Annotated in this window: 165 protein-coding genes, 4 tRNA genes and 1 other RNA gene; 80 read left to right on the forward strand and 90 right to left on the reverse strand. The window is 40.2% G+C overall.

Annotated features, from left to right (window positions below; all coding sequences use genetic code 11):
• The first annotated feature begins 952 nt into the window (after positions 1–952).
• Together LC454_RS17315 and LC454_RS17320 are read left to right on the forward strand one after the other, a co-directional pair.
• Positions 953–2,359: a Gfo/Idh/MocA family protein gene (locus LC454_RS17315; protein WP_262903097.1), complete on the forward strand. Its 1,407-nt coding sequence runs from the start codon at positions 953–955 to the stop codon at positions 2,357–2,359.
• 169 nt (positions 2,360–2,528) lie between these two features.
• Positions 2,529–3,467: a formylglycine-generating enzyme family protein gene (locus LC454_RS17320; protein WP_223583730.1), complete on the forward strand. Its 939-nt coding sequence runs from the start codon at positions 2,529–2,531 to the stop codon at positions 3,465–3,467.
• A gap of 44 nt (positions 3,468–3,511) precedes the next feature.
• Here LC454_RS17320 and carB read toward each other — a convergent pair whose 3' ends face one another.
• A complete protein-coding gene (gene carB, locus LC454_RS17325) occupies positions 3,512–6,331 on the reverse strand; it encodes a carbamoyl-phosphate synthase large subunit (protein WP_223583731.1) in 2,820 nt (939 codons plus the stop codon).
• Positions 6,332–6,592: 261 nt separating this feature from the next.
• On the reverse strand, positions 6,593–8,851 hold the full coding sequence (locus tag LC454_RS17330; RefSeq protein WP_223583732.1) for a beta-N-acetylhexosaminidase: 2,259 nt from the start codon (positions 8,849–8,851) through the stop codon (positions 6,593–6,595).
• 150 nt (positions 8,852–9,001) lie between these two features.
• On the opposite strand from LC454_RS17330, the gene lipA reads away from it, so the two are divergent.
• Positions 9,002–9,883, forward strand: a complete 882-nt coding sequence (lipA, locus tag LC454_RS17335; protein WP_120261378.1) for a lipoyl synthase — start codon at positions 9,002–9,004, stop codon at positions 9,881–9,883.
• A gap of 187 nt (positions 9,884–10,070) precedes the next feature.
• Here the strand turns inward: lipA and LC454_RS17340 are convergent, their stop codons facing one another.
• The 8 genes from LC454_RS17340 to upp form a co-directional block, all read right to left on the reverse strand.
• Positions 10,071–12,668 carry a carboxypeptidase-like regulatory domain-containing protein gene (locus tag LC454_RS17340; protein ID WP_223583733.1) on the reverse strand — a complete coding sequence of 866 codons (2,598 nt, stop codon included), beginning with the start codon at positions 12,666–12,668 and terminating at the stop codon, positions 10,071–10,073.
• Positions 12,669–12,730: 62 nt separating this feature from the next.
• Positions 12,731–13,633: a GLPGLI family protein gene (locus LC454_RS17345; RefSeq protein ID WP_223583734.1), complete on the reverse strand. Its 903-nt coding sequence runs from the start codon at positions 13,631–13,633 to the stop codon at positions 12,731–12,733.
• Positions 13,634–13,759: 126 nt separating this feature from the next.
• Entirely contained in the window at positions 13,760–15,403 is a 1,644-nt protein-coding gene (locus LC454_RS17350; protein ID WP_223583735.1) for an amidohydrolase, read from the reverse strand.
• Between the two features lie 226 nt (positions 15,404–15,629).
• The gene (locus LC454_RS17355; protein ID WP_223583736.1) at positions 15,630–16,040 is read right to left on the reverse strand and encodes a BrxA/BrxB family bacilliredoxin; all 411 of its coding nucleotides are present in this window, start codon (positions 16,038–16,040) and stop codon (positions 15,630–15,632) included.
• A 144-nt stretch (positions 16,041–16,184) separates the two neighbouring features.
• Positions 16,185–16,718: an AAA family ATPase gene (locus tag LC454_RS17360; protein WP_223583737.1), complete on the reverse strand. Its 534-nt coding sequence runs from the start codon at positions 16,716–16,718 to the stop codon at positions 16,185–16,187.
• 23 nt (positions 16,719–16,741) lie between these two features.
• Entirely contained in the window at positions 16,742–17,344 is a 603-nt protein-coding gene (pnuC, locus tag LC454_RS17365) for a nicotinamide riboside transporter PnuC (RefSeq protein ID WP_223583738.1), read from the reverse strand.
• A 52-nt stretch (positions 17,345–17,396) separates the two neighbouring features.
• Positions 17,397–17,870, reverse strand: a complete 474-nt coding sequence (locus tag LC454_RS17370) for a ribonuclease H-like YkuK family protein (protein ID WP_046672303.1) — start codon at positions 17,868–17,870, stop codon at positions 17,397–17,399.
• 103 nt (positions 17,871–17,973) lie between these two features.
• Positions 17,974–18,621 carry a uracil phosphoribosyltransferase gene (upp, locus tag LC454_RS17375; protein ID WP_120261383.1) on the reverse strand — a complete coding sequence of 216 codons (648 nt, stop codon included), beginning with the start codon at positions 18,619–18,621 and terminating at the stop codon, positions 17,974–17,976.
• Positions 18,622–18,905: 284 nt separating this feature from the next.
• On the opposite strand from upp, the gene uvrB reads away from it, so the two are divergent.
• From uvrB to LC454_RS17395, 4 genes are all read left to right on the forward strand, one after another.
• Positions 18,906–20,939: an excinuclease ABC subunit UvrB gene (gene uvrB, locus LC454_RS17380; RefSeq protein WP_223583739.1), complete on the forward strand. Its 2,034-nt coding sequence runs from the start codon at positions 18,906–18,908 to the stop codon at positions 20,937–20,939.
• A gap of 422 nt (positions 20,940–21,361) precedes the next feature.
• Entirely contained in the window at positions 21,362–22,393 is a 1,032-nt protein-coding gene (gene proB, locus LC454_RS17385; RefSeq protein ID WP_223583740.1) for a glutamate 5-kinase, read from the forward strand.
• Positions 22,390–23,640: a glutamate-5-semialdehyde dehydrogenase gene (locus tag LC454_RS17390; protein WP_223583741.1), complete on the forward strand. Its 1,251-nt coding sequence runs from the start codon at positions 22,390–22,392 to the stop codon at positions 23,638–23,640. Before proB ends, LC454_RS17390 begins: the two co-directional genes overlap by 4 nt.
• A 12-nt stretch (positions 23,641–23,652) precedes the next feature.
• Entirely contained in the window at positions 23,653–24,057 is a 405-nt protein-coding gene (locus LC454_RS17395; RefSeq protein ID WP_223583742.1) for a hypothetical protein, read from the forward strand.
• Positions 24,058–24,120: 63 nt separating this feature from the next.
• Here LC454_RS17395 and LC454_RS17400 read toward each other — a convergent pair whose 3' ends face one another.
• Positions 24,121–25,257, reverse strand: a complete 1,137-nt coding sequence (locus LC454_RS17400; RefSeq protein ID WP_223583743.1) for an acyl-CoA dehydrogenase — start codon at positions 25,255–25,257, stop codon at positions 24,121–24,123.
• Between the two features lie 286 nt (positions 25,258–25,543).
• Between LC454_RS17400 and LC454_RS17405 the strand changes: the two genes are divergently transcribed.
• Positions 25,544–26,179 carry a peroxiredoxin gene (locus LC454_RS17405; RefSeq protein ID WP_077438013.1) on the forward strand — a complete coding sequence of 212 codons (636 nt, stop codon included), beginning with the start codon at positions 25,544–25,546 and terminating at the stop codon, positions 26,177–26,179.
• Between the two features lie 363 nt (positions 26,180–26,542).
• Here LC454_RS17405 and LC454_RS17410 read toward each other — a convergent pair whose 3' ends face one another.
• Positions 26,543–27,649, reverse strand: a complete 1,107-nt coding sequence (locus LC454_RS17410) for a serine protease (RefSeq protein WP_223583744.1) — start codon at positions 27,647–27,649, stop codon at positions 26,543–26,545.
• A 24-nt stretch (positions 27,650–27,673) separates the two neighbouring features.
• Positions 27,674–28,246 carry an RNA polymerase sigma factor gene (locus LC454_RS17415; RefSeq protein ID WP_120261390.1) on the reverse strand — a complete coding sequence of 191 codons (573 nt, stop codon included), beginning with the start codon at positions 28,244–28,246 and terminating at the stop codon, positions 27,674–27,676.
• A 292-nt stretch (positions 28,247–28,538) separates the two neighbouring features.
• Here LC454_RS17415 and LC454_RS17420 point away from each other — a divergent pair, with 292 nt between their 5' ends.
• The 3 genes from LC454_RS17420 (at position 28,539) to LC454_RS17430 (ending at position 34,462) form a co-directional block, all read left to right on the forward strand.
• A complete protein-coding gene (locus LC454_RS17420; RefSeq protein WP_223583745.1) occupies positions 28,539–32,585 on the forward strand; it encodes a glycoside hydrolase family 2 TIM barrel-domain containing protein in 4,047 nt (1,348 codons plus the stop codon).
• A 362-nt stretch (positions 32,586–32,947) separates the two neighbouring features.
• Entirely contained in the window at positions 32,948–34,189 is a 1,242-nt protein-coding gene (locus LC454_RS17425; protein WP_120261392.1) for an MFS transporter, read from the forward strand.
• A 48-nt stretch (positions 34,190–34,237) separates the two neighbouring features.
• The gene (locus LC454_RS17430) at positions 34,238–34,462 is read left to right on the forward strand and encodes a (4Fe-4S)-binding protein (protein WP_223583746.1); all 225 of its coding nucleotides are present in this window, start codon (positions 34,238–34,240) and stop codon (positions 34,460–34,462) included.
• Positions 34,463–34,521: 59 nt separating this feature from the next.
• On the opposite strand, the gene LC454_RS17435 is transcribed toward LC454_RS17430, so the two are convergent.
• From LC454_RS17435 to LC454_RS17475, 9 genes are all read right to left on the reverse strand, one after another.
• A tRNA-Asp gene (locus LC454_RS17435) sits at positions 34,522–34,598 on the reverse strand.
• Between the two features lie 27 nt (positions 34,599–34,625).
• A tRNA-Asp gene (locus LC454_RS17440) sits at positions 34,626–34,699 on the reverse strand.
• A 34-nt stretch (positions 34,700–34,733) separates the two neighbouring features.
• Positions 34,734–34,807 (reverse strand) — tRNA-Asp (locus LC454_RS17445).
• A 60-nt stretch (positions 34,808–34,867) separates the two neighbouring features.
• Positions 34,868–34,941: transfer RNA gene (locus LC454_RS17450), tRNA-Asp, on the reverse strand.
• Between the two features lie 73 nt (positions 34,942–35,014).
• Positions 35,015–36,088: a peptide chain release factor 1 gene (prfA, locus tag LC454_RS17455; RefSeq protein WP_223583747.1), complete on the reverse strand. Its 1,074-nt coding sequence runs from the start codon at positions 36,086–36,088 to the stop codon at positions 35,015–35,017.
• A 98-nt stretch (positions 36,089–36,186) separates the two neighbouring features.
• Positions 36,187–36,516 carry a DMT family transporter gene (locus LC454_RS17460; protein ID WP_223583748.1) on the reverse strand — a complete coding sequence of 110 codons (330 nt, stop codon included), beginning with the start codon at positions 36,514–36,516 and terminating at the stop codon, positions 36,187–36,189.
• Positions 36,517–36,591: 75 nt separating this feature from the next.
• Positions 36,592–37,173 carry a Crp/Fnr family transcriptional regulator gene (locus tag LC454_RS17465; RefSeq protein WP_223583749.1) on the reverse strand — a complete coding sequence of 194 codons (582 nt, stop codon included), beginning with the start codon at positions 37,171–37,173 and terminating at the stop codon, positions 36,592–36,594.
• Positions 37,155–37,910, reverse strand: a complete 756-nt coding sequence (locus LC454_RS17470) for a UDP-2,3-diacylglucosamine diphosphatase (RefSeq protein WP_223583750.1) — start codon at positions 37,908–37,910, stop codon at positions 37,155–37,157. The genes LC454_RS17465 and LC454_RS17470 overlap by 19 nt, the downstream gene beginning before the upstream one ends.
• 58 nt (positions 37,911–37,968) lie before the next feature.
• Entirely contained in the window at positions 37,969–40,137 is a 2,169-nt protein-coding gene (locus tag LC454_RS17475; RefSeq protein WP_223583751.1) for a M1 family aminopeptidase, read from the reverse strand.
• Between the two features lie 218 nt (positions 40,138–40,355).
• Here LC454_RS17475 and LC454_RS17480 point away from each other — a divergent pair, with 218 nt between their 5' ends.
• Positions 40,356–42,479: a prolyl oligopeptidase family serine peptidase gene (locus LC454_RS17480; RefSeq protein ID WP_223583752.1), complete on the forward strand. Its 2,124-nt coding sequence runs from the start codon at positions 40,356–40,358 to the stop codon at positions 42,477–42,479.
• Between the two features lie 114 nt (positions 42,480–42,593).
• Here the strand turns inward: LC454_RS17480 and LC454_RS17485 are convergent, their stop codons facing one another.
• From LC454_RS17485 to LC454_RS17575, 19 genes are all read right to left on the reverse strand, one after another.
• On the reverse strand, positions 42,594–43,832 hold the full coding sequence (locus tag LC454_RS17485; RefSeq protein WP_223583753.1) for a thioredoxin family protein: 1,239 nt from the start codon (positions 43,830–43,832) through the stop codon (positions 42,594–42,596).
• A 315-nt stretch (positions 43,833–44,147) separates the two neighbouring features.
• On the reverse strand, positions 44,148–45,386 hold the full coding sequence (locus tag LC454_RS17490) for a thioredoxin family protein (protein WP_223583754.1): 1,239 nt from the start codon (positions 45,384–45,386) through the stop codon (positions 44,148–44,150).
• Positions 45,387–45,499: 113 nt separating this feature from the next.
• Positions 45,500–46,687: an aminopeptidase C gene (locus LC454_RS17495; protein ID WP_223583755.1), complete on the reverse strand. Its 1,188-nt coding sequence runs from the start codon at positions 46,685–46,687 to the stop codon at positions 45,500–45,502.
• A 198-nt stretch (positions 46,688–46,885) separates the two neighbouring features.
• A complete protein-coding gene (locus tag LC454_RS17500; protein ID WP_223583756.1) occupies positions 46,886–47,938 on the reverse strand; it encodes a TerC/Alx family metal homeostasis membrane protein in 1,053 nt (350 codons plus the stop codon).
• A complete protein-coding gene (locus LC454_RS17505; protein WP_223583757.1) occupies positions 47,938–48,909 on the reverse strand; it encodes a polyprenyl synthetase family protein in 972 nt (323 codons plus the stop codon). Before LC454_RS17505 ends, LC454_RS17500 begins: the two co-directional genes overlap by 1 nt.
• A gap of 50 nt (positions 48,910–48,959) precedes the next feature.
• Positions 48,960–49,523, reverse strand: a complete 564-nt coding sequence (locus LC454_RS17510) for a DUF3109 family protein (RefSeq protein ID WP_223583758.1) — start codon at positions 49,521–49,523, stop codon at positions 48,960–48,962.
• Positions 49,524–49,528: 5 nt separating this feature from the next.
• Complete coding sequence (locus tag LC454_RS17515; RefSeq protein WP_223583759.1) at positions 49,529–50,314, reverse strand: DUF3108 domain-containing protein; 786 nt, start codon at positions 50,312–50,314, stop codon at positions 49,529–49,531.
• 36 nt (positions 50,315–50,350) lie between these two features.
• On the reverse strand, positions 50,351–50,863 hold the full coding sequence (locus LC454_RS17520; RefSeq protein ID WP_223583760.1) for a DUF2480 family protein: 513 nt from the start codon (positions 50,861–50,863) through the stop codon (positions 50,351–50,353).
• A gap of 64 nt (positions 50,864–50,927) precedes the next feature.
• Complete coding sequence (locus tag LC454_RS17525) at positions 50,928–53,033, reverse strand: SurA N-terminal domain-containing protein (RefSeq protein ID WP_223583761.1); 2,106 nt, start codon at positions 53,031–53,033, stop codon at positions 50,928–50,930.
• Between the two features lie 278 nt (positions 53,034–53,311).
• Positions 53,312–53,935 (reverse strand): LPS export ABC transporter periplasmic protein LptC, encoded by a 624-nt coding sequence (gene lptC / locus LC454_RS17530; RefSeq protein WP_223583762.1) that lies wholly within the window; start codon positions 53,933–53,935, stop codon positions 53,312–53,314.
• A gap of 4 nt (positions 53,936–53,939) precedes the next feature.
• On the reverse strand, positions 53,940–55,268 hold the full coding sequence (locus LC454_RS17535; protein WP_223583763.1) for a hypothetical protein: 1,329 nt from the start codon (positions 55,266–55,268) through the stop codon (positions 53,940–53,942).
• Positions 55,269–55,443: 175 nt separating this feature from the next.
• A complete protein-coding gene (locus LC454_RS17540) occupies positions 55,444–56,427 on the reverse strand; it encodes a DUF6427 family protein (protein ID WP_120261410.1) in 984 nt (327 codons plus the stop codon).
• Between the two features lie 20 nt (positions 56,428–56,447).
• Positions 56,448–56,657, reverse strand: coding sequence for a CcmD family protein (locus LC454_RS17545; protein ID WP_223583764.1), 210 nt, complete (start codon positions 56,655–56,657; stop codon positions 56,448–56,450).
• A 337-nt stretch (positions 56,658–56,994) separates the two neighbouring features.
• Entirely contained in the window at positions 56,995–57,657 is a 663-nt protein-coding gene (gene ccsA, locus LC454_RS17550; RefSeq protein ID WP_223583765.1) for a cytochrome c biogenesis protein, read from the reverse strand.
• Between the two features lie 36 nt (positions 57,658–57,693).
• Positions 57,694–58,353 (reverse strand): heme exporter protein CcmB, encoded by a 660-nt coding sequence (locus tag LC454_RS17555; protein ID WP_120261412.1) that lies wholly within the window; start codon positions 58,351–58,353, stop codon positions 57,694–57,696.
• Positions 58,354–58,430: 77 nt separating this feature from the next.
• Entirely contained in the window at positions 58,431–58,826 is a 396-nt protein-coding gene (locus LC454_RS17560; protein ID WP_120261413.1) for a hypothetical protein, read from the reverse strand.
• A gap of 103 nt (positions 58,827–58,929) precedes the next feature.
• Positions 58,930–60,765 (reverse strand): ABC transporter ATP-binding protein, encoded by a 1,836-nt coding sequence (locus tag LC454_RS17565; protein WP_223583766.1) that lies wholly within the window; start codon positions 60,763–60,765, stop codon positions 58,930–58,932.
• 173 nt (positions 60,766–60,938) lie between these two features.
• On the reverse strand, positions 60,939–61,490 hold the full coding sequence (locus LC454_RS17570) for a hypothetical protein (protein ID WP_223583767.1): 552 nt from the start codon (positions 61,488–61,490) through the stop codon (positions 60,939–60,941).
• A gap of 176 nt (positions 61,491–61,666) precedes the next feature.
• The gene (locus LC454_RS17575; protein ID WP_120261416.1) at positions 61,667–62,455 is read right to left on the reverse strand and encodes an S-adenosyl-l-methionine hydroxide adenosyltransferase family protein; all 789 of its coding nucleotides are present in this window, start codon (positions 62,453–62,455) and stop codon (positions 61,667–61,669) included.
• A 422-nt stretch (positions 62,456–62,877) separates the two neighbouring features.
• Between LC454_RS17575 and LC454_RS17580 the strand changes: the two genes are divergently transcribed.
• The 11 genes from LC454_RS17580 to LC454_RS17630 all read left to right on the forward strand — a co-directional run bounded on the left by LC454_RS17580 (position 62,878) and on the right by LC454_RS17630 (position 72,758).
• Entirely contained in the window at positions 62,878–63,843 is a 966-nt protein-coding gene (locus LC454_RS17580; protein WP_223583768.1) for a PhoH family protein, read from the forward strand.
• A 35-nt stretch (positions 63,844–63,878) separates the two neighbouring features.
• Positions 63,879–64,829 carry a phosphoribosylaminoimidazolesuccinocarboxamide synthase gene (locus tag LC454_RS17585; RefSeq protein ID WP_223583769.1) on the forward strand — a complete coding sequence of 317 codons (951 nt, stop codon included), beginning with the start codon at positions 63,879–63,881 and terminating at the stop codon, positions 64,827–64,829.
• Between the two features lie 33 nt (positions 64,830–64,862).
• Complete coding sequence (locus LC454_RS17590) at positions 64,863–65,243, forward strand: STAS domain-containing protein (RefSeq protein ID WP_223583770.1); 381 nt, start codon at positions 64,863–64,865, stop codon at positions 65,241–65,243.
• A gap of 1 nt (position 65,244) precedes the next feature.
• The gene (locus LC454_RS17595; RefSeq protein ID WP_223583771.1) at positions 65,245–66,156 is read left to right on the forward strand and encodes a ribonuclease Z; all 912 of its coding nucleotides are present in this window, start codon (positions 65,245–65,247) and stop codon (positions 66,154–66,156) included.
• 110 nt (positions 66,157–66,266) lie between these two features.
• Entirely contained in the window at positions 66,267–67,325 is a 1,059-nt protein-coding gene (gene hisC / locus LC454_RS17600; protein WP_223583772.1) for a histidinol-phosphate transaminase, read from the forward strand.
• Positions 67,326–67,329: 4 nt separating this feature from the next.
• Positions 67,330–68,469, forward strand: a complete 1,140-nt coding sequence (hisB, locus tag LC454_RS17605) for a bifunctional histidinol-phosphatase/imidazoleglycerol-phosphate dehydratase HisB (RefSeq protein ID WP_223583773.1) — start codon at positions 67,330–67,332, stop codon at positions 68,467–68,469.
• Between the two features lie 123 nt (positions 68,470–68,592).
• Entirely contained in the window at positions 68,593–69,192 is a 600-nt protein-coding gene (gene hisH, locus LC454_RS17610; protein ID WP_223583774.1) for an imidazole glycerol phosphate synthase subunit HisH, read from the forward strand.
• A gap of 12 nt (positions 69,193–69,204) precedes the next feature.
• The gene (locus LC454_RS17615) at positions 69,205–69,957 is read left to right on the forward strand and encodes a HisA/HisF-related TIM barrel protein (RefSeq protein WP_223583775.1); all 753 of its coding nucleotides are present in this window, start codon (positions 69,205–69,207) and stop codon (positions 69,955–69,957) included.
• 1 nt (position 69,958) lies between these two features.
• Positions 69,959–70,711 carry an imidazole glycerol phosphate synthase subunit HisF gene (gene hisF, locus LC454_RS17620; RefSeq protein ID WP_223583776.1) on the forward strand — a complete coding sequence of 251 codons (753 nt, stop codon included), beginning with the start codon at positions 69,959–69,961 and terminating at the stop codon, positions 70,709–70,711.
• 136 nt (positions 70,712–70,847) lie between these two features.
• On the forward strand, positions 70,848–71,432 hold the full coding sequence (gene hisIE, locus LC454_RS17625) for a bifunctional phosphoribosyl-AMP cyclohydrolase/phosphoribosyl-ATP diphosphatase HisIE (RefSeq protein ID WP_120261425.1): 585 nt from the start codon (positions 70,848–70,850) through the stop codon (positions 71,430–71,432).
• A 423-nt stretch (positions 71,433–71,855) separates the two neighbouring features.
• Positions 71,856–72,758: a WD40 repeat domain-containing protein gene (locus tag LC454_RS17630; RefSeq protein ID WP_223583777.1), complete on the forward strand. Its 903-nt coding sequence runs from the start codon at positions 71,856–71,858 to the stop codon at positions 72,756–72,758.
• 112 nt (positions 72,759–72,870) lie between these two features.
• Here the strand turns inward: LC454_RS17630 and LC454_RS17635 are convergent, their stop codons facing one another.
• The 5 genes from LC454_RS17635 to dacB all read right to left on the reverse strand — a co-directional run bounded on the left by LC454_RS17635 (position 72,871) and on the right by dacB (position 80,469).
• A complete protein-coding gene (locus LC454_RS17635; RefSeq protein ID WP_223583778.1) occupies positions 72,871–73,347 on the reverse strand; it encodes a GAF domain-containing protein in 477 nt (158 codons plus the stop codon).
• Between the two features lie 194 nt (positions 73,348–73,541).
• Entirely contained in the window at positions 73,542–75,398 is a 1,857-nt protein-coding gene (locus tag LC454_RS17640) for a beta-N-acetylhexosaminidase (RefSeq protein WP_223583779.1), read from the reverse strand.
• Positions 75,399–76,053: 655 nt separating this feature from the next.
• Entirely contained in the window at positions 76,054–76,635 is a 582-nt protein-coding gene (gene ruvA / locus LC454_RS17645) for a Holliday junction branch migration protein RuvA (RefSeq protein ID WP_223583780.1), read from the reverse strand.
• A 33-nt stretch (positions 76,636–76,668) separates the two neighbouring features.
• Complete coding sequence (locus LC454_RS17650; RefSeq protein ID WP_223583781.1) at positions 76,669–78,951, reverse strand: NADP-dependent malic enzyme; 2,283 nt, start codon at positions 78,949–78,951, stop codon at positions 76,669–76,671.
• Positions 78,952–79,044: 93 nt separating this feature from the next.
• Positions 79,045–80,469 carry a D-alanyl-D-alanine carboxypeptidase/D-alanyl-D-alanine-endopeptidase gene (dacB, locus tag LC454_RS17655; protein ID WP_223583782.1) on the reverse strand — a complete coding sequence of 475 codons (1,425 nt, stop codon included), beginning with the start codon at positions 80,467–80,469 and terminating at the stop codon, positions 79,045–79,047.
• A gap of 176 nt (positions 80,470–80,645) precedes the next feature.
• Between dacB and LC454_RS17660 the strand changes: the two genes are divergently transcribed.
• Positions 80,646–82,421 (forward strand): aminopeptidase P family protein, encoded by a 1,776-nt coding sequence (locus LC454_RS17660; RefSeq protein ID WP_223583783.1) that lies wholly within the window; start codon positions 80,646–80,648, stop codon positions 82,419–82,421.
• A 169-nt stretch (positions 82,422–82,590) separates the two neighbouring features.
• Here the strand turns inward: LC454_RS17660 and LC454_RS17665 are convergent, their stop codons facing one another.
• The 3 genes from LC454_RS17665 to LC454_RS17675 all read right to left on the reverse strand — a co-directional run bounded on the left by LC454_RS17665 (position 82,591) and on the right by LC454_RS17675 (position 87,029).
• Complete coding sequence (locus tag LC454_RS17665; protein ID WP_223583784.1) at positions 82,591–82,998, reverse strand: response regulator; 408 nt, start codon at positions 82,996–82,998, stop codon at positions 82,591–82,593.
• The gene (locus LC454_RS17670; RefSeq protein WP_223583785.1) at positions 82,998–84,872 is read right to left on the reverse strand and encodes a PAS domain-containing sensor histidine kinase; all 1,875 of its coding nucleotides are present in this window, start codon (positions 84,870–84,872) and stop codon (positions 82,998–83,000) included. Before LC454_RS17670 ends, LC454_RS17665 begins: the two co-directional genes overlap by 1 nt.
• A gap of 363 nt (positions 84,873–85,235) precedes the next feature.
• Positions 85,236–87,029 (reverse strand): alpha-L-fucosidase, encoded by a 1,794-nt coding sequence (locus tag LC454_RS17675; protein WP_223583786.1) that lies wholly within the window; start codon positions 87,027–87,029, stop codon positions 85,236–85,238.
• 226 nt (positions 87,030–87,255) lie between these two features.
• Here LC454_RS17675 and LC454_RS17680 point away from each other — a divergent pair, with 226 nt between their 5' ends.
• From LC454_RS17680 to LC454_RS17690, 3 genes are all read left to right on the forward strand, one after another.
• Positions 87,256–90,342, forward strand: a complete 3,087-nt coding sequence (locus tag LC454_RS17680) for a SusC/RagA family TonB-linked outer membrane protein (protein WP_223583787.1) — start codon at positions 87,256–87,258, stop codon at positions 90,340–90,342.
• Between the two features lie 98 nt (positions 90,343–90,440).
• Positions 90,441–91,994, forward strand: coding sequence for a RagB/SusD family nutrient uptake outer membrane protein (locus LC454_RS17685; protein ID WP_223583788.1), 1,554 nt, complete (start codon positions 90,441–90,443; stop codon positions 91,992–91,994).
• Positions 91,988–93,880 carry an alkaline phosphatase gene (locus LC454_RS17690; protein WP_223583789.1) on the forward strand — a complete coding sequence of 631 codons (1,893 nt, stop codon included), beginning with the start codon at positions 91,988–91,990 and terminating at the stop codon, positions 93,878–93,880. Before LC454_RS17685 ends, LC454_RS17690 begins: the two co-directional genes overlap by 7 nt.
• A gap of 104 nt (positions 93,881–93,984) precedes the next feature.
• Here LC454_RS17690 and LC454_RS17695 read toward each other — a convergent pair whose 3' ends face one another.
• Positions 93,985–95,448, reverse strand: a complete 1,464-nt coding sequence (locus LC454_RS17695; RefSeq protein ID WP_223583790.1) for a hypothetical protein — start codon at positions 95,446–95,448, stop codon at positions 93,985–93,987.
• A gap of 289 nt (positions 95,449–95,737) precedes the next feature.
• On the opposite strand from LC454_RS17695, the gene LC454_RS26665 reads away from it, so the two are divergent.
• Entirely contained in the window at positions 95,738–95,860 is a 123-nt protein-coding gene (locus LC454_RS26665) for a hypothetical protein (protein ID WP_410528663.1), read from the forward strand.
• Positions 95,861–95,897: 37 nt separating this feature from the next.
• Here LC454_RS26665 and LC454_RS17700 read toward each other — a convergent pair whose 3' ends face one another.
• Both LC454_RS17700 and LC454_RS17705 read right to left on the reverse strand, forming a co-directional pair.
• Positions 95,898–96,992, reverse strand: coding sequence for a DKNYY domain-containing protein (locus tag LC454_RS17700; protein WP_223583791.1), 1,095 nt, complete (start codon positions 96,990–96,992; stop codon positions 95,898–95,900).
• 38 nt (positions 96,993–97,030) lie between these two features.
• On the reverse strand, positions 97,031–98,104 hold the full coding sequence (locus LC454_RS17705) for a S41 family peptidase (protein WP_223583792.1): 1,074 nt from the start codon (positions 98,102–98,104) through the stop codon (positions 97,031–97,033).
• 820 nt (positions 98,105–98,924) lie between these two features.
• Between LC454_RS17705 and LC454_RS17710 the strand changes: the two genes are divergently transcribed.
• The 7 genes from LC454_RS17710 (at position 98,925) to LC454_RS17740 (ending at position 111,587) form a co-directional block, all read left to right on the forward strand.
• Positions 98,925–100,709, forward strand: coding sequence for a hypothetical protein (locus tag LC454_RS17710; RefSeq protein WP_223583793.1), 1,785 nt, complete (start codon positions 98,925–98,927; stop codon positions 100,707–100,709).
• Between the two features lie 78 nt (positions 100,710–100,787).
• A complete protein-coding gene (locus LC454_RS17715; RefSeq protein ID WP_223583794.1) occupies positions 100,788–104,207 on the forward strand; it encodes a DEAD/DEAH box helicase in 3,420 nt (1,139 codons plus the stop codon).
• A gap of 19 nt (positions 104,208–104,226) precedes the next feature.
• Positions 104,227–104,931 carry a hypothetical protein gene (locus LC454_RS17720; protein ID WP_223583795.1) on the forward strand — a complete coding sequence of 235 codons (705 nt, stop codon included), beginning with the start codon at positions 104,227–104,229 and terminating at the stop codon, positions 104,929–104,931.
• A gap of 35 nt (positions 104,932–104,966) precedes the next feature.
• Positions 104,967–105,284, forward strand: a complete 318-nt coding sequence (locus LC454_RS17725; protein WP_223583796.1) for a hypothetical protein — start codon at positions 104,967–104,969, stop codon at positions 105,282–105,284.
• Positions 105,285–105,422: 138 nt separating this feature from the next.
• Positions 105,423–108,674: a SusC/RagA family TonB-linked outer membrane protein gene (locus LC454_RS17730; RefSeq protein ID WP_223583797.1), complete on the forward strand. Its 3,252-nt coding sequence runs from the start codon at positions 105,423–105,425 to the stop codon at positions 108,672–108,674.
• Positions 108,675–108,810: 136 nt separating this feature from the next.
• Positions 108,811–110,331, forward strand: a complete 1,521-nt coding sequence (locus LC454_RS17735) for a RagB/SusD family nutrient uptake outer membrane protein (RefSeq protein ID WP_223583798.1) — start codon at positions 108,811–108,813, stop codon at positions 110,329–110,331.
• Between the two features lie 11 nt (positions 110,332–110,342).
• On the forward strand, positions 110,343–111,587 hold the full coding sequence (locus LC454_RS17740) for a YdcF family protein (RefSeq protein WP_223583799.1): 1,245 nt from the start codon (positions 110,343–110,345) through the stop codon (positions 111,585–111,587).
• 124 nt (positions 111,588–111,711) lie between these two features.
• On the opposite strand, the gene LC454_RS17745 is transcribed toward LC454_RS17740, so the two are convergent.
• Entirely contained in the window at positions 111,712–112,797 is a 1,086-nt protein-coding gene (locus LC454_RS17745; protein ID WP_223583800.1) for a Gfo/Idh/MocA family protein, read from the reverse strand.
• Positions 112,798–112,848: 51 nt separating this feature from the next.
• Complete coding sequence (locus tag LC454_RS17750) at positions 112,849–113,460, reverse strand: hypothetical protein (protein ID WP_223583801.1); 612 nt, start codon at positions 113,458–113,460, stop codon at positions 112,849–112,851.
• A gap of 123 nt (positions 113,461–113,583) precedes the next feature.
• On the opposite strand from LC454_RS17750, the gene LC454_RS17755 reads away from it, so the two are divergent.
• Together LC454_RS17755 and LC454_RS17760 are read left to right on the forward strand one after the other, a co-directional pair.
• Positions 113,584–114,993 carry a sulfatase-like hydrolase/transferase gene (locus LC454_RS17755; RefSeq protein ID WP_223583802.1) on the forward strand — a complete coding sequence of 470 codons (1,410 nt, stop codon included), beginning with the start codon at positions 113,584–113,586 and terminating at the stop codon, positions 114,991–114,993.
• Between the two features lie 22 nt (positions 114,994–115,015).
• Positions 115,016–117,115: a polysaccharide lyase 8 family protein gene (locus tag LC454_RS17760; RefSeq protein ID WP_223583803.1), complete on the forward strand. Its 2,100-nt coding sequence runs from the start codon at positions 115,016–115,018 to the stop codon at positions 117,113–117,115.
• Between the two features lie 152 nt (positions 117,116–117,267).
• Here the strand turns inward: LC454_RS17760 and LC454_RS17765 are convergent, their stop codons facing one another.
• The 5 genes from LC454_RS17765 to LC454_RS17785 form a co-directional block, all read right to left on the reverse strand.
• Positions 117,268–118,524 (reverse strand): glycoside hydrolase family 88 protein, encoded by a 1,257-nt coding sequence (locus tag LC454_RS17765; protein WP_223583804.1) that lies wholly within the window; start codon positions 118,522–118,524, stop codon positions 117,268–117,270.
• A gap of 113 nt (positions 118,525–118,637) precedes the next feature.
• On the reverse strand, positions 118,638–119,900 hold the full coding sequence (locus tag LC454_RS17770) for a DUF2264 domain-containing protein (RefSeq protein ID WP_223583805.1): 1,263 nt from the start codon (positions 119,898–119,900) through the stop codon (positions 118,638–118,640).
• Positions 119,897–121,819, reverse strand: a complete 1,923-nt coding sequence (locus tag LC454_RS17775; protein WP_223583806.1) for a heparinase II/III family protein — start codon at positions 121,817–121,819, stop codon at positions 119,897–119,899. The genes LC454_RS17770 and LC454_RS17775 overlap by 4 nt, the downstream gene beginning before the upstream one ends.
• Position 121,820: 1 nt before the next feature.
• The gene (locus LC454_RS17780; protein WP_223583807.1) at positions 121,821–123,524 is read right to left on the reverse strand and encodes a RagB/SusD family nutrient uptake outer membrane protein; all 1,704 of its coding nucleotides are present in this window, start codon (positions 123,522–123,524) and stop codon (positions 121,821–121,823) included.
• Between the two features lie 13 nt (positions 123,525–123,537).
• Complete coding sequence (locus tag LC454_RS17785; protein WP_223583808.1) at positions 123,538–126,738, reverse strand: SusC/RagA family TonB-linked outer membrane protein; 3,201 nt, start codon at positions 126,736–126,738, stop codon at positions 123,538–123,540.
• A 253-nt stretch (positions 126,739–126,991) separates the two neighbouring features.
• Between LC454_RS17785 and LC454_RS17790 the strand changes: the two genes are divergently transcribed.
• Positions 126,992–127,684 carry an outer membrane beta-barrel protein gene (locus LC454_RS17790; protein WP_223583809.1) on the forward strand — a complete coding sequence of 231 codons (693 nt, stop codon included), beginning with the start codon at positions 126,992–126,994 and terminating at the stop codon, positions 127,682–127,684.
• Between the two features lie 116 nt (positions 127,685–127,800).
• Here LC454_RS17790 and LC454_RS17795 read toward each other — a convergent pair whose 3' ends face one another.
• Positions 127,801–130,191, reverse strand: coding sequence for a TonB-dependent receptor (locus tag LC454_RS17795; protein ID WP_223583810.1), 2,391 nt, complete (start codon positions 130,189–130,191; stop codon positions 127,801–127,803).
• Positions 130,192–130,655: 464 nt separating this feature from the next.
• On the opposite strand from LC454_RS17795, the gene LC454_RS17800 reads away from it, so the two are divergent.
• The 7 genes from LC454_RS17800 to LC454_RS17830 all read left to right on the forward strand — a co-directional run bounded on the left by LC454_RS17800 (position 130,656) and on the right by LC454_RS17830 (position 142,557).
• On the forward strand, positions 130,656–131,276 hold the full coding sequence (locus LC454_RS17800; protein WP_223583811.1) for an RNA polymerase sigma factor: 621 nt from the start codon (positions 130,656–130,658) through the stop codon (positions 131,274–131,276).
• Positions 131,277–131,339: 63 nt separating this feature from the next.
• On the forward strand, positions 131,340–132,320 hold the full coding sequence (locus tag LC454_RS17805) for a FecR family protein (RefSeq protein WP_223583812.1): 981 nt from the start codon (positions 131,340–131,342) through the stop codon (positions 132,318–132,320).
• Between the two features lie 117 nt (positions 132,321–132,437).
• Positions 132,438–136,091: a SusC/RagA family TonB-linked outer membrane protein gene (locus tag LC454_RS17810; protein WP_223583813.1), complete on the forward strand. Its 3,654-nt coding sequence runs from the start codon at positions 132,438–132,440 to the stop codon at positions 136,089–136,091.
• Between the two features lie 14 nt (positions 136,092–136,105).
• A complete protein-coding gene (locus LC454_RS17815) occupies positions 136,106–137,758 on the forward strand; it encodes a SusD/RagB family nutrient-binding outer membrane lipoprotein (protein WP_223583814.1) in 1,653 nt (550 codons plus the stop codon).
• A gap of 30 nt (positions 137,759–137,788) precedes the next feature.
• Positions 137,789–138,982 (forward strand): purple acid phosphatase family protein, encoded by a 1,194-nt coding sequence (locus LC454_RS17820; protein ID WP_223583815.1) that lies wholly within the window; start codon positions 137,789–137,791, stop codon positions 138,980–138,982.
• Positions 138,983–139,028: 46 nt separating this feature from the next.
• Positions 139,029–139,877, forward strand: a complete 849-nt coding sequence (locus LC454_RS17825; protein ID WP_223583816.1) for a glycerophosphodiester phosphodiesterase family protein — start codon at positions 139,029–139,031, stop codon at positions 139,875–139,877.
• Between the two features lie 316 nt (positions 139,878–140,193).
• Positions 140,194–142,557 carry a glycoside hydrolase family 3 N-terminal domain-containing protein gene (locus LC454_RS17830; protein ID WP_223583817.1) on the forward strand — a complete coding sequence of 788 codons (2,364 nt, stop codon included), beginning with the start codon at positions 140,194–140,196 and terminating at the stop codon, positions 142,555–142,557.
• A gap of 50 nt (positions 142,558–142,607) precedes the next feature.
• Here LC454_RS17830 and LC454_RS17835 read toward each other — a convergent pair whose 3' ends face one another.
• The 11 genes from LC454_RS17835 to LC454_RS17885 all read right to left on the reverse strand — a co-directional run bounded on the left by LC454_RS17835 (position 142,608) and on the right by LC454_RS17885 (position 164,838).
• Positions 142,608–143,642 carry a sialidase family protein gene (locus tag LC454_RS17835; RefSeq protein WP_223583818.1) on the reverse strand — a complete coding sequence of 345 codons (1,035 nt, stop codon included), beginning with the start codon at positions 143,640–143,642 and terminating at the stop codon, positions 142,608–142,610.
• A 206-nt stretch (positions 143,643–143,848) separates the two neighbouring features.
• Entirely contained in the window at positions 143,849–145,285 is a 1,437-nt protein-coding gene (locus LC454_RS17840) for an alpha-L-fucosidase (protein WP_223583819.1), read from the reverse strand.
• A 73-nt stretch (positions 145,286–145,358) separates the two neighbouring features.
• Entirely contained in the window at positions 145,359–146,939 is a 1,581-nt protein-coding gene (locus LC454_RS17845; protein ID WP_223583820.1) for a SusD/RagB family nutrient-binding outer membrane lipoprotein, read from the reverse strand.
• A gap of 11 nt (positions 146,940–146,950) precedes the next feature.
• The gene (locus LC454_RS17850; protein WP_223583821.1) at positions 146,951–150,298 is read right to left on the reverse strand and encodes a SusC/RagA family TonB-linked outer membrane protein; all 3,348 of its coding nucleotides are present in this window, start codon (positions 150,296–150,298) and stop codon (positions 146,951–146,953) included.
• A 24-nt stretch (positions 150,299–150,322) separates the two neighbouring features.
• The gene (locus tag LC454_RS17855; RefSeq protein ID WP_223583822.1) at positions 150,323–151,486 is read right to left on the reverse strand and encodes an ROK family protein; all 1,164 of its coding nucleotides are present in this window, start codon (positions 151,484–151,486) and stop codon (positions 150,323–150,325) included.
• A 362-nt stretch (positions 151,487–151,848) separates the two neighbouring features.
• Entirely contained in the window at positions 151,849–153,747 is a 1,899-nt protein-coding gene (locus LC454_RS17860; RefSeq protein ID WP_223583823.1) for a SusD/RagB family nutrient-binding outer membrane lipoprotein, read from the reverse strand.
• A gap of 19 nt (positions 153,748–153,766) precedes the next feature.
• Entirely contained in the window at positions 153,767–156,862 is a 3,096-nt protein-coding gene (locus LC454_RS17865; RefSeq protein WP_223583824.1) for a SusC/RagA family TonB-linked outer membrane protein, read from the reverse strand.
• A gap of 24 nt (positions 156,863–156,886) precedes the next feature.
• A complete protein-coding gene (locus LC454_RS17870) occupies positions 156,887–158,053 on the reverse strand; it encodes an ROK family protein (protein ID WP_223583825.1) in 1,167 nt (388 codons plus the stop codon).
• A gap of 390 nt (positions 158,054–158,443) precedes the next feature.
• Positions 158,444–159,607 (reverse strand): ROK family transcriptional regulator, encoded by a 1,164-nt coding sequence (locus LC454_RS17875; RefSeq protein ID WP_223583826.1) that lies wholly within the window; start codon positions 159,605–159,607, stop codon positions 158,444–158,446.
• A 152-nt stretch (positions 159,608–159,759) separates the two neighbouring features.
• Complete coding sequence (locus tag LC454_RS17880; protein ID WP_223583827.1) at positions 159,760–161,514, reverse strand: SusD/RagB family nutrient-binding outer membrane lipoprotein; 1,755 nt, start codon at positions 161,512–161,514, stop codon at positions 159,760–159,762.
• Between the two features lie 18 nt (positions 161,515–161,532).
• Positions 161,533–164,838 (reverse strand): SusC/RagA family TonB-linked outer membrane protein, encoded by a 3,306-nt coding sequence (locus tag LC454_RS17885; protein ID WP_223583828.1) that lies wholly within the window; start codon positions 164,836–164,838, stop codon positions 161,533–161,535.
• A gap of 321 nt (positions 164,839–165,159) precedes the next feature.
• Here LC454_RS17885 and LC454_RS17890 point away from each other — a divergent pair, with 321 nt between their 5' ends.
• Together LC454_RS17890 and rpsO are read left to right on the forward strand one after the other, a co-directional pair.
• Positions 165,160–166,371, forward strand: a complete 1,212-nt coding sequence (locus LC454_RS17890) for an acyltransferase family protein (RefSeq protein WP_410528664.1) — start codon at positions 165,160–165,162, stop codon at positions 166,369–166,371.
• 102 nt (positions 166,372–166,473) lie between these two features.
• The gene (rpsO, locus tag LC454_RS17895) at positions 166,474–166,752 is read left to right on the forward strand and encodes a 30S ribosomal protein S15 (protein WP_120261475.1); all 279 of its coding nucleotides are present in this window, start codon (positions 166,474–166,476) and stop codon (positions 166,750–166,752) included.
• Between the two features lie 111 nt (positions 166,753–166,863).
• Here rpsO and LC454_RS17900 read toward each other — a convergent pair whose 3' ends face one another.
• A complete protein-coding gene (locus LC454_RS17900) occupies positions 166,864–167,523 on the reverse strand; it encodes a DUF6266 family protein (protein WP_223583830.1) in 660 nt (219 codons plus the stop codon).
• Between the two features lie 616 nt (positions 167,524–168,139).
• On the opposite strand from LC454_RS17900, the gene pnp reads away from it, so the two are divergent.
• Entirely contained in the window at positions 168,140–170,326 is a 2,187-nt protein-coding gene (gene pnp / locus LC454_RS17905; RefSeq protein ID WP_120261476.1) for a polyribonucleotide nucleotidyltransferase, read from the forward strand.
• A gap of 216 nt (positions 170,327–170,542) precedes the next feature.
• On the opposite strand, the gene LC454_RS17910 is transcribed toward pnp, so the two are convergent.
• Positions 170,543–170,869 (reverse strand): DUF493 domain-containing protein, encoded by a 327-nt coding sequence (locus LC454_RS17910; protein ID WP_223583831.1) that lies wholly within the window; start codon positions 170,867–170,869, stop codon positions 170,543–170,545.
• A 77-nt stretch (positions 170,870–170,946) separates the two neighbouring features.
• Positions 170,947–173,229, reverse strand: coding sequence for a GH92 family glycosyl hydrolase (locus tag LC454_RS17915; protein ID WP_223583832.1), 2,283 nt, complete (start codon positions 173,227–173,229; stop codon positions 170,947–170,949).
• Positions 173,230–173,372: 143 nt separating this feature from the next.
• Between LC454_RS17915 and LC454_RS17920 the strand changes: the two genes are divergently transcribed.
• Positions 173,373–174,383 carry a LacI family DNA-binding transcriptional regulator gene (locus LC454_RS17920; protein ID WP_223583833.1) on the forward strand — a complete coding sequence of 337 codons (1,011 nt, stop codon included), beginning with the start codon at positions 173,373–173,375 and terminating at the stop codon, positions 174,381–174,383.
• Here the strand turns inward: LC454_RS17920 and LC454_RS17925 are convergent.
• Positions 174,373–174,753, reverse strand: a complete 381-nt coding sequence (locus tag LC454_RS17925; RefSeq protein ID WP_223583834.1) for a methionine-R-sulfoxide reductase — start codon at positions 174,751–174,753, stop codon at positions 174,373–174,375. The two genes, LC454_RS17920 and LC454_RS17925, sit on opposite strands and share 11 nt — an antisense overlap.
• Positions 174,754–175,183: 430 nt before the next feature.
• On the opposite strand from LC454_RS17925, the gene LC454_RS17930 reads away from it, so the two are divergent.
• The 16 genes from LC454_RS17930 (at position 175,184) to LC454_RS18005 (ending at position 192,322) form a co-directional block, all read left to right on the forward strand.
• The gene (locus LC454_RS17930) at positions 175,184–176,446 is read left to right on the forward strand and encodes a cytochrome c3 family protein (RefSeq protein WP_223583835.1); all 1,263 of its coding nucleotides are present in this window, start codon (positions 175,184–175,186) and stop codon (positions 176,444–176,446) included.
• 37 nt (positions 176,447–176,483) lie between these two features.
• Entirely contained in the window at positions 176,484–179,498 is a 3,015-nt protein-coding gene (locus LC454_RS17935) for a TAT-variant-translocated molybdopterin oxidoreductase (protein WP_223583836.1), read from the forward strand.
• A gap of 29 nt (positions 179,499–179,527) precedes the next feature.
• Complete coding sequence (gene nrfD / locus LC454_RS17940; protein ID WP_077437920.1) at positions 179,528–181,012, forward strand: NrfD/PsrC family molybdoenzyme membrane anchor subunit; 1,485 nt, start codon at positions 179,528–179,530, stop codon at positions 181,010–181,012.
• Between the two features lie 6 nt (positions 181,013–181,018).
• A complete protein-coding gene (locus tag LC454_RS17945; RefSeq protein ID WP_223583837.1) occupies positions 181,019–181,555 on the forward strand; it encodes a DUF3341 domain-containing protein in 537 nt (178 codons plus the stop codon).
• The gene (locus LC454_RS17950; protein WP_404479136.1) at positions 181,539–182,177 is read left to right on the forward strand and encodes a c-type cytochrome; all 639 of its coding nucleotides are present in this window, start codon (positions 181,539–181,541) and stop codon (positions 182,175–182,177) included. Before LC454_RS17945 ends, LC454_RS17950 begins: the two co-directional genes overlap by 17 nt.
• A gap of 19 nt (positions 182,178–182,196) precedes the next feature.
• Positions 182,197–183,432: a quinol:cytochrome C oxidoreductase gene (locus LC454_RS17955; protein ID WP_223583838.1), complete on the forward strand. Its 1,236-nt coding sequence runs from the start codon at positions 182,197–182,199 to the stop codon at positions 183,430–183,432.
• Positions 183,433–183,475: 43 nt separating this feature from the next.
• Entirely contained in the window at positions 183,476–184,813 is a 1,338-nt protein-coding gene (locus LC454_RS17960) for a cytochrome c oxidase subunit II (protein ID WP_223583839.1), read from the forward strand.
• Between the two features lie 28 nt (positions 184,814–184,841).
• The gene (locus tag LC454_RS17965) at positions 184,842–186,713 is read left to right on the forward strand and encodes a cbb3-type cytochrome c oxidase subunit I (protein ID WP_223583840.1); all 1,872 of its coding nucleotides are present in this window, start codon (positions 184,842–184,844) and stop codon (positions 186,711–186,713) included.
• An 80-nt stretch (positions 186,714–186,793) separates the two neighbouring features.
• Positions 186,794–187,837 (forward strand): COX15/CtaA family protein, encoded by a 1,044-nt coding sequence (locus LC454_RS17970; RefSeq protein WP_223583841.1) that lies wholly within the window; start codon positions 186,794–186,796, stop codon positions 187,835–187,837.
• A 73-nt stretch (positions 187,838–187,910) separates the two neighbouring features.
• Positions 187,911–188,816 carry a heme o synthase gene (gene cyoE, locus LC454_RS17975; RefSeq protein ID WP_120261489.1) on the forward strand — a complete coding sequence of 302 codons (906 nt, stop codon included), beginning with the start codon at positions 187,911–187,913 and terminating at the stop codon, positions 188,814–188,816.
• A complete protein-coding gene (locus LC454_RS17980) occupies positions 188,816–189,397 on the forward strand; it encodes a heme-copper oxidase subunit III (protein ID WP_108635990.1) in 582 nt (193 codons plus the stop codon). The genes cyoE and LC454_RS17980 overlap by 1 nt, the downstream gene beginning before the upstream one ends.
• Before the next feature lie 9 nt (positions 189,398–189,406).
• Positions 189,407–190,141 (forward strand): cytochrome c oxidase subunit 3, encoded by a 735-nt coding sequence (locus tag LC454_RS17985; protein ID WP_120261491.1) that lies wholly within the window; start codon positions 189,407–189,409, stop codon positions 190,139–190,141.
• Positions 190,142–190,168: 27 nt separating this feature from the next.
• Positions 190,169–190,546 (forward strand): cytochrome C oxidase subunit IV family protein, encoded by a 378-nt coding sequence (locus LC454_RS17990; protein ID WP_120261492.1) that lies wholly within the window; start codon positions 190,169–190,171, stop codon positions 190,544–190,546.
• 12 nt (positions 190,547–190,558) lie between these two features.
• A complete protein-coding gene (locus LC454_RS17995; RefSeq protein ID WP_223583842.1) occupies positions 190,559–191,287 on the forward strand; it encodes an SCO family protein in 729 nt (242 codons plus the stop codon).
• Between the two features lie 8 nt (positions 191,288–191,295).
• Positions 191,296–191,841, forward strand: a complete 546-nt coding sequence (locus tag LC454_RS18000) for a DUF420 domain-containing protein (RefSeq protein WP_223583843.1) — start codon at positions 191,296–191,298, stop codon at positions 191,839–191,841.
• Positions 191,842–191,866: 25 nt separating this feature from the next.
• Positions 191,867–192,322, forward strand: a complete 456-nt coding sequence (locus tag LC454_RS18005; protein WP_223583844.1) for an ABC transporter ATPase — start codon at positions 191,867–191,869, stop codon at positions 192,320–192,322.
• Between the two features lie 166 nt (positions 192,323–192,488).
• On the opposite strand, the gene mtgA is transcribed toward LC454_RS18005, so the two are convergent.
• Complete coding sequence (mtgA, locus tag LC454_RS18010) at positions 192,489–193,253, reverse strand: monofunctional biosynthetic peptidoglycan transglycosylase (RefSeq protein WP_223583845.1); 765 nt, start codon at positions 193,251–193,253, stop codon at positions 192,489–192,491.
• Between the two features lie 136 nt (positions 193,254–193,389).
• On the opposite strand from mtgA, the gene mutS reads away from it, so the two are divergent.
• Positions 193,390–195,996 (forward strand): DNA mismatch repair protein MutS, encoded by a 2,607-nt coding sequence (mutS, locus tag LC454_RS18015; RefSeq protein ID WP_223583846.1) that lies wholly within the window; start codon positions 193,390–193,392, stop codon positions 195,994–195,996.
• Between the two features lie 213 nt (positions 195,997–196,209).
• On the opposite strand, the gene LC454_RS18020 is transcribed toward mutS, so the two are convergent.
• On the reverse strand, positions 196,210–197,367 hold the full coding sequence (locus tag LC454_RS18020) for a hypothetical protein (protein WP_223583847.1): 1,158 nt from the start codon (positions 197,365–197,367) through the stop codon (positions 196,210–196,212).
• Positions 197,368–197,462: 95 nt separating this feature from the next.
• On the opposite strand from LC454_RS18020, the gene LC454_RS18025 reads away from it, so the two are divergent.
• Both LC454_RS18025 and LC454_RS18030 read left to right on the forward strand, forming a co-directional pair.
• The gene (locus LC454_RS18025) at positions 197,463–198,170 is read left to right on the forward strand and encodes a tRNA1(Val) (adenine(37)-N6)-methyltransferase (protein ID WP_223583848.1); all 708 of its coding nucleotides are present in this window, start codon (positions 197,463–197,465) and stop codon (positions 198,168–198,170) included.
• Between the two features lie 3 nt (positions 198,171–198,173).
• Positions 198,174–198,668: a metallophosphoesterase family protein gene (locus LC454_RS18030; protein ID WP_223583849.1), complete on the forward strand. Its 495-nt coding sequence runs from the start codon at positions 198,174–198,176 to the stop codon at positions 198,666–198,668.
• A gap of 208 nt (positions 198,669–198,876) precedes the next feature.
• Here LC454_RS18030 and LC454_RS18035 read toward each other — a convergent pair whose 3' ends face one another.
• On the reverse strand, positions 198,877–199,212 hold the full coding sequence (locus LC454_RS18035; protein ID WP_077437903.1) for a MerR family transcriptional regulator: 336 nt from the start codon (positions 199,210–199,212) through the stop codon (positions 198,877–198,879).
• Positions 199,213–199,507: 295 nt separating this feature from the next.
• Between LC454_RS18035 and LC454_RS18040 the strand changes: the two genes are divergently transcribed.
• Entirely contained in the window at positions 199,508–199,843 is a 336-nt protein-coding gene (locus LC454_RS18040; RefSeq protein WP_223583850.1) for a hypothetical protein, read from the forward strand.
• A gap of 90 nt (positions 199,844–199,933) precedes the next feature.
• Here LC454_RS18040 and accD read toward each other — a convergent pair whose 3' ends face one another.
• The 5 genes from accD to dprA form a co-directional block, all read right to left on the reverse strand.
• Positions 199,934–200,776: an acetyl-CoA carboxylase, carboxyltransferase subunit beta gene (accD, locus tag LC454_RS18045; protein WP_120261504.1), complete on the reverse strand. Its 843-nt coding sequence runs from the start codon at positions 200,774–200,776 to the stop codon at positions 199,934–199,936.
• Positions 200,777–201,001: 225 nt separating this feature from the next.
• An RNA gene (gene ffs / locus LC454_RS18050) (signal recognition particle sRNA small type) lies at positions 201,002–201,099 on the reverse strand.
• 150 nt (positions 201,100–201,249) lie between these two features.
• Complete coding sequence (locus LC454_RS18055; protein ID WP_104384975.1) at positions 201,250–201,477, reverse strand: DUF6814 family protein; 228 nt, start codon at positions 201,475–201,477, stop codon at positions 201,250–201,252.
• Positions 201,470–202,972, reverse strand: coding sequence for an MFS transporter (locus LC454_RS18060; protein WP_223583851.1), 1,503 nt, complete (start codon positions 202,970–202,972; stop codon positions 201,470–201,472). The genes LC454_RS18055 and LC454_RS18060 overlap by 8 nt, the downstream gene beginning before the upstream one ends.
• 85 nt (positions 202,973–203,057) lie before the next feature.
• Complete coding sequence (gene dprA, locus LC454_RS18065; RefSeq protein WP_223583852.1) at positions 203,058–204,179, reverse strand: DNA-processing protein DprA; 1,122 nt, start codon at positions 204,177–204,179, stop codon at positions 203,058–203,060.
• Between the two features lie 379 nt (positions 204,180–204,558).
• Here dprA and LC454_RS18070 point away from each other — a divergent pair, with 379 nt between their 5' ends.
• Positions 204,559–204,792, forward strand: coding sequence for a hypothetical protein (locus tag LC454_RS18070; protein WP_223583853.1), 234 nt, complete (start codon positions 204,559–204,561; stop codon positions 204,790–204,792).
• 77 nt (positions 204,793–204,869) lie between these two features.
• Positions 204,870–205,460, forward strand: a complete 591-nt coding sequence (locus tag LC454_RS18075; protein ID WP_223583854.1) for a hypothetical protein — start codon at positions 204,870–204,872, stop codon at positions 205,458–205,460.
• Here LC454_RS18075 and rsmG read toward each other — a convergent pair whose 3' ends face one another.
• A complete protein-coding gene (gene rsmG / locus LC454_RS18080) occupies positions 205,461–206,096 on the reverse strand; it encodes a 16S rRNA (guanine(527)-N(7))-methyltransferase RsmG (protein ID WP_120261509.1) in 636 nt (211 codons plus the stop codon).
• Between the two features lie 22 nt (positions 206,097–206,118).
• Entirely contained in the window at positions 206,119–207,282 is a 1,164-nt protein-coding gene (locus tag LC454_RS18085; protein ID WP_223583855.1) for a glycosyltransferase, read from the reverse strand.
• A gap of 221 nt (positions 207,283–207,503) precedes the next feature.
• Between LC454_RS18085 and tgt the strand changes: the two genes are divergently transcribed.
• The 3 genes from tgt to LC454_RS18100 all read left to right on the forward strand — a co-directional run bounded on the left by tgt (position 207,504) and on the right by LC454_RS18100 (position 210,813).
• Entirely contained in the window at positions 207,504–208,634 is a 1,131-nt protein-coding gene (gene tgt, locus LC454_RS18090) for a tRNA guanosine(34) transglycosylase Tgt (protein WP_120261511.1), read from the forward strand.
• Positions 208,635–208,712: 78 nt separating this feature from the next.
• The gene (locus tag LC454_RS18095) at positions 208,713–209,792 is read left to right on the forward strand and encodes an LptF/LptG family permease (RefSeq protein WP_223583856.1); all 1,080 of its coding nucleotides are present in this window, start codon (positions 208,713–208,715) and stop codon (positions 209,790–209,792) included.
• 109 nt (positions 209,793–209,901) lie between these two features.
• Positions 209,902–210,813: a DMT family transporter gene (locus LC454_RS18100; protein ID WP_223583857.1), complete on the forward strand. Its 912-nt coding sequence runs from the start codon at positions 209,902–209,904 to the stop codon at positions 210,811–210,813.
• A gap of 136 nt (positions 210,814–210,949) precedes the next feature.
• On the opposite strand, the gene LC454_RS18105 is transcribed toward LC454_RS18100, so the two are convergent.
• A complete protein-coding gene (locus tag LC454_RS18105) occupies positions 210,950–213,997 on the reverse strand; it encodes a VIT domain-containing protein (protein WP_223583858.1) in 3,048 nt (1,015 codons plus the stop codon).
• Between the two features lie 387 nt (positions 213,998–214,384).
• Between LC454_RS18105 and LC454_RS18110 the strand changes: the two genes are divergently transcribed.
• The gene (locus LC454_RS18110) at positions 214,385–215,677 is read left to right on the forward strand and encodes an esterase-like activity of phytase family protein (protein WP_223583859.1); all 1,293 of its coding nucleotides are present in this window, start codon (positions 214,385–214,387) and stop codon (positions 215,675–215,677) included.
• A gap of 139 nt (positions 215,678–215,816) precedes the next feature.
• On the opposite strand, the gene LC454_RS18115 is transcribed toward LC454_RS18110, so the two are convergent.
• Both LC454_RS18115 and gltB read right to left on the reverse strand, forming a co-directional pair.
• Positions 215,817–217,277 (reverse strand): glutamate synthase subunit beta, encoded by a 1,461-nt coding sequence (locus LC454_RS18115; RefSeq protein ID WP_223583860.1) that lies wholly within the window; start codon positions 217,275–217,277, stop codon positions 215,817–215,819.
• Positions 217,278–217,294: 17 nt separating this feature from the next.
• Positions 217,295–221,809, reverse strand: a complete 4,515-nt coding sequence (gene gltB, locus LC454_RS18120) for a glutamate synthase large subunit (protein WP_223583861.1) — start codon at positions 221,807–221,809, stop codon at positions 217,295–217,297.
• A 306-nt stretch (positions 221,810–222,115) separates the two neighbouring features.
• On the opposite strand from gltB, the gene LC454_RS18125 reads away from it, so the two are divergent.
• From LC454_RS18125 to LC454_RS18135, 3 genes are all read left to right on the forward strand, one after another.
• Positions 222,116–223,213, forward strand: coding sequence for a mandelate racemase/muconate lactonizing enzyme family protein (locus LC454_RS18125; protein WP_223583862.1), 1,098 nt, complete (start codon positions 222,116–222,118; stop codon positions 223,211–223,213).
• Positions 223,214–223,471: 258 nt separating this feature from the next.
• The gene (locus LC454_RS18130) at positions 223,472–224,452 is read left to right on the forward strand and encodes a deoxyhypusine synthase family protein (RefSeq protein ID WP_120261519.1); all 981 of its coding nucleotides are present in this window, start codon (positions 223,472–223,474) and stop codon (positions 224,450–224,452) included.
• Between the two features lie 128 nt (positions 224,453–224,580).
• Entirely contained in the window at positions 224,581–225,216 is a 636-nt protein-coding gene (locus tag LC454_RS18135; RefSeq protein ID WP_223583863.1) for a hypothetical protein, read from the forward strand.
• A 77-nt stretch (positions 225,217–225,293) separates the two neighbouring features.
• Here LC454_RS18135 and LC454_RS18140 read toward each other — a convergent pair whose 3' ends face one another.
• Entirely contained in the window at positions 225,294–225,908 is a 615-nt protein-coding gene (locus LC454_RS18140) for a hypothetical protein (protein ID WP_223583864.1), read from the reverse strand.
• 163 nt (positions 225,909–226,071) lie between these two features.
• On the opposite strand from LC454_RS18140, the gene LC454_RS18145 reads away from it, so the two are divergent.
• Positions 226,072–226,647: a non-canonical purine NTP diphosphatase gene (locus LC454_RS18145; protein ID WP_223583865.1), complete on the forward strand. Its 576-nt coding sequence runs from the start codon at positions 226,072–226,074 to the stop codon at positions 226,645–226,647.
• Positions 226,648–226,747: 100 nt separating this feature from the next.
• Here the strand turns inward: LC454_RS18145 and LC454_RS18150 are convergent, their stop codons facing one another.
• Entirely contained in the window at positions 226,748–229,252 is a 2,505-nt protein-coding gene (locus LC454_RS18150) for an OstA-like protein (RefSeq protein ID WP_223583866.1), read from the reverse strand.
• 99 nt (positions 229,253–229,351) lie between these two features.
• On the opposite strand from LC454_RS18150, the gene tilS reads away from it, so the two are divergent.
• Positions 229,352–230,683, forward strand: a complete 1,332-nt coding sequence (tilS, locus tag LC454_RS18155) for a tRNA lysidine(34) synthetase TilS (protein WP_223583867.1) — start codon at positions 229,352–229,354, stop codon at positions 230,681–230,683.
• Positions 230,684–230,686: the final 3 nt, after the last annotated feature.

Consider the following 230,686-nt stretch of genomic DNA (forward strand, 5'->3'; position numbering starts at 1 on the left):
TCTTCCCATTCCGAACAGAGCAGTCAAGCCCGCCAGAGCCGATGGTATTGCCGTAACAGGTGGGAGAGTAGGTCGGTGCCTTTTTTTACACAGAAGCCCTTGCTGGAAACAGTCAAGGGCTTCTTGCGTTTACATACTTCCCAGAGAATAATGGCCTTGCGCATATAGCCCATGTTATTGCAGCTCTTGCCATAGTGATCTTAAACCAAATAGGCCTTTTATTATCTGATTCTTCCCTGCATAAGTGGTCCAGCAGATTATATAGTAAGCACAGTGACATCCTGCTGACGATAGAGCAGCTCCGAAAACCATTTATTTACATGTTGCACGAATGTTAAACACCCCTGCCTGCTGGCTAATTCGGATTCTACCACTGTGTTATTGCAACTGTTCACGTAATGATCTTTGCCGAATGAACCTGCTATATGATTCTTTCCTCAGTAGAAGTGGGGCTGCTGAATATTGGACCCTATCATAAACGGAGGTGGGCTTGATGATTGGATTGGGGAACCAAATTACTAGATGCTCAGATGTCCTGCAAGTGATTTCTAATCCGACTAGTGATAGCCCTAGAAAAAGAATACTTTACAACGGAGATCTCTAGTATAAAGGTATAATAAACTTATCATCTTGAGTATATGCTCTTTAAGTTTTTACTATAAAATTGAAATCGTGTATTTATCTACCAGCCACAGTTTTGTTGAAAAAATTATGATTATAATAAATTAAGCAATCGTTTGTGTAGATTAAACAAACGATTGCTTTAAAGTTTGATTTTTTATTTCGAGAAAAGTGTTATATTATTGTTATAGAGATTAAGTTCTTTAGTTAGAACCAAGTATAAATCCAAATCCAAATGGATTTTTCTTATTGACTGTTTAGTTTGTTTTAAAATAGGTGATTTTTTAGAGGGACCATTTTGGTCCCTTTAAATTTACATGAACTTTAAATTATGGATTCTAGAAGAGATTTTTTAAAAAAGGCCGGGATTTTATCATCATTGGCTGTTTCACTTCCTACTTTGGTTAATGCAAATGCGACTGCAGAAGCATTTAATATGTGTGGTTATGCCGCACCCAAAATTGATAGAGTGAGAGTTGCTGTAATCGGATTAGGGATGCGTGGTCCCGGTGCAGTCGAACGATTATCTTTTATCGAAGGTTGCGAAATCGTTGCGCTTTGTGATAAACACCTTGAGCGGGTAGATAAAGCGCAGAAAATTCTTACCTCAAAAGGTTTGAAAGCTGCAAAGTCTTATTCTGGAGAAAATGGCTGGAAGTCATTATTGAAGGAAGAAAAGTTGGATCTGGTCTATATTTGTACACCTTGGGACTACCACGCACTAATGAGTATCGCAGCTATGAAAGCGGGTAACCATGTGGCTTGTGAAGTACCAATCGCATTAACAATAAAAGATTGTTGGGAGGTGGTTAAAACATCTGAAGCAACAAAAAAACATTGTATGATGTTAGAGAATTGCTGCTATGATTTTTTCGAGATGTTGACATTGAACATGGCCCGCCAAGGTTTATTTGGTGAATTAATCCATGGTGAGGGTGCATATATTCACGATTTATTGGATTTGAATTTCTCAAAGAATGGTTATGATAATATGTGGCGCCTAAGGGAAAATATTAAATACAATGGTAATCTATATCCAACTCACGGACTTGGGCCTGTAGCACAGTGTTTAAATATAAATAGAGGAGACAAGATGGATCACCTTGTCGCGATGTCGTCTAATGATTTTATGATGGGTGAGAAGGCTAAGGAACTCGCGGGAAAAGATTCTTTCTTTCAGGAATTTGTTGGGAAGAAATACCGTGGCAATATGAATACGACACTAATTCGGACAGCGAAGGGTAAAACAATTATGCTACAACATGATGTGACTTCGCCTAGACCATATTCAAGACTACATACATTAAGCGGTACAAAAGGCTTCGCTCAAAAATACCCAACTGAGAATATTGCATTCGGTCACGAATTCATCAAGGAGGAAAAACTCAAAGAATTATATGAAAAATATACACCAGAATTAGTGAAATACATCGGTGATAAGGCCAAAGAAGTTGGCGGTCACGGAGGTATGGACTTTATGATGGACTGGCGTCTAATCGACTGTCTGCGTAACGGATTGCCATTGGATCAAGATGTTTATGATGCTGCTTCATGGAGTTGTATTGTACCATTAAGTTTTGAGTCCGTTGAAAAGAACTGTAAAACGGTAGCTGTACCAGATTTTACAAAAGGTGCATGGAAGAATAATAATCCTGTGGATATCACCTTAAATGGTGGAGGTAATACACCTATTCGCTCAAAAAATACGAAAAAAGAAAATGTACAATTGGATGTATAAATTGTGCATCTAAGTCAATAATTTGAAAGGGGAGCATTTTATTGTTCCCCTTTTATGTTTATCTTTAGGTATGTTAATCAATCTGACGCTAGTTACCTGTCTATCTATATTTTCCACAAATGATACCCTTTCATGCTGTGTCGGTGAAAATATACCTACCCGGGCCGGAATGATCAAATCTCAGTTAGCCAAACAAAGCAGTAATGCTACGGGAAAGATGGTTTTAATTGAAGGTGGTAAATTTCTGATGGGAAGTTCGAATTTCGAAGATAGTAAACCTGTACATACTGTAGAACTCCATTCATTTTATATGGATGAGCATGAAGTTACAAATGCACAATTTGCTCAATTTGTAAAAGAGACTGGATATGTGACCGTAGCTGAGCGAAAGCTTGACTCAAATGATTTTCCCGGTGTTGATCCGAATATGCTTGTCCCTGGTTCAGCTGTATTTTCAAAACCCAAAGAACACAACTCTTTAAATAATTATCTGATGTGGTGGGAATATATTCCTGGCGCAAATTGGCAACATCCTGAAGGTCCCAGTAGTTCGATAAAAGATAAAATGAATTATCCAGTTGTTCAGGTCGCCTATGAGGATGCTGCTGCTTATGCAAAGTGGGCTGGGAAACGATTGCCTACTGAAGCTGAATGGGAATACGCTGCCCGTGCCCGTAAAGATACCAATGATGATCTGTACTATTGGGGGAAAGAGTTGAAACCAAACGGAAAGTGGACGGCCAATATCTATCAGGGGAAATTCCCTGTTGAAGACTCAAAAGAGGATGGCTACGAAGGAGTCGCTCCCGTGAAATCTTTTCAGGCGAATCCTTTAGGACTCTACGATATGGAAGGGAATGTCTGGGAATGGTGTTCGGACTACTATAGACCAGACTATTATAAGAATAGCGTGGCGTCAAATCCCACAGGACCGGAGAACTCCTATGATCCGCAGGAACCTAATCTCGAAAAACGTGTCCAACGAGGAGGATCGTTTCTCTGTAATGATCAGTATTGTGAACGTTATAAAGCAGGAAGCAGGGGGAAAGGTGAGGTAAATAGCCCGACAAATAATGTCGGTTTCCGATGTGTAAAAGATATAAAATAGAAAAGGCTTGCAAATGCAAGCCTTTTCTATTTTATAGAGACACCTTATTGTGCATTCAAAAACATTGATTTTTGATTGTACAACTCTCTGAAATATGGGTCTTGAAGATCTTTGATAAAGCGGATTGCTTCACCAGTTGATTTCATTTCAGGGCCTAATTGTTTGTCTACCTCAGGGAATTTATTGAAGGAGAATACAGGCTCTTTAATCGCGTATCCCTTCAATTTACGTTCGATCGTAAAGTCACTCAATTTATTAACACCTAACATAACTTTTGTCGCGATGTTGATGTAAGGAACATCATAAGCTTTCGCGATGAAAGGAACTGTACGTGATGCACGTGGGTTAGCCTCGATGACATAAACATTTTCACCTTTGACAGCAAACTGAATGTTTAATAGACCACGTACATTTAGTGCTTTAGCTAACTTGATCGAGTATTCTTCCATTTTATCCTGAACTGCTTGTGATAAACCGAATGGAGGTAATACAGCCGAAGAATCTCCGGAGTGAATACCCGCTGGCTCGATGTGTTCCATCATACCGATGATATGTACATCTTCACCATCACAGATAGAATCTGATTCTGCTTCTTCAGCGCGATCCAAGAAATGATCGATCAGGATATGGTTTCCAGGAAGATTTTTCAATAAGTTGACAACTGCTTTTTCCAGGTCTTCGTCATTGATGACGATACTCATGCCTTGTCCACCCAATACGTAAGAAGGGCGAACTAAAACTGGATACCCAACTTCGTTAGCAACCTGTAATGCTTCTTCTGCCGAAGTAGCCACACCATATCTTGGATATGGAATATTTAATTCTTTCAAAAGATCAGAGAAACGGCCACGATCTTCTGCCAAGTCCATATTTTCGAAAGAGGTACCAATGATTTTTACACCAAGCTGCTCTAAGCGTTCAGCCATTTTAAGTGCTGTTTGTCCACCCAATTGAACGATTACACCCTCAGGTTTTTCTAATTCAATGATCTCGCGAACATGCTCCCAGAATACAGGCTCAAAATATAGCTTGTCAGCCATATTAAAGTCTGTCGATACTGTCTCAGGGTTACAGTTAACCATGATTGCTTCGTAACCACATTCTTTGGCTGCCAATAATCCATGTACACAGGAGTAATCGAACTCGATACCTTGTCCAATACGGTTAGGACCAGAACCTAATACAATGATTTTCTTTTTATCTGAAGAGATGGATTCATTTTCTTCTTCAAATGTTGAATAGTAATATGGAGTTTGTGCTGGGAATTCCGCGGCACAAGTATCAACCATTTTGTAAACTCGGTTTATGCCAAGTTCCTTACGACGATCATATACCTGATCTTCCGTTACATTACCTAGCAACCAAGCAATCTGTACATCTGAATAACCTTTTTGTTTTAAGGTCATGAAGAAATCGCGTGGGATATTATTCAGTTGGTAACGACGTAACTCTTGCTCAAGATGTACTAACTCCTGGATCTGTACCAAGAACCATTTGTCGATACGTGTTGCTTTACGAATTGATTCCAATGGAACACCTAATTCGAATGCATCTTTGATATGAAACAAACGGTCACCACTTGGATGTTCTAAGCTATCCATGATCTCGTCCAGATTTCTCCATTGACGACCATCGGCACCTAGGCCAGCGCGGCCAGTTTCAAGTGATTGACATGCTTTCTGTAAAGCTTCGATAAATGTACGGCCGATTGCCATAACTTCACCTACGGCTTTCATTTGAAGACCCAATTCTTTGTTTGCACCTTTGAACTTGTCAAAGTTGAAACGTGGGATCTTGACGATGACGTAATCTAATGTTGGTTCGAAATATGCTGAAGTAGTTTTAGTAATCTGATTTTGCAACTCATCCAAGTTGTATCCGATCGCCAATTTAGCTGCAATTTTTGCAATAGGGTAACCAGTTGCTTTTGATGCTAAAGCTGATGAACGAGATACACGTGGGTTGATCTCGATTGCAATGATTTCTTCATTTTCTGGATTTACCGAGAATTGAACGTTACATCCACCTGCAAATGTACCGATTGAGCGCATCATCAGGATAGCCTGATTACGCATATCTTGGTAACATTTGTCCGATAATGTCATACCTGGAGCTACTGTGATCGAGTCTCCAGTGTGGATACCCATTGGATCAAAGTTTTCAATTGTACAGATGATAATGACATTGTCGTTGGTATCGCGAAGCAATTCTAACTCGAATTCTTTCCAACCCAATACAGCTTGTTCGACTAAAACCTCGTGTGTTGGTGATGCGTGTAAACCTCTATTTAAGGCTGCATCAAAATCTTCTTTTCGGTGTACAAATCCACCTCCTGTACCTGCTAAGGTATAGGAAGGACGTATAACAAGAGGATAACCAATTTCTTGTGCAGCTTCTTTACCTTCCAGGAATGAGTTTGCGATCTTTGATGTTGCAACGCCTACACCAATATCAACCATTAATTGACGGAATTCTTCACGGTTTTCAGTTTTTTCAATGGCAGCAACATCAACACCGATAACTTTTACGTTGTATTTTTCCCAAAGACCTAGGTTGGAAGCTTCGATACATAAGTTCAAAGCTGTCTGACCACCCATGGTAGGAAGTACAGCGTCAATATTGTGTTTTTGCAATATTTCTTCAATACTTTCGCAAGTTAATGGAAGTAAGTAGACATTGTCTGCAACAACTTTGTCCGTCATGATTGTTGCAGGATTTGAGTTGATGATGGATACTTCAATACCTTCTTCTTTCAATGAAAGGGATGCTTGAGATCCAGAATAATCAAATTCACAAGCTTGACCGATAACGATGGGACCTGATCCGATGATTAAAACCGACTTAATGGAAGTGTTTCTTGGCATTATATCTAGTTCAAAAAATTAAATTTCCTATTGTAAATCTGAGCAAAGACAATCAAAAATAGCTCATGGGGAAGGGTCATTCCGACTGCTTTGTCGGAGTGCAAAGTTACATTTTAAATTTTGAAAATGAAGTATTTATTTTAATAATATTTCAAAATAAAATGACCTTTGTTGGAAAAGTAGTCTTGAAAGTAGCAATAATAGTTGGAAAACGTAAGGAGTGGGTTCTCCAACTATTATCGTAAATTGTCTATTATTCGGTTAATAAACAATAATTTCATCTGTAAATAAATATCCTTTTTTCGGATTGCTGGCTTTGATTTTTATGTAGCGGGCCTGTTGTGCTTTATCCAGTTTAAGTTCGAATCGTTTAAAGGTTAATTTGGATTCTTTATCGGATATATCATTTACAACTGTACCTACTTTTCTATAGCTACGTCCATTATCAGAAAGAAGGACTTCCATTTCACCAGGCATGTAAACCCCCGGACCTATCATTTGCATGAAATTCATGGCAACCTGATGAATTTCTTCTCTTCGCTCTAAATCGACTACCACATCAATCGGGCTTGTAAAACCCTGCCATTGACCATCGTGGTAAGATAGTCCGCCGGTTATTCCATTGGTTAAAGTCGAATCTTTTTGAGCGGGATATCCTGACCATTGCGTATTGTAAGTTACTTTTTTTCCAATGGCGCGATGAATATCAATATCAAATGATAATGTAGGGCCTATTTTGATGGAGTCCTGAAAATATGCAGCATTGATATGTCCTGTTGAACTAAGTTCAAATGGGCCAGTATATGGTGTAGACTGAATCGTAGGTTCACTCCCATCAATTGTATATCGGATCTGATCCGTGTTCAATTGCTCTGTAGTAAGTGTAATTTTGTTGTTATTTTTAATTGCATTATAAGACGCTGTATAAGCAACATTGAATGATGGACGATAATAGTTCAGATTTAGCTCCTGTAGCAATTTATAATGTGATTGTAATCTTCGTTGAAAGTCAGCCCAGCTTTTTGCATCTTTCGTTGTCCAATTGACTTCGGATAATGCTAATGCGCGCGGAAATACCATATATTCGACATGCTCAATAGTCGGCACATATTCTGTCCATATATTCGCCTGTGCACCGAGGATATGTTTCGCCTTATCACCCTGTATCGCAGCTGGAATTGGGTCGTAGGAATAGACTTTATCAAGTGTTAGATAGCCTCCAATAGCTTCGGGTTGTGTTCTTGGGTCTGTCTGGTAGGAATCGAAATAAAGATGTGAGCCCGGAGTCATAATGACATCGTGGCCAGCATTTGCAGCTTTTATTCCGCCCTCTTCTCCACGCCAACTCATGACTGTTGCTCCTTCGGTCAGTCCGCCTTGTAAGATTTCATCCCAGCCAATAAGCTTTCTACCCTTTGATTGCAGGTACAGATCCATTTGTTTGATGGCATAACTCTGTAATTCGTCAACTGACTTTAACCCTTCCTTCTGCATAAGAGCTTGATCTTTTGGACAGGTTTCCCAATGTTTCTTTTCCGCTTCATCACCGCCGATATGGATATATTGAGAAGGGAATATGGTGATTACTTCATCCAGCACATTTTTTAGAAACTCAAAAGTCTTTTCATTGCCAATGCAAAATTCTCCTTGGCTATAGGGTTTCCCTGAACAGGAAAGTTCGGGATACACGGCTAATACCTCTTCTGAGTGTCCGGGCATTTCTATTTCCGGGATGACATTGATGCCTTTTCGGGCAGCATAGTCGACCAGTTCGCGCGCTTCTTCCTGTGTATAAAAGCCACCACTGGCATTTGGATTTCCTTTTTCCACATATTGACGTCCATTGTTCCACCAATCTTTCCAATGGGCATGTGTACGCCAAGCTGCTTTTTGTGTTAATTCCGGATATTTTTTAATCTCCAGTCGCCATCCCGCTCCATCTGTCAAGTGCCAGTGAAAGTTATTGAACTTATAAATGGCCATGATGTCGATATATTTCTTTACGAAAGAAAGGGGCATAAAATGACGGGAAACGTCTAAATGCAATCCTCGGTATGAAAAACGAGGTTCATCAACGATAGTCGCAAATGCTATTTGGCTAGGATCAACTTGTAGATACCCTAATTGAACTAAAGTATAAATTCCATTAATGACCTGTGGCGTATCCCAGGCTTTAAGCAAGAGACCTTTCTCATCAATTTGAATCGAATAGGCATTTTTGCTGAGGTTGTCTGCATCAACAGCCTTTACAATACGAAAACCTTCTTTTGGTGTTTTTTTGTTTTTCTTTAGCACTTCAAGTGTTAAACTCTTGATCGCAGGATGCTCAGTAAGCAATTGCACCGCTGGTTGGAAATCATCAGAGACAATAACTGTGAGTTGTGTTGGGATGGTATATATTCCAGTTGCTACGTTCACCTTGGATGGCTTGGGAATAATGTCAAAATTAGTTTGGGCCTGCGCACTAAAAATGCAAGCTCCCCCAAGCAATAACAGGGATAAAGATTTGCTCAATCGCATAGTAAAGTATTTAGATCAATAGATAATCAACACAAATATCCTAATTTTTGTTTCATTATTCTATTATTGCCGTCATTCGATAAGTATTTATGATATAAAACCAACAAATTGCCCAATAGAAATTACATTTTTAATCCTTAACTTTGTTGTATGATTGAACTTCCAGTTATCCCGGCAACTCCTGCACAACGCAAGCCAGATTGGTTGCGTGTCAAATTGCCTGTTGGTAAAGAGTATAGACATGTCAGAAGTCTTGTAGATGAGCACAAATTACATACAATTTGTGAGAGTGGAAATTGCCCAAATATGGGTGAGTGTTGGGGGGCAGGAACAGCGACCTTCATGATATTAGGAAATATCTGTACACGTTCATGTTCGTTTTGCGCTGTAGCAACAGGTCGTCCTTTGCCAGTAGACTTGGATGAACCAAATAGGGTAGCCAATTCTGTGAAGTTGATGCAGGTGAAACACTGTGTTATTACTTCTGTAGACCGTGATGATCTAAAAGATGGCGGTTCTACAATTTGGGCGGAAACGATCAATGCAATCCGTAAAGAAAGTCCTGAAACAACTTTGGAAACACTATTGCCAGATTTTAAAGGTCAATGGGATAATTTGGATCGTGTCATTGCGGTTCGCCCAGAGGTCGTTTCACACAATTTGGAAACTGTGCGTCGTTTGACCAGAGAAGTACGTGTTCAGGCGAAATATGACCGTTCTTTGGAATGTTTGCGTCGGATTTCGGAAGCAGGTCTTCGTACGAAGTCGGGTATCATGTTGGGGCTTGGTGAAACGGAAGAAGATGTGATTGAAGCAATGCAGGACTTGTATAATGTTGGTGTTCATATTTTGACTCTTGGACAATACTTGCAGCCAACGAAAGCGCATCATCCCGTTATTGAATTTATTACACCAGCTCAATTTGAAAAATATAAAAAAATTGGTTTGGAAATGGGATTCAAATATGTTGAGTCCGGACCTTTGGTTCGTTCATCTTACCATGCTGAAAAGCATTTGTTCGATATGCAATAATAGCGCGCTAAATGATTAGACTTCTTGGGAAAACAAAAGTTGTTTCCATGTTAACATATTAAAAGGGCCGGGTGAATATTTCACCCGGCCCTTTTAATGGATCATCTTATCCTAGTTGAACTTTGCAAGTAACTGCCTTCGACTACAGGTTTCACTTAAAGGGCTAGTTTTCATGTAAATTTAAACCCTAAAGATTAAAAACAGCGCGTAGTAAAATTGTTCTTCCACGTAGTTCAAATTCATTTTGAGAGATCATATTGGCTGTTGTCATGTAGGTTCGATAATTTTTTATATTCGTTAAATTACTCATATCCAATTCAAAATCAGTTTTCCATTTGTTCAATCGATAACGCGCAAAAACATCTATAAAGGTGTAACTCGCATTATTCATATTCGTCTGGAAAGTGGAGAGGTTACGTATGTTTACGCGTATATAGCCGCTTTTAAAAGGGCTTATAGGGAAACCTAAGTTATGTATCATCATGGTTGTTTTATTCCGGATCAGATGGTCTTTCCCTTTTTGCTGGCTTCTATTCCAATTGAGTGTACCTGTATAAGATACATGATAGGATTTGAATATTTTTGCTTCTAAACTAGGTTGGAGGGTATAATTGATGCTTTTTATGGGGACAACGCTACTGTTTAGCAATTGATTGAATTGGGAATATGCAATACCGCCTTTTAACTTGAGTGTACTTGCTAATGGAAATATATATTTATCAAACCCAATTTGTGAGGACCAGTGTTCTTGCAGGTTGTCCATATTAACCAATATATTCTCTGTGATATCATCTTTTATAATTGAGGATAACATCGTGTTGGAGGAAAGCCTAGAATAGCTGATTCCTGCATTCGCAAATAATACTTTCAATGTACGCGCCAGATTGTAATTGAGATTAAAGGCATGTTTTTGAGATTCATTCAGCGCAGCATTGTTTTGGCTAAGCATCCTATAATTGCGCAGTACTGCTCCACGGAATACGTCTTCAATATTCCCGATGTCCTGGCTATATTGATAAGCAAATTGGAGATAATCTTCTTGGGAGGCTCGCCAGCGTGCTTTTAGGCCGGGGTTGATCAACCATGAATTTTTTGAAACGTCCATAGCCTGTGTATTATCTTCATATTGAGTGATCAAATAGGTGATCGGGATATCGAGGTGAGCCTCGAAGCGATCGTTTTTCCAGTCATACTGCGGTGTAATGAATACTTGAGATCTGCTCCAGTGTAGATCATTACTCGTATTCTGGCCCGGTCTTCTATCTATCTGCTCATTATCTTGCAGATATAACAATGAAGTAAAATGTTGGCGGTCGGTATTGAAACCGATCTGATAATGCTGCTTGATCTTACTTTTTTTGAAGTGGTAACCTGTCGAAACTTCAGTGAAAAATGAGGGAACCTCGATCTGCTGAATGGTACTTTTGTATGGAATGCTGTCATTTAATATTTCAGGAAAAACACCTGGATAAATCTGTAGAGATTGTGGTTTATTTCCATAGTTTAATGTCCAATTAACGGCTATAATATCGTTGTTTTTTAATTTCGGTATATAACTGAACTGATTGCTGATTCCCTTGATATGGTGTTTTTGAAATTGGTCAATTTTACTGGTCGAGTTTGTTAATAGGGCTTTTATATCTTTTTTTTCATATTCAAAGGAGAGTATTTCGCTGATGTATTTTTTTTCTGTATTCACGGATGCCGAGAGTCTTGCCGCACCTAGCCATTTCTCTGCTCTGATACCGTTTTGTTCTTCAAAGGATACATCACCCCCATCGAGTAAATATCGTGTACTAGCAGCGTTATTCTGCCTTTCTTTATCAAATAGTAACTGAATATTTGATTTCAATTGCCATTTGTTTTTGAAATTATATAGATTATTGGTGTTGAGGGAACCAGTATTGTTAAAGTAATAGTTGTTTTTTGGAATATTGGGAGCTCCAGTTGTACTTGTTGCAAGGAGATTGTTGATAGAGGAACCGCCAAATTTCGCGAGCAAAGATGATTGGCTATTGCCTATGATATCACCGGAAAGATCCCTGCCAATGTTATTTGCACTGAGTACATTCAGCATTTTAATTTTTTTGTTAAAAAGAATGGAGTTTAGCTCGGGGTCATAGTTGTTGGGAGTACCAGCAGCTATTTTAGCCTGTCCGGTTAATTTTAATTTAGCATCTTCTTTAATGACAAGGTTAATGGCTACATCGTCTGTAAATCTTTTGTTTTTAAGCACTTTGTAGTGTTCATGGTTATCGAGGACCTGAATGTCTTTGACCATTTTGTGCGGAATTGTTCGCGTGCCTATTCCGTAACGATCTTCTAGCAGATCATCGCCGTCAATGTAAAGTTTGGAAACCGTTTTGTCCTGATATTTTATTAAGCCGGATTCTGTTACCTCCATACCGGGTAGGCGTTTGATGACGTCTCCGATATTTCGATCCTCCTCCTTAGCAAAAGAACCTACATCATAAGAAATGGTGTCGTTGGAACGACTTACTTTGGGTTTACTCTTCACAACAACATCTTTTAATAGATTGGTTTTTGGGGTTAAGGTAATCTGGAGATCGGTCGCCTTTTTACCAATTTGCTGTTCGAATTTTTCGTAAGTGAGATGGTTGATCTGCAGGTAGATGGTAGTATATTCTTTAGAAAGTTGCATCATAAATTGTCCTTCCTTATCAGTCGTTTTAAAAGCGACGATTTTATTTTCAGACAGGATATTTACACTTGCGAAGGGTATGGGCTTCTGTGTATTTGCTTCTTGTACCTTCCCACTAATCATTTGTTGGGCAAAACAAATTTGCCCAAACCAAATGATTAAAAATAAACATATAGATACTTTCATTAAGGTATTAACTCAATCGGATTATTGGTGACTTTAGAAGGTTTATATAGTTCATCTTTCTGTATATTAAAACTTTTGATCCTAGACACATCCATGCCACCATCTCCAGTTTTCGCACCGGTGCTTGAACCGCTTCTAACAGTAATGGCATTGCCGGAACCTACACTGATACTTCGACTCTTTGCCGATTGAGCGTTCATATAGGCCTGTGGATTTGCTTTAAATGCAGCTTGGATTTTTTGAACTTCCTCCAGTGAGGTTGTAATCACGCCTTGTGGTAGAGCCACCTGTACTTTGCTGTCTTCCAGTTTATCAAATCCGGCATAGGCAAAAACGACCTCGTTTCTTGTATCCCTTGCATCCAAAATGAGTCCCGGTAGTCCATGAAGTTTCCAAGGACCATATGGAAATGGCAATTCCGTCGTAAACCAGACTTCATATGTGCGACCTTTGAAAGTTGTTTTTGCATTTTGACAACTGTATCCTCCGATCTCCTTATGATCACCTAATACTTCCCATTCCTGAGCTGGGTAAGTCTGAGGTATAGCAAACTTGTCCCCGGCAACGGATATCAATTCTGTCATTTTGTTGTTGTTGACATCTAGTAAATACGATGCCCCTAAAGCTGTCGTTCGTGTCTGGATAGTTATATTCCCATCAAAGGAGGGGGCATCCATCTGTTTTTTGACCTCATCCTGCATACGATCTGTGGAGTATGAGGTATAGAAACTGGCCTGCTGATTAAGATAGGTGACCGTTTCGTCGCGAATAAATTGATCACGTTGCGCAGTGTCATTAATGTGTTTGAATTCGTAATGTACTTTAGCTATTGCTGGCGAATTTTCTTGAGCAAATAGAATCTGTATTGTCACAGATAATAAGAGGGATAATGAATATTTCATAAAATTATGTTTATATCGTAAATATACGAAATATTCGTAATAATGAAAATTATTGTAACTTTTCACTACTATCCCGTGAATGGTGCTTTTCTGGAAGGATGAGACGGAGTTCTGTTAGGTGTGAAACTATTGTTGTTGTCTATTGAAAACAGTTTCTCCAGCAATCACTGTTCGTGTTGTTTTTACGTTCCGCAATTGTTCGTTTGGTATTTTGAGGATGTCTTGTTCGAGGACAACAAAATCGGCGTCTTTGCCGGCTTCTATGCTTCCCCGTTTTTTCTCCTGAAAGCAGGAGTATGCTGCCCAGATTGTCATTCCGCGCAATGCATCTTCCCTACTGATAGCGTCTTGCATTTGGAAGCCCTGATCTGGGGAACCTTTTTTATCAACACGAGCCACAGCTGCGTGAAAACCATACATCGGATTGAAATGTTCAACCGGGAAGTCACTCCCTAGGGCTAGTTTACCATATTCTTTCAAGAGATGCTTGTACGCATAGGCACCTTTCATTCGCTCTTCTCCCAGTCGGTCTTTGGCCCAGTACATGTCTGATGTAGCATGGGTTGGCTGCACAGAGGGCATAATCTGGAATTTTCGGAATTTATCGAAGTCGACTGGTGAGATAATCTGTGCGTGTTCAATACGCCATCTGCGATCTGTGCGTGGTTGTAGATATTTGCCATAGATGTCCAAAATAATTCTGTTGGCTGAATCACCGATCGCATGGGTGTTGGCCTGGAAAGTACTAGCTGCAATCGCTTTGATCATGTTTTCATATTCCTGTGGGCTGTGCAAAAGAAAGCCATGTGTAGGTGCATCATGATAATGAGCGAGGAGGCAGGCTCCCCTTGAGCCTAATGCGCCATCTGCAAGTAATTTGAATGATTTGATTTCTAAACGATCAGTTTCGTAAAATCCCTGTGCTATAAATGAGGCGATATTTTGCGGGTTGCCAAGGATCATTGCATAATCTCTAAATTTTAACGCGCCATCTTTATAGTATTTTTTTAATAGGCTGAGTCTTTCTTTTGATAAACCTGCATCCACAATAGAAGTAAGGCCCACAGAAAGCAATGAGTCCTGAGTTCGCTTTAACATTCTCAGGTACTCTTTTTCATTGGGTACCGGGATTGTTTTGTTGACCAGATCCATTGCATTGTCGATCAAAAGACCATTTGGTATAGTGTTGCTCCCACCGACAACGCCACCATGAATAATGGGAATGCTTGTCAATTTGGCCCATTCTAAGGCTTTGGAGTTTACTACAGCGGCGTGATAATCTACACGTATCAGGTATACTGGTATATCTGGGAAAGCTTTATCCAGTAGTTCTTTTGTAGGGAAGGACTTGTCTTTCCAGCGATTTTGGTCCCAGCCACCGCCAATGAGCCAGGTTTTCTTGGGATTTTTTTGCTGATAACTTTTAACCCGTTGAATCACCTCTTCGAAAGAATCCGCGCCATTGAGGTCGACCTGATCCATGAGTTCGGCTTCATCAAATAGATGAGCGTGCGCATCGTAGAATCCAGGATAGATCGCTTTTCCTTCAGCGTCTATTTTTTCTTTGGCTTTATACTTTCGTTGGATCTCGTCGTCTGAGCCTATTGCAATAAATTTACCGTCCTTAACCGCAAATGCCTGTGCTGTGCTAAAGGTGGAATCAACGGTATAAACATGAGCATTGTACACAATCAGGTCTACCCTTTCTTGCGGAGAACAAGCAAGGAAGATCATGGAAAAGAGGGAAAGAATAACTGGAAAGTTTCTCATATCCTAAAAATAAAAAAAAGTGTTTATAAAGCGAGGGCTATTTCTTTGAAATATGATTTGACTGAAAAATCGGGGGGCTTGGCTGAAATATCGTTTGGTATATTATGGACTTGGTAACAATGGAGGGGTTGTATAATGGAATAGACGGTTTCTATCTTTTTAATAACAAAAACGGCTATCCAAATAACTCAGATAGCCGTTTTAATTCAAAAATCAAAATATGTGATTAGCAGTACTCGTCAAACGCAGCGACTAAATTGTCAGCAATCATTTGTGCCGGGCGACCTTCAATCATATGTCTTTCAATCATGTGTACCAATTTACCGTCTTTGAACAACGCCATTGCTGGAGAAGATGGAGGGTAAGGCAACATGTAGTTACGTGCTGTGTTGACAGCATCAGCTTCCATACCTGCAAAAACAGTAACTAGTTTTGCAGGATGTTTTTCGTTTTTTACAGCCGCTTTTGCTGCAGGGCGTGCATTTGCTGCCGCACAACCACAAACGGAGTTAACAACTACAAAAACAGTTCCTTCTGAAGCGATTGCAGAATCAACTGCTTCTGGAGTTTTTAATTCTTCGAATCCCGCATCAACTAACTCTTGACGCATTGGAGCTACTAAATATTCTGGATACATTATTTCTTAAGTAAAAATGTTAATATTCTAATTTAATTTGGTACAGCGCGACTTTCTGTTTCGCATTCTACGATCTTTGCCAAATCGCTATACTTTACTTTTACAAATATAGATGTAAAAGGCTTTCTCGTCAAGGTGCTTGTCTCAAATCAATGTCAGAAAATCGTTAACAGCTGTTAAACCATTTACCAGTCGCTGCTGTCCCTCCCCTGAGATAATGCGATATTGACCACCGACGGCTTCTAACTCTGTTTTCCATATCTCCATAAAATGTTCTCGTTGCTCTGGAAAATCTCTTAATGGATCGTCTTGCCAAGGTAGATCTATATCCATCAGTAGGTATAGGTCATAGGGGTGTTGCTGAATCTTATCGGTAACCTCTTTGGGGGTATGATTGAATAGATGGTCAGACCAGATTTTCACGGTCATAAAAGTGGTGTCACAGATTAGGATGTTTTCCTTTGCTAATGGAAGGAGTGCTTCTTCCAAAGCAACTTGTCCATAAAACATATTGACCTCATCCTGCAACGTATATTTATTATTGAGACTCTGACAGTAATAGCGCGAATACTCCGGTACACAGACTGTTTGAAATTTTTCAGCGAGATACTGTGCCATGGTTGACTTTCCTGTAGACTCGGGGCCTACGACGGCAATTTTTATTAACTCTTTTCCCACATCTATCTTTTTGATAGGCAATATTACGCAAAATTTTTATAGGTTTTTTGCCAGTCACGGTAACCATTCCAGGCAATAATGGCGAATACGAGATACAGTACAGCTGTTAGCATAAGCTCTTTGTGTATATACAATGGGATATAGCAGATATCGACAAAAACCCAGAGAATCCAGTTCTGAAGTACTTTCCTCGTCATTAAAAACTGAGCGACAAAGCTAACTGAAGTACAGAATGCGTCAATATAAGGGACGTCGGAATTTGTTTTACTGTCCAAAAGGTAGCCTATTGCGGCTGTCAAAAAGATAATGACAAGTATGCTCAAGATGAGTTGATTTCTATTGGCCTTAACAATCGGTCTCTTTTTTTCTTCCTTTCGCTTATGCCAGTAATACCAGCCATATACGGCTGTGGACAAAAAATAAAATTGGAGTATGGTGTCACCATAAAGCCTTGCATCATAAAAAAGGATGGCATAGGAGACCACACTGATAATGCTAATTGGCCAGTTCCATATATTTTGTCTTGCGGCCAAATAAACACAAAGAAAGCCAGTTAGCGTACCTAACCATTCGAGCCAAGTAGTTTGGGCAAATTGACTGGCAATCTGCTGAAAAAAATCCTGCATCTGGTGTGTTAAAAATTACACCTTAAAGATACAAAGTCTGCCTTAGAATCAACTACTGCACCTGTTTATTGGCGCAATTGGTGCTCGCAAAAGACTCAGGTTTGGCCTTAAATACGAACCCCATACCCATAATATATCCCATGGCTTCTTTGAGGGCTACATTTGACTGAAAATTTGGATTGGTGTTGATGTCGGCGTGGACTTCTAGGTCTACTTTGTGTTTTTCGAGGAGGGGGCAGAGTTGATAGGCGATGTCGATGGATTTTTGGACTTCGAGTAGCATCCGTTCTTTAATACTCATTCGGTGATGCCTTTTGTCCCGTTGGATAAACATAAATCCACCTTTATGTTCCCTGAGAAAGACGATGACGGTGGCGAAGTCGATGATTCCTCTCTTTACTTGGGAATCGGTGCCGATATAAACCTTGAGCTTGTTCCCTAGGGCGTCTTCTCGTTTAATGACTTCCTCAACAGCATCGAAAATCGTAGAGCGAATGGATTCGCCATTGTATTTTTGCCATCTCATAGTGGTATAAATTAGATATATATAAATTAAACTTCATCATTGATATAAATTTACTGAATTTCAATGATCTAAGTGTTAATTTAATTTTAAATAATTCTCCACATTAATGAAGTTTTTCACCATAGGCCAGATCTCCTGCATCGCCCAGACCGGGAACAATATAGGCTTTTGTTGTCAATTCATGGTCGACATCACCCACCCAGATATGCGCAGTCGGAACGAAAGCCTTGACATGGTTTAATCCTTCTTCCGATGCAATTGCCGCAACAATATGCAGTTCTTTAATCTCATATTCGGCCAAAAGATCTTTACAACATAAGACAAGGCTCTTTCCAGTAGCCAGCATCGGATCGACGATGATAACTGTTCTATTATCTAAATTCGGTGTATTGACGTATTCTTTGTGAACTTCAAATTCGCCACTCTTTTTGGTGTGCCTATAAGCTGCGATAAAAGTATTGTCGGCTTGGTCAAAGATATTTAATAAACCTTGATGGAAGGGAAGTCCTGCCCTTAGAATAGTGGCTAATACCGGCTGTTCCATCAATAGCTGTGTCTTGGCAACGCCCAGGGGTGTTTCGACCTCCACGGGTTTAAAGGCCATGGTTTTGCTGATCTCATAAGCAAATACTTCTCCGAGTCGTTCCAGATTCCGACGGAAACGCATGCGATCCCGCTGAATAGTAACATCTCTCAATTCTGCAATAAAATGATTTGCAATGCTATTTTGGGTAGATAGAATAGTGACCATGACGTGCGTGCTAGTTCTGTTAAAGCTAAAGATAGTAAATAATCAACTGAAAGTAATAACATCTGCGGCATATTTATAGTTTGATATAAAATGGTAAAAAAATTAGTAAATTTGTGTGAAGACCATCTAAAATATGGCCCTAGACCACATGTTATAAAATCGTAACATTTATAGATTATCATTGTGTGCGTGTGACGGATTTTTCTAAGCTGAAATTTAGCGATGCTTGAGTGCTGATGCTTAGCGAAAGGTCGAAATAGTTTTCTTTAAGAAATAGGAATTGTATGAAATTTGAATTGACATCAGAGTATAGACCGACAGGTGATCAACCAGAGGCAATCAAAGAATTGGTAGCAGGTGTGGACCAAGGTGAACAATACCAGACACTCTTGGGGGTTACCGGATCCGGTAAAACATTTACTATAGCCAATGTAATTCAAGAAACACAGAAACCAACCCTGATATTAAGTCACAATAAAACATTGGCGGCTCAGCTATATGGTGAATTTAAACAGTTCTTTCCGAATAATTCGGTTAATTATTTTGTTTCTTACTATGATTATTATCAGCCGGAGGCATTTATTGCTTCCACGAATACTTACATTGAAAAAGACTTGGCGATCAATGAAGAAATAGAGAAGCTTCGATTGGCAACGACTTCATCATTGATGTCCGGACGACGGGACATTGTTGTGGTTTCTTCGGTGTCCTGTATTTATGGTATGGGAAATCCCGAAGATTTTTCACGTTCAATTTTTCGTTTTGGGGTTGGAATGACAATAACCCGGAATGCCTTTTTGCATAAACTGGTCGAAATCCTTTATTCTAGAACAACAACTGAATTTAAACGTGGTACTTTTCGTGTCAAGGGAGATACCGTAGATGTATACCCCGCTTACTTAGATTTTGCGATCCGTATCTCCTTTTTTGGTGACGAGATTGATGAATTGAGTGAGATCGATCCGGTATCTGGGAAGACCTTGAATAAAATGGAGGATTTAGCCCTTTTCCCAGCGAACCTTTTCGTTACTCCGAAGGAGAAATTTAAGGAATCTATCTGGGCCATTCAGGATGAATTGATGCAACGTAAAACACAGTTGGAGGAGGAAGGGCTTATGTTAGAAGCTAAACGGCTAGAAGAACGTGTGAATTACGATCTGGAAATGATGCGCGAACTTGGCTATTGTTCTGGAATAGAAAACTATTCTCGATTCTTTGATGGAAGACAGCCGGGGATGCGTCCTTTCTGTCTGCTGGATTATTTTCCGGAGGACTATCTGCTTGTTATTGATGAGAGCCATGTTACCTTGCCGCAGTTACGGGCCATGTATGGTGGTGACCGCTCACGTAAGGTCTCTTTGGTGGAACATGGTTTTCGATTACCTGCAGCCATGGACAACAGGCCGCTCAACTTTCCGGAGTTTGAATCGTTGACCAATCAGACGATTTATGTTTCGGCGACTCCCGGAGATTATGAATTGCAACAGACGGAAGGTGTCGTTGTTGAACAGGTCATCCGTCCGACAGGCTTATTGGATCCCATTATTGAGGTTCGTCCGGCTATAAATCAGGTGGATGATTTCTTGGAAGAGGTCGACAAAACGATCAAGGAAGGAGGCCGTATCTTGGCTACGACCCTGACCAAACGGATGGCTGAGGAGTTATCCAAATATATGACCAAGTTGAATCTTAAAGTGCGTTATATACACTCTGAAATTAAGACTTTGGAACGTGTAGAGATTTTACGGGGATTGCGCTTAGGCGAGTTTGATATTTTAGTTGGCGTGAATTTACTTCGGGAGGGATTGGATTTGCCCGAAGTTACACTGGTGGCTATTCTCGATGCCGATAAAGAGGGCTTTTTACGTTCGGAGCGCTCACTGATCCAAACGATCGGACGTGCTGCCCGGAATGATAAAGGACGGGTGATCATGTATGCGGATAAAATGACAGATAGTATGCGCGTAACGATAGAGGAGACCAATCGACGTAGGGAAAAGCAAATGAACTATAATATAGAACATGGTATTACACCACGAACGGTTGGAAAGACCAGGGAAGAAATTCTGGAGCAGACCTCTGTCGCCGATTTCTCAGGCGTTGAGCAAAAGTTTTATGTTGAGCCAGATCCTACGCAGGCTATCGCAGCGGATCCTGTCATGCAGTACCTCAGCGAAAAAGATCTGAAAAAAGCGATTGATGCTGTTCGCAAGAAAATGGATAAAGCTGCGAAGGAAATGGACTTCTTGGAAGCCGCCAAATACCGTGACGAAATGTTCTCTTTGGAAAAGCTCTACGATGAGCGTTTTTCATCGTAAATGAGATATACTTACTTTTTAATAAGGCAGTATTAAAAAGGTAAATTTTGTGATAAATGGGCAAGGTTCAGGTTCTTTATGGATTTGAACCTTGTTTTTTATCATTCACTGAGATTTAGATCAGCCCCTGATTTAAATTTTGATTTGAGATCTAATGCATTAGTTATGGTACAGGTCTATTTTCCTTTTATGTTGTGCGCACCCACTTATGATTTCTTACTGAGTATTCAATTCTCAGGAGGGGACTTTTACTTCTTTGGATAGCCTTTCCTTATGATCTATTTTTCGTGTGAAGGCGGCTTACCTGCTTAAAAATAGCTGGCATTTTATTGCGTAATATTGTTCAAATGTTAACATATTTTGCAAAAATCAAATTCTTCTCAGTAAATTAGAGCTTTAATCTAAACTAAAGCATACTTACAATGAAAAAGCCTATTCTCGTTGTCAAATTTGGATCGGCTTCTATTACCACGAAAGAGGGAGAAGTTGATGAACGTATTGTTTTGGAGGTTGCTCGGCAGATTGCTTCTTTGCAGAAGAAGTACAATATTGTCCTGGTATCTTCAGGTGCTGTTGCTGCCGGCAAGCGTTTTCTCCCCAGTTATACAGGTACATTGTCGGAACGAAAGGCGGCGGCCGCCATCGGAAATCCGATATTGATTAATACGTATTCCACCTACTTCAGGCCTTTTAAGATTTCGTTGGCGCAAAGCCTATGTGAAAGACATCATTTTTCCAATCGGGACCAGTTCCTCCAGTTAAAGAATACCTATGAGGAACTGTGGCGCAATAATGTTATCCCGATAGCAAACGAAAATGATGTGGTGAGCAATAAAGAGTTGAAGTTCTCGGATAACGATGAATTGGCCACGTTGATTGCTGTTGGATTTGGTGCTGAAAAATTACTGTTTAGTACTTCTGTTCCAGGCGTATTGGATGCAAATAATAAAATCATAGAAAAGATCGAAACCATTGACCGGGATGTTCTGGGATTGGCAAGGAAAGATAAATCTGCGGTAGGATTAGGAGGGATGACCTCAAAATTGAATTTTGCACGCCTAGCTAATCAGATGGGAATTGAAGTGGTTATTTTTAGCATGCAGACTGAAGATGCGATCACGAAAGCGATCAAACATGAGACAGGTACCTTGTGCTTGCCGGAGCGTAAAAAGATCTCCTCACGAAAAAAATGGTTGGCGAGTGGAAGCCTAATTAAGGGTGAACTGATGGTGGACCGAGGTGCTGAAGAGGCTTTGTTGAAACATAAAAGCTTACTCGCTGTTGGTGTAACGCGTATTGTTGAACATTTTGAGAAAGGAGAGGTGTTGAACATTGTGAACCTCGATGGTCTGACAGTGGCTGTGGCCCGGGCGAAAATGGATTCATCGTTGTTATCTCAGTCCAGTAAAAAGAATTTAGAAATTGCGCATGCAAATGATATCGTATTGTTATGAGTGAATCAATAATTGAACAATTGAAGGCGGCAGCTAAGGCGAAACAATTCTTGCAACAATTTGCTCCAGATGCTAAAAAGGTCACTTTGGAGGCTATCGCTGCGGCACTTGTTGAAGAAGAGGCCCTAATCCTGCATGCGAATAAAATTGACCTGGATCTTATGGATGATGGAGATCCAAAGAAAGACCGTCTTCTGCTGAATAGTGATCGCTTACAGGCACTATCAGCTAGCGTAAAACAGATTGCTGATCTAGCAGATCCGACCGATCAGCTGTTGCTCAAGAAAATTTTGCCCAATGGATTAGAAATAGAGAAAATAACTGTCCCGCTTGGTGTTGTTGGTGTGATCTATGAGTCCCGCCCGAATGTTACAATAGATGTAGCGGCGCTTTGTATCCAGTCAGGTAATGTTTGTTTGTTGAGAGGTGGTTCTGATGCGCAATATACAAACGAGGCCTTGCTGCACGTTATCCATCGTGTATTAGAAGCAAATGGTATTCCCACAGACATTGTGCAATTGCTGCCTGTAGCGCGTAAATATGTATCGGAATTGCTGGAAGCAACTAAATATGTCGATATTATTATTCCACGCGGTTCACAGTCCCTGATAGATTTTGTTCGGGCAAATGCGAAAGTCCCTGTTATAGAAACTGGTGCTGGTGTATGTCATACATATGTGGATAAAACTGCTGATCTCGGGATGGCCGCAAAAATTGTAGCCAATGCAAAGATCTCCAGACCATCGGTATGTAATTCTTTGGATACGGTTTTAGTGGATAAGGAAGTGGCACCGGAATTTTTGGCTAAACTAGCGCCTTACCTTGAAAATGCTTCGGTGGAAGTGTTTGCAGACCCCATTGCCTATGAATTATTGGCGCATCAAAAATTTTCAAATTTAGTGGCCGCCGAAGAAGCAGATTTTGGAAGAGAATTTCTAGATTTGAAGTGTTCGATAAAAACAGTCAATGGATTGGATGAAGCTTTGGAACATATCGAAAAATATTCATCAAAACATTCGGAGTGTATTGTGTCTTCACATGAATTGACTATCGAACGATTTTTGAATGCAGTGGACGCAGCAGCGGTATATGCGAATGCTTCAACTCGTTTTACGGATGGTGGTGAGTTTGGATTGGGAGCAGAAATAGGTATTTCAACACAAAAACTGCACGCACGTGGTCCTTTTGCATTAGAGAAGTTGGTAACAGAAAAATGGATTGTCCGTGGCAATGGACAGATTCGATAATAGATCGACAAAATGGGGATAAGTTTTAAAAAAGATTTAATGGTGCGCTGGGTGGAAGATATTGGAAAATTTCTTCGTATTTGGATTGACGGTTACGATGCTTTTGCGGAACCGAGTGATCCCACCGTATTTGACGATGCTTATCAGAAGTTTTTTGAAAAAGACCGTGGTTTTTATTTGGGTCTCTCCGAAGATGAACTTACAACCTATTCAAAAGAGGAACTTCAGGCACAGCAGTTACATCCACTGGCATTGACCTTACTATTTGATGGCTTGAATGCAAACGGTGAAGAACAGCAGAATTTATTGCGAAAAGCAAAACTCATCTTAAATTTGGCTATGGCTGAAACGGCGAGTTTCTCTTTTCAGGATTATCAATACCTGTCGATGATAGATGGTAAATTGAATAATCAATAAAAATCCTGTCCCTTTCTTTGAGAAGGGACAGGATTTTTATTTTAAGTTATACGATGAACATGCTTAACGTAAGATTTCCCGTGCAATAACCAGTCTTTGTATCTCAGAAGTACCCTCATAGATCTGTGTGATCTTGGCATCACGCATTAATCTTTCTACATGATATTCTTTCACATAACCATAACCGCCATGGACCTGAACAGCTTCGACAGTATGTTTCATGGCTACTTCAGAAGCGTGTAGCTTGGCCATCGCAGCTTCTTTTCCATAAGGTAGACCTTGATCTTTGGTCCATGCCGCTTTATAGGTCAACAACCTCGCCGTTTCGATATCTACTTCCATATCCGCTAGTTTAAATTGGATCGCCTGATGTTCTGAAATTGGTTTGCCAAATGTTTTACGTTCTTTGGAATAGGCAAGTGCAAGATTATATGCTCCGGCTGCAATACCCAACGCTTGTGCTGCGATACCTATACGTCCTCCATCGAGTGTTTTCATGGCAAATTTGAACCCAAAACCATCTTCACCGATACGATTTTCCTTGGGTACTTTGACATCCGAAAATAGCAACGAATGCGTATCTGAGCTTCGGATTCCCAATTTATTTTCTTTTGGTCCAATTGTGAACCCAGGTAATCCTTTTTCAACAATTAATACATTGATTCCTTTATGGCCTTTTTCTGGATGAGTCTGTGCAATGACGAGGTAAATATCAGCGTGACCACCATTGGTAATCCAGTTCTTCGTGCCGTTCAGTATATAGTGGTCACCTTTGTCTTCGGCTGTTGTATGTTGCGAGGAGGCGTCCGATCCAGCTTCAGGCTCAGAGAGTGCAAATGCGCCCAGTTTTTCGCCTTTGGCCAATGGAACAAGGTATTTTTGTTTTTGCTCTTCTGTTCCAAAAGCATTCAGTCCATAGAGTACCAAAGAATTGTGTGCGGAAACAATAACGGCTGCGGATGCGTCAATTTTGGCGATTTCCTCCAATACAAGTACATAGGCTAAGGTATCCATACCAGCACCACCATAGGCTTCAGGTGTCATGATACCCATAAATCCAAGGTCGGCCATCTGTCTGACAAAATCTGTCGGAAATTTGGCTTCTTCATCCCGTTGTATTACACCCGCTTTTAGTTCTTGGGCAAACTCCCGTGCTGCATCACGGATCATTTTATGTTCTTCGCTTAATTCAAAGTTCATGATATCTCAATTTTATGGTCTATAACTTATCATAACTGTAACTCTTTACTTAATCGTCGCGAAGCAAAAAATGTTTTAGCATCGCGGCATTGGCGCTAATTTCAGTCCTTTTTTGGGGAAAGAGCTAGCTTATAATCAAATATACAAAATATATATTATGCTTGCATAGTATTTAATTAGCGTTTTTTCATCTCAATTTAAAAAAGTAGGGAATTATTTGTTTGCTAAATTTAATCTACTATATTTGTAGAGTATGTGGTTTTGAACATATTTAAAAGATAAGATTATGAGTTTAAGATTAGGAGACGAAGCGCCAAATTTTAAAGCGCAAACGACTATTGGTGAAATCGATTTTCACGATTATATTAAAGATAGCTGGGTGGTGTTTTTTTCACATCCTTCTGATTATACCCCTGTATGTACAACTGAGTTGGGGCGTACAGCGAAATTGAAGTCTGAATTTGACAAAAGAGGCGTTAAAGCAATTGCGTTAAGTGTAGATAATGTAAACGATCATTTGAACTGGATCAAGGATATCAATGAAACGCAACAAACGGAAGTGAATTTTCCGGTTATTGCCGATGAAGATCGACACATTTCTGAGCTGTATGATATGATTCATCCGAATGCTTCTTTGACAGCTACTGTACGTTCGGTTTTCATTATTGGCCCCGATAAAAAAATAAAATTGACCTTGACGTACCCTGCATCTACTGGACGTAATTTTGATGAAATCTTACGGGTGATAGATTCATTACAGCTTACGGCAGATTATCAGGTGGCTACACCGGCGGATTGGAAGCATGGTGAAGACGTGATTGTCGTACCTGCTATTAAGACTGAAGATATTCCAGCAAAATTTCCAAAAGGATTTAAGGAAATCAAGCCTTATTTGAGAACAACCCCGCAACCTAATCTATAGGCAATTGGGTTAAATTTAGAGGTATACAAAACGTCAGATCCAAAAAGATCTGACGTTTTTCATTTCAGAGCCTATTCTAACACAGGGTAGCTAACCTTATTCGAACCTGTCAATCTACTGCAAGCATATTTTTCATGCGGGATACATACATTCCTTATGATCTGAAATTCTGATCGCTCATGTTCCAACATTAAAATTGCTTCATGAATAGCTGTTGAAACCGTACTGTTTATTTGGGTTTGTATCTGTGAACGACACAGCAGAAAGAATAGGCCGCATACTAAAAAGGGAAAGTGAGCAAGGGTCAAAAGAAAAGGCGATACTTATGTACCGCCTTTTTATAAGTATGATAAGATTACAGTCTTAATAGACCTTAACCATATAAATATAGTCTTGTAATTTTTTGATCTGTTCGGTTCTTGGTAGACCTGCCAATGCATTCTTCCTATTGATTTTTACGCCTGCGGTTAATGAGTCGCTAGGGATATCAGCAAGGGCATTCATGATTGACTTGGTTTTGATGGCAAAAGCAGCACCATCTATTCCTCTTTGTTTACCTGAAATAATACCGATCACATTTCCTTTACTATCTAGGACCGGACCACCACTGTTTCCTGGATTGACAGGAACAGATATTTGATAAGCAATGGTGTCACCCGCATAACCTGTTGAAGAGCTTAAGTATCCTTGTCCATATACTGCTTCATCACGAGGGAAACCGATTGTATAGATATCCTCACCTAAATCTGAAGTAGACGTTTTGAAGGTATAAGGTAAGCTTTTAGCCTTTTTGAAGTTTTTGTCGGCGATATATAAGATTGCCAAGTCTTTGCTGGCATCGGTGTGAACAACTTGTGCTTTGTAAGATTCACCTTTACCATTTTGCAGGTAAATGGAGTCCGCACCACTGATCACGTGATAGTTGGTTACGACATAACCATCTGTTGTCAACATAAAACCTGTTGCTCCAAATTGGCTTTCGCTACTTTTGACCGACTTTTTATCATTGATATCTTTGATCGCAGCGTTATGTGCATTGACGTTCTTTTTGACATTATTCATGTCACGACGTAATGCGCTGTAATCTGAAGAGGCTTTTTCCAAGTTGCTATAATAACCACTTAGCCATAAGGTGCCAAATACCGCAAATACTGCCACAACAGCAGCTACTAAAGAGCTTGCTTTGATCCGTTCCCAAAGAGAAATAACAGTAGACTGTTTCATCGGCACCACTTTCGTGGTTGTACCTTGGGATTTATGATATTCCTTGGCTGAGTTGGCCAATACATTTTTGAAATCAAGCCTCTGGCTAGTTTCCTTCATATTGGTAACAAAGTCGCGGTGTTGTTGTAATTGGGCAGCATACGAAGGGTTTTCAGCACAAAAAGATTCGAATGCCACTTTTTCCGCTGAAGGTAATTCCCCGCGGAGATATTGGTCAGCCAATTCGAAAAATTCTTTTTGATTCATTGTTCCCATGGTGTTACTCAAATTTTAATCTGTTGAAAAAAATATTTTTTTCAGCCGTTGAAGGCATTTATATTTTTGAGTCTTGGCATTATCTGTATTGGTATAACCAAATTTTTCACAGATGTCCTGCATCGAGTGGTTTAAGATATAGAAATCATGTAAGATCGTCTTACATGGTTCACCCATTTTCTCTAGCGCAAGTTCCATTTGATCGAACTTTTTTTCAAGTTCTTGGTGCTGTTGTAAATCTTCTTCCTCAAATAAGGAGTCTTCATAACCGCTAATGTCACTATTGCCAAAACCAGCACGATTGAGTTGCTTAAGCCAAAGCCTTCGACAAATCGAGTAAAGATATGTTTTGAGTTTGCTGCTGAGCTCAAAGTCACCTTTGGCAACTTTATCGTAGAGCACAATTACAGCCTCCTGAAAGATATCTTTTGCTTCATCCTCACTTCCATTGTTTTGCAGTATCATATGGCTTATGGATGGATAATATCGTTTATAGATACTATCTATCGCCAAGCTATTGCCTTCTTTGAGGCCTTCAATGATCTGCTCATCATTTTCTAGCAGGACTGATTTACTGAATTTACTCACCTATTAATACCTTAATGCCTAAATTGTAACCCTTTGAAAAATGAAAATCTTCAAAATATTTTCAAACGTAAACTTTTATTTGTTTAATGCGAAATCTACGCCCAAAAATACTGCTTATTCCCTGAAACCGAAAGCATTTGTTTTTGCTTCGATTTTCAGATGACCCTTGAATCATCCATTGTTTATTTATGTATCGAAAAAGTTTCGCAATCGAGTGCTTTAATAATCTGCTTGTTATTCCTCTAAAATGAAGTTACATTTGGTTTCCTGAACTAAAATGCTTAAATACATTATGTTAAGAAAATCAGTTATTTTTTCCACGCTACTGACCTCATTGCTGGCTCTTCATTCGACCTTGACAGTGGGACAGTCTTTTACACCACATATCGAAGGTTTCCAGTATGAAGATATCTTATCTCCAAAAGGTAATGAATGGGAATCACCACAGTTATTATCACTCAACAAAGAACTACCACATGCTTCGTTCTTTTCCTTTTCAAACGTAGAAAATGCGCGAAAAGTACTTCCGGAGCATAGTAACTTTTGGCGGTCACTTAATGGTTCCTGGAAGTTTCATTGGGTAAAGACGCCTGAAGAACGTCCAAAGGAATTTTACGATCCCAAATATGATGTAAATACTTGGGAATCCGTACCTGTTCCAATGAGTTGGAATATCTACGGTATTCAGAAGGATGGCAGCTTAAAATACGGTGTGCCGATCTACTCCAATCAACGTGTGATCTTTCAACACCAAGTGAAAGTCGATGATTGGCGTGGTGGCGTGATGCGCACACCGCCACAAGATTGGACCACTTATGTATACCGTAATGAAGTCGGTTCATACCGCCGTAATTTCACCGTTCCGAAAGACTGGGATGGGCGTGAGGTATTTCTCAATTTCGATGGAGTAGACTCATTTTTCTACCTCTGGGTGAATGGCAAGTATGTCGGGTTTTCAAAAAATTCAAGAAACCTTGCCTCATTTAATATCTCATCTTTCTTAAAAAAGGAGGGTGAGAACGTTTTGGCCGTGGAAGTTTATCGCAGCTCCGACGCTTCATTCCTGGAAGACCAGGATATGTTTCGACTACCGGGAATATTTCGCGATGTATCCCTGACTTCAACACCCAAAATCCAAGTCCGTGATCTGGCAGCAATTCCAACATTGGATGATCGCTATGAAAATGGTACGTTAAAAATTACGGGTACCGTCCGTAATTTGAGCGATAAGAAAGCCGACGGTTATAAGCTTGTCTATTCCTTATATAAAAATAAACTGTACAGCGATGAAAATACCTTGGTAGACCAGGCTGAAGCATCTGCTGTTGTTCCGCAATTAGATGCGAAGGCTTCGAACAGTATTGAAGCGACATTAGCGGTAAAAAATCCAGATAAATGGTCCGCTGAACTTCCTTATCGGTATACGTTGGTAGCCGAATTGAAGGACAAGAAAAATAAAACGATCGAGACTGTTTCAACCTATGTCGGATTTCGGAAGGTTGAAATTAAAGATACCAAGGCGTCTGATGACGAATTTGGCCTTGCTGGACGTTATTACTACATCAACGGCAAAACGGTTAAGCTGAAAGGTGTGAACCGCCATGAGACGAATCCTGAGCATGGAAAAGTCGTTACCCGGGAGCAGATGGAAGCTGAAGTGAAGTTGATGAAAAGCGCCAATATCAATCATGTGCGTAATTCACATTATCCAGAACCTGCATATTGGTATTACCTCTGTGACAAATATGGTATCTATCTTGAGGATGAGGCGAATATCGAAAGCCACCAATATTATTATGGAAAAGAGTCCCTTTCTCATGTCCCAGAATGGAAAAATGCGCATGTGGCACGTAATATCGAAATGGTGCATGCGACCATTAATCATCCTTCTATTGTGATTTGGTCGCTCGGAAATGAGGCTGGTCCTGGAGATAATTTTGTGGCCGCTTATGATGCGATCAAGAAAATCGATACCTCAAGACCTATCCAATACGAACGTAACAACACAATAGTGGATATGGGTTCAAATCAGTACCCATCTATTGACTGGGTCAGAGGAGCTGTCAAGGGAACTTACAAATTGAAGTACCCATTCCATATCTCCGAGTACTCGCACTCGATGGGAAATGCTGTCGGTAACCTGATCGATTACTGGGAAGCTATTGAGTCGACAAACTTTTTCATGGGTGGGGCAATATGGGATTGGATTGATCAATCCATGTATTACTATGATAAGAAAACCGGTGAACGTTTTTTTGCTTACGGTGGTGATTTTGGCGACAAACCTAACGATGGTACCTTCGTCAACAATGGATTGATCTTCGCTGATATGAAGCCCAAGCCACAATACTTTGAAGTTAAAAAGGTTTATCAAAATGTAGGGGTTAAAGCTATCGATATTCAACAAGGAAAAATTGAGCTGTTCAATAAAAACTATTTTAAAGATCTTAGTGATTATCAAGTCCAATGGTCACTGTTCAAAGATGGCGTAGCTATTGCAGGAAGCACTGGTACAATAGCTGCTGCTGATTTGCCTAAAGCTCGTCAGAAGAAACAAGTTGTCCTACCAATCGAATACGCTAAATTGGATGCCGGATCTGAATATTTTGTGAAAGTTCAATTTTTGCTCAATGAGGACAAGCCATGGGCAAATAAGGGCTTTGTTCAAATGGAGGAACAGCTGTTGGTTAAAGCCGCTGAAAACAAACCGTTAATTTCGTCTGTTGCCAATGGAAGAAATCCTGTGCTTTCCAAAGAAGGTGAGTTGCAGGTGGTAAAAGGGGATCAGTTTGTTGCAAAATTTGACAATAAGACTGGGGCAATCTATAGCTTAGTGTATGCTAACAAGCAAATTATACGGGATGGTGAAGGGCCTAAACTAGATGCTTTGCGTGCACCTGTCGATAATGATAACTGGGCTTATCAGCAATGGTTTGAAAAGGGCTTACATAATTTAAAGCACAAAGTATTGTCTTCAAACAGCTATACGAAGAAAGACGGTACAGTCGTTTTGGCATTTACAATTGAGTCGCAAGCTCCCTATGGTGCTTCTTTATTGGGTGGAACATCTGGGACGTATACACTCAAAGAGCATACAGATAAGCCATTTGGTAATGATGATTTCAAATTTACAAGCAATCAGATCTGGACAATATATAAGGATGGTTCGATTGAATTATCATCTAGTATCACTTCCAACAATGCAAGTGTTGTATTGGCTAGATTGGGGTACTCCTTGCAATTGCCAGGTGAGTTTGGTAACTACAGTTATTATGGACGTGGTCCGATCAATAACTATGCGGATCGTAAGACGGCACAATTTATTGAATTGCATAAAAGCACCGTAAAAGATCAATTCGTACCTTGGCCCAACCCGCAAAATATGAGTAACAATGAGGATGTGCGTTGGACATCTTTGACCAATAAGGATGGACAAGGAGCGATCTTCATTGCAAAGGAACATCTCGCTACGTCCGCATTGGAATATAGTGAACTAGAATTGACATTTGCACCGCACCCTTATCAATTACCAAAGAGCTCCGGTGTGCATTTGCATTTGGACGCTGCGGTCACAGGTCTCGGGGGTAATAGCTGCGGACAAGGGCCGCCATTGGAAAAAGACCGTGTGAAAGCGGTACCAACTTCAATCGGTTTTATTATCCGTCCGATCCAGCAAAATGATTACCTAGCCAAAGCTCATGTTGCTACAGCTGGAGATGCCCCTATTTCTTTCGCTAGAAGTTCAACAGGCGAGGTATCTGTTCTTTCGGGAAATAAAGCGGAGACTGTACTGTATACATTGAATAATGGAAAAGCAAACATCTATAAGAACTCTTTTGATCTGCGTCAGGGCGGAACAATAACAGCCTGGTATCAGGGAAATGAAAAACTAAAAGTAACACAACAATACAGTAAGATCGAAACAGTTCCGATGGAAGTGGTCTTTGCGTCCAGTCAGGAGACGGGTGAAAGTGATGCCAAGAACTTATTGGATGGAGATCCTACGTCGATCTGGCATACAATGTACTCAGTCACCGTAGCTCAATATCCGCATTGGGTTGATTTCGATGCGGCGAGTGTGAAGACTATCAAAGGTTTTACATTTTTGCCGAGGCCAGATGGTGCCAATGGCGATATCAAGGATTATAAGATTCAGGTAAGTAAAGATGGTAAAAACTGGGAAGATGTGATGTCGGGTACATTCGAGCGAAATAAAAAACTCAAAACCGTTCGTTTTGAGAAACCTGTCAAGGGACGTTATATTCGCTTTACCGCATTAAATTCACAACGTGGCGATGATTTCGCTTCAGGAGCAGAGTTTGCTGTTATCGCGGAATAAAGCATAAACTAGATGCGATTAAAGCCAGCACTTGGGAACAGGGGTGCTGGCTTTTTTGTTTTATATATCAGGTTTCAGTAAATGCTTCCGTTTCTACGGATTCAATACGTCTCAATAAATGAAAGGAACCTGTTCATTGCATGGTAATACTGACGGTTAAGTCTCTGGTATCAGGGAGCAGACAGAACACTATAGGGGTAGAAAATGTCGGTAGTAGCGTTGTTCACTCCTGTAGGTTCGTTAAAAAACTGGATCTAAAGGGGTTAAAAAGCCTGTTGAATAATTTTTATAAACTTATTGCTGAGAATGTTCCAGCGCTTGTGTATTTTTAACACAGTTTAAACCAAGATCATCATTATCATATGGAAATAGACCAACAGGCGAATGCCCCGTTTACGGCGTATCAAAAACTCGTGGTGTTTTTGCTGGCGATTACACAATTTACCGTCGTGCTCGATTTTATGGTGATGTCACCGATGGGCGATATCCTGATGAAGGCCATCGATCTAAAACCATCTCAATTTGGCATTGCAGTTTCAGCCTATGCTTTTAGTGCCGGCGCATCTGGACTATTGACTGCTGGTTTTGCCGATCGCTTTGACCGGAAGAAGCTCTTGCTGTTTTTTTATTCGGGTTTTATTGTCGGTACTTTTTTCTGTGGTTTCGCCAATGATTATTGGACCTTGGTTGCTGCCCGTATAGTGACGGGATTGTTTGGTGGTGTCATTGGGTCGATTTCCATGGCTATTATTACGGATATATTCACGCTTCAGCAAAGAGGGCGTGTCATGGGCTTTGTACAGATGGGCTTTGGTGCGAGCCAGGTGCTGGGGATCCCAATAGGTCTATATATAGCCAATAATTGGGGCTGGCATAGTGCTTTCTTATGGATCGCTGTCATGGCTTTGATCATTGTCATTATTATTGCAGTTAAACTGATTCCTATAACTGCGCATATCGGCCTGCAGAAGCATCAATCTGCACTTAAACACCTTTGGTCCACATTCTCGCAAAAGGAATACCGTATTGGTTTTCTCGCGACGGCGCTGCTCTCTATTGGTGGTTATATGATGATGCCTTTCGGAAGTGCCTTTGCCGTCAATAATTTACATGTTAGTCATGAGCAATTACCCCTATTATTTATGATATCCGGTGTTGCCTCACTGATTATTATGCCTATTGTTGGGAAATTGAGTGACCGCTATGATAAGTTTAAAATCTTTGCGCTAGCTTCGATATGGCTGATGGTGGTGGTCTTGATTTATACCAATCTGGGGGTTACACCATTTTATCTTGTTGTCATTTTGAATATCTTGATGATGGCCGGCATCTTGAGCCGCATGACTCCTTCTTCGGCTTTAATCAGTGCAGTTCCTGAGATGAAGGATAGGGGTGCATTTATGAGCATAAGTTCGTCCTTGCAACAGTTGGCTGGGGGAGTAGCTGCATCACTCGCTGGTGTGATCATTGTTCAACAGACAAAGGAAAGTCCATTGGAGCATTATCCAACCTTGGGTATTATTGTTGTTTTACTCTCCGTGCTGAGTATTTTTATGATCTATCGTGTCAGCAGGATGATAAAACGAAGACGTCCGATTTCCTAAAACAAAATCGTACTTATTGATATTAGTATTTCAGGAGAGATTTTTATTATGGAAGAAAAGATTGTTAGATATGATCATCCGAATGGGGAGATCACTGTACTTTGGATTCCGGAGCGATGTGAACATGCCGCCGTCTGTGTTAAAAGTTTGCCTCAGGTATATCACCCAAAAGATAGGCCTTGGATTACGGTTCAAAATGCCAACACAGCGGAACTGATTGATCAGATTAAGCGTTGTCCTTCTGGAGCGTTGCAGTACGAACTAAAAAAATAGACGAGGAAATTCGTGTAACAAAAAAAAGCATCATTTTATTCAAATGATGCTTTTTTTGTTGGCGGTCTGGACGGGACTCGAACCCGCGACCCCATGCGTGACAGGCATGTATTCTAACCAGCTGAACTACCAGACCAACAATGTGTGTTTTTTAAAATTTTAGCGGTCTGGACGGGACTCGAACCCGCGACCCCATGCGTGACAGGCATGTATTCTAACCAGCTGAACTACCAGACCTAAAATCTTAAAGATTGTTTTTAATAATTTTTAGCGGTCTGGACGGGACTCGAACCCGCGACCCCATGCGTGACAGGCATGTATTCTAACCAGCTGAACTACCAGACCTAAAAATCTTAAAAACTTATTCTGTTAAAGAACTGACCGAGATTACTCTCTTTTTTGAAGCGGTCTGGACGGGACTCGAACCCGCGACCCCATGCGTGACAGGCATGTATTCTAACCAGCTGAACTACCAGACCTCAACCCTTCTCCTCAGAAGGTGTGCAAATATAGCGTTTGTTTACGTATCTGCAAAGATTTTTTGAAAAAAAACTAGTCTACCTGACCGTCTTTCATCCTCTCCGCATTCTCCGCAAATTGCAATGCATCGATAATTCCTTGAATATCACCATCCATAATCGCCGGTAGGTTATACATCGTCATACCAATACGATGTTCAGTTACGCGACCTTGTGGGTAGTTATAAGTACGGATTTTTGCCGAACGGTCACCTGTAGAGACCAAAGTTTTTCTTTTTGCAGCAATATCACCATTCTTTTTGTTCAGTTCGAGCTCATAAAGTTTGTTACGAAGCATCTCCATCGCTAACTCACGGTTGGCCAATTGGGAACGTTCTACCTGACAAACGACAACAATACCTGTTGGTTTATGTGTCAATTGTACTTTTGTTTCTACTTTATTGACGTTCTGACCTCCGGCACCACCTGAACGGGATGTTTGTAATTCGATATCACCCGGATTGATCTCTACGTCGACATCCTCTGCTTCCGGCAATACAGCAACTGAGGCTGCTGATGTATGTACACGTCCTTGTGTTTCTGTATCAGGAACACGTTGCACACGGTGTACACCAGACTCATATTTCAATTGACCATAAGCATCTTCACCGATTACTTTAAGGATAACCTCTTTATAACCGCCTGAAGTTCCTTCGGTAACGTCCATCACCTCATTGCGCCAGCCTTTTGTTTCAAAATAACGCGTGTACATACGGTAAAGGTCACCGGCAAATAAAGCCGCCTCGTCACCACCCGTTCCACCACGGATCTCGATAATGGCATTTTTGGCATCCTCAGGATCTTTAGGGATGAGCATCAAACGGATTTCTTCTTCTTTTTCCTCTTTTTCAACCAATAAAATATCCAGCTCTTCTTTGGCCATCTCACGAAGTTCCTGATCCTTCTCGTTCATGATGATGTCCTTATTGGTATCAATATTACTGACCATATTTCTATAAATATGGTATTGATCCACGATTTTGCCCAAATCTTTGTACTCTTTATTCAATTTGGCAAAACGTTTCATATCTTGCATGGTGTCAGGGTTGCTTAATTCAGCTTCCACTTCTTCCCATCTTTCTTTGATCGCTTGTAATTTATCTAACATATATCAAAAATGCTTCTTCTAGGAATTTATGACCTAGATTACTATTGAGAGTACAAAAGTAAGGAAATTTTGTTGCTTTTGAACTACCTAGCCAGCTATTAATGAGAGGAAACTGCTTTTAGCCCAATGATAGAAGCAATCAGCGTGAAAATAAAGAATATGCGCCAGAAATCTGCGGGTTCTTTAAAGAAGATAATACCCATTAAAACCGTTCCGACTGCACCAATACCTGTCCACACAGCGTAGGCTGTTCCAAGGGGAAGTGTTTGTGTTGCTTTGATCAGTAAGCCCATACTTGCAAATAAGAAGACAACAAAGGCGCCATACCAAAGCCATTGTTCGCTGCCTTCTGCATCCTTGGCTTTTCCCAAACAGGTTGTAAAACCAATTTCACATATTCCTCCAAGAATTAAAAATACCCAGTTCATATATCTGTTTTTTTTTGTTTCAGGGACAAAGGTCTACGTTTTTCCGGAGAATAATTTTAACAAATGTTAAAAATTTTAAAGGATATTCGCACGAATACGGCTGAGGGTCACCTGGCTAACACCCAAGTATGAGGCGATGTAACCAAGCTTGATCCGTTGTATATATTGGGGATATTTTTCGAGCAACTCGGCATACCGTTCTTGGGCTGTATTAAAAAGCTTGGACATCGTACGCTGCTCCGCTTTGATAAATTCTAGCTCAGCCATTTTTCTTCCCCAATTGGCGATGGCAATGTCACTCTCATAGAGCGCAAATAATTGTTTTTGGTCAATTTGGTAGACAATACTGTCTTCCAGAAGATCAATGTTTTCGTATCCCGGTGTGTCATGTACATAACTATTCATCGAGATTAAGGTACCACCCGGAGATACAAAATCCAAGGTAATCTGTCTGTCTGCAGTTTCGTAATAGACCCGCGCTAACCCAGAGGCCAAAAAATAAATGTCCTTCTGGATTTTATCTTGCCTGATCAATATACTATTCCGTTTGCATACAAGCTTTTGACTGATCTGCGCAAGCCGATCAATGCTGTCGGGGTTTAGAAAATGGTAGCCCTGAAAGCAGTCTGCTAAAGAAATTACGATTTTTTCTCCCATTTTTCCAAACTTAAAGTTTCCCCATCCCATACCGCATAGGTATAATAATTGATCCATTCGCCCAAGTTGACAATACGGCTTTCTGGATTTAGTTTGACATCATAGGGTAGATGTCTGTGGCCAAATAGATAAAAATCGTGATGTTGCTTGCTTTCGAGTTCTTTCGCATAACCGATCAGCCATTCCTTGTCTTCGCCCAGGAATTTTTCATCTTCATTATTGGAGAGTCTGCTGTGTTTGGACCATCGGGTAGCGATTCCTATGCCCAGATTGGGGTGCAATCGTGCAAATAACCATTGGCAAAAACGGCTCCGAAATACTTTCTTCAGTAGTTTGTACTTATAATCACCGGAACCCAATCCATCCCCATGGTGGATATAAAAAAGTTTATTGTCTAGTACAAGTTCCAGTTCATTGTCAACGATCTGAACATTTAATTCCTTTTTGAGATAATCAAACATCCACATGTCGTGGTTGCCTTTAAATAACGTGATCGGGATACCGAGGTCGGCAATTTCCGCCAGTTTGCCTAAAAAGCGTATATAACCTTTGGGAACCACCGTTGCATATTCAAACCAAAAATCGAATATATCACCAACAAGATAGAGCTGTGCGGCATCGATCTTGATCGCGTCGAGCCACTGAATAATGGATCGCTCTCTTTCGCGCGAATGCTCCAACGGATAGGATCCTAGATGGAAGTCTGAGGCAAAATAGATTTTTTTTCTTGTTGACATGTGCCCAAATCTAAAGAAAATGGAAGCGAATACAAAATTCGCTTCCAGAATATCTTTTTTACAATTTGGACAAATCTGTTAGGAGGGTTTTCAAATATTCCGAAGCTTCGGGATCGATTTGCTTCAGAGTCTGTTGGAGCTGATCAGGATAGGCGTCTTTAATGGCCATGATTGAACTTACGATAACCATATAAGACTGATCCTTAACTCCGTTAAGTAGCAGGTTTTTATACTTTTTATCTTTGATCTGTCCCAGCTTTCGGATCGCTGAAGCACGTATTACGGAAGCGGATGATTTTTCTGCCAATGAAGCGATTATGTTTGCTGTCGATTTCCGGCTAGTTGGATCCGTTAGATCGAGTCCCTGAATGGCCGTCGCCACAAGGTCGGCATCCGGATCAGCCAATGCTGCTGTCAGTATCTCCCGTCCAGCTGTTGTTTTCGGGTTTTTAATGGCAAATAGCACAGCGGCGACACGGTTGGCGAATGAAGGGGCATGCTCATATTGATACCGATAATCGGCTTCGGTTTTGTCAATATGGATCTCACCGACAAGTGTTTTTTCGGGATCGATATCGATAAATTCAACCGTATTTTTTAGGGGAATAGTTAGCTGAGTATTCCGTTTGTTGAGCTGTACCGTTTTTCTCATTTTGCCTTCTTTGGTATAGATGTCAATGACAAGCGGTATTTGAAACGTTTGAACAGCGGAATCTTGCACCTGAGCGATGTTGAGGCTCAGTATATTGTTTTCATTTTTGGTTGTCACTTTGAGGATAGGATGTCCTCCTTTGTAATACCACTGGTTGAAATAAGGTGCCCAGTCTTTACCTGTCACTTCTTCCATCGTGAGGCGCAGCTGCTGCGGTTCCCCAGTTTTGAAAGAATTCTCGGTCAGGTATTTTTTGAGTGATTGATAAAAGGCAGCATCACCCATCTGTTCTTTTAAGGCGTATAAGATCAATGAGCCCTTGGCGTAGCTGATGTTATCAAACATATCTTCTTTGTCGTGGTAATAGTAACGCGCGAGCGCTGGACTATTGCCATTTTTGGTTGATTTGAGATAGGATTGTAGTTTTTCAAATCTTGATTTATCACCTTTTTCTTTGCCGCCATCATGCTCATGCCAGATGATTTCACCGAAGGTTGCGAAAGATTCGTTCATCGTTAAGTTAGACCAGGATTCGGCGGTAACCAGATCGCCGAACCATTGATGGAATAACTCATGGGCAATGGTACCCTCTTCATTTTCATCCAAAAGTTCCCTTTTGGTCTTTTGCACATGCTCACCATGTAAGGTCGCTGTGGTGTTTTCCATTGCGCCAGAAACATAATCGCGGCAGACGATTTGTGCATATTTGTTCCAAGGATAAGGGACTCCCAAGGTTTTGCCATAAAAATCCATCATGGCTGGAGTTTTACCAAAGATATCCTTCGCATAAGGGGCATACTTTGGCTCCAAGTAATAATCAACAGGAATATTATTGTACTTATCTTGATAGACCTTAAAGTCTCCAACGGCCATCATAAATAGATAGGGCGCATGGGGAAGATCCATTTTCCAGGTATCGGTACGTGTGCCATCATCATTCTTCTGCTGGTTGACCAGAGCTCCATTGGACAAACTGATATAATTATCCAGTACGGTCATTGAAATTTCGGCTGTCGTCTTTTGGTTGGGGCGGTCAATGGTTGGGAACCAGGCAGAGGAGGCTTCTGTTTCGCCCTGGGTCCAAATCTGTCGCGGTTTATTCGGAGTCTGTTCCTCGGGATTAATAAAATAGAGCCCTTTCGCATCATTGATTGCTGCACTCCCCTGTGCTTTTAGCAGATTGGGCTTGGCCGTATAATCCAGATAGATGGTATATTTCTCATTGGATAGGTAATTGCGATCCAATTTGATCAGAAGAGAATTATCGTCATAGGTGAATTTTAATGGGGCCAGTTGTTGCCCATTGACCAGTGCAATTTGTTTGATATCCATGCCTTTGGCATCCAGACGTAATGAATCTGTTGGGTAAAAATGTGGCTGTAGGGTGACCCATTCTTTACCGTTTAAATATTGGTTTTTATAATCAAAGCGGACATCGAGTTTGGTATGAACGAGGTTGTTGATCCGAGTGGGTGTGGAACGATATTGCTGATCTATCGGAAGTTGCTGCGCTTGACTCATACCGATAGCGGAAAGGGATATGGCCAAGTATAGGAAAGCGATTCTTTTGCGCATTGTTGAATTATTTAGAAGATTTAAATAAAGCTAAATAAATTTCGGCTGATGTAAAAATAACCATTTCGGAAAATCCATTGATATGATACTCGGTCCGTTCTTTCAGAAGAGTGAATTATTGTTTCCGAACTAGCGAGAATGACATTTACTTGAGATTAGCGCTATGAATTCTGAAATTATATTTGTTATTTTTGGATGAAACAAGTATAAAGTTTTTTATGATAAACAAAAAAATTGGCCTTATCCTAATGATGATAGGTATGGCAGGTACTGCAAGCACTGTTTGTGGACAGCAGTTGAAATATCCAACGACGAGCAAAGGCACTGTCGTAGACGAATTCTGGGGCGAGAAGGTATCCGATCCCTACCGTTGGTTGGAAGACGACCGTTCAGCAGAAACAAAAAGTTGGGTTCAAGCCGAAAATAAAGTCACTTTTGATTATCTAAATACCATTCCTTTCCGGACAAAACTGAAAGAACAATTAACGGAAATATGGAACTATGAAAAAATAGGAACACCTTTCAAAGAAGGAGCGTACACCTATTTCTTTAAAAACAACGGGCTTCAACAACATTCCGTACTTTACCGCAAACAAGGTGAGAATGGAGCAGAGGAGGTCTTCCTTGATCCAAATACTTTTTCGAAAGATGGGTCGACTTCGTTGGCCGACGTTTCTTTTTCAAAGGACGGAAGTTTAGTGGCTTATTCGATCTCTGAGGGCGGGTCGGACTGGAGAAAAGTAATCGTATTGAATGCCAAGGATAAAGCACCCGTAGGTGAGACCCTTGTTGATGTAAAATTCTCAGGTATCGCTTGGAAAGGTAATGATGGGTTTTATTATTCAAGCTATGATAAACCCAAAGGGTCTGAACTTTCAGAGAAAACAGATCAACATAAATTGTATTACCATAAACTTAAAACAGCACAATCTACGGACCTGCTGATTTTTGGCGGTTCAGCAACCCCGAGACGTTATGTGGGTGCTTCATTAACAGATGACCAGCGCTATCTGATTATCTCTGCGGCAAATACAACGACGGGAAATGAACTTTACTACCAGGATCTGAGCAAGCCGAATAGCAAGATCATCTGCCTACAGGATCATTTTGATGCAAATACGGGTGTTGTTGATAATATTGGAGATACCTTCTTATTGGAGACTAACTATAAAGCGGCCAACAATCGATTAGTTAAAGTAGATCTGAAAAATCCGGCCAAGGAAAACTGGAAGGATGTCATTCCTGAAACCGAAAATGTACTTTCGATCAGTACAGGCGGTGGCTACCTATTTGCAAATTATCTGAAAGATGCTGTTTCTGTTGTTATCCAATACGATTATACAGGTAAAAAAATCAGACAGATTGAATTACCTGGTGTAGGGACTGCCAGCGGTTTTTCGGGTAAGAAAAAGGAAAAGGAAATCTACTTTGGTTTCTCAAATTACATTACACCTTCATCAAGTTATAAATTTGATGTCAATTCAGGAAAATCGTCGCTTTATATCAAACCGAATGTCAAATTTGATAGCGACCAATATGAATCGAAGCAAGTGTTTTATACTTCGAAGGACGGAACAAAGGTGCCAATGATTATTACCTATAAAAAAGGCATCGTCTTGAATGGTAAAAATCCAACGATTGTATACGGTTATGGCGGGTTTAATATCAGCCTGACTCCGGCTTTCAGTACTTCCGTTGCAGTTTGGTTGGCAAATGGTGGTGTATATGCTGTTCCCAACTTACGTGGTGGCGGTGAATATGGTCAAAAATGGCATGATGGCGGCAGACAGTTTAACAAGCTGAATGTATTTAACGATTTTATCGCTGCGGCTCATTATTTACAGGAAAATGGTTATACTTCACCTGAATACACCGCATTGTCTGGAGGTTCGAATGGCGGTTTGCTTGTCGGAGCGACAATGACTATTGACCCTAAGGTAGCTAAGGTGGCTCTACCAGAGGTTGGCGTGTTGGATATGTTGCGTTACCATACTTTTACCGCTGGTGCCGGCTGGTCATACGACTACGGTACGGTCGCTGACAGCAAAGAGATGTTTGATTACCTGAAAGCTTATTCGCCTGTACATAATGTGAAAACTGGAGTTAGTTATCCAGCGACAATGGTATTGACCGGAGATCATGACGACCGTGTTGTTCCTGCGCACTCGTATAAGTTTGCGTCCGAATTGCAGGCTAAGCAGGCTGGTGATAACCCTGTATTGATTCGTATTGAAACCAAAGCTGGACATGGTGCTGGTCGATCTACAGAGGTGTTGATCAACAGTACAGTTGATAAATACGCTTTTGCGCTCTGGAATATGGGTATCAAAGCATTGAAATAAAGATATCGGATGAACCATCTATAGCCTGTTTTGGTTGTAGATGGTTCCTCCGAAGACAATAAAAAAGTCCAGAACGACGACATCGATCTGGACTTTTTTATTTCGGGATATTGTTTATTCCCAAGTTTTTTCGCCTTTTTTCATTTTTTGAAGCGTTGCTACATAATCCTCTTTTTTATCGTTTGCAGTCAAAAGTGAGATCGCTTTCTCTTGTGTTTTGATTGCTTGATCTTTGTCACCTAGACGATAAAGTAGGTTGGCGAAGGTATCGAGGTACATCGGTGTATCTTTTTCTTTCTCCAGTGATAATTTGCTCCATTCTGAAGCCGCTTTTAAACAAGCTGGATCATCACAGTTTTCAAAGATAGACCAAGCCATCTGGTTTAATTCCATTGCTGTGATCGTCGAACCGTATTTGGCAATATACTTATTAAAGCTGTCTCTCAATCCAAGATAGTTTTTGGTATAAGAGAAATAACGCGGTTGCATTTCCAAGCTCGCTTTTTCGGTATTGACTGTAGGGTATTTTTGAGCCAGTTCTTTTTCGATAGCAGCAAAATCCACGGCTTCTTTAGCCTGTATTTTGGTATTGACAGCTTCACCGACCAATAGTTTAGCTAGGAAATCATTTGCTTTAACCTTCTCACTGATGGCGTCAAACTTAGCTGGATTATCTTTTATCAAGTTAAATGCTTTCGAATCCTTAATGCTCGCCGAAGAAAGCAATAATTCCACATTTTCTTTTGTAAAGATCTGGTCTGTTGATAGCGAAGATAATACGATGCCCTCAGCTTTTGCCTGTGTTTCTTTATCATAAGCATCTTTTGCAGCCGCAGCCATAGCTTTTGCAATTGTTGTATTTTGTGGATCAGCATTGAATTTTGCTAATAGGGTTTCATATTGGGTATTCGGATCCAGCGCTTTTTGGGCCTTAGCAATAAAGCCATCCGCATCACCTCCGCCTACAATGCGGTGTACTAGATTACCTTTTGAATCAAAGATCAAGAAAGTAGGATAGGCTGCTACTTTATAATCTTTGGCAAAACGATCTGCTTCGGTGTACCAGGATTTTACCTCTTCATTGTCCTCTTTGGTCTTATCCATTTGGATTTTGGCATTGATAAATTTGGCATTGAAGAAATCACCTACCTTAGCCTGTGGGAAGATTGTACTTGTCATGTACTTGCAGGGGCCGCACCAAGTGGTGAAACAATCAACAAAAATAAACTTGTTTTCCTTGGTTGCCTTTTCTTTGATTTGATTCCAATTGAGACCATGCTCAAATTTTACACCCTCGCTTTGAGCGAATAGTAATGTTGGAACCAAGAATAGTATTAAAATTAATTTTCTCATAATTCGTTGATATTTAGCTGTTAATTTACAGAATAAAATCACTATCAAGAAAAATTTTATAAAAAAAATTAATCGGGGAGTTTACTATTTTGAAAAATTCAGTGGTGATCTCATTGAATTGAAGCTCGACCAACAAAATAATGGGCTTCACGGATTTTTCTAGCCCATCAGTTGACAATCCATAATATATGCTATAATGGTTCAGGTACTAGACTCCTGATGTTAGTGCTATAAAAAATTATGGAATCTAGTGGCTTAAATCTATTCCCACTCAAAACCCATCAGAAAAGAAATAGACCTCTTTCTCATCAATATTTAATTTTCCCAGGTTTGTATCCCTTTGGTCATTTTGTCCAATGTTTCCTGATAGATTGGTCGATCGTCGTCACTGGCCATCTCTATGGCTTTATTTTGCCACTTGATCGCCTTCTCTTTTTCACCTTTTTTATAAAGTAAGTTGGCGTATGTATCTAAGAATGCAGAGCTGGGATCTTCTATGATAGATTTTTTGCTCCAGCTGATCGCTGCGTCGATGCATTCGGGGTCACTGCTGTTATTAAAGATCGTCCAGGCAAAGGTGTTCAATTGATGCGCTGTGAAATCCTCTGATGATAGGTAATCATTTATGGTGTTTTTCATAGCCACGTAATTCTTGACCTGAAGATAGTAGTGTGCTTTGATCTTTTTAAACATCGGAACGAAATCTATATCCGGATATTTTGCTGACAGCTCACTCTGGTAACTATCCCAGTTGGGTTCATGCTTGGCATCTATTTTAATCAGGAAAAGCTCATTAACAACTACATTTGCGAGCGTACGATTTGCGATCCCCGGTGATTCTAGCAAAATATCTATTTTTTCTTTATTGTTGCGGATCAGATTAAAGGCTTTTGAATTTGTAAACTTGGCTGCCGCCAGAAGAATATGTACGTTTTCCTTTTTAAAAAGCTCATCGGTACCCAAAGAATTGGCCAAAGTATTTTCAGCTTTACGTGCGGTGCTTTCGTCATAAGCGATATTTGCTGCTTTTAACATCTGTTTGGCGGTATAGATGTCCTGAGGTCTTTTCTCAAATTTTTTTAACAGAGTATAATACTGTGTTTCGGGATATAGTCCGTCAGATACATGGCTGACAAATTCAGGGGCATCGTTTGCGCCAACAATCCGGTGTACAGCTTCTCCGTTTGGATTGAAAATCAAAAAAGTTGGAAAAGATTGGATATTGTACTCATTGGAAATAGCACGGGCATCAGCATACCACTTTTTAACGGCAGCATTGTCCGTTTCGGTGGAGTCCATTTGGACCCTGATACTAATGAAATTTTGATTAATGGGCTGACCAACCTGTTCCAAGGGGAACACCTCATTACTCATATACTGGCAGGGGCCACACCATGTCGCAAAAAGTTCAACGAAGATAAACTTGTTTTCTGCCTTCGCTCTTTCTTTGACCTGTTTCCAACTTAATCCTTCTACAAATTTCACCCCTTTGGTCTGGGAATGTGCTAAATTCCCAAATAAAATTGCAAGGCATAATGCGATTATACTTCTCATAACTCACTGAACAACTAGATTCATAATTATGTTTAAGTTATCAAATTAATCTGAAAACAAAAACACCTCTGAAATATTAATTTCAGAGGTGTTTTAAACGATGGATAAATCGCTTATTTGATATTTATCTTCGATTTTAAATCTTTTGTCAGACCATCTTTATGTAACAGCAAAGAAGTTGTTTTATAGCGTACAAATTCTTTGGATGCATACAAGTAACCTTTGTAGTCGTTGGATGTTCCCCAAGAGTTTTTAACAATATAATACTCTTTACCATTTTGATCTTTTACCAGACCGACGATGTGCATACCATGATCGTCTGTTGTTTGCCAATTGTCGAAAGCCTTTTGTCTCTCTTCAGGCGTGATCTTCATTTCTGGTTTAGGACCAACGAACATGCTCGATTTTTCTTGCTCGCTCATTTGTTCGAATGGTTTTTCTGGAACATAAGCAACACCGTTTTTCCAGGAGAATCCTTTTTCTGAAACGTCAGTTGCCCAAGCGACAGTATAACCTTTTTGCAGTGCATTGTCAATGATATCTGTTAAGTCATTCATCTGAACATTGTAAAAACGATCAAATGACCAGTTATCCGGGATTAACAGAACGAATTGGCTATAATAAGGGTGGTCAGTAACTGAAGCAATACCAACATAATCATCTGGATTAATGCCAATGACCTGATCAGCAAAGGTACGTGGTGTATAGGATTTGCCATTGTAATCAAATTTTTCAGGAACTTCACCTAGGTAAGAGTCCATTGCTGCTGTATAGGCTTTTTCCCAGTTTGGAGTTAAACCTTTACCTTTTACAATCGAGCCTAGCATTGCATCAAGCATTGATGTCATTTCACCAAAGTTGTTGAGTGTGGTACCATAGTGAAGGCCTGTATAAGCTGACTGTGGCATTGTGCCATATTTGCGGAATGAATTCAGGACATCGTGGAATTGACCGCCTTCACCCAAGGATAATCCACCGTGAAGACGTACATAGGTGCGTGCTTTATCTAAGTACGTATTACGTGCTGTATATATCTGAGAAATCTCAACAGGTTTTTTACCCATACGGATCATTTCGGATTCTAGAAAAGAGTTTCCTGAATAAGACCAACATGTACCCGAAGAACCTTGATTCTTGATCGAAGTATTACCTAAATTGATAACTTCTGTAAATGTAAATCCAGATTTGCTATTGTCATTTTGATTTGCTTTTAGGGCATTGATCAAATTGTCCTGTGCTTGTACTTGGAATGAAGCTGCAAAAAGAGAGGCAGCTAGTACAATCGATTTATTCCAATTCATTTGTTAGTATTTTGTTAATTTAAAGTGGTGCTAAATTAAATAAATAAAATTTAGTAAGGCAAATTCCTCTGTAAAATAATTGTTCTTAAAAATGGACTATAATTTAGGTCCTTTTGTCGCGGGACAGGAGAAGTACGAGCTAGGCTAAAATATTGAAAAGCAAAGGGTCGTAATTTTTACGACCCTTTGCTTTTATTTTTATTCGGCAATCTCTTTATGCTTTGGAAAGAGTAGCGAAGCGATGATACTTAAAGCGAGTATACTGATGATCACAATCAGAGAATGCGTCGTTGTAAAGCCAACTTCTGCCAGCCAGTGATGAAATAACATCTTCAGACCAATGAAGACCAATAGAAAAGCTAATCCGACTTTTAAATATTGGAACTTATGGATAATATTGACCAATAGGAAGAACATGGAACGTAATCCAAGAATTGCGAAAATATTAGAGAAGAATACCACATAAGGATCTTTGGTAACCGAGAAAATTGCGGGAATAGAATCCACTGCGAAAATTAGATCGGTAAATTCAATCACTAACAAAACCAAAAATAGGGGTGTCATGTATTTTACGCCATTCTCAATATGGAAAAAGTGACCGCCATCTAATTTTGGGGTTACCTTGAAATATTTAGACGCAAATTTCACAACAGGGTGGTTTTGAGGATCGACCTCCTCCTCCTGGTTCCGATTGATAAACATCTTGATACCTGTGAACACTAAGAAAGCACCAAAGACATATAGAATCCAGCCAAATTTAGCGATTAGGGTTGCGCCAAGGAATATAAATAGAAATCGCATAACGATAGCGCCCAGAATCCCCCAGACCAAAACTTTATGGTAGTATTTTTCGGGAATCCCAAATGATGTGAAGAGCAGTACCATAACGAAAATATTATCGACAGAGAGTGCGTACTCAACAACATATCCCGTTAAATATTCCAAGCCTAAGTTGTTATTATAGACGGCTAAACTTGCTGCAAGATCACCGGGAATAATCTTAATATCGTGGTGATGTTTTGTAATGACTTCCTGCAGATGGTTTAGATCATGAATATTATGCAATTCAAATCCATAATGACGTAGGAGCCAATAGAAGCCTAATGAGAATAATACCCATACAGCACTCATAATTGCGGCAGTCTTTAAGCTAACAGGTTTATCGCCCTTGGAAAATAGTCCAAGGTCAATTGCTAGCATCAGTGCAATGAAGATCAGGAAACCTCCAAAAAACATTAATTCGTGACTCATTATTTTTTTCTTTCTGTTGTATATGTTACCAATTGCAGTAATCCTTCTTTGTATTCGCTATCTGGAAAATCTTCCAGGATGCGAAATGCATCTTGTTGATATTCCAGCATTTTGTTTGTTGCATAGGCTAATCCACCGCTGTTGCGTACAAAATCGATAACTTCAGCAACCTTTTTGGGGTCTTCGTTATGATTTCGAACCAGATTGATGATTCGCCGCTTTTCGCTGGAGCTTGTCTGATTTAAGGCATGGATCAACGGCAATGTCATTTTCTTCTCTTTGATATCATTCCCCAGGGGTTTACCCACGTCATCCAGGCCAAAATCAAATAAGTCATCCTTTATCTGAAAAGCAATACCAATTTTCTCTCCAAATTGATGCAGTTTCTCTACCGTCTCTTGATCCGCATTGGATGACGCAGATCCACAGGCGCAGCAGGAAGCAATTAACGATGCTGTTTTCTTTCGGATGACCTCAAAGTATATGGATTCTTCAATATCCAGTTTACGCGCTTTTTCGATCTGGAGCAGTTCTCCTTCACTCATTTGGTCGACCGCTTCTGAAACAATTTTTAACAGATGGTAGTCCTGATGTTTGACAGAAAGCAGTAAACCCCTTGACAGTAAAAAATCACCAACCAGTACTGCAATCTTATTTTTCCAGAGCGCATTGATTGAAAAGAAGCCTCTACGTTCGTAAGAGTTATCCACGACATCATCGTGAACAAGCGAAGCCGTATGCAGTAATTCAACCAAAGCAGCACCGCGGTAGGTAGATTCGTTAATCCCATTGCAGATGCCCGCTGAAAAAAATACAAACATCGGTCGCATTTGCTTTCCTTTACGTTTGATCAGATATTGCGTGATACGATCCAACAAGGGAACGGAGCTTTTCATCGATGCTTTGAATTTCTTTTCAAAAGCTTCAAGTTCGTGGATAATAGGGCGTTGGATCTCTGTTAATTTTGACATGAATTGGAATGAAACACCAAAAAAGTTAAAGCTTAAAGATAGTAATTTTGTTACAACTCATCGACTGCTTGCTCAAGATTTTTGTACCATTCTTCTCCATAAGTACGGATCAGGGGATCCCTTAGAAATTTATACACAGGCACCTGTAGTTCTTTACCAAAACTACAAGCGTCTTTGCAGATATGCCAACGGTCGTAATGAAGGACATCAAATTCCGGATAATGTGTTGTACGGATAGGATAGAGGTGACAGGAAACAGGTTTCCGCCAGTGGATTTCACCCAGTTCATAAGCCTTTTCGATTGCACATTTGGTAATGCCGTTTTCCCAGGTCACATAGGCGCATTCCTTGTGCCCATCAACGCATGTTGTGGTTAAATCACCATCTACATCAACAACATATTTCCCTTGTTCTTCAATGGCCTCAATGCCCTTCTCCGTCATATAGGGCTTTACCTTGGGGTATATTTCCTCCAGAATTGCCTTTTCACTTTCTAACAAAGGTGCTCCCGAGTCTCCCTCGATACAGCATATTCCTTTACATTTTGATAGGTTGCACACAAAATCATTGTTAATCAGATCTTCATGTACCAACACATTTCCTACTTCAATCATTCTAATTATTTTGAGTAGCTTGCTTTTTGCCCCAATTTATATTTTAGTCCACTCGCTTCCAAAAGTTCTAAGGTAACAGAGCCAATTAAAATATCGACATTAGCCTTTACTGGAATCCGGTTACCATCATTGGTTACCCAGAGATAAAGCTTGCTATTTTTTTTAAAGATACGTCCCGGTTTAATTTCGGGACTGAATTTAAGGCATTCTAATGTGCCCAATTCTGTTTTTATTTTTTCGATTCCAATATACTGTATGCCCAAGGTGGCTATTTCATCATTCAGAAAATAAGTCAGTTTAAAGGATTCACCTGGCTTGACCGAAGTTAAGTCTAGATTGCGGGCGAAATAATAGGAAGATAACAAATCAAAGGTTTGATCCACCTTAGATGTAAATGTTCCTTTATTACCGACCACAGTATGTGTATCCTGATTGAAACGTACTTTGTCATTCCGTCTGTAGCCTCCCTCACGGATGTTTTCTGTATAATAATAAGGCAAAAATGTCTTGCTATTTATATAAGAGTTGTACTCGTTTCTTACGGTATAGATGGCAAAAGCTCCTGCTGTTTTACCGGCGGCATACAGATGAAAGGAGGGATTCCCAAATCCGTCTTTTGTATCGCCAACAGTCAACGTTCCCGTTGCAGCTGAAATAATTCCATAGCGGAGTTTATACTTTAACTTCTCTCCACCTTTAAATGCAGATTCCTTTAAATGGGGTAAATCTTGAGCGAAAACAGTACTTACAAAAACTGATAAGTAAAGGAGCAATGTCGATATAAGTTTCATGTACGTAAGTTTACGAAAATTGTTTGAAAAGAAATGTTATTTTCTTTTAAAAACTGGAACCGTTGAACAAGGTTCTCCGTACATAATACTTTTCGCTACTTTGCTGAGTTTCACCGTGAATTGGACAAATGTCGATTCAGGGATATATGTATCTCCACAGCCCTTAACAACTACCCTCTGATCTCGAAACTGTTCCATGTCAATTTGGTCAATAGCGGCTGCATACTGTATACGTAACAGCTCTTCTAAATCGCCAAAGACAACAGTCGACGCATATGGTTCTAACTTATTTGCCAGTAGCATATAAGCCCATGTTGGGACAATAGCATCTGCTGTACATGTGATTGCGATATGCTTATTGGTATATTGTGACCAATCGTGTGTTTTGATGAACTCGCGGAAATCTTTTTCCCTTAACATCAGACCATGGAACAAATTTTCCTTGATATCATATAGGACATTGTCGGTCTTCGGATGATAATCTGCCAGATCGACTGTCACTAATCCACTTTGTGCAACTTTATTGACAATATTTGTTTGAATTTCCATAACTATTCTATCAAAAAAAAGCCGGACGATAATTCGTCCGGCTACAAATTTACTTAAAAATATTCTAAAAGAATTTCACTCTATTGTCAATGATTTCAGCTTTGTCTTGTAATGCACGGAAAATAGATCCCCAAGCACGTTGCGCTTTAGCTGCAAGCATTTGTTTCTTTTGTCCGTTGATATCAGAGATCGCTGATGGATTTGTGAAACCATTTACCTGGACAACATATACACCTGTATTTCCTTCAATTGCTTTAGAAGGTTTGTTTGGTTGAAGTCCAAAGACTGTACCTACTACAGTGTTCTCTAAGGCTACACCAGGAATAACAGGATTGGCAAATACCACATTCTCCACGTGGATAGCAGATTTACCTACTTTTTGAGCTACTTGGTCAATTGAAGAAGCTCCAGCTAAAGCTTTGTCAAATTTTTCTTTTAAGACTTTAGCTTTAACCATGTTTTTAACTGCAGGCTCGATATCTTTTTTCACAGCGTCCAGAGAAAGTACCCCTTTCGGTTGCACATTCACCAAACTCGCAAGGATATAAGAAGTTTCAGTTTCAAATACCTTATCTGAGATGTCACCTTTTTTAGCTTCGAAAGCCCATTTTATTAAATCGCGTGGAGCTTCTGTACCATCAAGTACATTGTCCATTGCTGTCACACGTGACGCAGTTTTAGCTTCTAGACCAAGTTTTTTAGCCTCTTGTGCGAAGTTCTGAGCCGTTGCAGCAGATAAGAAAGCTGTGGCTTTACTATGTGCATTATTTAAAGTCTCTTTACCACTATTGATGACTTTATCGATGATAGCGACCTTAGCGTATTTTGCTGTACCGATTTGTTTCTCAATTTTGATGATATGAACACCAAACTGAGATTTTACAACTTTAATGTCTCCAGCTTTACCTTCAAATACTGCTTTTTCAAATTCAGGTACCATGCGGCCCCTTGTAAAAGTACCGAGTTCACCACCATTTGTTTTACTTCCCGGATCACTGCTGAACTGAATAGCCAAAGCTGCAAAGTTATCTCCTTTTTGGATCAATCCTTTGATTGAATCAGCTTTTGCCAATGCTTTGTCAACACCACCTTCAGCAGTAGCATCCAATAGGATATGCGAAGCCTTTACTGAATCTGGTCCTACGACAGTTGAAACCACTTTCGCAATTTCGTAAGCACCATTGCTTAGGAATGGACCTACTGTAGTACCTGCAGCTACATTGAAGACTACCGAATCCAAAGATGGACTCAATTGGCCTTTTTTCACATACGTGAAAGGATATTTGTTGTCCGAATTGATGGATGCAAATAAAGAATCATCTTTTGCAACAATAAGGTCTTGTTTTAACTTGTCAATAGCTTCTTTTACTGCCAATGAATCTTTTGCAAGAGGTTTTGCATCTACCGTAACGTATTGGATCGCGCGAGTTTCCTCTTGTGTTTTAAACATACTTTTATGCTCATTATAGTATTCTTGGAAATCAGCGTCAGTCACTTTAGCCTCAGCATCTTTTACAGAAGCGTAGTCTAAAAGAATGTATTTGAAGTTCGCTAATTTATTGCGTTCTTGGTATTCTTCGTTTGCTTCCAATGAAGTTACGTATACACTGTTCGAAAGCAATTCGCCATACTTGCTGCTTAGACGTTCATCTTTCACACCCTCAAGTAAAGCTTCCCACTGATCAGCCATGGCTTGGTTGCCAGCTGTGTTGATTTGGCTTATGAAAGTTGACAACTGACCACGGTTAAATTGTCCAGTCTGCGGATCAGTAAATGCCTGAACGATCTGAGCTGAAGGATTTGGCCCTTGTACTAGATCATTTAATTCCTTGCTACCCACTGTCAAACCGATTTTTTCAATCTCTTTTCTCAAGATTTCTCTGGATAAGAATTGATTCCAAACCTGTTGTACGGCGTATGTTCTCATTTGAGGAGTAACAGTGCCACCCATTTGTTGTTTGAACATTTCTTCTGCTTGTTCTACCTGTTGGTTGAACGCAGGATATTCAATTTCAGTTCCGTTGACTTCCCCTACACGATTTTGATGTCTAGCCCAAAAAGGAGCCCCTCCTCGAACGACATCGCCTAGTAAAAATGCTAAAATTGCGATAGCCATGGCTGCGGTCAAGATGACACCAGCTTTGTTACGCAAAAAGCCCATTAATCCCATAGTCTGCTTATTGTGTTTATATTGTGTAAATACTTGTATTTCGTTAATTTATGCATAGCATAGCAAAATGCGGTGCAAGATACAATTTTTATAAAAAAAAACGGAATATTTTCCTGAATGTAATAAAACAAATTTGAAAAGTATTTGTATTGTGCTATTTTTTATTAGAGGTGGTCTTGATCAAGTCAGGGTTATATTCAGTAAGCAATCTGTGACAGAGTTACTTGCATAATCTACCTGCAGGTATGTATGTTTAGGCTAGCAATAACACACACTCTCTATCTACCTATGGAAGGAAATAGACTATTATCCTTAATGATGACGACACCAGTTGCATTCTGTATATTGGCATGTTGCAGGTCCTTGTCTGAAGTGAATGACGATCCCTGTAGGTTTCCCCTTTGATCTTTAAAGAATGCCTGGACAGGAACATTGTTGTAGAAAGTTTTATTGGGATCCTTAGCTCCTTCATCATAAACGATTTCCTCCGTTTTCATTATAGATCCATCGGCCATGGTGACAACAACATTTTTGGTAAAGACTGTTATTTTCTCTTTTTCTTTCCTGATTGCATAATCAGAGGTGATGCGTTGGGTTTCCTTTAGTTTCTCATCATAGAAGATGATTTTTATGCTTTTTGGAAACTCATAGACTTCTGTGCTATCGTGTTTGATCCGCATTTCGGGTGCGGTAAGGTTAGCTTTAACCCGGGTTGAATCACTATAGATGACATCCACATGGCGTGATATATCTACAGCTTCTTCTTTTTTTAAGTTGGCGATCCGGTCAACTTCCTTTAGATCTGGTTCACAGGAAGTCAATAAGAGCGCCCCTAGCAAAAATTGAATTACCAGGGGCGTTATATTTTGTAATATGGATAGTGCAGATACTTTGCGTACCATTATCTTAGTCAAATTGATTTCTTCTAAACCAACGGTCATTTAGCGTAAAGCCAATATTGAAGTTGATATAACGTTCACGTAACAGGCCATTGGCTACTTTACCCATCTGGCCAAATTCTGCTGAGAAATTGATCTTGGAGAAAGCACCTGAATATTGCGTTCTGGCTAATGGTAAGCCCACACCCACCGTTACGGCCATATCGTTAATATCTTGACCGGCTAGGAAATATTGGGTTTTGTTGTATCTAAAACCAAGACGGTAATCTACATGGTTCAGATAGTTGAGCGAAGATCTATCAGGTGTCAACTGTCCACCAACTGATACACCATAATTTTTGCGCAACTCGCCTTCACCATTTCTGACCTGAAATCTTGACCAGTCTGCATATTTGAAATCTGCCCCAATCAACCATTTGCCGTTTCGTGCAAGGGTAACACCCACATTGTGTTTTAATGGAAGTGTCAAATGTCTGCTGGTGCGCTCAGACATATAAGTTGTATCTATTGGAATATTTTGATTGTCCGGATCTGATGATGGTTGAGTCCTTGTGTCGAATATCGTTGTTCGCTCTTTTATATCGTTGTTCAGCGATCCAGAATAACCAAAGGTCAAGGCATACTCTTTGCCTATAGGCTGTTCGTATTGTAAACCATAATCAAAGATAATACCTTGGATTTCACGTTTATTTTGACGTTGCGGATTCAAAGCTCCTGAGGATAAAGGAAATTCAACGCGGCTATAGTCATTTAATGTACCAAATAGGTATGACATATTCGCACCGATACTCAATCCTTTATAAACACGCACACCCCAACCTGCATAAGCTTTTGTGAGGCCACCTTCACCAGTAAAAACCTTGTTGAAGGTTTCCGAATTAATGCTTTCCTGAGAATTGGTACGATAGCCTACATCCGAAAACGGCAATAGGCCCAGACTGATACCACCAAACTTTTGCATCGGAAAAGTCATGGTAATATGGCTAAATGCAAAATCCGCAGTATTCGCAGATCTAGTTGTTGATTTTAGTTGCGTGTAGTTGCCATACAGCCCTGCGTCAAATACACTAAGCCGCGCAGCGGAGTAAGATGCCGGATTGCTCGGGTTGGTATTGTAATAGATGCCATCTAATGTACGGATAGCCGTACTGATACCACCCATAGCTCTATACTGAGGTAATAAATCTTCACGTATCTGACCTATCCCCAATTGAGAATAAGGTGAAGCGGATGTCGTTTTTTGGGCAAATGCGGTAGTAGAACTAGCTAAAATTCCACCTGCTAACAACAGTTGGAGTGATTTATTTCTTAGAGAGCTTATAAAGCGTTTCTGCATGGTCAATCTATAAAATTGAGAAACTAATGTTTATTTAGTTTTGTGAAATCTTTGAGTTTTTTGACTCGTGTAATTAAATGTTCTTTGCTTTTATTCGCATACAAAACTATTCAATTTTTGTGAGCTTGTTAAGCCGATTTTGTTAAAAAAGGTTAAACACTTGTTGTACAAATGTTTAGAAAAATTGAAAGTAGATTATGGTTAATGCGATGATCGCATACACGACCTCAAAAAACCATTTCTTTTTAGCGTAGGTGAAGTAATAGGCCATATAAATCGCAATCGGGGGAGCGCAAAGTAAAAAGTGAGCCTCAGTCAATTTCTTGTTCCAATAAAAGGAGGCTACAGCTAGGCATAACATGAAAAATAACAACTGAAAGGATTTTCGGATATGCACAATGCTCTTGAAAAAATTGTCTTTCAGGATCAGCAAGAAGAGGATCAATGTAAAGAGTACTGGGACCAGTACCAAATAATCAAATAATTGGATACGGATAGCCGTTGGGAACTTGTAGGTGAATGGCAACCATATGGTGTAAAACAATTCCATTTTTCCTACCCATAAATAGATTACGCCTAGTATAAAATAGATTGTCGCCAATCCCAATAGTGGTGTGATCCACTCACGCCAATTGAATGGCCTAAAAATAAGCAGGGCGATCCACAGCAGGAAGAACATGCTCAAAAAAGGAAAGTAGATAAGACTTCCTATGCCAACAATCATCCCCAGATCGAACATTTCTGCCTTTACGTCCGTCTGGCGATAGAGAGAAAGCAATTTGCTCAGCATCCAGATCGAAATAAAGTTACAGATTAGGGTGGGAGACAGAACCAGAAAGGGTAAAAATAGACTGGCCAGTGTCATATACATCAATGCGACCAAAAAACTAGGTTTTCCCAGTAGATTGAAATGGCTTGTGATCCGATTCAGTATCGTTGCCTGAAAAATGGTCAGGATCAGTGTGATAAAGACGTTAGTGGCCGGAGAGAGATTGATTAAATTGTTTTCTCCCAGTAGATTTCCAAGTGCAGGTTCAAAAATTACAGAATCAAGTTTATCCGGTACGTGTAAGAATATACCAAGGCATAACACAAACCCCACAAGGGATAAAAATAGGATATTTATTGGTGTGTAATTTCTGAACTGACTGATAATCATGATGTGCGATAAATATTTGACTATTTATTCTTTTTCTCCAACTTCGTTATACGACGGTCAAGCAAGAAAAGAAAGAAGGCTAAACCTAGAAAAATGACCAACATCACGAGAACAACCACATAGATTTTGCCCTCACTACGTAAACCCGTTGCCATATCAACGTCATCCTGCGCAAATGTGCTCAAAGTTGATAAGATTAATAATGCAGTTGACAATGTTATTTTTTTCATCCGTATAAATTTGTTTATTCATTATTCGATTTTCCGTTTAAGGCATTCATGCTGCCTTCGGCGGTTTCATCCTATTTATTTGTCTTTTAATGGCTGATTAGGGCCTGCGTAAATAAAATTTGCATTGTTTACCAATATTATCTACTCTTCGGTTTCATCAGACTTCTATTTTTTATCCATGTTGTTGCCGCATGAAATCCAGTATTAATTTATGCTGGATAACTTTTGGCGATTGCAAGTTTAATCCTTTTTTATTGAGCCTAAGCTCGTTGTTGACTGGGGATATATTCAAAGACATGAAAAATACCCTGTCTTTTATTCTTATTGATGATTACAACTAGCTTTCCTGTTCTTTTCTTTCCAATATACGTACTCTATAGCGGAGTGAACAGATCCAGAAAGCGATCATGGGCCATCCGATCATTGCGGCATAAAATGTTGGACGAAGCTCGTTGCTCATTTGTAGCTGGCCAAAAGTAGCATTACCACCACTTCCGGGGTGAAGAGAATCTGTCATCTTTGGTAAAATATAGAGCAGAACAATAATGATCGGAAATGCAAATATATTGTAGACAGCAGATATTTTCGCTCTTTTCTGCTCTTCTTCGAGCGCATTGCGGAGCACGAGGTAGGCCAGGTACATTAAAGTCGCTATTGCCGAACCATTTAATTTGGGGTCATTTGGCCAAGGCTCACCCCAGGTGATATTTGCCCACAACATTCCTGTTGCCAAACCAAAAAAACAAAAAGTAATACCCGTATTGACCGCTTCAATAGCCATTAGGTCATATTCTTGTTTTCCTGTATTGAGGTATTTGATGCTATAAATAACTGAAATCAGATACATCACGATCATCGCAGACCACATTGGGACGTGGAAATAGACGTTTCTGATACTTTCGTGAAGGATAAATAGGCGGGGAACAGGGCCTAGAAGACCATTGATAATGACTGCGCAGATAATCAGGACAGCTAATATTTTCCACCATTTTTTTCTCATGGTAAATTGAATTTAATGTGTTTTCAATTCTAAAATTTAATCTCGCCAAAGGTACGGAAATAACAATAAAGAAATAGTGATCGTGATTACATTAATTGCGAGTAATACAATTATTTCTTTTGTACTTGCTGCCCTTTCCAGGCCTTCTATGGCATTGCGGGAGAGCTTGATCAATACGATCAATAAGGGGATGATAGCCGGAAAACTCAAAATAGCCATGAGCGTACTGTTGTTTCCTGCTTTGGAACTTATGCCAGAAATCATGGTAAATACACTGGCAAAACTAATACTACCCAGAATGACTGAAATAAAATATAATGTAGGATCCCCAAGTGGATTTTTGAATATGATTGAATAGACGAAATAAGCGATGGTTGCCAAGATGGTCATCAATAACATATTGTAAATAACTTTGGCGAGAATAATTGCCCTTGGGTCAACTAATGAATAGTAATAGAGTTGTCGGTTGGGGTTTTCTTGAACAAAACTCTTGTTTATTGCATTGATTGAAGCGAATAACATGATAATCCAAAACAATGCATTCCAAACTGTAGTATCTACTGATTTGAATGCCTGATAACAAACAAATACAGTAGATACGACATATAGTAGGATTCCGTTGATGGCGTATTTTGATCGCCATTCCAGAATAATGTCTTTAAGAATCAAAGTTTTTACCTGTTGCAGTAAAGTCATATCCCGCAAAGATACAAATGTATTTTAACCACAGGAGGTGGTTAAACCATCAATTCTTAAAAAAATGTTTTTTTTACTTATGCATTAGAAATTTTTGATTTAGCAGCATCGGTTGTGTTGTCGATTTTACTAGCTAAATTCTGTGCGGCATTGTTTGCGTGGTCCAAAGCCTCTCTACCGGCTTCTTTTGCTTTGTTTTTCAATGCATCGGCATCATCTGAAGCTTTACTGAAAGCAGCTTGAGCTTTTGATTTTAAGTTGTCCAACTCGGCAGAAGCTCTATTTGCTAACTTTTGTGCTTTTCTAGCTTCTTTTTTCGAAAGATCCTTCAATGACTTAGTTAAGCTTTTGATGCCATCATTTGCACGATCTAATTGTTTTTTCCCGTCATCGGTTCCTAAAAGATACCATGCAGCAGCTCCCGCAGCCAATCCTACCAAAGCAAATGCCACTAATCCATTTTTATTTTTCATAATTCTTCTATTTTATTGTGTATTCAAATGATAATCAAGTATGATACCAAATGAACAATCTCTGGAACAATTTGTTTAAAAAGAATCAATAATTAACAAAATTTTACATATCTACCTTTTGCTGTTTGGATTGCAAGGTGTACAGGTGTCTATAGAGGCCGGTCTCTTTCTGTAGTAACTCGAAATGTGTTCCACTCTCCGAAACAATCCCGTTTTCGACCACGATGATTTTGTCTGCATCGACGATCGTAGAAAGCCGGTGGGCAATAATAACAGAGGTACGGCCACGCATTAATTCTTCTAGGGCATCTTGAACTTGTCGTTCAGATTCTGAATCTAAAGAGGATGTTGCTTCATCTAAAATCAAAATAGCGGGATCTTTGAGTAATGCACGGGCTATGGCGATGCGTTGACGTTGTCCGCCAGACAGCTTCACACCGCGTTCTCCGACGATGGTATCATAACCTTCAGGAAAACCTAATATAAATTGATGTGCATTGGCACGTTGGGCGGCCTCAGTTATTTCGGTTTCGGTGGCATCTAATTTACCATAAGCGATATTCTCGCGGATCGTTCCGCCAAATAGTAAAACGTCCTGTGGTACAATGGCAACCTGATTCCGTATATCGCAGAGGTCAAAGTCTGAGGCGGGCTTGCCATCATACAGTACCTCACCTTTATTGCTCGTATAAAATTGCAATATTAAAGATGCGATGGTTGATTTTCCGGTTCCACTAGGCCCTACTATGGCAATTTTATCGCCGGCATTGGCTGTAAAGTTAATGTCTTTTAGAATTTCAATATCTGGTCGGCTGGGGTAGGCAAATGCCACATGGTTAAAGCGGAGATCCCCACTCATCTTTTTACGGATATCTTTGCAGCTCGGTTCAACTTTGATATCTTCCTGCGGCTCATCAAGAATTTCCAGAATCCTTTCGCTGGCTCCTAGTGAGCGCTGTATGTTTGCGTATAATTCTGGGAAACTACCCATTGATCCGGCGACAAACATTGAATACAAGATATAAGTCGTTAGATCACCAACAGACATCTCATGGATGGAAACTAAAGCAGCACCGTACCAGATTACAGCTATAACAGCTCCGAAAATACAGAATATGATAAAGGAAGCAAAGGCACCCCGAAAGGTTGCTCCTTTTACGGCTAATTTGACAACAGAATCCATCTGATTACTGTAACGGTTGAATTCAAAGTATTCGTTCACAAAAGCTTTTACATTGCTAATGCCCAATAATGTTTCCTGAACAATACTATTTGATTCCGCCATCTTATCCTGAGCCTGTCTGGATAATTCGCGGATGAATTTTCCGAAGACAATGGCAGCAACTACAATAATAGGTAATATGCATAGGTTCATCAAAGCCAATTTGGGTGATACCCAGACAAGCAGAAATACACCAAAACAAAGGCTGATCAATTGCCTTAAAATTTCAGCCAATGTGGTCGTCAGGGTGTCTTGGATCTGGGATAGATCTGCAGACAATCTGCTGTTTAATTCCCCAACACGGCGGTTGGCGAAAAATTCAATTGGCAAGGAGATCAGTTTATGATAGGTGTCTTTACGTATTTTCGCCAAAGCACGTTCTGCGATCTCGACAAAAATACGGATACGAAAAAATGAAACAACCGAGGTGAACGATAGGATAACAAAAGCGATCCCGCCAATGTAATAAACTTCAGAAGTTAACCAGGTATAGGTTTGTTTGCCTTGAGCAGCATCAATCATGGCGCCCAATAATGCTGGAAAAGTCAGCATAGAAAGACTGGATAATGCCAGAAATAACATTCCGATTCCAAACTTGACCCGATAAGGCCTTAAATAGGTCATTATTTTCGAAGCCCGCAATAGGAGCTCCTTATTTAACTTTGGTTTTGGTAGATCTTCTTCTTGTTTATTACCACTATTGAAACCTCTTGCCATAATCCGCTACTTCAATGTTTTGTTGCGAGGACAAATGTAAAGAGATTAAAAATATTTTGCTATCATACTTTGGTCAATTTTTTAGCTTTTTACCTATTTTAATCAACTAAAGTTATATTTTGACCTGTTTTATTGGTGCATGTCACCGATTGATAGGGGTAGATCCAAAAGGACTAGTCTGAATTTTTGCCGCTGAGCGCCGATTTTTGTGTTTGGCTACGATATAATAAGACTGCTAGAACAATAATGACAAGCAAAGCGATGTAAAGCCATAAATTACCAGCCAGACCCTTTCCTTCGGTTTTGTCCAACTCGGTCCGGAGTCGCTCATTTTCGTTTTGAAGCTTATTGATCGTGCCCATATAAGCGGAGATCTGTTTGTCATATTCAGTCGCCATCTGTCGAAATTTGTCCTTTTCGAAATCTTTTATTTTTAACAGTTGCTGTGTCTCCAAAAAAATGTTGTTGTCCGTGATCACGACATCCTTCAGGATATCGATGCTTTTTTGCATATCACCTTTGGATTTGAATAGACCAAAAAGGCCTGTTTTCTGGGTTAGGCTGGTGTCATAGGCGCCAAACTTCTGTTGCCGCGCATCGAGTAGGCTGTTGACACGTTTACGTTGTACCTCAAAAGCGCTGGAATCTGCATTTTCTTGCGCATTTAAAAGCCCAAGACTAAACAATAGAAGAAAAGATAGTACTGTGTATTTTAAAGATTTCATACCTAAATTTGACCAATCAATCTGAAATTAACGTTGCTGAAATTGCCTCAATTTGTCAAACAGCAAAGCAGGACTGGCAACTCCGCTAAATCAAGTGGTAAACTGCCAAAGGCACGTTGCGCATTTTAGGGACAGATTGAAGTGAATAAACTATTTCTAGGAATGAATTTATGAAATTAATCTTTAAATTCGATACGAATGACGTTGGAATCGTCGTCGTGAAGCCCCAAGAGTTGGCTTGCATTGCCTTTGTTGATGGCAATTTCTAAGTAATTACTGATACCAAAAAGACACAATTTTTCACCCTCACCGACTTCATTATAATGCCAGGAAAGATTGGTGATTGTCTCGTTGCGTTTGAAATACAAGATAAAATTCCGTCCCTTTTGAACTTTATTGAATAGGTCTTTGGAAATATTAGTAATGGCATTACCAAAGGCGTCAACGTAAATGACATTGCCACGGATCATGTCTTTGTCAAAGATCGGTTGTAAAGTGACTTTTTCGATCAGTTGATGCATGGGTGTACCAACATCTTTCAGTTTGCCACCTTTTGCAATATGGCAGGCCGATTTTGAAAGAATATCAGCAAGGGGGAAATGGAGGTATCTCAGGTCCTGCATCAAATTGAGTTCGTACAATTCCTGCGGTTCATTTCCATTCAACAGTAAGCTGAAAATGCCATTGTCTGCACCAACAAAATAATGATCCCTGTATTTCATGCCGATGTATTTAGATTCTTCATGAAAGAGGGTGTTGATGCCGATGATATGTACGGTTCCTTTTGGGAAATAATGATACGCATTGCCCAGTACAAAAGCTGCACGTGGAATATTGAATGCTGGGATCTCGTGGGTGATATCGACAATATTAACATCAGACAACTGCGTTAAAAGGCTCCCTTTTAGCGCAGCTTGATAAAAATCTTTATGTCCTAGATCTGTCGTTAACGTAATTACTGCCATTATAATCTAAAGTAGACCGAATTGCTGTCAAATTCCCTTTTTGAATGAATAGAAATAGATCTCCTGTCGTTTGCATATTCTGTTCCTGAAAATCTATTCAAATAGAGGACAAAATTACTATTTATCAGCTGATTTGTAAAGCTAATTGAAGAACTTATTTTGAATATATCTTTTTCCGGTTGATATACACAAACATAGCTTCTATTTCTACTGTAAAGAATTGATTTGCGTACCTTGAAGATCCACTTTTAAAAGCGAAACTTATGTATGAAACGCAAAAAAAATAATTTGGTTTTCTTTTTGCAAAAATCTCCGCTGGATGGCCTATTTTCTCATTAGAATACGTTAATTTTGAATGGTATTACGTACAGGAGCTATTGCGTAATGGCTACAATCTAATTATTTCTAAAATAGGATAAAATTTGAACGAATTACTAATTGCATTAGATGGTCTGAATTTACCCATATTATGGGGAGCAGACAATGAGCACTTTGATTATTTGAAGAAACAATTCCCAAAATTGCGGATTGTAGCTCGTGGAAGTGAAATGAAAGTGCTGGGAGATGCGAAGGAATTGGAACTATTTGAGCAATCGTTTAAGGAAGTTATGGCTCATCTAGAGAAATTCAACAACATTACCTTGTTGGATTTTGAAAATCTCCTAGGGGCGAGTGCAGGCTCAGCCGCGCAGCAAGAAAAGGAGATTGCGGCCAAGAATGCGGCATTTGGTTCTGAACCCATTGTTTATGGACCTAATGGTGTGATTGTTCGGGCCCGGACGCCTAACCAAAGACGGATGGTTGATAGTATTTCAAAAAATGACATCTTATTTGCCATTGGCCCAGCGGGAACAGGAAAAACCTATACGGCTGTTGCATTAGCGGTCAGAGCACTTCGCAATAAGGAAATCAAACGGATCATCTTGACTAGGCCGGCTGTAGAAGCTGGAGAAAACTTAGGTTTTCTACCCGGGGACCTGAAAGAAAAGGTCGATCCTTATTTGAGGCCACTTTATGATGCGCTTGACGATATGATTCCCGCAGAAAAACTAAAAGGATATTTAGAAAACCGTACCATCGAGGTTGCACCATTGGCATTTATGCGAGGGCGTACCCTTGATAACTGTTTTGTTATTTTGGATGAAGCCCAAAATGCAACGGATATGCAGTTGAAGATGTTTTTGACTCGTATGGGACCTACCGCAAAATTTATTGTTACAGGTGATATGACGCAGGTCGATCTCCCCAAAAAGAATCAATCCGGACTTTCGACATCGATCCGTTTGCTGGAAAATATTGAAGGTATCGATATTATTCACCTGAGTGGCGGCGATGTGGTTCGTCATAAATTGGTGCGACGTATTTTGGAAGCATACGGCGATATTTAATCAATAACTACTGACATAAGAATTTTACTTTGAACATGAACGCTATAAAAGAAACAAATTTCAATTTCGAAAACCAGACAGCTTTTTACAGAGGAAAGGTACGTGATGTATATACGATTGCTGATACTTACTTGGCGATGGTAGCTTCTGACCGTATTTCGGCATTTGATGTGGTACTTCCTCGCCCTATCCCTTACAAAGGGCAGGTGTTAAATCAGATTGCAGCTAAATTTTTGAAAGCGACAGCTGATATTATCCCCAATTGGGTTGTATCTGTACCAGATCCTAGTGTGACGATTGGTCAAATGTGTGAGCCGTTTAAAGTAGAAATGGTAATCCGTGGCTATTTATCTGGGCATGCTTGGCGCGAATATGCCGCTGGTAAACGTGAAGTCTGTGGCGAATCTCTTCCCGAGGGACTAAAAGAGAATGATAAATTGCCAGAGCCAATTATTACCCCGACGACTAAAGCAGCTGTAGGCCACGATGAGGACATTTCTCGAGTAGATATTTTGAAAAAAGGTATTGTAAGTGAAGAGGATTATGTGCAATTGGAGAAATATACCAAAGCATTGTTTCAACGCGGAACTGAAATTGCAGCACAAAGAGGATTGATCTTAGTGGATACCAAATATGAATTTGGTAAAAAAGATGGCAAAATCGTTTTGATTGATGAGATCCATACACCGGATTCTTCCCGTTATTTCTATGCAGATGGATATCAGGAACGTCAGGAAAATGGTGAGGCACAAAAGCAATTGTCAAAAGAGTTTGTCCGGAAGTGGTTGATCGATAATGGTTTTCAAGGTAAGGATGGGCAAGTGGTTCCGGAGATGACGGATGATATTATTGCTTCAATTTCCGAACGCTATATTGAGCTATACGAACATATTGTTGGAGAAAAATTTGTCTATCCTGATCAGGAAAATGTACTTGAACGTGTGGAAAGAAATGTGGCAAAAGCCTTAAAAGAGCTAAATTATTAGTACATTGTATCCTCAAACTAATGAAATAGACTTATGAAGTACACTATTGATAAACACGATCGTTATATTGTCATAGAACCTCATGTCGAAGTGATAGATGCCGATAATGCAGCTAAACTGAAGGGGGAGTTTTTGTTGCGCAATACCATTGGTCAACGAAATATTGTTTTGGATATGATTCATGTCCAAAGGACGGATGAAGTAGGTATTCGTTTAGGGATACTGGCACATCGTTTATGTCAATCTGTTGGCGGCGTATTTATTTTAGTCAATCTTTGTCCTAAATTAATGGATATGGTTCGTGTATCGCACCTGGATAAATCGATAAAGATTGCTCCATCACTAAAGGTTGCTGAAGATTTAATCTTTGCACACGAATTGGAATCTGAATATCGGGGGACAATTGAGGATTAATATGAAGTTTGAAGTTCTGATATTAGGAAATAGTTCCGCGACACCGATGTTTGATCGTCATCCGACTAGCCAAGTGTTGAACTTTAATGAACAATTGTTTTTGATCGACTGTGGTGAGGGTACGCAGATGCAACTCAGCCGGTATGGAATTAAAAGCAATCGCTTAGGGCATATTTTTATTAGCCATTTACATGGAGATCACTACTTAGGTTTGGTCGGGCTGCTCTCTTCGATGCACCTTGTCGGACGCAAAAGTGATCTTCATCTATATGGTCCTGCTGCCTTAAAAGAGATTTTGGATATACAATTTCTACATTCTGAGACAGTCTTACGTTATAATCTTATTTTTCATCCGATTTCACCCGACGAGCCCGGTGTTATTTTTGAAAATCGAACGATGAAAATAAGTACATTCCCTTTAACACATCGTATTGCCTGTACCGGTTTTCGCTTCGATGAAGGACGACGAGCCCGCACCTTACTCGGTGATGTGGTTCAGGCGCTCAATATTCCCACAGTCTATTATCCTGCTATAAAGAAAGGGATGGATTACGTGGATGAAAATGGGAATGTTTATCCAGCAGACCAATTGAGCTTACCCGCGCCTAAATCCAGAAGTTACGTATATTGTTCGGACACGGTACGTACTGTTGACTATCTGCCCTATGTTCAGCATGCTGATCTTATGTATCATGAATCTACGTTCCTGCATGATATGGTAGACAGGGCTAAGGAGACTTTCCATACAACAGCTTTGGAGGCTGGGGAGATCGCGAAAGAAACCCATGCAAAAAAATTATTGCTGGGACATTACTCAGCCCGATATCGGGATTTGAACCCTTTATTGGAAGAGGCACGAACGGCATTCCCAAATACCGAGCTTTCTATCGAAGGAAAATGGTTTTTAGTTTAGTTTTTTGTGCGTCTTATACCACATTTCTACGATCAAATGCTTTTTAAATTGCTTATTATATTGCTTTTGATAAACAATTTATCTAAGTTTACGGCTCTAATTTTTTTATAATGGATAATCCATTCAACTTAAACAACCTATTACGGGAAAATATCAAGAAGCTCGTACCTTATTCGTCCGCCAGAGATGAATTTAAAGGGGAGGCATCCATATTGATTGATGCCAATGAAAATCCTTTTGGATCCCCACTAAACCATGATTACAACCGATACCCAGACCCTCTCCAACATCAAGTCAAAGCAAAACTTTCAAGCATAAAAGGTGTACCCGCGGAAAATATCTTTTTGGGTAATGGAAGCGATGAGGCTATTGATATTTTATATCGTGCATTTTGTACACCCGGTGTGGACAATGTAATTTTAGTCCCACCTACCTATGGTATGTATGAGGTGTCTGCGAATATCAATGATGTCGCCTTCAAGAAAGTAAACCTAACAGAAGACTATCAATTGGATTTGGACGGTATCGCTAATGCGATAGATGCACATACCAAGCTGATTTTTATCTGTTCACCGAATAATCCAACGGGAAACTCTATCCGTCGTCAGGATATAGAAACGGTATTGAATAATTTTCAGGGACTTGTTGTTGTCGATGAAGCTTATATCAATTTTTCCGCCGTGAAGTCATTTACACAGGAACTGGCCGAATATCCAAACTTGGTGGTATTGCAGACTTTATCTAAAGCATGGGGACTTGCGGCGCTGCGGTTGGGTATGGCATTTGCAAGCAAAGAAATTATAGCAGTTTACAATAAAATTAAACCACCTTATAACATTAATCAAGCAACACAAGATATCGTGTTGGAGGCCTTGAATAATGTGGATCAAGTCAATGACTGGATCAAAGAGACTGTTTCGGAACGTGAGAAACTGGTACGCGAACTCCTTGAATTGGACTATGTACAGTATATTACTCCTTCTGACGCCAATTTTATCTTGGTCAAGATGGAACAGCCGAGAGAAATCTACGATTATCTAGTTCAATATGGGATCATTGTCAGGGATCGATCTAAAGTTGAGCTTTGCGAAGGCTGCTTGCGGATCACAGTCGGGACACCTGCAGAGAACCGAACTTTATTAGAAAAACTTAATCAAATCAATAAATAATACTATGCCAGATAACTTAAAACGTGTACTGTTTATAGACCGTGACGGAACATTAATTTTGGAACCAGAAGATGAGCAAATTGATTCTTTTGCAAAATTAAAATTCTTCCCGGGTGCTTTACAGTACCTGCCACGTATCGCGAAGGAACTGGATTTTGAATTGATCTTGGTTTCCAACCAAGATGGTCTAGGGACATCTTCCCATCCGGAAGAAAACTTCTGGCCTGTCCATCATTTTGTGGTTGATACGTTTGCAGCAGAGGGTGTAGTATTTGCCAAAGAACATATTGACAAGACTTTTCCACACGAAAATGCAGATACGCGTAAACCCGGTATTGGCATGCTCGGTGAATATTTTGATGCTTCAAAATATGATTTAAGTCAGTCATTTGTTATTGGTGATCGCGTAAATGATGTTAAGCTTGCTCAAAATCTTGGTGCAAAGGCTATCTGGTTGCGTGCGAATGATCAATTGGGTGCATTGGAGAATGTGGACATTGACCCTACAGTCGTAGCTTTAGAAACAATGGACTGGAAAACAGTTTATGAATTTCTGAAATTGGGAACACGTACTGCCGAACATCATCGTAAGACGAATGAAACCGATATTTTTATTCAATTGAACTTGGATGGCTCTGGTAAATCGGAAATCGAAACAGGATTGCCCTTCTTTGACCATATGTTGGATCAGATAGCCCGACATGGTGCATTGGACTTAACGGTCAAAGCTAAAGGCGATCTTCATATCGATGAGCATCATACCATCGAAGATACAGGAATTGCTTTGGGTGAGGTGTTTTTGAAGGTATTGGGAGACAAGCGTGGTATTGAACGCTACTCTTACACCTTACCAATGGATGATTGCCTGGCACAGGTTGCACTGGATTTTGGTGGACGCAATTGGATTGTATGGGATGCTGAATTTAAACGTGAGAAAATAGGTGACATGCCGACGGAGATGTTCTTCCATTTCTTTAAATCATTCTCTGACGCCTCCAAATCAAATTTAAATATCAAAGCTGAGGGGGATAACGAGCACCACAAGATCGAAGCAATTTTTAAGGCTTTTGCTAAATCTATTAAGAAAGCAGTACGACGGGATGCGGATCATATGCAGCTGCCAAGTACAAAAGGTGTTTTGTAGTTTTGTTTAATTAATAAAGAGAATCCATGGGATAAATGAGTAAAGATTAACGATGACCGAATGATGCGTAAGCTTGTGTGGCCAAAGTCTCAATACTCAAATCTCAATACTCAAATCTCAAAAATGATAGGAATTATTAACTATGGCGCTGGGAATATCTTTTCCCTGACTGCTGCACTAGATCGGGTAGGGTTGACCTATGGTATGATCAATACTGCGGAGGAGATCGATCTTTACGATCGTATTATTATTCCGGGAGTAGGACATGCGGGAGCAGCCATGAATAAATTGCGTGAGTCGGGATTAGTACCCTATATTAAAGAATTGCGTAAACCTGTTTTGGGTATCTGTGTTGGTATGCAGCTTTTGACTGAATATTCAGAAGAAGGTGATGCCGGGATGTTGGAGCTATTCCCGTTGAAAACGTTACATTTTGACGCCGGAGTAGCGGGCAAAGTGCCTCATATGGGCTGGAATAGCGTTTCGGTACAAGCAAATAATCCTTTATTTGCGAATATTGAAGATCAGACTTATTTTTATTTTGTGCATTCGTATTATATTGAATATGATACGGCGTTTACAGCCGCAAAATGCGACTATGGATTGCCATTTTCGGCAGCCATTTCCAGAGATAATTTCTTTGGTGTACAATTTCACCCGGAGAAGTCGGGGAAAGCAGGTGAGCAGTTGCTGCTCAATTTTTCAACTATTCAAATAGACTAAAAATATTCGATTATGTATATCATTCCAGCAATAGACGTTTTGGACAAAAAAGTTGTCCGTTTAAGAGAGGGTAACTACAACGACGTTACGACTTATGATATTAGTTTGGAAGCGCAGATAGAAAACTATCGTGCGAATGGTACTGAATTGGTTCATATCATAGACCTTAATGGCGCCAAAGGTGATTTTAGTAACCAAGCATATTTGTTCGATATTATTCAGAAGACAGATATGAAAATCCAATATGGTGGTGGGGTAAGGAGCATTGAAAAAGTAAAGGAATTGGTAGATGCCGGTGTGTACCGTGTTATTGTGGGTACCCAAGCAATTACGAATCCTTCTTTTTTGGAGGAACTAGCGACTTTAAATGAGGGGAAAGTGAAATATGCTGATCATATTGTGATTGCAATTGACGTATTGGATGAAGTGATCAAATACTCAGGCTGGTTAGAGAGTTCGCCGATTAAATTGATTGAGTATATTGATAAATGCTTGGTTTTGGGTTTCTTTAGGTTTCTATGTACCGACATTAGCAAAGATGGTAAATTGGGCGGTGCAGGTGTAGAATTGTACCAAAAACTGTTGAGCCACTCACCAATCATTAAACTGATTGCTTCTGGGGGTATTAGCTCGATGGATGATATTCAAAAACTTCAGGAACTGGGAGGAGTAGAATCAGTGGTTGTAGGAAAAGCAATCTATGAGAATAGAATCTCCATCGATGAAGTCAAAGATTGGAACCTTAAATCATTAATCAGATTTTAACATGCTGGCAAAACGGATAATTCCTTGCTTGGATGTTAAAGATGGACGTACAGTAAAAGGAGTCAATTTTGTAGACTTGCGCGACGCCGGTGATCCTGTTGAATTAGCCTACGAATACTCCCAACAAGGAGCGGATGAGCTTGTTTTTTTAGATATCGCGGCTACACATGAAGGGCGCAAGACGACAATAGATCTTGTCAAAGCAGTAGCTCGTCAGGTGAATATTCCTTTTACGATCGGTGGTGGTATCAATGAAATCAAAGATGCCGATATCCTGTTAAATGCTGGGGCAGATAAGATATCCATCAACTCTGCGGCTGTGCGCAACCCTGAACTGATCAATCAAATGGCTGCAGCTTTTGGAGCCCAGTTTGTTGTGGTTGCAGTAGATACAAGGTCAATCGAAGGGCAAGATTTTGTTCACCTGAGTGGTGGACGTATCAAGACGGAGATCAATACCTTGGATTGGATACTGGAAGCGCAGGAGCGTGGTGCTGGGGAAATTCTCCTGACATCAATGGATCACGATGGTACGAAGAATGGGTTTGATAACAGCTTCTTAAAAGCTGTAAACGATCGTATTCATATACCTTTAATTGCATCTGGTGGAGCAGGAAACCAACAACATTTTGTCGATGTCTTCCAACAGGCCAATGTGGATGCTGCCTTAGCGGCTTCCGTATTCCACTATGGGGAAATATTGATTCCAGATCTTAAACAGACCTTACGTCAGAATGGTATAGTTGTAAGATAGTTTTGGATCAAACAATAAAGAGTAAGGGGCAGGGAATAAAGAGTGAGGATAAAGGAGTAAGGATAATATGAAGTAAGCTGATGGCTTGCAAGAGTAAAATCTAATTACTAAATACTAAATACTAGATACTAATACAATGTTAGATTTCGCAAAAAGTGACGGACTTGTTCCAGTGATCGTACAGGATGCCCAAACACTAGAGGTGTTGATGCTGGGCTATATGAACGAAGAGGCTTGGCAAAAGACACAGACGGAAAAGCGCGTGACTTTTTTCTCTCGTAGCAAAAATCGTCTCTGGACCAAAGGAGAGGAGAGTGGTAACTTTTTAAATGTAAAGAGTATTCATATAGACTGCGATAAAGATACTGTATTGATCAAGGCGGATCCTATGGGACCTACTTGTCATACAGGAAGTCGGAGTTGTTTCAATACTGAATTCAATCAAAATTTCATATTGGAGCTGGAACGTATTGTAAATCATCGTTACGAAAACCCTTCCGACGAATCCTATGTCAATCGCCTGCGCTCCAGAGGAATTAATAAAATCGCCCAAAAAGTCGGTGAAGAAGCGGTAGAAACCGTGATCGCGGCATTAACGGAAACCGAGACTGACTTTATCAATGAGACTTCCGATTTATTGTTCCATTTGATCGTATTGTTGCGTGAAAAGGGCTTTTCGTTGGAAACAATTGCTAAAAATCTTGAAAGCAGACACCAATAGCGCTGTTTTTCAAAGAAAGTTTCTGCTATTGATCCCAAATATGCTTGGATAAATTAGATTGGATCTAGGGATGGAGACAAGGCTTTAACCTAATATGACAAAATAGTCTTGGAAGTGCAGTATATTTGTGAATATACTGCACTTCTTTTTTCTGAAGGTGTCTGTTTTTTATTGATTCTTATATTTCTACTAAGCATCAATGACTTCGTTATGGGTTTGTTGGCCAGAAGGAACTTTCTGGTTGTTTTCATAGCTGTTGGTGCTTGTGTGAAAACATAAAGGTTTTATTGTTTTCTGCGCTTTTATTGTAAGTCAGTGAAATGAAGCAAAGAACAGTTTAATGATAAGTGGACGGTAAATTAGAAAAAGATTGATCAAGAATAGCCTCTCCGAATGTCATCTGGAGAGCTTGAAGATATAACTATGGATATTAAATTAAGAGCGACATTACCCGGACATCAAAATCCTATTTTTTGCGTAGAAAAAGGATATGATCCGAATACATTCTTTACAGGTGGTAATGACAAGGGGGTGGTTGAATGGGATATCGAAAAAAATAGCTTTAAACGTATCCTCTGTGCTGTGACCTCCTCTGTATATGCTTTAAAACTGATCCCTGGAACAGCGATCTTAGCGATTGCACTACGTGAGGGAAAATTATTTTTTGTAGATGTGCAAGAACAAAAACTTGTTGCAAGTTTACAATTGGGCAAAAAAGCCATCTTTGCTCTTGCGTTTGTCAAACAAAAAAATGAGCTTCTGGCTGTAGGGGAGGAAGGACGACTCTATGTGATCGACCTCGCAACATATAAAGGTATTTATGAACTACAGCTATCCCAAACGACAGTTCGGACTATTGCTGTTGATGAAGACTCAAACAGAATTGCATTGGGCGATAAAGATGGTTGGGTATATTTGTTGGATAGCGAAGACTTTCATGTCATTGAGCGTATGCAGCTCCATAGCATGCCCACAACTTCGTTAGCTTTTCTTCAAAATAGACTATTAAGCGGTGGACGTGATGCACAGCTCATTATTTCCGAAGTCAGTCAGTTGAGTAATAACTTTTCATTTGTCCCACACTTGTTTACTGTATATGGAATCTATCCACATCCAGTTGAACCTTTTTTTGCCACAGTAAGCCGGGATAAGTCAGTGAAGTTTTGGTCTAACGCGGATTTTGCTTTGTTGAAGAACATGAGTCGTGACAAAATGCAAGATGGCCATCATCTATCTGTCAATGCAGGTGTCTGGTCTGACGATGGTCAGTATTTCTTTAGCGTTAGTGATGATAAATTAGTCAAGATATGGGAATTTCAACAGTAAGATCTTCGAAGAGTAATCTGCTGAAGCTCCCATAGAAGAAGAGGGTTTAGGGGCCAACAAGCACTAATTAGTTTGTATGGACGATAGACATATTTCTATTGATAGCTAGACACTAATTGTCCAATAACTGTAAGATCTGCGTCAGGTATTTTTCGTCAATTTCATCAAAGCTGTCCAGTTCACTGCTGTCCACATCGAGAACACCTATAATTTCCCCCTGACTATATACAGGCAGTACAATTTCAGAGCGTGAAAGAGAGCTACAGGCAATATGTCCAGGAAACAGCTCCACGTCGGGTACGATCAGTGTTTTCTCCTGTGCCCAGGCTCCACCGCATACACCACGCCCTTTTTTTATACGCGTACAGGCGACAGGACCTTGGAAGGGACCAAGCACAAGCTCTTCAGCATTGTCTACAAGATAAAAACCCACCCAAAAGAAATTAAACTGCTCCTTTAACGCTGCCGCGATATTGGCAAGATTTGCAACCTGATTATTTTCTCCCTGTAACAATCCACCTATCTGCGGAAGTAAATTCTGATATTGTTCCTCTTTGCTACCCTTAGCAATTAGTAGATCCTCAGCCATAAAAATTCTTTTCTAAATTTTTGTAGAAATACACACTTTCAATAAAAACTTCACGCTTTCACAAGGACCAACAGCAAAGAAAATCGACTGAAGGTTATTTCTGGCCCCCGAAAGAACAGGCGGTTCAGAAAAAAAGCGCTAATACCTGCTCAAAGTTAACAGAATATTAGCGCTTTCGCATGGGGTATATTATTTTATTTCTTTGTATTGATAATGTTTACCCGGATGTAATTGCTTCTTTTTCCAGAAGGGGTAATAACGACCGCTTTGAATACACGTTCTTTACTATTTGGAACAGTCACTTTAACCGGACCTGTATACGCTAGATCTAATTCCGAAGGATCGTAGTTATCTAGGGTATAATAGATTTTGGCACCTTCCACAGATGGTTTCAAACCACCGATGGTATATTCTGAAGCGTATACCGTTGTATCGGAGATACCATAAGCCTCAGGTACGCGGTAGAATGTATTTGTCTGATCGAGTTTTGCCAGTTGACGTGCCGCACGTTGCTCGGAGAAATTCTTCCAATTTTTCTTTTCCGGCTGCGTCCAGGCAATTTCAGCTAGCGCCAATACCCGCGGTAATACTGTAAACTCGACTTTATTGGAAGAACCGATATATTCTGTCCAGATATTTGCTTGAACACCCAAGACATGTTTCTTGTTATTTTCAGAGATTTTGCTCGGCATAGGATCAGAGGAATATACCTTAGCCAATGTCGAAAGACCTCCAATGCTCAAGGGCTCTCTATTTTGATCAGCTCCTTGTTTGTGATCAAAGTAAAGACCATAGCTATTTGCCGTGATGATGACGTCGTGGCCTTGGTTTGCAGCATCGATAGCTCCTTGGTCACCTCTCCAGCTCATAACAGTCGCATTTGGTGCTAAACCGCCCTCTAAGATCTCATCCCAACCAATGATACGTTTACCTTTGCTATTAATGTATTTTTCCATACGTTGAATAAAATAGCTCTGTAATTCATGCTCATCTTTGAGATTGTTATCCTTGATTCTTTTTTGACAATGCGGACATGTCTTCCATCTTGTTTTAGGACATTCATCACCACCAATATGAATATATTCGCTAGGGAACAATGGAATTACTTCGTCGATGACATCTTGCAATAGCTTAAATGTTTCTTCTTTTCCGGCACAGAATACATCATCAAATACTCCCCAGGTCTGTGCAGCAGTATATGGCCCTGGTTTATCACCACAACCGAGCTCTGGGTAAGCTGAAAGAGCTGCCAAAGCATGACCCGGCATCTCAATCTCAGGGATGACTGTAACATACTTAGATTTGGCGTAAGCCACGACTTCTTTGATCTGGTCCTGGGTGTAGAAACCGCCATAAGGCGTGTTATCATAGTCACCATCGGTTTTATAGTTACCTAAAAGCGTTTGATTGCGATAGCCACCGATCTGTGTTAGCTTAGGGTGTGATTTAATTTCAATACGCCATCCTTGATCATCCGTCAGGTGCCAGTGAAAAGTATTCAATTTGTAAGAAGCCAGAATGTCAATGTACTTCTTAACAAATTCAACAGGAAAAAAGTGACGGGAAACATCTAAATGCAGTCCACGGTAAGCAAAACGAGGCTCATCCTGAATTGATGCCTGTGGAATTTCGATATCTGCTTTTTTATCGACAGGTAGTAACTGGATCAGCGATTGCATGCCATAAAACAGACCTGATGCTTTTCCACTGACCGTAATTTGATCCGAGGCGATGTTAAGTTCGTATGCTTCCGTATTTGCGGATCTTGCATTTTTGGACGAAAAATAGATGCTATTCTTAGCCGGCGACTTAACTAAAGATAGATTGAGCTTGTAGTTACTTTTTAGAAAATCCTGGAATAAAGTGGCAACTTTTTTATCCTCATCGCTGTCAAATGCAATTTTAGTGTTTGCGTTGACTTTAAATGACCCATTTTTGATCTGAACATGTTGCGGTAGAGGCACAATGTTCAACGTGATGTCTTTCTTTTCTTGCGCAAATACTGCTGCTCCTAAACTTAAAGCGAGCGCAAGTGAAAATAGTTTTTTCATGTGTGAGATTATAACTGAAATACGAAGTGCTAAAAATAAGGTAATAAATACGTTTTAGCAACGCCGGATTGTAACAAATAGGCTGTAGCAACGCGGAGGAAGGTTCTTGTGTGTTTTTGTAACTGGCTGATTATGTGTTTGTTTTTGTTAGAGCAAACGTTTGTGTTATTTCTTGAAGATGTACTGTAATTATTAAACTCATAACCGTACTTGTAATCCGATAATCTTTATTTCAATTGCTATCATCTCACGGTTCTACATAGATATAAGCAGATCATTTACTTGTAAGGACAAATAAGCTCATGTCAAGAAGAGGAAAAGTTTGATTCTTCTTCATATTTTGGGTGCTTTTAACACTGATCTTAGAAGGTAATAAAACGGACTTCATAGGGAGTTTATCCGAATGAAGTCCGGATAAACACGAATGAAGTCCCTATTAGTTTACTTTCAGTTCGTAAATTGTCACCTAAATGGCGATGGTCTAAAGACAGCATCAAATGCGGGATTCGAAGCGAAACTGTCACTGAGAAAACAAAAAAAGAAACCCGAAAGTTCCTTTTATAGTATGAGCTATATATTTTGTTCTGTGTGTGTCTAGCGATGAATCAGATCAACAGAGTGTTCGTCAGAGGATCGCTAAACATGATATCCCATTTTATAGCCTCTTTAGTGCTAATTTGATCATATCCTCCACAGAAAGGTTGCTTTCTGTTTTTAAAATGGTGTTCAATACCTTTTCAGCTGCCACTTTGTTGAAACCTAGCATAACCAGTGCAGACAAAGCTTCGTCTGGTATGGATTGCGATTGAATTGTTGTCGAGAGCGTTTCCACGCCTTGTTTTTTCAATTTATCCTGAAGTTCTAGGATCAGACGCTGTGCTGTTTTAGGGCCGATTCCTTTAATTTTCTGGATTAAAGCAACCTGACCATTGACAATGGCAGACTGTATTTCATCAGGCGTGTTGGAAGAGAGTATCATCCGACCCGTATTGGGACCGATGCCTGAAACCGAAATCAGATTCTCGAACAGCTTCTTTTCGCCTTCCGTGGCAAAGCCATAAAGTGTATGGGAATCCTCCCTGACTTGCAGCGAAATAAATAATTTGCAGTTTTCCTGATCCTTGATTTGGGAAAAGGTATAAAGAGAGATGTGAACATAGTAGCCAATCCCACTCACGTCGATAATAACATGAGTGGGGGCTTTATATGCTAATTTTCCATTAAAATATTCGTACATAGTAATACGAATATAGGAAGATTTTAAGCGATTCTATAAATTTTTAAGATGAGCTTGAACATCAACTACGGCAATAGTCACCATGTTGACGATTTCACGTACAGAGCTATCCAATTGTAGTACATGGATCGGTTTGTTCATACCCAAAAGAATTGGCCCTACAGCTTCCGCTTCACCGACTTCTTGTAATAGTTTATAGGCGATATTACCTGATTCCAGGTTAGGGAAAACAAGCGTATTTGCCGATTGTCCATTTAAACAACTGAATGGGAAATTGTCAGTCAACATATCGCTATTTAAGGCGAAGTTAGCTTGTAGATCACCATCAGCAATGATGTCAGGATGTTGGTCGTGAATAATCTGCGCTGCTGCTCTTACTTTGGTCGGTGTTTTTCCTTCACTGGAGCCAAAATTAGAGTAAGACAATAATGCAATGCGCGGTTGGATATTCATGCGTTTAACAGCTTTGTCCAAAAGCAATGTGATATCAGCCAGCTCTTGTGCAGTAGGATCTTCATTCACGGTCGTATCGCCCATGAAAATAGGTCCTTTTTTGGTTAACATCATATACATACCTGCTACACGGCTGCCCGGCTTAGCGCCGATAACGTGCAATGCTGGACGAATGGTATTTGCATAATTTTTGGTCATACCAGAAATCAATGTATCTGCTTCGCCAAACTCAACCAAAGAAGCACCGAAATAGTTGCGGTCAAACATAAGCTTGCGCGCGTCGTAACGAGAGATCCCTCTACGTTGTCTTTTGTTATAAAGGTGCTCGATGAATTTTTTTGAACGCTCTGTTTCTCCATCAACCTCAGCAACTGGATCAATAATTTCTACGCCATCTAATTCAAAAGCATATTCTTGGATCAGACGTTGGATTTTCTCTTTTTTACCTAAAAGAATTGGAAGTGCAATACCTTCTTCTTTTACGATTTGAGCGGCACGTAATGTTTTGTAATTATCTGCTTCAGCAAAGACAACACGTTTAGGATCTCTTTTAGCTGCCATCGTTAAGTTGCGCATGATCGCATCATCTTTACCCAGACGTTTACGTAATGCATCGCGGTATTTATCCCAATCGTCGATTGCTGTTTTCGCTACACCAGATTCGATCGCTGCTTTTGCTACAGCCATAGAAACCTCTGTGATCAAACGTGGATCGGTAGGTTTAGGAATGATATATTCTTCAGAGAATTTTAAGTTGTTGGTATTGTAAGCTTGATTGACTTCTTCCGGAACTGGTTGTTTCGCTAGATCAGCAATCGCACGTACTGCCGCAATTTTCATCTCCTCATTAATTGCTGTTGCGCGTACATCCAAAGCGCCACGGAAAATGTAAGGGAAACCCAATACGTTGTTTACCTGATTTGGATAATCCGAACGGCCAGTACCCATGATAATATCACTACGGGTAGCCATCGCTAAATCGTAAGCAATCTCCGGATTTGGATTGGCCATTGCCAAAACAATTGGATTAGGAGCCATTGATAACAACATATCTGCTGACATGACATCCGCAGCTGATAACCCGATAAATACATCCGAGTCTTTTACAGCATCTGCTAGGGTATGGATATCGCGATCAGTAGCGTATTGTGCTTTCATGCTATCCAGATTTTCTCTATCTGTACGGATGACACCTTTACTGTCTAGCATTACAATGTTTTCTTTGCTTGCGCCTACAGAAATATACATTGCTGTACAGGACATCGCAGCAGCACCAGCACCATTAACGACGATTTTTACTTTGGAGATATCTTTTCCGATAATTTCACAGGCATTGATCAAGGCTGCACCTGAAATGATCGCTGTACCGTGTTGATCATCGTGCATAACGGGAATCGTCATTTCCTCTTTCAGGCGACGCTCAATTTCAAAACATTCAGGAGCTTTGATATCTTCCAGGTTGATACCTCCGAAAGTTGGCTCCAATGCTTTTACAATTTTAACGAACTCGTCAACATTTTTGGTGTCCACTTCAATGTCAAATACATCGATGTCAGCAAAAATTTTGAACAATAAACCTTTTCCTTCCATAACAGGTTTACCTGCTTGAGCACCGATATCACCTAGGCCCAATACAGCTGTACCGTTACTGATAACAGCAACAAGGTTCCCTTTTGCGGTATATTTATAAGCATCTTCTTTATTCTCGGCAATAGCCAAACATGGCTCCGCTACGCCAGGAGAATATGCTAATGATAAGTCTCTTTGCGAATTTGTTGGTTTTGTCGGAACAACAGCTATTTTTCCAGGTCTACCCATTGAGTGGTAATTTAACGCTGCCTGTTTACGATTAGTGTTACTCATTACGATTTTATTAATTTAAGGCTACAAATCTATCATTCTTTTTGATATTTGGAAATATTTGCCAATATCTTATTATAAATAGACAATAATATGTTATTTTAAAATGTCCAGCAATTTAAACATTTGCTTGCGCATATTGGACCCTGATCCCGAATAATTATTGACCAATAGCGTATAGGTAAATGATTGTCCATTTTTATTGGTGTGAACACCGGTATACCCCAGTACGCCACCGATTGTTCCGCTTTTCATCTTCATGTCGTTATAGGTCGGCAGACTTGCGTAGAATACAGGATACCAATTTTGCTTTTGTGCATATTGCATGATTTTGTTCATGGCGAGTGTGGTGACCCTATTTTGCGGCGAAAGCCCCGAACCATCCATACTATTGAGTTCACTTGGCTTGATTCCTAATTTGGCGTTCCAATACTTCTGTATGTAATTGGCCCCATCATCCGTTCCTGTTTTTCCTGCAGTGGTATAGGCGATCGCTTTTAATAGGGCTTCCCCATAGAGGTTGATGCTTTTTTGGTTAAACCAATAGACAATTTTATCCATGGTAGGGGACAGGTGCACATCCAGGGTTTGCTTTTGGGATACGTCTATTGAATCCATCTTCGCCCCTGTTGCGGGTGGTTGGATTGCAAGGATGCCCTGTTTGTTGAGACCTTCATTCAGCTGAAAAGCCAGATCATATGCAGGGTCGGGGGAAGCGAGCTCGATGGTTTTCTTCAAATCCTGACCATAAGTACCGCGGACAAATATCTTGGTAGAATAAGGCGCTGCATAGGCATAGACATTGTCCCCGCTGCCTGCTCTGCCTGTTGTGGTTTCGTTGATAATCTGCAGATAGGGAGCTTGGACCGTGTAATTGACGATTTCAGCTTTTGCACCAACTTTGGCTGCTGGACTAAAATCAATCCCAAAAGCATTTTCATGCCAGTTGAGTGATGAAATGCCGGCACCGTAATAATTCCCCATATCTGTCCAGATCCATCCCCCGGGGAGTTGATTGCCATTATAGAGGCGGTCATCGGCAATAACTGCTCCATTGATACTTCGTATCCCAGCGTTTTGAATAGCTGCGATCCATTTGTTCAACACGATAGCTGCTTTAGTTTCCGGGTAGCGGTCGCTGCCCAAGGTAGGGTCTCCAGTCCCCGTTACAATGATGTTACCATTCAGGACGCCGGTTTCATCTATGGTACCAGTATAGTATAAGGTTGTTTTAAATTGATAATTCTTGCCCAGAAAATCCAATGCTGTAGCCGCAGTAATCACTTTCATGGTGGAAGCTGTAGCTAGCCCGATATTTTCATTGGCAGCATAGATAGTCTGTCCTGTCTTTCCGTCAAATACCGTTAAAGAACTGATACCATTTTTTACGTTTTCCTGATTTTGAAACTGATTGAATGCGTCTTGGATTTTGGCTCGGATATCCTGTGCAAATAAAGAACTTGTCATGCCGGTAAGTGCATAGGTCGATAGTGCAATGGAATATAATGCAAATTTTTTCATTAACATGTAATTTCGTCGGACCTTATGTTGTCCGGTTATTTGATATTCTATATTTGGTGCGATGTGCGTATAACTTTAATGCATGCACGTACACTTTGATTCGTTTGTTTTATTTGGCTTAAAGTTAGGCATTCGACCCTAAAAAATCCTAACTTGCATAAAATTGTATAGACGACATGAAGCATATCGAAAAATTAGCTGCTATTCGTGAGGCTATGAAGATTCAAGGAATCGATGGATATATTATCCCATCATCAGATCCTCATATCAGTGAATATTTACCAGAACGTTACAAATGTATTGCTTGGGCATCAGGGTTTACAGGATCTGCAGGTACTTTGGCAATCACACAAGATTTTGCAGGTCTTTGGACAGATTCCCGTTATTTTGTCCAGGCAGTGGAGCAATTGGAAGGAACCGGTTTTGAATTGGTTAAACTGAAAGTCCAGGCAGCGGCAGAGTATGCGGATTGGTTAGGAGAGAAATTGAATGCAGGAGCGAAAGTTGCTTTTGATGGAAATCTGGCGTCACTTTTGGTGGCTCAATCTGTCAAAGGCGTGTTGGAGCCCTTGGATATTCAGGTGGATGGCCATGTTGATTTACTAGCTGATTTATGGGCAGGTAGACCAGAATTGCCAAAAGCACAGGCCTACTTGTTGCCTGAAAGTACAACAGGACAATCTACTGTGGCGAAGATTGATGCTGTACGGGCTGAAATGAAGAAAAATCGGGCCGATGCACATTTAATATCTTCGTTGGATGATCTTGCTTGGCTACTTAATATCCGTGGGCAGGATGTACCTTGCAACCCAGTCGTTTTGGGATTCGTATTGATCACAACTGATACTGCAACACTCTACATTGAACCATCAAAGTTGAACGCTGAAACCGTTGCTGAATTAGCAAGTTATGGCGTTGAAATCGCTGCATACGACAATATCTATGAGACGATCGAGGCATTGCAGGCAAAGGCTATCTTAATTGATCCAAAACGCACCTGCTTTGCGATGTTTGATAGCGTTCCTGAAAACGTTAAAATAGTCGAAAAAATAAACCCTTCTACGACTTTAAAAGCAATTAAGAATAAAGTAGAAGTTGAAAATAACAGACATACTTTTGTAAAAGACGGTGTTGCGCTTACCAAGTTTTTTAAATGGTTGGAGGAAAACGTTACCAGCGAAGAGCTATCTGAACTTTCCATTGCAGATAAATTACGTGGATTTCGTGAGAGCCAAGAGGGATTTGTTGATGTTTCTTTCACGACAATTGCAGGCTACCTGGACCATGGTGCATTACCACATTATTCAGCAAATGAAAAATCCAATTATACATTACGTCCAAAGGGCTTATTGTTAGTGGACTCTGGTGGTCAATACAAAACAGGAACAACAGATATTACCCGCGTTGTTTCTCTCGGTGGACTTACCCAGGAGGAAAAAGAAGATTATACCTTGGTGCTGAAAGGCACAATAGAGGGGTCGCAGGCAATTTTTCCTGTAGGCACCCGTGGGTATCAAATCGATGCTATTACCCGCCGCCCGCTGTGGGAGACTTTGCGCAATTATGGTCATGGCACAGGTCATGGCGTTGGATTTTTCTTAAATGTACATGAAGGACCGCAGACATTTAATGCTGCGGCGATAGATGTTGCTGTTGAACCCGGTATGATTACCTCCATTGAACCTGGTCTATATCGTGTTGGTAAGCATGGTATTCGTATCGAGAATTTGGTGTTGACTCGTAAAGCGGGTTCGTCGGAATTCGGTGATTTCTTAGATTTTGAGACATTGACAATATGTTATATTGCGACAGACTTGATTGAGAAATCCCTGTTGGAAAAAAGACATCTTGCATGGTTGAATAATTATAATCAATGGGTATTTGATCAGTTATCAACGCATCTTTCAAGTGAAGAAAAGAATTGGCTTGCCGAAAAATGTAAGGCGATCTAATAATGTAAATAAAAATAGGAACCTGCAAGATACAGGTTCCTATTTTTTGATTTAACTAAGATGAGTTACTTATATTAACGGTTTGATAGCATATTCGGGCAAGTCAATAACATTCTGTTTTAAACGTATGGAGGCAACCAATGCTTCTTCTATTGAGCATGAAGATCTTTTAATAGCTCTGTCTCAAAATTTCATATAACAACTCCTTACCAAAAGGCTTCAATATAAAATCACTTATAAAAGGATAGTTTTCCAGTTGTTCCTGATCACTTTTACTCGTAGAAGAGCTGATAATAAAAATCTTGGTTTGATTAATGAAATCGCTTTTATCTTCTAAAACGTCCATTAGTTCCCACCCCGTCATAAAAGGCATATTGATATCAACAAATAATAGGGGTTGTCCTAAAGATGCACTGATATCATGTGTGCCTAAAAAATCCAATGCATCCAATGCATTCTTAAAAGGGTGAAATTCAATAGGGTAGTCCGAAAATCCCTGGAGCATATAGCCGAAAATAGTGCGTAATATCGCATTGTCGTCTATGAGGATGATTTTTCTTTTATTTTCCTGATTCATTACGTTCTTTCTAAAAATTTGACTGAAAAGACACTGCCTTCGTTCGGTTCACTTTGTACATCTATTTTACCCCCCAGTGACTCCACCTGATAGCGTGTGAGAAATAATCCGATACCCTTACTCTCAAATCCACGATGGAAAACTTTCTTAAACATGAAAAGCTGGGATTTGTATTTTGGTAGATTGATGCCCAGTCCATTGTCCTTTACAGTTAGTAATGTGCCATCTTCCACCATGGAAGTACTGATTTCAATATGTGGTGCTTTGTCAGGGGCTGTAAACCGGAGGGAATTGCTAATGAGATTGCTCAGAATGCTTTCCAGATAGATTTTGGGGTAGTGAATATGTTTTACATTGAATTCTACTGAAATCGTTGCATTCTTCAATTGTATTTCTTCAATATACTGTTGTTTTACTTTCAGATATACATCGTTGAAATTGCAATTTTCGAATACAAGCGATTTATTTGAACGCAATTCAAGGATCTCGCCCAAGTCGTGTAAGGTCTCGGTAAGTTGTTCACTACTAATTTTTAAAAGATCTAAAAAATCAGCCTTTACCTTTTCATCTTTCGAAATTTTGAGTTCATCGATGAGCATTGGCATATTGCTCAAGGGCCCCTTTAGGTTATGTGCCAGGATATTGGCAAACTCCTCCAGTTGCCTGACTTTGGTCTCAAGATCAATTTTAACCAAATCAGATTCTATTTTCTGTCGCTTTAATATCTCGATATTTTTCTTCGATTCGGAAATATCCTGGACCTGAACAATCAGAAACAATGGCATATTGGCGTTATCAAAAACTGCAGCAATGGTGACTGAGCACCATACAAAATGCCCTAGTTTATGTCGAAAACGTTTTTGTACGGTAAAGCTATCAATTTCACCCTGAATAAGCTTTTTACGAAGCTCAATATCGCGTTCGATGTCATCTGGGTGTGTTTTTTGGGTGAATTTCATTTTCGACATTTCTTCCTGGGTATAACCCACGATTTTTGTCAATGTATTGTTCGACTCAATACAAGAGCCGTCGAGGTTTGTCAATGCCATACCCAAACCCGAGAAATGGAATGCCTGATTGAATTTATGCTCGTTAAATCTTATTTTTTCTGTTGATTCTACCTGTTTAGTTATATCTGAAATGACCAATGCGACCCGGTTTTGTGTTCGGTGAATAGGCTTTATCTGTAAACTATACCACCTGTCTTTATGCTGTTCGGAAGGAGACTGAAACTCCATTTTAAACTCACGATCAAGCTTTAATGAGTTTTGGATCAGTTGAATTGTTGGTACGGCTAAGTCTGCCGGGAAAAGTTCGATCAGACTTTTATTCAGAAATTCCTCTGGCGGATAGAATAGCAGATTCGGATCGTTTGTCCAATAGTTTTTAAATACCCCCATATCGGAGACTTCAAAAACAAGATCATTGAGCGAGGCAACCAGTAATTGAAGCTGATGTTGTTTATCTTTTAATGCCTGATTCTGATTGACAAGCTTGGAGACATCGATGAAAGATAGCAGCAGGCGGCTCTTATTTTCTTCGGTGAATGGAGTAATATGAAATACAAACCACCTAAAAGAGTCTTCTATTGCGATTCCCAGGATTGTTTCCTGATGGACTTGATTGTTGTTAAGAGCGATTTGGAAGGGGGAGCTTTCTGCGCTGAGAGCGGATGCGTCCTCGGATGAATAGAATGTGATTAATTCATGTAGCTTTTTGCCCTTGGATTCATTATCGTCTAAGGCTAAAAGTTCACATGCGCGTGAGTTAAGATGTAAAATGGTTCCATCTTCCGAAGTTGTAATCAATCCTTCTAACCCCGAACGTTGCGTTTGAGCGGAAGGTGTAGATAAAGAGTTCCGTTGCAGATGCATTATCCGACAATGTTTAGGATTAATTTACTCATTTATACGATATGAGACTAGTCTGGTCTCGATTTACAAAATTGGTAACTTTTAACACAAAATAATAAAAAAATATTAAAATAGGTAATATTTATATAACGAGTTGCTAGGTAGGTTATTATGTGTAACAGGGAAAAGAATAAAAGGTTTTGGAGGGTTTTAGATAAGTCCTTTGTACGATTAATCAAATCAAAAATGATTTGAAAATATTGATTTAAATTGTTGAGGGAGGTTTTTTTGAAAAGAATATGAAACAGTTTTCAATTATTAAAGAGGACTTATGAAGACAAAGCATCATAAGTCCTTTTTTAGATAGTTATTGTTCTAGACAGCTCAATTTTTTGTTTTTTCCAGCCATAACCAATTAAACCAGAGAGGAAGCTGTTGTTGACTTTTGTACGTTAGAATATATTTTCCCGGTTTATCAAATTTTAATGCTCCGACAGGTTTTTCTACAAATTCTTCGGTGTAGTTGTTTTCATTTGGTTCGACAACCATTTTGTTAGTCGGTTCAAAACTTCCGGTCAGTTGTTGGCTAGTGACACTAATTTCGAAGAGAATATTTTCTTTATTGGGATTGTGAGCAGAGAAATCTATCGCATATGTTCCTGCCTCTGTAACCGTTACTTCCCAGTCGATCTTCGTATTTCCTGTGAGGACAGCATGGGTCGGATTTTTGCCATTATAACGTACGATTTTCAGGTCATTGTTGAGGCTATTGGTTGATTTTAGGGAAAAACCACCAAAAGTGGATTCAGGGACGGTATTTTTGTCCAATTCCAGGAGACCATCGAAGGTCAATTTTACTTCCGAAACATAATGATCCGGTTGATCCACAGGTAGGTTAATATGGATTGAGCTTAGTTTCTGCTCATAGTTCAGGGGAATCAAACTGGTACCTTTCATCATTGCTATATTGGACGGTTTGGATTTGGTACCTGTAATACGAAGTTTGTGATCCAAAGGCCAGTTAAATACATGCGCATAGACAACTGTTTTATTTTGTTCGGTTTTTGTAGTCAAGTAACCCCAGTCAAAATGGTTGTTTTTTAAAGAAAGGCCAGTGGCACCATAGATGCTTTTGCCATAAGTATTTAACCAGGAGCCTACATCATGTAAGCGGCTTACACTTTCGTAGGGAACGGTTCCATCGGCCCTAGGACCAATATTTAGGGTGAATCCGCCATTGAGACTTACATTTGAAATCAATGATTGGAAGATCTGGCTTGTTGATTTCCACTCGTTTTCCTGACCGTTATATCCCCAAGAGTGGGCAATGGTACCCGGTGTCTCCCAAGGGTGGGCAATATAGTTGCTGCCAAATTGATTGTCACCAAGGGTTTCGAAATCTACATTTTCGGCATCTGTAGGAAGGCCTAGACGTGAATTGATCAGACAGTTCGGTTGCAGCTCGCGGATTAATTTTACGACCTGAAGTAACTGTTCTTTTTTGATGATAGATTTTTGATAAGGGATCCACATATCGAACCATATCAGCGAAATATCGCCGTAGTTACTCATAAGTTCACGAAGCTGTGGTATTACCTTCTCTTGCCAATACTGATTGTATTGGGCATCGGTTACGTGTCCGGACAATTCTTGCTGATGATTCCAGCCATAAGGATGTTCCCAATCGATCCAGTGTGAGTAATAGAAACCGAGTTTCATGCCATGTTTTTTACAGGCAGCTGCGATTTCTTTTATCACATCGCGGTTTGAGCTACTGAGTTTAGGCAAACTATAGGTTCCGACTTTGGTATCCCATAGTGCCACACCATCATGATGTTTGGTCGTGATGATCATATATTTCATTCCGGCCTCCTTTGCGAGGAGTACCCATTGTTCTGGATCTATCTTGTTCCAGTCAAAGCGTTTGGCCAAGCTGCCATATTCTTCTTTCGATACACGGTTGCGGTAGCGTAACCATTCCGCGTAATTATTCATATACCTTAGAGGTTCACCTTTCCACATACCTTCAGCAGCGCTATATAAGCCCCAGTGGATAAACATGCCAAAACGGGCATCTTTAAACCAATCAGCCTTTCCATTGTCCTGAGCAAAAAGTCGTATGGAAGCGCTGATCAGTAACAAACATAAGATCGCGGTTCTTTTGAGTTGTGGTATCATAAAGGTTGTTGTTGTTTGGATTACAAGATAAGTAAAAAAAAACACTTGCTAAATCGAATTTTTATTATGTACATACATTTGCAGACATAAAAAAAATTTATATTTTTATGAAAACCAAAAAAAATATACCGATTAAATAAACTGAAGACGGGTTCACATTTTGTTAACACGATATTAAAATTGTGATAACCCGTAATTTCTACTTTCGCCACACATTATCAATCATATGAATAAATTTCTAATTCTACCACTCGCGCTTGGGATTGTCTATCAGGGACAAGCATCCCCCGCAAAAAAGCCTTTTTCTTCCATCATCGGAAGCAGCGTCTTTCAAGACCAAATTAAAGGAACAGTTGTCGCGAATAATGGCGTGCCTGTTGCAGGAGTAACAGTTAAAAACGTTCAATCAGGAAAAACAACAGTAACTGATGCGAGAGGGCAATTTCAATTGTCCGCCAAGCAAGGCGAAACCTTTCGCTTTAGTTTTGTAGGGTACAAGTCATTGGATCAACAGGTGACAGGTAATAGCCTGTCAGTTACCTTGGCCGAAGATTCCAGTCAATTGGAGGAGGTAGTGGTGGTTGGCTATGGTACGCAACGGAAGAGCACGGTCTCTGGTGCTGTTGCTACAACAGATTTGAAAGGAACAAACAGCCGTTCAATGGCAGGAATAGGAGAAGTGCTTCAAGGGAAGACGCCCGGTGTTACGGTAACTGCCGAGGGTGGTGATCCCACGTCTAAACCGAGTATCAATATCCGTGGTATGGGGGGGATCAATGGTGAGCAGCCATTATACGTTGTCGATGGTGTACTCCAGGCAAGGGCTCCGGAGCTCAATCCGAATGATATTCAAGATATTAGTGTGCTGAAAGATGCCGCAGCCGCAGTCTATGGTGCGCGTGCTTCGGGTGGTGTTATCTTGATCACAACAAAAGGTGGCAAGAGTGGTGATTTGAAAATTGATTTTGAAGCGAAATATGGTGTACAAAAAGCGCACAACTTGATCAAAGCGCTGAATGCAGCAGATCGTGCCATGATCTCCAATCAGGCGGCAGATAATGCCGGCGTGGCACGTGACCCGGCTTTTGATGCAAGTAAATATCCGGATGGACAGATCACCCGTACCGATTGGATAGACGAAATTTTCCGAACGGCGCGCGTACAGGATTATAATCTATCAGCAAGTGCAGGTAATGAGAAGTCTTCTTTCTACACCGGCTTCAACTACCGAAATGCCGAAGGTATATTGATCAATACGTATTCTAAACGATACAATTTCCGTGTAAATTCACAGACACAGGTGACCCCTTGGTTGAAATTGGGTGAAAATATTTCCTACTCCTTTACCAATGGGCAGGGGGCCAATACAAGTTCCGGCTATACGGGGGCTGTATTATCCGCCATTCACTACCCAAGAAATGTATCTGTATATGATGCCGCAGGTAAGTTTTCAGGACTACCGTCGGACCATGGTCCGGGTACCTATGGTGATGTCATCAATCCGGTCGCTTATCTAAGCCGGTTGGATGTTAACAATCCCGTACATAACTTATTGATCAATCCCTATATTGAGCTTAAATTGCTTCCGGGCTTGAAATTTAAATCAAATTTTGCTTATACAAAGCAATTCACCGATTTTAAGGAGTTTACGGCACGTATTCCGGAAATTGGAAAACCCAATATGTCCAATTCCCTCGCCGTTAATACCAATCGTCTGACAGATATCTTGGCTGAGCAGACATTGACCTACGAAAAGAATTTTGGTCTGCACCGTTTCGACGCCCTAGCAGGATATATGTATCAAAAAACTACAAATAGCTATCATAATGTTATCGGCGAGAACTTTGATGACGAGGCTAAAAACTACCGTTACTTGGTCAATGCTGGACGCATTCAGCCAGTCGTTGATGGGAAGCTTGAGCAGGCATTGATATCGTACCTTTTGCGTGCAAACTACAACTACGACAACCGTTATATGTTGACCTTGATCGGTCGTCGGGATGGTACCTCATTAGTGGCAAAAGACAATCGTTTCCAGAACTATGGTTCTGTATCCGGGGCCTGGGCAATCCATCGTGAGGCATTTCTTTCGGATTCCGAAGTAATCAATACGTTGAAATTAAGAGGAAGTTATGGCATTTTAGGTAATTTAGGAACGTTGAGTTCTACGGCTGTAAGTCCATTATTACAGCGTGTGGACAATTGGGTTGGTAAAACACCAGCGTTGTTGCCTGGATACATTGAAAGAATCATGGGCAATCCTATATTGACTTGGGCGCAATCGAACCAGACAAATATTGGATTAGATATTGGTGTATTAAATAACCGTTTGACCCTGAATGCGGATTATTTCGTTAAGCGGACAGATCGGATGTTGATGGATATCGCACTAGCCGGGACAACTGGTTTACAGACCAAAACTGTCAATGGTGGACGCGTTACGGACAAAGGAATTGAACTTGCTGTGACCTATAGCAGCAAATCAGACGCAGCGTTCCAATATGATTTAAGCGCTTCAGTCAATAAGATCTCCAATAATGTAGACTATTTAATTGACGAATTTCCAAAAATAACCTCGCAGGTTGACTATCGTGGTATCCTGAAACCTTTATTGACCGAACCGGGGCAGCCACTGTATTCGTACTATGGCTTGGAAACTGCGGGTCTATTTAGGTCTAATCAGGAGGCCGAGCAGTATAAAGGCAGTACTGGAACCAAAATACAACCTAACGCCCAAGCTGGGGATATGAAATTTGTGGATCAAAATGGAGATGGCGTAATTGATGATAAAGACCGTGTATTCTTGGGAAGTGCTTACCCGAATTTTAACTATGGATTGACGTTTAATGGTAGCTATAAGAATTTTGATGTCAATATCTTTTTCCAGGGGGTGCAAGGGAATAAATTGTTCAATACCTTGAAATATACAGGTTTAAATGCAGCATCAGGACAACCTTACAATATGTTTGAAGAAATTAAGAATGCATATTCAGAGAGCAATCCAAACTCCAATATACCGCGTGTATCGGTGAAAGATCCGAATGGTAACTTCTCCAATGTATCGGATTTTTATGTGGAAAATGGATCGTATCTCCGTTTAAAGAATTTTGCGGTGGGGTATACGCTACCACAAGAACTAACACAAAGATATAAAGTGCAGAAATTACGGTTCTTTGCTTCAGCAACCAATCTGTTTACCGTGACGAAATATACGGGAATGGATCCTGAGGTCGGGATGAACGATTATGGTGTGGATGCGGGTCGTTATCCGCAGTCGCGTACATTTATGTTAGGAGCAGCTGTCACTTTTTAATCTCAAATTTGGATAAAATAAAGGATGATATAGCTTTTCAAATCGGGAAACTGAATGATTAAACCTGATTGTCCTGTGAATATTTAAAAAATACTCCAATGAAAAAAATAACTCGAAATATATGTTTTGCCCTGCTTTTAGGAAGCATGGGAATGTCTTTTCAATCTTGTACCAACAAATTGGATATCCTGCCGGAGGGAGCTCCGTCAAAGGCAAGTTTTTGGAAAACGAAAGAAGATGCGATAAAAGGGGCTAATGGGCTTTATTACCTCTATGATGAGGAGGATTTCTATGGCCGTGGATTTGCCTGGTTTTTGAATGCCAGCGACGATATGGTCACCGGAAGAAACAATGCACAGGCAGAGAATATCCGTACGTTTAACAGCAATTACATCGGCGGCGGCTACACGGAATCACAATGGCAAATGCGCTATGCCATTATCAAACAGGCCAATGATATCTTGCGCTATGTCCCTTCGATCTCCATGGATGAGGCGTTAAAGAAACGTATTCTAGGTGAAGCCAATTTTAATGCAGGCTACATGTACTTTCAGTTAGCTGCTAACTATGCAGATGAACGCGCCGGAGTACCTATTGTTACTGTTGAAAATATGGACAACGAAAAGGCCACACCTAGAGCGGCCAATATCGAAGAAAATTATCGTCATATAGAAAAGCTGCTGAAAGAGGCTGCTGATCAACTGCCTTTTTTCAATGAACTGGGGGAAGCGGATTATGGCCGTGCGCATAAGGTAGCGGCATGGGCGGTGCTTTCCAAAATGTACCTGTATAAAAAAGATTACAAAAATGCCATTCTCTATGCAGATATGATTATCAACCAGGGTAAACGTGGGCTTGAACCTACTTTTACAGATGTCTTCAAAGCGGCAAATAACTGGGGGCCTGAATATATCTGGTCTGTCACAAGTACAGCTGCAGGTACGGATGGCTGGGGATCGATTTTACCGGGTGTTATGCTTACCAATGGTGCCTGGGGGTTATACAATGGTTGGGGATATTATATGCCAACGAAAGAGTTGTATGATTCGTATGAAACAGGCGATGCACGTAGGGAGGCGACAATCTTGAAGCCAGGGGATAAGTTTACGTTCTTCGGTAGCGAGCGGATATTTACTCCGGCAAGTTCCGCGACTTGTGACATGCAGTTCAACAAGTATATGGAACCTTTCTCGCATGTAAATCCAGTCGGTAAACATGTGAGTCCAAATGGAAATCACATGGCCACGGATCTGAATGTGCCTTTGATCCGTTTTGCCGAAATATTACTGATTAAAGCCGAAGCTTCAATTATGCTCAATGGTAGCGGAGCTGGAGATAAAGAATTGAATATGATCCGTAAACGTGCCAACCTGATTGAAAAGACGGGGATGACTTTGGCTGATCTGAAACGCGAACGCCGTAATGAGTTGGCAGGTGAGTTTGCAGACCGTCACCGGGATTTGGTGCGCTGGGGTGATGCACAGGATACCTATGCTAAGCCGCTTCATACCTATGCGATGAAGAATGGTTCAGGCATGCCTGTTGAGTTTGCGGGCCGTAAATTTGATCCGAAAATTCACCATGTGTGGGCTGTACCGCGTAGAGAAGTGGATAATAGTGCAGGTTTGATTAAACAAAATCAAGGATGGTAAAAGTTCCAAAAGTCTTCCAAACTAAATTGGGGGGATTATTGATAATCGCTGGCTTGTGTGGAGGACCTTTAGGGTCTTCCGCACAAACACTCAATGAAAAATTTGAGCAGCTGATGTTCAACCGTGAAAAAGGACAGGCGGGGGCGATCCACTATGTTGGGCATAGTCATAACGATTACTGGCAGAGCCAACCTTTCTACACGGCCTATTACGCGGGAATGCAATCCATTGAAGCAGATGTTTTCCTGCGCAATGGTAAACTTATGGTTGCGCATGATGCAAAGGAAATCAAAACGGAGAATACGCTCAAGGCGCTTTATCTGGATCCTGTGGCTGCACTATATCGCAGAAATGACGGAACAGCATTTGCTGACAAAGCAAAAAAAATGCAGTTGCTGATTGATATCAAGGAAAACTATAAACAGGTATTGCCTATTCTTGTCAAGGCGCTTGAACAATATGGCGATCTATTCAATCCGCTTAAAAATGCCAATGCCATTAAAGTAATCGTAACAGGTGGGAGACCTAAACCAGATGGATTTAAGGATTATCCCAAATGGTTGTTTTTTGACGGGGAAGTCAATTGGAGCTATGATGCAGCGAGCCTAGCGCAGACTGGATTGATCAGTGCTGATCTAAAGGATTATACGGATTGGAACGGTAAGGGATTACCCGAAAATATTCCGGCCATCAAAAAGGCGGTCGCCAAAGCTGATTCACTGGGACTTCGTTTTCGTTTTTATGGAACACACGACAGTCCCAATGCCTGGCAGCAGCTGATTAATCTCGGCGTGTATTGGATCAATACCGATCATCCCAAGACCTTAGAATTATTTCTTGATCAGCGTGAACGGTCATCTTTCCAGTCGGCAAAACCACAGGCGATCTATACACCGAGTTTTCAATATGACGGTCAGGACCGTAAGGTGAAGCGGATTCTGCTTTTGATTGGAGACGGTATGGGGATGGTCGCTGTAAAAGCGGCGACACTGGCCAATGGTGGCGCGCTCAATATGACACAGATCAAAACAGTAGGACTTTCACAGACCGAGGCATTGAATTCGGACAATACCGACTCCGCTGCTGGGGGTTCTGCAATCGCTGTAGGGCAGAAAGTAAATAACCGCGCAATTGCTGTCGATGTAAACGGTAAACCATTGCCCAGCGTAGCTGCGGTGCTGGCCGATCAGGGATGGAAAACAGGAGTGATCAGCATCGGTGATGTTACTGACGCCACTCCCGCAGTATTCTATGCTCATCAGCAGGAACGGAATGAGAGTGAATCCATTCTAAGACAGTTTCAACATTCCACAATGGATTTTATTCTGGGCGGAAAACCTGGGTGGTTGCAGAAGAAAAGTGACTGGGAAGGATATACTGGTGTTTCGATTGTAAAAGATCAGATCAATCAATCCGGTGGTAAGCAGATTGTGTTCCTGTCGGACGAACTTCTCAAGCCTGTGAAAGATGGTCGATCAACGATTTTAAAACAGTCTATGCTGGATGGCATAAAGTTTCTGTCCCGCGATGATAAACCATTCTTTCTGATGGCAGAGTCTGCGCAGATTGACTATGCCGGTCATGCGAATGACCTCAAATATTCGGTCATGGAAACATTGGATTTTGACAAAACGATCGAAGAAGCCCTAAAGTTGGCCGATCAAGATCCAGAGATGCTGGTTGTTGTAACTGCAGATCATGAAACTGGCGGACTTACATTGCTCGATTCTGACCGTAAATCAGGACGTGTAATGGTTAATTTTAGCAGCAACGATCATACGAATGCTTTCGTTCCCGTATTTGCTTATGGAGCCCGCTCGTTTTTATTCCGGGGGGTATACGATAATACGGCTATTTTCCATAAGCTTCTGGAAGCTGCGAAGTAAAAATTTTAATTTCCTTTACACTTTTCGCCCCGTTTGTTTATCAAATCACAACGGGGCTTTTTTATCCCTTAAGTAAGAGCCCGCTTCTGTTTCTCCACCTGACATTACTCCTTATACTCTTTTCCGGTGTAGATGTCTATGTAATAGTAATTATCTTTATTTTCCGTGCCTTTTATCCGTACCAGACCACTTGGGTTTATTGTGTCATAACTTTTGGTCCCGACCTGCTGTTTCGTTATATTATTGTACAAGGTAAAAGGGCCATCTTTTTGTATCTGTAAGGAAAAGATCTGTTGTTTGCCATCCAAGATATCAATATGCTGAAAATTTGGCGGTAGATCCCATATTTTGGTCTCGGCATTCCAGAGGCCCATGGTTGGATCCTGCTCTCCTTTTTTGACGTTGATGAGGTACAATGCTTCGGTTTGATGGACGTATTTTATTTTTCCCGTTTTCCAATCGTTTTTAAGCGTATTCTTTGTAAACAACATATGCTTATCAGGCCAGACCAGATAACCTACCTGGTCCAAAATAAAGAAATCCTTGACGTTGATTTTATCCAATAAATTGCCATCCTTGTCAAGATACAACCAGTCATAAGCCCAGACCTCATGGTCATAATTAAATCTCCCCAAAATAAAGTAAGGTGAATTGTTGACAGAATACACGAGAGAAACTTCTTTCAGAAAATCCAACTGTGCTACAGTAGCCTGTTTGATCTGTTTTGGCAAAGCTTTCTCATATTGCGGGAAAACATAGATGGCGCCTGTGCTGTTGTCTTTTAATAATTTGGGCACTGTTGGTTTGTAGCGATCCTGATTGATGGAATCCAGCTGTAAGGGCTGGCCGTTCCAGAGCAAGTCTATTTTATCCACACCGACCAGATTGGAAAAAATAGGCCGCTTATGTTGAATATCGTAGATCTCAAAACGATTTTCAGCAGGAGGAATATATCGGCCATTTTCCAAAATCATATCAATTTTTGTACTAAGCTTTTTTAGATGCTGGTTTTTTAGTTCATAAAGATTCCCATTTAGGACGAAATGTTTATCATCTAGATCGTATGCCGCCGAACTGTATTCGTTTTCGTCATAGGGAACATCTTTGTCCAACAGGACCTGGTCGGTTTCAAGCACACGGATTTCTACCTTAACATAGGACGCTGTTTTTTTTACTCCACCACCCATAATATTCCAGTCCCAGTTCCAGAAGGGCAGTTTTTTCTCATGCTCCCGACGTTTCATAAGCAGCGTCACTTGGCCTAGTGGTTGTAACCCAAGGTCAGTATCAGAATAATTTTCGATAAAATCTCCCGTTGAATTAATTAAAGCATGCTGGTTCTTCTCGTTTGAGACGATAGCGTAACCAGTGTGGGTAAAAGGTTCGGCTCCATAGAATTTTTGTGTCAGTTGCTTCCGGAGCGAACTGTCCACATAGACGAATTGTTTGTCCTGGGTCTGCATAGGAATCCAATGGATAGATTTCAAGGATGGATTTATGCTGGACTCTTGTGCACAGGCTGTCATACAAAGAATGGTTATTAAACCTACTAATATTGATTTGATCATCTTTTTTCTTCTTAATTGAATGCGTTCGCTGTTAAAAGAGCAACGAAAAGTTTCCTATACGCTCATTATGCCAATGCGACGCCTTATGATAGGATTCATGCAAAATGTCGTGATCCTGAGGCTAAAGTAGGCGAAAACAGCCTTTGGAAAAATAGCCGAATTCAGTGATTATAAAGCGACTTGATTGGTTGCCGGACAGCCAGATTAAGCCCGTTTGTTCCTTCATTATTTTTTCGATGATCCGATTAGAGTTTAGAGGCGGCTCAAATGCATGACCGCAAAAAAGTATATGTCCATTGCGAAGACCTCAAAAGCTACTGCAACAAGGGACCTGCAATACCTACAAGAGCAAGGTATATTTGAACAAATTGGGCTTGGAAGATCCGTACGTTATGAACTTGTACTTAGTTAAACGACCGATTTTGAAATAATAGATTCAAGCGATATCATTATTTCTTCTCTACGGGAATAAGTTCTGCACCTCCTTCTTTGGGTTGGTACCAGTACTTGTTGCCCAGATCATCTTCAAAATCGTGGTTTACTTTTGCTTTATCTACACTTCTGAAGCTTTTGACATCGGGGCCTTCAAAGATTTTATTGCCGACGAAAATATGTCTGGCATCTTTGGCGACAGCGCGTCTAAGGACTTCAAAAGTTTTTGTGTCGGCCTCCGCAAATAACTGTTGGTTATAATAGATATGATTCTTGTCACCGGACCAAAAAGAGTTTCCACCAATGCCTTCCAATATTTTAAAACTGGCGGCATCGACATCCATGAATTCAAATTTCTTTCCTTCAATGAGAACCAGTTGATCGATAATTACCGTTTTTCTATCAAGTAATTTGATGTTATTGGTAGAAGGTAAATCCGTTTCGAGCACACCGATACCCTGATAGGGCTGGTAATAAAGTAATTTTTTTCCATCCAAAATGATGTATTCGTCGTTGAGCACATCAATCTTATCCGTTGTGTAATTGAGCGGATTGATACTTTTCTGCGTTACCAGATAGAGCCCATTTTTGTCTTTTACAAAATTTTCATTTAAAATTTTAAATGAAGCATAGTCAACAGCTAATGGTTGGGCATTGTAGAAGTAATGTGATTTATCTTTCGATAGGGATGCGATCGTATCATACAAGGTAATATACGTTTCGGGATCAGCATCCGTAATGGCAATGAGTTGTTGCTCGCTGCATTTTCGTGTAGTTGAAGTCGTCGAACCATCGAAAACGAATACATGAGACTGATCGACGGGAATATTTCCCTTCAATCGAAAAGTTTTTGGATCTACAAATTGCTGTGGACAACCCATAACATAGATATTGTCTTTATCACGTGCATAGACACCTTTGATAACAGAAAAACTATTTACATCTGCCTCCGTCTTTCTTGAGCCACGTTCAAAACCATTGCCTCCGGGGATAAAATAGATCGCTCCACTTTTTTTATAGTAGTCTTCAGACAAAGGGCTGACCTGCTCCTTGCAGGAGAACAGCAAGCCGATGCATGTACCGATAATTCCCATTTTAAAAATATGTTTCATGCTTTCATTTCTATGATTTGCACCCTGATGAAGTTTTGCTATTCCTGAATATAATGAACAGCATAGTCTATCCAGTCGGGGATGGACTCATCCAAATAGATGTCGGGCTGTACGCCAATATTGTCGATAGGATATTGTGGTAAGCGAGCTGATCTGTATGTTGGCAACAGCAGTTGATAATTATCACAGCCAAATTTAAATTCCCGTATCGATCCATAATCCAGTGCACCCATACTGGGCGTGCCCAAGATCTTTACTTTTTTGCTTTGACGACAGCTGAATAAGAAATTTTCACCTGAACTGGCCACATTTCTGTTAGCTAGAATAATAACTTGGGTCGGGCTTTTCTTATGGAGTGCGATCGTATCGATAAGTACTTTTTTATCACCATAGAGCACAAATTTTCCGATATTATCTTTGTATTCTTTTAGATCATCCTCTATCTTTTTCGCTTCTGAAATAGAGTCCGTCCCCGGTTTCATATTTTTAAGGGCATAGTCCCGTAGGCCGTTAACCAGGGTATGGGTGGCAAAAAATTCAACACTCATAATCCGTATTGGATTGGTCAGGACATAAGGTAAAATGGGTTGGTATACATCATCCGTTCCTCCGCCGTTATTCCTGATGTCGATAATCAAGCCCTTGCTATTTTCAATCTGTTCCTTATGTTTGACTATTAAATCCTTTACTGGAGCGATATTTTCATAGGCAAAACTGCCAATCTTAATATAGAAAACCTCGGGATTAATTGCCTTGGCCATCACTTCTTCTTCAGGTTCAGCCGTACTCTCCGTAGTTTTGGAGACTTTCTTTCGTTCTGTAGTCAATGATCTTAAAACAATGTGCTCATCCTGAAAAAAGTCGAGATACTCCTGCAAAAGAGCTACGCATGCTTCATTTTTTGCGTTGAGACTTTTTTTATTCAAAATACTCTTTTTGGCTTGGTATAAATCGTTGTGCTGTTTTACCTTTTCCGGAAAGCCCGGATATTCTGTTTCGATTTTACTGATTAATTGTTTGAGTGCCTGTGAACAATTGCAATTGGTCTGACCGTATATCGGATAGATCAGAAATGAAATACAAAAGAATAAAAGTATTTTTTTTAAAGTCATTTGTCGGTTTATTAAACTTTAGTACTTCTTAATAATAGTAATATTTTACTGTATTTTAAAAATACAACACATCGGCCATGTAAGCGATAGAAGTTTACGATTCGCTTAGCGTTATTTATAATTCGTTTACATCCAATTGTGGGGCGGGAAGGACTGATCCTATTTATCAGATTTGTTCTGCGCAATTTGGACTTAAATTTAGTAATAATTTAGGAAATAGCTGCCTGCCCAAGGGAAGGAATATGGGAGCTCTTAAGGTCGGATTAGGCACCCTTACAGTATTGTTTAAGTATTGATAAAGTATAAATTAAGTATTGCTATAGTATTTGTACAAGATAGATTTTGGATAGCTAGCCAGTGTTATTTCGGTGCTGTAGTTGGCCTACTAGTCTACTATGATTACCTGTAATAAAGGATGGTTATCTTTTTGTATAACTGAAAGACTATTATTCTTAACAATATTTGTTTTTTATATTATTAATTATTACGTTTGTATATATAAACTATATTATTGTATCGTAATGGTGTTTTTGTGTAAATAACACAAATGCCTTACCTGTATCTTAGTCGGCAAGCAGGTAAGTATTTTTCGCAGTCAAGCTGAAACTTCGATACAATTGTTTCCATTGCCGACCTTTTCTAAATAAACCAAGGTGCAAACGTGTATGCATGCTGCCTGTTGATTTTATCCTTAGTCATCTTGGTATTCTTTCTATGTTTTTTACAAAATAACTGTTTATTATTTGCAATAATAGTCTTTAACTGTTTGTTGTACTGAAGACTATTTATTACGGATTTTATAACCATTAAATCATTTATTATGGAAATTAATAGTCAGTTGATTATTGATCGATTATCCCAGCGGATAGATCTCGATCGTGTTTATCTCGTTAAATATCAATTTTTAAATCAGGAACACCATCACCTGCTTTTAGCGCTTAAGCCAGTAAGTGGACTGTCCGTAAAGGTACTGAAGCCTATTGTGGAGTTATGCTTGATGGATCAGGGGAATATTTCCTATGAGATCATTCTGATTGGGGATTTGAAGAATAAGATAAAGATCGGTAGTATATATTATACCTACGCTGCGTTGCCTAAGCATATCCTTTTTCTTGCGGATGGCAAAAATAGTAAGCTGCAGGGACATAAAGAACAGCGTGTTGCACTGGAACTCACCGATGAATATCACAAGAAAATAATGCAATTATCAGCCGACTTCCTAAAGGGCGCAGAAGCTTTTGCTAAGGCAGGAAACTACCTTAAGGCGGTATTTATGTTGCATCAGGGGCTGGAAAATTACTTACGGTTGTTGCAGGTTATGGTAGAAGGGAAAGTGAATAATGTACACAGGCTAAATAATAGAATTAGAAATCTGAGCGAGCATTTCGCTACACTAAATGCGCATATTATAGGCGAAGATGAGCCGACAAAAGAGCGTTTTAAGTTGTTGGATGGGGCCTTTGATGCGGTAAAGCAAAATAAGGATCTGGAAATTTCGGCTTTTGATGCCTCCAACCTATATGACCATAGTAAACTAATGTTGGATGCGATCGAACAATTATTTCACTATTTTATGGAGTCCCTTCGGTCCGAATATGAGCAGATCACAGCCGCGCAGATCAATATTCCGCAATCAGCGAAAGAACCAACGGTTACCACCGTTACCAAGGCTCCAGAAATAAAGAAAAAGGCGGAAACTCCTCCCGTTGGCCAGAAAGCTGTAACGACAGATCAGATGGCCGTTTCAAGTGCCCCTATTTTCCAATCTTTCCCTTGGCCAGAGCGGTATCAGTCCGATATACAACAACTGCTTAATAAGATCTATCGGGAAAATCAGCCTGAGCAGATTATGTTGCTCAACTATTATGTGAGCAATGCCAATGGAAACGGATTGTTCGACTATCCGCCAAAAGATATTGGTAGCGCAACACTCTATTTGGTTGTCATTAAAAAACGGATTGGATCAACTCATTTTCGTAAAGTTTCTTTTGGTCGGGTTACAGCAGTCATTTCATTTTTAAACAGCAATTTTATTGAAACAAAATTGAACAAGGGGAGTCGCTTCTCGAATACCATCTGGAATGACTCCATCGTCCTCTTCCGTGATCCAAATTATAAACCTTGCTACTTTGTCAGGCCGATAGGTTGGTCTGATACCTTATTGAAAGCTTCAAATTGTTGTGAACGTAATTCAAAACTTATTCAGGATCTGGTACAACTTTTTATTGATGAACGTATTTCGAGCAGGTTATTGGCTGTCTCATTGCTTAACCAACTGCTGTCGATTGGGCTGTATAGCTATCTCTATTTGCGCATCGGTCATGCTCCAAACAATGCCAATTTGGAAGAGCTGATCGATTGGACTTGTATCTGCGACAGTCGGTTGAAAGAATTCTTTGTGCCTAAAAATAATATTGATGGCGTACTAAATGCCGAATTAATTCGGCAGACGAAATCAAGGATCTACGAGCTACCTCCAGAACTGGCCCAATTGGACATGAGTATTTTTAGTGCGAAAGCAAGTGATATCGGCAATATTTTCCTGGATCTCTGTCAGCAGAGTCTGGAATATATGGAAGCGAAATCGGGGATTAAAATAAATTGAAGCTTGCTATGAAATACTAGGTTTTCACTTAAGCATGGTAGACTTAAAAAATTAGACCATTACAAATAAACTAAACCAATGAAAAATGAAATAGATGTAACGATACCATGGCAAAGCAAGCAAGAAAAATCCTTGTCGATCGTTTATCTCAAAAGATTTTTTAACGAAGAATCTGCAAGACTAACTTGGGATTTTAAAATTATTCTAGAAGAGAGCGTTTTTAATAATACGTATGTGTTCGAGAGTTTGTGTAAGGGAAATATTCGTGTCCTGATCACGTTGACTGCGGATCATTTGAAAGCAAATTGTTCATGTGGGCGAATGAATACGACATTATGTGAACATGTTTATGGTTTATTGCGTGAAAAGTTAAGTGGGAATAAACATTATTTTTTTCATTTATACGATCCAAAATGGTTTTTAGCACATCCTGACCAACGCGAACTATTTGGTTTATCTCTTAAAGATGAACATAAGAGAATAACAAAAATTGAAATCAACGCAACAGCAGATTGTGGGAGTATCTATGGTTTTCATAATCCATCAGAATTATGCCATGTAGCTAGCAATAAAGTTTATGCAATTGAACCTTCAATATCTAAGTCAGAGTGCAAATTTATCGTTGCAATTCCGATAAATAATACGATTGATCAATTACCTTTTTTACTCCCTTTTTTGAGTGTAGAAAAGAAAAAAAATGTTTTTAAAGAAAGCTATTTGTTAAAAGATGACATGCCATATCCTGAATATCTTACCAGCCATGAGATGATGCTTGATGCAGTAGCAAAAAAAATGATGCAGCTAGGGGCCTCTGCATTTAACGTTAGCGGACCAAATGAACTTTCAGTCGTTGAACGGAATGAGCGGGATTATCGAATAATGGATTTATGGAGAGATCTCATTTCAAATCAATTGTCTCAAGATGAAGTGATCTTTTTTTATTCCCATACGAATAATTTCGGTCTAAGACACTACCAATTCCGATATAGCTCTGCTTCCAATCAATCACATAAATTGAAAATTGCTAATGGCGACTTTAAGCTTAAGATTCAAGTGATAGAGAATCAAAAAGGTTTATTGATGAAGGTGCTGGGCTATTATAAAGGTAATTTGGTAAAGAAAATTAAGTTTTTGAGTAATGTGCATAGTTTCTTTGTCGAATTAAGTTCCAAGAATGTGCTTTTTATTGACGATATACACGTCGGAAAACTTCTAAATCAATTCAGGCATTCTGCATTCAAAATTTTTGTTTTGCGACAGGATATCGCTAAATTTTATGAAGAAATATTGCACCCAATAGCTCAGTACTTCCCGATAGAATACAAAAATGAGGCACCTCAAGATCTTACAACCACTGAGGAGAAAATTGAAAAAATAAAAATATTAGAGGTGTCGCTTCAGGATGATGCGTTGCTATTAAAAGCATCCATAGATTTTGGGACAGTTACGCTGCCCATTGTTGAGATGCCTAGTACAACTGTTTTAACCTATGTTGATAATGAAATTCAGGTTCAAGAGCGAGACATTGACGATGAGCTGGCTTTTAGCAATTTTGTTAAAAATCAACATGAATCTTTTGAAGAGCAGGCTTCCCCTCATACTTGGGAACTGCGAACATCTCTAATTGCTCGAACAAATTGGATAAAAAATCTGCGCAAAGTATGTCAAGATCATCAGATAAGGCTTAAACTTACTGGGCTTGTTAAAGGATCTAGTTATTATCCTTTCTCTTTAAAATGGGAAGTAGTGGAACTGAAGTCTCAATCGAATTTGTTATTTATCAATATAAAATTTAAGCTGGGTAAACTAATATTGGAACCTAGTCTATTCGAAAATTATCTATTTGAAAAGAAAAATTGGTTCAAGATCGACACGGAGGATTATCTCTATATAAGCGATTCTTTGAAATCACTTTTTTTGCCTCTATTCGGTCAGGCACGCATAGAAGATCCTTATATCATTTTAACCTCAGCACAATTGATTTCTTTTCAAACGCAATTAGAAAAGATAGATCCTAAGATTATTAATGATAGCACAAGAGAAAGAAGGGATAAATTAGCCAATATGACAGAGATACCTTTATTGGATGTTCCGAGTACTGTCAAAGCAACGCTGCGCCCCTATCAATTGGTTGGTTTTAGTTGGATGGGATTCTTACAAGAATTTCAATGGGGTGGCATTCTGGCGGATGATATGGGACTTGGGAAAACATTGCAGGTAATTACTTTATTGGAGTATTATTACCAAAATAATCCTGATGCAGCCCCTTCTCTTATTATTGTTCCTAATTCATTGTTATTCAATTGGCAAAATGAAGTTGAAAAATTTGTTCCGGGACGAAATTGCAATGTGTATTATGGCACTAAAAGAAAGGGGCAAGAAACTTTCGCGGAAGCATCATTTGTGCTTACAACCTATGGGACAGCTATGGCGGACCTTTTCTTTCTTCAATCTCAATCATTCAGTTATATGATTTTGGATGAGTCTCAGATGATAAAGAATAGGAATTCTAAACGATTCGAAAGCTTGTTTTCAATTATGGCATCGTTTCGAATAGCAATGACCGGTACTCCAATTGAAAATGGGATTCAAGATATTTATGCACAAATGACCATGGTAAATCCAGGTTTTTTTGGGAATTACAGAAACTTTAATAAAATGTTTAAATCTCTGGGAGATGTCGAGGAAACCGATATGCCATTAATGAATTTGCAAAAGATGATTGCTCCATTTATTTTGAGAAGGACCAAAAAGCAGGTCGCATTAGAGTTGCCGGATAAAACGGAGACTATCCTGTATTTGGATATGCAGGATGAACAACGAAAGCTCTATGATAACTATCGTAGGAAATATCGACTGGAAATTGAAGAAAATTTAAATGCTGAAGATTCTTCAAAATCCAAATTTTTAGCAATAGAGGCATTACAGAAGCTGCGACAGCTGTGTAATTCGCCTATATTGATGAAAGATGGCGGTTCTTCCAATGAATCTGTCAAATTAGATTTTATTGATGAAATTATGGAAGAAGTAGCTCCAAATCATAAGATTCTTCTCTTTTCATCGTACACCTCAATGCTTAAACTTGTAGCCCAACAGATCGAAAAGCACAGTATAGCATATACCTATCTTGATGGCAAGATGAATCAGAAGCAACGGCAATTAGCAGTTGAAACATTTCAAAATGACGATACATGTCGTGTTTTTCTGATCAGCTTAAAGGCCGGAGGAACTGGCTTGAATCTGACAGCCGCGGATTATGTGTATATTTTAGACCCTTGGTGGAACCCTGCGGCTGAAGCCCAGGCGATTGACCGTTGCTATCGCATTGGACAAGATAAACATGTTATGGCCTATAAGATTGTTTGCCGAGACTCTGTCGAAGAGCGAATCCTAGAACTTCAGGCCAGTAAAAAAAGAATGGCTGAGGGTATAATCTTGGACGAAGCCAATCTGATGAAATCCATTAGTAAAGATGAATTACTTAAATTATTCGAGTAACCAACTATAAACTTAACTTATGAATACCGAATCTACAAAAAAAACTTCCTACGCTGGAATGATGTATTCACATGATTTCCGACTTTGGTATACCTATCTCAAGCGACGGATAAAAAAAGAGTGGCGCCCCGAAGAGCTTTCGTTCTTACTGGGCAAGCCCGATCATGCCTATCTCGATTTTGAGCGGATGTTTCAAGTCGAAAAGTTTTTAACGCAGGAATCTATTTTATTGGATCGGATATATGCAAGTTCGTGGATCGAAGCAATGGAATTCCATCGCGAAAAAGATGAGGTTCCTGAGGAGCGTCTGGTACGTTTTAAAATCGAAGAGGATGAGGTGAAATGGATTTACTCCATTGAAGTACCCTGGACCTTTTTAACCGAGAAAAAGAAACATGCTGCTCCCAAATTAAAGTTTGAGGAATGGAAAGCCGAGAAAGATCTGCAACTCGAATCGGATGCCATGCTCCATGTTCGACAAAAACTGGACGTATTATTGGACAGTAATTACTTTGAACATGGTGCTACAGCACTGCAAATGTTTCGTAAGGTCGAACATACCGGTCTTGTTCATTTACAGATTTTTCCCCGTCACCTTAAAAATGTCTTGTATGGCCTTATCCAACAAAACAAACTCGTTGTCAGAAATATAGAAAATAGCTTTTCTTTTTTCTTAACGGATTTTCAGCAAGCTAATCGGAAACAACATTTATTGAGTACTTGACGTTGAGTAAAAAAACAATCATTATATTTATTTCAATGAATACAATGATATCAAAAAATAAGACAGCAATTGTACCAGTCATTTTCAAAGGATTGGCTGGTACAATTTTTATTTTTGCTGTTTTGACGGCCATTTCTTATCAAAATGATCTACCCGTGGATGGCAAATTGGTGATTGGATTTCCCTGGGAGTTCTATTCCGAAGGCACGGGCTATAATCTTGAACGTGATGAATACGCCAGTTTCGAAAATTTTGAACCACTTAAACTGATCGGCAATATCCTTGTCGCACTAGCTATATACCTTGTTTTACACCTGTCTCTTCGCCCTCTTTTTGGAAAAAATAAGCGCTAATTTCTGTCGTTATTGTTAGCCTTTTGTTAAGACTATTTTATATGCTAACGCGGTTTAGTTAAAAACTATTAACCTTTTATTGATACTACCTTCATATTGCATTTGTAACCTTGTACCCATAAATCAAATGCACTACTTATGAAAATTAAAGCCAACAATGTCTTTTGGTTGTTATGTGCCATTGCAGCGAGCTCAACGGCTGTTCAAGCTAAACCTCTATCGCTAACCAAACCGCATTTCTTACAGGTACAGCATCCCCTTAGCGGCCGTGTGGTTGATGCGCAGGGCAATGCAGTTTCAGGAGCAACAATTCAAAATTTAAAAAGTAAAAAGTCCGTTCAATCCGATGAAAAAGGAAATTTCCATATCGATGCGGAGGTCGGTGATAGACTCAATATCTCCTATGTTGGATTTAACAATCTTGTCCAGCCTATAGCGCAATCCAATGGACAGATCTTTGTTTTACAGCCCAATGAAAATACGCTTGAAGAAGTGACGGTTTCCATCGGCTATCAGAAAATACGGAAGTCCGATGTTACCGGTGCGATCGCCAGTGTAAAAGCCGAAGAACTAAATCTCAGTGCGCCAAAACTATCTCAGGCTTTAGTTGGTAAAGTAGCAGGTGTGCAGGTGATGCAAACAAGCGGGGCTCCGTACGATGGGACCAAAATGCGTGTCCGCGGTATGGGATCGATCAACGCAGGTTCGGATCCCTTGTACGTAATTGATGGTTACCCATCTGGAAACAATTTAAATATCAATCCCAATGATATAGAATCTTTCGATGTTTTAAAGGACGCTGCTTCTGCTGCGATCTATGGATCCCGTGGTGCTGGCGGGGTCGTATTGATTACAACCAAACGTGGCAAGGAAGGTAAAAGTAATGTGGATTATGAAGTATTGGGAGGCTTTGGTCAGCTTTCCAAGAAAATAGACGTCTTAAATTCAGAACAGTTTATTGATCTCCTGATTGATGGCCGTAATAATTCCTATAAAGACCTTCTAGCCACGAAAGGGATCGCTTGGAGTGATAGTAGGCGCTTTGATGATAATAAAACGCGTATCGCCAATGTCGGAAATGCAGGCTCGGTGAGTATTCCTGAAGACTATTATGATTTTGCCTCCGGTACCGCAAAAAAAGCGAAATATGATACGGATTGGCAGGATGCTTTATACCGTAATGCACCTTTCCAACGTCATAATCTCTCTACCTATGGCGGTAACGAAAAAAATCGCTACTTCCTGAGTGGCTCGTATCAGAATCAGCAAGGGATCATGCTTGGGACGGATCAAAAAGTCTTTAATTTCCGCGCCAATATTGATAGCAAAGTAAGCAAAAGATTGACCGTTGGCGCAAATGTTTCCTTTACATATAATGACAACAACGAGGTGACGACAGGGCGTTACGACAGAAGCCCGTCAATGGCCGCATTAATTTATTTGCCGACCCTCCCTGTTTATAACGAAGATGGAACCTATGCCAAATACCTGATGGCTGATCTGTCGGCAAATAACTTTGGTATCCAGAATCCAGAAAACCCACTGGCCTATGTTACTGAGATTAAAAACAACCGCCGTGGAAAGAGGGGGATATATAATGTCTTTGCTGATTTTTCCATTATTGATGGCCTAAATCTTAAAGTAAACGGTGGATTGTCTACTTATGACGAGAAGTATGATTATTTCCGTCCGACAAGTATATCCGATGGAAATAACAAACCGTTTTCACCACAGGCAATTTCTGCAGCCTACGCAGATGCCAAGACAAAAAATGAACTGGATAAATTGCTAGAAACAACATTAAACTATAACAAGACTTTCGGTGAGAAACATCAGGTATCTGCATTATTGGGTTATTCGGCTCAACGAACGGATTACGATTATCAAGGTGTGCGGGCCAACGGCTTTAATAACAATGCGATTGGCGAAATTACCGATAAGGGAGCCGATCCTTCTAATTTCCAATTGTTAAAAGACGATACTTTCAAACGTACGACAACGCTTCAGTCTTATTTTAGCCGCGTAAACTACAGTTTTGATTCGAAATATTTCCTTTCGGCATCCATTCGTACAGATGGTTCCTCACGCTTCGGGCCAAATAACAAATGGGGAACTTTCCCATCGGTTTCAGCTGGATGGACGGTCTCCAAAGAGGAGTTTTATACAGATTGGTTAGGACAACAATCGACAGTCAAACTAAGAGCGAGCTGGGGACGTAGTGGAAATAATAATATTGGTGACTATCGCGCGATTTCCATTATCAACTCGCCAGCGGGAGTTATTCTTGGCGATAAAGTGGAAACTTCCTATACCGCAGGTGATCTACTCGATCCAAAATTGAGCTGGGAAACAACTTCACAATACAACGCCGGTCTGGATCTGGGTTTGTTGAGAGGCCGACTCAACATTATGACCAACTTCTACCTAAGCCGTTCCTTTAATTTATTATTCAACCAGCCACTCTCCGCTGTATCTGGATCAACAACGATCTTGACCAATCTGCCAAATTCGAAGGTTCAGAATAAAGGTTTTGATGTACAGATTGATGCAACACTGATTCGAAAAAATGAATTTGAATTGGGATTCAGCGGAAACATTAATGTTAACAGAAATAAGGTGCTTGATCTAGGAGGTGCTTCTACCATCCTGACGAATGGCGCTGAACGCTCTTACTTAACGCATATCACACAAGAAGGAAGTCCAATTGGTATGTTCTATGGTTTTAAAGTTCTCGGTGTTGCAACAGCGGAAAACTATAAAACTGTCGCACCTTCAGCGGCTTCAACAACTCCGCTACAACCCGGAGACCTTTATTTTGAAGATGTAGATGGCAATGGTGTAGTCAATGATGCCGATAAACGGGTGATCGGCAATCCGCATCCGAATTTTACCTATGGCTTTGCCGTCAACGCACGCTATAAGGCATTCGATCTACGCGCATCATTTAATGGCTCCCAAGGGAATAAAGTGCTGGATGGCTATGATTATTACCTCTACAATATGGAAGGCTCCGGCAATCAATATGCGGATGTTGCACAACGCTATCGTTCGGCTCAAAATCCAGGAAATGGAAAAGTGTACCGTGCATCGCGTGGCGGTACGCAAAGTAACAGTACGCGTCTTTCCGATTTTTATCTGCAGGACGGTTCATTCTTGCGTATGACAAATATTGCTCTGGGGTACAATCTTCCCAAAAGCCTTGCAGAAAAATTAACACTTTCTGGGGTAAGGGTCTATGCTACAGTGGACAATCCATTTACGATTTCTAAATACAAAGGCTACAATCCGGAACCGGATTATAATCAACGCGGCAACCTGACACCAGGTGTGGATTATGGGCTTTATCCATTGGTGAGATCGTATAACCTTGGTGTGAAAGTAACGTTCTAATGGTTTGACCGAGGAGCTATTGTGCATACAGGCATATTAGGGAAAAAACCCTATCAGTAGCTTCGTCTTTATAAATAATAGCCTTGCAAACCTCGCTTTGAAACGAGGTAGGCAGGAAAAAATAAAAAATAACAGGATGAAAAAAAGATATATATTACCCTTTGTTTTGTTGGCATTGTCTTCATGTACCAAAGACTTTTTAAATCAGAAAAATCCCAATGCCGTCACGATCGATGATTATTTCAAATCAGAAAACGATGTGCTCTTGGCTGTCAACGGGCTCTATCAGTCCCTTCGTACGGGAAGTACACTCGGTGAATCGAGCACTTTATACAATGAAGAACGTTCGGACAACTCAGGACGTAATGATAACCAATCCAATGCCGGGGAACCATTCCAGTTCAATGACTTCTCGTTGCTGCCGAGTAATACTTATCTCAAGACACATTGGTCTGCCATGTATGCTGCCATCAGCCGTTGTAATGTGGTTCTTTCACATGTCGATAATGTGACCTTTACAAGTGAAGAATTAAAAGGCCGTTATATTGCGGAAGCGAAATTCGTTCGTGCATTACTATATTTCCATATGGTACGCAAATTTGGAGATATTCCATTGTCTACGGTACAGGTTACAAGTAAAGAGCAAGCAAATGAATTGGCTTTTCGGCAAAAAGAGTCGGTTGTGTATGAACAGATCATTAAGGATTTGACGGAGGCATTGTCCAGCAATCTTCCCAATACACAGAAAGATTACGTCATTGGTAGAGCGTCTAAATCGGCCATTAATGCGATTTTGGGGCAAGTATACTTAACGTTGGGTGCAACGCAGACGTCGGGGAGTGCAGAAAATTTTGCGAAGGCAGAACAGTACCTCAATGCGGCTTACCAAATGCGAACTTTTGGCAAGCTAAACGAAATTCCCTATGCGGATGTTTTCGATGTGACCAAGAAAAATAGCTGTAAAGAACTCGTTTTTCAGATTCAGTACAAACAGGGAGACCAAAACTATAGCTCGAGTATCGCCCGTAATTACCAGGCGCGAGGAGAAACTATCAACTCACGTTACAATTCGACAGGTGCTGGTGAAGTGGCAAAACTAGATTTGATTAAAGATTACGAGCAAGACGATATCCGAAAAGGTTTCTCCGTAAAATTTGCCACCAATACGCAAGTCAACGATTGGTTTGTAACCAAATTTAGGGATAATAGTGACGCTGCGGGTACCAATGGTTGGGGCGGAAATGACTGGATCTTGATCCGCTATGCTGATGTGATGCTATTGTTGGCCGAAACAAAATATCATCTGGGTAAAGAAGCTGAGGCCATTGCGCTATTGGATCAGGTGCGTGAACGTGCAGGCTTGCCTTCTTATGCAGCCTCAATGTTAAACAATGACTATCGTACAAAATACCCAACATTAAAGTTAGCGATCTTGCACGAACGTCGTGTGGAACTGGCTTTCGAAAATCAACGTTGGTTTGACTTAATCCGGAACTATAATCCACAGGAATTGGTGACGTACTTTAAAACTAAAAACCAGGCGGATTATGGGAATGCTAAAATCTCCAATATAACTACAAAGGATAGGTACTATCCAATTCCTTTTGATGAATATAAATTGGATCCACAGCGTATGTATCAAAATCCTGGCTATTAATAGAATCGGATATGAGCGGTATCATTAAAAAGATCATTTTGTTGACTTTGGGAATATGCGTAATGCACATTTCCAAAGGCCAGCCCCAACCCAATCCTGCCGGTCCGCAGGATTGGGTAATCCGCAAGAATTATTATGCGACTTATCTGTTGCTAAAGGATCCTGCCTTAACACAGCAGCTTTGTGCATCCCAAGCCGTTTCAACATTGTTGAAACAGCGGTTTGACCGGTTCAAGGGTAGTGATCATTGCGCGGATCTCGGCTGTTTTCTGGAAGCTTTTAAATGGAAAGATTCTGAGATCGAACTCATGGCTGAACAAATTTCAAGTCAGATCAAGAGCAACAGGAAATTGGCAGAACTGGTTGAATCAACGTTGATGCCATCAAAGACTTATGGTATACCAAGGGATGAGACTGCAAAAGTGTATCTTAAGAAAGCGCTGTTACAGGACTTTGGCGCCATGAACTATGTTGTTGATGTCTATGGTGGCGGCAAGAGGCCCAACTATCCCAAGATTGATTCAATTTCTTTTGATGTGAATCGTAAGGCTTATTTTCAGCTTTTAGATGATGTACGTCAGGATGTGCTAAAAGATATTCCGACTGGGAAGGAGGCGCTTTTTATGACAATGATGACAGCGGTAAGGCTGCTTGAGATCAATGAGCGTTGGGACGCTGCACAATTGGAGCCACTGATAGCACTGGAAAATAAAAAGGCGTTTGAACAAGTGAAAAAAACAAATTTTTCAGCCTACCCTTACAGCCTGTTGTTGACCCTGGGGGCGGGCCCTGAAATCTATGGACAACCGATCAGTCCCGGCGGTATGTTGCGAGCACGCATGGCTGCCCGTAGTTATTTTGAAAAATTAGCCCCTTTTATTGTACTTTCCGGTGGAAAGGTACACCCTTATAAAACGGCGTATATTGAGGCAATCGAGATGAAAAAGTACTTGATCAATGTCATGGGAGTCCCTGAGCAGGCGATCTTGATCGATCCGCATGCCCGCCATACAACAACAAATCTGCGCAATACTGCCCGTATACTATTGAACTATGGATTTCCTAAAGATAAATTTGCCATTGTCAACAGCAGCAAGGCACATATCGATGCGGTAGAAAAAATGGCCGACCGTTGTATTCGCGAACTGGGTTATGTACCCTATAGCCTTGGAAAACGAATTTCGGATGTTATCATCGAATTTCAGGCGAAAGATGAAGCATTCACAATTGATCCGGATGAGCCGCTGGATCCCTAACGGTTCGCCTCAGAATTCAGATTGAACAAGACGAAACAAATCCGACATGTTCTTGTCAACAATGTTGGTAAATATAGAAAAAGGTATGTGGATTATTTATCTATATACCTTTTTCTATTAAAGATCAATTTAATGTTACCGTCTTTCCTTCTTTTGCGGAACGCTTGGCTGCCTCCAAAATCTCAACGACAGTCACATTGTTGCTAATGGAGCCTAGATCATTCTCAATCAGCTGATTTCCGCTTAAAACATGCGTTAAATATTGGATGTGATTTTCAAAATAAGGCTGATCTGTTGGAATAACTGTTGGCTTATCGTTATGCTGGACGTATTTTAACAATGTTTTATCGTTTTGTGCATAGAGTTGAGCCTTCGTTCCAAATACCTGTAGGTCTTTCACACTGTAAGGCCAAGCCCAAGATGCCTGGATAATACCTGTGCTACCATCGCGGTAATTTAAGATAATCGTCGCGTCATCCTCTACCTTTGGATAGGTTTCTGGCTTCAGTCGATGTGTAATTGCGCTGACAGAAATAGGCCGTTCACCGTTCTTGATCCAGGTCATGAGATTGGCCCCATAACATCCGAAATCCATTAATGCACCACCGCCATTTTTCTGTGGATCTGTTAGCCAATCGAGAAAATAGCTGCTGCAGCCGATCTCTTTGGGCCCTTCATGCCCATCCTTTACAATCATCCGTGTCACACGACCTACGGCATTTTGATCAATCAATTGCTTGAGCTGTTGGTTGCTCTTATACCAGGTCGTTTCATAGTTGACAAAAAAAGCCGTTTTGTTTTCCTTGGACAACGCTGCAATGCGTTTGGCATCAGCCAATGTGGTTGCCATCGGTTTCTCTACCATGACAGGTATTTTGAGCGGTAGACAGATTTCCGCTACATTGATATGCTCATTGGTGGGGTTGTAAGCCAGAACCACATCGGGTTTTACTCTTTTCAATAACGAAGGGAGATCTGGGTAAAAAGCGGATTTCGGAAGGTTGTATTGTGTCTGAATCCTGTCCGCGAGGATATTATTGGCCTCTGCTATCCCAATGATCTCAACCTTCTTCTCTTTGTATAAATTCAATAGGAGGTATACATGGTCGTGATTGAGTCCCGCAACAGCGACTTTAAGTGGACTATCCGCATAAGCAATATGCTGAAATAGCATCGTCAATAAAAAAAATATCTTTACTGTATGTTTCATGGTATTCTGTTTAGGTTCAATAAAGATACCATTTTGAATTCTTTAAATCCTTTAGTAGATCCAGTCAATCTTTGGATGCGATTGTATTATTTCCGCTACGATATCGAAATAAGTCTGTCCTTTTCCAGCCTGTAAATCGGCTAGCTTTTGTTGGAAATAGGCATGATTGAATGGTGAATTGGCGGCAAGTTTTTCCTGATAGTAGGCGAGGGTGGTTGTTACTCCTAGTGCCGCTCTACTATGGGCGATGTCTTTCCAGATGATCGTCTGTTTTTTTGCATCCTGTACTTTTCCAAAGCCACCATAAAGTAGATCATCAAAACCATCCAGACTCCCAATTTGCCAACTCTCATCAGCCATATAGACTCGATTGATTTCAGCATAAAAGCTCGGGATATCCGCAATATGTGTGCCTTCAATAACAACAAAGCCAAGATCAGGGTGAAGGGACAGGAGGATTTTGAACTCCTCCCAGAGTTCTGCTAATGCTCTGGGGGACGTCGTCTTTGACCATTTTTCTGCAAAGCTAAAAAGGTCGGGTCGAACAGTATTTTGCCCACTTTGGAGGAGCCTCATCAGGGGTTCATCTAATGCCTTATCATGATCATTCCTGACCAAAATTTTAGCAATAGCTGCTAGTTGATTTCTCTCGTTTATTTCCATCTGCTTCGGATTGGATTGTACCATCTAAAGGACTAAAAAAAATTGACTTAACGAAATCGTTTTCGGTTTTTTTACAAAAAACCCAATACATTTAGGTTTACATTTAGGGATAAATCTAATGCGATGATCTACCGGATAACGTTCTATCGTATACTTACATTGCTAAGTGTACTTTCTCTAGTTGAAATTTCTGTTTTTGCACAGCAGCGGCCCAATGTCATTGTGATTTTGAGCGACGATGGCGGTTATGATGATTTTGGTTGCTACGGTGGTAAAGAGGTGCATACACCGTATATCGACGAACTGGCGAAACAGGGTATTCGTTTTCAGTGTGCTTATGCATCTGCATCGGTTTGTGCACCCTCACGTGCCGGTCTGCTGACGGGGCGGTACCAACAACGCTTTGGCTTCGAACACAATATTTCCAAACGGCCAACCAATGGAACGGCACTGGAAGATATTGGGATGGATACCTCGGTGGCAACGATAGCTGATTTTATGAAATACAATGGGTATAAAACTGTAGGTATCGGCAAGTGGCATCAGGGGGACGGTTCCCAATTTCATCCGCTCAAGCGTGGCTTTGATCATTTCTTTGGTTTTATCGGCGGTGATCGCTCTTATTTTCCGATCCCCGGAAAGGTAAAACTAACACAAATGTTGGTCGATGATGGACGCATTTTTCCCGAAGATTCTATTCGCTATCTGACAGAGACATTGACCGATAAGGCAATCTCCTATGTTCATCGTTATCGCCAACAGCCTTTTTTTATGTATCTGGCTTTTAATGCTATACATACTCCTGTGGAGGCTCCGCTGACGCAGAACAGTAAATATAGTGATGTTGCAGATCCTTTGCGCCGCGCTTATTTGGCAATGCTGGAGAATATGGATAGCAATATTGGCCGTTTGATAGAACAATTGAAAAGCGATGGACTTTATGAAAATACGCTGATTATCTTTATGAATGACAATGGTGCGGCCACAAATAATGGTGCCGATAATGGCCAGCTGCGCGGTTTAAAGGGGTCGAAATGGGAAGGCGGAATACGGGTACCAATGATTATGCAATGGCCAGCAAAGCTCCCGAAAGGAAAAGTAGTCAATGCCCTGGTATCGGGTATGGATATCTTACCAACAAGTATGGATGCCATACAGGGGAAAAACATCCCCGGACAAGCGATCGATGGGCTAAGCCTGTTGTCTTCGTATAAGGCGGTAAAGAATGGGCATGAATATTTATTTTGGCGACGGGGAGTCGCTAAGGCGGTCCGTCACGCCGAATGGAAGCTGATTGTTGTCAAGGATGATCCGATATTGTTATTTAATTTAAAAAACGATCTGAAAGAACAACATAATCTTGCCGAAAAATATCCCGATAACGTGAAGGAAATGTTGGGTAAATTGGCTGAGTGGGAAAAAAAGATGGCTGCTCCCAAATGGTTGAGTGGAGTCTTGGATAATGATCAGAACCAAATAATGAAACATCGAATGGATGTCATTGGAAGGGCAGCAGAAAAGAAATACCCTTAATCGGATTATAATTGGAAAACGAATGAAAGCTATACTTATATTTTTATTATCATTTGGACTGGTCATGACAAGGGCACAGGACAAGCATACATTTGATCGCATCAAAAAACATGTGTACGAGGACGAATTGCGAAGTTCGGCCGCGCACGGTGATAAAACTACAATTTGGAGTAATCAGCTGACTGAAGCTGGTACTTGGTCTGATATAGATTACACGAGTAAATCAATTTCACTCTGGCCTCCAGGGGAACACTTAGATCGCTTGAAAGCTTTGATCGTAGCTTATGTGTCGCCCAAGAGTAAATTTTATCAGCAAAAGTCGCTTTATGACAAGATTATACGGGCAGCACAGTACTGGGCAAATAACCAATTTGAATCAACGAATTGGTGGCACAATGAAATCGCTTCTCCCAAAGCAATAGGTGTCTGTCTGATCCTGATGAAATTTGGTCAGGAGAAAATCCCGACTGCAGTGGAAACAGCACTGGTCAAGCTGATGGAAAGAGGGGACCCCTATAAGAAAACAGGTGCGAACAAAAGTGATATTGCCATGCATTATTTCTATCGTGCACTGATCTTGGAAGATACCGGTCTACTGGCTGCCGCTATGGAACAACTGCTTTTTCCTATCCAGTTGGTGGATGGCAAAGAGGGTTTGCAATATGATTTCTCTTACTTACAGCATGGGCCACAATTGTATATTGCGGGCTATGGCGAAGAGTTCTTAAAGGGAATTTCTAAGGTAATGGCTTATGTCCGCGAGACGCCTTATGCGGTTAATAAAGAGAAATTGGATCTCTTTGAAAAATTTCTTTTGGAAACCTATCTGCCGATCATACGTTCACGTTATATTGATTTTAATGTGCATGGACGTGGGATATCACGACCAGATATATTGCGCAAGGATCAAGAAGTCGCCATACTGCAGCAGATGCAGTTGATCGATCCAGCTAAAAATGAGATCTGGAAGAAAGGATTGGCAAAATTAGATAGTATACAGGCTTTTAATGCAGAAGATCAATCCCTGCATCGACATTATTGGAAAGGAGACTATACAACACACCTCAGAAAACAATTTCATTTTAACCTGCGTCTGGCAAGCAAGCGAACCAACAAATCGGAATCAGGAAACGGTGAAAATATGCTTGGTAAAAATATGACAGATGGTGTAACCAATATTCAGGTATTTGGTCCGGAATACTATAATATCATGCCGGTATGGGAGTGGGACAAAATTCCGGGGACAACTACCCGAGATTATCAGGGTGATCAGGAACTCAAAGAACAGTGGGGTGTACTGGCTGCCAACAGTTTCTCTGGTGGGGTCAGCAATGGTACAATCGGCGCATCGGCCATGTCTGTTCAATACGATGGCCTGGCTGCACAAAAAGCATGGTTCTTTTTTGATAAGGAGATTGTTTGCCTGGGTAGTGGAATTAGCAGTAGTGCTACTGAACCGGTCGTAACAACATTGAATCAGACTTGGTTGAATGGCCCTGTCGTATGGAATGGAAAAGAGAAGATTTCAACCGATTCACTGATTCGAAATGTCAAACAAGGTGAATATGTGATGCACAATCAGGTCAGCTATTATTTTCCGGAAGCCATGAAAGTTGCTCTGACGACAAAAGAACAATCGGGCTCTTGGTACCGCATCAATCGTTCCCGATCAAAAGATGCTGTCCATGGTAAGGTATTTAAGTTATGGGTAGAGCACGCAGCGAAACCTGTAAATGGAAGTTATGCGTATATCGTGGTACCCGGTGTGGATCAGATCGATAAGCGGGCTATGCAGCAGCTAAAAATATGGCACAATACGCCTGCTGTTCAAGCCGTAGAACATCAGGGGCTGGCCACTATTCAGGCAGTGTTTCATCAGTCAGGCACCTATCAAATTGGAGCTTGGTCTATTCAGGTGGACAAGCCGGTCATTCTGCAGATCACAAAGGAAAATAGAGCCTTCAAATTGGATGTGGCAGATCCACTGCAACAGGAAAAAACCGTACGTATTCATCTCATCAATAAACGTGCAAAAGTAAATCAAACTGTTGAGATGAGGCTTCCGAAAGCTGAGTACGCGGGTAGTACTGTATCAGAAACAATCCCGACCGATAATAAATAAGGTCTTAATCTTTTCGTAATTGCTGTGAATATTAAAAAGTAAGGTCCAGGATCTGTAAAGAAACTGGACCTTCTTCATTCGTTCGGCTGAGGTTTCTAAAGATTAGTTGGCGTTGTTTGCCAAAATTCAGCTTTTTATACAGCCTGTTTTTATTATTTTTTGAGTTGTTCCAAGCGTGTTAAACCTTCGAGATAATAATAATCTGCATAGGTCAAAGGGACATCAATTTCAGAGTGATGCGGCAGACTGCCGACACTATGTTTGAGCAAGAAACCACCGTTGCTCGCGTATTTGGCAAAATAACCTGCTCCTGAAAGTGTCTGTAGACTTTCCTTGGCAAAAGCTAAATAGGACTTACTTTCTGCTCCTGAAGTTAAGGTCGATAGTTCAACGAGTGCCGAAGCGACAATAGCTGCTGCGGAGGCATCACGAGGGACGTAATTAAGCTTTAACGTTGAAAAATCAGCGTCTGATTTATATCCCTGTTGTCCAGCATTGAAATCCCAGTAAGGGATTTTATCTTTTGGAAGATTTTTGTGGGTCATGTAAAATTTAGCTGCTGCCTGTGCTGTTTTGAGAAACTCTGGTTTTTTTGTCTCCCGATACATCATGGTAAATCCGTAGATAGCCCAAGCCTGTCCACGTGCCCAGGTTGAATTATCGGCATAGCCCTGATTTGTCTGTTGATGGATTGCTTTACCGCTGGCATCATAGTCTACAACATGGTAGGTGCTATAGTCTGTGCGGAAATGGTTTTTCATGGTTTGCGTTGCATGACTGATAGCGACATCCTTATATTTAGGATCACCTGTCAGATCGGAAACGTAACACAGCATTTCAAGGTTCATCATATTGTCAATGATGACAGGGTATTTCCAAAGTGTTTTGCCATCCCATGACTTTTTCTCATTCCATGACTTGATGACACCAACCTGTGGGTTAAAGCGCTTTAATGCGGTATTGGCCGAATGGACAAGGATAGCTTTATAATCGGCAATTTTTTTCTGATCCTTGAGGTATTTTATTGCTGTGCCATAGGAACAATACATGACAAAACCAATATCGTGATGTTGATCCAGGTCCTTCGCTTTTTCGAGCGCTTCGGTCCATTTTATAGCTTCTTTCTCCGTTTCTTTATTGTGTGTGTGATTGTAGATATACCATAGTGAGCCAGGGAAAAAACCTCCTGTCCAATCCCATTCGTCGGTTCCTCGCAATTGTCCGGAAGGAGTCAATGTACGTGGGAACTTATGGTCTTTGTCAGCTTCCTTGGCCAGAAATTGATATTGTTTCTCCGCAGCGTTGAAACTAGCGTCGATAAAGTTTGGCTTTTGGTCGATAAAACTGAGCGCAAAAAGCCCTGAAGCGATAAGAAGGATTGTTTTTAAACTGGTTTTTCTTTTTTTCATCTGCATTAATTATTTGTTCATCAATTATTTTATGATTAGGGTATTCATGAGCTCTCTTCGTTCAGTTTACTCGGTTTATGCTACCTTCGATAGTTTCCTAACAGCGTATATTCCTAGTAAGTTACATAATAATCTTTTGGAAAGGGTAAACCTGCAAAAGCTTTTTGTGAGCTCCATTGTGCGGCAGCGTCAGACCAAAAAGCATGCGTTGGTGGAAGCCCTAAGGGTAGAAATGAGAGGGAAGCAGTATAGAGGGAACCCGAGTTGGTATAACTGTCTGCTATATTTCCCTGATCGGCATTGAGAAATCCTAAGGCCATCCAGCCATCCTCATGAAAAATGCGATCAGCATAGATGTGCTTGAGAACTGCTGTCAATGCTGCGCGCACCTGTCCATTGGAGAGGTCTGTGGGGAGCTTTCCATCAAGTGCTACCGCAGCGAGCGGTTGGAAGGCCGCATTTCTATATGTTGCACTCCGCCCAACAACAGGGTAGGTGCCTTCGGGTGAAATCATGCGCTCCAGATGATGTGCATAGCGTTTCATACGTTTGTAAGCGCGGTCATACATGGGTTGGTACTTCGCATCAGCGCTAAGATTGTTTTTTAAAGTCTCCACTTGCATGCAATGAATGACATAACCATTGTAATGATCAAAGCTAAATCGCGCACCGTCACTATACCATCCGTCACCGACATACCATTCCTGATCAAATTTGTTTACCGCATAGTCTATCTTCTCACGAGCACAGTCTTCACCGATACTGTAGAGAAAAGTTTCGGTCATTGCGGCAAACAATAGCCAGTTGCTTTCGTTGGGTTTGATCCAGCGTAAGTGTTTGAGTTCGGTAATAACCTGTTGCTTTGTTACTTGTGGCAACGGATCCCATAATGCTTTTGGGGCACGCATAAATGCCTGCGCTAAATGTGCTGCATCAACCAGAGGCTGCTTGGACTTGCTACGCCAAGAGAAATAATCTGCCGAAGCTGGATTTACACCATGTTGTATGCCCAGCAAGGCTTGTTGTTTAAATTTAGTACGTAACTTCCCTTCTGCGGTTTTATCGTCTGGTAGGTTCAACCATGGAGCCATACCGGCCAATAATCGACCAAAGGCTTCCAGATAACCCACACTGGGATCTATATAGTCATAAGTTTCACTTTTAACAATTGGCATCTCTGCGCGAAAACGCTCTTTGCTGATACGATCGAGAATAGGGCTGGCCATTTTTGTTAAAATAGATACCCAATATGCACGGTCGTCAGTAGAAGGTTCTGCAGCTGAACCAATGGGGTGACTACGCCCGAACAGGGGGCTGTTCATTAGCGCTCCTGCGGTAGTTAATGTTACGGCTTGAATCCAATTTCTTCTTTTCATTTGGCTTTTTTAATGATAAAATTATATTTTCCTGTCGATTTGATGCTTTTTGCCTTAAGGTTGATGCGGTAAAGCCGCTCGCCCCATACTTGGCTCAGACGAGGGTCATCCTGTGGGATGACTTCATAGGAAGCAACGAACTGTGCTGGATTAAAATGCAATGCGGCCAGACCATCACCCATGGCGATCACTCCCTTGTTAATCTGAGGTTCTTTTGAAACTAAAAAATGCACAATATTGGGCTGGGTCGGATTTTTGATCTTAAACTCGTCCGCTATGGTCAGACCATCAGCGCCAAGGCGGTAACTTCTATTCCAATGTTCAATATTGGCTGTTTTTGGATAGGCATTCCCGATATCGAGCTGGAATTGATTCTGTTCAGGTAGGAACACCACATTTTCGGCTTTGTATTCTTTGCCAAAAGCCTGATCATTACCATTGATCTGCGGCAGGTTGTGGTAGGCACCCTGCATGGTCCAGATACTATAGCGGTCGTCGCTAAATGTTTTCTTCGTGTAGGTTCCGACACCGGCATCAATAAAGAGAGGCTGCTGATCCTGGTATAAAATAAAACTACCGACATCGTTATGGTTGTGGCTTTCATTATTAAAACCACCTTTGGCGGCGAAGAAAAAACCTTCCTTTTTCAGATAGAGAAACTGCGTCTCCGGATACCACTTAAATGCATTTTGTGGAAGTGCTGCCTGTATGTGCTGAAGCTGCGGAAAACAGCGTAGATCCTCAAATGCACGGAAGATATCCCGTGAGGGTCTAAAGTCCGCACCTTTACCTCCAAGATCTGTCATGTATCGTGCAAATTGCATCATTTCGGTACTGTGTACATCTTGCCCATAACGATAGATGAGTAGTGGATCTCCACCACCTTTGGCTGAGGCATCGGCAAAATTGACCACCCATCTGTCACCACCAATATACGATTGTGCAATGTATTCACCCATATCACGGATAAGAGGTTTGTCGAAGATACTGACCTTGTTTTGTGTTGCCATGGAAAGTATCTTGAGGTAATCGTACAATTTACCGGCGGCGTGCCCCCAATAGGATGGACCTTCCTCACAGGCACCATCTTTTTTGATATAATCGATAAAGCGATCAACCGAAGTCATTGTTTTATAGATGCCAGTCAGTTGAACATCCGGATTGTCTTCTATCAGCAGCAGGCAGGTGAGCACATTAAAATTACACCAGGGATTCCAGTTGTTGACCAATTGGTTTCCTTTGAGTTCAAAGCCCTGCCACCACATGTCATTGCGATCTAGATAGGGCTGTATAATGCGTTGCTGGATGTGCTGTTTTAAGCGTAGACTAATTTCCGGATTGATGGAATTGAAGGTGTCCCGAAAGAAATAATGTATCCACGAAAGTAAGGATCCGACATCGCCAGCCATGAGGTCAATGACATGTGTCCGTTCTTGTGGTAGGGATCTTTTGCTGGATTGGAAAGCTGGTAGGTGGGCCGATAATGACCAGGTAGACATCTCGGTCATGTGCCAGGTACCGTTTAAAATCTGATCGATATAACGTCCTTTCCCCTCTGCTAACTCAGCTAATAGCAGGTTTGTGAGCGCGGTACAGTTTTCGTTCATCGGCTTTTCCATCATGCCGCGATTGCCTGAGCGTTCATATTCTAGATAATCTGTCGCCTTGACCACTTGCCATTGATAGTCGAGTGCTTTGTCGCCTTTCGCAATAACCTGCTCCCGGAAAGGTGCTATCAACTGATCCCATGCCTTACGATCGGAATAACTTGGATAGGGAATCCAGGACTTGTCCCGGCTCAGGTTGATCTTGAGATCTTCCTGTTTAAAAGTACCTGTGAGTAGCTTTAATTCTTTTCCCAGTAGTCCCTGAAAAGAGAGACTACTGAGAAAGAAGAATAGGATTAGATATATTCTCATTTTACCAATCTTGATTTTGTGGCAGAAGTGCCGCGTTCATCTCTATTTCTTGTCCCGGTACCGGCCAAAGCTTATGTCGGGGTTGATATCCTCTGGTAACAAGATTATCGCCTGTAACACCTTTTTCAATAACACCCTTCGACACATCTTCCAATAGATTCCAACGTTTGAGATCAAAATAGCGCCATCCCTCGCCTGCTAATTCTACTGCGCGTTCGTGTTGGATGCGTTTACTCATTTCCGCTTTACTGTTAACGACCAGGAATGAACTGCCGCTATTTAGGGCAGGCATTTTCGAACGTATACGTACCTTATTCAGTTCCGTGATCGCCTTATCCAGCTGATTGGTTTCATTATAGGCTTCGGAAAGCATAAGAAGCACATCTGCCAAGCGAAGGATCGGGAAGTTAATCGGTGTATGAGCACGATCGGTAATCGCTCCTTTGAGATTGCCTTCGGGTACAAATTTGCGCCATAGGTAGGTATACCAGCCCCGATTATTACGGATCTGCCCGAAATTTTCATTTACCCCCGTTGCAAGAATAAATTGCATGTCACGTTCTTTGTTGGCGTTCCAGCCCAAATAGTGTGAATAAGGGACAATAAGCGTCTGATTCATTCGTGGATCCCGGTTGGCATAGATCTGACGTAGCTTGACTGTATCAGGTACCTTCGTCAGTACACCACCGGATTGTGTGGATTCCATCGCTTGCTTTTTAACAGCATTGTCTGTATTATAATTTGGGAAATGGTCATTCCAGTTGAAAGGACTTCCGTCTCGGTTTTCATAACGGTCTGCAAGCCGTGTACTTGGCATACAGTTGTTCCAGTCACTGCCAAAAGTTGATCTTGTCCCCATATAGAAGGCCATAGGCATCCCATAAGGAAATCCTGTTCCGCCCATGTTCTGTATAGCAAAGATCATTTCAGGAGCCTGATCCCCTTCCATGGTAAACAACGCCGCATAATTAGCACTGAGGTTATAACCGTAGTTGTTGGTTTTGTTATAGACAATTTCTTCAAAATCCCGGATTGCCAAAGTCCAATCTTTATTATACAAGGCTACTTTTCCTCTCAAAGCATAGGCCGCACCCTTTGTGATTCGGCCATAGTGTTTTGCATCATACGTTACAGGTAATTTATCGACAGCGTAGTTGAGGTCCGCAAGGATGAATTTCTTGACGTCTTCAACGGAAGAACGGCTATTTTTGAGTGAACTAAAATCTCTGTTTAGATCAACTGTTTCGTCATATATTGGCAAAGCTCCATAAAGGTTTGTCAATTGAAAATACATCAGCGCGCGGAGAAATTTTGCTTCGGCAATAAAACCCTCCTGTTTGGCTTTATCTATGGTCATCGGCTGAATATTGGCGATGGCATGGTTACAGCGTTGGATCAGGTCATATCCCGCCTGCCACCTATCCACAATTACGGATGAGCGGTCTGTAAATGTACCGCTGATGACCTCGCCTAGGCCCGGAGGATCGTAGCCTAGCCCAATATCACTGAGCCCATCATAAGAAAATTGTAAACCGAAGGTCGCTTCCTTCTTTAGATCATTATAACAACCTAATATGCCAGCGAGCGCCTGGTCTTCATTTTGCCAGAATGTATCGGCACTAACCTGACTGTAAGGTGTTGTATCGAGCTTATAACAAGATGATAATGCAATGCATCCAGCTATGAGTAGTGAAATCTTTTTCATGATATTTGACAACTTAAAATGTTAAACTAAGACCGAAGACAGCCTGTTTCATTGTTGGATAATTGGTGCCACTCACCTCAGGGTCGAATCCTTTGTAACTAGTAATCGTCCAGAAATTTTCCAACGATCCAAAAACACGTAGATTCTGAACCTGGATCCGTTTGGTAATCTCATTCGGAATGGTGTAGCCGAGCTGGATATTTTTTACACGGATAAAAGCTTTGTTCTGTAACCAGAAGTCACTATTTCTGGTGTTTCTTGTATCTGTATATGGCAAGAGTCGTGGATATTTGGCATCGGTAGCCCCATCTTTCCATCTGCCATCTGCGATTTCCTGGTTGATCTGATAGCCCCAACGTACAGTTGGTGTGTAGTAATTATCTATCCAAATAGCCTTATTGCCTGCATTCCCTTGCAGGAAAACCGAAAAGTCAAAACCTTTATAATCAAATCCCATATTAAAGCCATAAGTGATCCTTGGCGCAGTACCATGTCCGACAGGTACCCGATCATTGTCGTTAATGATGCCATCGCCATTGGCGTCTTTATATAGTAAATCCCCTTTTTTTGGTGTCCCATAGGAGGCAAATGGGTTTACTTTTTGGTTTGTATTTGGATCAGTAGGAGCATTGTCGATCATTTGTTGTACGAGTTGCATGTCTGCATCTGTCTGCAAGATGCGATCGGTCAACAAAATATACTGCGTGTTGATGGCATAGCCCTCTTGTAAAAGATTTGCTCCTGAAATAGATTTGTCGTTGCCTTTAAATTTGACCACTTTATTGTCAATGAAGGTGAAGTTACCACCGATATTGAATTTAAAATCATCCCCAATTTTGTCGCGGTAGTTGAGGTTAAGCTCGATCCCATTATTGCGGACTTTTGCTGCGTTGGTACGTGGTATGCTTGCATTTCCGACAACTAAAGGTGCAGGAAGGTCGATCAGGATATTGTCTGTTACTTTATTGAAAACATCAATTGAACCGTTCAATTTATAATTGAAAAGGTCAAAATCCAGACCCGCATTTAGAATATAGGTATTTTCCCAGGTCAATAAGGGGTTGCTCAAGACAGTCTGGGCAAACCCGACATAAAGCTGATTGTTCAGGATGTAATTGGCCGGATTGTATAGTGTCTGATATTCGTAGTTGTTAATATTAGCGTCTCTACGGAACGATGCGTCTGAAGTACCATTGTTGCCCAATACACCATATGAGGCACGGAATTTAAGACTTGGCATCCATTTGACATCGTAGAAATCTTCGGAAGATATTTTCCAGCCGAACGATGCCGAAGGGAAGGTACCCCATCTGCTTTTTCCGGTCATAAAGCGCGATGAACCGTCGGTACGAAGATTGGCTTCCAATAGGTATTTATCATCCCAGGAGAGGTTGAGTCTTCCAAAGAAGGAGCGCATGGCCCAATCCGTGATGTTGCCGGAAGCCGAAGCATCCATTGTCGCCGCGTTTAACACCGTAAGTGAAGGATCGACGAGATCCAGTTTGGATGCCGCAAACCAACCATCTTTAAAATATTCCTGGCTGGCACCCACCATCACTTCATAATTTAATTTATCAAATAGCTTATTCTTGTATTTGGCAACTCCGTCCATATAATAACGATACGATTTAACAGACTCGTTGGTAACAGAGGAACGCCCAGTGCCAGCGGTGGCGACTGTATTAGTCAAGAAATCCCAACGATCGTTGAACACAGGTTGCGAATAGATAAAATCGTCATCATAGGTATAGGTGTACGATCCTTCGATAGAAAGGCCTTCAATAGGTTTTAACTTTCCATAAAATCGGGATACAAAACGATTCTTATTAATATTACCCTTTTGAGCATACAAGCGGTGAAGCACATTGTTGGATTGTGGGTTCTCTTCCGGATTGCTGGGCGAACCAAATCGGCCATCTGGAGCTCTTAGTACCATACCTGGTGTACTCGCTCCCGCAAAGGTGAATACATCATCAATGATATTGGTGCCGATATCGGTCTTTGAGACGACACCATTGATATTAGCTCCAAGTGTAAGCCAGGGTTTTACATCGGCTTCGAGGTTGATACGACCCGTATGACGTTTGTAGGTAGCTTGTTCAATAACACCGGGATTGTTTAATAGGCCATAGGAACCGAAAAATTTAATTTTTTCACTTCCACCTGTAAAGGACAGATTGTGGTTTTGGCTGATCTTATTTTGAAATAGTTCAGACACCCAGTCTGAATTGGGATATTTCAACGGATCTTGCCCTGAATTTTGTCGCCAAAGATCTATTTTTTCCTGTGAAAATGTAGGTTTTGCATTTGGATCGCCATTTTTGTAGCCTTCATTAATCAGCTCCATATAATTGGCGTAGTTGGAAACCATTTGGATGGTATTGGATGGTTTCTGGCTAGAGAAATAATTATTATAGGTAACCTTAAACTGTTCGGTCTTTCCCTTTTTAGTCGTGATAAGGATAACACCATTGGCTGCGCGTGAACCATAGATGGAAGCTGAAGCTGCGTCTTTCAATACCGACATACTTTCGACGTCCTGTGGATTGATTAGGTTCATATCACCGATAACACCGTCGATCACAACAAGTGGATTCGAATTGTTTAATGTTCCCTGACCACGTACCCGAAGAGTACCACCATCGCTACCCGGTCTACCAGAACCTTGATTGACATATAGCCCCGGTGCCTGACCTGCTAAACCCGCAGATAGGGAGGTAACGGGTCTGCTTTCCAGGACTTCCGACATTTGAACGGAGGATACCGAACCTGTCACATTCTCTTTTTTCTGCGTACCGAAACCAACCACGACAACCTCCTCAAGCCCTTTGGATTCTTTATCCAGGGTGATTGTTAAAGGTGAACCGGCATGGGCAACAGTTTCGATGGTTTTGTAACCGATACTTCTTACCACCAAGGTGACATCTTTCTGTTGGCTATTGAATTCAAATAAACCGGTTGCATTAGTCGATGTGGCTTGATTGGTCCCTTTGATTTGGATCGTCACGTTTGCTATGGCCTTACCTTCACTATCTACGACTTTACCTTGGAAACGCTGTTGTATGGCTAGCGAAAGCTTGCTATGTGTAACTTTAGGGGGCAATGGGGCGGCATGGGAAGTTGCCATATTGGATACGACCAACAGGCAGGATAATGGGATTGCCGCGTGCACCCAGCGATTTTTCGCAACGGATGCGTTTTGGATCTTGATCATAGGCTTTGTTAGATTTAATTGGATGAAAAAATGAATTTTCTGTACTGTGAATTTACAGCATTCAGTATGAACGATTTTGACATTTCGTCGCAATCGTTTTCGTAAAGAAATCAGTATGCTTTTAGCTGAATTTATGTTGAAAATAAGCTAGATAGGTAGTGAAATTGGATTTATTCCGTAAATTGATGGTCAATGGTAGCGATTTACATTTGTTTATCGTTAACAATGAAAATTATATAAACCTATTTTCTTTATGATGACTATCAAGAAACTGTCGTTATTGTTATGTTTGTCGATCGGGGGCTGTCTCGTACATGCACAAACAAAATGGAATGTGAAAGCAGGCCTGAACTTCTCAAATATTGATGCCAAAAATAAGGATGGTAATAAGGCAAATACGGAATCCGTCGGAGGTCTGTATTTGGGATTTGGTCCGACGATAAGAATGAGCGAGCGTTTCGCTATTGAGCCTGCGGTAGTATTCGCTAAACGGGGCTTTGAACGAAAAGAAGGTAAAATCGTAGGCTGGGGTGAGAATTTTAAGGCGAATACTTCCTATCTCGAACTACCCATAGATGTTGTTGTTAATTCACCAATCGGTAACGATCAACTGCAATTTGGACTTGGGCCTTATATAGGCTATGGATTAGGGGGGAAATGGAAAACTTCAGAAGCAGTCTATATTGGAGATATTGAAATTGGTAACAAAGGAGATATTAAATTTCAAAATGATGCGAGCATAGCTGATTATGGAGATTATATTCTTGGAAAATCGTTTGATTACGGTGTTCGGGCCAAGTTAAACTATCTATTCAGGGGACATTATCTTGTTGGCGTGGAGTTTCAAAAAGGGATTGCTAACCTGGAATCAAAATGGGCAGATTATAAACCTGGGGGATCGCTAAGAAATCGTTCATTTGGAATTTCTTTGGGTTACAAGTTTTAGAAACTACTTTTTTAATATAGCTATAAGCCTGTATTTGAAAAGATTGATTCCTGAAATCATTTTAGGAATCAATCTTTTTATGTCGTAGGTCTATTCGAGTCTATTATATGTAGTGTTTAGAATTCGATCCTATAGTTAATAGTCGGGATGATACCAGTCCATTTTTGCGGTTCGATGATACGTTTGCTGAAATTGTAATGCATCCCGACAGTATTCTCTCTATTAAGGATGTTTTGAATATCCAGAATAAGGAGATGACTCACCTTTTTACGGTTGATCCGGTAGCTTGATGAAAAATCAAGTCGAATATAAGGATCGGCAGTTAAGGTATTAATTCGGCTTTGATCGATAATTTCCTCATCTAAACGCAAGGATTCATCTTCCAATACCGGAGAGTATTTTCTGCCGCCAGCATAGATCAGTTTGGCATTCATACCAAATAAGTTATTTTTATTCTTTCCTACTGTCCATTCTTTTCCCAATAATAGATTGCCGACATAGCGTGTATTGAATGTCGTATTGTATTCTTTGCCATTGAGTGCTTTGAATTTGGAATCAAATACCGAAGTGGTGGCCATAAAATAATAACCTTTGCTGAGTGATTTTTCAACCGTTAGCTCAATGCCATAATTTCTACCTGTACCTTTATTGACCAGTTGACGATAGGTTGATGTACCAATTGCCGAAATATCTGACACATTCAGCAGGGAGAAATTCATTGCTGGATCTGAAGAAACCGGGACATTATATAAATGTTGATAATAGACTTCGGTCTTAACCCGGAGTGTACGACTTAGATTCTTTTCATATCCAATGACAGCTTGAGCAGATTTGGTAGGAGATAGCGCGGTATTATCTGTTGTATTTTGTCCGGTTCCGCTCTTGGCAAAATAATAGCTGAGGGGTTCTAAACGATTGTAAAGTCCGGTACCAAAGGATACCGTCTGGTCTGGAGCGACCTTCCAGTTTAAACCCAGTCTGGGTTCAGCAGTCCAGCTCTTACTTAAGGTAAAGTAGTTGGCATGTACACCCGTGTTTAACGTCAAACGGTCGGATAGCTCTGTTTTGAGTTGTGCAAAGGCGTCATAGGTACTGGTACTTCCGTTTTCATTGATCCGTTCTTTTAACGCGGCAAGTTCGGTATCGTAGGTTAAGGCATAGAGGTCATAGCGAAGCAGGCTGGCATTGATACCTGCGCGGATTGTGTTTTTACTGTTCGCTCTATAGTTAAGGCTACCGGCATAGCGGATTGCGGTATTTGTAAATTTATCTTTGTGATATAGGCTAGCTATATAATCCTGTGTCAGGGTATCTGTTTTATTGGAATTACGGCTGATTGATGCCGAGATAATATTGGTGAAATACAGCCTATCGTTGGCGATATATTGATGTTTTAGTCCGGCACTTCCGGCGTTAAATCTCAGGTTCATGTCCTGTGCATCTGTGCGTTCCTCCCATTCCTGAAAATTACGTTTGGCAGTTTCTTTGACTGTTCCCAGACCGCCGATCCCAAACAACGAAAATGTTCCGGCCTTCTTGGTTGGAAATACAAAATTAAAGGAGAGATCCTGATATTTTGGGATACCGGTATCCGAGACTTTTACACCTACTTTTTCCAATAGACTCAATGAGGAGTACCGGTAGCTGATTAAATACGATGCATCGCTTCCTTTTTTGAAGGGACCTTCTAAAGTTGCACCTACTCCCAATACGCCGACATTGAATGTGTATTCGCGTTTATCGGTATTTCCCCTTCTAAATCTAAGGTCAAACACCCCCGATATCGCATTGTTGTATTCCGCGGCCAGTCCTCCTGTATAGAAATCAGATTTCCCCAAAACCATCGTATTGAGCATACTGATCCCTCCACCAGCGGCACCCTCGGCTCCAAAATGGTTGGGATTTACAATTTCGATCCCTTCCAATCGCCATTGTAAGCTCTTTGGGGAATTTCCGCGCACAATTATCTCATTGTCATCACCACCAGCAACGACTCCGGGAAAACTCTGTGCCATTCTCGCTGGGTCAAAGAAAGCGCCGGCATACCGATTGGTCTCCTCAGGTGAAAACGAGCGACCACTGGTCATCGCCATTTGATTTAAAGGTTGTTTTCCCGTATTGGCGTAAACGACAGCTTCGTTTAGTGTGTTTGCCTGCGGCTCCATTTCAACATTAAGTATATTCTCACGTCCAGAGGTAATAAGCAATTCTGATAATTCTTCCTGTCTGTAGCCAGCCATACGCACCCGCAGAACTTGACGACCTACAGGAACTTGTAGGAGTCTAAATATACCTTGCTGATCTGTACTCACAGATTTTGTATTGCCATTGGAGGACAGTACAATAGTGGCGCCAACAATTGGAAGTCTTGTATTTTTGTCCAGGACAGTACCTTTGACAGTCTCGGTCACGACCCGTCGGTTTGTCTTCGTCGAATCTTGTGCCTGGGCAAGTGATTGCGTGGCCTGGGTCGCCAGTGCAATTATTAAGATTGATGTTAGTTTCATATTGATTAAGCTTTATCTCTATGACAGCTAACTTTCACTTTACCCTTATCGATCAATATAAATTTTTTAAAACTAGTTTTTTTTCTCCTCAAAAATTTCAAATGGCTGGAATGTTATTAACAAAAATGATTCTTATATTCAGTTAATTAACATTGTTATTAACATTTTTAATCTGTTTTCGATAGGATGATTTTTTGGAAAAAGACGGGTGTTAATTGGTTATTTCTTATCGGTAAATCTCAGTCAGTTATGCTTCGCATATTGTTTAGGTTTTCAACAGGATATATGCTAAGACTAAGCTAATTAACACGGTTATTAACAATAAGAAAGAGCTTTTATGCAAGAAGCTTATCGGATGTTTCCCTAGGCATAATGAATTTTGTCTCATCCGAATGGGAAGATTGGGTTTAAAATCTTCTGGAAAAATTAACATTCCCGTAATCTTGTACCACTATCTTTGTAAAGTGAAAACTACCAAAGCCAATGTAGATAACCACTATTTATCACGTTTTAAATCGGGTGATCCAAAAGCTTTTACCTTTTTTTTTGATTTGTATTGGGAGGAGTTGTATACAACAGTCTTTCGCCATCTTAGGGATGAAGCCTCCGCAAAGGATCTGGTGCAAGAAGTTTTTATACACATCTGGGAAAAACGCCATCTCATTAACACCGAATATAGCTCCTTAAAATCCTATCTCTATACTTCTGTTAAAAACAAATTACTCAATTATTACGCTGCTGAGCGGGTTCGTAAACAGGTGTTTGACCGAGCTGCCGAACGAATGGAGCTATTTACCAATTTAGATGATCACAATCTGGCAAAGTACAAGGCGTTGGAGGTCATTGTGGAAGATTCTATTGGACGATTGCCCAAGCTGATGCGATCGGTTTATTTGATGCGCTATGAAAACTATTCGATAACGCAAATCGCCAAAGAGTTAAACCTCGCCGAACAGACCGTCAAAAATTATTTGTCGGATGCAAGAAGAATCCTGCGTCAGGAATTGACACAACGATTTGCTGATCGTGATTCTATTTTTTTACTCTTCGCCAGCAGTTATCTGCTTCATTATTATTTAATATAAAAAACATATTAAATTAAAGTACTTCGAGGGTATTCACCTGTATTAGAATAAAAAATAATAACAGTGAATATCGAGAACTTTAAACGTACAATACAAGATTACCTGCAGGGAAAATTGACCGAAAGGGAAAGTGAACAGGTGGATCGTTGGTATCAGTCTATTACAGAAGAAGATATCAATCCATTTCATGATGCTGCCCATTGTCATGCGGTAAAGGACGAACTGTTTAAACGGCTTGTACCAACAGTACAGGCTGAAAGAAAAAGCGCAGTTCGGATCCAGCGGTTTCGCTGGTTGTCTGCCGCTGCGGCAATTCTATTACTCGGTATCTCATCTCTTTTATTTTTGCAGAATCATCAATCAGCTCTTCCTTCTAGGAAAATACTAGCTGAAATGCAGCTTACGCAAACAGTGACGAAAGCTGGTGAATTGCGGGAGATTTTTCTTCCTGACGGAACTTCCGTTTTTCTCAATGGAAATACACAGATTCGTTATGATAAGATAAATTATGGGAAAAGTAGAGCCATTTTTTTAGATCGGGGCGAAGCTTTTTTCAAGGTCAAACGTGATACCCTGCATCCATTTACGATAGCATCAGGAGCTGTCTCAGTCACTGTATTGGGGACATCCTTCAATGTCAATCGTTCGCAGGCTTCCGGAAAGGTTACAGTTGAAGTTAAAACCGGAAGCGTAAAGGTGTCGGCGAAAAAAAATGGACAACAACATACCCTGACCCGGGGTAAAGCCGCATGCTATAGTCTGGCAAAAAAGCAATTTGAAATTTTTGATCAGAATCCAAATACCGTAAACCTATGGACACAAGGTGGCATGCTATTGAGCAATGTGGGATTCAACGCGCTTAAAGAAATTATCTACAACCGTTATGGTGTTGTATTGATTGCAGACAACCTTGATACGGATAAATTCAACTACTCCCTGATGATTCCTCAGGTTGAGTCATTGGATCAGGTTTTGAGTATGATCTGCACCATTCATCAAATCAAATTTAGGAGGGAAAAAAATGAAATAATCTTACACAAATAAGCTGCATAGCAGAAAACGACGGAAAATCTATGAAAAGAAAAGTGCTCATCTGGCAAACCGCTAAATCGACCAGTGAGCACCTTAATAAGTCATGTTAAAAAACATTCATACAAATATATGTATAAAATAATAAAGCTCACCAGCCTGGCAGCAAAGCTCGCGCTCTGTTCGGTGCTTTCTATTTCAGGAACAAATAGTAGTGCCAGGTCAATGGATAGCGTACATCTGATACCTAGCGATCTGATCAATATTCATCTCCGTAATGGTAATGCGGCTGAGGCTGTGCTCCAGCTGTCACAGGAAACAGGCCAAGCAATTGGCTATGATCGCAATATTCTCCAGCTGGAGCGTATAGCAATAACTGAAAAGGTATTCCGCAATGTGCGTCTCGATGTGGTATTGAACTATATTTTGAAAGGTACCGACATCCAATCAAGGAAAGTCTCGGGTGGGATTGTCCTTGTTCGAAATGCGAGCAAACAAACCACTTATCCACTGAAGTTGCAGATTTTAGATGAGGACAACAAACCTGTAGCTGGTGCGTCGGTGCATGTGCTCCAGGCGGAACAGAGGAGCTTGTCTGATGCAAAAGGGGAGGTAACCATCAAGTTGCCCGCAGGTGAATATCATGTGGTGATAACACATGTTGGTTATCAGAAAAAGGAGCTCCATCACGTAAAACTTGATGATAATAATACTGCTGTACGTCAAGTGGTTTTAAAAGGAAATGAAAATGCGCTTGACGAAGTCGTGGTGACGGCACTCGGGATCAAACGTCAGGATCGTTCCCTGGGTTATGCCGTCGGAAAGATTAAAGGCGAGGATCTCAACCGTGTCAACAATGATAATTTTTTAGTTGGAATGGCTGGGAAAGTTCCCGGAGTCTCAATCAGTTCGACCGGGCCAACAGGCTCGACAGTCAATATGGTGATTCGAGGAGCTTCTTCATTGAGTACAGACAATCAGCCTCTTTTTGTCGTCGATGGGGTGCCCTTGATGAATAGTCTGAATAATATCGGTCAAATCGGGGATGACAATAAAGTCGATTATGGTAATGCAATTGCCAATATCAATCCCGAAGATATCGAGAATATCTCGATCTTAAAGGGGCCTAGTGCGGCAGCTCTTTATGGTTCCAGAGCGGGGAATGGTGTTGTATTGATTACCACTAAGACTGGGAAGAATGCTGAAAAAATGACCATTGCTGTCAATAGCAATACGGTATTTGATATTCCCTATAAGTTTATCGACTTGCATAACAAGTTTGCTAGCGGTACAATGCCCTGGAGACCCGGTGACCAGCCAGGAGATTTGATCATCGAGGAGGAGTCAAGTGTGATGCTCGGCCCCGCGTTAGACAAAGGATACAAAGCTGTTCAATGGAATAGCCCGCTTGATGAGCAGGGTAAACCGATCCCAACGGAATTGAAATCGTATCCGGACAATATTAAGAATTTCGTACAAACGGGCATCACAAGCTCCAATGGTATTTCCCTGAGTAATCGCAGTGAACGATTGGATTATCGTTTTTCGTATTCTAATATGGCAAATAAAGGGATTATTCCCAATTCAGACCTTTTTCGAAATACGTTAAATATCAATTCAACAATGCGACTTCGAAATAGTCTGACTTTAGGTCTTTCACTGGATGCCAGCCGAAATAATTCAAATAACAGGCCCGCTGGAAATCGGGGGACAAATCCTATTCAGGCGGCCTATGAAGTTGCTCCACATATTAATATTCTGGATCTAAAAGATTATTGGCTGACCGGACAGGAACAGATACAACAGCGTTCCCAATCCATAGGCAACCATAATAACCCATATTTTTTGGCCTATGGCGTCAATAATGCCTTCACACGGGACCGTGTGTTTGGAAATCTACGACTGGATTGGAAGATTAAAAAAGACTGGACTGCAATGCTGCGGTATGCCACAGATGTTTACTGGGAAAATAGGGAAACAAAAATACCATATAGTTACACCAATGAACCCCGAGGTGCCTATGGTATCATGAATCTGATGAATATGGAACAGAATATTGATTTTCTAACCACTTATACACAGAAAATGGGAGATTTCAATGCAACTGGTTCATTGGGTGGAAATCTACGCTACAATCGCGGTAAGTCGGTGCAAAACATATCAAAAAATGGTGCGGGTCTAATTACACCGGGCTTATATACTTTGGCAAACATCAGTCCACTGAATCTGGACTTCTATAGTTCAATCTCGGAAAGAGCAATAAACAGTGTGTATGGATTGGTGAATCTCAGTTACAAAGATATGGTTTATCTGGATCTGACAGGGCGTAACGACTGGTCTAGTACGCTTCCGGTAGACAACCGATCCTATTTTTATCCTTCGGCATCGTTAAGTATATTGGCCAATCAGGTAGTGAAGCTACCTAAAGCTATCAATTTAATGAAGCTTAGGGGCGGGGTCGCGCGTGTCGGAAATGATACCTATCCTTATAACTTATCCAATGTGTTGAGTAATCCGGGTAGCTGGGGTGATGTACTACGTTTGACGCGCTCAGGAGCACTCTTAATTCCTAATCTGAAACCGGAGATTGCAACATCTTATGAGTTGGGGATGGATCTCGGCTTGTGGAACAATCGGTTAAAATTTGAAGGGACTTACTACAAGCTGGAGAATAAAAACCAGATTATCTCTACGACGCTCCCGAGTTCAAGTGGTTTCAATTCAAAGAATATTAATGCTGGATTATTGAGTAGCAGGGGTATCGAGCTGGCCCTCTCAGGACGGCCTATCGCCAAAGAAAATTGGTCCTGGGATCTCGGGCTCAACTGGCATCGCAACCGTACACGTATCGATGAACTATCGGAAGGTGTGGAATTTTATACCTTCTGGACCGACGGTAGAGGGGGAGCACGTACCTATGTGGGGGAAGAAATAGGCGATTTATACGATTCGAAGCTGGTCACTGTCGAAGATCAGTCGTCACCTTATTACGGATTTCCAATCCTAAACAAAAATGGTTCCTGGCAAGCCGTCCGGATCAATAATAGCCGCAATAAGATCGGAAACTTTAATCCGGATTTTACTATGGGGCTGCAGTCCAGCCTAAGGTATAAAAAGTGGACAATGAATATTGCAGCGGATATGCGTTTTGGTGGAAAATTCATGTCGCAAACTTATCGGTATTTTGAATCTAACCTGACCACACAGCGTTTTCTTGATCAGTTGATCAACCCTAAGGGGATGACGGGCGAAACGCTTCGAAATTACCTGATAGACAATAATCTGGTGCGAGTGGAAGGGAACCGCTATCCGATTGTTGGTGGGCCAGGCGAAGAGTATGGTGGTTACCCCGTGAATGTGGGGGGTGTCATCGGAAATTTTGGTGTGTTTAACCCTGGGGTTATTGCCCAATACGATGATAAGGGGAATATCACAGGGTATACTGAAAATCTAGGTGCTGAGGGGACCAAGTATATTGCTTACTCAGATAACTATCCCTGGGACTTTATGAATGCCGCAACATTCGATGCTTCATTTATCAAACTTCGCGAACTTTCTTTTAGCTATGATCTGTCGGGAAAATGGTTGAAGAGGCTCGGCATAGCGAATGGAAGCCTGGGGATCTATACACGTAATCTGATCTTATGGACCAAAGCAAAAGTAGGAATAGATCCCGAAATGGCCTTCCAACCCGAAACAGGCATCGGATTTAAACAGGGGATTGAGCGTTATAACGTGACGCCTTGGTCAATGCCGATAGGATTTAAAGTAAATGTGACATTTTAACACCGCTAATAACGATGAAAAATAAGTTGAAGACATTAACAACAATGATCATTGCCTTCGGGATGGTTTTGAATATTTCTGCTTGTAAAGACTTGACAGAACTCAATATCAATCCGAACGGGGTGAGTGAAGAGGATGCAAATCCCAATCTGCTATTGCCAACGATATTGACGGGAGCAGCAAAAAGATACAATGAATTAAGTTTCTCCGATCTAGGTGGAGTAATTCAACATACGCAGTTTGACGCTTGGTTCAACTCGCACAACGACTATGAATGGACGGGTGGCATCTTGAGCTGGGACAGTTACTATGGCTTTCTTCGGGACAACGAATTGATGCGTAAACGAGCGGAGAAATTGGGGCTGGATTTTCATCAGGGTGTTGCCCTGGTGATGCGCGCCTATCTGTTTGGATTGATCAGCGATTTGTGGGGCGACGCACCTTATACGGATGCCTTGAAAGCAGAACTTGGAGACACAAAATATAATTTTCCAAAATACGATAGCCAGGAGGTGATCTACAAAGGTATTATCGAGGAACTAAAACAGGCCAATGAATTGCTGTCGCGGCCGGATGCATCCTATGAAGTATTGGCGGGTGCTGACGTGTATTTTGGTGGCAAGGCCTCAAAATGGCGCCGTTTTGCCAATTCCTTGGCGTTGAGGTATTACATGCGTATTTCAGAAAAGGCGAGTGCTTTTGCCAAGCAGGGGGTTGAAAACATGGTGGCCAACCCTGACAAGTTTCCGCTGATCAGCAATTCGGCAGACGAGGTTCTGATGGATTTTGCCGGTAATAATGCTGCTGACTCTTGGCCATCAAATACGGTATATGATGCCAGTGGAAGTAATTTCAGAAGAATGAAAATGTGTGCGACATTTGTGGATCGACTTCAGGAATTAGGTGACCCACGGCTGGTCGTGTGGGCAAAAAAGGTGGAGATACCAATCGAAGTGAGCAGCACAGTACCCGCTGGTACGGATAAAATTGTTAACGGCGTTCGTATCGTGTCACCCGATGTGGTCAAGGGAATACCGATTGATACAGATAGGGATTATGTAGGATTACCGCCAAGTGGGTCTAAAAATCCTTCCGCTTATAATTTGAATCCAACACCGGGACAGACTTCAATCAATCCCCATGTTTCCTATCTCAACGATATTTATCGCTCAGCCAAAGGACCTTTGCTCAAAGCAAGGTTGTTGACATCGGCTGAAGTGGAGTTTATCTTGGCTGAAGCGGCCTGGAAGGGCTGGGCTGTGCCGGAGACTGCGCGTGCATATTATGAACGTGGTATTCAGGCCTCGCTGACAAGTTGGGGAAAAGCAGCAAATTACGCAGATTATATTCGCCAAAAGGGGGTGACTTTTGAAAATACACAAGTACAGATTATTGAGCAAAAATGGATTGCTAGCTGGTCCACTGCTGCACAGGCCTGGTTTGATTATCGGAGAACAGGTTACCCAAAATTGAAAGCTGGCCCAGCGGCGATCCGAGCGCAGCTTCCGGTACGTGTACCCTACATGCAGACAGAAATGAGTGTGAATCAAAAGAATGCCGAAGAAGCGTTAAGACGTATTGAGAAAACAGCGTATTCGCAGGCCGATAATGAAAATAGTGCCTGGTCCAAACCTTGGTTATTGCAAGGAACGGCCAAACCTTGGTAAAAATTACACGATATATAGATTAAAATAGCAATGAAAATAAAACCTCTTTTATTAGCAATAGCGTTATGTTGTTTCATGGCGCAGGGTCGGGCACAGTCCGGTGTGACAGATAAACAGCCGGATCGGATTATGTTGACTTGGTCGGACGATCCGAGCAGCACACAGTCGGTCTCCTGGCGGGCAGCGGGTAGTAACGATAAAATAATAGGACAGATTGCCGAAGAGCAAAGCAATCCCGATTTTGAAACAAAAGCGCAGACAGTTGAAGGTACTCGTTTGTATTTGGAAAGGGGAACACAGCAGGATACTTACAACCAGGTTAGCTTTCGGAATTTGAAACCCGGAACAACCTACACCTATCGTGTCGGTGATGGTCTACATTGGAGTGCCTGGAATCAATTTAAAACGGCGGGACAATCAGGTGATTTTTCTTTTATCTATCTGGGGGATGCTCAGAATGATTTGCGTTCGCGCTGGTCACGGACGATTCGTCGTGCTTTTCAGCAGGAATCAAACGCACGTTTTATTGTTCATGCCGGAGATCTGATCAATCGCTCCAATACGGACGAAGAATGGGCCGAATGGTATGAAGGGACAGGGTTTATTCATCAAATGATACCAGCCATCCCTACTCCCGGAAATCATGAATACCGACGGGATTCGACAGGTCTTCTGGTTTTGGATCCACATTGGAAAGTACAGTTTAACCTGCCAAAAAATGGACCTGAGGGATTACAGGACGCGGTTTACTATTTGGACTATCAGGATCTGCGGATTGTTTCATTGAATTCCCAGTTAATTATGCTGGATTCGGTAGCGGCTTCTACTCAAGAGAAATGGCTGGAGAGCGTACTGGCTTCTTCCACGAAAAAATGGAATATTGTTGTAATGCATCATCCGGTATATTCTACAGCTAAAAGCCGTGACAATACCATTTTAAGAGAACGGTTTAAACCGATTTTGGAGAAATATGGTGTTGATTTGGTTTTGCAGGGCCATGATCATACCTATGCCCGAGGTAGTCTTGGCCGAAAACGACCTGTATACCTGTTGTCGGTAGCCGGACCAAAGATGTACGAATCTGATTCTGAACGATGGATGGATGTCGCAACAGCACAAACACAACTCTATCAAGTGATAAAATTCAGGGCAAACAAACTCTATTTTGCAAGTTATAAGCTCAATGGACAATTGTTTGATTCGTTTGAACTGTCAAAAAAATAATTTCACCTTATAGCTGAATAAATGATTAAAAAAATATCTGTATACCATGAAAAAGATGCTATTTTCTACTTTCTTGTTGAGTATAATCATAAGTTCTACGACAAGTTTATATGCTCAACCGGTCGATTTATTAAAAAGACTGGAACAAAAAAGTCTGCATATTGTGGCCCATCGGGGTGCACATCTTGCGTATCCTGAAAATTCTATCGCCGCTATTGAAGAGGCGATTCGTTTGGGCGCTTCCGTTGTGGAATTGGATGTGCGCGCTACAAAAGATGGTGTACTTGTGCTGATGCATGACAAGACCGTCAATCGTACCACGAGTGGGGAAGGAGAGGTTGGTAAACATACCTACGCTGAAATTCAGAAAATGCATTTACGTGGTGCCACGGACGGTGAAATGTCCAACTTGTTTATTCCAACATTGCAGGAGGCGCTACGTATCTGTAAAGGAAAAATTATTGTTGACCTGGATTTTAAGGAGGAACGGAGGGAATTTGTAGCGAAAACCTACGATCTTATTGCGCAGGAGGGGATGGAAGATCAGGTGTTATTTTTTCTTTACGATTATAAAGAAATGCCGGGTATCTATAAACGCAATCCGAAAATTACGATTTTCCCAAGGGCACGAAGCATGAAAGATCTGACCGCGATTCTAAAAATGAAAATGACGTCAATCGTTCATCTTGATGAGTCATTTACGGATACCAAAAAGCTTAATACAATGCGGCAGCAAGGTATTTATTTTTGGATGAATAGTCTTGGTGAATATGACGATGAAGCAAGACAGGAGGGAAAAGATATTTATCGGTCTTTTTTGGAAAAATATCCTTTTGTACGGCTGATTCAGACAGATTATCCCAATCTATGGGAAGAAGTACTTAAAGGATTTTAATATGTTTTTATTAAGTAGTATATTTCCTATAACATTCACTAGAAAGACGGCTTGCCGTCTTTCTTACTTTTTTATCAATACATTTGATATTTATTGCTAATTTTCAGCATCTCAGATCACATTCTTTCGATCAGCTAGGTAAGCGAGATATGTTCGTTGCTAAGTTGATTATCGAAAGTACTAAAGGAAAAAATATTAACTTGTTTATTTCTGCTAAATCGTTAATTTAGTATTTTGAAACCGGTTGCATAAATCGTGTGAAGTTTAAATTTAGGTTCCATAAAGGAATAGAAAATAGGAAAATAATAATCTACTTATGAAACTCCAAATACTACTTTTGACAGCGATGTCAACATTGCTTTATCCACAGCTCCAGGCGCAACAATTGCCTTATAAGGATAGCCGTCTCACTACCGAACAACGTGTCAATGATCTTTTGGGGCGAATGACTGTAGAGGAGAAGGTGGGGCAGCTGAGTAAATTGCTTGGGTGGGAAATGTATGAGAAGAAGGGAAAGCATGTAGGGGTGAGCGACAAATTAAAGAAAGCGGTCAAAGAGCAACATATCGGGTTGTTGTGGGCTACACTGCGTGCCGATCCTTGGACGCAAAAAACACTCCTGAATGGCCTTAATCCGATTGAGGCTGCACGAGCGACCAACGCCATTCAACGGTATATGCTGGATAGTACCCGTTTGGGAATCCCATTGCTGCTGTCGGAGGAGGCTCCACATGGACATATGGCTATTGGTGCTACAGTATTTCCGACAGCAATAGGACAGGCGAGTACCTGGAATCCAAATCTGATTCAACGCATGGCATCAACGATAGCGCTGGAGACCTATGCTGTAGGGGGAAAAAATGGCTATGGGCCAGTCCTGGATCTTGCGCGCGACCCGCGCTGGTCGCGGACAGAAGAAACTTATGGTGAGGATCCTTATTTAACCGGCAAGATGGGGATTGCGATGATCCGTGGTTTTCAAGGTGAGAAACTTGGACAACTGGATAAAATTATTGGTACATTAAAACACTTTGTCGCTTATGCTGCACCGGATGGTGGACACAATGGTGAATCGGTATCATTTGGTGAACGGAGTCTAAGACACTATTTTTTACCACCTTTCGAAAAGGCCGTTAAATCTGGCGCAGGCTCGGTCATGACAGCTTATAATAGTATTGATGGAATTCCATGCTCCGCAAATCCTTGGTTGTTAAAGGATGTTCTTCGTAAAGATTGGGGCTTTAAAGGATTTGTAGTATCCGATTTATTGAGTATCTCCGGCCTTAATGGGGGGCATGCGACAGCTTCTACAGCGGAGGAAGCTGCTTCACAAAGTATACATGCGGGATTGGATGTTGACCTGAGCGGATCGGGATATGGTCCTAATCTTTTGAAAGCTGTGCAACAAGGTCTAGTAGAGCCTGCTGTATTGGATACGGCGGTAGCCCGTGTATTACGGATGAAGTTTGACCTTGGTCTATTTGACCGTCCCTATGTAGACGAGAAGCAGGTGATCCAGAAAGTTGCCACAGCGCAGAATAAATCTGTTGCGCGACAGGTTGGCCGGGAATCCATCATCTTGCTGAAAAACGAACAAAATATCTTACCATTAAGCAAATCGTTGAAACGCATTGCGGTCATCGGACCGAATGCCGACAATGCTTACAATCAACTGGGTGACTATACTGCTCCACAGGCTGATGGTAAGATACAGACTGTATTGACAGGTATTCGCGCGACAGTAGGTAAAGGTACGCAAGTTGATTATGTAAAAGGTTGCGCGATACGTGACACGACGAATTCTGATATTGCGGCTGCGGTGGCAGCAGCACAGCAAGCCGATGCTGTGGTTTTGATTCTCGGCGGTTCCAGTGCACGGGATTTCAAAACTTCCTACCAGGCAACGGGAGCGGCAAATGTAGATCCCAATACGGTTAGTGATATGGAAAGTGGTGAAGGGTTTGACCGCGTTTCGTTGGATATGATGGGCGATCAATTAAAACTGATGAAAGCGGTCCAGGCAACAGGCAAGCCTGTGGTGCTGGTGACCATTATGGGAAGACCGCTTAATCTAAATTGGGCGGCGGAGCATATTCCCGCAATTGTGAATGCCTGGTATCCCGGACAGGAGGGAGGATTAGCCATTGCTGATGTCTTGTTTGGTGATTATAATCCAGCAGGCCGGTTACCGATTTCTGTACCACGATCTGTGGGTCAGCTTCCGGTACATTATAATCATACGAAACCTAAACATCATGATTATGTGGAGATGTCCGCCAAACCTTTGTATGCTTTTGGCTATGGGTTAAGTTACAGTAAGTTTGAATACAGTAACCTACAGGTAGTACTGACCGAAGGCGCAGCTGATTTTATCTGTACAGTGTCCTTTGATGTCGAAAATAGGGGTAGTGTGGCTGGTGATGAGGTAGCACAATTATATGTTGTCGATGAAGTCAGTTCGGTAGTAACACCCATTATACAGTTAAAACAATTTGAACGCAAGGCTATTGCAGCAGGAACGAAAGAGCGGTACACTTTCCAGCTGAGCAAAGAAGACCTCAAACTGTGGAATGCAACTAATGCCTGGAAAACAGAAAAAGGAAAATTCAAATTGCTGGTTGGCGCATCATCCGATGATATTCGATTGAAAGGGGAGATGGAGCTAAAAAAGGATTATTAAAACAGCTTACCAAATAAACACAGGGATCTATTTTCAATAGATCCCTGTGTTTATTTGAGGACAATGTGTTTGATACTCTTTCTATTCCAGGTATAGGTGATATGTATCAGACCACTTTTATCCTGTATAATGGTCGGATAAGAATATTCATCTCCTTTGACCCCATCTTCCAAAGTTAGTGTATCATGCCAGTGAAGACCATCATGGGACGTTGCGACATGTAGTTTTGTTCGTCCTTCCCACCATTCATTTCCAGCGATTGCTGGATTGTATACGATCATAAATAATCCATTTTTCAATCGAATGGCATCGGTTGCCGAATTCGGATTGAGCAGGTTGGTGGCTTTCCATGGTCCCCAGCTGTTGCCTTGGTCGGAAGAAAAAGCACTCATTACCTTATTTTCTTTACTGCGACAAAGTACTTGAATCCGTCCATTTGAATGTTGGACAATACTTGGTTGAATTACTTGGATGCTAGTGTCGGGCCGTATTTTACTGATAGACCAGGTTTTACCATGATCGCGACTGAGCTCGACATGTGCTTTCCAGATTTCGTCTTTTGATTCGGTGCTGGAAGGAGATAGTATGTCACCATTAGACAATGTCAATGGTTTGTTTTTGATTGGTCCCAATATGCCCTCAGGTAATTGTTGAGCTGTGGACCAATTATGACCTTTATCAAGTGAGTATTTGACATAGCCCTTCCATTCGCGTGGATTGGGACCAATTTTATAGAACAAATATAGGCTGTCGTTCGTTAGGTGTTGATAAAGCACAGGGTTCCAGGTTGGATAGCGTTTACCTTCGAGGATTCCATCTGCGATTTGAACTGGTGATTGCCACCGCCCGTTGGCGTAAATGGAGCTCCATATCACGACATCGGGATTGGATTCATGTGTGCCGCCAAACCAGCATGCCAGGAGGCTGTCTTTGCCGATGGATTGTATGGTTGAGGCATGGCATTGTTTGAAATTGACCTGTCCCTCTTGGAAGATCTGTTGGGAGGAGATTATCTGCGGCTTGTAGCTTTTACAAGAGTAAAATGTTAGGAGTGATAATGCTAAATATAAGGTTATTTGTTTCATTCTGTTAGTATGTACTGACAAGTTCACAAGTGCTGTCTTTTTATAGCTAGTGTTTTTAGTTATTCGGGTATTAATTGAGAACGGAAATCGGGACGATTTATATTTGCTGGTTTTCAGTAGTCGATGAAAATCCTCGAAAATACCTGAAGTCGATCATCGTTATCGGATAATAAAAAAGCAGCTGATGTAATTCAGCTGCTTTTTTATTACTTGCTTTGCAATTGAATCGCGGTAGCATAATTGAATCTGGTGCCCGGACTTCTCAGGGTGATCTGGTTGTCACGTTGCGACCAATCCAAGCGACCTTTATGTCCTAAGATTGTGACTTTTTTCACTTTAAAATTGTCAGGCACCTGAAAAACATATTCATTCGGCTGTTGATAAGTGTCCCCTTGTGAAAGGTGGAATACATTGACGATCTTGCTGTCCTTACTTCTGGTGTAATAATAGTCACCTTGATGGTAAGGGGCAACGGTACGTGTTGCATATACTGCGCTTTGATTCATTTTCATCCAAGCAGATAATTCGTTTAGACGATCATATGCTGCTTGGTCATAGTCACCTTTGGGGCCTGGGGCGATGTTAAGTAAATAGTTACCACCACGGGAAATAATCTTGACAAGCGTTTCGACGATTTTCTTTGTTGGTTTGTAATTGTCATTTGGAACATAGCTAAAGGAGTCTCCCATAGTGATGCAGCTTTCCCAAGGGATGTCCAACGGATGCTCAGGGATAGCCTGTTCGGGTGTCACATAATTTTCCCAGTTTCCGGGAACAGTACGGTCTACGACAATAAGGCCTGGTTGATTTTTTCGGGCCATACCACCGATGCGGTCCATATCAATATTTTGATCCACTTTGATTGTCTGTTGCCAGTCTACTGACTTGTCTACAGTTTCTAAGGGACGTACTTGTCCACCGTCCAGCCATAGAATATCCACCTTTCCATACTCCGATGTTAGTTCATCGATCTGGTTGTAGGTGAAATCTTTAAATTTCTGCCAACGTTCAGGATATTTTTTCGGGTCATAATTTACATTTCTGTCCTTAGGTGGGAAATAGGGCCACCAATAGTATTCGGAGTGCCAGTCCGGTTTGGAGAAGTAAGCTCCGATTTTGAACCCGTCGTTGCGAAATGTATTGAAGATCTCTTTGGTCACATTTGCCTTTGGATTGGAGGAGAAAGGTGTTTTGGTAGAAGTAATCTTATAATCTGATTCTTTGGTGTCGAACATCGCAAAACCATCGTGGTGCTTGGTTGTAAAGACCACATATTTCATTCCGGCTGCTTTGGCTGCATCAGCCCATTTTTGAGGATTGAAATCTGTCGGGTTGAATGTTGTCTGCAGATTTTCGTAATTCTTGAGGTATTCAAAATAGGTTTTACCATGCTCTGGTTTGCGTTGTGTCCAGCCCTCATCTTCGGGACAGATACTCCAGCTTTCAACAATTCCCCATTGACTGTAGGTTCCCCAGTGCATGAAAAGACCGAATTTCATGTCCTGCCATTGTTCGAGGTTTTCGATCACTAAAGGATCTGTAGGTTTTTGGTAGCCGCCCGATACATTGTGTGCTTGCCCAAAGGCAAATGTAGAGGTTGTTGCCAGTAGTGCGGTTGATATAATAGTTGTCAGTTTTTGCATGTATAAATATAATGAAAATGAACATAAGAAAGCCACCCGAGAGTGGCTTTCTATTTGGTAGATGTAGTGTCGATTAATTGACGTCCCAGAAAATTTTGGTGTCCGGTGTGTCTTTACTTTTTACTTCATCGTAATTTTTTGTGTTGTAAGTAGCCTCTGTTTGAGGTAGCGTTAATCTGACAGGGACAGTTTTTTGTCTATCAGAAGAAAATGTTGGGATAGTAAATTTGGGGTAATCTAAACGTCGTTGTTCTGACCAGTTTTCCACAGCCTGGAACAAGTTGAAATGTAACCATTTTTGTGTGGCGATCAATTGCATTTTATTACTCGCATTATCCCAGTTGACAGCTGTTACAAAATCATTAATCTGAGTCGTTGTAGGGACAGTAGCTTTAGCAATAGTAGCATCATCACTTTTCTGACTAATCTTCGTATAGAGGTCTACCGATTCTTTCAATGCTATTTCAAATACAGATTTCGCTTTTGTATTATTGTTGTGTTTATTATAGTATTCAGCTAATAAGAAGTTTACTTCAGAGGCGGTTACCAATAGACCGGGAAGAAATTTGTTTCGCGAAATCGTGTTACGATGTAAGAAGCTTAACGTTGTTCCCCTGACCAAAATGTTTTGGTCAGCTGATGACGCGCTCTGATCGAGACCAATATAAGCTTTATTTGCAGTTGAACCAGTTTCAAATAACAACTGGCGACGGGGGTCGTTGATTTTATTCATTTCATCAATCATATATTTACTGGCTATGTTTGAATACCAACCATCTGTTTCAAAAGCACCTTTGACGTCTTCGGATTTAATATCTGAGCTTATATTAAAAATATCAATTTGGGCGTTTTCACTATTTGTTAAAATAAGAGGATAGTTCGTTGGATCTTCTACAATCTGAGCAAGTTCCGTGGCCGCTCTCGCAGAAAATTGAGAAGTTCCAGAAACGCGGGTTAACATTCTTAAACGAAGTGAATTACAATATTTTGTCCATAAAGTGATATCACCATTGTTAACTAAATCCTGTGTTTTGAAGGTGGCGGCAAAAGTTTGTGGAACGGTAGTAGACTTTAGTTCAGTACTAATTGCTTTTAAATCATCTAACATGGTGGTATAAATATCCTCTGCTTTGTCATACTTTGGATAAGATATTGTATAATCCCCCCCGTTTCCCATTAATTTACCCGCTTCTGTCCAAGGAATATCGCCTACTAAGTCTACCATTTGTTGCGTTTGGTCATAAAACAAAACTTTCGCGGCCAAGGCCATTGCCCTTTTCTGAATTTTATCCTCAGCGCTTAGTGCGTCATACAAACGAACAAATTCCTTGTATTGTGCTAGACCAGCATAATATTTGTTCCATCTTTCTTCTACGGCGGCAGAGCCAGGGATTAATTGATTGGCCTGATTTACAGATCCAAGATTTTGGATGTATAGATTGATTGTTGGGCGTAATGTGATGAAATAATTGCCATAGGTTGGTATGATTAATGCTCGAAAGTCATAAATCATACCAGTAAATTGCTTTTCTGGCGTTGATTCTGACACTTTACCTGGGTTTTTATAAAAATCACCAAAAGAATCTTTTTTACAAGATGTTATCGTCGATATGGAAGCTGCAAGAAGCCCCAAAATAAAAATTTGTTTTTTCATTTTCGTAAAATTTAGAAGCTAGCACGTAGCATTAAACCATAGGTTCTTGTAGCGGGTGATGTCCCTGCATTTGAAACATTATTAATCCAGTTAGAACCACCTGTCATTTGTTCTGGATCTATATCTTTAATTGACCTGTATACAAAGAATAAGTTGCGACCAAATGCGGATATTTGTAAATTCTTAGCCTTTAATTTAGCGGCGACTGAAGCAGGTAAACGATAGCCCAGTGATATTTCACGCATTTTTATATAATTATTTTTTTGTACATAGAGCTCATATCTTGATTGGGAATATTGTGGCCCGCCCCAATTATACGTGCTGTTATAATAGGTAGCCTGCGAAATAATGTTTGTATTATTTGTTCCATCTGACAGCTTGCCATCCATAAGCATACCATCGTGATAGACTGTTTCCCCATTTGGACCAGTATTGCCATTTGTGGCAATTCCAATTGTGTTACCGCTGGCATCTTTAGTTTGATAATAGCTCAATCCTCCATGGGCTGCATCCATATTATTTAAACTTTCCTCTGTTAACCCTCTACTCGTCATCCAATTTATACCGGTAGGCATAACACTTCCTCCGAGTCTAAAATCCATTAAAATATCTAAGTTGAAGTTTTTATAATTGAAGTTGTTGATAAAACCTCCGACTGCTTTTGGCATTGCATTTCCAGCTTTTATCCACCGATTTCCATCTATCTCATACAAGCCATTTGCGGATACAACCTTATTTCCATTGTCGTCTAATTTAATAGGTCTTACCATGATGTCACCCATGGGCTGACCTACATTAGCGACTAATTGTGCTGCGTTTCCATCATAATCTCTTAACAATAAGGTGCCGGTATTACCTGGTAATTCCTTGACCATATTTTTATTCATTGAAAAGTTCAATGTTGTAGACCATCTGAAATTTTCTTTTTGAATTGGTGTACCGTTAATTGCGAATTCCCATCCCGTATTGCGTAAAGTACCTACGTTTGCTAGGATTGAATTTGATCCAGAGCTGATTGGCAAAGTATAGTTTAAGATCTGATCTTTAATCAATCCATTGTAATAAGTGATATCTAGTCCCAATCGCCCGTTTAACATTTTAGTTTCCAACCCAAATTCAATCTCGTTTTTAGTCTCTGGTTTGATAGTTTCATTGCCAAATTCAGTGGTAGGCACTGTTGTATATATAACAGAAGCACCGCCATTAGTTTGCGTTCCTAAAGTTTTTTGTGTATAAGCCAGCGCACTTTTATAGATGTCCGGATAATTGCCAACAATACCCCATGAACCTCGTAATTTGGCATAATTAAAAAATTCTGGTAAATGGAAAGCATCGGACAGAATCAAACTTGAATTTACTGATGGATAATAAAGCACATTGTTGTCTGGGCGCATGGTCGAAATTCGTTCGCGACGTAATGTCCCTTCTACATTCCAGAATTCTTTCAAATTGAAATTTAAGGTTCCAAAGAGAGCGTCTCTTAACATACGGTTTCTATAATTATATCTGTCGCTTCTCGTAGCCTGATTTAATGTTGCATTTACGTCAAACCAATTTCTTACAGTTAATCCACCATCAGTTTGGTTTTGTACATATACATCCTCTGATCGTGTTGCTGTATAGCCTCCAACAACTCCGATTTTAATATCTTTATTTAATTGTTTATTATAAGTAGCCAATAAATCGGTATAATAGATATTTGCATTTTGGTTTCCTAAAGAGAAAAATCCTGAATTTCCGAACAAAAGAGGTTTTTCGTTGGGTTGTTTATCTTCTGTTTTTAAGGCTGTAACGTCTGCGGAAACGCGTGCACGTAACGACAGATCATTTGTTACACTCCATGTCGCAGTATATGAGCCGATTAAACGGTTTGAGTATTCGTCATATTGTTTCGCCTTAGAGTTCCAAGCATACTCTAAAACATCTGCTCGGTAACCATTGTATCGTATATTCTCTCCTGGAGTTAGGCTTTGGGCATCTGGCGCATCAATTACATATTTATAACCTAAACTCGTTTGATATTTGTCATAGTACCAATCGGGATTATCAAATGTAGAAATCATACCTCCAAAGTTGTTAATCAAACGATCCGTTAAAAATGGTCTGTTATGGGTACGTTGATTGACAAAGTTGACAACAACATCATTCTTGAAATTTTTCCAAAGTGTAAAGCTTGCATTCAGATTTGCGATATTTTTCTTGTTATAAGATTCTAATGCTGTCATCTGATTATCTTGCCGGGTAAGCGAGAAACGAATGTTGGAATTTTCTGTCGTATTACCCAGTGCTAAGTTGAAAATGCTGTTATTTGGATTGTTGAAAAATTTGTTGTAGGCATTTTGCGCGGAGTAAGGACGAACTTTTCCGTCCCAAGAAATAATATCCTTTCCATCAAATAAAGGCCCGAAATTCACACTAGTATTCATGACACCCCTATTGACGCCATTTATAGCTTGAGTATTTTCATAATATTGGAACATATCATCTGACTGTTTATCATTTTGATATGCCTTAGAGTATCCAGGTCCCCTGACGTCTTGAAATCTTGGTAAATAAGCAATTTGATCATGTGTGTAGGTAGCATTAAAATCGAGTGTAAATCCTTTTCCTGCTTTTCCAGATTTTGTAGTTACCAAAACTACACCATTCATTGCTTCCGATCCATATAGTGCTGCAGCGGAAGCACCTTTTAGAATACTGATATTTTCGATGTCTTCAGGATTGAGATCTTCCAGTCCATTACCCCGGGCACGTTGATCTCCCCAGTAATCCGAGTTGTTGAAAGAAGTTTGTCTCATTGGTACCCCGTCAATGATGACTAAAGGTTGGGAATTTCCAGTAATCGAATTCGTTCCACGAATATTAATGTTGATACCTGATGTGGCGCCACCGGGAGCTGCTGAGATACGTACACCTGGTGCCTTACCATATAATGCTCCAGCGAAATTGGGAGATCCTGTTTTAGTTAGTTCCTTGGAGTCAACTGTGCTCATAGCATATCCAAGTTCTTTTGGTGCCCGTTTGATCCCCATCGCGGTGACGACTACTTCCTCTAAGTTGGAAGCATCTTCCGATAGTTTAATATTGATTGTTTTGGTTGCTCCAACAACAATCTCCTGAGATTTGTATCCCACGATGGATACGCGTAATGTTTCGCCTTGTGCGGCTTGAATTGTAAATGATCCATTAGCCCCTGTTTGCGTACCTCTAGTTGTTCCCTTTACAGAAACAGTAGCACCAGAGATAGGTCCATTAGCATCTGAAACTATTCCAGAAATGCTTTGCTGCGCGTAGAGTGATGTCGCACTAAAAAGTGTACATAACGCCAACCCTGCAGTTTTTTTGTAAAATAGACTCATGTTTTAGGTGTTTGTTTAAAAACGTTAGTTAATTATGTTCGTAATGTATTTTTCTACTACTAAGGCTGCTGTGCCCATTTGCTGTGCTCTCTTGTGTAATGTAGAGATGCCAAGTGTCGTCTTTTTTGAAATCTTGGGAATACTATACTCGTTGATCGCAACCTGGATATGAGGAGCTAGAATATGCCCGATTTCTGCTCCTCTACCGCTGATGATAATTTTGTTTGGATTGAGAATGTGTATTAACGTTGAAATTCCTTTGCCAAGCATGTAACCAATTTTCCCAATATTATTAATTGCTACTTGGTCACCGATTTGAACAGCTTCAATTAATGCCTCAATTTTATTGACATGTTCATTGACCAGTTTTTCATAAATAGAATATTCACCATTTTTAATATCTCTTTCGATATTTCGAATTGCGGCACTAATGGATGCTTCGACCTCCAAACAGCCTCTTTTTCCACATGAGCATAATGTCAGTGTTTCAGAAAGTGGAATATGGCTAAATTCTCCAGCATAGCCTGATGTACCCTTAAATATGTCATCGTTGATTAAAATCCCTAAGCCTACTCCCCAATTTAGATTGATCACTAAAGAATGGGAGGAATCCCGGGCTTCTCCAAATTTTTTCTCTGCCCATGCAACACAACGCGAGTCATTGTCAATGATCGTGGGAATATGAAATTCTTTTTCTATCCACTCTCGGATATTATGTAAACAAGAATCTTCATTGTAGGATTCATTGAGCCCTGTTTCAGTATTTACAAAGCCGGGCATGCTGATTCCGATACCGATAACCTGATTTAGATCTATATTGCCGGTGCTAATGAAATTGTTTATGGCTTCTATTATTGCGTCTGTGGCATTTCTGTCTCCAAGGTCAATCGGAATATTGTTTTTTGAAGAAATTATTTCGGCTTTCAGGTTTGTTAAAGATATGGAAGTGTAAAATTGATCGATGGTAATGCTGATGATGCTGTGCGTTAAATCTTCATTAAGCATATATTGTATGGCTTTTCTTCCTCCAGTGGACGCAGCATAACCTTTCTCTACGATGACATTTTTAGTCATGAGATCATTAATCTGTTTGGTGACAGATGGAATACTTCGGGACAATGAATTTGCAATATCTGCAATCGGTTGCATTGGGTTGTAATACAACACTCTTAAAATCTCGATGATCATAATCTAGTTCTTGTATTCGTAGTATTGTTTTGGTTCTCTTAAGTTTAATTATGATTAACATTCCTTTGGAAGTCAATCTGGTTTTCATAGTATTTGCCTCAGGTCAAATATATTTGCTTCTGTACGCTTTATATGTTAAAGATATATACTCTTTGTGTTAAGTTCAAAATTCTTTTTAAATTTTTTAAAAAGAATTTTGAACTTAACGGTTTTAATGAGTGAAAATGGTATTCTTCGTTATTTTGATAGGTATATAGATGGTTGTGATTGTAACAAAGCGTCTACGAAAAGGGTTCCGAAACTGCGAAATGAAAAAAGCCGGCTATAAGCCGGCTTAATTATAAAGTTATGGTGTGAAAAACTTATTTCTGTTTTGCCCACCAAAGTGGTGTCAACACTTTATCGGCGCCACCCAATAGCGATACCGCGTTTTGGTATTCAGCAGGATCAGTATCCCTAAATGAAGATGGGAATGCTAATCGTTGCGGAAAGAATTTGATATTGCTTGTCATAAAGTTTGCTGATGTTAGATCAGGTAAGTTCGGTAAAGCATTTTCAATCGCAGGATTTTCGTAGAAAGGTAAGCCCAGTCTTCTTTGATCATTCCAGGACTCTAATGGTAACCAAGGTAAATTGGCAATGAATTTTTGAGTAATAATCTTCGTCAATAAGTCATTGCGTACTGTACCATTTTTGTAAAGTGAATTGACAGGATATTTAATGCTTACTGTACCAGCAGCATTGGTATAGCCATCAATATAATCCATGGTATGTGCATCACCCGGTTCCGTAATATGAGTGAAACTAACTGATGTGCCCACTCTGTTATAATCCGTAGAGCTTAGGTATTCCGAAGCAAACTGACCTACGCCCCAGTAATCGAAATTGGCTCTGACACCACTCTCATAGGCTGCCTGCGCGGATGTCCCTGTGATCCATCCTTTTAGAGATGCTTCAGCTAAAAGGAAATAGGTCTCCCAGTTGGCAAAGAAGATGCGGCTATTTGCGCTTCTTCTGAACTGAACCGCGATTGCTGGAACTTTACCAACTAATGTGCTTCTTAAGCGGTTGTTTGTTCCCTTTGCTGCCCAGTCACCTAATGAAAATGCATTCCAGGTGTATTTTGTATTTACCGCAATTTTGGCATTACCATTCACTAAGGTATCTACCGTTTTTTTAGAGTCATCTCCATTATCAAAGAAATTTTGATTGTTAAAATCTCCAGGAATAAAGAATGCTTTTAACGCACGCGGATCTATTTTATTTGGAAGACCATCCAGCCAGTAACCAGCAGAAGGATCATTAGTCATGCTGGTGAAATGGTTACTGTAACGCTTACCAATGTAGTTCTCGGCTTTGATTGAAGATTTCAAATCTTGAGCAACTTGCTTTTCTGTTTGAATACCACCTAATCCAAGATATAAATTATTTAATGTCGCTGAAAGAGCCTGGTAGTTCCAGCTGCGGCTCATAACGCCAGTCAATGGATCCCAACCGTCTTTCTCGGCAACAGTGAAATTGTCCGCTGTATTGCTGATGTACTTATTGGTAGCGACAGCGGCTTCAAATTCTGATTTTGCTTTGTTTGCATCGATCTCAGATAGGCGCATCGCTAAACGCATCCGCATTGAATTGGCATATTTGATCCACTTCTCATCGTTAAACCCATAGGCACGGTCAAATTTCACGACATCATCAGGAACCTTAATATCAGGTTTTATTTTGGATGTCGCATCTTTAAGCTCCTCGAAAAGATAGTAGTAAACATCTTTCACCGAACTGTATTTAGGATTGACTCCTTCTGCAAATGCAATAGGGGTAGGACCAAAATTATCCGTTACCTCACTGATCAGGTATGCTCTCCAGATACGGGAAATCTGTAATAAATTATTGGTATAATCTTTTGCGGATCCAGCGTTGATTTCATTGGTAGCAACTTCAATTCCTTTGGTTGCATTTTTGATCCATTCAGCTGAATATCTATAATATTCTTTAGACCAATCATCATTTACTGTTCCAGTAGCTAAACCGTTGGTCATATGCTGTCTTCCGGTAGTCTTCCAGTCGAGGACAAAGATGCGTTCAGCGATATTTGGATCTTGTTGCGCGCCCGTAAGTGAATTGTTAAAAAAGAATTCTATTTTGACCTGATCGTCATTGGCCTTATAAGGGTTGACGTTCATCTCTTCAAATTTAGAGCATGAGCTGATTACTCCTCCCAGAAGTACTGCAAAACCTATTTTTGATATGATATTTTTCATGATTTATCGTTTTTATTGATTAGAAGCCTAAAGTCACATTAAGGAAGAAAGATCTGGATGTTGGCGTAGAGAAGTTCTCAAAGCCTGTCGCATTTGAGTTGATTGCGAATACAGATTCTGGATCTACACCATTTGCATAACTTTTGATCATCCAAAGATTATTTCCTGTCAAGCTAACTTTAGCGCGTTGTACAATGCTGTTGCCCAGTATGCTTTTTGGGAAATTATAGCTTAATGTCACATTTCTCAAACGGATATTGGTTGCGTCATACACATTTTGTTCTGTAATACCATAGTTTCCTGAAGTGGAAGTCACTTGCGTCCAATATAATTGTTGCGTGGTTTGAATTGTATTTTTTGTGTAAGAGCCATTAGATGCGATCACACCATCTACGACAAACGGATTACGCTCGCCATTTGGAGCTGTGGCTTCAGCATTACCATTTGCCTGTAGATTTAGATTTGTTCCGGAGAAGAATTCACCGCCAAATCTTCCATCTACCTGGAAGCTTAATCCAAAGTTTTTGTAAGCAAAATTATTGTTCCAGCCTACCAATGCTTTAGGGGCTTGGTTTCCGAGTTTATGCAATCCGCTTGCAGCCTGTGGCAATCCACTGCCATTTAAGATCAATTGACCATTAAATTCACTATTCGGATCTTCAACTCTTAGAAATTTAGTACCATAAATATCACCATATAATCCACCTTCAAGTGCACGGATAGAAACGTTGTCATAAGATCCTAATGGATACATGTCTACACCGTCAGCAAGGCTGATGATCTTATTTCTGTTTCTTGAAAAGTTCAGGCTTGAATTCCATGTTAACTGATCTTTATTGGTTAATATCCTTCCGTCCAATACAATTTCAAAACCTGAGTTCTGAATATTTCCAGCATTGATTTTTTCGTATTCATAACCACTATAAGGGTTCATCGGAAGATCTATCAGCTGGTTGGTTGCATTGGTTTTATACCAGGCAAAATCCAATCCTAATCTGCTGTTGAATAATCGGGTGTCGAAACCAAATTCGATGGTTTTGATGAGCTCGCTCAGGATGCTAGGGCTATATTTGGTATTCCCCATACCAGCGGTTGTATTACCATTTGGATCTTTTCCAATGTTGTAAACATTATACAATTGGAAAGATGGAAGATCGTTACCAACCTCAGCATAAGATCCTCTCAACTTCGCAAAAGATAACCAGCTCGGTAATGAACCCCCAGTTTTGTTAATCATATCCGAAATTACCCATGATCCACTTACGGAAGGATAGAAGAAAGATCTGTTATCCAATCCTAACGCTGATGACCAGTCATTTCTTCCAGTCACATTAAAGAATAGGTAGTTGTCGTAATTGATTTCCGCAGTAGCGTATAGTGAGTTGATCTGCTTTTGCAATAAACTCTGTTCGATTGTAGGAAAAGATTTACTGTTGTTGATGTAGAATAGATTGGGTACTTGAAGTTCTCCTGTACTTGCATCTATCCCAGTAGATCTCGTTTTCATAATTTGTCCAAATACGGAAGCAGACCCACCCCATTTTCCAATCAAGTTATCTTTACGTGCATTTAATGCAACAGTGAAGTTGTTTTCAAAGAAGGTGTTTTTACCAACTCCATAACTACCACCTGTAATCAATGGGCTACCGCCGTAAGTTTTGTTTTCATAATTGGTTGTATACTGATCACGTCCAAATCTTGCTTCCGCATCCAACCAATCATTGAATTTGTACTTGATGTTTCCATTCATGATAAAACGGTCACGAATGTCATTATTCAAACGGTATTTTTCCAACCAGTACGGGTTCATTGTTTTATTCTCACTTGTTCCATACCAAGCCATATCTCCCACTGCATTCAATGGGTTTTTAAAATCCAGAATATTCATGGAGCGAGGCATGGTAAACAAAGTGCTATAAACGTTTGAATTGTTTTGGCCCGAAATAGGTCTATTTTTGGCATTCATATTCATGTACTGCACTTTGACATCAGTGGTCCAGCGTTTGTCAGGGCCAAATGATGAGGTAACTTTCGTCATCAAATTGATTCTCTCTAATGAAGAACCCGGGATCTTACTTTGATCATTTAGATAGGTTGCAGAAGAATAGATGTTGGTTTCGCCCAGCTGTTGTTGAAAAGCAAGATTTTGTGTGTGATTAACACCTGTGTTAAAGTATGCACCAATATTGTCATATACTTTAGTTGCTTTATCGCCCCAGCTTGTCGTGCTTATTGGATTGTAAACACCATCTTTTCCTTGACCATAGCTGTTTTGAAGCTTTGGTGTCATGAATATAGTTTCAAGACCAATGGTGGAAGAATATGTGATGCCAGCACCTTTTTGCGCTTTACCTGATTTGGTTGTGATGACGATGGCACCATTACCAGCTCTTGATCCATATAGCGCTGATGCTGCACCGCCTTTAAGAACTGACATACTTTCGATATCGTCGGGGTTGATATCGCCCAATCCGCCACCCATATCGGTCGCTGGATTCCACATGTCATTGTTTTTATCACCATTTCCTTTCATACCGCCAAGGAAATTATTCATCGGCACACCGTCAACAATGATTAATGGTTGATTATCTCCTGTAAGTGAGTTGTTACCACGAAGCGTGATCTTAGTCGAAGATGCTGGACCTGCAGAACCTTTGATCACCTGAAGTCCGGAAACTTTACCAACTAAAGCATTCGCAACGTTGGTTTCTTTGGCATCTGTAAGTTGTTCGGATTTAACCTCTTGAAAAGAATAGCCCAATGTTTTCTTTTCTCTTTTTATACCCATTGCCGTCACAACGACTTCTCCTAATGTCGAAGCATCTGCGGTCAATGTAACATTAATCGTTTTAGTCGATCCAACAACGATTTCCTGAGTTTTGTACCCGACGATTGATAGACGGATTGTTTCTCCTGGAGCGGCATCAATATTAAATGATCCGCTGGCGTTTGTTTGTGTTGCCTTTGTAGTTCCTTTGACAGCTACAGTAACCCCTGAAACAGGTCCCTTGTCATCGGATACTTTACCGGTAATAGTTTGTTGTGCATAGAGGGCGGAAGCACTAAATATAGTGCATAATGCTAGGCCCGTTGCTTTTTTGTAAAATAGACTCATTTTTTAGGTAATTAAGTAAAGAGTTTAATTCGTTAAAATGCGATTGATATAATGTTCGACAACTAATGCAGCTGTCCCTTTTTGTTGTGCAGTTTTGTGTAGCCCCGAAATTTCTATTTCAGTCATTTTCGCTATTCTCGGGATACTAAATTCATTGATAGCATTCTGGATTTGCGGACCTAATATATGTCCGATCTCCGCTCCGCGGCCACTGATAATAACTTTATTCGGATTGAGGATATGAAGTAGGGTAGAGATGCCTTTTCCGATCATATAACCGATCTTTCCGATATTGTAAATAACCAATTGATCGCCTATTTTTGCAGCCTCAATAAGGGCGTTATTTTTGTTGCTCATGGTTTTGATGAGCGTACTGTAGATGGAGTATTCTCCTTGTTGGATGGCTATCTCCGTTTGCTCTATGGCAGATTTTAAAGATGCCTCTACTTCGAGGCAGCCCCTTTTTCCACAAGAACATAGGCTGTTGGTGTTCGAAAGCGGGATATGACTAAACTCACCAGCGAAACCCGTAGCACCAGTGAAAATTTCACCATTAATGATAATACCTAAACCTACTCCCCAATTCAGATTAATAACTAAGGTGTGTGTACTGTCGACCCCACCACCAAATTCCTTTTCGGCCCAAGCGACGCAACGAGAATCATTGTCGATTATTGTAGGTATATCTAGCTTGCTTTCAATACTATTCTTAAGATGATGAAGTGGATTATGATCGGCAAAGGAATCATTGACGCCAAGATGAGCGTTGACAAAACCTGGCATGCTGATTCCTATCCCAATAATTTTGTTGTTCTTTAATTTGTGATGCTTAATAAATTTCTTGATGTACTCCAGAATGTCATCTCCTGCGGATTCGTCCCCTAGATCGAGTCTGATATCCGATGTTTCAGCTAAGATTTCTTGTTTCAGATTGCTCAGATTAATGGATGTATAGAACTGATCTACGGATACACTAATAATGAAGTGATCTACGTCATCATTTAACGCATATAATGCAGCTCTCCTGCCTCCAGTCGAAACAGCCAAACCTTTGTCCACAATAATATGTTGCGCTAATAGCTCATTAACTGCTTTTGTAACAATAGGTGTGCTCTTTGACAGACTTTTAGAAAGTCCAGCAATAGACAGCTCCTTTAGATAGTAAAGATATACAAGGATTTTCTCCTTCAATTCCATTATATTATGTGGGGATGCGTTAGTGTTTTCCCATTTAGTGAGCGCTAAAGATATGTTATATTTGTGTTAAGTAGAAATAACTTTTTATCTTTTTTTAAAAAGTAGTCTTTTTGATTTGTTAAATTTTATTTTGTTTGTGTGGATGAAAAAAAAAACGCTCTCAAAATAGGAGCGTTTTATAGGAATCTCTGTATGGATCCATTATATTGTTGGTCCGTACTTTCTTTTTGTCGATTATCTGTTTTTATATCTTCTACATGTCCTTAGACATTTTTTTTCAGACCATGTTAGTTTAGAACACCACGGTATAGGAAGAGTTGCAGCTAAATTAGTATTAAGACTGAAAATCAAGATTAGAGTATATAAAATAGCAGCTTTACATGGCTAATGGATAATATTATCGATCAGATGTTCGGCTACTAAGGCCGCTGTGCCCATTTGCTGTGCGTCTTTGTGAAGTTCAGAAATTTCTATTTTTGTCATTTTTGCAATTTTAGGAATGCTGAACTCATTGATCGCTACCTGGATCTGTGGGGCTATAATATCACCCACTTCCGCTCCACGGCCACTAATAATTATTTTGTTCGGATTGAGGATATGCAGCAAGGTTGAAATACCTTTTCCGAGCATGTAGCCAATTTTTCCGAGATTATTAATTGCGATTTGATCGCCCAACTTTGCAGCCTCAATTAATGTATCAGCTTTATTGGAATTTATTTTAGCAAAAGTTGAGTAAATAGAATATTCACCATTTTGGATATCTGATTCGGTATTTTGTATGGCAGCATTTAAGGATGCTTCGACTTCAAGACAGCCTCTCTTGCCACATGAGCATAGGGTGTTTTTATCGGACAATGGGATATGACTAAACTCCCCGGCAAATCCTGTTGCACCTTTAAAGATCTCTCCGTTTATGATAATTCCAAGACCAACCCCCCAATTTAAGTTAATCACCAATGTATGTGCAATGTCAACCCCATGACCAAATTCTTTTTCTGCCCAGGCAACACATCGTGAATCATTGTCAATGACCGTGGCTACCTGCAACTTGTCTTCAATTTGCTTATATAGATGGTGAAGCGAGGAGTTTTGGGGATAGGAATCGTTTATTTTCTCTTCCGGATTGACAAATCCGGGCATACTGATTCCCACTCCAATGATATTTTTTTTGTCGATCCGGCTTTCATGAAGAATAGTTTCCAAGGAATGGAGAATCCGTTCTCCGGCATCCTGCTCTTTTAGGTTGATCGCGACATCCTTCTGCTGTGCAACGATAGTGTGTGCTAAATTGGAAATCGTAAAGGAACTGTAATATTGATCTATCGCTATACTGATAATAAAATAAGGCAGGTTATTGTTGAGCCCATATTGGGACGCACGTCGACCACCTGTTGATTCCCCCAGACCATTATCAAGGATAAGTTCTTGTTTCACAAGTTCATTAATCGTCTTTGTGACTATAGGTGTACTTTTTGAAAGAGATTTAGAAAGATCCGCAATGGATTGTGTCTTATTATAATATAATAATCGTAAAATGTCCGCTTTCATCGTTTAATTGACCTAATATAGGAAATGGTTATAATTGTTAGATAAAGATAAGTATTTTAGATAAGCTTTAAGAACTTTTTAAATACTTTTAAAAAGTGGAAAGCCTAGACTTGACTCTAGGCTTTCAGTGCTGGTAAATATGGAGCTATGCGTTATTCGAAATTGGAATCGCTCCAATAAGGATTTACATTTCTTAGATTTTGAGGTACCCAAAAGATCGATGTTGTAAAATTATCATCTGATTTCACTTTTGCATAGTTGTCTGGGTTGTTTTGTTGTTCTGCTGTAGGGTATCTTAATCTCTCAGGGAACGGTTTCATTACTTTTCCATTAAAAGTCATTGGTTCCAGTTTTGGATGTCTTGTTCTTCTGACTTCTGTCCATAATTCGTATGGGCACATGATGTTTAAATGGATATATTTTTGTTGCATAATAATTTCCAGTTTATCATCGGCATTGGTTTTAGCATTATATTTAGCTGCGATGAAGTCAGAATATTTTGTGACATCACTCGCGGCTGGTTTGGCTGGGTGTAATATCAGTTGACTTTTTTGGAAGTCACTTTCATCACTTCTATTATACCAAAAATTAGTAGAGTTAGAAATTGCATTTTTGATATGTGCATCAGCTGTACGACCGGTATTTCCTAAGTTTTTTAAAGTAATTTCGGCCAAGATCAAGTCTACTTCTGCTTGTGACATCATATAGACTGGGAACTTCTTGTTCATGGTAATGTTGGCAAAATTATAAAGAGATTTTGAATTTTGTTTGAAATGATCACTTATATTCCCATTGGGCCCACCTGTGTAATATTTCTCTCCGCCATCATAAATTGGTTTTTGGGCATCTGCATTCATACTGACTCCACGATAGTCTCCGATGGATTCGGCAAAATTACTATGCTTAGTTGGAAATGCAATTACAGGTAGTCTAGGGTCATCTACACCTTTTTCATACGCAGAAGTGCCATAGTTCATCCTTTTTATTATAATATTAGGGATGAATGTGCCTGCCCAACCTTCAAATAATCCTCTAACCCATTCTCCACCGTTTCTTGGATCTAGGTCATAAGGCATTTGCCAAACCATATCTGTTGTAGGTAGATTGTTCTTTGCCAACGTTTCATTAATGTGCGTCTTCGCCGTATTTTCGTCTACTCCGGATATCCTTAATGCATATTTTAGGCGCAAAGCATTGATGTACTGAAGCCATTTATTGATGTCGCCTCGAAATGCAATATCTTGATTTTTAAATGTTGAAATAGCAGCAGGGCTCATTTTGTCGTATGCAGCAGGAAGTTCATCTGAGATCTTTTTTAAATCTCCCAATACACTTAGATAGATTTCTTTTGGATCATCATATTTTGGAAAAAATAAACGATCCTTGCCGCGAAAGGCTTCCGAATAGGGGATGGAGTTATAAAAATCTACAGTGAGTAGAGCTGCATAATCTTTAACAACCGTCACTAAATGATAGTATATGATATTATCGTCAAGCTCCTGCCCGGATACATTAGCTAGGTTGTCTTTGATCACAGCCCAAGCATTCGCGCGTTCATAAAACGCCTTCATTCTGTTCTGCCATAATTGGTTTTCACTTCCGAACCCGTTAACACCTGATAAGTCATCATAAAGACTAAACCAAGCATAGCGATCCGTTATATAGCGTTGTGAGACTTGTGTATAGCCCGCGACACCCATGGCGCCTGTTCCTGCTATATCCCACCACCATTCGCCGTAGTCTTGAACATAAAATTTCCATTGGTACAGTGTAGAAGTAAATAATCCGCTAAAAAGATTTCCTGTTTTGTCATATATTTCAGGATTGGTAAATTCCTTATCTAATGTCTTTTTACATCCTGTAAATAGGATAAAAACCGATGCTATTACTATTGATATTTTTTTCATGATTGAATGTCTAATTGGTTAAAAACTAACGTTAACACCGAAAGTGAATGTTCTGACGGATGGATAAAACGAATTTTCAATGTAGGATTGTGCACCAAGAGCGGCTTCAGCATCAATATTTGGTATACTTTTGTAAAGATATCCAAGGTTTCTAGCAGCAGCCGTCAAGGTCAACTTTTGGAGTTTTAAATTATTAGCCCATTGCTGCGGAATGGTATATGAAACCGAGATCTCTCGAAATTTGATATAGTCGTTTTTGAACAAACGATCTGGCGGCCAAGATGTGCCCAAGTCATTAATATAAGTTCCATAATAGGTTGGCGCGCTTACAATTTGGTTGTTTTTGACGTATGCCCCATTTGATTCCATTACCCCGTCCAAAATTATACCATCGTGATAAATTATCCCATCTTTGGAATCCGATGGAGCAGCTGCATTATGTTGCGTTTGGATAAATTTGTTGTTTTTATCGATGTAATAAGCAACACCTCCATTTTCTTCGTCACGCCCTGGTAAGCTTTGCTTGATCACCCCTGTACCCATTAAATAGTTATTGGTATAAGAAAAGACAGATCCGCCGAATTTGTAATCCAATCCGAGGTGGAAATTGAACCCTTTGAAGAAGAAATCATTCATAAAACCGCCGAAAATATCAGGATTGACATTTTTTCCAATGTAGGAGACATCGTCAGATAATTGATATAATCCATTTGGGCCAATAATCTTGTTTCCGCTTTCATCTCTTTTATAGTCATAGGCTTTAATTTCGCCAATTCTTTTTCCTTCTTCAGCAAATACTTGGAAGCCACTATTTCCAGTGATGTATTTTTGAGTGATTCCTGGGTATAATGCGATGACTTTTGAAAATTGATTAGCAGCGGTAAATGTTAGATCCCATCTAAATTTTTCGTTCGCAATTGGTGCCGCCTTGATGAATATCTCGTGTCCCCAATTCCTTAAATTTCCGGTATTAATTTTGGCAGAGGAATAGCCTGTTGAGGAAGATAAGGGCTGAGAAATAATCTGATCGTAGGTATTGTTGTTATAAAACGAATAATCAATTTCTAATCTACTGTTTTGGAACCACCTTGTATTAAATCCGATCTCTATTTCTCTTTTTCTAAACGGTTTTATCATTTCTAGGAAGAGACTGGATGGAGGAGTGACAGTAACTGGGCCATAAGAGTATGGTAACTGTCCTACACTAAAAATGTTATTTGCAAAATATCGATCTCCGGTAGCGGTCGAGGGACCTCCACCGACATTTGCCCAGGCTACGCGAAGTTTACCATACTGTAGCTTGGGTATTTTAAAGTCGTTTGAAAAGTTCCATGTATAGGAAAGTCCAGGATAAAAATAGGAGTTATTAGGTGATTGTAAGGTAGAATTCCAGTCGTTTCGGGCTTGCAATTCCAGATAGTGACTTTCTTTATAAGATATTGTAGCCGATCCAAGCATGCTATATAAAACATCAGACCCTCTTCCATTTCCCATAACCTGACCTCGAGCTCCTGCGGTAGGCCAATTTGCAATATTGGCATTGTTTAATGAATACCAGTCTGGATACAATAAGCCCATATTCCCTGTAGAAGTAAACATATTGTTGTCGGTAATCTTTTGATATGCACCACCTATAAATCCAAAAACGTTCCAATCTTTGTTGAAACTATTTTCGTATTTCATGAGTCCTTGATAGTTTTGTACGGTTGTATTGCGTTTGGTCCATTTATATCCGCCTCCAATTCTATCTGGAACCATTCTGGTTATTTTATTTTCAGTAACAACATCTGTATTGGTGTAATCAATAGACGCTTGTCCAATAAATGAAACATGTGGACTAAATTGTAATGTCGTTTTGATTGAGCTGACTAAGTGGAATTTGGTGTCTTTATCTAGATTATCATTCTGTTCCCAAAGGATATTAGAGGTGGCATTAGGCCAAAAGCCCGGTGAACCGCCTGCTAAACCATAGGGTTCAAGATCTTTTCTGTATCCTTGTGCGTCATGATAAAATCCTTTAATCCAATTGTAATCATAGTCGCGATTTAAGCCTGTAGCCACCCATTGTTGAATATTGGGCCTTCTATTTTTTGTGTTGACGCTATACAAATTGTTCACAAATTCGAAACTGGCAAATTTCGATGGCATAAAATTTCCATTGAAACTAAATGTATTTTGCTTTTGTTTAAACCCAGGTAATATATCGTTGTAGGTATTGGTGGTATAGGACGCACGAGCGCTACCAATCTCGCCTCCCCCTGAAACGGCTATATTAGTCCTGTTATTAACTCCTGTTTTAAAAAAATTAATAAAGTTGTCCGGATAGGCATGATACGTACTCATGGTGCTATCATAAAGCATAATGTCTGAGTTGTCAAATTTAGGCCCGAAACTAAATCTACTCAGTGGTAACTTTCTAATTTTTTTACCATTAATATCTGCATACTGGATGTCATTGGTAGATGCTCCAGATCCATAGTCATTTTGGAAGTCAATATAAGTAAATGGTTTGTCAATACTTATCTGCTGGTTCACTTGAATTCCTAGCCCACGTGTTTTCCGTCCACTTTTTGTTGTTACTAAAACAACACCATTTAAAGCTTGGCTACCATAAAGCACGGTGGCTTTCGCCCCTTTTAGAATCTCGATTGACTCAATATCTTCAGAATTTAAGTCATTTATTCCCGATCCCATATCAAAAGAATTCAAAGGATCATATCCCCTTGATTCCATTGAAGTACTTTCGTCATAAAGCGGTACACCGTCTACAACAAATAGTGGCCGTGTATTAGTTCCAGATTCCAATCCTGCGGCTCCGCGAATACGAATATTGACGCCACCTGTTGGACCACCTGAACCTATATTGATGCCCACACCTGCGGCTTTTCCGTACATTGCTAGAAAAGGGTTCTGGGTTGCCCCTGCTTTTAGCAAGTCGTCAGAGGTAACGGTTGCTGTTGCATAACCTAACGATTTTTTATCTCTTTTGATGCCTAAAGCTGTTACAACAACTTCATCTAATGAAGATTCGTCACTTTCCAATAAGATTTTAATTGCGCTCGCCGAACCGACAACGATTTCCTGAGGTTTGTAACCAATCATAGAAATTCGGATCGTTTGTCCTTTTTCAGCGTTGATTTTAAATGATCCGTGCTCATTGGTAAGTGTTTTGGCAATTGAGCCTTTAACGGCTACAGTAGCACCAGGAAGGGGGCCTGTTTTGTCTGACACATTGCCAGAAACCGTTTGTTGCGCATAAAGTGCTGTTGCGCTAAACAGTGTGCATAGGGCTAAGCCTGCACTTTTTTTGTAAAAGACACTCATTTTCTACTATTTAAGGTTAATTAAATTGTTTAGTACTATGTCAATCCTTGGGATCAGCTATAGTTTTTGGTTAAATGTTAATCCAGGTACTCTAGTTAATAATCCGTATGATCTGGCTTATTGTTCCAGATCGTTATGTTTAAAAAACAAAATATGGTTAGTATAAATTTTGTTACATAAAATTAGGTATTTATTATTAAGTTCCAAATACTTTTTAAAAAAAAATAAAAAGAACTCCTGTTTGTGCCATTATTATTTTTTTTTATGCATAAATATGAATTGGGTAATACCTATATTTACTAGCTAATCACTTAATTTATGATGAAACAACGTTATTATTCCTTGGATGTGTTTCGTGGGGCTACTGTGGCACTGATGATTATGGTAAACAATCCTGGGACATGGGCGCACATGTTTGCACCGCTTAAACATGCAGCCTGGCATGGATGCTCCCCAACAGACCTCGTTTTTCCGTTTTTTCTATTCGCTGTAGGGAATGCGATGTCCTTTGTGATTCCCCGCTTGCAAGAAGCAGGTCCGGCAGTTTTCTGGAAGAAAGTGCTTAAACGTACGGTCTTAATTTTTGCAATTGGTCTTTTTATTAACTGGTGGCCTTTTATTAAATGGGAGGGAGCGGAACTGGTTTTTAAACAATGGGTAGATCCCAATGATCCAAGTCGAGGTATTCGTATCCTTGGGGTATTGCAACGTATCGCCATTGCTTATTGTTTTGCATCTATATTAGCTTATTATTTTAAAGAAAAGGCAATTATCTGGATTTCTGCAGGTATACTATTGCTGTACTGGGCTGTTTGTGCATTAGCAGGGGGTGCTGATCCATATAGCTTAGAAGGATGGTTTGGGACAAAGTACGATATCGCTATTTTAGGGGTGCCGCATATTTATAAAGGTGAAGGTGTGCCATTCGATCCAGAGGGCTTGATGAGTACTTTGCCGGCAGTAGTTCAGGTTGTGTTTGGCTATCTGGTAGGGGTGTTTATTAAAAAACAAGGGCAGGTGGACTGGCTCTGGTCTAAGGTGCCTGCTTCAAATGAACCACATTTTAAATTGTTGTCGGGGATGTTTGTGACTGGTTTTATCCTTGTTGTTTTAGCATGGATCTGGGCACTCGGTTTTCCGATCAATAAAAAAATCTGGACAAGTTCTTATGTGCTCTATACGACAGGACTTGCTACAATGACCATTGGCGGTATGATCTGGTTTATAGAGGTACAAGGTGTCAAAAATAAATTGACCCAATTTTTTGATGTGTTTGGCAAAAACCCTTTATTTATATTTGTACTGAGCGGAATTTTACCTCGTTTTCTGGGGCTATTCCGCATCCCGGATGGACTAGCTGAAGATGGGACTCAAAAATATATTGACGCTTTTGGCTGGTTTTATAAATATGTCTGTGCCCAAGTTCCCGGAATCCCGGAAGTCGGTTCTTTTGTCTATTCACTGTGTTTTTTAACGCTAATGTGGGTAATCTGCTACTGGCTGGATAAGAAAAAGATATATGTAAAAGTATAGTGAGAGCGAAGAGGTTAGGATGGTGTATTTGCTGATCCAAAAAAAAATACTACCTTTGCACGCAATTAATAAATTTTTTAACGCTTTAATATTATTCAAGAAATGTATTTAAGTAAAGAGTACAAAGCTGGAATCTTCGCAGAATTTGCTGGATCAGCTACTAACACTGGATCTACAGAAGGTCAAGTTGCTTTATTCACTAAGAGAATTGCTCACTTAACAGAGCATTTGAAAAAGAACAGAAAAGATTTCGGTACACAACGTGCCCTACAAATGTTGGTAGGTAAACGTCGTTCATTATTGGCTTATCTTTACAAAACTGATATTAACCGTTACCGTGCGATCATCAAAGGTCTAGGTCTACGTGATATCATCAAATAAGCTTTTGTACAAAGGTTTTTAGGAAAGCCATCCAAATTTTGGATGGCTTTTTTTATAAAATATCTCGTTTTAGGTATTATACCTATATAATTGTGTCATTAATAACTATCGTCACACGTCTATCTTGCCCAAGTGCAGACTGTCTGTATTACCTCCACCATAGCTCTCTACAAAAAATATATACACTTCATAAGTCGCTTCCTTTGTATGTTCTGGAATATTAATATCCTGTTTGCCAGATATTAAGCTGTTTTTCGATTCGTTCGTCAAAAGTGCATATTCAACTCCATTATCCGCTGCGCTATATAGGACTAGGAAGGAATCGTAAGACCTTGTGTCAAACTTCTTCTCCAGATAGGCATCATATTCCCAAGTAACCTGAAGCACTCCGTTTTCTTGATCGAAATCCATCGTGTAAGAAGTGATGGGGTTGGGGCTTCCTTTGGCAACCATAAATTTCTTCCAGTCAACTACAAAACCGTCTCCTTCCTGCATAAGTGCTTCGTTCAGATTATAAGACATCGCACCATCATATGCCCGCTTTGGATAACTGTACGCCTTATAGCCTATCTTGATGATCGGATTTAACATACTAATATGCGACCTCACAATTTTGAAGCGTGTTCTACTGAGCAGCTGTTCAGTAGTGGGCTCCCGTTTTTTAACGCGTGGGAGAGAGCGTACATAATTTCCTGTTTTCGTCAACACAAACACAACAGAACCTGCTTTCCCAGAAACAGTTCCATTAACGCCATTTTTGATAATTGCCATAACTAACTGATTAGAAAATAGATAATCAAGATAAACATTAAAACCGAAACATCCTAATACCAAATTATACCTAATAACAATTTTTAATCAATTTTTAGACAGTAATCAGTCATTCGTTATTCAGTCTATACTGAGTCATCACTGAGCAAGCACTGAACAAACACTGAAGAAGTAGCGTTAAAAGATAAAATTTGATCCCTATTTGATCATAATGTGCTGTCCTTAAAAATTAAAGGAGGAAAAAAGGAAAGGAGTGTGATTGTGTAACAAAAATGCCCAAATTTAAAATCACAATTTCTGGCTTGATAAGTTAGATCTAAATATATTAAAAGTACCCAATGTCCGATTTTTTCTGGATGGGCCGTTGTTTTTCGGAAAATGTTCCAAAAGGTACAACCTAAAAAAGCACCTTCGGGTGCTTTTTTAGAAGCAGATTTCCAAAGAATGACATCGGATGCTTCAGCTCCCTGTGGGCTGAGTATTGGCTTTGCATATTTAGCCTGCTGTTAATTGCATTAATCTTAATATTTTAATTTACCTTTGTGCTGAAATCTAACGTATTTAAAATATCGGCACGCTGCCAACAAGATGAAAAGCGTGTCAAAAACAAGATTAAATGAATTACAACGAAATTAAAACAACCATCGATATGGGTAATGGCACCCAAATCGAATTGTCTACAGGGAAATTAGCGAAACAAGCTGATGGTGCTGTAGTACTAAAACAAGGTGATACAATGTTGCTTGCAACTGTCGTTTCTGCCAAAGAAGCTAAATCTGGAGTTGATTTTTTACCACTTTCAGTAGATTATCAAGAGAAATATGCGGCTACTGGTCGTATCCCAGGTGGTTTCTTACGCCGTGAGGCTAGATTATCAGACTATGAGGTATTGATTTCTCGTTTGGTAGATCGCGCATTACGTCCATTATTCCCTGAAAACTATCACGCAGATACACAAGTTGCCATCAGCTTAATCTCTGCTGATAAAGATATTATGCCTGACGCTTTAGCAGGTTTGGCAGCATCTGCTGCAATTGCAGTTTCTGATATTCCTTTCAACGGTCCTATCTCAGAAGTTCGTGTAGCGAAAATTGACGGTCAATTAGTCATCAATCCAAAATTATCTGAACTTGAAAATGCAACTTTAGAATTTATCGTTGCTGGTTCTGCTCAGGATATCGGTATGGTGGAAGGTGAAGCGAAAGAAATTTCAGAAGCTGAAATGGTTGAAGCTATTGCTTTTGCTCACGAGGCTATCAAAAAGCAAGTTGCTGCACAGGTAGAATTGGCTAATTTGGTCGGTAAAACTGTGAAACGTGCGTATAATCACGAGCCTGAAAACCTTGAATTGAGAGATTCTATTTTTGCTGCTACTTATGATAAAGTATACGCAATTGCAAAATCAGCTTCTGCAAAACATGACCGTTCTGAAAACTTTGCAAAAATTGCTGAGGAATACAGAGCAACAATGCCTGAAGAATTAGACGATGATACTGCATTCTTATTCAAAAAATATTTCCACGATGTTCAGTATGATGCTGTCCGTAATCTAGTTTTGGATGAAGGCATGCGTTTAGATGGTCGTAACGTACGTACGGTACGTCCAATCTGGTCTGAAGTGGATTACTTACCAGCAGCACACGGTTCTGCCGTATTCACACGTGGTGAAACACAATCATTGACTTCGGTTACTTTAGGTGCTAAAGACGATGAGCAAATGATTGATGGTGCTTTTATCAACGGTTATAACAAATTTATCCTTCACTACAACTTCCCTGCGTTTTCTACGGGTGAAGTAAGACCGAACAGAGGTCCTGGCCGTCGTGAAGTTGGTCATGGTAACTTGGCAATGCGTTCATTGAAACAAGTATTACCTGCAGATAACGAAAACCCATATACAATCCGTGTGGTTTCTGATATTTTGGAATCCAATGGTTCGTCTTCCATGGCGACAGTATGTGCCGGTACATTGGCTCTTTTGGATGCTGGTGTGAAGTTGAAAGCTCCTGTATCTGGTATTGCAATGGGATTGATCTCTGATGAGAAAACTGGTAAATATGCAATTTTATCGGATATCTTAGGAGATGAAGATCACTTAGGTGATATGGACTTTAAGGTAACTGGTACTGAAAAAGGTATTGTTGCTTGTCAGATGGACTTAAAAATCAATGGTTTGAAATGGGAAGTGTTGACACAGGCTTTGGATCAAGCGAAAGAAGCTCGTTTACACATCTTAGGTGAAATGAAGAAAACCATTTCTGCTCCACGTGAAGACTACAAACCACATGCACCTCGTATCGTACAATTGTTGATCGATAAAGAATTTATCGGTGCTGTGATCGGTCCAGGTGGTAAGATCATTCAGGAAATGCAACGTGAGACTGGTGCAACAATCTCTATCGAAGAGGTTGATAACAAAGGTGTCGTTCAGGTATTTGCGGACAATAAAGCTGCAATTGATGATGCAGTAGGTCGTATCAAAGCGATTGCTTCTAAACCTGAGATCGGTGAAACTTACGAAGGTAAAGTAAAATCAATTATGCCATTTGGTGCATTCGTAGAGATTATGCCAGGTAAAGATGGTTTATTACACATCTCTGAAATTGACTGGAAACGTCTTGAAACAATGGATGGAATCTTCAAAGAAGGTGATAAAGTAACGGTTAAATTATTGGATATCGACAAGCAAGGTAAAATGAAACTTTCACGTAAAGCTTTATTGCCTCGTCCTCCAAGAGAAGATAAGCCAAAACAAGATAACCCGAATGGCGAAGCTCCAGTAGCTGGTGCCGGTCAGGAATAAACTTGGTCTTGAACTCATATAGAAAAGCCCGCTAATAGCGGGCTTTTTTGTGGACTTTATTTGATTAAACTTTCGGCTACGCGCTATCGTATGATCCGAAAGAAATGTTTGACCTGATAGGGCAGGAAAATTGATTGTTCGAGTGGCCTTGGTCAAGCAGGAACTTCTTGAACCATAAACAAAAGAGGCTGTCATTTCGACAGCCTCTTTTAGTTTTTATAACATAATAACACCTTTTATCTTGGCAACTTCTTTGTAGAAGTAAATGACCTGATCTGCATCTTTTACATTCAGGTTGACCGTGATCGAGGTATATTTTCCTGTTTTGGAATCCTTGAAGTCAAATCGTGCATCAGTATCATCAAATACTTGTTGGATCTGGTTGAAATGATCCTGATCCTTTGGTAAGATGAACTTATAGGTATAGTCTTTTGGAAAGGTCTCCAAATCTTCTAATCTTTCTTTAAAGCTTTCATAGAAGTCTTTTGGATTCTCGCCACCATCAGGGATGTCTTGTATATTGATGTTTTTGTAATCTGCCATTTTTTGTTCTCCTTAAATTTATATAATAAGGTATTAACAAATATTAATCCATGAATGTTTTGCTGACAATTTTTCAGTTAATTATTGTCAACGCTTGTAGGTCTGTCTGCTTTATTTTTTCCGAAGTTTTTATTTGGCGTAGCGCTCATCTCAATTTCCATCTGACCACCCTGTAGCAATTGTGCATGTGTGATGAAAGTCTTGGTGTAAGGTTTTCCGTCCAATTTGATCGATTTGATGTATTGGTTTGCTTTACCTTGGTTTTTAACCGTGATCGCTAAAGTTTTTCCATTTGGCAAATTGATGTTGGCATGTTCCATCATCGGCGAACCAAATACATACACACCGCTCATGGCATTCAATGGATAGAATCCCATCGCTGAGAATACATACCATGCACTCATCTGACCGACGTCATCGTTACCACAAAGTCCTGCTGGTGTATTTGTATAGAAATCGGTCATCGCCTTACGCGCTAATGCTGCACCTTTCCATGGCTGTCCTGCATAGGCGTATAAGTATGGGATATGGTGGTTAGGCTCATTGCCTTGTGCATATTGGCCGATTAGGCCTGAGATATCCGGAGAAGCTTCTCCTCCTAGATCCGAAGACATGGTTGTGAAGTAATCCAGTTTCTTTAAAAATTGCTGTTCGCCGCCAAAAAGATTGATCAAACCTGTCACATCTTGTGGTACCAACCAAGTATATTGCCATGCATTCCCTTCACAGTAATCATTTTCACGGTGTTTGGCCATTAATGGATCAAAAGGTCTGCGGAAGTCTCCATTAGCTTTTCTGCCGACAAAGTGACCTACTTCTTTATCAAAATATTGCTCATATAATTTATAGCGTTTTTTGAAATAAGCAGCATCTTCTGTCTTTCCTAATTTTTCTGCAATTTTATAAGCGCCAAAGTCGGCGATAGCATATTCCAGTGCCCAGGCAACGGATTCATTCGGCATACTGTCAATAGGAATATAAGTCAGGTCGCGCGCAAATTTCAACCCATGGTCATTGCCCATAGCGGTTGTTTTGACAGCCTCCCATACTAAAGGATAATCCTTCTCGTCGATGATTCCTTTTAAGAAGGCATCTGCGATGACCGGAATGGCAGGCAAACCAACCATGGTGTTGGTTTCGTTACCCTGCAGATGCCACATCGGTAATTTCCCTTGTTGTTGATAGATGGCAAGCATCGTTTTGATAAAATCCTGATTGATTTTACGGTCCTCAAGGATAGTCATCAACGGATGAAGTCCACGATAGGTATCCCATAGGGAGAATACGGTATGATTTACAAAATCTTGCTTTGCGTAAACCTGCTTATCCGTACCCAAATAATCACCGTTTGCATCGTTGAAAATTGTAGGGGCGAAGTAGGTGTGGTATAAAGCAGTATAGAAGATTGTTTTTGTATCCTTATCTGCTTCAAACTGGATTTTGTTCAAAGTTTTATTCCAACGTTGATCGGCTTCTTGTTTTACTTTCTCAAAATTCCAGCCCGGAATCTCCACATTGATATTATTTAAAGCATTGGTGGAGCTGACCGGCGAAATTCCGACTTTCAGTTCAATGTTCTTGTTTTTAGCCGCATCGAAGAAAAGCGCTGCTTTGATGGCTTGTCCTTTGAAGGTGGTCTGACCGAATTTTTCGTCTTTGCCATCAAAGAATCTAACCTTTTGGATAGGCTGTGAAGTTTTTATGGCAAAGTATAGTTTTTGGTCACTGGCCCAACCTGTGGAAAAACGATAACCAACGAATGTAGAATCATTGATCTGTTTGATATAGGTATCGGTTGGTTTGTCCCAATTGATGTGATAACCCAGGTCAACCAAGATATGGGCATTGTCTGTTTTTTCATATCGGTATTGGTGGTAACCAACTCTTTCCGTTGCTGTGAGATTGGCCTGAACCTTGTAATCATCCAGATAGGCGCTGTAGAAGCCTGGTTTAGCGACTTCATTTTCTTTTTTGAATGACGAGCCATAGCCTGTATTCATTTTGTTGAATTCTGCAGGTGTCAATTGTAGCTTGCCATTCGCAGGAACGATCATAAGATCATTGAGGTCTCCAATGCCTGTTCCGCTCAGGTGGGTGTGGGTAAAACCCAATATTTCTTGGCTTTTGTAATTGTAGCCGCTGCACCAATCCCAGCCGTTGAATTTGTCCCAGATCTGTGGGATCTGCGTTGGCCCAAGTTGTACTGCACCTAAAGGTACATTGGCTCCGACAAACACGTGTCCGTGATCTGCTGATCCAATAAATGGATTGACATATTGTGTTAAATTTTGCTGAGCTTGAACGCAAAATGGTAAAATTAGCGTGCCCAACACTGTTGTGATGAGTTTATTTCCTGTCATAGGTTTTGTGTTCGGGTATTTGAAACTGCTTAAAATTAGTAAATAAAACCTTTTAGCGCAATTTTATTATTATTTTAGTAAATTGTCGTTAAATTTTTTACTTTAGTAATCTTCGAAATAAAAACTTAACAAACCTACTCTACATGAAGAAACGTATTCTGATCAGTGATATCGCAAAGGCGTTGGGAATATCTGTAACTACAGTATCCTTTATTTTGAATGACAAGGCAAAAGAGAAGCGTATCAGCGAGGCGTTGACCAAGCGCGTATTGGATTATGTCAAGAAAGTAGGTTATAAGCCAAATGAATTGGCGAAAAGTTTGCGTACCGGAAAAACCAAGATTTTGGGTTTGATTATCGAAGACATCTCGAATCCATTTTTTGGCAATATCGCGCGTCTGATCGAAAGTAAAGTCTACGAGCAGGGATATCGCATTATTTACTGTAGTACCAACAATGATGTCGAGAAGGCGAAGGAACTGATCCAAATGTTTTACGATCGTCAGGTTGACGGTTTTATCATTACGCCTTCAGATGGTTTGGAGGATACTGTCAAGCAGTTGCAGCAAAGTAATATTCCTGTTGTACTTTTCGACCGTTACTTTCCGGGCTTGGAGACAGACTATGTCGGAGCGGACAATTTTCAGGGCGCTTTCGATGCGACCAGCCATTTATGCCAACAGGCGTATAAGCGTATCGGCTTTGTGTCTTTATACTCGGATCAGACCCAGATGAAGGAGCGTTCGGAAGGATATCTGAAAGCAATGGATAATAATAAGCAACAAAGTTTTATTCAGAAGGTGCAGATGGATGCATCGGATGACGAAGCAATGGAGTCACTAAAAGATTTTATTTGTGAAAATCGTTTGGATGCTGTTTTATTTTCAACCAATTATCTGGCGATTTCTGGATTAAAAGCTTCGAAGAAATATAATTTTGTCATGCCGGCAATGATTGCCTTCGATGATCATACTGTATTTAAATTACTGGAGCCGTCTATCACTGTAGTTTCGCAGCCGATCAAGGAAATCGCAGAAAATCTGATCAATATACTTTTGCTCCGTCTGCAGGGCAAAATAAAAGCAACACGTAAGATGGTGTTGCCTTGTGAATTGAAAATTCGCGAGTCGACGAAAGCAAAAGTTACTTTGTAGTATCCGCTACGAATTTCATTGAAATAGAATTGACGCAATGGCGCGTGTTTTTTGCCGTGAAACCTTCGCCAAGAAAAACATGCCCCAAATGCGCACCACATTTAGTACACAGGATTTCTGTACGGCGTCCATCTGCATCCGTGATCCGCGTGATTGCTTCAGGGATCTCATCATCAAAGCTCGGCCAGCCACAACCAGATTCAAATTTTGATTCCGAACGGTAGAGTGGACTATCGCAACGTCGACAAATGTAAGTTCCTTTCACTTTGTTGTCCAAAAGTGCACCCGTAAAAGGACGCTCCGTCCCTTTATGCACAATCACATATTCCTCTTCTTTGCTTAACGGGTTGTGTTTTTTATTCGTTTCCATTTTTTTTAGTCTGTTTAATGTTCTGCTGACCCTGACAGGAATAGCCAATTAGGAACAAGCAGATACAGTAGCTATATAATAGCGTTTTCATACTTATAAAGTTACGGAATTAATATGGGAAAAAGTTTTTTTAGCCCGGAATGATCTTGATATTCAGGTATTTTAAATTGTCATAGTAATGTCTTATATTTGATAGGCGTACTGTGATGAAAAGTTAGGACAATTGATGTACTTCGTTCGAATAATAGGGATTTAATGTGGTTTAAACGCAATTGTTTAGAATGATTATAAATTGATATTAAAGGTCACAAAATTGTCAGCGATTTGTTAATAAATCATACTTTTGTGGCATTGTTAGGGGGGTAGTGGCTCCTTTAACCATGGGAGTTAATTTTTTACATTCACAAATAAATAGTATAAAGTGCTAAATATGAGAACTATCTCATCCGTTTTGGGAAGCCTTGCGAGGGTGGTGTCAACGAGTTTGATGCTATTATTTGCCGTTACGACGTTGCATGCGCAAGATGTCAAGGAAGGTGAAAAAATCTTCAAATCTAAGTGTACATCCTGTCACGCCATTGACAGAAAAGTAGTTGGTCCTGCTTTGAAAGGAGTTCCAGATACTAAATCTGAAGAATGGTTGATTAAATGGATTCGTAACTCTCAAGCTTTAATTGCTACAGGTGATGCTGAAGCGGTTAAAATCTTCGAAGAGTACAACAAGTCTGTGATGACCTCTTTTACGGATCTATCTGATGATCAGATTAAATCTGTAATTGCGTTTATCAAAGATGCCTCAGTAGAGAAACCGAAAGATGCTGCTACTGCTGGCGCTGCTGCAAAAGATGATAATGCATCAATGTTCATGATCTTGGGCTTGATCGCTGTTGTTGTTTTGGCGGTTGTTGTGATCGTGGTGTTGAACCGTGTAATCCGTACCTTAGAAAATGTAATTGCTAAGAATCAGGAAGCTATTGCAGCGCAACAGGAACCTGAAGACAATCAACGTTTTGTGAAGTTTGCGAAAGCATTCGTTAAAAACAAAAAATTGGTTGGATTTACCGTGTTGATGCTTGTTGCTTTATTGGCAGTAGGTGGTTGGAAGACGATGTGGAACGTAGGTGTTCACGAAGGTTACAAACCTGTTCAACCAATCAAGTTCTCACACCAAATCCACGCTGGTGTAAATAAAATTGAGTGTCAATACTGTCACGGTGGTGCATTTAAATCTAAAAATGCTTCTATTCCATCGGCTAACGTATGTATGAACTGCCACAATACAGTCACTGCGTCAGAGCACTATGATGGTGAGATCTCTCCGGAAATTGCTAAAATCTATCGTGCATTGGATTGGAATCCTGAGACGCGTACTTACGGTAACAATCCTAAGCCAATTCAATGGGTTCGTATCCACAACTTGCCTGATTTCGCTTACTTCAATCACTCACAACACGTTGTGGTAGCAGGAGTAGAGTGTCAGACTTGTCACGGTCCGATCCAAAACATGGAAGAAGTATATCAATACTCTCCATTGACGATGAAATGGTGTGTTGATTGTCACAAAAAGACAGATATCAAATCTGATAATAAATATTATGAAGATTTGATCAAGGCACACGAAAGAATTAAGAAAGGTGAGAAAATGACTGCAGCCATGATCGGTGGTCTTGAGTGTGGTAAATGTCACTATTAATAATTATTTGAAATACGCAATCTTATATACAGCTTAAATGGATAGCAATAAAAAATATTGGAAAGGTTTGGAAGAGTTAAATCAAACTCCTGCTTTCGTTGAGGGAAGCAAGGGTGAGTTTGCCGAATCTATTCCTGTAGAAGATGTATTAAACGAAGCTGGCTTGAGTACTAAAACTCCTCGCCGTGACTTCTTGAAAGCATTAGGTTTTGGTTTGGGTGCTGTTTCTTTAGCGGCTTGTAACCGTACTCCTGTGCATAAGGCAGTTCCTTATTTGATTAAACCTGAAGAGGTAACTCCAGGTATCCCTAACTATTATACGTCGACATTCAATGGTCAAAGTATTTTAGTTAAAACTCGTGAAGGTCGTCCTATCAATGTTGAACCTAACCCTAACGCAATTGGTTTGAACCAAGGTTTGGATTCAACGACTGCTGCTTCGGTATTGGATTTATATGATGAATCTAAATTGAAGCAAGCGCAATTGAAAGGTCAAGATGTTGAGTGGTCTAAATTGGATGGGGAAGTTGTTAAAGCATTGACTGCTGCTGCATCTTCTGGCAAACAAATTACGATCGTTTCTAATACAGTAAACAGTCCTTCAACTTTGGCAGCTATCGCTGCTTTCGCAACGAAATTCCCTACAGCGAATCATGTACAATACGATGCTGTTTCTTACAGCGGTATTATCGAAGCAAATAAAGCTTCTTTTGGTAAAGCAGTAGTTCCTTCATACAATTTTGATAAAGCAAATGTAATCGTTTCAGTTGCTGCTGATTTCTTAGGAACTTGGTTGGCAGGTGAAGAGCATACACAACAATACGCTAAAAACCGTGACTACAAATCATTGAAAAATGGAAAAATGTCACGTCACGTGCAATTTGAGTCTGGTCTTTCAATGACTGGTACAAATGCTGATGCGCGTATTGCTATCAAACCTTCAGAAGAAGGTGCTACCTTGATCGCTTTATATAATGCAATCACTGGTCAAACATTGGCTGGTGCGACTGCAAACAAAAAAGCACAAAAAGGTGTAGCGCTAGCAGCAAAAGAATTGGTGAACAGCAAAGGCGCTGCTTTGGTTGTTGCCGGTTCAAATGATGTGAATGTTCAGGTATTGGTCAATGCAATCAACGTTGCATTGGGCGCTTACGGTACAATCATTGATTTAGATAACTATTCTAAACAATACCAAGGTTCGGATTCTTCTTTCCAAGCTTTCTTAGCTGCTGCTAAAGGTGGTCAAGTGGGTGTAGCGTTCTTCTTGAACAGCAACCCTGTATATGACTACTTCAAAGCGGATGATGTAAAAGCAGCTTTGAAACAGATTCCTTTCACATTATCATTCGCACAACGTGCTGATGAGACTGCGTCGGAATTGACAGCGATCGCTCCTGCAAGTACTTTCTTGGAGTCTTGGGGTGATGCTAACCCGAAAGAAGGTTTGTACTCTATCGTTCAACCTACAATTAATCCTGTTTTCCAAACGCGTCAAGCTGAACAAAGCTTGTTGACTTGGGCAGGAAACACAACAGATATGTACAACTTTGTTAAGAACTTGTGGTCTACACAAATCTTAGCTGGTTCTACGAAAAACTGGGATGCTGTATTGCAAACTGGTTTTGAATATAAAGGTGCTAAAGCTGCAACTGCTCCTGCATTTACAGGAAATGCTGCCGCTGCCGCTACTGCAATTGAAGCTTCTAGCAAAGCAATCACTGGTGAATTTGAATTGAAACTTTACGAACCTTCTGCTCTTCGCGATGGTCGTTACGCAAACAATGCTTACTTACAGGAATTGCCTGATCCAGTATCTAAAGTAACTTGGGACAACTATGCTGCCCTAAATCCAAAAGATGCTGAAAAACTAGGCTTGGGTGAAGATGGTAAAGTAACTGTAAAAGCAAATGGTGTTGAATTGGAATTGCCTGTTGTACAACAACCAGGTCAAGCTCAAGGAACTGTTTCAGTTGCTGTAGGTTACGGTCGTACTAAAGTTGGTAAAGCGGGTAATGAAGTTGGTAAAAACGCATTCCCATTTGCTTCTATCATCAACGGTACTGTTCAAGGTGTTGCAAAAGCAACTGTAGCGAAAGCTTCTGGAACTTACCAATTGGCACAAACACAAACACACCACACAATCGAAGGTCGTAACGTGATTCGTGAAACTACGTTTGCGAAATATTTGAAAGATCCTAACTCTGAGGCAGGACGCTTTACAGATAATCACAAAACGTACGATTTGTGGAACAAATATGAGCAACCGGGTCACAAATGGGTGATGGCGATCGACTTGAACGCATGTACAGGTTGTGGTGCTTGTATCGTTGCTTGTAACGTAGAGAATAACATCCCTGTTGTAGGTCGTGACGAGGTTCGTCGTCGTCGTGAGATGCACTGGTTACGTATCGATCGTTACTATACAATCGAAGGCAAAGATCAAGATCTTACAAAAGAGAAAGAGATTGCGAAAGCTTCAGCTGAATTGGATTTCGAAGATATCACTGTTGTTCACCAACCAATGTTGTGTCAGCACTGTGGTCACGCACCTTGTGAAACTGTTTGTCCGGTATTGGCTACAGTACACTCTTCAGAAGGTCTGAACCATATGGCTTACAACCGTTGTTTCGGTACACGTTACTGTGCGAACAACTGTCCGTTCAAAGTACGTCGTTTCAACTGGTTTGCATACTGGAATGATTCACGTTTTGACAACTACTTGAACAATGAGTTCACACAATTGGTATTGAATCCAGATGTAGTAACTCGTTCACGTGGGGTAATGGAAAAATGTTCGATGTGTATCCAACGTATCCAAGGAGGTAAATTGAAAGCTAAGATTGAAAATCGCAAAGTTAAAGATGGCGATATCCAAATGGCTTGTCAACAAGCATGTTCTGCAAATGCAATTATTTTTGGTGATGCGAATGATCCAGAATCAGAAGTTTCCAAAGCATTACGCAATGAGCGTGTTTATTACGTACTTGAGGAAATCAATGTTCAACCGGGTATCGGTTATATGACAAAAGTTAGAAACACTTTTGAGGCGTAATCTTGTACAATATTTGAAATAAAAATACTATGTCATCGCATAACGAATCAATATTAAGAGAACCATTAATGACCGGTAAAGACATCACGTATGCAAAAATTACGGATGATATCTTACTACCGGTTGAAAATAAACCAAATAAAGCATGGTGGATTGGTTTTACCGTTGCTGTATTGGGTGCTTTATTATGGGTAGTTAGCGTTAGTTATACCTTTTGGACAGGTATCGGCGCTTGGGGTCTGAATAAAACAGTAGGCTGGGCTTGGGATATCACCGACTTCGTATGGTGGGTTGGTATCGGTCACGCTGGTACGTTGATTTCAGCTGTATTATTAATTTTCCGCCAGAACTGGCGTAACTCAATCAACCGTTCCGCAGAGGCGATGACGATCTTTGCGGTAATCTGTGCGGCTACATACGTTGTAGCTCACATGGGTCGTCCTTGGTTGGCATATTGGATTTTCCCTCTTCCAAATCAATTTGGATCACTTTGGGTAAACTTCAACTCTCCATTGGTATGGGATGCATTTGCGATCTCAACATACTTTACAGTATCCTTGGTATTCTGGTACTGTGGTTTGTTGCCGGATATCGCGACCATTCGTGACCGTGCTACTGGATTAAAACAAAAGATCTATTCTGTATTATCATTCGGTTGGAATGGTTCTGTGAAGACTTGGCAACGTTTTGAAATCGTGTCATTGATCTTGGCAGGTATTTCAACTCCACTGGTACTTTCTGTACACACAATCGTATCCATGGACTTTGCAACTTCGGTTATCCCTGGATGGCACACGACGATCTTCCCTCCATATTTCGTGGCAGGTGCGATCTTCTCAGGTTTCGCGATGGTACAGACCTTATTGTTGATCTTACGTAAAGTAATGAACTTTGAGAACTACATCACGATGTTCCACATTGAGTCAATGAATATCATTATCATGACGACTGGTTCTATCGTAGGCGTGGCTTACTTAACAGAGTTGTTTATTGCAATGTACTCTCGTTCAGAATACGAAATGTATGCTTTCGAGAACCGTATGTTGGGTCCATACGCTTGGGCGTACTGGTCAATGATGACTTGTAACGTAATTTCTCCGCAATTATTCTGGTTCAAAAAAATCCGTACAAGTATTCCGATCTCATGGATTCTATCTATTGTGGTAAATATCGGTATGTGGTTTGAGCGTTTCGTAATTATCGTGACTTCATTGCACCGTGATTACTTGCCTTCATCGTGGGCAATGTTCTACCCAACTTGGACAGACGTAGGTATCTTTGTAGGTTCAATTGGATTATTCTTTACTTTATTCTTGTTGTTCTTACGTTTCTTGCCAGGTATCGCGATTGCCGAAGTTAAATTGTTGTTGAAATCATCGTCATTACAACACAAAACTAAATTGGCTCAAGAAGGTGCATTCCCTGCAGAGCAAGTTGAGTACTTCCAAGAATCATTGGAAAAATATGATTCAGTGACAGAAGAAGAGATTAAAGAATTATCAGTTAGAAAATAATCAGCAATGAGCAATACAAAATATATATTAGGTAGTTTTGCGGATCCGGATGACATGATGCATGGGATCGACAAATTGCAAGCAAACAATATAAGTATTTATGACTGCTTTACTCCGATGCCTATCCACGGCATCGAAGCGAAGTTAGGTGTAAGACCTTCTCGCTTGCCTATCGCAGCATTTTGCTTTGGAGCATTAGGAACGACATTAGGTTTTAGTTTGTTGTATTATACCATGGTCTACGATTGGCCGATGAATATCGGTGGTAAACCATCATTTGCAATGCCAAACTTTGTTCCAGTAACATTTGAGGTTACGATCTTATTGTGTGCTTTGGGAATGGTTGCTACATTTTTCTTCCGTAACCACTTGTTCCCGGGACGTACGCCTCGCGTGATGGACCTAAGAGCAACAGATGACCGTTTCATCCTTGCAGTAGATGCCAAAGAAAATGCAGACCACGCTTTGATCGATAGCTTATTGAAAGAAGCAGGTGCTGTTGAAGTTAAGTACAATGATAGAAAATATGTTAGCTATGAATAAGAAGAATTTACTTGGAACTGTATGCGCAGCTGTAGCATTGACAGCACTTGTTTCTTCTTGTGGTGACAAAACGACTCGTAGTACAGGTTTGGAATTTTCCCGTAACATGTACGATCCGCTTGCTTTCAATCCGGATCAACCCAATGCGAATTTTGCTGATGGAAAAACAGCACAAGCACCTCCTAAAGGTACAGATCCAATTGGTTTCACTCGTTTTGAGTATGCCAATACATTAGAGGATTATGTACGTGCTGGTGCTGAGGTGAAAAATCCTTTGCTTGTTAATGCTGAAAACCTTGAAAAAGGTAAAGCTTTATTCACTACATACTGTTCAGTATGTCACGGGGTAGAAGGTAAAGGGGATGGACCTCTTACGAAAGATCGTAGTGTAACTGATTCTAGAGGTACTCGTCAATTAGAGAACTTTCCGCCGCCGCCGTCTTATCACAGAACGGATAAAGCGAACTCTTCAAGAGGTGGTTTCATGGCTGACTTGACAGATGGTAAGATTTACCATACGATTTATTATGGACATAACTCCATGGGATCGCATGCATCTCAATTGTCTCCTGAAGAGAGATGGAAAGTTGTTATGTATGTTCACGAATTACAAAAGAAATAATCTAACATCAGATATATAAATGGGAACTCACAGTCATCATCACGATTATAATTTCAACGAGCGATACGAGTTTGCTGGCAAAGCTAAAATGTTCAGTATTATCGCTGTTGTACTAGGCGTAGCTGCTGTAGCTATCGGGTTGCTTTCGGGCGATCACGTTACTGTAGAGCGTACATACGCCAACTTGTTATTGATGGGTTATTACTTTACATGTGTTTGTGCAGCAGGAACATTCTTTGTTGCTTTGCAATATGTAACACAGTCTGCATGGTCTGCAGGTCTGGTACGTATACCTCAAGCTATGGCGGGTGTTTTACCAATTGCATCATTGATTTTATTGGTTATTGTAGGCTTAGGTTTGACTACACATAACTTATATCACCACTGGCATGCAGATGGTCTTACTGACCCTAATAATGCAAATTACGACCCTATTATCGCAGGTAAATCTGCTTATTTAAATGTTCCTTTCTTCTTGATCCGTCAAGTTGTATTTATGGGACTATATAGCATTTTTGCAGTTATTTTTGCGAAACTTTCTTATAAAGAGGATTTAGAAGGCGGTTTGGCTTCTTACAAGAAATCATTCAAATTGTCTGCAATCTTCTTGGTTATCTTCGGTTTTACTACACCAATCTGGTCTTTCGATACCATCATGTCCTTAGAGGCACACTGGTTTTCTACCATGTTTGGTTGGTACAACTTTGCAGCAATGTGGGTAAGTGGTATCTGTTGTATCACGATCATCGTTGTTGTATTGAAGAAAGCTGGTTATATGAACTGGGTAAACGAAAATCATTTACACGATTTGGGTAAATTGATGTTCGGTTTCTCAATCTTTTGGACTTATGTTTGGTTTGCACAATTCATGTTGATTTGGTATTCAAACATTCCTGAAGAAACAGTTTATTTCTACAAACGTTGGGAACCTGAATACAAACCTTGGTTTTGGTTGAGTATTATCATTAACTTTGTGGCACCATTGTTACTATTAGTGGATCGCGATGCTAAACGTAAACAAAATGTTATGTTGTTCGTAGCGATTCTATTATTGGCAGGTCACTGGCTAGATTATTATATCATGATCATGCCTGGTACTGTTGCTGAACATAGAGGATTTGGTATCATTGAAATCGGAACTGCACTTGGTTTCTTAGGTTTGTTTGTATTCTTAGTAATGAACAAATTGAGTAAACAAGCCTTGGTGCCTAAAAATCATCCTTTCTTGGATGAGAGTTTGCATCACCAAATATAGTTTCACTTTTAAAGGAAGGTTACGTAAAAACGTTATAAAAGAAATGAGCTTTAAATTAAATAATAGATTCAAATCCATCTCGGGTTTTGTGCTTGCACTAGGGCTGCTTTTTGCAAATCCTATTCTTGCAAGTCAACAAGATACAGTAGCATCTGATTCTGCTAAAGTGGCGACTACAGCGGTAGCTGCCCCTGCAGCAACGGATTCGGTTGCAAAAGATACAACAGCGGCAGCAGGTACTGCTGCTGTTGCATCTGCTAGCTCTACTACAGAAGCTGGCGCAGCTGCTCCTGCTGTTGAAGAAGTGAAGCAAATAGACCCTCAGGTTTATAAAAACTTCACATACTATGTGTTATTGTTCTTAGTTATTTGTACAATCGTTGCTGTTATTGGCAAGGTACTTTCGATCTACGAATTGACACGTAAAATGAACGGTAAATACAACCCATTTGCGAATAACACATTCCAATCGGCATTGTTGTTTATCTTCTTGGTTGTATTTCTTTACGGTGTTTACTGGTCATACGTACATTGGGGTGCCGCATATTGGAGATCTGCGGTAACTGAACATGGTGAACGTATTGATACCATGTTTATCATCACCACTGCAATTACAACATTTGTATTGGTTATTACACATATTTTGTTGATGACTTTTACATTTTTGTACCGTATGCGTGCGAAACGTCAAGCCTATTATTATCCACACAACAATGCGATTGAGAAACTTTGGACAATCGTCCCTGCTGTAGTTTTGACCGTATTGGTATTGTTTGGTTTCTTTACTTGGAGATCGATTACCAATATTCCTGAGGATCTTCAAAAATCTGCTTTGCAGGTTGAAGTATTAGGAGAGCAATTTCAATGGCAAGTACGTTACCCTGGTACAGACGGCGTTATTGGTAAACGTAATTACAAAATGACGACGCCAACAAATCCTTACGGTATCGATTTTAATGATAAAAATTCATGGGATGATATTCAAGGTTCTGAAATTTGGTTACCTGTAAACAAACCAGTTCGTTTCCATATCGTTTCAAAAGATATTATTCACTCTTTCTTTATTCCAGATTTCCGTGTTCAGATCAATGCGGTACCAGGAATGACCAACTATTTCCAATTCACACCTACTGTAACAACAGAAGAAATGCGTGATCGTTTGGGAGACTACAACTATGATTTTGTGATGTTATGTAACAAGATCTGTGGATCTGGTCACTATAACATGCAAAAGAAAGTGGTTGTGGTAACTGAGGCACAATATAAAGAGTGGTTAGCTAAACAAAATAAATATTTTACTGAAGACCTACAAAAGGAATTCAGTGGTAAGACGGCTAACGTAAAAAAGGATAGCGTACAAGTTACAGCATCTTTGAACTAATTAAGAATTTTTGAATATAAAATCGAATATGTCAAGTACAGTAATATCGCATAGCGCTGAACATCACGATTCGCACGGACATCATCACGAGGAATCATTCATCAGAAAGTATATCTTTTCTGGTGACCACAAGATGATTGCCAAGCAATTCTTGATCACTGGTATCATCATGGCAGTTTTTGCGATGCTTTTATCAGTATTATTCCGTATCCAATTAGCATGGCCGGATAAAGAATTCCCTATATTAGAAGTATTCTTGGGCAAATGGGCTGAGGGTGGCCGTATTAAGCCGGAGTTTTTTCTTTCCTTGGTGACGATCCACGGTACTGTCATGGTATTCTTCGTGTTGACAGCGGGTCTATCGGGTACATTCAGTAACTTATTAATTCCATATCAAATCGGTGCGCGCGATATGGCGTCGCCTTTTATGAATATGTTATCCTACTGGTTGTTCTTCATTGCATCAGTAATCATGATCGCTTCTTTCTTTGTAGAGAGTGGACCTGCTTCTGCTGGTTGGACAATCTATCCTCCATTATCCGCTGTACCAACAGCAATCGCTGGATCTGCGACAGGTATGACGTTATGGTTGGTTAGTATGGTTCTATTCGTTGCTTCTCAGTTGATCGGTGGTATCAACTACGTAAGTACGATTTTGAACATGCGTACGAAAGGTATGGATCTATGGAAAATGCCTTTGACAATCTGGGCGTTTTTCTTAACTGCGATCGTGGGTATGTTGTCATTCCCAGTATTGGTATCTGCAGTGGTTCTTTTGATTTTCGACCGTGCCGCTGGTACGTCATTCTATTTGTCTGACTTGGTAGTACAAGGACAGATTTTACCTAACGAAGGTGGTTCTCCAATTTTGTTCCAGCACTTATTCTGGTTCTTGGGTCACCCTGAGGTATATATCGTAGTTATGCCTGCATTAGGTTTGACTTCTGAGGTTATTGCTACAAACTCACGTAAACCAATTTTCGGTTACCATGCCATGGTTTACTCTTTGATCGGTATTACTGTATTGTCATTTATCGTATGGGGTCACCATATGTTTGTGACGGGTATGAATCCGTTCTTAGGTGGTGTATTTATGATTACAACGTTGATTATCGCTGTTCCTTCTGCTGTTAAGGCATTTAACTACCTTGCAACGTTATGGAAAGGTAACATCCGTTTTACGCCAGCAATGATGTTTGCTATCGGTTTGGTATCGTTCTTTATCTCCGGTGGTTTGACAGGATTGTTCTTGGGTAACGCGGCATTGGATATCAACTTGCATGATACGTATTTCGTTGTAGCCCACTTCCACTTGGTAATGGGATCTGCGTCCATCTTTGGTATGCTTTGTGGTGTTTACCACTGGTATCCTAAAATGTTTGGTCGTATGATGAACACGAAATTAGGTTATTTACACTTTTGGTTGACTTTCATCGGTGCTTACTTGGTATTCTTCCCAATGCACTTTATGGGTATTGATGGTGTGCCACGTCGTTATTATGCATTTACTGAGTTTGCTTTCATGGCAAAATGGGTTTCTGTGAATCAATTGGTTACTTGGGCTGCTATCATTGCTGCTTTGGGACAGGTTGCATTTTTATGGAACTTCTTTTACTCGATCTTCTTCGGTAAGAAAGCACCACAAAACCCTTGGCAATCGAATACCTTGGAATGGACTACTCCGGTAGAACATATTCATGGTAACTGGCCAGGAGAAATTCCGGCAGTACACCGTTGGCCTTACGATTACAGTAAGCCAGGTCATGGTGAGGATTTCATTCCTCAAGATGTTCCTTTCTCTGAAACGATGAGCTCGAATTTGCCTCATGATTTTGAAGGAGATGAGGAAGCTGAGCGTATCCAAGCAGAATGGAATGCTCAAAATGGTAGAAAAGACTAATAAGATTTAGTAGAATAGAGTAGGGCTTGTACCTACTCTATTTTATACAAGTTTGTATTTTAAGAGGTAGGGGTAGTATTATGTTTCCAGCTGCTGAAAAGCGATTTATAAAGACCAATTTTATTACGATTATCGTACTATTTATGGTCATTATTGCTGGGGGTGTTGTGCGGAGTACAGGTTCAGGCATGGGATGTCCAGATTGGCCTAAATGTTTTAACCGTATTATTCCACCCACAGATATTTCCCAATTACCACAAGGATACGAACAACATTATATTGAAGGGAGAACAAAGAAGAATGAACGTTTCGCCAAGATTGTAGAATTTTTTGGTGATAAGGAAATGGCTTACAAGCTTCGTACCGACAAAAGTATTTTGCAGCATGAGGAATTTAATGTTGCGAAGACTTGGACGGAGTATATCAATCGCTTGGTAGGAGTTATTTCTGGATTCTGTTTATTGTTTACTGCAATTTATTCCTTCACGTATATAAAATCAAAAAGTTCGATCGTTGTTTGGTCAGTGGTTAATCTTTTTGTTGTGGTCATTCAAGCCTGGTTAGGTTCGATCGTTGTATCAACCAATTTAATGCCTTGGATAATCACTGTACATATGCTCTTGGCGCTTGTAATTGTTTGTATAAGTATATATACATACTTTAAAGCGGTTACACTACGTGACAAGACCATATTGGTTAATCGTTCTTTAAGCGTATTAAAAGGTCTTGCGTTGATCTCCATTTTGTTGATGTTAACGCAGGTGATCGTCGGAACGGGTGTTCGGGAGGAAGTTGATCTATTGACTGGCTCCAACATTGCCCGTGCCGATTTTATAACAGCTATTGGCCAACAATTCGAAGTACATCGATGGTTGGCATATTGTTCTTTGATTTTAGTTATTGTATTATTCTTTTTGGTCCGCACAAGTTTCAATACGGGATCTAAGCAGTTTAAATTTGCTTTAATCGCATTGATCCTCGTGGGTATCCAAATGCTATCAGGAATTATCTTAGCTCGATTTGCAATACCTGCATTTGCGCAGACAACGCATCTGGTTGTTGGGACACTTTTATTTGGTGCTCAATTTTATCTGTTGTTGCTGTTAAATAAGCAAAGGCATTAATTTTGAAATTCGAGATGTTTATGTTAAAAACTATGTGTTTGAATACACTGGTAGTAGGAGGTCTCTTTTAATTATGAAAGAATTTATTTCAGATTTTAAAAAGCTAGTTAAGTTAAGACTTACGTTGACGGTGGTATTCTCCGCGTCAATTGCTTTTCTGATAGGATCAAAACAACAGGGTGAAATTTTCTGGGTCAATTGGTTGTTGTTGACTGTGGGTGGTTTTCTGGTAACAGGTTCTGCCAATGGTTTTAATGAAATCATCGAAAAAGATCTAGATAAGTTGATGAAACGTACAGAGGATAGACCGCTACCTTCTGGTCGGATGACAACAGGTCAAGCTTTGGTAATGAGTGTCTTTATGGGCATCTTGGGTACCTTGGTATTGGTCCGCTTAAATTTTGTCGCTGGCTTACTATCGGTTTTTTGTATCCTACTTTATGCATTCATCTATACACCTTTAAAAAGAAAATCACCAATAGCCGTGTTTGTAGGTGCATTCCCGGGCGCATTTCCGCCATTAATTGGTTATTATGCTGCCTTTTCACAGGATGATCTAGCCTATTACAGTGGACACAACGAAGCCGCAATTATTATTATTCCCTTTGTTTTGTTCGCGATTCAGTTTTTATGGCAATTTCCACATTTCTGGGCAATCGCTTGGGTTGTGGATGATGACTATAAGTTGGCTGGTTTTAGGCTGTTACCAACTACAAAACGGGATAAGATATCGGCCTTTATGGTATTCATTACAGGATTGTTAATGATTCCTGCTGGATTTATACCTTATTATTTTGGCTTTGGTGGAATTTGGTTTACGATAGTGTCAGTTATCGGTGGATTGATGTTTGGATATTATGGCTATTTGCTTTTTAAGAATTGTGATATTCCTTCGGCAAAGAAAGTTATGTTTACATCGTTCATCTATTTACCTGTTACACAACTCGTATTATTGCTTAACTTTATTCCTTTGAAATAATGTTAGATATACAAGCACAGACTGACGAGAAGTTAGTACAGAGAAAAGCTCAGAAATTCAACCTTTGGTTGGGTATGTTGGGTATGTTCATGATGTTTGCAGCGTTATCCAGTGGTTTCATTGTATATACCGCGAGTGGCGTGGACAAAGGGATCAAGACTTTATTACCCAATGCACTATTGTATAGTACAATTGTGATTGCGGTAAGTAGTCTTACGATGTTTTTAGCACATAAAGCGGCTAAAAATGGTGATTCTTCCAAACAAAAGGCCTTGTTAATGGTCACTTTTGTTTTGGGCATCGTGTTTTTTGCGTTACAGGTACATGCTTGGAACGTATTAATCGAAAGAGGTGTTTATTTTGTGAATAACAATGCATCCCAATCGTTTATTTACGTTTTTATTTGGATGCACTTGGCACATATTATTGCGGGTTTGATCGTTTTGATTGGCGCGATTATAGGAGTTAACAAACTTCCTAAGGACGGCAACCTTTTCCGCATGGATCTTGCCAGTATTTTTTGGCATTTTCTCGATCTTTTATGGATTTATATATATGTTTTCTTACTTTTGAATCAATAATAGTAAACAATGAGTACAACAGTATCGCAATTGGATAAGGTAAAAACTGGTCCATGGAATGGTGGAAAATCACCTTGGAACTTAGAGTATGGAAAAATCATGATGTGGTTTTTCTTGGTAGGGGATGCCTTCACATTTTCTGCATTTTTGGTTTATTACGGCGCGCAACGCTTTTCTCACCCAACATGGCCTGATCCTGATAAGATTTTCCAATCTATCCCGGGTATTGCTGATCATGGTCAACCTTTGGTATTCGTTGGTTTGATGACGTTTATTTTGATTATGTCTTCAGTAACGATGGTTTTGGCTGTTGAAGCTGGTCACCGTAATCAAAAGAATGAAGTCGTTAAATGGATGCTTTGGACGATTTTGGGTGGTATCTGTTTCGTAGGCTGTCAGGCTATCGAGTGGACTCACTTACACCACATGGGATTCTGGTTTGGTAAAAACCCAGCGACAGGTTTAGAAGGTGATGCAATTAAGACGGCATTGTTACCTTACTTTACACACGATATTTCCTATACTTCGGCGTTGCAATTTGCAAACTTGTTTTTTACGATTACAGGTTTCCACGGTTTCCACGTTACAGTTGGTATTATTTTGAATATCATCATTCTTTTCATGACGTTAAATAATACGTTTGAAAATCGTGGTTCTTACTTAATGATTGAAAAAGTAGGTTTATATTGGCACTTTGTGGATTTGGTGTGGGTATTCGTATTTACATTCTTCTACTTAATCTAATCACTGAATTAATAATTTTAGATCGCTATGTCACAATATCAAGATAATATCGCTCACGGAGAGCATGCTCACGAAGGTGGGATGGATAAGAAGGCCATCTGGAGAGTATTTGGCGTACTTTTGGCGCTTACTTGTCTAGAGTTCTTAATTGCATTAGGTTTTGTTCACCACTGGCAAATTTTGGCCAAAGGTGCATTGGTAAATACTATTTATATCGTTTTAACTTTGGTTAAAGCATATTATATCGTTGCATTCTTTATGCACTTGAAATTCGAAAAATCGAGTTTCATCGTTACCGTAGCAATAGTCTTTATTTTTATTATTTATTTTATCGTCCTGATGTTAGTTGAGGGAGGTTTCTTGGCTGGTGCTTTTCAGGAGCATCAATTGTTTCCAAATAAATAGATAAAGTGAATAATGGATAATAATACTGGACAAAAGAAAGGTATTAAAACTATATTGATCCTGGCAGTAATTCTTTTATTGCCAGGATTTTTATATTTTATACTAAATAAAAGTGGTTCCAATAGCTACGTTTCCTTACCTATTTTTGGGAAGAAGGAAGTTCCTGGAACAACACACCGTAAATGGGGACGGGATATCCCTGATACAATCTATCATACTGTGCCTTCGGTAAATTTTGTTAATTACGATCGTAAGCCTGTACATTTATTGGATAATGATACAACACTTTCGGTCGTTCACCTGATGTATTCGCGGGATGCATCGCTGTCAAGAACGATGATTAAAAGATTGGATCAGATTGCCAATCGTTTTATTCATAACAAAAAGGTAACACTGTATTCCATTACAGTTGATACTACATACGATACACCAGAGGTACTTGCGAAATATGCTAAAGTTTACAAACCCTGGACTAAATCTTGGTTTTTTGTGACAGATCCTTCTGTTGATATCTTTAAATTTGCCAAAGAGAGTTTATTGCAGGATGCTATCGCAAGTAACGACAAAACAAAACCTTTTATCATCGGATCCAACTATCTTTTGCTGGACACAAAGGGACGGATCAGAGGTATTTATGATATCAATGTCAAGACGGATATCGATCGATTGGAGGATGAAATTAAATTATTGTTGGTAGAGGAGATCCGAAATCATCCTGCTACGATAGAACAAAAGAGATAGTTAGAAACATGGAAGAGAGTCTTATCAAAGAAAAAAAATACAGTAAGTGGATTTGGATACTGTCTGTTGTGATACCGGTCGTCGTGGCCGTATTGTTTACAGTCAATCTACAAAAATTGGGTTATGATGTGAAGCCATTGACTTTTTTGCCGCCTATCTATGCGACGATTAATGGTGTTACTGCGATTTTGCTGTTTTGGGCAGTAGCTGCAATAAAGAAAGGTAACAAAGCGCTGCATGAACGTTTGATCAAATGTTGTATTGCCTGTTCCTTGGCTTTTTTGGCAATGTACGTGGCTTACCACATGACGTCTATTGAAACAAAATATGGGGGTGAGGGAATTTTGAGACCAATCTATTTCTTTATATTGATCACGCATATTCTCTTGTCTATTATCATCATACCGTTTGTTCTTTTTACTTTTGTAAGAGGTATTTCGGGATCTTATGCGCGACATAAAAAGTTGGCACGGATCACATACCCCATGTGGCTTTATGTCGCTGTGACAGGTGTCATTGTCTATTTGATGATTTCACCCTATTATATAGGTTAATTTAATAAAGGAAAGGAGTGTACTTATGAAACGTATTTGGATTTATCAGGCTGATCGTATACTTTCGGTTGATGAAGGTGAACAAATTTCGGTGGAACTAGCCGCTTTTGCTGAGCAGTGGAAAGTTCATGGAAAGCCTTTGTCTGCTTCTGCAGAGCTCCGTGATCATCTTTTTATTATCCTAAAGGTGGACGAGGATATTGCTGCTGCTTCAGGTTGCTCTGTAGATAGCTCTGTTCGTTTTCTGAAAGGAATAGAAGAAAAGTACGGAGTACAACTCTTCGATCGTATGCAATTTGCGTATAAATCGACGAGCGGCGTCGCGGTAGTCAACCGTTCAGGTTTTGAAAGGTTATTGGCGGCAGGTGAAATAGATGATAACACGCTTGTGTTTGATAATACAATTACCTACGAGCATCAATTGGATAATGCTTGGGTGGTCCCTTTTAAGGAAAGCTGGCATAAAAGATTATTTGCATAACAAAAAGAACATGTATAAAAAAACGCCATTTCATCAATGGCGTTTTTTTTATGTTGTTACGAGATAGCAATGAACCATATGATAAAGCGAGTCATCTGAATCCCATCTGCTATACCACATCACTGAAATCTTTATATTTAATGCTAACGATCTAATACACGTGTTACTATTCGGGAATAGTGTAATGATGTAAATATTTAGCTATTGCATTCGCCCTTCTGTTGACATAAGCAGAAGGATTACGGGCATCCCATTCGCGGGGATTTGGCAAGATCGCAATAATCAATGCGGCCTGTTTTTTGGAAAGATTGCTTCCTGTTTTGCTAAAGTAATATGCAGCAGCTGCATCTGCTCCATAAACTCCTTGTCCCATTTCAATGACATTAAGATAGACTTCTAAAATACGTTTTTTACTCCAAAATGTTTCAATTAAAACGGTAAAGTAAGTCTCGAAACCTTTTCTTAACCAGGAGCGTCCTGGCCATAGAAAGACGTTCTTAGCGACCTGTTGACTGATTGTACTTCCGCCACGCAGTTTTTTCCCCTGCGCATTTTTCTTGATGGCATTTTGAATACCTTCGAGGTCAAAACCCCAGTGGGTCATAAAATGAGCATCTTCCCCTGCAATGGCCGCTAGTTTTAAATTGTCCGAAAGTTCGTCGTAACTCAACCAGTTTTTTTTCAATTTAAACCCTTTTCCTTGTTCCTTGAGTTCAAAACCTCGTTGAATCATTAACCAGGTAATAGGCGGATTAATGAAGCGTAAGCTAATAACCCAAAAAAGACTAATACCGATAAAATAAAGAACAATCCTACTTATAATGCGGATAATGGGTGATTTGATGGACTTCAACGGATTGAAGGAAACTTTTTTAAAGGTATTTTTTTGTTTGCTGGTCGTATTTTGCTTACCAGATCTCTTGATGGCCATGACTGAATTTTTTCGGATACAAACTTAGTGTATATTCTTGTTTAATGGAAATGATTTTATAGAGAAGTTGTGGGTATTGTTTGTCAAAGCGACGATATTATCCTATTTTTACGCTTCACAAATTTGATTTTAGAAGTTGGCAAAAGAAAAGAAAGTAACTCCGTTAATGCAGCAGTATAATGCGATCAAGATCAAGTATCCTGGGGCATTATTGTTGTTCCGTGTTGGCGATTTTTACGAGACATTTGGTGAGGATGCAATCAAGGCGGCTCAGATTTTGGGTATTGTTTTGACGAAACGAGGAAATGGTTCGGAATCCGAAACGGCTTTGGCGGGTTTTCCACATCACTCTCTGGAGACTTATCTCCCTAAATTGGTGCGTGCAGGTCAACGGGTAGCAATCTGTGATCAGCTGGAGGATCCCAAAACAACTAAGACGATCGTTAAACGCGGTGTCACCGAATTGGTTACTCCGGGTGTCTCTTACAATGATAATATTGTTCAACAGAAATCGAATAACTATCTCGCTTCTATTTTTACGGATAAGGATAAGATCGGAATTGCTTTTTTGGATATTTCGACAGGTGAATTTCTTGTTGCTCAGGGAAGTACATCCTATATAGATAAATTGCTTCAGGGCTTCAAGCCGACGGAGATCATTTTGCCGAAGAAACAGAGCAAGGATTTTATTGAACAGTTCGGAGCACATTATTATACTTATTTTTTAGATGAGTGGCCTTATACCGGAGATTATGCTACCGAAGCTTTACTCAAGCACTTTGAAGTCGCCTCGCTGAAAGGCTTTGGTGTGGACCGGATGTCGGCAGGAGTTGTTGCTGCTGGAGTTGCACTGCATTACCTCAATGAGACGGAACACCGTAACCTACAACATATCTCTACGCTTTCGCGAATCGAAGAGGACCGGTTTATGTGGCTCGATCGATTTACGATCCGTAATCTGGAACTGATCGGTTCCATGAATGAAAATGCAGTTACGCTATCAGATGTCCTCGATCATACAGCCAGTCCAATGGGTGCGCGGCTACTAAAGCGTTGGATTGTAATGCCATTGAAAGATAAAAAGGGTATCCAGGAACGTTTGGATGTCGTGGATTTCTTTTTTAACAACCGTGAACTGCGAGACGACCTAATCGGCCAGATCAAGCAAGTTGGTGACTTGGAACGGTTGATATCAAAAATTGGACTCCAAAAAGCCAATCCCAGAGAGATCGTCCAATTGAAACGCGCTTTACATGCTATAGAGAAGCTCAAGGAATTGACCGACCGTAAGGACGCACAATCTCTCGCCCTGATTTCTGATCAATTAGACGCCTGCGTGGCGATTCGTGAACGGATTGAACAGCAATTGCAGGCAGAACCTCCGGTGGCAATCAATAAAGGTAGCGTAATCGCTGCGGGAGTTGATGCTGAACTGGATCGTCTTCGAAAGATTTCTTTTGGTGGTAAAGATTATTTGCTGGAAATCCAAAAGAGGGAAGCTGAATTGACGGGTATACCATCTTTAAAAATCGCATTTAACAATGTCTTTGGTTATTATCTAGAGGTAACCAATACGCATAAAGACAAGGTTCCAACAACATGGATACGTAAGCAGACTTTGGTGAATGCCGAACGATATATCACAGAGGAACTCAAAGAGTATGAAGAGCAGATTCTTGGGGCGGAGGAAAAGATCCAGGCATTGGAAAATAGATTGTATGCCGAACTATTGGTTGCCATTGCAGAATATATCAAACCGGTTCAGCTAAATGCACAACTTATTGCCAAGTTGGATGTCTTGCTCAACTTTGCCATCGTCGCTGAGAAAAACTACTACGTTAAACCGGTAATTAGCGATAGCAAGATTTTGGATATCAAGGGCGGACGTCATCCTGTTATCGAAAAGAATCTACCCATAGGGGAGGACTATATTACCAACGACACCTATCTTGATCCGAAAGCGCAGCAGATTATTATAATTACTGGTCCCAATATGGCCGGTAAATCGGCCCTGCTCCGTCAGACTGGCTTGATCGTGTTGATGGCGCAGATCGGTTGTTTTGTACCAGCCAAGGAAGCTAAAATAGGCTTGGTGGATAAGATATTCACCCGTGTAGGGGCCTCAGATAACCTTTCTTCCGGTGAATCTACATTTATGGTGGAGATGAACGAAACAGCCAGTATCATGAACAATCTGTCTGATCGGAGTTTGATCCTTTTGGACGAAATTGGACGTGGAACAAGTACCTATGATGGAATATCAATCGCTTGGGCGATAGCAGAATATTTGCATAATCATCCTGCCGCTAAAGCGAAGACCCTCTTTGCGACACACTACCATGAATTGAATGAGCTGTCAACTTCGCTTGACCGTATCAAAAATTATAATGTAACCGTAAAGGAGGTCAATAATAAAGTAATCTTTTTGCGTAAACTGGTACCAGGGGGATCCGAGCATAGTTTTGGTATCCATGTTGCCAAGCTGGCGGGGATGCCGCCAAAGTTGTTGAACCGTGCCAATCAGATTTTAAAACGATTGGAACAGGAGCGTACTGGTGGGGAGCAGATCAAAGATAGTATGCGTAAGATTCAGAAACAGGCTTACCAATTGCAGATGTTCTCTATTGATGATCCTGTTTTAAATAAAATCCGCGATATGTTGAATAACCTCGATGTTAACTCACTGACTCCTGTGGAAGCATTGATGAAACTGGATGAAATCCAGCGTTTGTTAAAAAATTAACGCGTGATATAGCCGCTTGAGGAAATACCATTCATTTAGCATGGACCATTGTTGTAGCTAAATGAATGGTATTTTTTTATCTGTTTTTATTGATTCGTATTTTTCATTAAGGTATCAATGAACTCACTATGCTCGGTTTATTGACCAGAAAGAACTCTCAGTAAATTTTCATTGCTGTTGATGCTTGTGAAAGCACGAACGTTATATCTTAAACTAAAATCTGAAAAAGACTTCTACACTTCCATAGTTTGATTGTATCGGTGTCAGGACCTTGCTACTCGCGTCATAAGGTGCATAGTGATAACCAAGTTCAATACCGACATATTTCTTATTCTTCATCTGGAAAAGAGAAGCAAAACCTAATCCCAAGTGTACATTATTAATGGTTACCATGCGATCGTTATAACCACCCTCATAATAGTAACCATCTGGGTCATAATATCCGTCTGAATAGATACTTTCCGTAATACCCGTATCTGTAATATCTATTCCTATTATTCCCTTGGGAATCAGAATACATTTTTCATTATCAAAAATTTTGTATCCTACAGCGCCACCTATAAATCCAGTTGCGGATGAATTGACTGTAACATTGGATCCTTCATAATTATAGTCGATATTTCTATCATTTGAATTGATCCGTACTTTAAAACCACCCTCGAAGATAAATTTACGTTCCAATGAACTCATCAACATAAACCCAAAGGTGACATTGCTGCCAAAGATCTTATTCGAACCACCTAGGGGACTCATTACACCGACCAAAGGGACATAACCTAATTTGGATTTGCTTCTGTTCCCATAGGTTTTAGGAGGGGTAAGAGGTCTTTCAATATCTTGGGTATAATCTTGATCTGCTTGCCCATTTTCCGGAGTATCCGTGTCAGCAAATAGGTGAAGAATATCTCTTTCATTATTATTGAGCTTATAATTGTCTGATGATAAAAGTGCCTTGGCTCTGATCTTGATTAAATTATCCAAGGGATGTCGCAAGGGGTAGAAATTGTACTTTTCTTTATTTTGTTCATACTGAGACGCAAAGTCATCCCGGTCGGCCGCATCTAAGCGTTGAACAAATGTCTTATCCAACTGATTGTTGATATAACGTTCAATTTCAGTGGAACTATTCTTTTTTTCGATAATGAGCAGGAGAATCCGCAAACGTTGGCCAAATTCCGTTACACCACAACTGGCTTGTAGTGTATTTAATAATGGTTCGATTTTGTCGAATTCGTTGCTGTTCAGTGAATTTGTTAGGAAGGGGAGGATTTCTGCGCTGTGTTTTTCACATGTTTCCTGTGCCCATACCTTTTGTGTCACAGGGAAACAGATTAATAGAAATAATGCAAAAATGAACTGACGGATCATCATGGCTTATGGATTTATCAGAGACTAAATTAACAAATTAATTGTATGATGCTGCCGTTATTTTGCAGCAAACATTCCAAAAGTTTTATCTTTGGCTCATGGCGTCAATATTTCGATTTAAACAATTTGAAGTTGATCAATCCAATTGTGCGATGAAGATCAATACAGATGGGGTATTGCTGGCATCATTGGTTGATACAAGCGATGCGAAGCGTGTTTTGGATGTGGGTACCGGTACTGGTGTGATTGCGCTCATGTTGGCTCAGCGCTTGATCGATAGCCAGATAGAGGCTGTGGAAATAGATGCGTTGGCCGCAGAGATGGCGAGCAGAAACTTCAGTAATTCGATTTTTGGCAGCCGTCTTGTATTGCATGCCAAGTCATTTCAACAATTGCAAACAGGTGTGTTCTATGATCTGATAGTATCGAATCCTCCTTTTTATACAGATTCATTGCATAACCCAGATGCGCGGAAGAAATTGGCCCGGCACAGTGATCTGGACTTTTTTCGGGAATTGCTACGCTTCGCGTCGTTGCATTTAACTTCCGTGGGTAGACTCGTTTTGATTCTCCCTACCCAACTTGCAGAAACCCTAACCGCACTGGCGATTGATCATGGATTGCATTGTACTGCTGAAATTCAGATAAGATCATTTGATGGGGATCCTGTTATTCGAAAGATTTTGACCTTCGGGCGTATGCAAACAACAGCGATTGATCAAGCTGAATTTGTGATTTATCAATCTAAGGGTGTTTACTCGGAATCTTATAAGAATGCCTTGGCGCCTTATTTTTTAGCTTTCTAAACTATGACAAAAATTGGACTTATTTCGGATACACATTCTTATTTAGATGAATCTGTATTCAAGTACTTTGCTGATTGTGATGAAATTTGGCATGCAGGGGATTTTGGCGATGCTGATGTAGCGGACCAATTGGAAGCTTTTAGGCCTTTACGTGGGGTTTATGGAAACATAGATGGAAGAGATCTGCGGTTACGTTTTCCCGAAGATTTGCGGTTTACCTGTGAGGAGGTGGAGGTTTTTATGACCCATATTGGTGGTTACCCTGGCAAATATGCAGGACGGATAAAGGCCGAGTTAATAGCAAATCCACCTAAGTTGTTTATTACGGGACACTCTCATATTCTTAAAGTTGTGTTTGACCCGAAAATCGGTTGTCTTCATCTCAATCCCGGAGCTGCAGGAAAACATGGTTGGCATAAAGTAAGAACACTCATGCGCTTTGATATCAATAAAGATAAGATCGAAAACCTAGAAGTTATTGAACTCAATGAGCGATAGCCAATAAAAGATCTATTTACAGACTTCTATAGATCAGATTTTATTTGCCAGAAAAATTGCTGCCACTAGCTTAATGCAGGAATCCGTAAGCATATCGATTACATAGTCAATTGAAGGTCCTGTAGATATTGCTGCAAAATTGTGGCACGTGTGTGTATGGATCTGGGGTTTGGTGAAACCAGATACGGAGTTCTGAGGGTGTGACAGGTTATAAGGAGTCACGTACTTCCAGAAGAAAGCTTTTTAACCGCTCTAAAGAGTCCACTACGCGTTGATTTTCTTTTGCTTCGGATTTATTGTCACGAAGATAGTCTCTTGCACCTTGCAGGGTATATCCTTTTTCTTTTACTAAATTGAAGATGATTTTGAGGTTTGCGATATCTTCTTGCGTAAAGAGACGATTGCCCTTTTTATTTTTCTTGGGTTGAAGAATATCAAATTCACGCTCATAAAAACGTATCTGGGATGCATTTACATCAAACATCTCTGTCACTTCTCCCATTGTATAATACAATTTATTTATTTCACGCTCTTTGTACGGCATATCTTCGCAATTAATCTATAGCAAACTTAATAAAAATTCCAGTTCAAAAAGAAATTTTGCGATTTCTTATTTTAGTTCAGGAGGAAATAGAGCTATGAAAATGAGTCGGTAATAGCGAATTGTTTTCTGATTCCAAACAGATTTTAAAAGTGATGAACATTTGGTGTGTGCCTTATTGTAGGGGTTGTAGATCTTGAGTCTATGTTGTTTCTATTTGTGCATTATGGTTATCATTGTAAATGAAGACTAAATTAGCTAAGTTTGGCTAGGTTTGAAACCTATTTTGATCGATCGTATGATTATAGTTAGCAAGTTTTGGACAAATTTACTCTCTTTTGGTAAAGCTAATGCGATTACTATTTTTCCTATTATATTTCTAAAATATGGCTCTTTTAAAGATAATAGGGCATTAATCCGTCATGAGCGCATCCATTTGCGTCAAGCATTGGAATTGGGGATTGTGTTATTCTACCTTTGGTATTTGTGTGAATTTGTCATCCGTTTTGTTCGCTTGCGCGATTTTGATCAGGCCTATCTCAGTATTTCTTTCGAGCGAGAAGCTTATCGTCACGAAGATGATCCCGATTACTTGTCAAAAAGGAAGATTTGGGCATTTTGGCATCACTTATAAATATTGTGAATCTGGAATTAATTATAGCACAAAAAAGCTCTTAAAATATATTTTAAGAGCTTTTTTATATTTAGCTTTCCTTTTTCCGTTTTATCCGACCAATTTGAGATAAGTAGCTACTTTGTCTTTTAATTGTCTACGGTCAACTATGAAGTCCAAAAATCCATGTTCAAGGACAAACTCGGATGTTTGGAATCCTTTTGGAAGATCTTTTTTGATTGTTTCTTTAATAACACGAGGGCCAGCAAATCCGATCAATGCGCCTGGTTCAGCAATGTTGACATCACCTAGCATCGCATAGGATGCAGTAACTCCGCCTGTCGTTGGGTCCGTCAATAGACAAACATAAGGAAGTCCTGCTTGCGCCAATAAAGCTAATTTAGCTGAAGTTTTTGCCATTTGCATCAAAGAGAATGCCGCTTCCATCATACGCGCACCACCCGATTTTGAGATCAACATAAATGGAATTTTATGTTCAATACAGTAATCAATCGAACGTGCAATTTTTTCTCCTACAACAGATCCCATTGATCCACCAATGAAGCTAAAGTCCATACAAGCGATCACGATGTCTTTGCCATTCATTTTTCCGTGACCTGAGCGTATTGCATCTTTCAGACCTGTTTTTGCTTGACTTTCTTTTAAGCGTTCAGGGTATGGTTTTGAATCGAAGAATTCCAGTGGATCACCAGAATTTAGATTAGGGAATAGTTCAGTAAATTCGTTATTGTCAAATAAAATTGAAAAATATTCTTTGGAGCCAATTCTTAAATGATGGTCACAATATTGACAAACATAGTCGTTTTCTACTTGTTCAAGATGCAACAACGGCTTTTTACAAGTGGGACACTTGTTCCACATGCCATCTGGTGCTTCCTTTTTATTAGCGGTAGCTGTGCTAATACCAGCTTTTTCTCTTTTAAACCAACTCATACGATAGTTCTTATTCGATTACAAACTTAGATAAAAATGCTTTTATATACAATTATAATTGCGTTGAATGTAAATGACAGTAAATCAGTGTATTTGTCTATAAAGCTTAATTGTTAATATTCCGATGTATAATAATAGACCAGTTTAGAACGCAAATTGTTTTGTTAAAAAAGGAGCTGAAGTAAGGTTAAGCAGGAGGATTGAACCAAAAATTTGGGCACAAAAAAAGGGTAAGCTACTCCTATCGCACCGCTCAACCAAATACCCTTGCTTTGTTCCCAACCTGGGGGAGTCAATGGGAGCTGGTCGTAGAAGACTTACCCGCCACAAAAGTAGAAAAAAAAATAGTTTTAGGAAAGAAAAAATGCCTTTTTATTCTAGGGTGCTGATTCTCATGAGAATAAATTGTTCAGAGGGCCATCTTGCTGGTATAAATAATCCATTAAGATGGCCATAAAGTATTTTTTAACGCATTACATCTTCTTTCTGTCGTACTCGCCTAGCAAAGAATAGTACCCAAACAGACCTAAACCGAGGGAAATGATCGGCGTTAAGATGCACAGTATAATAATACCAAAGACCAGATCCTCTTGGTGCCCTGTTGAAATCTTAGGTAATGCCAGTTCAAAAATGGAAAAGTATGCGGTGTATATGGCCAAAAGGATCCATACAATACCGAGAAGCTTTTTTAGATTATTCATGGTTTGGGGGTGTTGATTTGTTGTTGATATATAGACTGCCAATAATAAAGCAGACAGCGGCTATAATGATGGGATATCCTAATCCCGCTAAATAGAATTGTGGGGTGTTGGAAGCTTCTGCGTTAGTGGTGAGGTAAGTGGAAACTGCGGGTAGGAGCCCTCCAAATATACCATTACCGACATGGTAGGGCAAAGACATGGACGTATATCTGATTTTTACGGGAAATAGTTCAACCAAAAATGCCGCAATCGGTCCATATACCATCGTAATATAGATCACTTGAATAAATATAAGGGCAACGAGCATGATATAATTTTTACCGGCCAAATGGGTGGTTGTTTTAATCGTTTCTTTTCCTTTAAGCTCACCTGTCTGATGTTGGATTTTTGAACTGGTCATTTCTGTTCCATCGTCATATTGACTTTTGGTGACGGTAACAATGGCTGAATTTTGTTCGGTGCCCGGTGTTGTTGTTTCGTTTAATTTTGTTTTCTGTTGAACATTCGATAGCTGGTACATGGATTCGTAGATTGGACGGTAGGTCAGCACGGCAAGGAGCATGCCGCCCAACATGATCCATTTACGGCCGACTTTGTCACTAAGCCATCCAAAGACGACAAAGAAAGGTGTGCCTAGCAGCAGTGCAATACCTAAAATGGTATCAGCCTGATCGGATTGGAGATGCATGACTGTTTTCATGAAACTCATGGAATAGAATTGACCGGTGTACCAAACCACACCCTGTCCCATCGCTGCACCAAATAGGGCTAATAACACAAACTTGAGGTTATAGCGATTTCCGAAACTCTCTTTTAATGGATTTGTACTTGTCTTGCCCTCAGCTTTGGCTTTGCTAAATTCGGGTGATTCCTTCATCTTCTTACGGATGAGATATGATACGTAGACCATAACTAGAGAGAGTAGAAAAGGGACGCGCCAGCCCCAACTGTCAAACTGTGTTTCACTCAGAAAGTTTTTGGTTAAAAGAATCACTACAAGAGATATAAATAGACCAAATGTAGCTGTGGTCTGTATCCAGGATGTCCAATAACCGCGTTGCCCCACTGGCGCATGTTCTGCCACATAAGTGGCTGCGCCTCCGTATTCACCCCCCAAAGCGAGTCCTTGTAAAAGACGTAGGATCAGTACAATTAATGGTGCCCAAAAACCGATGCTTGCATAGCTTGGGATACAACCGATCAAAAATGTTGCACCACCCATGAGCATCAGTGTCACCATAAAGGTGTATTTGCGTCCTATAATATCACCTAGTCGACCAAAAAATAACGCGCCAAAAGGGCGTACGACAAATCCAGCGGCAAAGGTGGCTAATGTAGATAGAAAAGCTGCTGTCGGATTGTCGGAGGGGAAAAACTTCGTTGAGATCACGATGGAGAGACTTCCGAAAATAAAAAAATCATACCATTCAATGAGTGTCCCCATGGAAGAGGCACCGATGACTTTCCAGATGCTCTTTGTACTGTTGTCGTTCATTAATAATTGGTTTAGTGTTATGTTTGCTTACTTTAGAAATATTATATGTATTATTTAAAATCTTGTTACGTAACCTCCAGATAATTTATTTGGTTGCCACGAGTGGTTGTCCAAGCGATTTATAGACTTTTCCGGGCAGCGAATGGATCAGTGATTGCATTTCCAATTCCAATAAGACCAAAGCCAATTTACTCTGTGGCCATTGAAGCTGGTCGATCATCTGATTAAGCTCCAGTTGTCCTGTTGCATGAATGAGGTTAAAAAGGCGCTCCTGATCCTTATCCAATTTAAAGGGAAGTGCTAATTGTTGGTTGGCTTCATTTTTTTTACTGATTTCCCAATTCATCAGATATTCGAGATCCTGAACATTCCTGATCATATGTGCCCGATTTGTTTTGATCAGATAGTTGGTTCCTTCACTACTCTTTTCGTAAATGGATCCCGGAAAGGCACATACATCTCTATTATAGCTATTTGCTATTTCGGCTGTGATCAAAGCTCCGCCTTTGATTGCTGCTTCTACAACAATCGTGACATCTGCCATTCCAGCGATAATGCGATTACGCATCGGGAAATTAACCCGCTCAGGTATGGTTTCAGATGTAAATTCGGTCAATAAGCCACCATGTTCGAGCATCTTTGATGCTAGTTCACGGTGCGAGGCAGGGTATATCCGATCCAATCCATGTCCAAGCACTGCAACCGTTGGTATATTGTTCTTTAGGGCGTTGCGATGTGCCAATGCATCAATGCCATATGCGAGACCGCTGACAATCAGCAGATCTTGATTTTCATTTAAGCCTTGCATAAAGTCTTCGCATAGCCGCTGTCCATAATGTGTTGCGTTTCTCGTCCCAACGATACTGATCACTTTTGTTGAGTTGAGTGCGGCATGTCCCTTGTAATATAACATGAGAGGAGCATCATCACATTGCTTGAGTCGATCGGGATAGTCCTTATCTTCGATCCATAAGGCTTTGATGCGATGTTTATCAATAAAAGCGAGTTCTTTTTCACAGGCTTCCAGGTATGTTTTGTTGTGTATTGCGTCTGCAATTGATTCCCGTACTCCGGGGATTTGCATCAGATCTTTTTTTGAATAGGAAAAGAAATCCGCTAAGCTATCACTATGGGCTATGATACTACGGGCTGTTCTAGGGCCAATGCCCTTGATCTTAGTCAAAGCTATGGGATAGATTAGTTTCATAATTGGGTACTTTAAATATAGTGAAAAATTATAAATCTTGTATGACTTTTCATTAGAATAAGCAATTCGTGTTGAAGGTTGTTTTTAACAACATGTATAATCTTTAATTAGATGAAAGCACAACAGAAATAGGCTGGATTATGACATCCCTTGGGTTTTGTGGTACCGTCGAGATGGTAGGTCGTGCATAGTTTCTGTACCGAACGTTTCATATCATTGCCGCTGACTGATGCTTTTTGAGCAGGAATGTCCATTTGTCTTATTGCAGTTGAGATAATAATAATCTGCGAACTTTCTTTTTATGGTGAAGAAATGGAGGTCGTGTTTGGAAAGAATGTGCTGGATTTGGTAGCTTTGCTTGATTAACAATATTTTTAGCATGGAAATGAAAGAACCTTTTGATATCGAGTTAGGTGATGTGATTTATTCTGTTTTTCCGGAAGAGGAGGATACCTATGTTGTCTTTAAAGATGGAACGGAATATGTAAAAATTATTAAGGATACAGATACCACCTGGTTGAAACTGAATCCTGAAACTGAGTTGCCAATGTTCGGCATGGACGAAGAGGTTAACCTGATCGGTGAGGAGATCAAAAAAGAACTGGGGCAATAAGTCATATAAGTTAAAGATCGTTAAAGTCATTTCGGCCTTATTCCCTGTTGGTTATCTTAGGGTAATCAATTATAGGTATGGCACGTATTGTTTTCCTGTTTTTAATCGCTTTTTGTTTTTATTTGGCTTCTGATCGGCCGATTTTTGCTCAGCCTGTAAAATTCGTTTTGCAGGATACTGTAAAAAAGAAGAATGGAAAAGATACGCTCCGATTAGATACAATCCAGGTTAAGCGTAAAAATAACCCAGCCGAGGACAAGCTTAACGAAAAAAAAGAAACTTACAAATCCATTTACGTCTTAGGGGATAGCAAGGAGATGGTTAACTTGCCCAAGAAAGGTGGGGTAGGGCTGAGTATTAATAAGCTTTATAATAAGTTGAGTCGAAAAGGGCGGAATGCGAGAAAGCTTCAGCGACAGTTTGAAAAGGAATATCAACAGGATCTGATTCGGGAGGAATGGTATCCGCTGACGAAGGAATACAGTAAGTTGTCGGGAGATTCGTTACGCAAATTTAGGATATATTATGAACCCACTATAAAGTGGTTTCGTGAGCATGATCGGTATGAAAAGATCGCTTATATACATAAGTGCTTAACATATTATCTAGACTCTGTAGACATTATCCATAGGCGACTTCAGTTTCCTATGGATAATGCAAAACTTTAACTACATAGGTACGTATACCAAATATTTTGTATCGAAGAAGTCTTCCTTAAAGTAACTCGAGAGTGGGTGCAATTCGGCTTTTAATTTGGATTCTTTGATTTCTTCACTTAGGTCGCCACCTTTGAGGTAGAGGATCCCGTTTGGAATTCCGTTTTTATCTTTTTTTGCAAATTTGTTTCGGATCCAAGGTGTAAAATCTCCGAGTCTGGTTACAGCCCGTGATATAACGAAGTCGTATTTGTCGTCTAATTGTTCGGCACGAATATGATCGGCTTCTACATTTTTAAGTCCTAATGCTGCTGCGACCTCACGAACTACTTTGATTTTTTTTCCGATCGAATCCACCAAATGAAACTTAACTTCTGGAAACAGGATCGCCATGGGAATACCCGGGAAACCACCACCGGTTCCGACATCTAAAACCTGTGTTCCTGGGGCTAACTCTTGCACAAATTTGGCAATACCCAATGAATGTAATACATGATGAAGGTATAGACTATCGATGTCCTTACGTGAAATTACATTGATCTGGCTATTCCATAAAGTGTAGAGGTCTGCAAGTTTTGCAAACTGTTCTTTCTGTATATCCGTTAATTTCGGAAAGTAGGCGTAGATGATATCGACTGTAGGATTCAAAATGTGATGTTTTAAAGGTGAATTATTTCCAGCTTATTTTTTTCTTTTTTCGGCTGAACAAACCATTGATGCAAATATAGAAATAGTAGATGAAGTCTACCAATGGAAGCCACCAAATCAGCTCTTTCACTTCGAGTTTCTTGTAAATAGATGTAAAAACGGCCCATTGGGTGAATAGTCGCAGCAAGTAAGCTGTAAGGGGAACATACCAAAAAGCAGGAAAAGCAATAGTAGCAGCAATCAGGGTCAGGTAAAATAATACCGCAGAAACCAGTTGCGTTCCCAACATGCGTTGATGGCGTTTTTTATAGATGGTGGATGCCCCAGAATGTCTCGCTTTTTGTTTATAATAACTTTTCCAGGTTGTTTTGGGAGCTGAGTAAACAATAGCAGCTGATGCAAGGGCGATATTGACATTTATTGCTGTTGCATTTTGATTGACAAAAAGATCGTCATCACCAGATTTAATATGCATGTGTGCTGCAAATCCTTTATTTCGAAAGAAGAGATCTTTTTTGTAGGCCATGTTCCGACCGACTCCCATATAGGCATCTCCTTTGAGTGCATAGGAGAGGTAACTCATAGCAGTATGGCTCGTTTCAAACCGGATTAAGAGATTGAGTAGACCTCTTTTCTTAAAATAGGGTGAATAGCCCAATACGATTTCGGTCTCTGGTCTAAAGGCAGAAGCAACTTCTTTCAACCATTGATCAGATTGAGGTGCGCAATCTGCATCGGTAAAAACCAAAGTCTCATATTTCGAAGCTTTGATCCCCATGCTCACAGCGAATTTTTTACCATGTTTCAACCGGATATGCTCTTTGATATCGACAATCTTTAAATGGGCATATTGCTCATCAAATTCCTGAAGTACCCAAGGGGTTTCGTCCGTAGAAAAATCATTTACGACAATGACCTCGAAATTGGCATAATCTTGATTGAGGATACTGGGCAGAAATTCCCTAAGATTGTCCTGTTCATTGTGCGCACAGATAATGACAGATAATGGAGGAAGATCAGTTTCCGTTTGATTCGTTTCAATTTGATATCTGCTCAATTTGCTGTAAACAAATAAGATGTAATATAATTGTGCCAATAGGAAAAGACCTAATATCCCAAATATGATATATGGAAGATTGGCCAAAAATACATGTAGGTCAAGCATAGCCCACAAAGATAAGCGCATTCGTAATCTTTTTATAAAGGAAAATGATAATTTATTCCTGAAACATCCTGTTTGCAAATCTTTTTATAGTATTTTTGCAACATATTTTAGGAAAAGACGGGCGTGACATATCCGTAAGCGGAACCTTATTTCCGTTACGAAAAACAGTCTTACTGGCGTTATGAAAAAACATACGCGGAATCTGTCTACTAGAATATAATTAGTCACAGAGGAAAATATTAATGAAATTTACGCTACAAGCACAAGATACACTGTCAAAAGCACGTGCGGGTGTTGTCGAAACTGCACACGGTCCCATTCAAACTCCAATCTTTATGCCTGTTGGCACCGCTGGTACGGTGAAAGCCATTCATCAGCATGAGTTGAAAAATGATATTGAAGCACAGATTATTTTAGGTAATACCTATCATCTTTATCTGCGTCCGGGATTGGATGTGCTGAATAAGGCCGGAGGATTACATAAGTTTAATGGTTGGGATCGTCCGATCTTGACGGATTCTGGCGGTTATCAAGTATACTCGTTGACAGAGGTGCGTAAGATTAAGGAAGAGGGAGTTACTTTCCGTTCGCACATTGATGGTTCAAAACATCTTTTTACACCAGAAAATGTGATGGATACGCAGCGTATTATCGGTGCAGATATCATTATGGCATTTGATGAATGTACACCTTATCCATGTGATTATGGTTATGCACGTCGTTCTTTGGATATGACCCATCGTTGGTTGAAACGCTGTGTAGATCGTTTTGATAGCACTGATCCTCTTTATGGATATGATCAGACATTATTTCCTATCGTGCAGGGATCGGTTTATAAAGATTTAAGGATAAAATCCGCAGAGACAATAGCATCCTTTAATCGGGATGGAAATGCAATTGGTGGATTATCCGTGGGTGAACCGGCAGAGGAAATGTACGCGATGACCGAAGTGGTTTGTGATATTTTACCGCAAGAAAAACCACGTTATTTAATGGGGGTAGGTACTCCTGTAAATATCCTGGAAAATATCGCTTTGGGGGTTGATATGTTTGACTGTGTAATGCCAACGCGTAATGCGCGAAATGGTATGTTGTTTACACAAAATGGTATCATCAACATCAAAAATGAAAAATGGAAGGATGATTTTTCACCTATTGAAGCAGAAAGTGATTTACATACCGATCAATTCTATTCAAAGGCTTATTTAAGACATCTGATAAAATCACAGGAAATTTTAGGAGCGCAAATTGCTTCATTACACAATTTACATTTTTATCTTTGGTTGGTCAATCAAGCCCGGGAGAAAATCATAGATGGTACATTCTATGACTGGAAAAATAAAATGGTTAAAATTTTGGATCAACGTTTGTAATAGAGTCACATAAGAATAAAATATAGATAAAGTATGTAAGCCCTAGGCTTGCAGAAGTAGAGTCTCAAATCTAACAATATGCTTTCGTTAATCGATCGTTACATCATCAAAAAGTACCTGACAACATTTGTGTTCACGATGGCCATATTCACCGTGGTTATGGTTGTTTTTGATGTGTCCGAAAGATTGGATGACTTTTTGAAATATAAGGCACCTTTAGATAAGATTATCTTTGAGTATTATGCTGGATTTATTCCATTCTATCTTAATTTTCTCTGTCCACTGATCAATTTTATTGCGGTTATCTTTTTTACCTCAAAAATGGCGGATCAGACGGAGATTGTTCCAATATTAAGTGCGGGATACAGTTTCAACCGTTTGCTGCGGCCTTATATGATAGCTGCAACATTGATCTTTATCGTTTCTTTGGTGTTCAATATCTTCATTATTCCGCATACCAATAAAATGAAGGTGGATTTTGAGAACATCTATGTGAAGCCGTTGAAAGATAATTCTCGTGTCTCCACGCATATGCAACTGGATAAAAACAGCTATGTGTATATTGATAATTTTGATAATACAACCAAGACCGGTTATGGTTTCGTATTGGAGATTTTCAAAGGGGATACATTGAAGGAAAAGATGATGGCTGACCGTATCACATGGGATTCCGTAGCTACAAAATGGAAAATTGAGGGATACACCAATCGTGTTATTAACGGACTACATGAGCGAATGGACAAAGGAACGGTCAAAGATACGACTTTGGACATGAAACCATCGGATTTTGAATTACGGGATAATATGTTTACTGCAATGGATACCCGTGAACTCAATATTCGTATTCATAAAGAGGAAACAAGGGGGACTGGGGTGATGAATGATCTGCTGCTGGAGAAATATAAACGTTATGTTTATCCATTCTCCGCTTTTGTTTTGACCTTAATGGGTGTGGCTCTTTCTTCCAAAAAGGTCAGAGGGGGGATTGGTTTAAGTTTAGGTATCGGAATCGGCTTAAGTTTTACATATATTGTTTTTATTCAATTTGCGACCATGTTTTCGCTGAAAGGAGGATTACCGCCATTGGTTGCGGTATTGATCCCTAATGTGACTTTCTTGTTGGTGGCAATTTTTCTGACGATAAAGGCTCCAAAATAATTCCAATTCATATCATCATTAGCTTAAGCAGTTTATATCAAAGGGAAAAATAAGTGTTGCTCCTAATCGTTTTCATTGCCATTACAAAATAAATTATATTCTATTGAATATGTCTAAAATTCAACTAAATCGGAATATTCTAATTCTGCATTTAACAATCCTTATTTGGGGGTTTACAGGGATCTTGGGTAGCCTCATTTCTGTTTCTGCTATCCATCTGGTGTGGTATCGCGTGGCGATTGCGTCTATTTCCTTGTTGGTCTATTTTCTGTTGACCAAACAATCGATATTGGTTTCTAAAAAACAGTTTCTGCAGTTTTTTATGGTCGGGACCGTTGTCGGTTTACACTGGGTTTTATTTTTCTATTCCATTAAGGTATCTACCGTCTCGGTAACGCTGGTTACTTTGTCTTCGGTGACATTGTTTACGGCTATATTGGAACCTATTGTAAACAAAAAACGTATTGCATTACTGGATATTGTCGTCGGTCTGGTGATTATTATAGGGATTTATACCATATTTTCGTTTGAGACACATTATCTGGTTGGTTTATTGGCTGGCCTTGGTTGCGCTTTCTGTGCAAGTATATTTTCCATTGCCAATGCAAGAATGGTCAAGAAATCCAGCCCAACGCTGATCACATTTTATGAGATGCTGGGAGCATTTTTTTGGATCAGTATACTTATGCTGTTTACAGGAGATTTTAATGCTGAGATGAAATTGGGACAACAGGATCTGATTTATCTTTTATTATTAGGCGTAGTTTGTACAGCGGTGGCCTATGTGATGGGGGTAGCAGTAATGAAGGAATTATCCGCTTTTACTGTTGCATTAACCACTAATCTGGAGCCTGTCTATGGTATACTTTTAGCAATGTTGATCTTTGGTCAGAAAGAAACGATGAGTGGTGGGTTTTATCTTGGTGCTTGTATCGTTCTCGGAGCTGTGTTTACCTATCCTTATGTGAAAACGAAATTGGAGAAAAGACAAAAAGAGCTAATCATCCGCAAATTGCACTAAAGATTACTGAGGTGTCCGGCAACTCCGGACACCTTTTTTCTTTCACCATCTGCTTCTGTTCTCTTGCAACTATCCAATTCGCAGAGAGCCTACTTTTTCTTTTTGAATCTCTCAGTAATCCTATCTTTCGGGTGAACTAAAACACAAATTCCCCCACTAATATATTTCTTTCTTTGTCACGATCAAGGTAGATTGTCGTGAGTTTACGCTCTTGTCTTCCTGAATTATAATAGGTGAAGATTTCAGCTAGGACAGCCGCAGGACCTGCTAAAGTTAATGAGCTATCATTATAGAAATCAGCTTCTATTTTATATTTTCCTTTCAATGCTTTTTTTAATAAGAATTGTTCTGGACCGTAACCTCCCGTAAAGTCATTGCTTAATCGACCTCCAATTGCTGTTGCGGGGTTGCTGTAAAAGCATTTTTCTCCATTTGGATCTGTGACCCAGAGATCAATATCGGTATTTTGGGAATTCCAATTGAGGACTACCCGTATGTCAACAGGTAGGTCAGCGACAAGTTTCTTTTCCACAGCAGCTTTAGCTGTTGCACTTTTCTGGAGTTTGATAAGGTTGTTGATCTCCATCACAAGGATTTCTTCAATGCCATCGTCCCGATTGGCGGCTTCAGGTGAATAACTTTGGGTCAAGATACCATAAAGTTTTTCCAGCGCTTCTTTGTACTGAACTTTATCTTGTAATGCCAGGGCATAATCACGATGACTTTGCGGATCCATTGGTCGCCATTTTAGTACTTTAGCGGTTATATATAATGCATTGTCAACATCTCCCCATTCCCGGAGCTTGTAGGAAATGGTCTTGTAAAGATCTGCATTTTCAATTTGCAAGTCTGCCAACGCACTTAGGATAAGTAAGGCCTTTTGCCTATCTCCCTTTTTGAAAAAGAAGTTGGCAATATCGAAATAGAAGGTAGGTGTTCCCATATACTGATCCCGTAGCTGAAGATAGCTTTTGTAAGGATCTTTGGATTGATTGAGTTCCTTTAGGTAAGCATTGTCTTCCTTAATTTCGGGAATACTTATTTTGCCGGTTTTGCCGCCGAAGGTATTGGTGGCCTGTACTCCAGGTAAGCGTCCCTCTAGTGCTTGAACAGCATTTACGGTGACGGTTTCTTTAAGTGCGTCGTTGGATGAGATATCCTCCAGCTTTATTTCGCTGGCCGCTGCGTTAACAGTTTTTGAATTGGCTGCCGTATACACGCGCTCGTCACGAGCCCTCTCTGATAATCTGGATTCCACGGCCGGCGGTGTGGCCACTGGACTTGCAGAGGGACGGGATGGCATGGGGGGAACAGCGATATTTACAGTGGGAGCGTCTTGGGCAATAGCTGTATCAGTAGACCGACCTGACCGACCCCGTTGTGGATATTTCGTTTTTTGCTGAAAGTCGGTATTCCACCAAGATTGGAGTTGCTCGGTGATATTCTGGGCCTGTGTCAATAAATCCGCTACGCGTTCTTCCTTTTCTATGCGTTCTTCTTTTATGAGTCGATTGAATTCGGGAAGCAACTCAGCTGGTGGCGTGATTGCATAACGTATATAATCTTCCACATTTTCCAGAACAATTAAACTGGTGTTCCGTGTCACAATGCCAAATTGCTTTCCGATTGCTTCGATTTCATCCTGATGGTCGTCGTATTGGATGTCCAGTGTATTTATTTTCTTTTGTGCCCAGATCTGTTGCAGATCGATCTCGCCATTGTCGGACTTTAACGGAACTTTGATCTCTTTAATTATCTGTGTTCCATCACCGACTAAAAGTGTGATTTCTTTTGCCTCACTGTCTTTTCCAAGTCCTGAAACAGAAAAATAGGACTGAATAGGTGTGCCTTTCTCGGGATAGATTTCTGTAAAAGAATATTGTTCTTTTACGCCCAAAAAGAGCAGGTCGATCGAATTTAAGGTGTTATAGGCTTGAGTGATCGTTGTATTTGTTAAATTAACCATTTTCCCATAGTGGGTCTGGGCAATTTGTTTGAGATTAGCATAGTCTGAACTGGTTGATGAGGTGATGCAATAAGTAGGCTGATCAAGCACAATTTTACCTTGGCCAAATGTAGAAAGTCCGTCACTGAAAAAGAGATAATTTGTGCCATGCAGTACTCCACTCTTTACTTGGCTATAGTCGGTTCCACCATCATAAACTGTTTGTTTCAGCTGATTTCTCAACTCTTCCCAGTTTCCCTGACTGATCTGAAATGTCCGGGCTTTGCTGAAACGTATATCTAAATAGCCTAGATCCACTGATATATTCTGATTTTCACTGAAAAACTGATCCAGGAGGCTGAACTCTTTTTCCAGGTCTCTATTTTTAGAACTTAATGAACGATCCCAGATAATGGCGAGGCTGTTGCCCCATTTTTTTTGTGTCTGTTTAGGTATTTCCAATTTTGCATTGGCTAGAAAGTAGAAACTGCTATCCTGATTGAATTGTTTTAATCCTGAGACGGCATTTTCGTTTAAAGGGAGTTTAATCGCGAGATTTTTTGAGGATTTGAACTGCTGCTTGTGTAATGTGGCAGCGTAGTTATGGTTTTGTTCAGAAAATGCCAAGGAACCATCGGGCTGCTCAGTAAAGCTTGGCTTTTTATTGCCTTGATAAACGTTGATGTTCAGCTCGACATTTTCAATAATGGAATTATAGTTCAAAGGCAGATAATAGTATAACGCCTGATCGGATTCCGGTATGAGGTTTTCGGAATAACTAATCTGGATCGTACGCCGTCCTTTTGAAGGTAGGGGATAGATTCGGCTTCGAAAATTGTTTCCTTCTACTTTTTCAAGCAATCCGGGGTCTACTCGTCGTGTTTCTATACTTTCAAAAACTTCGGTGCCTTTGTTTTTGTCTACTGGTACCGCCTGACGTAGTTTCCCATTGATATCCAGGGCATAACAGCTAACGGAAACACCTTCAGGCATCGGGAAAGTAAGTTCCCCTTCAAGATCCCGATTTGTCATGTTTTCGAAAGTCATGGTCATTGATGTTTTGGCAATATTTCCAAAAATACTGACCGCCACTTTTAGGTCGACGAGTTTTACTGCATCTACACGTTGCTCATTTTTTATTTTTAAGCTGGGTACCTCACGGCTGGGTTTTATTTGAGACTTTGTATCCACATTGGAAAATACCAATAGGGTGAGGAGTGCTAATATTGTCTTTTTCATCCGTATAAATTATTTATAAGTGTTGGTCTCATCGGTATAAATGAGTTCGTTTCACTCGGTTTGTTTATTCATTATTCGATTTTCTCTTTAAGGCATTCATGAGCTAACTTTGCTCGGTTTGAATAAATCATGATGGTTTCATTTGGATAATTGTTTATCTGCTTGTTTCCATCAGAATTTGGGTCTGGTTTTTAACAATGGGCAATACCGTTCGTCACCCAATTCCCTTGTCTATTTTTTCTTTGATGCAATGAAAAAGCAAATTCCATAAAGGCAATCTATTTTTATTTGTCATTATGATTTGGTCGGTGGATGTAAGTTATTTAAACATTTGTTAATGATTGCCTAATATGCGAGGTTTATGTTTGCAGAATAATAGAACAAATTATGAGAAAATTATACAGCGCATTGGGGATTGCTCTTTTGTGTGCTTCCTGCAGTAAGGACGATGTATCAAAGATTATTGATCCAATAGTCAATTTAGTTTATCCGGATAAGGCTGTAGCCGCAGATCCAAAAGTATTGGGTACGGTTGGTGAAGTCAAGGTCTATAATGGTGGATATGGATCTTCTATGGTTCAGGATCCCAATGATAAAACAGTATTTTATCTATTGACGGATCGGGGACCGAATATCGATGGTACAGAAAAAAATAGTAAAGTTTTTGCCAACCCGATGTTTACCCCTCAGATCGGTAAATTTCGATTAAAGGATAATGCGCTGGTTTTTGAATCAGCAATTGAATTAAAGAATAAAAATGGCGTAAAATTGAATGGCTTACCGAACCCTGAGGGTAAAGGTGGCTCGGGAGAGAAAGCTTTGGATACGAATGGAAAAGATTTGGGAAAAAGTGAAGACGGTATCGATTCAGAGGGATTGGCAAGAGGTACTGACGGCTCTTGGTGGGTAAGTGATGAGTATGGACCACATATTGTTCACTTTGATGCTTCTGGAAAGGAGATTGAGCGTATTAATCCTTGGACGACAGGAAAGAAATTACCATTGGTATTTGCCAAGCGACGCCCAAATCGTGGAATGGAAGGTCTGACGATTACGCCAGATGGTAAGACCTTGGTCGGTATTATGCAATTTCCACTCTATAATCCTTCAAAAGATGCGGTGAAGAATTCTTTGGTTATCCGTATTGTAACCATGGATATTGCAACAGGAAATACCAAGCAGTATGTGTATATGATGGAACGGACCGATTTGCAGGCGATAAGTGAGATTGCTGCGGTGTCTAACTCTACCTTTATTGTACTGGAACGTGATGATAAATATGCAACAGAGGCAACACGGGGTGAAGTGTTCAAAAAAATCTATCAGATAGATCTTGCGGGAGCAACAGATATTTCTGATCCTAATAATGGCGATAAGGGGAGACTGTTTGATGATAAGAGCGTTGAAGAACTAAAAGATGCCACTACTTTGGCTAAATATAATATTAAACCTGTGACCAAAACTTTGGTTGCTGATTTAATGACGGATATCAAAGAGTTATATCCGCACGACAAAGCAGAGGGTTTGGCGGTTATCAATTCATCTTTAATCGCGGTATGTAATGATGATGATTTCGGCGTTACGGGAGAGGGGACTTATAAATCGAAGATATTACCAGCGGTAAATACTGTTGATAAGAATAGCATATACTTCATTAAATTAAAGACTCCATTGAAGTAATTTTTTTATATAAAAAAAGCGCCTGTTGATAACTCATATCAGCAGGCGCTTTTATATTTGGTCGAAAATCTAAATCATCGACTCTCGCCAATGGATTTACAATCCCATTGTGCAGAAGGATATATTAGATTAGCAATAGCTAAGCATTTTGGGCCGCTAGGAAATCTTTGCTTTCAAGTTCGGAATAACCCATAAGGTATTCATCTACTTTCCGTGCGCACTCCCGGCCTTCAGAAATCGCCCAGACCACCAATGATTGCCCTTTACGACAGTCACCTGCGGTGAAGATATTTTCCACAGAGGTTTGGTAATCTTTATCATTGGCTAGGATATTTCCTTTTTCGTCTACGCGTACACCGAGTTGCTCCAATAGTTTTTGCTCCGTATGTTTGTAGCCAATAGCCAATAAAACGAGATCAGCTGGGATTTCCCGAATTTCAGATTCACCCAATCTTGTACGACGTCCAAATTCATCGACTTCGTATTGAACCTCTTTGATTTTGACCGCTGTGATATGACCATTTTCGTCATGAACGAACTCTTGTGTTTCCGTTGCCCAAAGTCGTTCACAGCCTTCTTCTTGCGAAGAGGAAGTGCCGAATGTCACTTTATCCATCGGCCAGGGATTGTTTTTTAGACGCTCTTTCGCAGGTGTTGGTTTACGGGCAATTTGGGTAATACTCTTGGCCCGGTGGCGATTGGAGGTACCAATGCAGTCCGAACCTGTATCACCGTCACCAATAACGACCACATGTTTGTCTGTCGCTAAAATGCGTTCTTGATCAATGCCGATGCCACTTACTTCTTTATTCTGCTGTTTCAAAAAGTCCATGGCGAAGTGAATCCCTTTAGCTTCATGACCGGGTAGTTGCATGTGCCAAGGCACAGTCGATCCTGTCGCCAAAACAACAGCATCATAAGCCTTTAGTTCATAAAAACTAATGTCTTTACCTACCTCTGTATTTACGCTGAACTCAATTCCTGATTCCTTCATTAAATTAATCCGGCGGTCGATAACGGACTTTTCCAGTTTAAAATCCGGGATACCATAGCGGAGTAAGCCACCTACTTGGTCATCACGCTCGAAAACAGTGACATCATGACCAGCTTTATTTAGCTGTGCGGCAGCAGCAAGTCCAGCGGGGCCGGAACCGACCACAGCAATACGTTTACCTGTTTTTAAATAGCTTTTATGGGCTTTAACATAGCCCTTTTTGAATGCTATCTCAATGATATGTTTTTCAATTTCTTCGATTGTGATCGGTGTGCTATGGATTCCAAGCACACAAGCAGATTCGCAGGGTGCTGGACATATTCTACCTGTAAATTCTGGAAAGTTATTGGTTGAGGTCAGGATCTGATAGGCCTCTTCCCATTTTCCATCATATACAGCATCATTGAATTCAGGGATAACATTGCCCAGTGGACAGCCTGAATGACAAAACGGAATACCGCAATCCATACAACGTGCAGCTTGCTTATTTAGCTCATTCTCAGAATATCCTTTATTAAATTCTTTGAAGTGCTGTACACGGCCTTCAACAGCTTCTTTTGTTGGAAGCACGCGCTCAAATTCTTTAAAACCTGTAATTTTTCCCATGTTTTGTGCTTCCTATTTTATGCTTCAACTAATTTTTGACGAATGACATTTTTGTATTCCCTTGGGAACACTTTTATGAATTTATTTTTCTCCCGGCTCCAGTTCTGTAAGATGAAATCTGCTCTACGGCTATTGGTCAACAATACATGGCGTTTCAATAAAGCTATGATCGCTGTTTCATCTTCACTCTCCAATGGATCCAAATCAACCATCTCTAGGTTGCAGTTTTCGCGGAAGTCATCGTTGATATCGTAAATCCAAGCGATGCCACCGCTCATTCCGGCAGCAAAATTGCGACCTGTAGCACCAAGGATCAGCGCACGGCCACCGGTCATATATTCACAACCGTGGTCGCCTACTCCCTCGACTACAGCAGTAGCCCCAGAGTTACGGACAGCAAAACGCTCGCCCGCTTGTCCATTGACGAATAGGTGTCCTGATGTAGCTCCAAATAATGCCACATTACCGATGATGATGTTATCTTCAGGTACAATAGCACTTTCTGTTGCTGGATAAATAGCCAATTGTGCACCTGATAAGCCTTTACCAACATAGTCATTGGCTTCTCCTTGCAATTCGAAGGAAAGTCCTTTTGTTGAAAATGCACCAAAGCTCTGACCTGCGGATCCCTCAAATTTGAAATTGATGGTGTTATCAGGTAATCCTTCGGATCCGTATAATTTGGAGATCTCATTGGATAGCATTGTTCCGATAGTACGGTCAGTATTTTTGACTTTGAAAGTTCCAAAGACCGGTGTCTTGCTTTCTAACGCTAGCTTGGATTGTTTCAATAATCCCCAATCCAAAATCATGGCCATGCCGTGATCTTGCTCCTCCGTATTGTATAATGATTGTCCCGGTTCATTGCGTTCAACATGAAGGATATCGGTAAAGTCGATTTTCTTTGCTTTCCAATGGTCGATATTTTCACGTTTTTTCAGGAACTGCGCGCGACCTACCATCTCGTTGATGGTGCGGAAACCAAGGTACGCCATGGTCTCACGTACTTCTTCGGCAAGAAAGGTGAATAGGTTGACGATATCTTCGGGTTTCCCAGAGAAAAGTTTGCGTAATTCAGGATCTTGTGTAGCGACACCGACGGGACATGTGTTTAAGTGACATTTGCGCATCATAATACAGCCACCAGCGACCAATGCAGCTGTGGATACCCCCCATTCTTCGGCGCCTAATAATGTAGCAATGACAATGTCCCTGCCTGTTTTTACCTGACCATCTGCCTGTAAGACCACACGGCTCCGTAGCTTGTTTTTCACAAGAGTCTGGTGTGCCTCGGCAAGACCAAGTTCCCAAGGTAATCCAGCATGTTTGATCGAACTGATCGGTGAAGCACCTGTTCCGCCGTCAAAACCTGCGATGAGGATAACGTCAGCATGTGCTTTAGCAACACCAGCAGCAATCGTTCCTACACCAGCTTTAGATACCAATTTTACGTTGATCCTTGCTTGGCGGTTGGCATTCTTCAAATCGAAGATCAACTGCGCCAAATCTTCAATGGAGTAAATATCGTGATGCGGTGGCGGTGAAATCAGACCGACACCAGGTGTGGAGTGTCTGGTTTTTGCGATCCAAGCATCTACCTTAGGACCCGGTAATTGACCACCTTCGCCCGGTTTGGCACCCTGAGCCATTTTGATCTGTAACTCATCAGCCTGCGTCAGGTAATTGGATGTCACACCAAAACGTGCAGAAGCGACTTGCTTGATCGCTGAACGCATGGAGTCTCCATTTGGAAGCGGTTGATAACGCAATTCGTCTTCACCCCCTTCACCGGTGTTTGATTTTGCACCGATGCGGTTCATCGCAATAGCAAGTGTACTATGCGCTTCATGGGAGATAGATCCAAAGGACATCGCACCAGTTGCAAAACGTTTTAAGATCTCACTTGCTGGTTCGACTTGCTCCAATGGGATGGAATTGCGGTGTTTGGCAAAATCCAATAGCCCACGAAGGGTAAACATATGTTCTTTCTGCTCGTTGATCTTGGTCGCGTACTTTTTATAGGTAGCATAGTCTCCGGTCCGACAAGCTTGCTGCAATAAGTGAATGGTATCTGGATTCCACAAGTGCCCTTCGCCACGACGTTTCCATTGATAGATACCACCTTCTGGTAAGAGATTTTGTGGCGTACGGCTTTTTTCAAATCCACGCCAATGTTTAGATAAAGCCTCTTTAGCTAGATCATCCAGTGTCATACCACCGATACGGGATACTGCACCACAGAAGAATTTATCAACAACAGATTTATCGATACCAAGCACCTCAAAAATCTGTGCGCCATGATAAGATTGTAATGTTGAAATCCCCATTTTGGAGAAAATTTTCAATAACCCATTGTTAACTGCTTTTACGTAGTTTTTGGATAGCTCGGGCCAAGTAAGTTCGGTATCTAAAGTATTTTGTTCCTTCATGGTACGAATACTTGCAAGCGCCATATATGGGTTGATTGCTGTAGCTCCAAAAGCCAATAGACAAGCGAAGTGGTGTACTTCCCAAGCATCACCGGCTTCGACAACTAGACCGACAGCACCACGGTTACCTGTTTTGATCAGGTGGTGGTGGACTGCTGATACCGCAAGTAAAGAAGGGATGGCAGCGTGTTTGGAATCTATGGCACGATCTGAAAGTATCAATACCTGAAAACCATCACGTACAGCATCATCTGCATATCTGCATAGACGTTCTAAACCTGCTTCTAGCGAACCTGGTCTTCCATCTGAACGGAAATAAGACTGTATGGTTTTTGCCTGAAATAATCCGGTATCAATAGAACGCAATTTTTCAAGTTCTTTGGATGTGAGGATCGGGTGTGGCAATGTCACGCAGTGACAGAATTTTTTGTCCTCGATTAGGATATTTCCAGCATTACCAATAAAAGTTGCCAAGCTCATAACCAAACGTTCTCGGATCGGATCGATCGGCGGATTGGTTACCTGTGCGAAAAACTGTTTAAAGTAGCTTGAGATATGTTGTGGTTGATCAGAAAGAATTGCGAGCGGAACATCCGAGCCCATCGAGCCAGTTGGTTCGTATCCGGTCAATGCCATAGGCGTCAGGATTGTTTCGAGGTCTTCTCTAGAGAAACCAAATGTCTTTTGATATTTGAAAACGGATTCTTTGGAAAGATAGGTATAGGTGACACGAGGTTCTTCCAGTTCTTCTAACTTGATTTTATAGTTGTCCAACCAATCACTATAAGGTTGTTGGTTGATCAATTGATCTTTTACTTCATTGTCCGTCAGGATGCGACCTTGTTCCATGTCGACGAGAAATATCTTGCCTGCCTGTTGACGGCCTTTTTTTATAATGGTAGATTCTTCGATTGGAAGTGCGCCGGCTTCGGAAGCAACTACAACACGATCATCCGAGGTGACAGCATAACGTAATGGGCGTAAACCGTTGCGGTCTAATGTTGCCCCGATATGTTTACCATCAGTAAAACACAGTGCTGCAGGTCCATCCCAAGGTTCCATTAAAGTTGCATGGTACTCGTAGAATGCACGTTTCAATGGATCCATTTGAGTATTACCATCCCATGCTTCAGGAACCAACATTAACATGACGTGTGTTAGGCTACGGCCACTGTGTAAAAGGAGTTCGGCAACATTGTCAAGACATGCTGAATCCGACTGGCCTCGATCAACGATAGGAAGCAGGATTTCCATTTCGTCTTCGGTGAAATAAGGTGACGAAAGGGCACGCATTCCAGCGTAAAACCAATTTAGGTTACCTGTTAGGGTATTGATTTCACCATTATGAGCCAACATACGGAATGGCTGTGCTAGTGACCAGGAAGGAAAAGTATTGGTCGAGAAGCGTGAGTGTACCAATCCAAATGCGGATACCACACGAGGATCGCGTAAATCAAGGTAATAGGTGCCTACTTGGTATGTTGTTAATTGACCTTTATAAATGATAGTTTTGCAAGAAAGTGATGCAAAGTAAAGTGGGAGAGGGTATTCTTGTTGTTGTTTAACTTTTTGAATGATCAGGCGACGTAGAACAAAAAGTTTGCGTTCAAATTCTTCCGTGTTTGAAACTCCATCCGGTCTGCTAACAAAAAACTGGACGATTTCAGGTTCGGCACTGAGCGCTGTTGGTCCAATACCTTCACGATTGACTGGTACTGGACGGTAGCCAAGGAATTTCATACCCCTTTCGGCTGCCGCTTCCTCAATCAAGTCCCGACATATTTTGTTCATGCCTTCTTCTTTCGGAAGAAAAACCATTCCTGTTCCATAATAACCTGGTTCCTCTAACTGTATTCCTAAGCTGATACATTCTTCCCATAAAAATTCGTGTGGCAGCTGAATCATGATACCGGCTCCGTCACCACTTTCGGGATCACAACCACAGGCACCACGATGCTCCATGTTCTCCAACATGGTCAAAGCGTCCTTTACTTGTGCGTGTGATTTATTCCCTTTGATATGGGCGACAAAGCCTACTCCACAGGCGTCATGCTCAAAATTAGGGTCGTAAAGGCCCTCCGTTTTCGGTCTTTGTTGAATCATCTTTCCTTTTCAAATATTATACATTGCTAATATAGGAATAAAAATGAATAAAATTATAAATATTCTAATAAAAATGTGTTTGTTTTAGTTTTATTGTTTCTTTTTGTTGTTTTTATTATGGATATTGTATTTATTGTTTTGTTGTGTTAACACGCTTTTTCGATCCTCAAATAATGCATCATTTGGCGATAAATTTTTATTGGATATGGAAAAAGCATCGTGGGATTGCAATAATATGTATAAATTAGGCAAAGTATTGCACATCGTTAGTGCTATATCAAAATGACTTAATTTATAGACAATAAGATGAAAATAACTGAAATTGAGATATACCGGCTAAGTATCCCGATGGAACCATTTGTTATTGCGACCGGAACCATGGATTATGCTCAAAATACCTTTATACGCGTACATACCGATACAACTATTTACGGCGTCGGTGAATGCTCTGCCTTTCCGATGATTGTGGGAGAAACACAGGATACCTGTCTGGTTTTGGCCCGTGATTTTGCTAAGATTTGGAAAGGAAAGGATCCATTGGCCATCGAAGAACGATTGGCTGAGCTAGATCTGTATATCGCGGGAAATCGGACGATCAAATCTGCTTTTGATATTGCATTGCATGACTTAGCCGCCAAACATGCGGGTATTCCTCTGTATCAGTTTTTGCGTGGAACTAAACGGGAGATAACAACGGATATAACTCTGGGTATAGCGTCTCCAGCGGAAATGGCAATGAAAGCTAAGCGTCTGCAGGAAGAGGGGGCTGTAATGTTGAAAGTAAAATTGGGCAAGGATCCAAAAACAGATGTGGCTCGTATTCGTGAAATCCGTAAAGCGGTAGGTTTTGAGATGCCTATTCGGATCGATGCAAACCAAGGTTGGTCCTATGAAGATGCGGTAGAAGCCTTACAGGGGTTAGAACCGTTTAAAATTCAATTTTGTGAGCAGCCTATGCGGACCTGGAATGATGAATTATTACCTCAATTGCGCACTGAGACGATCGTCCCAATTATGGCTGATGAGTCGGTCTATTCGCATCATGATGCTGAACGACTTTGTAAAGCAGATGCTTGTGATTACATCAATATCAAGTTTTCGAAATCAGGGGGGATTCAAGAAGCCTTGAGAATCAATAAAGTTGCTGCGGAATATGGTATTAATTGTATGATCGGTGGGATGCTGGAGTCTCGTTTGGCATTAGCCGCTAAAGTCCATTTCGCCTATGCGGCTCCCAATGTTAAATTTTTTGATTTAGATACCTGCATGGTTGGTCATCTGGAGGATCCTGTGGTTGGCGGGATACAATATGACGGATACAAAATCCATATTTCGGATGAACCGGGTATCGGTGCGGATATAGACCAAGCATTTTTGGATTGCTGTGAGAAATGGGTGATTTAACTTTTATACAAAAGGTATGAATAGTATGAACTGGGGGATAGGTGGCCAGGAGATTGCCGTCCTTATTGTTATTATCATTTTTTTAGTGGCTGCATATTTGTTCTTTTCAAGATTACTAAAGAAGTAGAAATTGTCTGTTTTTTTACATTTGTTAAAAAATAAGCAGTCAATAGCTGTTTTGGTGGGATAGGGAGCCTAAAATAGATAATATTCAGTACCTTTGCGGTACTTATTATTTTATAAAAGTTAGAAAATATCATGAGTACTCAAAAAGGACCTATTTCTCAATTTATTGAGCATAATTACCGTCACTTTAACGCAGCGGCATTAGTAGATGCTGCAAAAGGTTACGAGGAACATCTTTTGGATGGTGGAAAAATGTTGATCTCTCTTGGAGGTGCAATGTCTACTGCTGAATTGGGTGTTTCTTTGGCAGAAATGATCCGTCAAGATAAAGTACACTTTATTTCTTGTACTGGGGCTAATTTGGAAGAGGATGTGATGAACCTAGTTGCTCACTCACATTACAAAAGAATTCCGAATTATAGGGATTTGACAGCGGAACAAGAAAGAGAATTATTGGATAATCACTACAACCGTGTAACAGATACTTGTATTCCAGAAGAAGAGGCTTTCCGTCGTTTGCAGAAACATCTTGAAGATGTGTGGCATGCCGCAGAAGCGAAAGGTGAGCGTTACTTACCACATGAATTCTTATATCAAGTAGTTAATTCTGGTGTATTGGAACAATATTATGAAATTGATCCAAAAGACTCTTGGATTGTTGCTGCTGCTGAGAAAAATTTGCCGATTGTATGTCCGGGATGGGAAGATTCAACTACAGGTAATATCTTCGCATCAAATGTGATAAAAGGTAAATTGAAAGCGAGCACAGTTAAATCAGGTATTGAGTACATGATTTATTTGACAGAATGGTACCGTAACAATTCCGCTGGAAAAGGCGTAGGTTTCTTCCAGATTGCAGGTGGTATTTCCGGTGATTTCCCAATCTGTGTTGTTCCGATGATGTATCAAGATTTGGAGTGGGAAGAAGTACCTTTCTGGGCTTATTTCTGTCAAATTTCTGATTCAACTACTTCTTATGGTTCTTACTCTGGAGCAGTTCCAAATGAAAAAATCACTTGGGGTAAATTGGATATCGATACGCCTAAATTTGTTGTAGAATCTGATGCTACAATCGTAGCACCTTTGATTTTCTCTTATATCTTAGGACATTAATTTTTTCGATATATAAAGAGGAGTGAGGAAGGAAGAATTTGTCTCTAGCAATTTCTTTATTCATTACTCCTTTTTTCTTATACTCTTTTCTTGTTTATCTTTACTTTCTACTATTTCCTTTTCGAACGATGAGCAATTTAACAACAGATAATCCTGTCGCCCTACAAACCTTGATGGATGAGACGATTTTTGCCAATGGCTTTGATTTTCAATCAGAGCTGGAAGCTGTATCTAAAGCAAAGGATACAGAATATGTCGTTGTTGGAATTCCTGCTGCTGATCACCTTGCTAAACCGTCTGCAACAGACGAAACCACAGGATCAGGTTATATTGGCAATGAAGAAGGTAATAATGCCCTTGAAGTATTAGGTGGAAAATTTATTTATCAGGGTAGCAAAGATCATGGCATACTTTTTATCTTGCGCTATGTACAATATCCTTATTTCTCGCCGGCAGCACTCGAAGCATTTGAAAAAACGATTGGCGCCCTAAAATTAACTAAGGAAACTGTTGCGGTGGTTAATTTGGCCAATACGCATAATCCAAACGATTTTAAACAGATTATGCAGTTTTTTCAACCGACGAAGATTATTCTATTAGGTGTTGAACCCGCATCGTTAAAACTTCCACCGATCGAACATAATTCCTATATGAAGGGGCGCATAGCAACGGTGTTCAACACGTTCAGCTTTGAAGAAATGTTTGCCGATGTCAATAAAAAGAAACTGTTTTGGAACGAGTTTAAAACATTTATTGTTTCTTAGATTATTGGATGGTCGATTAGGCCATACATTGGGATTCAAGAGACAATATAGGCTCTTAAATCCCTGTAGTTATCCCGTTATTTAATCTTCTTCGTTATAAATTTGGCAAGGGATTTTCCGGTTTTTGCATAACCTTCAGCTATTCGATCATTCGTATTTGGTATCCCAACAAAATCAAAATCGCCCGGTGCTTTTTCGCTGTTGATTTCAAGAAGTACATGAGATGGATTAGCTGTTTCGATAAATCTTAATAATGTACTAACTTTTGCGTGTTGTTTCATTACACCTGCAAACCAACCCGGATAAATCCATGTCGTTTGAACTATCAATGTATATGGAGCTGACTCTTTCTTACCGGTGACGATATCACAGTTTTTGTTCATCGAAGCAAAAAATTTATTTGGAAATGCCGTAGATTTTGAATAATCCCAGTCGTTTTTCCAATTTTCAGCTTCAGCTGTACCTTTATTGGAGCTGATGTCTTTGTTTCGCTTTTCTAAATAATCGTTTTCGGACATCTTTTCATTATAAAAGGTCATGGGGGTATAATCAAATATAACATTCAATTCCTGCTGTCCTTTTAAGAAATCAAAATTTCCTTTAATGACTTTCATTTTTTGTGCAAATAAGGTGTAAGGTGACACCAACATTAGAATAAACAGTACTTTTACGACTGTAGAGAACTTTTTCATTATTTTTTTATTGGGTTAATATTTGCCAAATATAAGTTTATTTATGCTTATCTATATCCTAATGCTTATTTTTGGTCATTGCGATTCAACAGGCTGATAGTGCAATTAGGGACAAACTATTAGCTGGAGGGAGATAACAAATGAACTTTTAAATTTGAAGAAGATGCTAGAACTTGTGTTTGCAACAAATAATGCCCATAAATTGGAAGAGGTCCAAGCAATAGTGGGAGACACTTTTGTTATTAAAAGTTTGAACAATATCGATTGTCAGGATGATATCCCGGAAACTGGAGTAACATTTGAAGAAAATGCACAGCAAAAAACGGATTATTTGGTAAACAAATATGGACTTTATTGTTTTGGTGATGACTCGGGTCTCGAAATTGATGCATTAAATGGCGAGCCTGGAGTTTATTCGGCACGTTACTCGGGCTCAAGGGATATGGAAAAGAATATTGATCTCGTCTTGGAAAGACTGGGGGACACCTCCAACCGAACAGCCCGATTTAAAACCGTCATTTCGCTCTATTTGAATGAACGGCAGCATTTTTTTGAAGGAAGTATCGAGGGGCAGATCACTAAAGAGCGTAGAGGAGTGGATGGATTTGGGTATGATCCGATTTTTATTCCAAATGGGTATGATACAACTTTTGCTGAGATGAGCGCAGATGAAAAAAATGCGATCAGCCATCGTGCGATTGCTGTTGGGAAACTTGCCGATTATCTAAAAACGAGATAATACTAAGATGTGGTTTTAGTCGATTAACTTTGTTGTTGACGTTAAAAGCAAGCGGGGCAAAATTTTATTTTGCCCCGCTTGCTTTTATCTTGTATACGGACTATTTTACTTTTTTCTTGTTGGACGTTTGGGTACTATCTTGTGTTGGTAGTACTGATGGTTTTAGATTCGTTGAATCCTGTTTAATAGTTTTTTTATCGGCCATGGGAGCAGTGTCCTTTTTTACTGGAGATTTAGCTGTTGTCGCTTCAGGTTTGGCTGTTTTAGCATTAGCCTTTGTCTTGTCTGTAATAACATCTACCCCAGATTTAGTATCGCTGGCCTTTTTTTGAGGGTTTCCCTTATCCTCTTTAGGCTTGGATTTCATTTTTCCATTGTCCTCGGTTTCCTTTTCTGTTGGAGCTGTAAAAGAAGACTTGGAAAGATCACGTTTCCTATTTAATAGATCATTTTTGGATTTAGGACGATCCTCAGGACGCCATGTAAAGTTTGGTAAAAATTCTTTGTCCGCTGTAACTTCAGCAATCGGATAGACTTTTCCATCGACTTTTCGGATAGAAACATATTCTTGAAGTTTATTGTTCTCCATCAGAATTTTGAAACGGCTGCTTCGGTCATGAACGAGTTCTGTCGTTACATTGGTTTTCTCATCGATATTATAGAAGATATTTTCAGCATTCCCATCAACAAAGAGACGCTCCATACGGTTATTTGTAAAGAAACTGGTGATTTTTCGTCCTTTAATCTGATTGAACTTTAATGAATCACTGGTAGCATTTACCATAAACGCATTTCCAACCAATAGGGAGTTATCCAGCTTCTGATTTTTCACCTGTAGGAATATCGTATCGCCCGATATCTGCGAATTCTCAGCCCACATCATCGGTTTTCCCATTAACCTAAACATCGAATCTTGCATGCCATAATACATCGAATCGGCAACGGCTTGTAGGTCGGATTTAAATAGCCGCGCATTATAGTAGGCTTTTAGAATCCTTGTTTTAGCCGTATCTTGGGATAGGGAATCTCTTCTTCCTTCTTGTGCATTTTTTAGCGCTGAGCCCATAATCTTATCTGATTCCCCGCCTTTAGGAATGATTGCTTTTTTACGTAAGACACTATCGGCTTTCAGGTTTCTCTCAATTTCGATGCGATTTTGATCCCCCACTATTACCGGTTGTTTTTTTGGAATATTCTGCCTATTGGTTGTAACCGTATCCGGTAATTTCTTACCCACCTTGTCAAGGACTGGTTTTTTGATTTCCTTTTTGTGCAAGCTATCTATACCTTTCTTAAGACTATCTGCTGCTTGTTGTAGGGTATTGGTTGAATCTACATCCGCAGAAATAGAGTCTTTATCGCCATAATCGACCTCATTGTCTTCTTCGATGGCTCCCCCTTCACGGTTTAATTTAAAATCTCGGGCAATATAATCTCGACGGAAGATCATTTGGGAGAATAGGGTATCAGCAGTCATAAAGACAGAGTCCATTTCGGCGTTTTCCTTTAAATTTTCATCCTTGCCGATGATATTTTTATTTGCCGTTAAGCTCTTTTTAGAATCCTTATTGGCAACAATTTCAGCTTTATTGTTTTTTTCCTTGTCCTTTTGCTCTTCTTTTTCAGCTTTTTTTAATTCCTTAGCTTCTTTTTTCAGCTCTTTTTCGGACTTTTGCTGCATAGGCGAGAGGGATGAGACAGAATCTTTTTTGGTGGAATCTTTCTTCACCACCGAAACAACCAGAGGTTTATCGGTCATGGTGATGGATTCGTTTTTTCCATTATAGAGTCCATATCCACCATAAGCATAGAATTTATCCAGCGTATCTACAAAGACAACGTTTTTCACGGCCTTGCCGATGCCGACTTGTCTGTCATAGAAAAGGCTGTCTCCCTTGAGGAATTTAGTACCTTCGGTATATAGGTTGTTTTTTGAAAAATAAGCCTGACCAGTTGCCATATGATAACGGCCTTTTTCAGTATATAGATTTTCACCCTTGTTTCCTTTCATATTCGTAGGGCCATAGAAATCCGTTATGCGGGTGTTGCTATTGTATTTCATTGAGTCTGTATAGACTTTAACATTGGTTGATCGGACAACAACTTTTTGATTAAAATAGGATTCACCAGTATTTTCGAAATAAGTTGCGCGTTGACTGGTGATGGTGTCACTTCCGGAGAGAATACGTCCACCGCTATAATAGTTTCCAATTTTACTGCGCATGTTATAAACCAGATGGTCGGTGGTCAATATTGATCCACTGGTACTGACCATACGGACAGCTCCAGTCAATGTGGCTAACTGCATGGCCGCTTCATAATGCAGTTTATTGGAAAATATCTGTGTGCCATCAGGTTGGGTGATGATTACATTTCCATAGGCTTCAAAGAATTGACGACCTAGTTTATCATTATGTAAATACCCACTGTCTGACGATAGGGTCGAACCAACATGCTCATAAACCGGACGGTAGAAAACAACGTTACCGTTTTTTCCAGTAATAATATGCGACGAAGAAAGTAACTTTAATTCGTCCTGTTTCTGCGCTTGGACCGTCAAGGCAGTTAAAATTAATACAATAAGGGTAAAAATGTATTGTCTCACAAGGGCAAAAATATGGATTTTAATTGCTACTTTATTGGATTTCACAAATTTTAAGATGTGAATTTATTATTCGGGCAAAATATACCGTAACTTTGTTATATGAATGTGCTGGAAAGATTAAAGGGATATATTGAAAAGGAGCATTTAATGATGCCTCATGACAAAATATTGCTTACAGTAAGTGGTGGGAAAGATTCGATGTTGATGGCACATTTATTCGCAAAAGCGGGTTTTAGGATCGCCATTGCACACTGTAACTTTCAATTGCGCGGGGAGGACTCTGAACTGGATGAAGCGTTGGTTAGAAAGTTTGCTTGTTATAATGGAATTCCAATATTTGTCAATCAATTTGATACCAAGACCTATGCCAAGGAAAACCAGATTTCTATCCAGATGGCCGCACGTGAACTCCGTTATACCTGGTTTGAGCAGCTTCGGGAGGAACTTCAGTTTGACCGAATTGCTGTTGCCCAGCACCTCAATGATCACATTGAAACCGTACTGTTAAATCTTTCACGTGGAACTGGACTACAAGGTCTTCAGGGAATTTTGCCCTTAAGAGATCGTATCATTCGACCGCTGTTATTTCTCAAAGCAAGTGAAATTGAATATTACGTTCAGGAATATGCTATTGCTTATCGGGATGATCAATCTAATTTTTCGACAAAGTATGCTCGTAATAAAATACGAATAGATATTATTCCTCATTTCAAAAAACTACAACCTGATTTTGAACAGATTTTTGAACAGAATATTACACACTTTAAGGAATCATATCTCTTGTTACAACAATTTGTCGAACCCATTCGTAACAAACTTTTTCAGACAACGGGCGATGGTTGGGTCGTGCGTAAGGAAGACCTGGAAGAATATTTAGATAATTTACCGTTATTATACGAATTGTTCTCTGGTTTTAATTTTTCAAAAGCAGTGTTAAGTGATTTGCAACAGGCTTGGACCAAGGAATCAGGTCGTATTTTTCAATCGGATTGTTACAATATGCTTTTGGATAGAAATGAACTCTTTATCAGAGAAAAGGAATTTATATCTTCGGACGAAGCAATAATTACCTCGGAAACATCAACTGTGGAGTGGAAGCAGTATTGTTTCCATGCGGGGATATCTACTGAGCTTACCATCTCCAACAATAAAGAGATCGCAAAACTCGATTACGATTTGCTTGTCTTTCCCTTAACGATTCGTTCGTGGAAGATCGGGGATAGTTTTTACCCTTTAGGTATGGAAGGTCGGAAAAAACTGAGCGATTTTTTCATCAATAAAAAAATCAGCTTATTCGAAAAGGAAAATATTCCCATTGTAGTGAATGGTAATGGCGATATCCTTTGGCTAGCCAATTATCGTATGGATAATCGTTATAAGATTACCAGCAATACAAAAAAAGTCCTTACTTTAGTCTGTAAATGTGATTAAGGC

It is taken from the genome of Sphingobacterium sp. GVS05A, from assembly GCF_019969845.1.
Taxonomy (GTDB): domain Bacteria; phylum Bacteroidota; class Bacteroidia; order Sphingobacteriales; family Sphingobacteriaceae; genus Sphingobacterium.

Bases quoted from the DNA above. Each gene is read 5' to 3' on its own strand.
- hisIE (WP_120261425.1), top strand. From the start codon at position 70,848: ATGTTAGATTTCGCAAAAAGTGACGGACTTGTTCCAGTGATCGTACAG.
- LC454_RS17710 (WP_223583793.1), top strand. From the start codon at position 98,925: ATGGAAATTAATAGTCAGTTGATTATTGATCGATTATCCCAGCGGATA.
- LC454_RS17735 (WP_223583798.1), top strand. From the start codon at position 108,811: ATGAAAAAAAGATATATATTACCCTTTGTTTTGTTGGCATTGTCTTCA.
- LC454_RS17340 (WP_223583733.1), bottom strand. From the start codon at position 12,668: ATGATTAGTGGGAAGGTACAAGAAGCAAATACACAGAAGCCCATACCC.
- LC454_RS17670 (WP_223583785.1), bottom strand. From the start codon at position 84,872: ATGCATCTGCAACGGAACTCTTTATCTACACCTTCCGCTCAAACGCAA.
- LC454_RS17430 (WP_223583746.1), top strand. From the start codon at position 34,238: ATGGAAGAAAAGATTGTTAGATATGATCATCCGAATGGGGAGATCACT.
- LC454_RS17615 (WP_223583775.1), top strand. From the start codon at position 69,205: ATGTATATCATTCCAGCAATAGACGTTTTGGACAAAAAAGTTGTCCGT.
- LC454_RS17640 (WP_223583779.1), bottom strand. From the start codon at position 75,398: ATGAAAAAACTATTTTCACTTGCGCTCGCTTTAAGTTTAGGAGCAGCA.
- LC454_RS17480 (WP_223583752.1), top strand. From the start codon at position 40,356: ATGATAAACAAAAAAATTGGCCTTATCCTAATGATGATAGGTATGGCA.
- LC454_RS17980 (WP_108635990.1), top strand. From the start codon at position 188,816: ATGTTAGATATACAAGCACAGACTGACGAGAAGTTAGTACAGAGAAAA.
- LC454_RS17590 (WP_223583770.1), top strand. From the start codon at position 64,863: ATGAAGTACACTATTGATAAACACGATCGTTATATTGTCATAGAACCT.
- LC454_RS17745 (WP_223583800.1), bottom strand. From the start codon at position 112,797: ATGAAACATACAGTAAAGATATTTTTTTTATTGACGATGCTATTTCAG.
- LC454_RS17720 (WP_223583795.1), top strand. From the start codon at position 104,227: ATGAATACCGAATCTACAAAAAAAACTTCCTACGCTGGAATGATGTAT.
- LC454_RS18105 (WP_223583858.1), bottom strand. From the start codon at position 213,997: ATGAAAAAGACAATATTAGCACTCCTCACCCTATTGGTATTTTCCAAT.
- LC454_RS17595 (WP_223583771.1), top strand. From the start codon at position 65,245: ATGAAGTTTGAAGTTCTGATATTAGGAAATAGTTCCGCGACACCGATG.
- LC454_RS17825 (WP_223583816.1), top strand. From the start codon at position 139,029: ATGAAAAAGATGCTATTTTCTACTTTCTTGTTGAGTATAATCATAAGT.
- ruvA (WP_223583780.1), bottom strand. From the start codon at position 76,635: ATGTACGAATATTTTAATGGAAAATTAGCATATAAAGCCCCCACTCAT.
- LC454_RS17630 (WP_223583777.1), top strand. From the start codon at position 71,856: ATGGATATTAAATTAAGAGCGACATTACCCGGACATCAAAATCCTATT.
- LC454_RS17705 (WP_223583792.1), bottom strand. From the start codon at position 98,104: ATGACTTTAAAAAAAATACTTTTATTCTTTTGTATTTCATTTCTGATC.
- LC454_RS18140 (WP_223583864.1), bottom strand. From the start codon at position 225,908: ATGAAAAAGTTCTCTACAGTCGTAAAAGTACTGTTTATTCTAATGTTG.
- nrfD (WP_077437920.1), top strand. From the start codon at position 179,528: ATGTCATCGCATAACGAATCAATATTAAGAGAACCATTAATGACCGGT.
- hisH (WP_223583774.1), top strand. From the start codon at position 68,593: ATGATAGGAATTATTAACTATGGCGCTGGGAATATCTTTTCCCTGACT.
- LC454_RS17950 (WP_404479136.1), top strand. From the start codon at position 181,539: ATGTTAGCTATGAATAAGAAGAATTTACTTGGAACTGTATGCGCAGCT.
- tilS (WP_223583867.1), top strand. From the start codon at position 229,352: ATGAATGTGCTGGAAAGATTAAAGGGATATATTGAAAAGGAGCATTTA.
- LC454_RS17560 (WP_120261413.1), bottom strand. From the start codon at position 58,826: ATGAAAAATAAAAATGGATTAGTGGCATTTGCTTTGGTAGGATTGGCT.
- LC454_RS17575 (WP_120261416.1), bottom strand. From the start codon at position 62,455: ATGGCAGTAATTACGTTAACGACAGATCTAGGACATAAAGATTTTTAT.
- LC454_RS17535 (WP_223583763.1), bottom strand. From the start codon at position 55,268: ATGCAGAAACGCTTTATAAGCTCTCTAAGAAATAAATCACTCCAACTG.
- LC454_RS17775 (WP_223583806.1), bottom strand. From the start codon at position 121,819: ATGAGAATATATCTAATCCTATTCTTCTTTCTCAGTAGTCTCTCTTTT.
- LC454_RS17405 (WP_077438013.1), top strand. From the start codon at position 25,544: ATGAGTTTAAGATTAGGAGACGAAGCGCCAAATTTTAAAGCGCAAACG.
- LC454_RS18000 (WP_223583843.1), top strand. From the start codon at position 191,296: ATGGAAGAGAGTCTTATCAAAGAAAAAAAATACAGTAAGTGGATTTGG.
- LC454_RS17840 (WP_223583819.1), bottom strand. From the start codon at position 145,285: ATGCAAAAACTGACAACTATTATATCAACCGCACTACTGGCAACAACC.
- LC454_RS17880 (WP_223583827.1), bottom strand. From the start codon at position 161,514: ATGAAAAAAATATCAATAGTAATAGCATCGGTTTTTATCCTATTTACA.
- LC454_RS17935 (WP_223583836.1), top strand. From the start codon at position 176,484: ATGGATAGCAATAAAAAATATTGGAAAGGTTTGGAAGAGTTAAATCAA.
- LC454_RS17990 (WP_120261492.1), top strand. From the start codon at position 190,169: ATGTCACAATATCAAGATAATATCGCTCACGGAGAGCATGCTCACGAA.
- LC454_RS17985 (WP_120261491.1), top strand. From the start codon at position 189,407: ATGAGTACAACAGTATCGCAATTGGATAAGGTAAAAACTGGTCCATGG.
- LC454_RS17715 (WP_223583794.1), top strand. From the start codon at position 100,788: ATGAAAAATGAAATAGATGTAACGATACCATGGCAAAGCAAGCAAGAA.
- dprA (WP_223583852.1), bottom strand. From the start codon at position 204,179: ATGAAACTAATCTATCCCATAGCTTTGACTAAGATCAAGGGCATTGGC.
- LC454_RS17695 (WP_223583790.1), bottom strand. From the start codon at position 95,448: ATGATCAAATCAATATTAGTAGGTTTAATAACCATTCTTTGTATGACA.
- LC454_RS17885 (WP_223583828.1), bottom strand. From the start codon at position 164,838: ATGAGTGTCTTTTACAAAAAAAGTGCAGGCTTAGCCCTATGCACACTG.
- LC454_RS17855 (WP_223583822.1), bottom strand. From the start codon at position 151,486: ATGATCATCGAGATTTTAAGAGTGTTGTATTACAACCCAATGCAACCG.
- LC454_RS17910 (WP_223583831.1), bottom strand. From the start codon at position 170,869: ATGGCAGATTACAAAAACATCAATATACAAGACATCCCTGATGGTGGC.
- LC454_RS17760 (WP_223583803.1), top strand. From the start codon at position 115,016: ATGAAAGCTATACTTATATTTTTATTATCATTTGGACTGGTCATGACA.
- LC454_RS17790 (WP_223583809.1), top strand. From the start codon at position 126,992: ATGATGACTATCAAGAAACTGTCGTTATTGTTATGTTTGTCGATCGGG.
- LC454_RS18060 (WP_223583851.1), bottom strand. From the start codon at position 202,972: ATGAACGACAACAGTACAAAGAGCATCTGGAAAGTCATCGGTGCCTCT.
- LC454_RS17345 (WP_223583734.1), bottom strand. From the start codon at position 13,633: ATGAAATATTCATTATCCCTCTTATTATCTGTGACAATACAGATTCTA.
- pnp (WP_120261476.1), top strand. From the start codon at position 168,140: ATGAATTACAACGAAATTAAAACAACCATCGATATGGGTAATGGCACC.
- LC454_RS17915 (WP_223583832.1), bottom strand. From the start codon at position 173,229: ATGACAGGAAATAAACTCATCACAACAGTGTTGGGCACGCTAATTTTA.
- hisB (WP_223583773.1), top strand. From the start codon at position 67,330: ATGCCAGATAACTTAAAACGTGTACTGTTTATAGACCGTGACGGAACA.
- LC454_RS17490 (WP_223583754.1), bottom strand. From the start codon at position 45,386: ATGAGAAGTATAATCGCATTATGCCTTGCAATTTTATTTGGGAATTTA.
- LC454_RS17965 (WP_223583840.1), top strand. From the start codon at position 184,842: ATGTCAAGTACAGTAATATCGCATAGCGCTGAACATCACGATTCGCAC.
- LC454_RS17690 (WP_223583789.1), top strand. From the start codon at position 91,988: ATGGTAAAAGTTCCAAAAGTCTTCCAAACTAAATTGGGGGGATTATTG.
- cyoE (WP_120261489.1), top strand. From the start codon at position 187,911: ATGAAAGAATTTATTTCAGATTTTAAAAAGCTAGTTAAGTTAAGACTT.
- LC454_RS17505 (WP_223583757.1), bottom strand. From the start codon at position 48,909: ATGTCAAAATTAACAGAGATCCAACGCCCTATTATCCACGAACTTGAA.
- LC454_RS17900 (WP_223583830.1), bottom strand. From the start codon at position 167,523: ATGGCAATTATCAAAAATGGCGTTAATGGAACTGTTTCTGGGAAAGCA.
- LC454_RS17780 (WP_223583807.1), bottom strand. From the start codon at position 123,524: ATGAAAAAGATTTCACTACTCATAGCTGGATGCATTGCATTATCATCT.
- LC454_RS17470 (WP_223583750.1), bottom strand. From the start codon at position 37,910: ATGTCAACAAGAAAAAAAATCTATTTTGCCTCAGACTTCCATCTAGGA.
- LC454_RS17520 (WP_223583760.1), bottom strand. From the start codon at position 50,863: ATGGAAATTCAAACAAATATTGTCAATAAAGTTGCACAAAGTGGATTA.
- LC454_RS17740 (WP_223583799.1), top strand. From the start codon at position 110,343: ATGAGCGGTATCATTAAAAAGATCATTTTGTTGACTTTGGGAATATGC.
- LC454_RS17770 (WP_223583805.1), bottom strand. From the start codon at position 119,900: ATGAAAAGAAGAAATTGGATTCAAGCCGTAACATTAACTACCGCAGGA.
- LC454_RS17860 (WP_223583823.1), bottom strand. From the start codon at position 153,747: ATGAAAAATATCATATCAAAAATAGGTTTTGCAGTACTTCTGGGAGGA.
- LC454_RS17725 (WP_223583796.1), top strand. From the start codon at position 104,967: ATGAATACAATGATATCAAAAAATAAGACAGCAATTGTACCAGTCATT.
- LC454_RS17960 (WP_223583839.1), top strand. From the start codon at position 183,476: ATGAGCTTTAAATTAAATAATAGATTCAAATCCATCTCGGGTTTTGTG.
- LC454_RS17680 (WP_223583787.1), top strand. From the start codon at position 87,256: ATGAATAAATTTCTAATTCTACCACTCGCGCTTGGGATTGTCTATCAG.
- LC454_RS17485 (WP_223583753.1), bottom strand. From the start codon at position 43,832: ATGAGAAAATTAATTTTAATACTATTCTTGGTTCCAACATTACTATTC.
- proB (WP_223583740.1), top strand. From the start codon at position 21,362: ATGAAAAAGCCTATTCTCGTTGTCAAATTTGGATCGGCTTCTATTACC.
- LC454_RS18005 (WP_223583844.1), top strand. From the start codon at position 191,867: ATGAAACGTATTTGGATTTATCAGGCTGATCGTATACTTTCGGTTGAT.
- ccsA (WP_223583765.1), bottom strand. From the start codon at position 57,657: ATGAGAAAAAAATGGTGGAAAATATTAGCTGTCCTGATTATCTGCGCA.
- LC454_RS17700 (WP_223583791.1), bottom strand. From the start codon at position 96,992: ATGAAACATATTTTTAAAATGGGAATTATCGGTACATGCATCGGCTTG.
- hisC (WP_223583772.1), top strand. From the start codon at position 66,267: ATGGATAATCCATTCAACTTAAACAACCTATTACGGGAAAATATCAAG.
- LC454_RS17425 (WP_120261392.1), top strand. From the start codon at position 32,948: ATGGAAATAGACCAACAGGCGAATGCCCCGTTTACGGCGTATCAAAAA.
- LC454_RS18130 (WP_120261519.1), top strand. From the start codon at position 223,472: ATGAGTACTCAAAAAGGACCTATTTCTCAATTTATTGAGCATAATTAC.
- gltB (WP_223583861.1), bottom strand. From the start codon at position 221,809: ATGATTCAACAAAGACCGAAAACGGAGGGCCTTTACGACCCTAATTTT.
- LC454_RS17675 (WP_223583786.1), bottom strand. From the start codon at position 87,029: ATGATACCACAACTCAAAAGAACCGCGATCTTATGTTTGTTACTGATC.
- LC454_RS17945 (WP_223583837.1), top strand. From the start codon at position 181,019: ATGAGCAATACAAAATATATATTAGGTAGTTTTGCGGATCCGGATGAC.
- LC454_RS17890 (WP_410528664.1), top strand. From the start codon at position 165,160: ATGAAACAACGTTATTATTCCTTGGATGTGTTTCGTGGGGCTACTGTG.
- LC454_RS17830 (WP_223583817.1), top strand. From the start codon at position 140,194: ATGAAACTCCAAATACTACTTTTGACAGCGATGTCAACATTGCTTTAT.
- LC454_RS17370 (WP_046672303.1), bottom strand. From the start codon at position 17,870: ATGAGATGGCAAAAATACAATGGCGAATCCATTCGCTCTACGATTTTC.
- LC454_RS18100 (WP_223583857.1), top strand. From the start codon at position 209,902: ATGTCTAAAATTCAACTAAATCGGAATATTCTAATTCTGCATTTAACA.
- LC454_RS18055 (WP_104384975.1), bottom strand. From the start codon at position 201,477: ATGAATAATCTAAAAAAGCTTCTCGGTATTGTATGGATCCTTTTGGCC.
- LC454_RS17420 (WP_223583745.1), top strand. From the start codon at position 28,539: ATGTTAAGAAAATCAGTTATTTTTTCCACGCTACTGACCTCATTGCTG.
- LC454_RS17650 (WP_223583781.1), bottom strand. From the start codon at position 78,951: ATGAGTAACACTAATCGTAAACAGGCAGCGTTAAATTACCACTCAATG.
- LC454_RS17850 (WP_223583821.1), bottom strand. From the start codon at position 150,298: ATGAGTCTATTTTACAAAAAAACTGCAGGGTTGGCGTTATGTACACTT.
- LC454_RS17545 (WP_223583764.1), bottom strand. From the start codon at position 56,657: ATGAAAAAAATAACATTGTCAACTGCATTATTAATCTTATCAACTTTG.
- LC454_RS17955 (WP_223583838.1), top strand. From the start codon at position 182,197: ATGGGAACTCACAGTCATCATCACGATTATAATTTCAACGAGCGATAC.
- LC454_RS18070 (WP_223583853.1), top strand. From the start codon at position 204,559: ATGGAAATGAAAGAACCTTTTGATATCGAGTTAGGTGATGTGATTTAT.
- LC454_RS17635 (WP_223583778.1), bottom strand. From the start codon at position 73,347: ATGGCTGAGGATCTACTAATTGCTAAGGGTAGCAAAGAGGAACAATAT.
- LC454_RS17815 (WP_223583814.1), top strand. From the start codon at position 136,106: ATGAAAAATAAGTTGAAGACATTAACAACAATGATCATTGCCTTCGGG.
- LC454_RS17475 (WP_223583751.1), bottom strand. From the start codon at position 40,137: ATGCGCAAAAGAATCGCTTTCCTATACTTGGCCATATCCCTTTCCGCT.
- uvrB (WP_223583739.1), top strand. From the start codon at position 18,906: ATGAAATTTGAATTGACATCAGAGTATAGACCGACAGGTGATCAACCA.
- LC454_RS17460 (WP_223583748.1), bottom strand. From the start codon at position 36,516: ATGAACTGGGTATTTTTAATTCTTGGAGGAATATGTGAAATTGGTTTT.
- LC454_RS18145 (WP_223583865.1), top strand. From the start codon at position 226,072: ATGCTAGAACTTGTGTTTGCAACAAATAATGCCCATAAATTGGAAGAG.
- LC454_RS17570 (WP_223583767.1), bottom strand. From the start codon at position 61,490: ATGAAATCTTTAAAATACACAGTACTATCTTTTCTTCTATTGTTTAGT.
- LC454_RS17525 (WP_223583761.1), bottom strand. From the start codon at position 53,033: ATGGGATTAATGGGCTTTTTGCGTAACAAAGCTGGTGTCATCTTGACC.
- LC454_RS17315 (WP_262903097.1), top strand. From the start codon at position 953: ATGGATTCTAGAAGAGATTTTTTAAAAAAGGCCGGGATTTTATCATCA.
- LC454_RS17970 (WP_223583841.1), top strand. From the start codon at position 186,794: ATGTTTCCAGCTGCTGAAAAGCGATTTATAAAGACCAATTTTATTACG.
- LC454_RS17930 (WP_223583835.1), top strand. From the start codon at position 175,184: ATGAGAACTATCTCATCCGTTTTGGGAAGCCTTGCGAGGGTGGTGTCA.
- LC454_RS17925 (WP_223583834.1), bottom strand. From the start codon at position 174,753: ATGGAAACGAATAAAAAACACAACCCGTTAAGCAAAGAAGAGGAATAT.
- LC454_RS17585 (WP_223583769.1), top strand. From the start codon at position 63,879: ATGAACGCTATAAAAGAAACAAATTTCAATTTCGAAAACCAGACAGCT.
- LC454_RS17320 (WP_223583730.1), top strand. From the start codon at position 2,529: ATGATCAAATCTCAGTTAGCCAAACAAAGCAGTAATGCTACGGGAAAG.
- LC454_RS17730 (WP_223583797.1), top strand. From the start codon at position 105,423: ATGAAAATTAAAGCCAACAATGTCTTTTGGTTGTTATGTGCCATTGCA.
- LC454_RS18125 (WP_223583862.1), top strand. From the start codon at position 222,116: ATGAAAATAACTGAAATTGAGATATACCGGCTAAGTATCCCGATGGAA.
- LC454_RS17875 (WP_223583826.1), bottom strand. From the start codon at position 159,607: ATGAAAGCGGACATTTTACGATTATTATATTATAATAAGACACAATCC.
- LC454_RS17835 (WP_223583818.1), bottom strand. From the start codon at position 143,642: ATGAAACAAATAACCTTATATTTAGCATTATCACTCCTAACATTTTAC.
- lipA (WP_120261378.1), top strand. From the start codon at position 9,002: ATGATTGAACTTCCAGTTATCCCGGCAACTCCTGCACAACGCAAGCCA.
- LC454_RS17750 (WP_223583801.1), bottom strand. From the start codon at position 113,460: ATGGAAATAAACGAGAGAAATCAACTAGCAGCTATTGCTAAAATTTTG.
- dacB (WP_223583782.1), bottom strand. From the start codon at position 80,469: ATGAAAAAATTTGCATTATATTCCATTGCACTATCGACCTATGCACTT.
- LC454_RS17865 (WP_223583824.1), bottom strand. From the start codon at position 156,862: ATGAGTCTATTTTACAAAAAAGCAACGGGCCTAGCATTATGCACTATA.
- mtgA (WP_223583845.1), bottom strand. From the start codon at position 193,253: ATGGCCATCAAGAGATCTGGTAAGCAAAATACGACCAGCAAACAAAAA.
- LC454_RS17995 (WP_223583842.1), top strand. From the start codon at position 190,559: ATGGATAATAATACTGGACAAAAGAAAGGTATTAAAACTATATTGATC.
- LC454_RS17565 (WP_223583766.1), bottom strand. From the start codon at position 60,765: ATGGCAAGAGGTTTCAATAGTGGTAATAAACAAGAAGAAGATCTACCA.
- LC454_RS17330 (WP_223583732.1), bottom strand. From the start codon at position 8,851: ATGCGATTGAGCAAATCTTTATCCCTGTTATTGCTTGGGGGAGCTTGC.
- LC454_RS17510 (WP_223583758.1), bottom strand. From the start codon at position 49,523: ATGATTGAAGTAGGAAATGTGTTGGTACATGAAGATCTGATTAACAAT.
- LC454_RS17785 (WP_223583808.1), bottom strand. From the start codon at position 126,738: ATGATCAAGATCCAAAACGCATCCGTTGCGAAAAATCGCTGGGTGCAC.
- LC454_RS18040 (WP_223583850.1), top strand. From the start codon at position 199,508: ATGATTATAGTTAGCAAGTTTTGGACAAATTTACTCTCTTTTGGTAAA.
- rpsO (WP_120261475.1), top strand. From the start codon at position 166,474: ATGTATTTAAGTAAAGAGTACAAAGCTGGAATCTTCGCAGAATTTGCT.
- pnuC (WP_223583738.1), bottom strand. From the start codon at position 17,344: ATGCAGGATTTTTTTCAGCAGATTGCCAGTCAATTTGCCCAAACTACT.
- LC454_RS17495 (WP_223583755.1), bottom strand. From the start codon at position 46,687: ATGAATTGGAATAAATCGATTGTACTAGCTGCCTCTCTTTTTGCAGCT.
- LC454_RS17685 (WP_223583788.1), top strand. From the start codon at position 90,441: ATGAAAAAAATAACTCGAAATATATGTTTTGCCCTGCTTTTAGGAAGC.
- LC454_RS17395 (WP_223583742.1), top strand. From the start codon at position 23,653: ATGGGGATAAGTTTTAAAAAAGATTTAATGGTGCGCTGGGTGGAAGAT.
- LC454_RS18085 (WP_223583855.1), bottom strand. From the start codon at position 207,282: ATGCGCTTATCTTTGTGGGCTATGCTTGACCTACATGTATTTTTGGCC.
- LC454_RS17400 (WP_223583743.1), bottom strand. From the start codon at position 25,257: ATGAACTTTGAATTAAGCGAAGAACATAAAATGATCCGTGATGCAGCA.
- LC454_RS26665 (WP_410528663.1), top strand. From the start codon at position 95,738: ATGTCCATTGCGAAGACCTCAAAAGCTACTGCAACAAGGGACCTGCAA.
- carB (WP_223583731.1), bottom strand. From the start codon at position 6,331: ATGCCAAGAAACACTTCCATTAAGTCGGTTTTAATCATCGGATCAGGT.
- LC454_RS18115 (WP_223583860.1), bottom strand. From the start codon at position 217,277: ATGGGAAAAATTACAGGTTTTAAAGAATTTGAGCGCGTGCTTCCAACA.
- LC454_RS17500 (WP_223583756.1), bottom strand. From the start codon at position 47,938: ATGAGTCACGAATTAATGTTTTTTGGAGGTTTCCTGATCTTCATTGCA.
- LC454_RS18095 (WP_223583856.1), top strand. From the start codon at position 208,713: ATGCTTTCGTTAATCGATCGTTACATCATCAAAAAGTACCTGACAACA.
- tgt (WP_120261511.1), top strand. From the start codon at position 207,504: ATGAAATTTACGCTACAAGCACAAGATACACTGTCAAAAGCACGTGCG.
- hisF (WP_223583776.1), top strand. From the start codon at position 69,959: ATGCTGGCAAAACGGATAATTCCTTGCTTGGATGTTAAAGATGGACGT.
- LC454_RS17540 (WP_120261410.1), bottom strand. From the start codon at position 56,427: ATGATTATCAGTCAGTTCAGAAATTACACACCAATAAATATCCTATTT.
- LC454_RS17390 (WP_223583741.1), top strand. From the start codon at position 22,390: ATGAGTGAATCAATAATTGAACAATTGAAGGCGGCAGCTAAGGCGAAA.
- LC454_RS18075 (WP_223583854.1), top strand. From the start codon at position 204,870: ATGGCACGTATTGTTTTCCTGTTTTTAATCGCTTTTTGTTTTTATTTG.
- accD (WP_120261504.1), bottom strand. From the start codon at position 200,776: ATGAGTTGGTTTAAAAGAGAAAAAGCTGGTATTAGCACAGCTACCGCT.
- LC454_RS17755 (WP_223583802.1), top strand. From the start codon at position 113,584: ATGATCTACCGGATAACGTTCTATCGTATACTTACATTGCTAAGTGTA.
- LC454_RS18025 (WP_223583848.1), top strand. From the start codon at position 197,463: ATGGCGTCAATATTTCGATTTAAACAATTTGAAGTTGATCAATCCAAT.
- LC454_RS17515 (WP_223583759.1), bottom strand. From the start codon at position 50,314: ATGAAACTTATATCGACATTGCTCCTTTACTTATCAGTTTTTGTAAGT.
- lptC (WP_223583762.1), bottom strand. From the start codon at position 53,935: ATGGTACGCAAAGTATCTGCACTATCCATATTACAAAATATAACGCCC.
- LC454_RS17555 (WP_120261412.1), bottom strand. From the start codon at position 58,353: ATGACTTTACTGCAACAGGTAAAAACTTTGATTCTTAAAGACATTATT.
- prfA (WP_223583747.1), bottom strand. From the start codon at position 36,088: ATGTTAGATAAATTACAAGCGATCAAAGAAAGATGGGAAGAAGTGGAA.
- LC454_RS18135 (WP_223583863.1), top strand. From the start codon at position 224,581: ATGAGCAATTTAACAACAGATAATCCTGTCGCCCTACAAACCTTGATG.
- LC454_RS18035 (WP_077437903.1), bottom strand. From the start codon at position 199,212: ATGCCGTACAAAGAGCGTGAAATAAATAAATTGTATTATACAATGGGA.
- LC454_RS17820 (WP_223583815.1), top strand. From the start codon at position 137,789: ATGAAAATAAAACCTCTTTTATTAGCAATAGCGTTATGTTGTTTCATG.
- LC454_RS17795 (WP_223583810.1), bottom strand. From the start codon at position 130,191: ATGAAACTAACATCAATCTTAATAATTGCACTGGCGACCCAGGCCACG.
- LC454_RS17660 (WP_223583783.1), top strand. From the start codon at position 80,646: ATGAAGCATATCGAAAAATTAGCTGCTATTCGTGAGGCTATGAAGATT.
- LC454_RS18020 (WP_223583847.1), bottom strand. From the start codon at position 197,367: ATGATGATCCGTCAGTTCATTTTTGCATTATTTCTATTAATCTGTTTC.
- LC454_RS17665 (WP_223583784.1), bottom strand. From the start codon at position 82,998: ATGAATCAGGAAAATAAAAGAAAAATCATCCTCATAGACGACAATGCG.
- LC454_RS18110 (WP_223583859.1), top strand. From the start codon at position 214,385: ATGAGAAAATTATACAGCGCATTGGGGATTGCTCTTTTGTGTGCTTCC.
- LC454_RS17920 (WP_223583833.1), top strand. From the start codon at position 173,373: ATGAAGAAACGTATTCTGATCAGTGATATCGCAAAGGCGTTGGGAATA.
- LC454_RS17765 (WP_223583804.1), bottom strand. From the start codon at position 118,524: ATGAAAAAAAGAAAAACCAGTTTAAAAACAATCCTTCTTATCGCTTCA.
- LC454_RS17410 (WP_223583744.1), bottom strand. From the start codon at position 27,649: ATGAATCAAAAAGAATTTTTCGAATTGGCTGACCAATATCTCCGCGGG.
- LC454_RS17810 (WP_223583813.1), top strand. From the start codon at position 132,438: ATGTATAAAATAATAAAGCTCACCAGCCTGGCAGCAAAGCTCGCGCTC.
- LC454_RS17355 (WP_223583736.1), bottom strand. From the start codon at position 16,040: ATGTATCCAGAATATTTAGTAGCTCCAATGCGTCAAGAGTTAGTTGAT.
- LC454_RS17845 (WP_223583820.1), bottom strand. From the start codon at position 146,939: ATGAAAAAACAAATTTTTATTTTGGGGCTTCTTGCAGCTTCCATATCG.
- LC454_RS17350 (WP_223583735.1), bottom strand. From the start codon at position 15,403: ATGAGAAACTTTCCAGTTATTCTTTCCCTCTTTTCCATGATCTTCCTT.
- LC454_RS18030 (WP_223583849.1), top strand. From the start codon at position 198,174: ATGACAAAAATTGGACTTATTTCGGATACACATTCTTATTTAGATGAA.
- upp (WP_120261383.1), bottom strand. From the start codon at position 18,621: ATGGTCACTATTCTATCTACCCAAAATAGCATTGCAAATCATTTTATT.
- LC454_RS17465 (WP_223583749.1), bottom strand. From the start codon at position 37,173: ATGGGAGAAAAAATCGTAATTTCTTTAGCAGACTGCTTTCAGGGCTAC.